Raw genomic sequence first — 230,686 nt, forward strand, 5'->3', positions numbered from 1 at the left:
GCCTTGCCGGTCGGCGTGTCGAACGTATAGCTCTTCTCGACCGGCAGCCACGGCATGCGCCGGCGCTCGGCGGCCAGCGCGTCGCGGGCGCGGGTCAGCTCTTTTTCCTTCACGAGCAGTTTTTGGCGCGCGGCTTCCCATTCCTGCGCTGAAACGGCATTGATCTGCATGACGATACTCCTGCTTGTCTGAGATGCGTTGTTGCGGTTTGGTCGTTCAGACCGGCAGCCGGCTGCCGTATTCCTGATGCAGGCGGGCCCAGCCCTCCCAGAACGGCGCCGGCTCCGCGGCGCTGGTCCGAGCCACCAGAACATCGAGATGCATGTGCCAGCCGGCGCTGACCTTGAGCAGCGTCGCGCGATCGGGCAGCCGGCGATGGGTCACGGTGAGCAGCACGCCGGATCCCTTCGGCTCCAGTTCGAACGTCACGTCGCCGCTGTTATTCCAGGTGATCGAGAGCTTGCGCAGCGGATCGAGCTCGGTGATCCGGCTCTGCATCCTTTGCTCCTCGGGAAACCCCTCCGGCCGTGGGCTCGGCGGATCGTTGAGCTCCCCGTTGCGCCAGACCAGCTCGACCGGCGCGCCGACCTTCATCTCCATCGCGCCCGCGGCCAGCCACTTGCTGCGCAGGTCGCTGTCGGTGAGGTAGGCCCAGATGCGTTCGATCGGACCGGGCAGCAGCCGCCGTATCCTGACGGTGGTCGGCTCAATCAGCTCGCCATAGGCATCGGGCTCTATCATTGAATTCATCGTCTACTCCTTCTCTGCCTTCGCCTTGTCTTCTTCAAGCAGCAGTGCTTCCAGCACATCGAGCTTTGCATTCCAGAAGCGCTCGTAACGGTGCAGCCACGCATTCGCTTCGGCGAGCCGCGCCGCATCGAGGCGGCACAGATGGCTGCGGCCGCGGATCGTGCGCTTCACCAGGCCGGCGCTCTCCAGCACCCGCACATGTTTCGACGCGCCGGCAAAACTCATGCGGAACGGCGTCGCCAGTTCCCCGATCGTGAGTTCGCGTGCCGCCAGATGTCCAAGCATCGCGCGGCGCGTTGGGTCCGAAAGCGCGTGAAAAACCGCGTCGAGATGCGATGAATGTTCAACCATGTGGTTTAGTATAAGTGCGCAGCCCAAATAGTCAACCGATTGGTTTAACGTTTTCGTGAGGTCGTTTGGCCCCTGCCCTGGCATGCCAACAACGCGCGAGGGAGATGTCGGTCAGGCGTGCCGCCGGCGTGATGTCAGTCCGCTTTCTTGAGCACTGTCACGTGAAGGCGGCGGCGGATTTCCATGCCCTGCCGCTGGTAGAGCGCAATCGCCGAGTGATTGCTGGTGAAGACGTGCAGGAAAGGAATCTCGTCGCGCGCTACGATCTGGCGGGCGACGGCGCCGAGGAGCATCTGCCCGTAACCGCGGCCGCGATGGGACGGGTGCACGCAGACCGCCGTCATTTCGGTATATTGCGCGGGCTTCATCCGCTCGCCGGCCATCGCGACGAGCTGGCCGTCGACGCGGATGCCGAGGAAGGTACCGAGTTCATGGGTACGCGGGCTGAACGGCCCCGGCCTGGTCAGCGCGGTCAGTTCAAGCATCGCGGGAACGTCGCCGACGCCAAGCGTGACGATATCGACGCCATTCGTGGGCGTCTCCACCGGCGTCCCGATCATCTGCTCGCCGGTGTCGGCCAGCACGACCTTGAATTCCGCCGGCGCCTTCACCGCTTCCGGCGTGAACAGCACGGCGATATCCTTGGGCGACATCAGCGCTGCGAGCGCTGCGAAATTTTCTGCCGACAGGTCCGGCATGTCGGCAAACGGCGTCATTTCGGTTGGATAGCGCCGCACGCGGGCGTCGCCTTCGGCCAGCGCCCGTTGGGTGGTCGTCAGTGCGGTCCAGATCGGATGATCGAGGGGATGGTCGGAGCTGTCATGCACGGACATTGTCTCTGAAATTATCCCTGGAGCCAGTCGAACCGACGCCTCGCATCGATATGTATATCGCATCCGATCAAATCGGGAAGGCTTGACTTCGGAATACCCGCAACTCACGCCGACGCGGGCGCGGTTGTTCGCGCCACCGGCACCGGCTTGAACGTCATGATGATCAGGAACGCGCCGAGCCCCATGATCCACGATCCGATGTATAGCCAGGCGTAGCTGGCAAACGTGTCGTAGATCAAACCGCCGGCGAGCGGCCCCGTCGCCATGCCGAGGCTGCCGGCCATCGCCGTGCCGCCGATCACTGTGCCCATCATCCGCAGCGGAAAATTCTCGCGCACCAGCACGGCGTAGAGCGGCATGGTGCCGGCATAGATGAACCCGAACAGCGCCGCGACCGCGTAGAACGCCGCAAGCTCGCGCACGAAGACATAACCGAGCGCGCCAAAGGCCTGCGCCAGCAGGCCGAGCACGAGGATTCGCTTGGCACCAAAACGATCGCCGAGCAGGCCGAAGGCGATGCGGCCGCCCATCCCGGCGAGGCCTTCGATGCTGTAGATGGTGACGGCCGCGATCATCGGGATGCCGCAACTGATGGCGTAGCTCACGGTATGGATGATCGGTCCCGAATGCGTGGCGCAGCAGAAGAAATTGGTCGCGAGCAGGATGATGAATTGCGGCGAGCGCAGCGCCTGCGCCAGCGTCATGTCCGGTTCCCCCGCGGCGTTTGTCGACGTGGACGCGCTGCTTGCGAGCGCGGGCGCACGGCGCACCAAGAGCGACAGCGGGATCATGATCGCGGCGACAACGAGCGCGATGATCTGCATCGAGGTCCGCCAGTCATGATTGGACACCAGCCAGGCCGCGAGCGGCGACATCGTCATCGGCGCCATGCCCATGCCAGCCGAAACCAGTGACACCGCAAGGCTGCGGTGGGTATCGAACCAGCCGGTGACGCATGCCATCATCGGTGGCAGGATCGCAGCCGTCGCGCTGCCGACCAACAGCCCGAACACGAATTGAAACGCGACCAGCGATGTCGCCAGACTTGCCAGCCCGAGGCTCGCCGCCAGCACGATCGATCCGGTCAGCAGCACCGGCACCGGCCCGAACCGGTCCGACAGGGTGCCCCAGATCATGCTGGTGAACGCCATCGCAAGAAAGCCGATGGTCATGGCGCTGGAGATCCCCGTCACCGACCAGCCGGTATCCCGCGCGATCGGTTGCAAAAACACCGGCAGCGAAAACATGCCGCCAATCGCGACGCAACCAAGCAGGCCCCCGGCCGCGACGATGACCCAACGGTAGCGAGAATCTGTCATTTGCAGTCTCCAACGGATTCCTTTGGGTGGAAGACGAACGAGATCGGCGGGAGCCGACATTCTCGCAGACGAGCGCGACAATTTTTGTAGGCGGTCGGATTGCCACCTTCCCCTTCTGAACGGAATGGATTGCTTCCGCTTCCAGGCACGATTACCTCATGCAACAGAAAGGAAGAGCATCATCGACCATGACCATCCGCCCTATTCTCCGCTATCCCGATCCCCGGCTGGCGCTGCCGGCGCAAGCCGTGACCGCGTTTGACGACGCGTTGCGGGAGCTGGCGAGTGACCTCCTCGAGACCATGCGCGCCGCGCCCGGCATCGGAATCACCGCGCCGCATATCGGCGTTTTGCAGCGGGTCGTGGTGCTCGAACTCGACGCGACCGAGGGTGCGCGCACCTATGTCAATCCGGAGATCGTCTGGTCATCGCCGGAGACGATCTTGCACCGGGAAGGCAGCGTCTCGATGCCGGGTGTCAACGACGAGGTGAGCCGCCATGCGCGGGTGCATGTTCGCTATCACGACATCGACGGCAACACACATACCGAGGAATCGGAAGGACTGCGCGCGGTCTGCCACCAGCACGAGATCGATCAACTCGACGGGATATTCTGGATCAGGCGGCTGTCCCGCCTCAAGCGCGAGCGGCTGATCAAGCGGTTCGACAAGATGTCGCGGAACTGATCTGCCTCTTCAAGGCATTGATCGCCCTCGTTAAGATTACGTTTTAACCAATAATTAACGATGGCTTTGCGGGCACGAAACGCAGGGCCTAGCGTTTTGACAATGTCGTTCCGTAACCTGCCAATGGGTGCGTACCATGACCTGTAAATCAACGTTGATCGCCTCCTTCGGCGCTGTCGCGCTTGTTCTTGCCGCCGGTGCGGCGTCTGCCGATCCGGGCGCCGGACGCGGCGCAGGGCTGGCTCCGGCGCGTCCCGCCTTCCCGGCCTTTCCCCGGCATCACCACCGCGGCGGCGGTTTCTTCCCCGGCACCGGCGGCGTCGTTTACGGCGCGACGAGCGAGGTGCGCGAACCGGTGGTCGAGGCGCCGCCGGTCACGCGATCGGACGAGCTGCGTTACACCTGCGTGCTGGACATTCCCTGGGACTACGTCCATCGCTGCCCGCAGTTCACGACGCCGCGCTGATCGCTGGCCGCGCGCCGGTGGCGCAGGCCTGCTCGACGCAGCAGCTGGCGCGCAGGATGATTTCCTCGGCAAACATCGGGCCTACGATCTGCAATCCGATCGGTAGCCCTTCGACGAATCCGCACGGCACCGAGGCGGCCGGCTGGCGCGTGAGGTTGAACGGCCAGGTCAGCGGCGTCCAGTCGAACCATTGCGGGAAGCGCGCGGCGTCGGGCGTGTCGATGCCGGCGGCAAAGGCGGTGATGGGAATGGTCGGCGTCAGCAGCAGATCGTAGTCGCGGTGAAACGCGTGCATGGTCTGGCTCAGCGCGCGCATCCCGGCATGGGCCGCTTGCAACTCGCTGGCGGACATATCCTGCGCTGACACGACCAGCCGCAGCAGACCAGGATCGAGCGCCGCCAGCTTCGCACCGTCGAAATCGCGCACCAGCGCGGCATGCGATGCGCCCCAGATCACCTCCAGCGTCGGTTGCGCGCCGGAGAGATCGAGATCGACCTGTTTCACATCGGCGCCGGCCTTGATCAGCGCATCGATCGCCGGCTGCATACCGGCGACGACGGCGGGATCACCGCCCGGAAAGCCGAGATCGGGCGACCAGGCGATGCGCAGGCCCGCCACGCCTCCGTCGAGGCCGTCGAGATAGTCGATGCCACGAAACGGAATGGCGAAGGAATCGCGTGCGTCCGGCCGCGTCAGCACGTTCATCAGCAAGGCGCTGTCGGCGACGTCGCGCGACAGGCCGCCATAGACCGCCAGCGGGCCCATCGGGCCGAGAAAATTCGGCACCACGCCGTAGCTCGCCTTCAGTCCGAACACGCCGCTGAACGCTGCCGGAATGCGGATCGAACCGCCGCCGTCGCCGCCGGTGGCGAGCGGCACCACGCCTGCGGCGACCAGAGCGGCCGAACCGCCACTGGAGCCGCCGGGCGTGCGCGAAAGGTCCCAGGGATTGCGCGTGATGCCGGTGAGCGGGCCATGCGTGATGCCCTTCCAGCCGAATTCGGGCGTCGTCGTCTTGCAGAAAAACACCGCGCCGGCCTCGCGCAGGCGCGCGACGCCGGGCGTATCCTCCGCACTCGGCGCCGTCGGCGTCGTGTGCGAACCGATGCGGGTCGGCCAGCCCGCGACATGCGCGGTGTCCTTGATCGCGACCGGCACGCCGTCGAGCGGCCCGAGCGGCTCGCCGCGACGCCAGCGTTCGGCGGACTCCGCTGCCATGCGCCGGCCCAGCGGCTCATCCAGCAAGCAGACCGCGTTGAGCGCCGGATTGACCCGATGCAGGTGCGCCAGCGTGGCATCAAGCACATCGACCGGCGACAACTCGCCTGCCGCAAAACGCCGCGTCATCTCGCGGGCGGACAGCCAGTTCAGTTCGTCAGCCATCGCGCTTACTCGGCCGCTTCCCGCGCGGGAACACCCTGCTCGACCTCGCATTGCAGGATGTCGGTGAAGCGGTTGAACGCGCCGCACAGCGCAATGCGCCAGGTCAGCTCGACGATCTGGGCTTCGGAAAAATGCGCGCGAAGCCTCGTGAAAATTTCGTCGCGCGTCCTGCTCCAGTTGTTGTTCACGGCGATGGAATATTCGACGACCAGCTTGTCCACGGCGTCGAGTTCCGGATGATCGGCGTAGTCGAGCAGGCGGTCGGCGCCCTGCTCCGACACGCCCTGGATCGCCAGCTTCGGCGCATGGTGCGAGACGCAATAATCGCACGTGTTCAGCAGCGACACCGCGACCAGCGCGATCTCCAGATGGCGCTTTGACAGCGTGCCGCTCTCGGCGAGATCGACCAGCAGCGACCAGGTGTGTTTGAAGATCGGCGGCCGGTGCGCCATCACCCCCGCCTGGTTCTCGAACGCGCCATAGGTCGTCATTTTGTCCCACAGCGGCTGCAGCTCGGCCGGCAGATCGGCTTTGGTCTTGATCGATACGCGTGACATGGGGTCATCCTGAGTGGAGGTCGGAAGTGCCGCGATGCTGAACCCGCGCGCTGAACAAATCAACGCCCCGGATGGGGTTGCCCGACGTCATTGCCCGCAAAAGCTGTCATTCGCTCTCGGGAGCATCCAGCCCCGCGATCGCCACGCTGGGCGACAGCCCGAACATGCTGCTGAACACCCGCGACAGGTGCGCGGTATCGGCAAACCCGGCATCCATCGCGGCCGTCCGCACCAGTTCGCGCTCGGCCATTTTCGTCGCGGCATGCTGCAGCGCCGACCACAGCTTGAACCGGCGGAATGTCAGCCCCGTCGCCGCCTTGAAGCACCGGAGCGCCCGCGTGCGTTCCATGCCGAGGCGTCGCATCAGCTCGTCCTGCGACACGCGGCGCATGGGATCGGCCTGCATCGCCCGTATGATCTCCGCAACTTTCGGCGGCAGCGGATCGCTCGCAAAGGCGAGCCTTTCGCGCAATTCCTGGAGTGCGCAGGGATCGCCGCCGATCGAGCGGCGCGCCAGCGCTTCCAGACCGCCCTTGAACACGACGGCCAGTGGCGCCTCGAACGGAAACGCCAGTCCGTTGAGATAGACGACATCGGCGCCTCGGCCGAGCCAAACGTGGTGTACGATGTCAGGCCGGACCAGCAGGACGTCACCCGTGACACGCACGCCGGCATGCTCGACCGCGATCGGGCCCGCCCGCCCCGCCAGCACCGCCGTGACGACATTCGGATGCGCCGCGAGGCGCGAGACCCCGATCGGCAATATCGTGCTGGTAAAGGGCGTTTCCGCGACCGGCATGGCTCCTCACTATCGGCAACTTTATCGCCCGGCGCAAATCCTCAAGCGGCACGATATGGCCGGTGTCGAATGGCAGACGTTTCCTAGCGCTTTATCCCGGCGCGGGCGAACGCGGCCTGCGTTTCTCCGCCGTTCATGTAGACGTCCTTGCGCACCACCTCGCCGCGGGGATTGACGGTGACGACGTCGAGCATCTCGACCCTGGCCCTGAACGGCGCGCCGCCCGGCTCCTTGAGCGCAAGGAGCATGGTCCACTCGAACACCCAGTGATCGTCGCCGTAGAGCCGGCGGCCCATCTCGAATGAGAAATCGAACTTTTCAAAGGTATCGATGCAGCGCTGCCGCAGGGCCTCCCGGCCGTGGACGGCGGCGGACCCGTCATGGACGTGGAAGACCGTGTCGTCCGAATGGAGCGAGGCGATCAGGTCCGGGTTCCTGGTCTCCCAGCCGACATGATAGCGTTCGAAGACATCGCGAAGCGGCGTTGTGTGTTTTGCAAGCGCTGTGGCCGTCATTGGTTTCCTCCCCTTGGTTGAGAAGGAAACTAGCGCGTGCGGCCGTTTTCACGTTGAACAAACGTGCGGCCGCGGTCATTGAGTCCGTCAGGCGCGCTTGCCTTCCGCCCCCGCATAAAGCGCCTCCTGCTCCCGGCGAACGCGAACGGCCGGCAGCGTGTCGTCGATCGCCACGTCGGCCCAGGTGATGCAGGCATCCTTCGCGACCGGCCGGGTCAATCGCACGTTATGCGCCAGGCCCAGCGGCAGATATCCCTGTGACAGCGAGGTGCGGGCGGGCGTCAGCTTACCGAACACCGTATAGCCGCCTTCACCGTCGAGCATATCGCCCGGCTTCAAATCCTTCTTGGCGGTCGCCGCGACGTCGGCATTGAAGCAGGTCGCGACGCCGGTCGGTTCGCCGCGCAGCGCGATGGCGGCGACGGAAATGCCGAGCTCCAGGCCGATCAGATGCCACTTCTTGTAGGAACTCATGTAGCGGCCGGACGGATCGGTCACGACATTGTATTCCTCAAAACAGTTCCGGATGTACTCGCTGTCGCCTTCGAAGCAGACCCATACGCCTTTCCTGATATCGTTGGCAATCGGTTTGCCGTCGGCCGTGAGGCAGGACACCACCTCGACCTGCCCCTTGGCTTCGAGGATGCCGCCTTCCGCGCGCGGGCGCATCAGGGTTGGAATGTCGTCCACCGATCCCGGCGGAAATGCGAGGCCCTGCGACGGCGCTTCCAGGCCGGTCGCGTTGGCTATCGCAGCCGACTCGATCGCCGGTTTTGAGCCATCGAGAAACGCATTGAACATCTTTGGATTCATGCCGCCGCGGGCCGCCTGCTCGGCCGTCAGGCCCCAGTGATCCCACACCGTTTCCGGCGTCGATTCCCGGTACTTCGGCAACCATTTGTGGCCGCGGCCGGCCGCGACCACCGGAAAGCCGCAGGCCCGCGCCCAATCGACGAGATCGCAGGCGAGCGCCGGCTGATCGCCATAGGCCAGGCTGTAGATCACGCCGGCCTGTTTCGCCTTGTGCGCCAGGATCGGGCCGCAGAACGCGTCGGCCTCGACCGTCACGTTGATGATCGGCTTGCCCGTCGAAAATGCCGCCAGACAGTGTTCGACGGCGGCCACCGGATTGCCGGTGCACTCGGCGATCACGTCGATGCCGTGGAATTTGACGAGCGTCTCCCAGTCGTCGCCGAGGTACGTCGTGCCGTGCTGCAGCGCATCGTCGAGCGACGCCGCGCCATAGCGCGCCTCGGCCCATCCGACGCGCTTCAGGTTCTCGATCGCACGCGCCGGCGACAGATCGGCGATGCCGACGATGTGCACGCCGGGCGTCCGCAGCGCCTGATGCAGATACATCGCGCCAAACTTGCCGGCGCCGATCAGTCCAACCCGGACGGGGCGCCGCTCCGCCTCGCGCGCGAGCAGTTTTGCATAGAGGTTCAAACGATCTCTCCCGGTCCGCGCTGGTGCGTCCGCGCCCATTCGCCCACAAGCAGGCGGTCGCTCTGTCGACCAACCATAAAAGGGAGTAACTGGAATGAGAAGGGTGACGGCCCTGACCGTGGCTCCGGCGCCCGATCAGCCGTCGCGCCTATCTGAAACACCTCGTCGCCGGCGATGTCGATCGATGGACCAGGGTGATTTCGGACGCCAAGATCAGCATCGCGGATTGACATCGTTCCGCTCGCTCGGGCGAAGCGGTTCAGGCGCGTTTGCCGGCTCTCCCGCTTACCGGCGCGTTGCGGCGCGCGCGTTTGCCGCGCGCGATCTCCGTCGCCAGCGCATCCAGCTTCGGCTCCCAAAAACCTCTGAACTGGCCGATCCAGGCGTCCACTGCCTGAAGGCCGGCGGCATCCACCGAATAGAGCCGCCGCTGCGCATCCGCGCGAACCTTTGCAAACCCGCTCTCGCGTAGCACCTTCAGATGCTGCGACACGGCGGCCTGCGTGATCCCGAATTCCCTGCCGATCGCCTCCACCACGGCGCCGGATGCCATCTCGCCCGGACCGAGCAATTCCAGGATGCGGCGGCGCACCGGATCGGAAAGGACTTCGAAGACGTGCATCAGCTTCCTGTGCCGGGGTGGGCCATATCGGGCGGCAACTCGCCGCGATAGAACGCGATCGTACGGTCCGAGCGTTCCCGGGCCGAGGCCGCGTCGACGCCGCTCGCGACATGCGCCGCGCGCCAGAATTCGCCGCTCTCGCTCATGAACGCCTTGCCGTCGGGAGAAACCATCCATGCCTCGGCGGTCGCGTGATCGACCGCCGCGCCGGTCGCAAGATAGCGCTCGAGGCCCGCAATGGCGAGATCCCACCCGATGCCGACCGCGCCGGGGCCGAACTGATTCCAGTGGTCCTCAATGATCGCGGTGTGCTCCAAGGTCAACCGCGCCTGGTTGCGTTCCGCCGCGAGCGCGACGTCGATCCAGCTCACCGCGCCGCCGAATTCCCAGGTGGCGGCGAAATGCGTCGGCGGCGCGCAGGCCGTGATGGTTCCGCCCGCATTGCCCTTGATCTGGTATTTTCCGCCGAGCGCGAGATCGCCCTCGACCGGCAGAAACCAGCGCGCGATGCGCTCCCTGTCGGTCAGCGCGTCCCAGAGATCGTCGACGCTGGTGTCGTACAGCCGTGTCAGCGTCACGGCGCTGGCCGGCTTGCCGTCCTTGTCGAAGTTGCGCACCGCGCGCGAGACCAGCCCCAACACCCTGGCGACTTCGATTTCCATCCTGATCTCCCTGTTTTCCGGGCAGGATGAATATCGTCTACCACTTATATAAGTCAATACTATTTATAAGGGATCATCCGTCGGTGGGGATGAAGCGCAGCGTGCCCGCCCGGCGCGTCGGCCGGCCGGTGTCGCTGGTGTGATTGACGCCATCGATGACGGGCACCTCGGAAAAATCGAACGGGCTCACGCCATCGAGGCAAGCCACGTTCACGGCATATGAATTCTGGTTCGATCGCCGCTGATGATGGGTGTAGATTCCGCAACGGGAACAGAAGAAGTGCTGCGCGGCGCCGGTATTGAAGCGGTAGCTCGTGAGCACATCCTCGCCCTGAAGTATCTTGATCCCACCCATCTCCGCCATGACCACGACCGCGCCGCGCATGCGGCAGTACGAACAGGTGCAGCGGAGGGCCGAATTGAAGCCGTCGCTGAGCGTCGCCTCAAACCGCACCGCGCCGCAATGGCACTGACCAGCCCGAACGTTGGTGTCGTCCGCCATATTTCCTGTGTCCCTTGCTCAAAAGCCCAGATCGCGAAGCAATCTATATCGGTCAAGGTTTCGCAGCTACAGCGCGTTCGCAGCCCGCATGGGCGAATGCGATAGGCGGGAACAGGCACGATTCCTCTTCCACCGCACCGGGTCGACCAATCAGCGGAACCCAGGCAATCCTTCGATCTTTCCACCTTCCGGGGACCTGCAAAAAAACATAGCGACGATGTCGGGACACCGGGTTTTCGAACGTCCTTGGGCCGAGAACCGACCGTCACCGCCGCCCCGTGCGGCAGATCAAGGAAAGACCCGATGAACAAGAACACGATCTGCCTTTGGTACAACCACGACGCCGAAGAAGCCGCGCAGTTCTACGCCAAGACCTTTCCGAACAGCAGCGTCGACGCCATTCATAAAGCGCCCTCCGACTTTCCCGGCGGCAAGGCCGGCCAGGTGCTGACGGTGCAGTTCACCGTGTGCGGCGTGCCCTGCATCGGCCTCAACGGCGGCGACATGTTCAAGCAAAGCGAGGCGTTCTCGTTTCAGATCGCGACCGAGGACCAGGCGGAAACCGACCGTTACTGGAACGCGATCGTCGGCAGTGGCGGCACGGAGAGCGCCTGCGGCTGGTGCAAGGACAAGTGGGGCGTGTCGTGGCAGATCACGCCGCGCGTGCTGACCGACGCGATGGCCAAGGGCGGCGACGTCGCCAAGCGCGCCTTCGCGGCGATGATGCCGATGGGCAAGATCGACGTCGCGAAAATCGAGGCCGCGGTGCGGGGCTAGAGGCGAAGCGGCATCAGCCGCCCGCCATCAGATCCTTGGCCAGCGCCATGTAGGCCGGCAGCGTCACGGGATCGTTGGCGGCGTTGCCGGCCGACGGGTGCGAGGCATAGCGGGCGATCACCATCTCGGCCTTCGGGTCAATATAGATGCCCTGCCCGTACACGCCGCGCGCCATGTAGGCGCCGTGCGCATTGTGCGTCACCCACCATTGATGGCGGTAGGACGCGCCGGGCAGCGTGGTATAGCCGGCCGGCTTGAATTTTGCGGGATCGCCGCCGCGGGCGACCTCCTCGACGAACTGCGAGGGCACGATCTGGCGGCCGTTGAAGCGGCCGTGATTGCGGATCGTCTCGCCGAAGCGGGCGAGATCGCGCAGCGTGGTCGAAAGCCCGCCGCCGCCGCTTTCGGTACCGATGCGGTCGACGTGATAATGCGCGTCCTCTTCCGCCCCCATCGGACTCCAGATGCGCTCGGAGAGCAGGTCGGACAGCGTCATGCCGCTTGCGCGGCGGCAGATCCAGGCCAGCACGTCGGAATTGACGGTCTTGTAGGCGAAGGCCTTGCCGTGCTCGCCCTGCTTCTTCTGCGCGCACAGGAAATCGAAGATGTTGGTGGCGCCCTCATAACCCGGCTCGATCGGCGCCATGCCGTTGGCGCGCCGCAGCCCCCACACATCGGAATTCTTGTCGGTATAAATTTCCGTGTATTCGAGGCCCGTCGTCATATCCATCGCCTCATGCACGCGCGCGTCGCCGAAGGCGCTCGCCTTCAACTCGGGGACGTATTCGATGATCGGCGCCTGCGGATCGATCCTGCCGTCCGCCACCAGAATGCCGGCGAGCGTGCCGGTGAACGATTTCGTTACCGACATGGAGATGTGCGGCTTGTGCGGCTTCAGCGCGCCGAAATAGCGCTCGTAGATCAGCTTGCCCCGGTGCAGCACGGCGATGCCGTCGGCATAGGTTTCTTCGAGCATTCTCGAAAACGTCATCGGCCGGCCGTCCGTGGTGACGGAGGCCGACGCGCCGATATCATGCTCCTCGCGCGGCAGCACCGATGCCGGCCCCGCCCCGCGCCAGACGTTTACCGTCGGCACCAGCTGGCGGACATTGCTCCAGGCCCAGCGCAGCTCGGGGAAGCTGCGGAACGAGCCGTTCTGGAAGGTGATGAGTTTGTCGGGCGGCGGCGGGAAGCCCTGCATCCAGCCCAGCGCCAGCGGGTCGGTTTCGGCGGCGGTCGGGGTGGCGGCGTTGCTGGCTGCGGTCGCGACGGACATCAAGGGCTTACTCCGGTGAACGATGCGATCTCCTAACATGGTGATGCGTCGTGCGCAGCCGGCGTTTGAGCAGAGGTGATCGGCGCGGCGAGCGCGCTTGACGCGTGGCCGTGGCATTCAGTTAGACATGAGCTTGACCCACCGCCAATCATGTAATATCAATAGTTACATGAAAAGAGACAGCCGATTGTCAGGCGTGTTGCACGTCCTGCTTCACATGGCGGAACAGAAAGCGCCGGTGACGTCGGAGGCGCTGGCGAAAGCCATGGATACCAATGCGGTGGTCATACGGCGGATCATGTCGGGGCTGCGGGATCACGGCTATGTGCGATCGGAAAAGGGCCATGGCGGGGGCTGGACCCTCGCCCGCGACCTCGCGACGATATCGCTGAAGGACGTCTACGAAGCCCTTGGCCAACCTTCGCTGTTCGCGGTCGGAAACCGAACGGAAGCACCCGGTTGCCTCGTCGAGCAGGCCGTGAACGCCGCGCTTGACCAGGCGTTCGACGAAGCGGAGGCGTTGCTGCTGTCCCGCCTCGGCAACGTGACTCTCGCGATGTTGAGCGCCGACTTCAAGAAGCGTCTGGGTGACCGGCGCAACCGCCACCGCCTGGAGATCGCGCATGCAACTTGATTCAGCTACCCCGCCATTCGTGGCGGCCTTCTCCGATCCCGAGGCGGTGGCGCGATATGCGGATGGACCGCCGCGCTTCGTACCCGGCTTTACCGACCTCCACCGCATGACCCGCATCCTGCTCGCCGAGCGGGCTGCGCCTGACGCGCAAGTGCTGGTGCTCGGCGCCGGCGGCGGGCTGGAGTTGAAGGCCCTCGCGGAGGCCGAACCTGGCTGGCGTTTCGTCGGCGTCGACCCTGCCGCGGCGATGCTGCAGCAGGCCGAGCGGAGGCTCGGGCCGCTCAACGCCCGCGTTCGGTTGCAGCAGGGCTATATCGATGACGCCCCGGACGGCCCGTTCGATGCCGCGACCTGCCTGCTGACACTGCATTTCCTCGCCATTGACGAGCGTCGGCGAACCGCCGCGGAAATCCACCGCCGCCTCAAGCCCGGCGCCCCCTTCGTGGCCGCCCATTTGAGTTTTCCGCAAGCCGACGCCGGGCGCACGCGATGGCTATCGCGCTATGCCGCCTTTGGGATCGCCTCCGGCGCCGACCCGGACCTCACCGAGAAAGCCCGCTCCGCCGTCGGGACCCACCTCAGCCTGCTCGATCCAGAACAGGACGCGGAAGTCCTGCGCGAGGCCGGCTTCAGGGATGTGGAGACGTTCTACGCGGCTTTTACCTGGCGCGGATGGGTTGGCTATGCCTGAGCGCTGGTGAGGGTATCGTCTACTCCCACTCAATCGTCCCCGGCGGCTTGCTCGTCACGTCATATACCACCCGGTTCACGCCCTTCACTTCGTTGATGATCCGCGTCGCCGTCTCGCCCAAGAACTTCATCTCGAACGGATAGAAGTCCGCCGTCATGCCGTCGGTGGAGGTGACGGCACGGAGGCCCACGACATATTCATACGTCCGGCCGTCGCCCATCACGCCCACCGTCTTCACCGGCAGCAGCACGGCAAAGGCCTGCCAGATCTGGTCGTAGAGGCCGTGCTTCCGGATCTGGTCGATATAGACGGCATCGGCGTTGCGGAGGATGTCGAGCTTTTCCTTTGTGATCTCGGCGGGGCAGCGGATGGCGAGGCCGGGGCCCGGGAACGGGTGGCGTCCGACGAAGATTTCGGGGAGGCCGAGTTCGCGACCCAGCACGCGGACTTCGTCCTTGAACAGTTCGCGCAGCGGCTCGACCAGCTTCATGTTCATGCGTTCGGGGAGACCGCCGACATTGTGGTGCGACTTGATCGTCACCGAGGGGCCGCCGGTGAAGGAGACGCTCTCGATCACATCAGGATAGAGCGTGCCTTGCGCAAGGAAGTCCGCGCCACCGAGCTTTTTCGCTTCCGCATCGAACACGTCGATGAACAGGCGGCCGATGGTCTTGCGCTTCTTTTCGGGGTCGGTGACGCCGTCGAGTTCGCCGAGGAATGTTTTTGAGGCATCCACATGCACCAGCGGGATGTTGTAGTGATGCCGGAACAGGTCGACGACGGTCTTCGCCTCGTCGAGCCGCAGCATGCCGTGATCGACGAACACACACGTCAGCTGGTCGCCGATCGCTTCATGGATCAGCACGGCGGCCACGGCGGAATCGACGCCGCCGGAGAGGCCGCAGATCACCTTGCCCTTGCCGACCTGGGCGCGGATCTTTTCGATCGCCTCCTCGCGGAAGGCGCGCATGGTCCAGTCGCCGGTCAGCCCGGCGACCTTGCGGACGAAATTGCGGATCAGCCTGGCGCCGTCGGGCGTATGCACCACTTCGGGGTGGAACATCAGGCCGTAATATTTGCGCTTCTCGTCCTGGATCACGGCGAACGGCGCGTTCGGCGAGACGCCGGCCACCGTGAAGCCTGGCGGCATTTTGGTAATGCGGTCGCCGTGGCTCATCCACACCGGATGCTTCTCGCCCATCGACCACGTCGATTCGAAAAGATTGCTGGCGGCCTTGACCTCGACATCGGCGCGGCCGAATTCTCGGTGGTGGCCGCCCTCGACCTCGCCGCCGAGCTGGGCGGCCATGGTCATCTGGCCGTAGCAGATGCCGAGCACGGGCACGCCGGAATCGAAGATCAGTTGCGGGGCGCGGGGCGAGCCTTCCTCGTGCACCGACTCCGGGCCGCCAGAGAGGATCACCGCTTTCGGCTTCATTTCCTTGAAGGCGGCTTCGGCCTTCTGGAACGGGACGATCTCGGAATAGACGCCCTCCTCGCGCACCCGGCGGGCGATCAGTTGCGTCACCTGACTGCCGAAATCGACGATCAGAATCTTGTCATGCGCCGAGGCCACTGACGGCGTCGACTCGCTGGCTTTCTGTGCTGCTGTCATGGAGAGGAATTACGCGACGGGGGGCAGCCTCGCAACCGCGGCAAACGGCCGACCCACATTCTTTATGGGGCATGGACAGATGCTATTAGGTAAGTATTATTGACCTAATTTGGCCCGCGCCACCCATCGACAGCGAAGGGAGAAAACCATGCACACCCCGCATCACGCGGCAGCGGACATCGCCGCGCTCGGCCGGGAATGGATCGCAGCCTGGAATTCGCACGAACTCGAACGGGTGCTCGCGCTCTACACCGACGACGCGGAAATGACCTCGGACAAGATCCAGGCGCTCGGCTTCGAAGCCGACGGCACCCTGCGCGGCAAGGACAGGCTGCGGGCATATTGGGGCAAGGCACTGGCGATGCTGCCCAACCTGCGGTTCGATTTGATCGACACCTATGTCAGCCCGGACAGCGTGGTCGTGTTCTACCAGAATGAACGCGGCGCGCAGATCTGCGAATATCTTCGGCTCGATGCCGAGGGAAAGATCAGGCAAGGTTCGGCCAACCATCTCGCGCATTGAAGAACAGCAGGTGGGCTAAGCGAGCCCACCATTCACGATAAAAGATGTTGATGGTGGCGGGCACGCTACGCTTTGCCGACCCTACGCATCCATTGCAGGACACTCCCATGAAAATCCCCACCCTGCCCTTCACCGTTACCGACTGGCGCAAGGTCCCCGCGACGAAACATGCCGGAGAAACCGGCGAGGCGCTGTGGCACACGCTCGACATCGGCGATCTGCGCGTCCGAATGGTGGAGTATTCGCCAGGCTATCTCGCCGATCACTGGTGCGATCGCGGACACGTGCTCTATGTGCTGGAAGGCGAGCTTGAGACCGAACTGCGCGACGGGCGCAAGTTCACGCTGAAGGCGGGCATGAGCTACCAGGTGTCGGATTTCGGCGACGCAGCGCATCGGTCGTCGACGAAGACGGGCGCGAAGCTGTTCATTGTGGATTAAGCAGTTGTAGGGTGGGCTGAGCGAAGCGAGCCCACCATCTTTCGGCTTGCTCGACGATGGATGGTGGGCACGCTTCGCTCTGCTGACCCTACAGAATCGCGGGCCGCCGCAATTGCCCGGTCGCATCCCCGAGCCCGCCGAGATAATGCGCGGCCTCCGTAATGTCGGCGACGATCTCGGCCTCGGCGCGCGCCGCATCGCCGGCCAGAATCGCCTTCAGCGCGGCGGTGTGGTGATCCCAGCCCTTCAGCAGCACGACATATTCGGGGATCACGAAGGACAGCACCGGGCCGCAGCGCAGCCACATGTTCTCGATGGTGTCGACCAGCAGCGGGATGCCGGACATCGCGTAGATGCCGAAATGGAATTTGCGGTGATGTTCGAGATAGCTTTCGAGCTTTCGCGCCTGGATCAGCGACTGCATTTTTGACAGGCGCTCCTCGAGCTGGCGAAACGTTGCGGCGTCATGCTTCTGCAGCGCGGCCTCGCGCGCCGCGCGGCCTTCGAGCGCGCAGCGCACCACTGTCAGGTCGGCGAGTTCCTTGCGCGACAGGTTCGGCACGATCGCCGAATTGCGCGGGCCTTGCTGCAGCACGCCCTGCGCCACCAGGCGCGTGACGGCGTCGCGCACCGGCGTGATCGAGGTGCCGAATTGTTCGGCGAGAAAACGCAGCGTCAGCACGGTGCCGGGCTCGAACCGGCCCGCGAGCAGCGCATCGCGCAACTGCGCATGGGCCAGATCCCACAGCGGTTCGCGTTCGATTCGCTTCAGTGACGTCGTCATCAAACGCTCGCTATCCCAGCGCGCGGCAAGGCGCAAATTCCCGGTCCCAAGGTGATCCCTTGACCACCCATGTTGTTTGTTATAACAAACAACAAAACGGGAGGAAACAACAATGCTCAAACAGGGCTCGATTATTCTGGCGTGCGCGCTGGCGGTACTGGCTACGCCCAGCCAGGCCCAGACCTATCCTTCACGCGACATCACATTCATCGTGCCCTGGAATGCCGGCGGTTCGAACGACGTCGCAGCGCGCGCGCTCGATCCGATCCTGCGCGAGCACGGCATCAAAATCGTGATCGAGAACGTGGTCGGCGCCACCGGCACCATCGGCATGCGCCGCGTCGCGGGTTCGGCGCCGGACGGCTACACCATCGGCATGGGCACCAGTTCGACGCTGGCACTGATCGCGCAGGGCAAGACGCCGCTGACCAATGCGCAATTCACCCACATCGCCCGCGTCTCGACCGATCCGTTGATGCTGCTGGTGCCGGCCAAGGCCGAGCCAAAATCGCTCGAAGACTTCATCAAGCTGATGAAGGACAATCCCGACAAGGTGACGATCGGCACGCCCGGCAATTACAACCTCAACCACATCTTCGCGTCGATGACGGCGCGCGCCGCCGGCACCAACTATGTCAACGTACCCTATACCGGCGGATCGAAGGTGGTCGCCGACCTGCTCGGCGGGCATGTCGCATCCGGCGTGCTAAAGCCGTCGGAAACGCTGGGGCAGATCCAGGAAGGCCTGCTGAAGCCGATCGGCATTTTTGCCAACGAGCGGCTGGAGATGTTTCCGGACGTCCCGACCTTCAAGGACAAGGGGTACGACGTTTTCCCCTACGGCCCCGTGGTGCAGATGGCCTATGTGGTCGCGCCCGCCGGCCTCCCCGCCGACGTCAGGACCAAGCTGATCACGGCGTTCCGCGCGGCGATCCAGGATCCCCGCTTCAAGGAATTCTCCAAGAAGAACGCGTTTTTGGTCGACGATCTCACGGGAGATGCGCTGACCAAGGAAGTCGACAGCGTTGCCGGTGCGCTCGGCACGGTCGCCGCGCAGGTCTTCAAGGACCAGAAAGAATAGCCGGCGACATCGCCGCCGTTTCCTCCCCGCATCAAGACAAAGGCCATTCGCTTGCCCATCAAGAAAATCACCTGTCACGTCGTCGCGGCCCCGGTCGCTCGGCCCTTCACCTCCTCGCGCGGCTGGCTGTACAAAACCCGCGGCACCTGTCTCGTCGAGATCGAGACCGACGACGGCATCACGGGCTGGGGCGAATGCTACGGCCCCTCCGCCGTCGCCAAGGCTTTCATCGACACCCAGTTGGCGCCGCGCGTCATTGGCCGCGATCCGTTCGACGTCGAGGTGATCTGGGAAGATCTCTATAACCGGATCAAGGATTACGGCCCGAAGGGCATGTCGATCGCCGCCATCAGCGGCATCGACATCGCGCTGTGGGACATCGTCGGAAAATCCTGCAACAAGCCGGTTCACAAGCTGATCGGCGGTGCGTTCCGCACCTCCGTCAATGCCTACGCGACCGGGCTCTATTTCACCGACATGGACCGGCTGGTCGACGAAGCCGTCGAGGAAGCTTCCGGCTACGTCGAGAAGGGTTTCAAGGCGATCAAGATGAAGATCGGGCTCGGCTCGATCAAGCGCGACTTCGATCGCGTCAAGGCGGTGCGAGAGGCCATTGGTCCCGATATCAAGCTGATGGTCGACGCCAACCACTGCTTCTCGGTCCCCGCCGCGATCCGGCTCGGCCGCAGGCTGGAAGAACTCGATATCGAGTGGTTCGAGGAGCCGATTTCGCCGGAGGATATCGACGGCTATGTCGAGGTGTCGCGGGCGCTCGACATGGCGGTGGCCGGCGGCGAAAACGAATTCACCCGCTGGGGTTTTCGCGACGCCATCGTGCGCAAGGCGATGGACATCGTGCAGCCCGACGTCTGCGCGGCGGGCGGCATCACCGAATGCAAGAAGATCGCAGCCCTCGCCTCGACCCATGGCGTGGAATGCGTGCCGCATGCCTGGGGCTCCGCAGTCGGCCTCGCCGCCACCATCCATTTCCTGGCCTCCATACCGGACCAGCCGCCGAGCCTGTTTCCAATGCCGCCGATGCTGGAATTCGAGCAGGAGGAAAACCCGTTCCGCGACCATCTGGCCGTTACGCCGATCAACCAGGTCAAGGGCGTCATTGCGGTGCCGACCGGCGCCGGCCTCGGCATCGAGGTCGATCGCCGCGTGATAGACCGCTATCGCGTCGCCTGAACCGGTAGCTGATCATGAAATTCGTCAGCTTCCGGACCGAGGATTTTGTACGCGCCGGCGTACTGCTCGGGAATGGCGACGGGGCGGATGACCGCGTTGTCGACCTCGCGCATCCCTCGATGCGGGGGGCGCTGCGGGACACCCAGCCGCAGATGCTGGCCCTGATCGATGCCGGCCTCGACGAGGTCGTCGCGCAGATCGGCGCGCACGGACTGACGCAAGAAGCCACGCTTCCGCTTGTCACCGTCACGCTGACAGCGCCGCTGCCAAAGCCGCGGCGCATTTTCGGCATCGCTCACAATTACCGCGATGCGCTCGCCGAGCGCGGCATGGCACCGCCGGACAAGCCGGTGCTGTTCATGAAGGCACAGCATACGATCCTGGGCTGCGGACAGCCGATCGTGCTGCCGAAAGGTATCGGCGGGGTCACCTATGAGGCTGAACTGGCCGCCGTAATCGGCACCCGCGTCGAGAAGGTCAGCAAGGAGCGAGCGCTCGATCACGTCGTGGCCTATGGCTGTTTCAACGACATCAGCGCCAGCGAGATCATCAAGGCCGACGGCCACTTCAACCGCGGCAAGAATTTCGCGACGTTCGGGCCGTTCGGGCCATTTCTCGCCTCGCGCGACGAGGTGAAGGACCCGCACGCGCTCACGGTAACGCTGAAGGTCGACGGCCGCATGCTGCAATCCGGCTCGACGCGGAACATGCTGTTCGACGTCGCCGATCTCGTCGCCTATCTCTCCTCCCTGCAGGTGCTCGAACCCGGCGACATCATCGCCACCGGCACACCGGCCGGCGTGGCTGGACTACACAAGCCGCCGGCGTGGCTCCAGCCGGGCTCGACCGTCGAGGTCGAGGTCGAGGGTCTCGGCCGCCTGCACAATCCGATCATCGAAGGACCCGCGCCAGATGCCTGACAAGCCGATCGTTCTGTTGACCAATGCGATGCATCCCGACGGCGAAGCGATCCTCGCGCCGCACGTCAGGATGATCGTGCCGCCGGACGCGAAGGCCGAGACCCTGCGCGAATGGGCCAGGGAGGCCGACGGCATCATCGTGCGCGCCAAACTGCCCGACGATATCGTGGACCATGCGCCGCGCCTGAAGGGCATGGTACGGCACGGCGTCGGCCTCGACTTTATCCCGGTTGCCGCCGCCACTGCGCGCGGCATCGCGGTCGCCAACCTGCCGGGCAGCAACACCAACGCGGTCGCCGAATACGTCATGTCGGCGCTGATGCATCTTCGCCGACCGCTCTACCAGCTGGACGGCAATCTGCGCAGCAAGGGCTGGAATGCGGCGCGCCCGGCAGCAGACGGTTTTACCGAACTCAGCACGACCACGCTCGGCATCCTCGGCGTGGGCACCATCGGCCGCCGCATCGCCGATATCGCGCGCGACGGCTTTGGGATGAAGGTGCTCGGCACCTCCCGCCGCAAGGGCGCGCTGCCATCAGGCGTGGAGGAAGTCTCGCTCGAGGATTTGTTCGCCCGCAGCGACGCGATCGCGGTGTGCTGCGCGCTGACCGACGAAACCCGCGGCATGGTCAGCCGCGCGCTGATCTCACGGATGCGGTCGCACGCCGTGCTGGTCAACGTCTCGCGCGGCGCCGTGATCGAGACGCGAGCCCTCGTCGATGCGCTGAGGGCACAGAAGATCGGTGGCGCTGCGCTCGACGTGTTCGACGTGCAGCCCCTGCCCGCGAATGACGCTCTGTTCGATTGTCCGAACCTCTTGCTGACGCCGCATACCGCCGGGATCACCGCCACCAGCGGCCGCGCGATGGCGGTGGGCTCGGCCGAGGAAATGCTTCGCATCCTGCGCGGCGAGCAGCCGCTCAATCTCGTCAATCCCGCCTACAAGGCGGCGTGAGGTCCCCACCATGCGCATTACATCGATCAAGGCCGTCCCGATTTCCTACCGCGTGCCGGAAGGCCAGAACGTCCGGCTCGGCATCGGCCGCGCCGTCAAGCGCGATGCGGTGCTGGTGAAAGTCTCTACCGATGAGGGGCTGACCGGATGGGGCGAGGCCCATCACGGCCGCTGCCCCGGCGCGATTGCAAAACTGATCGACACCACGATCTCGGAACTCGTCGTCGGCATGGATGCGATCGATGTCGTCGGCGTCTGGCAGCGGGTCTACCAGATGCAGTTGGCGAGCCACGGCATGGGCTATGCCGCCGCGATGGCCTTGAGTGGCCTCGATCTGGCGCTGTGGGATATCCGCGCCAAGGCCGTCGGCTGGCCGCTCTACAAATTGCTCGGCGGCGCCTCGAAATCGATCAAGGCGTATGCGGGCGGCATCTCGCTCGGTTACCAGCCTCCGGCATCGCTCGCGCAGGAAGCGCTCGGCTACGTCTCGCAAGGCTATCGCGCCGTCAAGCTGCGCGTCGGCGACAACCCGCGCGACGACGTCGCCCGTGCCACTGCCGTCCGCGAGGCGGTCGGCGATGACATCGAGATCCTGGTGGACGCCAACACCGGTTACACCGTCGACGACGTGCGCCGCGTGATGCCGGCCTACCAGGAACTGCAGATCGGATGGCTGGAAGAGCCGTTTCCGGCGCAGGACTATCGCTCCTACCAGACGGCCGCCTCGCTCGGCACCACGCCGCTGGCCGCCGGCGAAAATCATTTCACCCGGTTCGAATTCACCCGCCTGATCGAGGACGGCGCGGTGAGTTTTGTGCAGCCGGACCTGTCCAAGACCGGCGGCGTCACCGAAGCGATGCGGATCGCCGGCATGGCCTATGCGTGGAAGCTCTCCTACAACCCGCACACCTCGGCGACCGGCATCAATATGGCCGCGACCATCAACACACTCGCCGCCGTCGATCTCCCCGGCTATTTCGAAGGAGATGTCGCCAAACACAACCCGTTCCGCGATGAGGTCGGCGGCCTTCCCTACAAGCTCGACAAGGACGGCTGCGTGAAGCCGTCGGAAACGCCGGGCCTCGGCGTCGAGATCAATGAGGACTTCATCAACGCCCATCCACTGATCGAGGGACCCTGCTATGTCTGACACGCCGCAGGCTGAAGGTTTATCGAGCGCACGCTCTTTCGTTCACTTCGCCTGCCGCGCGCTCCTCGCTCTCCTCGTCTGCGGCACTGCGGCATCGGCGCAGACTGCCGCGCCGCCGGCTGATCCGGACAATTACCCGAGCCGGACCATCCGCTACGTCGTGCCCTACCCGCCCGGCGGCTTCAACGACACGCTGGCGCGGATCGTTTCGCAAAAGCTCAGCGAGGCCTGGAACGTTCCCGTCGTGGTCGAAAACCGGCCGGGCGGCGGCACGCTGATCGGCTCTGAGGCCGTCGCCAAGGCCGCGCCCGACGGCTACACCCTGCTCGGCGTAGCATTCCCGTTCGGCGCCAACCCCAGCATCTACAAGAACCTACCCTACGACACGGTGAAGGATTTCACGCCGCTGATTCTTGCCGGGCAGACGCAAAATCTTCTGGTGATCAAGCCGTCGCTGCCGATAAATTCTGTGAAGGAGTTGATCGACTACGCCAAAAAGAATCCCGGCAAGGTCAGTTACGGCTCCACCGGCATCGGCTCTTCCAACCATCTGTCGATGGAACTGTTCAAGAGCATGGCCGGGATCGACCTCGTGCATGTGCCCTATAAAGGCAGCGCGCCGATGGTCAACGACATGCTCGGCGGGCACATCGATATCGCTTTCGACAACACGCCAAATGTGCTGCCGCAAGTCAACGGCGAAAAGTTGCGCGCGCTCGGCGTGAGCAGCAAGGCGCGCTCACAGCTCGCGGCAAACGTGCCGACGGTGTCGGAGGCCGGCGTTCCCGGCTACGAGGTCACGGTGTGGTTCGGCATCGTCGGGCCCGCAGGGATGCGGCCGGAAGTCGTGCAGAAGCTGAATACCGAGTTGAATGCGATCTTCAAGATGGAGGATGTGAAGAAGCGATTTGTCGACCAGGGCGTCGACCCCGTCGGCGGCACGCCGGCGCGATTCGGCGAGCATATCCGCGCAGAGATCGGAAAATGGGCGAAGGTGGTGAAGGACGCGAATATCCAGCCGGAGTGATTGAGCGGTAGGATGGGTTGAGCTGTTCGCGAAACCCATTTAATCCTTTGGCGACCGGGATTGATGGGTTTCCCGAAGAGCTCAACCCACCCTACGCGATCACGCCTTCTTCAGCACCGACACGAAAAACCCATCCGTGCCCGTCCTTCGCGGCGTCATCAGCCAGCCCTCCGGCGATCGCAGCGCGGCCTTCTCGAAATCCTCGGCCTTGTCCCACAGCACGCTCGCCGTCTCGTTCGGCGGCTGAATCGAAAACTCCGGATGACGCGAAATGAAACCGCGAACCTGATCGCCATTCTCGCTCGGCAAGACCGAGCAGGTGACGTAGACAATCCGGCCTCCCGGCTTCACCAGCGCTGCCGCGCGATCAAGCACTGCCGCCTGGTCCTTCAGGCGGACTTCGAGCGCGCCGGGTCGCATCCGCCATTTGGCGTCGGGGTTGCGGCGCCAGGTTCCCGTGCCGGTGCAAGGCGCGTCGATCAGCACGAGATCGGCTGACGCACGGATGTCGGCCAGAGGATCGTCCTCCCCCTTCGGCGCGCGAACCTCGGCGTTGTGGACGCCGGCGCGCGACAGCCGCTCGTAAATCGGGGCGAGCTGGCGCTTGTCATGGTCGGTCGCGATCAGGCGGCCCTTGCCCTGCATCATCGCAGCCAGCGCCAGCGTCTTGCCGCCGGCGCCCGCACAGAGATCGATTACCTGCTCGCCGGGTTTTGCGGCCGTGAACAGCGCCGCGAGCTGCGAGCCCTCGTCCTGCACTTCGATCGCGCCCTTGATGAAATCCTCCTCGGCATGGATGCCGGGGTTGCGGGCATCGGCGCCGAGTTCGATGCGCAGGCCGAGCGGCGACCACGGCGTTTCCTGCGCGCCGAGATGCTTGAGCGACGCCAGCACCTTTTCGCGCTTGGCCTTCAGCGTGTTGACGCGCAGATCGAGCGGCGCGCGGCTGGCCATCGCAGTGGCTTCCGCCACGCGGTCGTCACCGAACACGGCGGCCAGCGGCGCATCGAGCCACTCGGGATAGTCGCCCGCGATGTGCGGCGGCGCGGAATCGAGGTTGCGCGAGGTGAGCGCCGCGCGTTCGGCCTCGGTCAGCGGTTCCGGCGCAAAGCGCGAACCGTCACAGAGCGCGGCGATGGTGTCAGCATCCATGCCGCGTTCGAGCTTGAGCATGCCGAGCACCCGCGCCCGCGGCGTATCGGCGTCCATCAGAAAGGCGCTGGAGGATCGCCGTCGCAGCACGTCCCAGATCAGCCCTGATATCGCGGCGCGATCGCCCGAGCCGGCGTAGCGGTGCGCGGTGCCCCACTCCTTCAGTGCTTTCGCCGCGGGAACCCGTTGTGCGTCGATGGTCTCGATCAGTTCGATGGCGGCGGACAGTCGGGCGGCGGGCGTCATGAGAAAAGCTTTCTAGATCAGAAGCAAAAGCTTCACCGCGAAATAAATCCACATCGCCAGCACCACCAGCGCGCCGGCAAACCACGCCAGGCTGCGCTGCTGGATGTTATTCGAGGTGACGAAAATGCCGGCATGGGCAAATCGCGTCACCACGAACACCCAGGACATCAGCACGATGAAGAGATCAGCCCGGCGCAGCGGCAGCGCCAGCGCGATCAGGAAGTAGAACAGGAGGGGTACTTCGAACTGATTTGAGAAGCAATTGCCGATCTGGGCCACGCGGACCGGATATTTCGGCTGCCCCGCGGCGATGTCCTTCAGGCTGGTTTCCCCGGCCTTCACCGCCTTGGTTCGGGCGGTCACCATCCACATCATCAGGAAGAAAGCAAGCCCGACCAGGACGAAGACCGGCAGCAAAACCATTTGAACCGACATGAGAATCTCCCCGAATCCTGCGCCAAGCCTGAAGCAATAACGAGCCACCCTTCGCCTGACAAATCCGCTTGCCGGTAGTCCGGGAACCGCGCCGCTTTGGTCTTGAACCAACACCTAAGGCCCAGTTGCCAACTATCGAGAATTAAGATGGTTCTGGGTTCGCACCGGTTCTGAAACAACTCCGCGAGCAGCGACGAACATCACCTTCCCGATCCCGGGCCGACGCAGCCAAACCCGACCGCCGGCATCGTCCCTGCTCACGCCGGCGCTGCGTCGTCAGACTTCCATGACGCCGTCGCGATCCGATGCCGCGCGCCCTGACGAAATTTCGCCACAAGAAAATTATGACCGCCTTTCCATCGCCACTATGCATCCCAACATGCAAACGGTTGCCGGCGGGAACATTTGCTTTGACGGGAACTACGGGCGCTTTACTCTATTTCTGACGGTCGCCGGAAAAGAGCAGCCGCTGGAGGAGCACAACTTGCGATTTCGAGATCAGGACATTGTTTTTACTGCCGGCGCCCACGGACAAAGCAAGGGACAGAATTTCGAAATTCCCACCGCGAATCCTGCCAACTATTTCCACGTCATCGGTAACTCCGCCGAACTGCCGCGACTGTCCATCGACGGCAAACTGTTCCTGCCGGCGTCGAGCGATCGCAAGCGCAACGGCAAACTTCCGCTGGTCATGGTGGTGCCGGGCAGCCTGGGCGTCGCGTCCTCGCACGTCAAACACGCCGAAACGGTGGTCGCCGACGGCTTTGCGGCCTTTGTGCTCGACAGTTTTGGCGCGCGCGACGTTACCTCCACCGTCGCCAACCAGACGCAGTTCTCGTTTGCCGCCAGCGCCTATGACGTGCTGGCGGCCTGGCAGGTGCTGGCGGAACATCCAGAAATCGACGCCTCCCGGATCGGTGCGCAGGGCCACAGTCGCGGCGGCTCGGCGGTGCTGACCGCGGCGACACGGCGCTTTGCCGATGCAGTGGTCGGCGCCGGCGCCGGTTTTCGCAGCATGCTCGCCGCCTATCCCTGGAGCGGCCACCAATTCCTCGATCCGTCCGTCGACGAAACCGAAATCCGCGTCATCATGGGAGACGCCGACGAATGGTGCTCGCCGATGCAGGTGCAGGGCCATTGCCAGGCGATCCGCCTCTCCGGCGGCCGGGCGACCATGCGGCTGATCGGCGGCGCGCAGCACAGTTTTGACCGGGGCACGGGAATCGAGAACATTGCCGAGGCATCGGTCTCCCCCGCCGCGCCGACGGCCTATATCGCCAATGACGGCGCTTTCATCCATCCGCTCACCGGCGTCGCCGACAGCAAGCTCGTCGACCGCGATCTGATGGTTTACGCGCTGAAGGCCGGCTACGGCCGCAAGGGCGCGAAGATCGGCAGCCGCGATGGGGATGCCGAAGTGTTTAAGACGGAGATGCTGGCGTTCTGGAGAAGGACGTTGGGGTAAAGATACCCGAACGATGCATTGCGCCACGTCAATCACCCGCGCATGCGGTTGATCTTATTCAGAAACGGCGGCGTTTGAACCGGAAAGCCGCGGCATATTGCGTGCACCGCTGGAGCCCGTGATCGGGCGGCCATTCGGCCGGCCCGGTGGCGGGGTACGACCGGCAAGAATCGGGGCCACAGGCGACCGTCATCGTTCCGACTCCGGTGTGGACTATGATCGGACATAAGAGGATTACGCATGCACGAATTTCGTCTGACCCAAATTTCCGACACCCACCTCTCCCGACGCCTGCCAAAACTCACTGAAAATTTCCACCGGGTCAGCGAGCATATCGACGCTACCAACCCCGATCTCGTCATCAACACCGGCGATCTTGCCTTCGACGCGCCGACCAATCTCGACGATCTCGAATTCGCCAAGGAAATGCACGATGCGCTGCCGGTGCCATGCCGCCATCTTCCCGGCAATCACGACATCGGCGACAACCCCACCGCGGTCAGCCACGCGCCGAAGCAGCCGGCGACTGAGCAGCACCGGCAGAATTATCTCGCCGTGATCGGCGAGGACCGCTGGTGCTTCGACGCAGCCGGCTGGAGCTTCATCGGACTGAACTCATTGATCATGAACAGCGGGCTCGAGAGCGAGACCGAACAGTACGACTGGCTGGCATCCGAACTGGGGCGCACGAACGGCAAGCCGGTCGCGCTATTCCTGCACAAGCCGCTGTTTCTGAATACGCCCGACGACGCCGAACTGGCCTCGTCCGCCGTGCGCTACGTGCCGCAACCGGCGCGGCACCGGCTGGTCAGAATGCTGGACGCGGTCGACCTTCGGCTGGTGGCAAGCGGCCACGTGCACCAGCGTCGCGATTTCACTTGGCGCCGTACCCGCCATGTCTGGGCGCCTTCAACCGGCTTCATCCTGCCCGAGCGGATTCAGGAAGTGATCGGTGTCAAGGAAGTCGGACTGGTGGAATATCGCTTCACCCCCGACAGCGTTGAAGTCCGGTATCTCAAGCCGCCGGGCCTCGTCGATATCGGGCTGGACGAATTGCTCGGCCGAAGTTGATGGAACAGGTGAAGCGTTTACGTCGTCACCCGCTCCGTCGCCTTGATCCCGCACGACCGCAAGATCATGCGGACAAATATCCTCCGGACTACGCTTCAGACATCGGCGCGCATCACCATTGGCGCTCGACCAGCCCTGGGGAACCATAATAGCCGTACGAGCCATCGTCCCACGGCGCGGTTGCGAACGCGCCGACGCGTGGCGCCACACGATAGCGGTTGCCGTAATAGTAGCCAGGTCCAGGTGTGCTCCTCACCCCGTAGCCTCCGGTGAGGTAGCGGGAGTTCGGATAGTAAAAGCCCATCACGCCCGGTTCCTGATTGACCTCCTGGGCCATCACGGGCGTGGCCACCAGAATCGTGGCAGCGACCAGGCCTAGCGATAGTTTCTTGCAGTTCATCATCTGGCTTCTCCATTGGATGTCGGAGCCAACGATGCTTGCGCACGGACGTTCCGCGATCCCTCTCAAGTGACCGTGAGGTTGATTGACCTGTTCCCCACAGCCGAGCGGCCTAGGCCGCCTGGTATCCGCCGTCGATCACATGCGACGCGCCGGTCATGAACGAGGCCTTGTCCGAGCACATCCAGGCCACCGCTTCGGCGATCTCGTTTGGAACGCCGAAGCGCCGCATCGGCACCTTCGCCAGAATGTCCTGGCCGCGCTCATCGATAATGTCTTTGGTCATCGGAGTAGCGACATAGCCGGGATTGACGCAGTTCACGCGGATGCCGTCCAAGGCATATTCGATCGCCGCGCTCTTGGTCAGCCCCACCACGCCATGCTTGGCCGCCACGTAATGCGCCGAGGTGGCAAGACCGATCAGACCGGCAATGGAGGCCGTGTTGACGATCGCGCCGCCGCCGCCTTGCGCCAGCATCTGCTTGACCTCGTGCTTGAGGCAGAGAAACACGCCTCTCACGTTTACAGCCAGCATGGTGTCGAACGCCTCCTGGCTGAGTTCATGCGAACGTTGACCCGCGGGGCCGACGGCGCGTCCGGAGATCCCCGCATTGTTGAATGCGCAATCGATCCGGCCGAACGCCGAGACCGTGCGCGCCACCATCGCGGCGACCTCCGCCTCGCGCGTCACATCGCCGCCGATCGCGATCGCCTGGCCGCCGGCCGCATTGATCAGCGCGACCGTCCCTGCTGCGTCTGCCTCGGCGCGGTCGGCCACCGCCACCCGCGCGCCTTCGCGTGCCATCACCACCGCGGTCGCCTGGCCGATGCCGGAAGCGCCGCCGGTCACCAGCGCGACCTTGCCTTCAAGTATTCCTGCCATGGTCATCTTCCCCGAGATGTTGCGGCGGATTACGCCTTGTCCGGCCCGACGCGAACAAGCTGCTTGCCGAAATTGGCGCCCTTCAACAGTCCGATGAACGCAGCTGGCGCGCTGTCGAGGCCCTCGGTGACGAACTCCTTGTGCTTGACCTTGCCCTCGCGCACCCATTGCGACATGTCGCGCAGGAAATCGCCGTGGCGCGCGGCGAAATCGCTGACGATGAAGCCGCGGATAGTGAGACGCTTGGTCAGCACGGCACGCATCATCTTGCCGGCCCATTTCGGGCTGGTCTCGCCGAAATTGTTGTATTCCGAGATCAGGCCGCACACCGGGATGCGCGCAAAGGCGTTGAGCAGCGGGAACACCGCCTCGAACACGGCGCCGCCGACGTTTTCGAAATAGACGTCGATGCCCTTCGGGCAGGCGTCTTTCAGCTTCGCGGCCAGATCCGGATCGCGGTGGTCGAGACAGTCGTCAAAGCCGAGTTCTTTCTTGACGTAATCGCATTTCTCCTTGCCGCCGGCGATGCCGATGGCGCGCGCGCCCTTGATCCTGGCGATCTGTCCCACCGCCGAACCGACCGCGCCGGAGGCCGCCGCGACGACGACGGTCTCGCCCGGCTGCGGCTTGCCGATATCGAGCAGGCCGGTGTAGGCCGTCATGCCGGGCATGCCGAGCACGCCGACGGCGGTCGAGATCGGCGCGATCTTCGGATCGATTTTTGCCAGACCCTTGCCGTCGGAGATCGCGTGCGTCTGCCAGCCGGCGCGCGACAGCACGATGTCGCCCGTCGCGAAGGCCGGATTGTTCGAAGCGATCACCTCGCTGACCGTGCCGGCCTCCATCACGCCGCCAACCGGCACCGGCTGGGCATAGGACGGCCCGTCGCTCATGCGCCCGCGCATGTAGGGATCGAGCGAGAGCCAGATCGTGCGCAGCACAACTTCGCCCGCCCCGGGTGTCGGTACCGGACATTCCTCAAGGCGGAAATCGGATAGCTTGGGTTCACCGGCGGGACGTGCGGCGAGAACGATGCGTTTGCCCTGGGACATGGGGTTCCTCCTGGTTCTTGTTGTTCGTTGTCATTCGTCCTTGCGAGCGTAGCGACTTGTCCGCCGAAGCTCAATGAGCGAAGGCGGAGCAATCCATGCCGCTGCGAGCGACGAAATGGATTGCTTCGTCGCTTTGGTCGCAATTACACCTGAACTGCCAAATATCAGGCCGCGATTTTGGAGAGCGCCGCCTCGAATGCGACGGCCGCACTCGCCAAATCCGTGAAGGCAAGCCCGCTATCCGCGGTCTGCTTCTGCGCTTCCGTCGCGGTGGGGCGAATTTCCGCGATCGGCTTGCCACCCTCGAGCACCGCCGAAGGCGCGATCACATGAAACTCATGGGCTTCGACGGGCTGGTCTTTCAGCAGGAAGACCCCGATCGAGACGATATCCGTGCCACGCCGGTATGAAATATAGCGGTCGACCGCGACCGAGCCGTCGCGTTGCATCCCGCCCAGTTTCGCGTGGCCATTCGAGTCCAGCAGCTTGTGCGCCTTGAAGCCCTTTACCCCTTCCGATCTGGCTTTCGCGGTCTCCGCGGACAGATCGTACTTCGCGGCCATCGCCTTGCCGACTTCAGCGAGCTGCTCCGACATGGCATGCTCGAACTCTTTCACCTCGGTACGCGGCTTCGCTGCCTTGCGCGGCTTTGAGGTATCCCGCTTATCCATCTCGGCTTTGCACCGCGCGACGATCTCGGCGGCGGATTTCCGCTCGGCATTGGCGAGCAGATTCTTCAAATCCTGCTTTGAAAGCGCGGCAATCCTGTCGTCTGACCAATCGACCATGGTAACTAAACTCCGCCCGGATAGTTCGGGCTTTCCCGCGTGATGGTGACGTCGTGGACATGGCTTTCGCGCAGGCCCGCACCGGTGATGCGGACGAACTGGGCCTTGTCGTGGAATTCGGCGAGGTTGCGCGCCCCGACATAGCCCATCGCGGCGCGAAGGCCGCCGGCGAGCTGATGCATGACGTTGGCGACCGGGCCTTTGTAGGGCACCTGACCCTCGATGCCCTCCGGCACCAGCTTGAGCGTATCCTTGATGTCCTGCTGAAAATAGCGGTCGGCAGAGCCGCGCGCCATCGCGCCGACCGACCCCATGCCGCGATAGGCCTTGTAAGAGCGGCCCTGCCACAAAAACACTTCGCCGGGCGTCTCGTCAGTGCCGGCGAGCAGCGAACCGACCATGGCGATATCGGCGCCGGCCGCGAGCGCCTTGGCCAGGTCGCCAGAATATTTGATGCCGCCGTCGGCGATCACCGGCACGTCGGCCTTCTTCGCAGCCTCGACCGCATCCATGATGGCGGTGAGCTGCGGGACGCCGACGCCTGCCACGATGCGCGTGGTGCAGATTGAGCCCGGACCGATGCCGACCTTGATCGCGTCCGCGCCTGCGTCGATCAGCGCCTGCGCGCCCTCCTTGGTGGCGATGTTGCCGGCGATGACCTGCACGGCGTTGGAAAGCCGCTTGATGCGGTTGACGGCTTCGAGCACGCGCGAGGAATGGCCGTGCGCGGTATCGACCACGATGAGGTCGACGCCGGCATCGATCAACAGTTCAGTGCGCTCAAAACCGCCCTCGCCGACGGTGGTGGCGGCCGCGGCGCGCAGGCGACCCTGCGCGTCCTTGCAGGCCAGCGGGTGCGCAACCGCCTTCTCCATGTCCTTGACGGTGATCAGGCCGACGCAACGATACTTGTCATCGACCACCAGCAGCTTTTCGATGCGGTGCTGGTGCAGCATCCGCTTGGCCTCGTCCTGGCTGACACCCTCGCGCACCGTGACGAGATTTTCATGCGTCATCAGTTCGGATATTTTCTGGCGCGGATCGGTCGCAAACCGCACGTCGCGGTTGGTGAGGATGCCGACCAGCTTTCCGGGTACCCCCTTGGAAGCGCCGGTGACGACAGGAATGCCGGAGAAACCGTGATCGCTCATCAGCGCCAGCGCGTCCGACAGCATCGCATCAGGGCCGATGGTCAGCGGGTTGACCACCATTCCGGATTCATACTTCTTGACCTGCCGCACCTGGGCGGCCTGCCCTTCGGGATCGAAATTGCGGTGGATGACGCCAACGCCGCCGGCCTGCGCCATCGCAATCGCCATGCGCGCCTCGGTGACCGTGTCCATCGCGGACGCGATGATCGGGATGTTGAGCGGAATCGCGCGGGTGACGTGAGAGCGGATATCGGCCTCGGAGGGCAGAATATCCGAGAGACCAGGTTTCAGAAGCACATCGTCGAACGTGTAGGCTTCACGGATACCCTGAAGTCCCTGCGCCATTGCCAACTCCTTTCGGCGGCTTGCCGCCGCAATCGGTACTATGGATGAACGCCGCCTCCGGCGATGCTTAGCGGCATCGCCGTCGAATCGAAGCCCATCGGTGGGGTTGACGGTGGTCGATAGCATGACGGAACGCCGAATCAAAGCGTTTGCCAGCTATGCACAGGCTTTTCGAGAAAGGACGCAATCCCAAGGGGTTAGCGAGGGGCCTGACGACCCGCACCGGCGCCCGGCCCATGCTGGCAGAAGGCCTCGCCCGCCTCGCAGCGCCGGCGGCCCTCCCGCGTCAGGCACACCACGACCAGGCGGCGAGAGCATAAATCAATTCAAACCCTCGACTGGTTGGCACGTGCATACCAGCATCACGCCAGATTTAGGTGATTTGCCCTGTTCCGCAATGGCTTGCATGGCAGCGGGATGATACAGGCCGCTTGCCTGCCATTTCCCCGTCTCGCGATTTTCAATGACCAAAGAACGCCTGATCCCGCTGATCGTCGCCACCGCTCTGTTCATGGAGAACATGGACTCGACGGTGATCGCGACCTCGCTGCCGGCGATCGCGGCCGACATCGGCACCAGCCCGCTGACGCTGAAGCTTGCCATCACCTCCTATCTGCTGTCGCTCGCCGTGTTCATCCCGGCCAGCGGCTGGACCGCCGATCGGTTCGGCGCGCGGATGGTGTTCTCGATCGCCATCGGCGTGTTCATGATCGGGTCGGTCGGCTGCGCGCTGTCTCAGAACGTCACCCATTTCGTGATCGCGCGCATCCTGCAGGGCATGGGCGGGGCGATGATGACGCCGGTCGGACGGCTGCTGCTGTTGCGCTCGATCGACAAAAGCGCGCTGGTCAATGCCATGGCCTGGGTGACGGTGCCGGCGCTGGTCGGGCCGGTGATCGGGCCGCCGCTCGGCGGCTTCATCACCACCTATTTCTCCTGGCACTGGATTTTCCTGATCAACATCCCGATCGGGCTGCTCGGCATCTTCATGGCGATGAAGTATATCGACCCGATCAGGAGCGAGGCCCCTGAGCGCTTCGATCTGTACGGGCTGATCCTGGCCGGCATTGGCCTCGCCGGCATCGCGTTCGGCCTCTCGGTCGCGGGACTCAATCTGTTGCCCTGGCCAACCGTCGCCGGCCTCGTCGTGGTCGGCACGATCTCGATGACGCTCTATGTCATGCACGCGCGGCGAACCGGATCACCGGTGCTGGATTTCTCGCTGTTGCGGCTCTCCACCATGCGCGCCAGCATCATCGGCGGCTTTTTGTTCCGGCTCGGCATCGGCGCGCTGCCGTTCCTGCTGCCGCTGTTGATGCAGGAAGGTTTTGGCCTGACGCCGTTCCAGTCCGGCCTGGTCACGTTTGCCTCCGCCGTCGGCGCCATGGGGATGAAGACGCTGGCCGCGCGCATCATCCGCGCCTTCGGCTTCCGCAACATGATGACGATTAACGCGGTGGTCAGCGCGGTCTTCCTCGCCGCCTGCGCCCTGTTCACGGTGACGACGCCGCTGCTGCTGATCTTCATCATCCTCGTGGTCGGCGGCTTCTTCCGCTCGCTGCAATTCACCGCGATCAACACGGTGGCCTATGCCGAGGTCGAGCCTGCGCAGATGAGCCGCGCCACCACGCTGGTCAGCGTCAATCAGCAGCTGGCGATCTCGGCGGGCGTCGCGGTCGGCGCGTTCTCGGTGGAATCGACCATGCTGTATCAGCACGTCACCGAACTGAATGCGGGCGTATTCCCGCCGGCATTCCTCGTGGTCGCGATCATCTCGGCCGTGTCGGCGTATTTCTTCTGGCAGATGCCGGATGACGCCGGCCACGAAATCTCCGGCCGCAAGGCGGTCGAGATTTCCAGCCGCAAGGGCGCGGAAAAGGCGGCGGCCAAGGCCGCCAGCGAAGGCACCGGGGACGCGCGCGATCAGCGGCTGGGCTGAACGCCTGCCAGCGGAACGCGGAAAACGCTGTAGCCTTCGATCGTCGAAAATCCGGTTTCCGGATAAACCAAGGTCAGGACGGCAGCCGGCGTCTTGCCGCTGAGCAGCCGATCCATGGCCATGCTTTCGCTTGAGGCGAGCAGGCTGTCGGTCGCCCCCGCCGATGCGATCGCGGCGTGAATCCTGGCGTTCGCGTTCGAATACTTGTCGTCGATCGCGATGATTTTTCCCGCGAGGTCGGATACCGACCGGATTTCCGGTTTAGCCACGACAATCGCGACCGACGGCTCGCCGCCGTGCGGCGAGGCCGCCGCTTTCTTCTCGGCGTCCCGCAGCGTCATCACATGCTCCGCAATGACCGTCACGACCCGCATCTGCTCGCGCACTTTTTTGGCGGCAGACACGGCCGCCGGATCGACGATCTCGGCCTGGGCCTCAGGTGGCGGAGACGAAGGCGGGATGCTTGCCGGCGCCGTATCGGGCACGGCGGGATCTGTGGGCGCCAATACGGCTACCTGAGGGCGATCCGCCAGCGGAATTCGAAACACCTTGAAACCCGCAATTTCGGCAGACCACTCGGCCGTCTCCGGATAGTCCAGCGCCAGGACTGCCGCGGGCACTTCTCCATTGACCAGCCGGTCCAACGCCTTCACCCGGCCTCCGGCCAGTTTCGCGTTCACCGTCGCTTCGACCTTGCGCTGCGCTTCGTCGTTCGACGCGGCCGCAGCCTCATCGACGGCAATGTGCTTGCCCGCCAGTTCCGACAATGACGTGACTTCCGGAGCCGCCAGCAGTAGTGCAACCGTGCGCCCCGCATCGTCCGCCGACGCGCCGGCGACGCCAAAGCACGACAGAAAAATCAGCGATACCTGCAATTTCCGCATAATGTTCCTCGAAACCCTGGAGATTCAGATCACAGCGTGACGGAGCATCCGGCTCACGGTCGGATGTAGCTCCAGCCCTCTTCCTGCTTCTCCATCAACTGGACGACGCCGGATGCGACGATCGTGGCGTCGGGCAGCACGGCGACCGGGCGCCCTTCCTTCTTTTCCATGTTCTCCTTTGTATTGGCGCAGGCGGAGAACTGCACTTTGCTGGGGAACGCGGTACCCTTGAGCTGCTTGATCCGGTCCTGCACCGGCGACGTGTCGGCGCGCAACATATTCAGGCCCGGACCATATGCAACGATGTCCACGTCAACATCCTCACCCTTGGCGCGGTAATGCTCGATCACGTTGGTGGCGTTGTTCAGCGCGAGATTCATCACCGCCGGATCGTTCTGATCGACATGGATGAGCAGCCGATGCGGCTTGGTCGAAATCTGCGTCTTGGCCGAACTTTGCGGCTTGGCCGAACTTTGCGGCTTGGCGGCCTGGGCCAACGCGACCGAAGCCATCGACAAACAGACCATGGACGCCACGGCCAACTGACAAAACATTTTACGCATTACAAACTCCTGGAAGAAGAAAAAAGAGTGCTCGCCTATTCCAATCCTATCGCCGCTCCGATGACTTGCTCGCCGTCGACGTCCACATGCAGGCCGCCGCGACCTTGTCACGGATCGCATTCCATCCGGCGAGATTGAAAGTCGCCTCGGTGTCCCGGCCCGATCCATCGGAAACGATGAACTTCAGCCGCGCATCATCGGAAAACGACTGCAGCAGTGCGGCAGCATCGCCCTTGTAATTCACCGTCTTGCCATCCGCAGATGCCATCCAGCGCGGCTTGACCATCGGTTGATCGTTGATCTGGTAGGCGACGGGAATTTCGCCGCCGCGCGACGCGCGCGGCGGCGCTTCCATGCGCAGCCCAAGTTCGCTGCGGCGTCCGCGGCAACGAACCACCAGTTCCGTCGGCGCAGCCCCGGTCCCGGCCCCCGCGAGGATCGTCGCCGTCACGAGGGGGGAGTAATCCAGGGGCGAAGACGTTTCGCTCACGGTCCAGCGAGAGATTTGCGCGGCCGGAGCTTGCGCGACCGGCGGCGCGGAGGTCGATCCGGTCACCATCACCGGAGGTTTCGCCTCGGCCGCTTTCTCCGGTTCGACAGCCTTTTTCGGCGGATCTGGCGGATTTGCCGGCACTGCTGTCGGCGCGACTACTTTGGCAGGTATGTCGGACGAAGCCGCTTCGACGGGTTTGCCGGACGAAAGGGCTTCAGCGGTCGCCATCGGCCGATCGACTGGCGCGGAGGCCTGCGGTCCGGCCAGTTCAAGGCATTCGAGCTGCACCTTGCGCGCGTTCTGAAGGCACTCCCGACGCTGCGCCGCATCGTCGGCGGGAGTCGAGCAGTTCGCTGCCGCGACACGTACCAACTTGAAGCAGGTGTCCAGGCCCACAACGGTCCTGTTTGCGGACTGTGCAAGGGCTACCGAGCTCACGAGGCCGAGCGACGTCGCGATCCATAGTGCCTTCATCGCGACAACTCGCTTTGCTTGACCGGCTTGGCACGATCGATCCAGTTTTGGGCGGCCCGGGATCGTCCAATGCCCGGTGCGCTTCGCTTCACGTCCAATTCCTTCCACCTCGGATCGAACCCGGGCAACTTCAATTTCTCGACGCGGCTGAAGATCTCTTCCACGAAGCGCTCGACCCGGCGGTAACGCGGCGTCTCCGGCCGCCAGTTGTACGACGCGAGAATGGTGGGAACCGCGATGGTGGCGACGCGATCGCCCTTCGCAATGAGGTTGGGATAGTCGGCGGACTCCAGCGACGAAGCGACATAGTAGTCGGAGAATTTGGGGCCGAATTCGACGGGCAGGAATTTGAAGCCATCTTCCCATTTGCCCTTGACGAACGGGTCGACAGGCTTCGACGTGATGAACACGACGGCAGCAATCTCTCCGCGCTTCAGCTGCTCCAGCGCGACGGGATGCGGGATGAACATCTTGTCGACGGCGACGCCGAGGCGGCTGAAAATCAGCGGCCCGGAATAGGCTGCGGCGGTACCTTGCGTGTTGAAATTGACCTTCTTGCCCGCCAGGTCCGCCAGCGATCGTATCTCCGGCCGGACGAAGATATGCAGGTCGGACGGAAACAGGTTCATGATCGAGACGATGCGCTGCTGAATCTGCGGCACCTGCGCCTTGTACTCTTCAAGCGAATCCGTGTTGATGATCGCCAGATCAACTCCCTTGAGATAGAGAAGATCGTTGACGTTTTCCGTCGGCCCTCGCGTCACGATCGGAAGAACGTGCACATGGTCGCTCTCATTCACCACCCGCGCAATTTCGGTAGCGAAGCGAATCGGGGCGCCTTCCAGCAAGCCGCCTGCAAGGCCCACCGTGCCGGCATTGACCCTTTCCCTGATCTGCTGCGCGCTCGGCGCCCGTGGAGGACTATCTGTTCTACTGGATTGCGCGACACCTGTGTCGCTGAACCCAACCGCTACGATAAGCACAGTCATCAATCTTGAAGAAAAACGCATTACACAACACCTGACAAAACACTGGACCACAACAACGCACGATCAACTCGGCGCAAGATCGAAACGAACGTCAGAAAAACTTCAATTCATGCTCTGGGTCTATCAACGACAATTGGCAACCCGTCGTTGCAAAAACCCCTTGTTTAATAGGGGTATTTGTAATTTTCATTATGGCCAATAATTGGTGAAATCCAAGAATAAACTTTGCGAGGGTTAATCCTGATGAGATTCAATGCTGCATCGATCTACCGTTACAGCGATGCTTGAGCGGCAAGACGATGCTTCAACGCCTGTTGCAAGCGAGAATCAGCATCCTCAACGAGCGGCATTCGACTCCGCAACTAAATTCAATGCCATAGAAGAATGCAGTTTAATCTGCCCCACGTGTCACATGAATATTCGACACCGCATCGATTAATGACGTCGCGCCGCGGCCGCGTCCCGACCTCGACGTCCACTTATCAGCCTACGCTTTGGTCGCCCCACGAAATCCCATCGCCAGCACGTAGCGCTCGGATGAGTCCTGGCGGCTGGACGCGGGTTTGACGTGGCGCACGCTCGCAAAATCACGCTTCAATTGCGCGACCAGTTCGGCGTCGGCGCCGCTCTGGAAGGCCTTGGCCAAGAACGTTCCGCCGGGATTGAGCACGTCGGTCGCAAACGCCGCCGCCGTTTCGATCAGGCCGACGATACGCAACTGGTCCGTCTTGCGGTGGCCAGTGGTGTTCGGCGCCATGTCGGACATCACCACGTCGGCGCGTCCGCCCATCATGGCGATCAGCTTTTCCGGCGCGTCGTCCGCCAGGAAATCGAGCTGGGCGAAATTGACGCCCGGGATTTCCGGCATCTCCAGCAGATCGATCGCGATCACCTTGCCCTTGCCGCTGACGGCGCCGACGCGCTTGGCCGCGATCTGACTCCAGCCGCCGGGCGCGGCGCCGAGATCGACCACGGCGATGCCATGCTTGAGAAAGCGATGCTTGTCGTCGATTTCGATCAGCTTGTAGGCCGCACGCGAGCGATAGCCGTCGCGCTTGGCCTGCGCCACATAGGGATCGTTGAGCTGCCGCTCCAGCCAGAGTTTTGACGACAGCTTGCGCTTGCCGCCGGTCTTGACCGTGACGTGCAGCCGTCCGGTGGTATCTTTTGCCATGTGTAATCCTGTTGTCATTCCGGGATGGTCCGAAGGACCAGACCCGGAATTCGAGATTCCGGGCTCGATGCTTCGCATCGGCCCGGAATGACTGCCAAACTATATGGAATACGCCAGTTCGCGCATCAGCACGACCTTAGTGCGCCGTCCTCGCGCATCATTTCGACCAACATTCCCTCTCGCAGGCCTCGATCGGCGACGCGCAGGCGCGGCAACGGGAAGGCTTCCCGGATCGCATCGAGAATGGCGCAGCCGGCCAGCACCAGATCCGCGCGCTCGACACTGACGCAGTTGTTGTCGGCGCGTTCCTGGTAGCTCATGCCGAGCAGGCGCTGGATGACGGCGGTGACATCGGAATCGTTCATCCAGATGCCGTCGATCCGCCGACGGTCGTAACGCGCCAGCTTGAGGTGGATACCGGCGAGCGTGGTCACGGTGCCCGAGGTACCGAGCATATGCATATCGCGCAGGTCGCCGCCGTTTTCGGCCGCGAACGGCGCAACATGCTGCGCGACCTCCCGCTTCATCTGCGCGTAGGAGTCCGTCGTCACGTCCCTGCCGCCGAAACGCTCGGCGAGCGTGACGACGCCGAGCGGGATCGACATCCAGGCCTTGATCCGCGGCGGCGCATTCTGTTCGGCCGGATCACGCTCGATCCTGACCAGTTCGGTCGAGCCGCCGCCGATGTCGAACAGGATGGCGCCCCGTCCCCTGGCGTCGAGCAGCGGCGAGCATCCGGTCACGGCCAATGCCGCCTCGGTCTCGCGGTCGATCACCTCGAGCTGGATGCCGGTCTCGCTGGCAACGCGATCACGAAAGCTGTCGGCATTGGCGGCGGCGCGGCAGGCCTCGGTGGCGATCAACCGCAGGCGCCGCGCTTTCCGGTAACGGATCTTGTCGCTGCAGATGCTCAAAGCGGCAATGGCACGGTCGATCGCCGCCTCGCTGATGGAACCCGTCGCGGAAATGCCTTCGCCCAGCCGGATGATCCGCGAGAACGAATCCAGCACGCGAAAACTGTCGCCCGCCGGGCTGGCAATCAAAAGCCGGCAATTATTGGTGCCAAGGTCGAGCGCGGCATAAACACCGTTTGCCGTGGCCGCCGCAACCGAGCCTGACGGGCTTGCGCAGGCCTCAAAGCCCTCGCGCAGCCGCGCATCATCCTTCATCAAAACTGTCTTTCCGCGGCCGCTTCCGACCGCCGAAGAAAATTACCGTTCACGGAAACTTTAGCAGCGCCAAAGGGCTACGCAACAACCCATCACATGGGACCATGCCCAATCAGGCGTTGTCCGGCGTGATGCAGTGCGGTATCTGCAGAGGAACTCGCAAAACTGCGGGATTCCAAGCATTTCAGGTATTTTTCGATGCAAGATCACACGTCGCCGCCCTCCCTGGAAAACGCCATCGCACTGCAAAAATACGGAGTCGGGCAGCCGGTGCGCCGCAAGGAGGACGACACGCTGGTCCGCGGCAAGGGCAAATACACCGATGATTTCACCCTGCCCGGCCAGGCCTACTGCTTCATGGTGCGCTCCAGCCACGCCCACGGAATCATTCGGGGGATCGAGACGGCAGCCGCCAAGGGCATGCCGGGCGTGCTCGGCGTTTGGACGGGCAAGGATCTGGAAGCTGCCGGCTACAACCCATTTACCTGCGGCATGCCACTGAAGAGCCGGGACGGCTCGCCGCTGCTGCAGACCAACCGCCCTGCGCTTCCGACCGACAAGGTGCGCTTCGTCGGCGATCCCGTGGCCTTCGTGGTCGCCGAGACGCTGGCGCAAGCGCGCGACGCTGCTGAAGCCGTCGAACTCGATATCGAGCCGCTGCCGGCGGTGACCGAAGCCGCGGAAGCCGCCAAGCCCGGCGCGCCGCTGCTCTACGATCATATCCCGAACAACGTGGCGCTCGATTATCACTATGGTGACACCGCCAAGATCGATGCGGCGTTCGCGAGCGCTGCGCATGTGACCAAACTCGACATCGTCAACACCCGTGTCGCCGTCGTCTCGATGGAGCCGCGCGTGGCGTTGGCGGCCTACGACAAGGCGAGCGAGCGTTTCACGCTGCAGGTGCCGACCCAGGGCGTCGCCGGCAACAAGGCCGGTTTTGCAAAAATCCTGAACGTGCCGACCGACAAGGTTCGCATCCTCACCGCCAATGTGGGCGGCTCCTTCGGCATGAAAAACATGAACTACCCCGAATACACCTGCATCGCGCACGCGGCAAAGGTGCTGGGGCGCCCGGTGAAATGGACCGACGAGCGCTCGACCAGTTTCCTGTCCGACAGCCAGGGCCGCGCGCAGCTGATCCACGCCGAACTCGCGCTCGACGCCGAGGGAAAATTCCTCGCGGTGCGGCTGCAGGGTTACGGCAATCTCGGCGCCTACATCACCGGCGTCGCGCCGGGACCGCTGTCGCTCAACACCGGCAAGAACCTCGCCAGCGTCTACCGCACGCCGCTGCTCGGCGTCGACATCAAGACGGTGTTGACCAACACCACACTGATGGGCGCCTATCGCGGCGCCGGCCGGCCCGAGGCCAATTACTACATGGAGCGGCTGATCGACCGCGCCGCCGACGAGATGGGTATCAACCGCCTCACCTTGCGCAAGCGCAACTTCATCAAGCCGTCGCAACTGCCGTTCGCCGCGGCCTCCGGCGTCACCTATGACAGCGGCGATTTCGCAGGGGTGTTCAACAAGGCGCTGGAGATTTCCGACCACGCCAATTTCGCCAAACGCAAGAAAGAGAGCAGGAAGAACGGCAAGCTGCGGGGCATCGCGGTAGGCTCCTATCTGGAAGTGACGGCGCCACCGAGCGGAGAACTCGGCAAGATCACCTTCGAGCCGGATGGATCGGTGAAGTTGACGACCGGCACGCTGGACTACGGCCAGGGCCACGCCACGCCGTTCGCGCAGGTGCTTTCCGCCGAACTCGGCGTGCCCTTTGAGAAGATCACGCTGGAGCAAGGCGACAGCGATCTCGTCCGCTTCGGCAATGGCACCGGCGGCTCGCGCTCGATCACCGCCACCGGTCAGGCGATCGTGGAAGCCTCCGCACTCGTGGTCGCCAAGGGCAAGCAGGCCGCCGCGCACCTGATGGAGGCATCCGAAGGCGACATCGAATTCGCACAAGGCCGCTTCACCATCGCCGGCACCGACCGCTCGATCGGCATCATGGAGCTGGCACAGCGCCTGCGCGAAGGCAAACTGCCGGAGGGCGCGCCGCGGTCGCTCGACGTCGACCACGCCACCAAGGATACGCCGTCGACCTTCCCCAATGGCTGCCATGTCGCGGAAGTCGAGATCGATCCCGAAACCGGCGTGACCCGCATCGTGCGGTACTTCGCCGTCAACGATTTCGGCGTCGTCGTCAACCCGATGATCGTCGCCGGCCAGTTGCACGGTGGCGTGGCGCAGGGCATCGGCCAGGCGCTGATGGAGGAAGTGAGCTACGATTCCTCCGGCCAGCCGATCACCGGCTCGTTCATGGATTACGCGATGCCGCGCGCCGAAGACATCCCGCCGATGGAAATCGGCGACCACCCCTCGCCGGCAAAAACGAATCCGCTCGGCACCAAGGGCTGCGGCGAAGCCGGCTGCGCCGGCAGCCTCGTCTGCATCGTCAACGCGGTGGTGGATGCACTGTCGGAATATGGCATCACCCATATCGACATGCCGCTGACGCCGGAACGGGTGTGGCGCGCGATCCAGGATGCGAAGGCGAAGGCGGCGTGAGGGTTGTGGCCGCATAGCAGCTTAACCCGAATGGGGACGCAACCTGTTCCACGTCATGGCCGGGCTCGTCGCGGCCATCCACGTCTTGGCCGAAACGAGAAAGACGTGGGTGCCCGGCACAAGGCCGGGCATGACGGAGTGCGTGGCGGCAGCCGCGAATGACCGGCTGCTAAACCCCTACGCCGCTGCCTGCTGCCGTGGCTGGTAGATCGCGATGTGATGGCAGTGCGCCAGCGGCGTCGTGCCGTTGGCGACGACCAACGCATCGAGCTCGACGAAGCGGTGGCCCTTCTTGTCGTAATTGCCGACGACTTTGGCCCGCGCGGTCAATTCATCGCCGATGCGCCCTGCCGAAAGCAGTTGCATCCTTGTGCCGACATGAATCCACGGACCCATGATGGCATTGTCGACCAGCACCTTGTTCATCACCCGCGGCAGCAGACCGGGGTGACCGAGCCCTTCCCGCGCATACATCTCCTCAGTTTCGCGAATATCCGCCAGATATTCCCTGGCCGCGTCCGCCGCCCAGCTGCGCGGCACCGCGCCCAGCCATTTGCCGAGCGCATAAGAATTCGCATCCACCGGCTTGCGCTCGGCGACCGCTGCCACGTCGACAAAGTCGGAAAGGGCAAAGGACGGCGCAGCCGTCGGCAGCGACGCCGTGCCGGTGGCGCAGAGTTCTCCGCGGCTTTCGACCTGGATCGCGAGCACGCCATTGCGCTCTTCGCCGGTGACGTCGGCCAGTTCGCCGTCATAGACCGGCTTGACGAAGCGCGCCTCGATCAGACCGCGCTCGAGGAAGTCGCGGCCCCATTTCGCCACCGGCAAGTGCATCATGTAGGCCATCACGTCGACGCCGGGCACCAGGCCGCCGGCGAAGCCATAGCGCTTCGCCACGGTGTCGTCGTGCATCTTGTTTTCGGAATGTTTTGACGTGTTGTAGGCCGAGACCCGATGCGGCTCGATACGGCTGGTCATGCCCGTTTCCTCTGATTTCTTGTTCTTTCCGGCCCATTATCGTACGCGAAGAAAGTGTCGTGGCAAGCGTGTTCCAACAGCTGTTTTCCTCGCATTTTTTCGCGCGGTGGAGTACCACGCGCGGAAGAGACAGGCTTAACCGAATCCAATCCGATTGACTGACCTGACGTGCCCGAATTGAACGCCACCACCCGCATCTACGTCGATGCCGACGCCTGCCCGGTGAAGGACGAGATCTATCGCGTCGCCACCCGGCACGCGCTGCCGGTCAGCGTGGTAGCAGGCAATTTCATCCGCGTGCCGCAGGATCCGCTGATCGAGCGCATTGCCGCCGGTTCCGGTATGGATGCCGCCGACGACTGGATCGCGGAGCGCGCGGGCAAAGGCGACATCGTCATTACCTCGGATATCCCGCTGGCCAGCCGCTGCGTGAAAGCGGGCGCCGAGGTGATCGCGCCGAACGGCAAGCCGTTCACCGAACAATCCATCGGCATGACGCTGGCCGTGCGCAACCTGATGACAGACCTGCGCTCATCCGGCGAAGTCACCGGCGGGCCGAAATCCTATTCTCCGCGCGACCGCTCGGCATTTTTGTCGGCGCTCGACCAGACCATCCGCCGCATCCAGCGCCAGCGGGCGCAACAGCCCGCACCGAGTCAGGACTGAACCATGGCGCCGCCGCTCATCCAGTTGAAGGATATCAGGCTGACCTTTGGCGGCACGCCGCTACTGTCGGGCGTCGAGCTAAGCGTGTCATCGGGCGAACGCGTCTGCCTGATCGGCCGCAACGGCTCCGGCAAGTCGACGCTGCTGAAGATCGCGGCCGGCACGGTCGAACCCGACGGCGGCAGCCGCTTCGTGCAGCCGGGTGCGACCATCCGCTATCTGCCGCAGGAACCAGACTTCGGCGATCACAAGACCACCCTGGCCTATGTCGAGGCCGGCCTTGGCCCCGGCGACGACCATTATCAGGCGCGCTACCTGGTCGAGCAGCTCGGCCTCTCCGGCGAAGAAGACCCGGCACATGTCTCCGGCGGCGAAGCCCGACGCGCGGCGCTGGCGCGGGTGCTGGCGCCCTCGCCCGACATTCTGTTGCTGGACGAGCCGACCAACCATCTCGATCTTACCACCATCGAATGGCTGGAAGGCGAACTTGGCAGCCGACGCTGCGCGCTCGTCATCATCAGCCATGACCGCCGCTTTCTCTCCAACCTCTCGCGCGCCACCGCCTGGCTCGATCGCGGCCAAATCCGGCAGATCGACCGCGGCTTCTCGGCGTTCGAAGCCTGGCGCGACGAGGTGCTGGCGGAGGAAGAACGCGACCAGCACAAGCTCGACCGCAAGATCGTCAACGAGGAACACTGGCTGCGCTACGGCGTCTCCGGCCGGCGCAAGCGCAACGTCAAGCGGCTCGGCAACCTGCATGCGCTGCGCGACCAGCGGCGCGATTACCGTGGCGCGACCGGCAATGCCAGCCTTGCGGCAGCGGAAGCCGACAAATCCGGCAAGCTCGTCATCGAGGCGAAGAACATCAGCAAGGCCTTTGGCGACCGCACCATCGTCGGCGACTTTTCGATCCGGGTGCAACGCGGCGACCGGATCGGCATCGTCGGCCCGAACGGAGCCGGCAAGACCACACTGATCGAGATGCTGACCGGCGGCAGCCCGCCCGACAGCGGCAGCATCCGGCTCGGCGCCAATATCGAGATGGCGACGCTCGACCAGCACCGCGAAAGCCTCGACCCCAAATCGACGCTGGCCGAAGCGCTGACCGGCGGACGCGGCGATCACGTGATGGTCGGCGGCAAGCCGAAGCACGTCGTCAGCTACATGAAGGACTTTCTGTTCGCGCAGGAGCAGATGCGCACGCCGCTGGAGGTGCTGTCCGGCGGCGAGCGCGGCCGGCTGATGCTGGCGCGCGCGCTGGCAAAGCCCTCCAATCTGCTTGTGCTGGACGAACCGACCAACGATCTCGACCTCGAAACCCTCGACGTGCTGGAGGAGATGCTCGGCGACTACGAGGGCACCGTGATCCTGATCAGCCATGACCGCGACTTCCTCGACCGCGTGGTGACGTCGGTGATCGTGCCCGAGGGCAACGGCCGCTGGATCGAATACGCCGGCGGCTACACCGACATGCTGGCGCAGCGCGGCGCTGACCTGAAGCGCGACGCCGCAAAGGCCGCTGCCACCGATCCGAAGAAGGAAACCGGGACTGCCGGGCCCTCGGCCACGTCGAAGCGCCGCCTCAACTTCAATGAAAAGCACGCGCTTGAAACGCTGCCGAAGACCATCGCCAAGCTGCAGGCCGAAATCGCCAAGCAGCAGCGCTTTCTCGACGATCCCAACCTGTTCCAGAAGGATCGCAAGCGATTCGATCAGGCCTCCGATGCGCTGACCAAGGCGCAAAAGGAGCTGGCGGAAGCCGAGGACAAATGGCTGGAACTCGAAGTGCTGCGCGAAGAGATTGAACAGGCCTGACAACGGAGCCCGCCGATGACCACCCCCCTCGCCGCCAAGATCGCCCGTGAGTACGGCACGCCTTGTGCCGTGATCGACATGGACCGGGTCGAGCGCAACATCGCGCGCGTTCAAGTGGCCTGCGATCAGGCCGGCGTCGCCAACCGACCGCATATCAAGACGCACAAGAGCCCCATGCTGGCGCAGATGCAAATCGCGGCCGGCGCCAGGGGCGTCACCTGCCAGAAGATCGGCGAAGCCGAGGTGATGGCGGAAGCCGGCATCGACGATATCCTGATCAGCTACAACCTGATCGGCGAGGAGAAGATGGCCCGCCTTGCCGCGCTGCAGGCCAAGGCGAACATGACGGTCGCCGCCGACAATTCGACCGTGATCGCGGGCCTGCCGCAGGCCGCCGCGGCGTCGGGTCGACCGCTTTCGGTGGTGGTCGAATGCGATACGGGCCGCAAGCGCGCCGGGGTCGAGACGCCGGCCGAAGCCATTGCCCTCGCCCGCGAGATCGCAGCGTCCAAGGGGCTGCAGTTCGCGGGCTTCATGCTGTATCCGACCGAGACCGGCTGGACGGAAGCGCAGAAGTTTTACGACGAAGCGCTGGCCGGCGTCCGTGCGCTCGGGCTCGATGCGACGATGGTTTCGACCGGCGGCTCACCGAACCTGAAGAATCTCGGCAAGCTCAAGGGCGCGACAGAGCATCGTCCCGGCACCTACATCTACAACGACCGCATGCAGGTCGCGGCCGGCGTCGCCGAGTGGGACGATTGCGCGCTCAACATCTATTCCACCGTCGTCAGCCGCGCCGGTCCGGACCGCGGCATCCTCGATGCCGGCTCCAAGACGCTGACGTCAGACACCGGCGGCGGGCTCGAAGGTCACGGTCTGATCCTGGAGCACCCTGAAGCCAAGATCGCGCGCTTTGCGGAAGAACATGGCTTTCTCGATCTCGCCCGCAGCAATACGCGGCCTGTCGTCGGCGACGTCGTGCGGATCGTACCCAACCATGTCTGTGTCGTCGTCAACATGATGGACGAAATGGTGATGGTGCGCGGCGACGAGATCATCGGCACCCTGCCGGTCGCGGCGCGGGGGAAGTTGCGGTAACGGTTGGTTTGTAGGGTGGGCAAAGCGTAGCGTGCCCACCCTCAAGAACGACGCAAGTAGTGGTGGGCACGCTGCGCTTTGCCCACCCTACGATTCCAGCCACTTCAACGCGCCCCTGCCCGCCGCAGCCCCCGTCGCGAACGACGCCTGCAACAGATAGCCGCCGGTCGGCGCTTCCCAGTCCAGCATTTCACCGGCCGCGAACACACCGGGCCGGCGGCGGAGCATGAAATCGGCATCGATTTCGCTAAACGCGATCCCGCCCGCCGTCGAGATCGCGCGCGCGATCGGCGCGACACCGGTGAGTTCAATTGGGACAGCGTTGATCAGCTTGGCGAGTTCGGTCGGCGGCAGCGACGCGAGCGAGGTGCCGGATGTTTTGGCCGCCTCCTGCAGCAGGCCGATCGCCACCGGCGAGAGGCTGACGGCCTTGCGCAGGAAATTCGACAGGGACTGTTTGCCTCTCGGCGCTGATATCTTCGCGATCAGTTCTTTTAGATCGAGATCAGGCCGCAGCGCCACGTGCAGGGTTGCCTTGCCGCTGTCAACTGCCTCACGCAATTCGGTCGACAGCGCATAGATCGCCCCGCCTTCGATGCCGGTACGAGTGATCATGGCTTCGCCGCGCACGCTGTGCTCACCGATCGTCAGCACAACGCCCTTGAGCGGTTGCCCTTCAAAGCGGTCTCGAAAGATATCGGACCAGGCGACGGTGAAGCCGCAATTCGCCGGCCGCAGCGGCGAAATCTGCACGCCTCTCGCTGCGAGACTCTCCGCCCAGGCACCATCCGAGCCCAGCCGCGGCCAACTGGCGCCGCCGAGCGCCAGCACCGTCGCATGGGCCTCGATAACATGCGGTCCATCCGGCGTTTGAAAAAGTAGATGGCCGTGCTCGTCCCAGCCGGTCCAGCGGTGACGTAGCGCTAATCGCACGCCCACCGCGTCCAGCCGCCGCAGCCACGCCCGCAGCAGGGGCGATGCCTTGAACGCCTTCGGAAAGACCCGCCCGCTGGAGCCGACGAACGTTTCCTGCCCCAGCGCGTGGCTCCAGTCGCGCAATGCCTGTGGCGAAAACGCTTCGATGGCGGCAGTGAGATGTGGTGCAGCTTCCCGATAGCGAGCGAGGAATCCCGCTAACGGCTCGCTGTGCGTGAGGTTGAGTCCGCCTCGCCCCGCCATCAGGAACTTGCGGCCGGCCGACGGCATCGCGTCGTAGACGGTGACGTGCGCACCGCCCTGCGCGAGTACCTCGGCCGCCATCAGGCCGGCCGGGCCGGCGCCGATGATGGCGACTTGTTGTGAAAGCGATGACATTAAGCCGGCCGGCATATTCCCTCGTCATTCCGGGATGCGCCGTCAGGCGCAGGCCCGGAATCCATTTATCCGCCGGCACAGGTGGCTCGATGGATTCCGGGTTCAAAGCTTCGCGTCGCCCCGGAATGACGGCAAGCGGCTAAAGCTTGATCCCCGCCCTCGCCGCGGCCTGCGCGACATATTTCTGCGTCTGCTCGAACGCGCCCTGCAGCGCCTTCGCCTTCGAGACATCGTCGATCTCGACGAAATGCGCGGCGATGGCGTCCGGCGTCCATTCGGACTGCGGCAGGTTGATGCCTTCGGTCTCGATGATCTTGATCACGGCGAACGAGCCTGCGCCGGCGCCCATGATGGTGCGGGTCGGCGCGTCCTCGCTGAGCAAAAATTCCACCGCCGGCGTGATCGCCTCGGGCTTCATCAAAGCCAGCGCCTGCGGCGACAGCAGTTCCTCGGTCATGCGGGTTGCCGCCGTCGGCGAAATCGTGTTGACGCGGATGTTGTTCTTGCGGCCTTCCTCGGCCAGCACATTCATCAGGCCGACCATGCCGGCTTTGGCCGCGCCGTAATTGGCCTGGCCGAAATTGCCGAACAGGCCCGACGACGAGGTGGTAACGACGATGCGGCCGTAATTGCGCTCGCGCATGCCGGCCCACACCGCCTTGCAGCAATAGAAGGTGCCGGTGAGGTGGACATCCATCACCTTGGCGAAATCGGCGACCTCCATCTTGGCAAAGGACTTGTCGCGGAGGATGCCGGCATTGGCGCACAACAGATCGACGCTGCCCCACTCCCTGGTGGCGCGTTCGACCATGGCGGTGACCTGTTCGAAATTCGAGACATCGGCGCCGTCGGCCATCGCCGTGCCGCCGGCTTTGCGGATTTCCTCGACCACGGTCTCGGCCGGCGTCAGCGATCCGCCGGTGCCGTCGCGCGCGCCGCCGAAATCATTGACCACCACCTTGGCGCCGCGGCTCGCCAGCCCCAGCGCATGCGCCCGTCCCAGACCATTGCCCGCGCCGGTGACGATAGCGACGCGTCCGTCAAACCTGATTGCCATCCCGAATTCCTGGTTCTTCTTCCCTTCTCCCCTTGTGGGAGAAGGCGGCGCGCAGCGCCGGATGAGGGGTTGTCTCGGCTGGCGTGCTCGCGGATATAACCCCTCACCCGTCGCCGAACTGCGTTCGGCGCCCCCCTCTCCCACAAGGGGAGAGGGTACACCTCAGCAAGTATTGAGCGCTTTTTGAGCAAGGATGGATTGCCGGGTCAAGCCCGGCAATGACGGGGAAACCTAGTCGAAATAGATCAACCCGATCCAGTCAGCCACCAGCGCCGGTTTTTCCTCGCCCTCGATCTCGACGGTGACATTGGTGCGTGACTGCAGCTCTTTCGGCTTGCGCAGCCTGGCTTCCATCAGCGTGAATCGGCCACGGACGCGCGAACCGGCCCGCACCGGCGAGAGGAAGCGCAGCTTGTCGAAACCGTAGTTGACGCCCATCGCGGTGCCTTCGATGACGGGCATCACCTCGTAGGACATAATGCTCATCAGCGACATCGTGAGGAAACCGTGGGCGATGGTATTGCCGAACGCGGTTTCCTTTTTCGCCCGTTCCGGATCGACATGAATGAACTGGTGGTCCTCGATCACGTCGGCATAGACGTTGATCCTGTTCTGGTCGATCAGGTGCCAGGATGACACGCCGATCTCCTTGCCGAGCATGGCCTGATAGGCCTCGAACGAAACCGGCGGCTTCTTCCAGACTTCATTCATTAATCAGCTCTCCAGCCCGGCGGTCCGCACCTTCTGCAGCTCCGGAAACTCATCTTCGCGGAATTCAGCGCCGCGCAGCGCGTCGGTGCGATTATCGTCATGTTCGAGGCGGCGCAACTGCACGCGGCGGATTTTTCCGGAAATCGTCTTCGGCAACTCCGTCACCAGTTCGATTCTGCGGATACGCTTGAATGGCGCCAGCCGCGCATGCAGGTGCTGAAAGATCGATAGCGCGGTTTCGGGCGAACGCTCGACGCCCGACACCAGCAGCACATAGGCCTTCGGGATCGCCAGCCGGATCGGATCGGGGCTCGGAACGACGGCGGCTTCGGCGACCGATTCATGTTCCAGCAGCACGCTTTCCAGCTCAAACGGGCTGATGCGGTAGTCGGAGGATTTGAAGACGTCGTCGGAGCGGCCCACGAAGGTGAGGTAGCCCTCGTCGTCGGCAAACACCACGTCGCCGCTGCGATAGAGATCGCCATCGGCGCCGGAGAGCTTGCCGTCCTCGCCCTGATAGCCCTGCATCAGGCCCGCGGGACGATCGGCGCCGAGCACCAGCGTCACCTCGCCCTCCTTGGTGACGTGGCCGTCGCCGTCGGTGATCTGCACGCGGTAGCCCGGCAACGGGCGGCCCATCGATCCGATCTTGACCTTCTGGCCCGGCGAATTGCCGGCCAGCGCGGTGGTCTCGGTCTGGCCGTAGCCATCGCGGATGGTAAGGCCCCACGCCGCCTTCACCTGGTCGATCACTTCCGGGTTGAGCGGCTCGCCCGCGCCGCAGACCTCGCGCAGACTGACTTTGAAATCCGCAAGCCGCTCCTGAATGAACAGCCGCCACACCGTCGGCGGCGCGCACAGCGTGGTGACGCCGCAGCGGCCGACGGTGGCGAGCAACGCCTTGGCGTCGAAGCGCGGCTGGTTGACCACGAAAACGGTGGCGCCGGCATTCCAGGGCGCGAAGAAACAGCTCCAGGCGTGTTTGGCCCAGCCCGGCGAGGAAATATTCAGGTGCACATCGCCCGGCTGCAGGCCGAGCCAGAACATCGTCGACAGCGCTCCGACGGGATAGCTGCGCTGGCTGTGCCGCACCAGCTTTGGTTTTGCCGTGGTGCCCGAGGTGAAATAGAGCAGCATCGGATCGTCGGGATTGGTCGGGCCATCAGGAACAAAGGTCTCGGACGCGCCAGCCGCCTCCTCGAACGGGAGCCAGCCGTCGTGCCTGGACGTCGCACCGACCACGATGCGAACCAGGTTTTCGCCCCCGAGCCCTGCGAACTTTGCCACCTGCTCCTGCGAGGCCACCACCACCCTCGCCCGGCCGCGGTCGAGCCGGTCGCGCAGTTCGTCCGGCGTGAGCAGCGTGGTCGCGGGGATCACGACGACGCCGATCTTCATTGCCGCCAGCATGGTCTCCCATAGCGGCACGACGTTGCCAAGCAGCAGCAGCAAATGATCGCCGCGCTTCAGCCCCTGCGCGCGCAGGAAGTTGGCCACCTGGTTGGAACGGGCCGAGAGCGCCGCGAAGGAAAGTTTGGTTTCCTTGTGGCCGGCATCGACGATCCAGAGCGCGGCACGGTGCCGGCTGTCGGCATTGCGAGCCAGTTCCGCGTCGAACCAGTCGAGCGCCCAGTTGAATGGCGCCGGATCGGGCCAGCGAAACCCCTTCACGGCCGCATCGTAATCGGTGCGGTGCTTGAGCAGAAAGGCGCGTGCGTCCTGAAAGGTCGTCATCAGGTCTCCGTTATTTCGCGGCGAGGCTCCGAACGTGCTGGATAATACCGGAAAAATCCACCCCGCCATGCCCGGCGGCGTCGAACGCCTTGTAGAGCTCCTGCGCGTGCTTGCCCAGCGGCGTCGCAGCACCCGCGGCATTGGCGGCATCCTGCGCCAGCGTGAGGTCCTTCACCATCAGCGCCGCGGCAAATCCGGGCTTGTAGCCGTTGTTCGCCGGCGAGGCCGGCACCGGGCCCGGCACCGGGCAATAGGACGTCAGCGCCCAGCACTGGCCCGACGAGGTCGAGGCGACATCGAACAGCGCCTGGTGCGACAGGCCGAGCTTTTCGGCGAGCGCAAAGGCCTCGCCGACCCCGATCATGGAAATGCCCAGGATCATGTTGTTGCAGATCTTGGCCGCCTGACCCGCACCCGCACCGCCGCAATGCACGAGCTTCTTGCCCATGTTCTCGAGCACAGGCTTGGCTGCCGCAAATGCCTTGTCCTCGCCGCCGCACATGAAGGTCAGCGTCGCGCCCTTGGCGCCGCCGGTTCCGCCCGACACCGGCGCATCGACCGAGAGCGCGCCATGCTTCGCGGCGAGTGCATGCGCCTGCTTGGCGCTTTCGACGTCGATGGTCGAGCAATCGATGATCAGCGCACCCTTGGTCATGACAGGGATCACTTCGTTCCAGACCGACAGCACATGCTTGCCCGCGGGCAACATGGTGATGATCACGTCGGTGCCCTTGACCGAGCCAACCGAGCTTTCGGCGATGGCGGCGCCGTCGGCCTTGGCCTGATCGCGCGAGGCGGCGACCAGATCGAACGCGGTCACCTTGTGGCCGGCCTTGACCAGATTGGCGGCCATCGGCCCGCCCATGTTGCCGAGGCCAATGAATGCGATATTTGCCATCTCGACTCCTCCGCTAAGATTTTTGTGCTTTGATCAGGGAAACTTCAGCTCGTCGGCGCCGATCTCCGCGAAATACGGCGCGACCATTTCCGCCGTCACGTCTTCAATGTGCGGCGGCGACCATTTTGGGCTTCGGTCCTTGTCGATCACGGCGGCGCGCACGCCCTCGCGGAAATCGTCGCTGGCGAATACTTCCAGCGCGGCGCGATATTCCCGCACCAGGCATTCCTCCAGCGAGCGTGACGTTCGCGCCAGCCGCAACAGCTTCAGCGTCACCACCATGCCGCGCGGCGACTTTTCATTCAGCGTCTTCAGCGTCGCCTGCGCAAAGTCCGAACCATCGCGTTGCAACGCTGCGACGATGTCTTCCATGCGATCTTGGCGGAATAGCGCATCGATCTTCGCCTGCTGCGCCGCGACCGGCCCGGCCTTCTCCCCGGTCGAGAAGCTCGCGATCAGCTGGCCGATATCCGCCGATGTCGCGCCGGGCGCCACGTTCGTCAGCGCCTCGCGCAGGGCCGGCAGCCTTGCCGACGGCACCACAGCATCGGCAAATTTTGCGTGAATCGCGTCCGGGCCATTCATGGTCTGACCCGTCAATCCGAAATAGGTGCCGATCTCGCCCGGCGAACGCGCCAGCAGCCACGTGCCGCCGACATCGGGGAAGAAGCCGAGGCCCACCTCGGGCATCGCCAGCTTCGTCCTGTCGGTCACGACGCGGTGTGCGGCATGCGCCGACAGGCCCACGCCGCCGCCCATCACGATGCCATCCATGAAGGCGACATAAGGTTTTGGAAATTTTTTGATCCGGGCGTTGAGAATGTATTCGTCGCGCCACAGAACCTTGCCGAGGTCGCCCTTGACCTTCGAGCTTTCCCAGAGCGAGCGGATGTCGCCACCGGCACACAGGCCGCGTTCACCCGCACCTTCCAGCAGAATCACGGCAACCGCGGGATCCTTCTCGAACGCATCGAGCGCTCTGTCGATGTCATGAAACATCTCCAGCGTGACGGCATTGATGGCCTTGGGACGATTCAGACGGATAACGCCGGCCGAGCCTTCCTTGCGCGCGATCAGGTCGCCTTCTGCGACAGAAACATCCGTCATCGCGCGCCCTCGATCAGCTTGCGCGAAACAATCAGCCGCATGATCTCGTTGGTCCCTTCCAGGATCTGGTGCACCCGCAGATCGCGCACGATCTTCTCGATGCCGTATTCGCTGAGATAGCCGTAGCCGCCATGGAGCTGCAGCGCCTGGTTGGCGACCTCGAAGCCGATGTCGGTACCGAAGCGCTTGGCCATCGCGCACAGCATGGTCGCGTCCGCATCCTTGCGATCGAGCGCTGCGGCAGCACGCCACACAAAAGTTCGCGCCGCTTCCAGTTCGGTCGCCATATCGGCAAGCCGGAACTGCAGCGCCTGAAATTCGTCGAGGCGTTTTCCGAAGGCTTTTCGCTCCTTCATGTAGGCCAGCGATTTTTCCAGCGCGCTTTGCGCGCCGCCGAGCGAACAGGCCGCGATATTGATGCGGCCGCCGTCGAGCCCGGCCATCGCGATCTTGAAGCCGATGCCCTCGTCGCCCAGACGGTTTTCGACCGGCACGCGGGCGTTCTCGAAGATCACCGCGCGGGTCGGCTGCGCGTTCCAGCCCATCTTGCGCTCGTTGGCGCCATACGAGACACCCGGCGTCTTGCCGTCAACGACGAGCGTCGATACGCCGCCGGGACCGTCGCCCCCGGTTCGCACCATCGCCACCAGCAGGTCGGTGCCACCGGCGCCTGAAATGAACTGCTTCTGGCCATTCAGGACGTAATGATCGCCCTCACGCACCGCGCGGGTCCGCAGCGCCGCAGCGTCCGAGCCGGCGCCCGGCTCGGTGAGGCAGTAGCTCGCGATCAGCTCCATGGTGCAAAGCTTCGGCAGCCACTTCTGCCGCTGGGTGTCGCTGCCATAGGCATCGATCATCCACGACGCCATGTTGTGGATCGAGATGAACGCCGACACGGTCGGGCATCCCGTCGCCAGCGCCTCGAAGATCAGCGCGGCGTCGAAGCGGGTCATCGCCGACCCGCCGACGTCGTCCTTGATGTAGATGCCGCCCATGCCGAGCGTGGCCGCTTCGCGCATCACGTCGACGGGGAAATGCTTCTCCTCGTCCCAGCGCAGCGCATCAGGCGCGATTTTCTCGGCCGCAAACGCCCGCGCCATGTCACGGACGGCGATCTGGTCCTCGTTGAGCGCGAATTGCATCTCGCTGTCCGGCTGCGACGCGTTACTTCATCGTCGGGATCGAGAACTCCGCACCTTCCTTGACACCGGACGGCCAGCGCGAGGTGACCGTCTTGGTCTTGGTGTAGAAGCGGATAGAGTCGGGGCCGTGCTGGTTCAGGTCACCAAAACCCGACTTCTTCCAGCCGCCGAAGGTGTAATAGGCGATCGGCACCGGGATCGGCACGTTGATGCCGACCATGCCGACATTGACCTTGGCGGCGAAGTCGCGGGCGGCATCGCCATCGCGGGTGAAGATGGCAACACCGTTGCCGTAGTCATGGTCCGACGGCAGCGCCAGCGCTTCCTTGTAATCGTGGGCGCGCACCACCGACAGCACCGGGCCAAAAATCTCTTCCTTGTAGATCCGCATGTCCTTGGTGACGTTGTCGAACAGCGAACCGCCGAGATAGAAGCCGTTCTCGTAGCCCTGCATTTTGAAGCCACGGCCGTCGACGGCGAGCGTCGCGCCCTCCTTGACGCCGATATCGATGTAGTTTTTCACCTTCTCGACCGCTTCGCGCGTCACCAGCGGGCCGTAATCGGCGGACGGATCGACCGAGGTGCCGATCTTGAGCGACTCCACGCGCGGGATCAGCTTTTCCATCAGGCGGTCGGCGGCGGTCTTGCCGACGGGCACCGCGACCGAAATCGCCATGCAGCGCTCGCCCGCCGAGCCATAGCCGGCGCCGATCAGCGCATCGACGGTCTGGTCCATGTCGGCGTCGGGCATCACGATGGCGTGGTTCTTGGCGCCGCCAAAGCACTGGCAGCGCTTGCCGGTCTGCGCGGCGCGCTCGTAGATATACTGCGCAATCGGCGTCGAGCCGACAAAGCCGATCGCCTTGATATCGGGATCGTCGAGGATCGCATCGACGGCTTCCTTGTCGCCGTTGACGACGTTGAGCACGCCGGGCGGCAGCCCCGCCTCGATCATCAGCGAAGCCAGCATCATCGGCACGCCAGGATCGCGCTCCGAAGGCTTCAGGACAAAGGCGTTGCCGCAGGCGATCGCGGGCGCGAATTTCCACATCGGGATCATCGCCGGGAAATTGAACGGCGTGATGCCGGCGACCACGCCCAGCGGCTGGCGCATCGAATAGATATCGATGCCGGGGCCGGCGCCTTCGGTGTATTCACCCTTCATCAGGTGCGGAACGCCGCAGGCGAACTCGACGACTTCGAGGCCGCGCTGGATGTCGCCCTTGGCGTCGGGAACGGTCTTGCCGTGCTCGCGCGCCAACAGTTCGGCAAGCTTGTCGTAATCGCGCTGCGCCAATTCGAGAAACTTCATCATCACGCGCGCCCGGCGCTGCGGATTGGTGTTGGCCCATTCGACCTGGGCGTCCCTGGCGTTCTCGATCGCCGCGCGGACCTCGGCCTTGGAAGCCAGCGCCACCTTGGCCTGCACGTCGCCGGTCATCGGCTCGAAAACGTCGGCCGTGCGGCCCGACGTGCCCTTGACCTCTTTCCCGCCGATGAAATGTCCGATGGAACGCATGAATTCCTCCCTAACGATCCCGCTGAATTGCTTTGGAGTCTTTTTGACCCGCATTTCTTGGGATACAAGTCCGATAAAATGCACCATAGATGTGCGGAAATGCTGGATCAAGGCTCCGGGGCAATCGACTGGGATGACTTCCGTTTCGTGCTGGCGATCGTCCGCGGCGGATCGGTTTCCGCTGCCGCCAAGCAGCTATCGGTCGATCATGCCACCGTGATCCGGCGGGTCGACCGTCTGGAACGGCATCTCTCGGCCAAACTGTTCGACCGCCGCAAGACCGGCTACCTGCTGACGGAGGCCGGCCAGCGCGTCGCCGACAGCGCCGAAGCGATGGAATCCACCATCGTCGCCAACCAGGAGGCGGTCGGCGGCTCGCGCGCGCAGCTCACCGGCACGGTCCGGATCGGCGCCCCCGACGGTTTTGGCAGCCACTTCCTGGCCTCGCGGCTGGTGAAATTCACCGAGCGGTACCCCGATCTCGATCTGCAGCTCGTCGCCACCGCGCGGCTGTTCAGCCTGTCGAAGCGCGAGGCCGACATCGCCATCAGCCTGACCATGCCCAAGGAAGGCCGCATCGTCGGGCGCAAGCTGCTCGACTACAGCCTCGGACTCTATGCTGCGCCCATCTATCTCGACCGGGCGCCAAAAATAACAAGCCGTGGCGACCTGCCCGGGCATCGCTTCGTCGGCTATATCGAGGAGCTGCTGTTCACCCCGGAACTGGATTACCTGCCGCAGGTCTCGCCAAGAATTTCCGCCAAACTCCGCAGCGCCAACCTGATCGCGCAGCTCAACGCCACCATCGCCGGTTTCGGGATCGCCGTGCTGCCGCACTTCATGGCGACGGCGCATCCAGAGTTGCACCCGGTACTGCCCGACGAGGTCAGGATTGAACGCACGTTCTGGATGCTGATGCACGCCGACAGCAAGGACCTGGCGCGCATTCGCGCGGTCGCAGACTACATTCACGAGACGGTGGAGAGCGAACGCGCGCTGTTTGGCGGTCTTTGTAGGGTGGGCTGAGCGAAGCGAGCCCACCATTTCACGCAGCGAATCGCGGAAAGATGGTGGGCACGCTGCGCTTCGCCCACCCTACCAGGCCGTCGTCAATTCACCTTCGCTTTGGCCTTCTTCGCAACCGGCTTCGCCGCGCGGGACAGCGCCGCCTCCCTGCCGGAGGCGAGAATTTCGTCCGACAGTTCGCCGCTGCCGGCGACGCGGGACATCACCAGCGCGCCCATCATCGTCGCCATCGTGCCCATCGCCAGCCGGCGCGCCGTCTTCCTCGGCACGTCGGGAATCTGGTCGGCGACGAGATCGATCATCTGGTCGAGCTTGGCCGCAAACGCCTTGCGCGTCTTGGCGCTCTCGCGGGCGATTTCGGCACCGAGGGTAGGAACGGCGCAGCCGCGGCCGGGATCGTCCCGATGCGTGGCCGAGACGTAGGACTCGACGATGGCCGACAGCCGCTTCTCCGGCGGAATTTCAGCCGTCATGTTGCGCCAATGCTCGGCCGCGCGATCCATCGCGTAGCCGAACGCCTCGATCACCAGCGCCTCGCGGGAATCGAAATGCGCGTAGAAACCGCCATGGGTCAGGCCCGCCTCCTTCATCAGGTCCGCGACGCCGATGCCATGCGCGCCCTTTTCGCGCAGCCGCACCGAGGCCTTCTTCACGATCCGCGCGTGAGTCTCCTGCTTGTGCTCTTTCGAATACCGCATCGATCCGTTCCATTAAATGTCTGCAGTCATATAATAACAGCTGCAGGCACAAAAAGCTGCATCTATTTCGCTTTTTCGCCGCCGATCATGGTGAAGGTAGCAGTCGCGTGCACCGCAAGATTTCCCGCGCCATCGCGAACGAACCCTTCGGCATAGCTGGTCTGACGGCCCAGTTTTACCACCTTGCCCTCCGCCGATACCGTGCCCGACCGCACGGATAACGGCCGCAGGTAGGTCAGCTTGAGATCGAGCGTCACCGACGTCTGCCCGGCCGGCTGCATGGTTGCGATCGCGCAGCCCATCGCGGTATCCAGCAGCGCCGCCGCCGTCGCGCCGTGCAGCAGGCCGATGGTATTTTCGAGGCTTTCATCCGGATCCAGTTCCATCACGATCCGGCCGGGCTCGGCGACGCGCATCTCAAAGCCGATCAGCCGGGCCATCGGCGGCGGCGGCAGGACGCCGTCGCGGATCGCACACATCGCTTCCAGACCGGACAGTCCCGCCGCCGCTTGCGCCACCGGCCCGGGCGCCTGCCACTCGATCACACGATGCCGCCGCGAGTCGAAGGAAAACAGGTCGATCGTATCGGTCGTAGTCATGCCAGCACCCTTTAAATGATGATTATCATTTTATATGGGCGCGTGCCGCCGCACAATCCCTCCCCGCCCTGCCCTTGACAAGCCGGCGAATGTCCTTGGAAGTGGCGTCAACCGCCCCGACCAAAGTCCGGAATACAAATGGAAATGCTCAATCCCCATTGCGGCGTCGATCGCGACGACCGCGGCGTCGTTCGCCTGTCGATCTGCAATGCCGGCTCGCTCAATATCCTTTCCTCCGCGGTCACCGACGGCGTCCGCGAGGGATTCGAGAGGCTCGCCGGCGACAAAGGAATTCGCGCCGTCATCCTCGCCGGCCAGAGCGAGAAGAGCATGATCGGCGGCGCCGACATCAAGGAGATGGCAAGGCTCGACCAGAAGTCCGCGGAGGCGTTCATCACCCGGCTGCGCGACCTCTGCGAGGCCGTGCGGCATTTTCCGGCACCCGTGATCGCGCGGCTGCCGGGCTGGTGCCTCGGCGGCGGCCTCGAAGTCGCCGCCGCCTGCGATTTCCGGATTGCCGCCCACGATGCCAAGTTCGGCATGCCGGAGGTGCGGGTCGGCATCCCCTCGGTGATCTACGCCGCGCTGCTGCCACGGCTGATCGGCTGGGGCCGCGCCCACTGGCTGGTCATGACGGCGGAGAATATCGATGCGCCGACCGCGCTGGCCTGGGGCCTGGTCGACAAGGTCGCCAGCGAAGGCGGGCTCGATGAAGCGGTCGAGCACACGGTGAAGGCGCTGCTGGAGTGCGGCCCCGAAGCGCTGCGCGCGCAAAAGGCGCTGATGCGCCAGTGGGAAGAACTGCCGCTGACGGAATCGGTCAATCTGAGCGTCGGCACCTTCGGAAAATCCTTCCTCACCGGCGAACCGCAGCGGCTGATGCAGGGATTTCTCGACCGGAAGAAGTAGACGGAGGAAGGCGTGAGACCTGCCGGCAAGGGAGCGCTGGAATCGCTCTATTTCGATTACCCGCGATTTGCGGCGCCGCATGTGCCCGAACTCGACGGCGCGACGGCAGGGCACCCCGTCCTGATCGTGGGCGCGGGGCCGATCGGCATGACGGCGGCGCTGGTGCTGGCGCGCTACGGCATCAGGAACGTTCTGATCGATCGCAAGGACACTTTTAACGACGGCAGCCGCGCCATCTGCATCGCGCGGCCGAGCATGCACATCCTGGAGCGGATCGGTGCGGTCGCGCCGTTTGTCGAAAAGTCGCTCGGCTGGCGGTTCGGCCGCAGCTACTATCGCGGCGAGCAGATCTTTCGGCTGGAGATGCCGCAACCGCCCGGCGAAAAATATCTGCCGATGTACAATCTGCAGCAGCAATACATCGAAAAATTCCTGCACGACGCGGTCGCCGCCAGCGGCCTCATCGACATGCGCTGGCAGAGCGAATTGTCCGCCATCGAGCCGCGCGACGATGGCGTATCGGTGCGGATTTCCTCACCGGCGGGCGATTACGACCTCGCTGCCGACTATGTGCTCGCCGCCGACGGGGCGCGCTCACCTACCCGATCGATGCTCGGCCTGCGGCTGAAGGGCGACAATTACGAAGGCCGCTATGTGATCGCCGACATCCGCATGGACCACGATTTTCCGACCGAGCGCCGTGCCTTTTTCGAACCGGCCGGCAATCCCGGCGGCACCGTGCTGATCCACAAGCAGCCGGAAAATATCTGGCGCGTGGATTACCAACTCCGCGAAGGCGAAAGCGAGCAGGACGCCGTGCGGGAGGAAAACCTCCGCGCCCGCGTCGGCGCCATCCTGGCGGATGTCGGCCACACAAAGCCGTGGGAGCTGGAATGGTGGAGCGTCTATTCCGCCAATACGCTCTGCCTCGACGATTATCGTCACGGCCGGGTCTTCTTTATTGGCGATGCCGCGCATATCGTACCGATCTTCGGCGTGCGCGGGCTGAACAATGGCCTCGCCGATGCGGAAAACATCGGCTGGAAGCTGGCACTCGTCCTGCACGGCGAGGCGGACGACCGGCTGCTCGACAGCTATTCGCCGGAGCGGCGTGGCGCCACGCTCGATGTCTTCGCCAATGCCACGAAGAGCACGCGCTTCATGACGCCGCCGACACGCGGCTGGCGGCTGGCGCGCGAGGCGGCCTTGTCGCTCAGTCTTCGCCACGAATTCCCGCGGGGGCTCGCCAATCCCAGGCAGATGCAGCCCTACACCTATTCGGAGAGCCCGTTGACGCCCTACCCTGGACGCGACGCCGAATTTGCCGGCGGACCGCCTTGCGGCAGCGTCGCGCCGAACGCCAGACTCAACGACGGCAGCCATCTGTTGGATCGCGCCGGCAACGGGATGACGGCGATCCTGTTCTGCAAGGGGCAACCCAGCCGTGAACAGGCCGCGCTGCTCGCGCAGCTCGGCCGGATCGACACGCGCTTCGTTCCGATCGTGGTAACGTCGGAAACGACGACTTCCGCAGCGAACACCATAGCGGACGAGGACGGTGACATCGCCCGGCTGTTCGCGGCAACGCCCGGCGCGCTCTATCTGCTGCGGCCCGACCTGCACATTGCCGGGCGATGGCAGGCCGCCGCCCCTGCCGAGATCCTGAAAACCGCCGGCCTCTGCCTAGGAAGCGAGACGCCATGAGCGCGATGCCGTTCGAGGATTTCGAAACCGCCTATGAGACGCTGGCAACCGCGATCGACCAGGCGGGACCTGCACGGGAAGCGCTGTTTCTGACCCGCCTGGCGCTGTTGCTCGGCCACGAACTCGGCGACATCGCAGCCTTCCGCAAGGCCATCGAGACCGCACTCGACGGGCTGGAATAGCGACCTTTCCCGGCAGTTCCGGGACGCCGATCGATCAATTGGCCTCATGCGAAAGCCAATAATTTCTCATGGGAGGATCGGTTGCGGTTTGTTGCCGGGCATCATATTATGCATATAATTCAATTCCGGGATCGACCAGCGCGGCCATCTTAACGCCTGTGATTTTAACGCCTGTGATTCTGATGTCCTGAAATGAGGGAAGTACGGCATTTATGTCGGACACCCTTCGGTTCAGGATCAGGAAGCCAAATCATCGAATCCTCTCTGGAATCCGCCGAGGCCCAATGATCTCGAACTGGCTGTCAGCCGCCCTCGCCCGCCGCAACATTCACTACGGCTGGGCGATGGTCGCCGTGACGTTCCTCACCGCGCTGGTTTCGGCCGGCACCGTCGGCGCGCCCGGCGTCTTCATCGTGCCCCTGCAGAAGGAATTCGGCTGGAGCACGGCGGAGATTTCCTCGGCGCTTTCGATCCGCTTCATCCTATTCGGGTTGATGGCGCCGTTCGCCGCGGCGCTGATGAACCGCTATGGGCTGCGCAACATCACGCTGCTGGCGTTGCTCATTGTCATATCCGGCCTGGTCGCGTCGCTGGCGATGACGCAGGTCTGGCAGTTGGTGTTGCTATGGGGCGTCGTGATCGGGCTCGGCACCGGCATGACGGCACTGGTTCTCGGAGCTACGATTGCCGCGCGCTGGTTCGTCGCGCGGCGCGGGCTCGTGGTCGGCATCCTCACCGCGAGCGTCGCCACCGGGCAACTCGCCTTCCTGCCGCTATTGGCAAGCCTGACGGATGCGTATGGCTGGCGGATCGCGCTGGCCCTGATCTGCGTCATGCTGGGGGTCGCCGCCTTCGCCGTGCTGATGGTGATGCGCGACCGGCCGAGCGACGTGGGCTTGCGGCCATTCGGCGATGAAGGCACCGAGCCGCTGCCGGCGCCGCCGCCGAACAATACCCCCATCATGGCGGCAGCGCTCGGCACGCTACGCGATGCCTCGAAGTCGAGCGTGTTCTGGATCCTGTTCGCCACCTTCTTCATCTGCGGCGCCTCGACCAACGGGCTGGTACAGGTGCATCTGATCCCGATGTGCCTCGATTTCGGCATTCCGCAGGTGCAGGCGGCCAGCCTGCTCGCGGCCATGGGCATCTTCGATTTCGTCGGCACCATCGCCTCCGGCTGGCTGTCCGACCGTTACGACAATCGCAAGCTGTTGTTCTGGTATTACGGGCTGCGCGGCCTCTCGCTCCTTTTCCTGCCGTTCTCCGATTTCACGCTCTACGGCCTGTCGCTGTTTGCGATGTTCTACGGGCTCGACTGGATCGCCACCGTGCCGCCGACGGTGCGGCTCACCGCCCAGCGATTCGGACCCGAGCGCGCCAACCTCGTGTTCGGCTGGATCTTTGCCGGGCATCAATTGGGCGCGGGTGTCGCCGCGTTCGGCGCCGGGTTGTCGCGCACAATGCTGCAGAGCTACCTGCCGGCGTTCTTCGTCGCCGGTGCGCTGTGCATCGTCGCGGCCCTGATGGTGCTGGCGATCTCGCGGCCGAAGCCGGTCGCGGCGTAAGGACTCTCCCTCTCCCCGCTCTTTTGCGGGGAGAGGGTCGGGGTGAGGGGCTCCCTCCGCGAGATCACCTCTATCGATAGACCTGCACCCCCCTTACCCGCCGCGCGAGGGCGCGGCGACCTCTCCCCGCAAGCGGGCGAGGTGAAGAAGAGCCCTACGGCCGCGTCGTCATATTTGCCGGCGGCCCCGCCTGCCGGATCGGCTCCGCCAGCCGCGCGAATTCGCACAACAGCGAACGCGTCTTGCGGGGATCGATCACTTCCTCGACCCAGAATTTCTCGGCGGAGCGGAACGGCGAGCGCAGCTTGTTGAGACGGTCTTCGATCTCCTTCAGCTTCGCGGCCGGATCGTCCGACCCATCGATCTCGGCGCGGTAGGCCGCCTCGATGCCGCCTTCCAGCGGCAGCGAGCCCCAATAGGCCGACGGCCAGGCGTAGCGCATCGAATAGCGATTGGCCGGCTGGTGCACGACGCCGGCCACGCCGAACGCGTTGCGCACGATGATGGTGCACCAGGGCACGGTCGACTGGTTGACCGCCGCCATCGCCCGCACGCCGTGACGGATGGTCGCCGACTTCTCGGCCTCGAGCCCGATCATGAAACCGGGACAATCCATCAGATAGACCACCGGCAGATGGAAGGTCTCGGCAAAGTCGACCCAGCGGATCACCTTGTCGCACGCGTCCGCCGTCCACGATCCGCCGTAGTGGAACGGGTCGCTCGCCAGCACCAGAACCGCGCGGCCTTCCAGCCGCGCCAGCCCGGTAATGACAGGCCGGCCGAAATTGGTGTTGACCTCGAAGAACGAGCCCCTGTCGACGACCGCGTCGATGATCGGCCGCATCTTGTAGACTTGGCGGCGATTGCGCGGCACGGCCTTGAGCAGCGATTCCTCGGCACGCTCGGGATCGTCACTGCAGGGCGTGGTCGGCGGCAGGTCGAACACCGACGACGGTAGATAAGACAGGAAGCGCCTGGCGCGCTCGAACGCCTCCTCCTCAGTGTCGACGGCATCGTCGACGCCGCCGGCGCGGGTCTGGATGTCGGCGCCGCCAAGCTCGGTCTTGCTCAGGTCCTGGCCGAGGCGCTTCACCACCGGCGGACCGGCGACGAACATCGCTGAGCTTTTGGTCATGATCGAATAATGGCTGGCGGCCAGCCGCGCCGCGCCGAGGCCCGCGACGGAGCCGAGCCCCAGCGCAACCACCGGCACCCGCGCCAGGTTTCCGGTCGTGAACCAATACGCGCGCGTGCCGCCCACGCCGCCGGGCAGATTGGCCGCGCCACGCGTCTCGATCGTCTTCACCGAACCGCCCCCGCCCGACCCTTCGATCACGCGAATGATCGGCAGGCGGAACTCATAGGCCATTTCCTCGGCCATCAGCGGCTTGGTCGAGATCGAAGCGTCGGCGGAACCGCCGCGCACGGTGAAGTCGTCGCCGACCACGACCACGGTGCGGCCGTCGATCCTGCCGCGGCCGAACACGCAGTTGGCCGGCGTCAGTTGCTTGAGTTCGTTGTTTTCGTCGTATTCGGCGACCCCGGAAATGGCGCCGATCTCGTGGAAGGAATGCTTGTCGATCAGTCTGTCGATGCGCTCACGAACCGTGAGCCGGCCCTGGTCATGCTGGCGCTTGACCTTGTCAACGCCTCCCATCTCGCGCGCGAACGCTTCGCGCCGAGCGAGCTCGTCGAGCTCCGGCTTCCAATTCATTCGTATCCTCCGTCTTGATGATCTTGTTGTTATTGTGGGCCGCCACCGGGAGCGGCTTTCGTTCGATCCGGCTGGTGAAGATGTCGCCCTCGGCGCCCTCGAGCAGGCCGGAGATGGCGCGGCCGAGTTCGAGCATCTGCGGGGCCACCTCCTTGTGCAGCCGCTTCTCATCGAACATCGCCGACAGCAGCCCGATCGTGACGACGACAAAGGTCTGATATTGCGGCGACCACACCGGCACCGCGCAGCCATTGATATGCGGGCTCCAGGTGCCGCAACCGACGACATAGCCGTGCTCGCGCAGATGGCGGCGGTTTTCCTCGATGCGCGATTTCAGCAATGTCGGATTGCCGGCATTCTCGCGCTCCATTTCGGCGATCAAGGCGTCGCCAACATCGGTATCTAGCGCGGCCGTATAGGCAAAACCAGCGGCCGTGCTCGTCATCGTGATCCGGCTGCCGGTGCCTTCGTGCAGACCGAGCGCGTTCGCGGCGCGCGCGAATTCAAGATAGACGAGCTGGAAGCGGTCCGGGATCACGAAGCCGACGGTACCCGGCAATTGATCGGCGACCTCCTGCAGACGCAGCCGGATCAAATTGCGAAGCTGCAGGCCCTTCATCATCGAAGTGCTCATCGCCACCGCGCTGGGGCCGATGCGATATTTCTGGTCGCGCGGCAGATAGACGAGCTGGCCCATCCGCGTCAGCGTGTGCGTGAGCCGCGATACCGTGGAGCGCGGCAGACCGCAGCGGCTGGAAATCTCCAGATTGCCCAGTCGTGCTTCATGACCCTCAAAGCAGCGCAGGACATCGAACGCCCGCGACACCACCTGGATCACGTCCCCCTCGCCTGCGAGATCGCTGGCGAGCATTCCCTGCTTGCTAAGCCGTTCCGAGCGTCTTCCCATATTTTATGGCCCCATTCCGCTATGCGGAATAAAATTCCACTTGCAGAACAATCTACCTCAGGCAATCTGCCGCCACAACAAAAAGCCGTTCGCGAGGACTTCAGTCCGTCAGACGGTCCCCGGGAGAACGGAAATGCCAGATATCAAGATAGTCACTGAAGTCGCTGGCCGCGTGTGCGCCCTTGCCGTCACAACCGGAGGCAATGTCGACGACGGCGACGAGATTGCTTTCGTCGAAGCCATGAAAATGGAGATTCCGGTCACGTCGACGACGGCAGGAAAAATCAAGGCTATCCTGGTCAAACTCGACGACGTCATCGCTGAGGGGCAGGTCATTGCGATCATCGAAGCTTAACGGATCGCGTCGTAAGACTTTCTGCTGATGTGTTCCGCGACAATCTGTCCAGCTGAGGTGTTGACGCACGCGCACCTAACGTTGCCATCACAAGCAGCGGATGACATGATCAACGCGAACAAGTGAACGCGCATCGTGAAAAACATCCGAGGGGAAAACTATGATTGATCGCTTAAAGGCGCTCGCGCCAACCGCCCTTGCGAGCATTTCGCTGCTGGCCTTGTCCGCGGCGTATGCGGAAGACGTAAAACTGCCGCCGACGATGGTGGTCACGGCCTATGACACCGGCACTGCGGGCTTCAATATCGCGGTCGGCGTCGGCAAGATGATGAAGGACAAATACGGCACCGACGTCCGCGTGCTGCCGGCCGGCAATGACGTGGCGCGGCTGGCGCCGCTGCGCGCCAAGCGCGCGGCGATGTCCGCGATGGGTTCCGGCACTTATTTCGCGCAGGAAGGCGTGTTCGAGTTCGGCACCAAGGAGTGGGGTCCGCAACCCCTGCAACTCGTACTGTCCTCGGTCGACTGTAACGCCGGCTCGCTCGGCGTTGCCAAGGATACCGGCGTGACCGAGATCAAGCAGCTCAAGGGCAAGCGCGTCGGCTTCGTGGTAGGCTCGCCGGCGCTCAACCAGAACGCGCTGGCGATCCTGGCGTTCGGCGATCTCAAGCAGAGCGATGTCAAGATCGTCGAGTTCTCGAGCTATGGCGCGATGTGGAAGGGCATGGTCAACAACGACGTCGATGCCGCCTTCGCCACCACCATCACTGGCCCGGCAAAGGAACTCGAAACCTCGCCGCGCGGCATCGTCTGGCCGCCGCTGCCTCCCGGCGACAAGGCCGGCTGGGAACGCGTGAAGAAGGTCGGCTCGTTCTTCTTCCCGCATGTGGCGACCTGCGGCGCCGGCATCACCAAGGACAAGCCGGTTGAGCTCGGCAACTACCCCTATCCGATCTTCACGTCCTATGGCTCGCTGCCCGCCGACGAGGTCTATTCGATCACCAAGGCGATGATCACGGGCTACGACGCCTACAAGGATTCCGCCCCCGGCGCGAGCGGCCTTGCCGCCGACCGTCAGACCAAGAACTGGGTGGTTCCGGTTCATCCGGGCGCCGCGAAGGCGCTGAAAGAGGCCGGTCAGTGGACTGACGCTCAGGAAGCCCACAACAAGGAATTGCTGAAGCGCCAGCAGGTACTGGCGGCGGCATGGACAGACTACGGCAAGTCCAGCCCGCCGGCAGACGACAAGGCGTTCATCGAGGGCTGGATGAAGGCGCGCGCCGCGGCGCTGGCAAAGGCGAACATGCCGAACGGGTTCGAATAACCCTTCTTCGCTCGGACAAAATCGAAGACGAGAACCGTCTCGGGGGAAACGATGACACCTTCAGCGAGCGATACCGCCGTGGCGCCGACGCAGCGAATCGAGTTCGACGACCCGCATGCCAACATGCAGGAAGCCGAAGTCACGCGCGTCCGCTCGTTGCGGGGCGCCTGGCGCTGGGCACTGGTGGTCGCGACCGCGGCCACTATCCTCTTGTGTATCAACCAGCAATTCTCGCTGCGTTTCTTCCTTGGCTACACGCAACTCAACACCGAGTACTTCTATCTTCTGATCGCGTTGATGCTGCCGTTCACATTCCTGATCTTTCCGGGAACCGGGAATGCGCCGCTCGACCGGATTCCCTGGTATGACATTCTGCTGTTCGTCGCGACGTTCGCCTGCGCCATCCTGCTGATGCGCAGCGTCCGCAAGGCGGCGGAAGCCGGCTGGGAATTCGGCGGCGCGCCGACGTCCGTCATCTTCGCCGGCGTCATCATGTGGGCGGTGCTGATGGAAGCGTTGCGGCGCACCGGCGGCTGGAGCCTGCTGCTCAGCGTGCTGCCGTTTACATTGTACCCGCTGTTCGCCGACGCGAAGTGGCTCGGACCGTTCCGCGGCACCCAATCGACGCTCGAACAGGCTACGTCCTATCACGTGCTGTCGGGCGAAAGCCTGCTCGGCATCCCGATCCAGGCCTTTGCCGACACCGTGATCGGCTTTCTGGTGTTCGGCACCGCTCTGATGATGACGGGCGCCGGAAAGTTCTTCATCAACATCGCCTTTGCACTGTGCGGCACCTTCCGCGGCGGCGCCGCCAAGGTTTGCATCTTTGCCTCCGGCCTTTTGGGCATGATGTCCGGCTCGATCATCTCCAACGTGCTGACCGCCGGCACCATGACCATCCCGGTCATGAAAAAGAGCGGCTTCCGCGCCTCCTATGCCGCCGCGATCGAGGCTTGCGCATCAACCGGCGCGGTGCTCGCGCCGCCGGTGATGGGTGCCACCGCCTTCGTGATCGCGCAGTTCCTCAATGTCAGCTACGCCGACGTCGCGCTCGCCGCGATCATTCCGGCGGCATTGTATTACATTGGCCTGTTCATGCAGGTGGACTCCTATGCCGCGCGCCACGGCCTGGAGGGCATTCCGCGCTCCGAACTGCCCAAGGTCTGGGACACCGTCAAGGAAGGCTGGTACTACATCTTCGTCATCGCGCTCCTGATCGTGATGCTGCTGTATTTCAAGCGCGAGAGCCACGCACCGTTCTACGCGACCGCGTTGCTGCTGGTTCTGAACCAGTTCTTTTCCAAGGACACGCGCTGGACGTTTTCGACCATCAACAAGTTCCTCGAAGTCAACGGCCGCACCTTCGTTGAACTGGTCGGCATCCTGGCCGGCTGCGGCCTGTTGATCGGCGCGTTCTCGATGACCGGCGTCGTCTCCAGCCTCGCCAACGACCTGCTGCGGATCGCCGGCGACAATGCGCTGATGCTGCTCGTGATGTGCGCCTTCACCAGCCTCGTCCTCGGGCTCGGGCTGACCACGACGGCCTGCTACATCTTCCTGGCCATCCTGGTGGCGCCCGCGCTGGAAAAGCTCGGCCTGAACCGCATGGCCGTGCACATGTTCATCTTCTACTGGGGCATGCTGTCCTCGATCACGCCGCCGGTCGCCATTGCGTCCTTTGCCGCGGCCGGCATCGCCGGCTCGCCGGCGATGAAGACGGGATGGGAATCGATGTGGGTCGGCAGCATCATCTATTTCATTCCGTTCTTCTTCGTGCTGAACCCGGCGCTGGTGCTGCAGGGGTCGAGCCCGTATCTTGAAGCGCTCGGGCTGATGGCGCTGGCGGGCTTCGGCACGCTGTTCATCTGCGGCGGCATTCAGGGCTATCAGGTCTTTGTCGGCGATCTTCGTGGCGCCGGCGCACTGGAATGGCCGCTGCGTGTCTTGCTCGTGATCGGGGGATTCGTGGTAGCCACGCCCGGCGGCGGGATCATGCCGCTGTCGCAATGGCAGATCACCTCGCTGGGACTGGCGATCCTGCTCCCGGCCGTCCTGATCGCGCTCGTGCTGATACGGCGCCAGACCCTGGTGCCGGACCAGTTGCGCGCCCCCTGATTGCGTTGCACAACAGGAGGCGATGAAACAGTCGCCTCCTTCGCCTACCGCCAGCCCTGCCGCCTGGACCAGTTCGAAGCCGCCCTTGCTGCGGTTCCTGAATGGGTGCCACGCCGAATTCACGCCCGAGACCAGCGGCGCGGTCGCCGATTACATTCCCGAACTCGGCAAGGCCGACCCTGCCCATTTCGGCATCAGCCTGGCCACCCTCGACGGCCATGTCTATGAGGTCGGCGATACCCAGATCCCCTTCACCATCCAGTCGATGTCGAAACCGTTCGTGTTCGCGCTGGCGCTGGATACGCTGGGGGCGGCGCGGGTCGAGAGCGTCATCGGCGTCGAACCGTCCGGCGATCCGTTCAACTCAATCCGCCTCAACGCGGAGAACCACCCCTTCAATCCGATGGTCAATGCCGGCGCGATCGCCTGCTCCGGGCTGATCCACGAGGCCAAGGGCGAGGCCGCATTCGACTACATCCGGCAGGCACTGGGCAAGTTTGCCGGACGCGATCTAGAGGTTGACGACGCGGTCTATGCCTCGGAAAGCCAGACCGGCGACCGCAACCGGGCGATCGGCTATCTGCTGCGCACCAACGCCGTGATCAAGGACGATGTCGCGGCGGTGCTGGAGGTGTATTTCCGGCAATGCGCCATCCTGGTGACGGCGCGTGACATCGCGGTCATGGCGGCCACCCTCGCCAACCGCGGCATCAACCCGGTGACCGGCGAGCAGGTGATGAGCGCCTACGCCATCGCACGTACGCTGTCCGTCATGACCAGTTCCGGCATGTACGACTATGCCGGCGAGTGGATCTACCGCATCGGCATCCCCGCCAAGAGCGGCGTCGGCGGCGGCATCCTCGCCGCGCTGCCGGCGCGGCTCGGGCTCGGCAGCTATTCGCCGAAGCTCGACCGGCACGGCAACAGCGTGCGCGGCATCAAGGTCTGCGAGGCATTGTCGTCGCATTACGACCTGCACATGCTCAACCGCAGCGACGACGCGCGCAACAGCATCATCGCCGATTACGACATCGGAAACAGCCCGTCGCGGCGCGTGCGGCGCGCCCACGAGCAGAACATCCTCGCCGCGCATCACCACGACGTTCGCGTCATCGAACTGGTCGGCACGCTGTCGTTCTCCAACGTCGATTACGTTTCGCGCCAGATCGCGGCCCGGCCGCGGCCGCAGCTCGTCATCTTCGACCTGCGCCGCGTCACGTCGATGACCCGCGCCGGCACCCGCCTGCTCGCCGAGGAGTTCCGCGAACTTGCCGCCCACCGCGTCACCGTGATTCTGTCCGGCATCCGGCGCTCCTCGCCGGAATGGAAGATGATCGGGGAATGGACCGAAGGCCTCGGCAACATCCGCAACTACTATCTGCTCGATGCCGCCATCGAATGGGCGGAAGACCAGGTGGTCTATCGCTACGGCGGCGCGATCGATTTCTTCGAGGCGACCGACCTTTCCGAGCAGGCGCTGCTGGCGGGACTTACGGACGAGGAACTGACCGACCTCACCTCGCTGGCGTCGATCCGGACCTATCAGGCCAGCGAAAAGATCATCGCTGCCGGCGATCCCGCCAATTCCCTGTTCTTTCTCCGGAGCGGCGTGGTGCATGTCACCCTGCCCGACGGCGTCCGCCTGGCGACGCTGACCGCCGGCATGCCGTTCGGTGAGATGGCGCTGCTGGAGCCGCGGCGATCGGCCGACGTCTTCGCCGACATGGCCGCGACGGCCTACGAGATTCCGCTGCGCGATTTCGAGCGTTTCCGAAAGCAACACCCGCGCGCCGGCGAGCGGATCATGCGGAACCTCGCGCAATTGCTGGCCGACCGGTTGATCCTGGCGAATGCCAAGCTGAACGTGCTGACGTCGGGTTGATTCCGACGCGGTTGGATGGGCAAAGGAGCGAAGCGACGTGCCCACCATCTCTCACCGAGCGAGCTGTGAGATGGTGGGCACGCTACCGCTTTGCCCACCCTACCGATTCTGCGGCAACGTCGCCCCTACCCGGCCTACCCCGCCTTGCCGCGCCCGTTCTTCTCGGCGGCGCGGCGCATCGCCTCAGCCAGCGCCCCACCCTGCTCCTGCGGCTTTTTCGGCGACGACGAGGTCATCGACGCCCTGGAAAACTCGCGTGGCTTGCCCTGGGCCTGGATGCGGTCGCTCTTGGCGCCGACCTCGTCATCCAGCCGCAACGTCAGCGCGATGCGCTTGCGGGCGACCTCGACCTCCAGCACCTTCACCTTGACGATATCGCCGGGCTTCACCACCTCGCGCGGGTCCTTGATGAAGGTCTTCGACATCGCGGAGATGTGCACGAGGCCGTCCTGGTGCACGCCGATATCGACGAAGGCGCCGAACGCCGCGACGTTGGTCACCGTGCCTTCCAGGATCATGCCGGGCTTGAGATCCTTGATCTCCTCGACGCCCTCCATGAAGACGGCGGCCTTGAACGCCGGACGCGGATCGCGGCCGGGCTTTTCCAGCTCGCGCAAAATGTCTGTCACCGTCGGCAGGCCGAACGTGTCATCTACAAAGGCCTGCGGCTTCAACTGGCGCACGATTTCGGCATTGCCGATCAGCGCCTTGATGTCGCTCTTGGTGGCTTGCAGGATTCGCCGCACCACGGGATAGGCCTCGGGGTGCACGCCGGACGAATCGAGCGGATCTTCGCCGCCGTTGATGCGCAGGAACCCCGCGCATTGCTCGAACGCCTTCGGCCCCAGCCGCGGCACTTCCTTCAGCGCCTTGCGCGACTTGAACGGGCCGTTGGCGTCGCGGTGCTGCACGATGCTTTGCGCCAGCCCCGCGCCGATGCCGGACACCCGCGCCAGCAGCGGCGCGGAGGCCGTGTTGGCATCGACGCCGACGGCGTTGACGCAGTCCTCGACCACGGCATCGAGCGACCGCGCCAGCTTGGTTTCGCCGAGGTCGTGCTGATATTGCCCGACGCCGATCGCCTTCGGATCGATCTTGACCAGTTCAGCCAGCGGATCCTGCAGCCGCCGCGCGATCGACACCGCGCCGCGCAGGGTGACGTCGAGTTCAGGTAACTCCTCGGACGCAAAGGCCGACGCGGAATAGACCGAGGCGCCCGCTTCGGACACCACGATCTTGGACATTTTCAGGTCCGGCAGCAGCTTGACCAGTTCGGTCGCCAGCTTGTCGGTTTCGCGAGAAGCCGTGCCGTTGCCGATGGCAATCAGGTCGACGCGGTGCGCGACCGCGAGCTTGCCCAATGTCGCCAGCGCCGCGTCCCATTGGCGTTGCGGCTCGTGCGGATAGACCGCGGTGGTCGCCACGACCTTGCCGGTCGCATCGACGACCGCGACCTTGACGCCGGAGCGGAAGCCAGGATCGAGCCCCATGGTGACGCGCGCGCCGGCCGGCGCCGCCAGCAGCAGGTCGCGCAAATTGGAGGCGAACACCCGCACTCCCTCGGCTTCCGCCGCCGTCCACAGCCGCATCCGCAAGTCGATGTTGAGGTGCACCTGGATCTTGGTCTTCCACGCCCAGCGCGCGGTATCGACCAGCCAGCGGTCGCCCGGCCGCTTCCGGTCGGTAATGCCAAAGCGCTGCATGATCTTGAGCTCATAGGCGCTGGGCACGCCGGCCTCCGGCGCGGTCGCCTCGGGCTGGATCTGCAGTTCGAGGATTTCTTCCTTTTCGCCCCGGAACAGCGCGAGGATGCGATGCGCCGGCAGCTTGTGAAGCGCACCGCTATATTCGAAATAATCAGCGAATTTCTCGCCCTCGGTCTTCTTGCCCTTGCGCACCGTGGATGCCATCTGGCCGTTCGACCACATGTCTTCGCGCAATCGGCCGATCAGATCCGCATCCTCGGCGAAGCGCTCCACCAGGATCGCGCGCGCGCCTTCCAGCGCGGCTGCGACATCCGCCACCTGCTTCTCGGCATCGACGAAGGTTGCGGCGACAACCTGCGGGTCGTTCTGCGGCTGCGTCAGCAACAGTTCGGACAAGGGTTCGAGCCCGGCTTCCTTGGCGATCTCGGCCTTGGTGCGGCGCTTCGGCTTGAACGGCAGATAGATGTCTTCCAGACGCCCCTTGCTGTCGGCAGCCATGATCGCGGCTTCCAGCGCGGCATCGAGCTTGCCCTGCTCGCGGACAGAATTGAGAATCGCGACCCGGCGATCCTCGAGCTCGCGCAGATAGGTCAGCCGCTCTTCCAGGGTGCGAAGTTGGGCGTCGTCGAGGCCGCCGGTGATTTCCTTGCGGTAACGCGCCACGAAAGGCACCGTCGCGCCGCCGTCCAGCAGTTCGACCGTCGCCGAGATCTGCTCTTCGCGAACGCCGAGTTCCTGCGCAATCTGTCGGTTGATGTTTGCCACGCGACCTCTACCCAAAAGCCGTTTGTAGCGGGATACCCGCCGGGGAGCGAGCTTATGGACCATCCGGGATTGATTTGCCAACCCGCCTGAGGAAACAAATTGATCTGTGGATGGCCACTTTTCGCAACCTTGTTGCGACCGCCGTTCGGCCCGATCAGACCGCGAGATAAGGGTGGATCGATGGCACCGTAATGTGTAAACGGACGCTCCCTCCCGGAGCCTCCCATGTCGATCTGCGGCCTTGATTTCGGAACGTCGAACACGACGCTCGGCACCATCGTGAGTGCGGCGCCCGTGCTGGCGGCGCTGGAGGAAACGCACACCACAATTCCGAGCGCGATCTTCTACGAGGCGGATGGCGGAGTCCGAATCGGCCGCAGGGCGGTGGATGCCTATGTCGAAGGCGTGCCCGGCCGCCTGCTGCGAAGCCTCAAGTCGGTGCTCGGCACGTCGCTGATCGACGAAACCACGCGACTCGGTCGCGAGCGTATCAGCTTCCGCGACGTGATTGCCGCCTATGTCGGCGCCATCAAGCGCCGCGCGGAACAGGCCAGCGGCCGTGAGTTGACTCACGTGGTCCACGGGCGCCCGGTTCACTTCGTCGACAACGCCCCGGATGCCGACCGCAAGGCGGAGGACACCTTGCGCAAAATCGCCAAGGATATCGGCTTCGAAGAGGTCACGTTCCAGTTCGAACCGATCGCCGCGGCGCTGGACTATGAGCGCCAGATCGGCTCCGAAGAGCTCGCGCTGATCGCCGATATCGGCGGCGGCACGTCGGATTTTTCGATCGTCCGTCTCGGCCCCGAGCGGCACGGCAAGGCTGATCGTGCCAGCGACATACTCGCCAATGACGGCGTGCGGATCGGCGGCACCGATTTCGACCGCCAGCTCAGCCTCGGCGTCGTCATGCCGCTGTTCGGCTTCGGCAGCGCCATGAAGCGCGCCGGGCTCGACGTGCCTTCGAGCTATTTCCACGACCTCGCAACCTGGTCGAGCATCAATCGCATGTACGAGCCGCGCGTGCTCGCTGATATCCGCCAGGTCCGGCAGGAAGCAGCCGAGCCCGAGTTGCTGGACCGGCTGATGCGCGTGGTGGACGAACAGCGTGGCCATACGCTGGCCATGGAGGTTGAAGACGCCAAGATCGCGCTGTCCGAGCAGCGCCGCTCGGAAATTCCGCTCGAATGGATCTCGCCGGGGCTGAGCGCATCCATCGCCCGCCCCGATCTCGTCAGCCACACAAGGCAACTGTCGGATCGCATTGCGGCCCGAATCAAGAATTGCCTCGCTCAGGCGGGACTTACCCCCGGCGCGATCGATTCGGTGTTCCTGACCGGCGGCTCCGTAAAACTCGCCCATGTGCACAAGGCGATCACCAAGGCCGTACCGTCAGCCCGCATCGTCGAAGGCGACATCTTCGGCGCCGTCGGCAAAGGACTGACGCTGGAGGCGCTACGGCGATACGGGTCGTCGAGCTGAGAATTCCTCTCGATCAGCCCACTACTTCCGACACCGGCTGCAGATCGACGGCAAACGTTTCCAGAAATTTCGACGTCATGATGTAGAAGCCGACCGAGAGCTGCAACTCGATCAGCGCGGCCGGCGTCAGTTTCGAGGCAATCGCGTTGAAGGTCGCGTCTGTCGGTTTATGGCGCTTGACGATTTCATCGGTGAACGCCAGCGCGGCACGTTGCACATCATTGAAGCAGGTTGCCGCTTCCCAGTTCTCCAGTGCCTCGTTCTGCTCGTCGGTGACGCCGACATTCTTGCCGATCCGCTTGTGGGCGACGATTTCGTAAGGCGCCTCACACAGGATGCCGGTGCGGGTGATGGCGATTTCGCGCACGATCGGGTCCAGTTCGCCCTTGTGGCGGATAGCGCCGCCCAGCCGGCAGTATTGTTCGAGATAGCTCGGCGAATGCGCCATCATGCGAAAGATGTTGGCATTGCGGTTTTTGCCGAGCAATTCGCGGGTGCGATCGTTGTGCTTGGCGGGATCGCTATATTCGACGCGGGCCATTGGTCACCTTGGGGGTTGGCATTTTCTGATTTGTTGACAGCGGGATCATGCACTGCAGCAGGAGGCCGATCAACCGCCGAAATGCCGCTCACGCACGTTGGGGCAAGCCCCCTGCCCGTATTCTTGCGGCCCAAAAACTCCCTCGCGCGCGCACAAACCGGCTACGAACGAGCCAAATTGCAGCCTCAATGCTAACCGATCTTCACGACTGTCGATATTCGCTGAGTGGGGACTCAAAGGAGCGAATACTCGTCGCGGGGCGTTCCGAGTAAATCAAACTGAGTTCATCAAGCCTTCACGGGCAATGATGTCTCATGCCCAAGTCTAGGGAGCTAGGCATGAAGGAAGCCAATAAAAAGGCAGCCTCGGAAGCGTTTGCGCAGATGATGGCGGTGACGGCCATGCTCGTTATCGCCAGCGTCGTGTTCTACTGGCACTGAATGTTGACGCATCGAAGCAATTCGGATTTTAACTGTTCCGCGTAATCTGAATTGCTTCGTAGCGTGAACATCTGGTGACCGAGCCTCACTTGACCCTCTCGAAATACGGGACCAGCCTGCCCGCAAACGGCCGATAGCTTGCCGTGACCTTGTCACCGATCGCCAGATCGTTGTCGCCGTGGGCCATCATGCGAAAGCCCTCCACCGCATCCACCAGCACCATGTTGTAGGGAACATGCGCCCGCGTCTCCGGCGTCGCCGCGCGGCAGACCAGCGAGGTCGCGTAGACCGTTCCTGATCCGCTGGCGCGCTTCGGTGATGGATCGGGCGCGCCGCAGGCGGCGCAGAAATGGCGGGCGAAATATTGCACGGCGCCGCACGCGCCGCAGGTTTGATAGACGATCGCCTCCGCGCCCTTGGTCCAGTCCGCCGGTCTGTCGCTCATCGTACCCGCTCCAGGAACATGCTGACATGCGACGACAGCACGCCGCCGTCGCCATGCAGCAGCGCGACCGAGGCGTCGCGGACCTGCCGCGATCCGGCGCGCTCCGTCATCTGCAAATGCGTCTCGACCAGATGCGCCATCGCGCCGCCGACGCCGCAATGGCCGTAGCTCAAAAGCCCGCCATGGGTGTTGAGCGGCATGGCGCCATCGCGGCCAAAATGCCCTGCCCGCACCCGCGCCGCCGCCTCGCCGCGCCCGGCCAGGCCGAGGTCTTCCAGCAGCATGGCGAGCGTGATGGTGAAACTGTCATAGACCGCCGCATAGCGGACATCGGAGATCGCGATGCCCGCGGCAGCCTTCGCCTTGGCCACGGCGATCTCGGCGCCGAGTTCACTTAGCGCAGGCGCGGCCGTGATGTGCTGATGGGTATGCGCCTGCGCGCAACCCCGAACGCGGATACCGATGGCGGACGTCGGCTCACGGCTGACCACGAACGCCGCGCCGCCGTCCGACACCGGACAGCAGTCCAGCAGCTTCAGCGGCATCGCCACCGGCTTCGAAGCCATCACGTCGGCGACGGTGATCGGTTCGTGAAACTGCGCGCCCGGGTGGGTCAAGGCATGGGCGCGCATCAGCACCGCGAATTCGGCGAGGTCTTCCTGGGTGACGCCGTATTCGTGCATATAGCGCGACGCGACGAGGCCGTAATAGGCCGGGATCGTCGGCCCCAGCGTCACCTCGTAATCGGGATGGCCGACCTGCGCCAGCGCCCGGATCGAGGCGTCGCGGCTCTGCCCGGTGAGCCGGTTCTCGCCGCCGACAACGAGCACATGCTTTGCCACGCCGGCATCGACGAGGTGATGCGCCAGCATGGTCATCGCAAGCCCGGTGGCGCCGCCGACCTGCACCGCATGTGCATAGGACGGCTGAATGCCGAAATGCTCGGCGAACACCGTGGCCAGCATGATGTGCGGCGAGACGGTGGAGTATCCGCAGAGAATGCCGTCGATCTCGGACCGCTTCAGTCCGGCATCGGCAATCGCAAGTTCGGCCGCCTTACTCATGAGGTCGAGCGAGGACGAACCCTCATGCTTGCCGTAGGGCGTCAGTCCGACGCCGGTGATGAAGCTCATGGTTTTGCTCCCTGGTCATTCCGGGGCGCACGCAGCGCGAACCCGGAATCCAACGTGCCACATGCGACGTCTGAGAAATGGATTCCGGGTTCGCCGCTACGCGACGCCCCGGAATGACGGCGGAGATCGTGGAGACGCCCTCGCATCATCAATACGACTTCGGCAAACCGAGCACCTTCTCGGCGATAAAGCTGAGAATGAGCTGTGGGCTGATCGGCGCGATGCGCGGGATCAGGGATTCCCGCAAGTAACGCTCGACGTGATACTCCTTGGCGTAGCCAAAGCCGCCATGCGTCATGACCGCCTGCTCGCAGGCATGGAAGCCGGCTTCGGCGGCGAGGTATTTGGCGGCGTTGGCGGCCGGGCCGCACGGCATGCCCTGGTCGTATTGCCAACCCGCGCGCAGCACCATCATCCAGGCGGCCTCCAGCTCCATCCAGTTCTTCGCCAACGGGTGCTGGATGCCCTGATTCATGCCGATCGGACGGTTGAACACGATGCGGTTCTTCGCATAGGCCGAGGCTCGCGACAGCGCGATCTGGCCGAGACCGACCGCCTCGGCCGCGATCAGGATCCGCTCGGGATTCATGCCGTGCAGGATGTATTCAAAACCGCGGCCTTCCTCGCCGAGGCGGTCCTCGACCGGGATCTCGAAATTCTCGAAGAACAACTCATTGGAGTCGACGGGCTTGCGGCCCATCTTTTCGATCTCGTGCACGGCGACGCGCTTCTTGTCGAAATCGGTGTAGAACAGGCTCAGGCCCTGCGTCGGCGTCTTGACCTCTTCCAGCGGCGTGGTGCGCGCCAGCAGCAAAATCTTGTTGGCGACCTGGGCGGTGGAGATCCACACCTTCTGGCCGTTGACGACATATTTGTCGCCGTTGCGCACCGCGCGGGTTTTCAGCTGCGTGGTGTTGAGGCCGGTGTTGGGCTCGGTCACCGCGAAACACGATTTGTCGCGGCCGTCGATGATCGGCGGCAGCATCCGCGTGCACTGCTCCTTGGTGCCGAACACGACAACCGGATTGAGCCCGAACACGTTCATATGCACGGCGGATGCGCCGGACATGCCGGCGCCGGATTCCGCGATCGTCCGCATCATGATCGAAGCATCGGTGATGCCGAGACCGGATCCGCCATACTCCTCGGGGATGCAGATGCCGAGCCAGCCGGCATCCGCCAGCGCGCGGTGGAAATCGGCGGGATAGCCGCCCTCCTTGTCCTTCTTCAGCCAGTAGGCATCGTCGAAGCGCGAGCAGATCTTTCCGATCGCGTCACGGATCGATTCCTGGTTGGCCGACAGCGCAAAATCCATCTCTCTCGTCCTTACGTGTTCGACGCAACCTTGGTAACGCCATCTCGCACCAGCGCAGCGATCTCATCCGGCGAAAAGCCAGCCTCGCCGAGGATCTCCGCGCTGTGCTCGCTCAGGCGCGGCGCCAGCCGCCTGGTTTCGACCGGCGTTTGCGAAAACCGCGCCGAAGGCCGCATGTTCCGAATACGGCCCTCGCTCGGATGATCGACGACCGGGAAGAAATTGGTCGCGACGATATGGGGATCGCCGAGCAGGCTTTCGAGGTCGTGCATCGGCATAACCGGCACGTCGGCCTTCTCGAGAATCTCCGACCATTCGGCGGTGGTCTTTGTCTCGAGAATGCGCGCGAGCTCCGCATAGACGACGTCGATATTGCCGGCGCGGCCGGCAAAGGTCGCAAATTTGGGATTGGTGCGGAGATCGTCACGGCCAGTGGCGTCGAAGAAGTTCTGCCATTGCTTGTCGTTGTAGACGATCACGCAGATATAGCCGTCCGAGGTCTTGTAGGGCCTGCGGTCCGGCGACAGATGGCGCGCGTAGCCGCCCTTGTCGAGCGGCGGTTCGTAGGTGAGACCGCCCATGTGATCGCCCATCACGAAGCCGGCCATGGTTTCGAACATCGGGATATCGACGCGCTGGCCGCGGCCAGTATTGTTGCGATCGGCCAGGCTGGCGCAGATCGCGCCCACCGCGGTGAGGCCAACGATGCGGTCGACCAGCGCATTCGGCACGTAGCGCGGCACGCCGTCGGCGGTCTGCGCCATCAGCGCCGGCAAGGCGGTGGCGCCCTGGATCAGGTCGTCATAGGCGGGTTTCGCTGCGTAGGGGCCGTCCTGGCCGAAGCCGAATACGCCGGCATAGATCAGCCGCGGATTGATCTTCGACACCACGTCGTAACCGAGATTGAGCCGCGCCATCGCCTGCGGTCGCACGTTGTAGACCAGCACGTCGGCTGATCCGATCAGCCGCAGCACGGCTTCGCGTCCGGCGGGCTTTTTCAAGTCCAGGCAGATCGATCGCTTGTTGCGGTTGGTGTTGAGAAACACCGGCCCCATGCCGGGATGGCGAGTAGGCCCGATCTGCCGCGTCACGTCGCCATCGGGCGATTCGATCTTGATGATATCGGCGCCGTAGTCACCAAGTATTTGGGTGGCATAGGGCCCCATCAGCACGGTCGTCATGTCGATGACCTTGATGCCCTGCAATGGTCCCATGGCCCAATTTACTCCCGGATCTGTCGTTCCGGCCTAGTAACGGGAGGTTTCGGGGAAGATCAAGCGCGCCCGGCGTATGGCCGTATGCGCCAGCACCCCACAACCGCTGTCGACCCTGCGAACGCAGGGACCCATACGCCGCGGCCTATCCTTTTAGGAAGTGCTGTTGGACGACTTCGCGAACAACAACTCCCTGTGGTTATGGGTCCTTGCGTTCGCAGGGTCGACGTCGAAGCGGTGCCGGCCGCTACTTCTTGGCGCGGGCGTCGCGTTCCCGGGTCAGGCGCTCCAGCTCCTCGTTCTGCTGACTGAGGCGGTCGGCAATGCGGGATTCATTCCGTTCGCCGGAAGCGGCGGCGGCCTGCTCGATCAACTGCCGGATGTTGTCTTCCAGAATCCTGATCCGGTCGGCAAGCTCTGCCGATGACAACGAACTTTCGTCGCTCATGATGTCCGCTCCGATGAATGGTAAGGCGGGCAAAGCGTAGCATGCCCGCCAGCTTCATCTCGCAAATTAATGGTGGGCACGCTGCGCTTGGCCCACCCTATGGCAGCGCGGTTGCCTTCTACTTCGCTGCCTCCAGCACGGAAACATAATTCGCCACCGCCGCGCCACCCATGTTGAAGATGCCGGCGAGCTTTGCGTTCTTCAGCTGCATGCCTTCCGGCGCCTGGCCCGTGAGCTGCATCGCGCTCATCACGTGCATGGAGACGCCGGTGGCGCCGATCGGGTGGCCCTTGGCCTTCAACCCGCCGGACGGATTGATCGGCAGCTTGCCGTCCTTCTGGGTCCAGCCTTCCTTGATGGCACGGGCGCCCTGCCCGCGCGGCGTCAGCCCCATCGCTTCATATTCGATCAGTTCGGCGACGGTGAAGCAGTCATGGGTTTCGACGAACGACAGATCGGACAACTCCACGCCGGCCTGCGCCAGCGCGCGCTGCCAGGCCACCGTGCAGCCTTCGAACTGCAGAATGTCGCGCTTGGACATCGGCAGGAAATCCTGCGCATGCGCGGTGGCGCGGAAGTTCACCGCCTTGCCCATGGTCTTGGCGGTTTCCGAATCCGTCAGCACCAGCGCCGCCGCGCCGTCCGACACCAGCGAACAGTCGGTGCGCTTCAGGGGACCGGCGACAAACGGATTCTTCTCGCTCTCGGCGCGGCAGAACTCGTAGCCAAAATCCTTGCGCATCTGGGCGTAGGGATTGGCGACGCCGTTCTTGTGGTTCTTGGCCGCGATCATCGCCAGCGCGTCCGACTGGTCGCCATATTTCTGGAAATAGCTCTGCGCGATCTTGCCGAACACGCCGGCAAAGCCGCCGACAGTGTCGCCATCCTCCGGCAGATAGGAGGCCTTCAGCAGGTACTTTCCGATCTCCGGGCCCGGCGTCCGCGTCATCTGCTCGACGCCGACCACCAGCACGATTTTGGCTGCGCCCGAGGCGATCGCGCGGATGCCCTGGTGCACCGCCGCCGAACCGGTGGCGCAGGCATTTTCCACCCGCGTGGCCGGCTTGAAGCGCAGCTTTGGATCGGCCTGCAGCACCAGCGAGGCCGTAAAATCCTGCGGCGAGAAGCCGGCATTGAAATGCCCGAGCACGATCTCGTCGACGTCGCCGGCCGAGATGCCGGCATCGGCCAGCGCTTCGGTCGCCACCTTCACCACCAGGCTCTCGACGGTTTCCGCGTCGAACTTGCCGAACGGTGTGTGCGCCCACCCCACGATGCTGGCTGTCATGGTTGTTCTCCCTGTTCCGGTTCTGCTCGGTTTGTAACCTATCTTGGTACGGCTTTCAGCGATTTCATCGTCCGCTCGCACATGGCCGTTATGCCGGCCCAGTTGCCGGACCTGATCTCGTCGGCCGGGCACAGCCAGGAACCGCCGACCGCCACGACGTTCGGCTCGGCGAGCCAGGTCGCGGCATTGGCCTCGCCGATGCCGCCGGTCGGGCATACCCTGATATTGGGAAACGGCCCGGCCAGTGCCCGAAGTGCCTTGATACCGCCGGCCTGCTCGGCGGGAAAGAATTTGACGATATCGAAGCCGACCGCCAGCGCCTGCATCAGTTCGGACGCCGTGGCGATCCCCGGCGCGAACGGCAGGTCGCTCGCGGCCGCGGCCTTCAACAGTTCCGGCGTCGCCCCGGGGCTGATGCCGAATTTGGCTCCGAGCGCGGTGGCCCGCGCCAGATCGCCCCCGTTCAGAATCGTGCCGATGCCGACGATGGCGTCCGGCACCTCCGCGATCATGGCCTTGGCAGCGTCGATGGCGACCGGCGTTCGCAGCGTCACTTCCAGCACATGCACCCCACCCGCAACCAGCGCGCGCGCCAGCGGCACCGCGTCTTCCACCCGCTCGATGGTGAGCACGGGGATGACGGTGGCGGATTTGAAGATGTCGGCGAGCTGTTGCTGCCTCGATGCTGCGGTCATGACGATACCTTGCGGGAATTGACGTGGTTCGGGACCAGGCCGGGCGGCATTTCCGCGCGCGGGATGATCGCCCCGGGATGGCATACCACAACGCCGGCCAGGCGATGCCCGATACGGGCAGCCTCGATCGGGTCGGCGCCCCTAAGACGCGCCGCCACATAGGCGGCGGCGAAACTGTCGCCGGCCGCCGTCGTGTCGACGACGGGCGCCTCCACCGGCTTCGCCTTGATCGGATACGGCACGCCATCCAGGCGGACGATGCTCGCCGGCTCCGAGAGCTTCAACACCACTTCGGCCCCCGAGATCCGCGCCAGCAGGGCTTCGCTGGTCATGCCTGGATAGAGCGGCAGCAGATCCTCCGTGGAGGCCAGCACGATGTCGGCCGCAGCAAAGGCCTGCTGGAAGACGGCGCGCGCCAGGTCGAGATCGGGCCAGCCGCGGGCGCGAAAATTGGTGTCGAAAGCGAACCGCACGCCCTGTTCGCGGGCGCGATCGAGTGCCGCGAACAGCCGCCCCCGGCCTTCCGGGCCGTACAGCGAGAGCGTGATCGCGGACAGATAGACCATGTCATAGCCGGCCAGTGCGCCCAGGATCTCCGGCGTTTGCGGCAGCTCCATCAGGCTCCGCGCCGCGGCGCTGTCGCGCCAGTGGAAGAACCGCCGCTCGCCTTTCTCGTCGGTCTGGATCATATAGAGGCCCGGCAGCTTGCCCGGCAGCCGCGCGACCCGCGAGGTCCCGATCCCCTCCGCCGCCCAGCCGGAGATCATCTCCTCGCTCAGGCTGTCGTCCCCGAGCGCCGTGATGTAGTCGACGCTGACGCCGAGCCGAGACAGATAGACGGCCGTGTTGAGCGTATCGCCGCCATAGCCCCGCGAAAACAGGCCGGGCTCATCCCCCTGGGCCTGTTTGAGCTCGATCATGCACTCGCCGATGCACGCTACCTTGCTCATGACCGCATTCGCATGAAGAAACGTCGTGTCACGTCAGCCTGCGAACTTGCCGCCGAGTTCGTCCTCGATGTGGATCCGGATGATGTCGTCGAAGGTTTTCTCGGCGGTGGTGAAGCCGAGCTTGAGCGCGCGGTCGGTGACGAAATCACGCGGCCAGCCGGATACGATGCTGATGATGGTCGGATCGGGTACCCGCTTGATGCGCGCGACGACGTTCTTGCCGGCGACGCGGTCGAGCGCCGCGATCTGCTCGCCGACGGTCGCCGCGAGGCCGGGCATGCTCAGGTTGCGCCGAGGCCCCATCGCGTTGAGGTCCATGGTGCCGGCGTGCACCAGGAATCCGACCGCTGATTTCGGCGAGGCGTGCCAGTGCTGCACGTCGTCGGAAACCGGCAGCACCGCTTCCTCGCCCGCCAGCGGCTCGCGGATGATGTTGGAGAAGAAGCCGGAGGCCGCCTTGTTCGGCTTGCCCGGCCGCACGCAGATCGTCGGCAGGCGGATCGAGATGCCGTCGAGCATGCCCTTGCGGGTGTAGTCGTTGATCAAGAGTTCACAGATCGACTTCTGCGTGCCGTAGCTGGTCAGCGGGGTATGGAAAAATTCATCGCCGATCTTTTCCGGGAACGGCGCGCCGAACACCGCAATCGAGGACGTGAACACCAGCCGCGGCTTGTAGCCGCCGCCGGCGTGGCGGATGGCGTCGATCAAATGGCGGGTGCCGTCGAGGTTGATCCGGTAGCCCTTGTCGAACTCGGCCTCCGCTTCGCCGGAGACGATCGCAGCGAGATGAAAGATCACCTCCGGCCGGTGCGCGATCAAGGGCTCCGCTGCGCCGGCATCGGCGAAATCGGACGCCACGACGGTGATCGGAATCGAGGCGTTCGCGGGCTTGGTCGGCGCCACCACGTCCTGCAACGTCATGCGGGTGATATCGTGGTGGCCGAGGCGGCCGTCACGCAGCAGCCGTTCGGTCAATTTGCGGCCCACCATGCCGGCGGCGCCCAAAATCAGAATGTGCAAGACCCGTCTCCTTTTGAACCCTGTTTATTATCAGCCGGGCCTTCAAGCGACTACTCTTTTACGGCTCCCGTCATCGCCGACACATAATGCTCAACGAAGAAGGCGTAAAGGATAACGAGCGGCAGCGAGCCGGCCAATGCGCCCGCCATCAGCGAGCCCCAGCGATAGACGTCGCCGTCGACGAATTCGTTGACGATCGCCACCGGCACCGTCTTGTTGCTGGTCGACTGCAGGAAGGTCAGCGCATAGATGAACTCGTTCCAGCATAGCGTAAAGCAGAAGATGAACGCGGAGATCAGGCCCGGGATCGCCAGCGGCAGCACGATCTTGACCAGGATCTGCCAGCGGCTGGCGCCGTCGATCAGCGCGCATTCTTCGAGCTCGAACGGGATGGTCTTGAAGTACCCCATCAAAAGCCAGGTCGAGAACGGGATCAGGATGGTCGGATAGGTCAGGATCAGCGCGAGCGGCGAGTCGAACAGCCCGTACTGGAACACGACGGTCGCGAGCGGAATGAACAGGATCGACGGCGGCACCAGGTAGGACAGGAAGATCAGCCCGCCGACCCAGTGCGCACCGCGATAGCGCAGCCGCACGATCGCGTAGGCCGCCAGCACGCTGGCGACGATCGACAGGATGGTGGCGCAGACGGCTACATACATCGTGTTCCACAACCATAGCGGATAGTGGCTGTCGAACAGCAGCTTATAAAAGTGCTTGAGGGTCGGATTCCAGGTCCAGAACGGATTGTACTTGTCGAGGTCGAGCAGTTGCTCATCCGGTTTGATCGCCGTCAGTCCCATCCAGTAGAACGGAAACAGCAGCACGAACACGATGATCGCCAGCGGCATATACAGCGTCACCATCCGGCGCGGCACCGACTGCAGATAGCTCATGCCCTCGCTGTGATCGTCCTTGGCGACCGTCGGTGATGTTCCGGCAAGCACAGCCTTGAGATCGATCCGCGAGGTCGGGAGATCAGTCATTGTTTTCTCCCTGCTGCCACTTGCGACGGCGCGCGCGGGGCTTGCCCCGTTCGCGCAAAAGAAGATCCGGCACCGCGGAGATCAGTCATTGTTCTCACCCTGCTGCCACTTGCGACGCTGCAGCCCAAACCATGAAACCATGATCGCGGCGAGCAGGAACGGAATCATTGCACTCGATATCGCGGCCCCCTCGCCGAGCTGGCCGGCGATGATGGCGCGCTGATACGACAACGTCGCCATCAGGTGCGTCGCATTGACCGGACCGCCCCGCGTCATCGCCCAGATCAGCTGGAAGTCGGTGAAGGTGAACAGCACGGAGAACGTCATCACCACCGCGATGATCGGCGTCAGCAGCGGATAGGTGATGAAGCGGAACATCTCCCACTTGCTGGCGCCGTCGAGCGTCGCCGCTTCGTAGAGCGAAGGCTGCACCGTCTGCAGGCCGGCGAGCAGCGTGATCGCGACAAAGGGTACGCCGCGCCAGATGTTGGCGAAGATCACGCAGATCCGCGCCCAGGTGACGTCGCCGAGGAAGTTGATGTTCTCGGTGATGAGACCGATTTGCTTGAGCGACCACGAGATGATCGAGAATTGGGAATCGAATATCCACCAGAACGCCAGCGCCGACAGCACGGTCGGCACGATGAACGGGATCAGCACCAGCGCACGCAGCATCGCCTTGAACGGCATGTTCTCGTTCAGCAGCAGCGCCAGATAGAGCCCGATCGCGAATTTGATCGCGCTGGCGATGAATGTGTAGAGGAGCGTGTTGAATACCGACAGCCAGAAGATGCTGTCGCCCCACAACCACTCGTAGTTCTCAATGCCGATGTATTCGCCGGGCCGCCCGATTTTGGCGTCGGTGAACGAAATCCAGACGCCGAGGCCCAACGGATAGGCCAGGAAGAAGATCAGGAATGCCATTGCCGGCAGCATGAACCAGAAACCGAGCCAGTTCCGGTTGGTCCTGAGCTGATCCCACGCGGTGGCCTCGCGAATCTGCCGCTTGGCGGTCCGGGGTTGCAGTGCGACGTCAGCCATTGGCGAATTCCCGCGATGTCATCGACGGCGATGCCGTCGTCCGCATTTTGCTTGTTGAAGCGAGCCGCAATCGCTCGCGGCTCGCTTCGTTGTCGTCAGCGATAAATGCGCTTCAACTGCCGTTCCGTCACCGCGATCGCGCCCTTGGCGTCCTCGCGTCCGGTGCAGTAGTTGGCGAACATGTCGACGACCAGGAAGTCGGCGATCGCGGTCGCCGCCTTCTCGCCGGGCGTGCCGATGCCGGATGCGGGAAGCGCACGCTTGCTGGCCTGGCTGAACACCTGGTTCTTCGGATCCGCGGTCCAGACCGGCGAATTGTCATAGGCATTGAGCGTGTGGGTGAGATAACCCCGCGCGCCGGACAGCCACTTGTCGTAGTTTTCCTTCTCGAGCATGAAGGCGACGAAGGCTTTTGCGGCGTTCGGATATTTGGTGAACTTGAACGCCAGGATCGGAACGCAAAGCTGCAGTTCGGTCGGCTTGCCGATCGGACCGACCGGCCATAGCGCATGATACGTGTCTTCGGTGAGTTCCTTCTTGTTCGGGTCGTCCTTGGCCGCGACATAGATCGAGATGCCGTTGGCCGTGCAGTGCAGTTCGCCGGCGAGGAACGCCTTGTTGTTCGACGAGTCGTTCCATGACGCAACGCCCGGAATGAAGGTGTCGGACAGCGCCTTGCAGTATTCGAGCGCCTTGACGGTCTCGGGCGAGTTGATGATGACCTTGTTGTCCTTGTCGACGGTGTAGGCACCGTGACCCCAGAGGATCCAGTGCAACCAGGCATTGGCGTCGCCCGAAGCGTGGCCGAGCGGGAAACCGGCCGGCGTGTTGTTCTTCTTCAGCGCCTTGCACATTTCCAGAAAGCCCGGGAAGTCCTTCGGGAAATCCTTGAAGCCGGCCTTTTCAACCGAAGACTTGCGGTAGGTCATGTAGCCGCCGATGGTCGCCACCGGAATGCCGAGCCAGTTGTTGCCCTGCTTGCAGGTTACCGCGGCCGCGTCGGTCCACCCGCCATACTTCTTGCCGAGATAATCGGCGACATCGTTCATCTGCAGGACCTGGGTCGGGAACAGCTGCGGCAGCGTATGCAGGCCCCATGCGAGATCTAGGCCCGAACCGGTATTGGCGGCAACGGACGCTTTCGGCTGCACGTCCTCGAAGGACTCGGAGAACACGTTCATTTCGGTACCGGTGGCAGCCTTGAACGCAGCGACCATGGCGTTGAACGCGTCGTCTTCCGCCGGCACGAAGCGCTTCCAGCGCATCACGGTGAGCTTGGCGCCCTTCTCGGCCTTCCACGGCGCCGATTGCGCCCAGGCCTTGGCAAAGTCGAACAACGCCGGTCCGGTAAGTGCGCCGGCCGCCGCCAGCGCGGTGCCGCCCTGAAGCAGAGAGCGGCGGGTAAAATCGTGCATGGTCCATCCTCCCGTTGAAATATTTTTTCTGGTTCTTGCTCAGTCCTCGTTTCTTATTTTTTTGGTCGTCTTTATTTTCTTGGTCTCGTCACTCAGCCGTTCAGGCGCTTCCCCGTCGCTTCGTCGAACAGATGCACCAGCGCCGGATCGGGCTTGAGGCGGATCTTGTCGCCCGGATTGAACTGATGCCGCTCGCGGAACACGGCGACCACCTGCTCGCCGCCGAGTTTGGCGAACACCTGGGTTTCCGAACCGGTCGGCTCGACCACGACGATCTCGGCCTCGGCGCCGTCATCGGCGATGGTGAAGTGCTCGGGCCGCACGCCGTAGACCGCGGGCTGGCCGTCGGAGTTGGCGGGCGCATTTTTCAACGGCAGCTTGACGCCGTTCGGCCCCTCGAACACGGCGCTGCCGTTCGACTTCACCTTGCCCTTGAGGAAATTCATCGCCGGCGAACCGATAAAGCCGGCGACGAACTGGTTGGCCGGGGTGTCATAGAGTTCGAGCGGGGTGCCCATCTGCTCGACGATGCCGTCATGCATCACCACGATCTTGTCGGCCATGGTCATGGCCTCGATTTGGTCGTGGGTGACGTAGACCGTCGTGGTGCGCAGGCGCTGATGCAGCTCCTTGATCTCCGTACGCATCGCCACGCGCAGCTTGGCGTCGAGGTTGGACAGCGGCTCGTCGAACAGGAACACCTGCGGATCGCGCACGATGGCGCGGCCCATGGCGACGCGTTGGCGCTGGCCACCTGACAATTGCCGCGGATAGCGCTCGAGCAGCGGCGTCAGCGCCAGGATTTCCGCGGCGCGATTAACGCCTTTCGATATCTCATCGGCACTCGCGCCGCGCAGCTTGAGCGAGAAGCCCATATTGTCGGCGACGGTCATATGCGGATAGAGCGCGTAGTTCTGGAACACCATCGCAATGTCGCGCTCTTTCGGCTGGACATTGTTGACGACGCGGTCGCCGATCGAAATGGTTCCGGAGGTGATGTTTTCGAGGCCGGCCAGCATCCGCAACAGGGTCGACTTACCGCAGCCCGACGGACCGACGAGCACAACGAACTCGCCATCCTCGATCGGAATCGACACGCCGTGCAAAACTTCAAAATTGCCGAACGACTTTCGCACGTCGCGAATCTGTACCGACGACATCCTCACTCCCTCTTGTTCTGTTTTGGGGCGCCACGGATCGGCGGCGATGCCCTGCTGTCTTTTCGACTTTAATGCCGGAAGCCGAATTCGACCGTGCATCATCATCCGCAGTTTCGCGGTTTTTAGCAATCCGATGGTAGCGCTGTCAATAATGGTTCAAACGTCTAATCTGTTGTGATATGAGCGCAAGATGGGACGAAAACAGACAAAGTCTGGCAAAATCCGCCTCACCGAGGTCGCCAAGCTCGCTGGCGTCAGCCCCATCACGGCATCGCGCTTTTTCCGGAACCCCGAAGCACTGTCGCTGAGCAAGCGCGAACGCGTCGACAGCGCGGTGAAGGAATTGGGTTATGTGCCCAATCTTGCCGCGCGTGCGCTGGCCTCGCATCGCACCGAAGTCATCGGCGTCGTCATCCCCTCCCTCACCAACAATGTGTTCGCCGACGTGTTGCGCGGCATCTACGATTCCTCCGAAGGTAGCCGCTACACCATCCAGCTCGCCAATACGCGCTACAGTATCCTGCAGGAAGAGAAGCTTCTGCGCCTGTTCAGGGCGCAGAAGCCGGCCGGGCTGATCGTCACCGGCATCAACCAGACCGCGGAATCTCGTACCATCCTGGAGTCGATGAATTGCCCGGTCACGCAGATCATGGAGGTCGGCGAAAGTCCGGTCGACATGATGGTCGGCTTCTCGCATTACGACGCGGCATTTGCGGCCATTTCGCACATCCTGGAACAGGGGCGTCGCCGCATCGGATTCCTCGGCGCTCGGATGGACCCGCGGGTACAGCGACGGCTCGAAGGGTATCGAGATGCCATGAAGGCGGTATCGCTGTTCGATCCGAGCCTCGTCGTCACCACGTCGGTGCCGACCACCGTGACGCTCGGCAGGACATTGTTCACCGACCTGCTCGCGCAAGCGCCCGACATCGATGCGGTGTTCTGCGTCAATGACGACCTTGCGCTGGGCACGCTGTTTGAATGCCAGCGGCGGCAGATCGCCATCCCCGGCGATCTCGCCATTGTCGGATTCAACGATCTGGAGTTCGCGGCATCCGCGGTCCCCTCCCTCTCCAGCGTCCGCACCAATCGCTATGAAATGGGCCGGCACGCCGTCTCCATGGTGATCGACTCGATCGAAGGCCGTCGCCCCGAGACGCCGGTGATCGACCTCGGCTTTCAGCTGATGGTTCGCGAAAGCTCGATGCCGCCGGGCATGTGACGCCGCTGCCGAGGAACGAAAATGACGCGCGGGCAAAAATTGGTAGCGCTACCTTTTGAGCCGAACTAGGATCGTATCACGCGGATTGGCCAAGGCAGGCGCGCTGCAGCAGATGAACTTTCAACAAAGCGCGCCGCTGCCGCGATTTAAGCCCAAAAGTTTGCAGTGCGGGAGGAACCGATGAAGCACAATGACAAGAAGCCGACCACCAATGGCAAGGGCCGGAGACTTCGTTCGCTCGAGTGGTTCGATAACCCGCACAATCCGGGAATGACCGCGCTCTACCTCGAACGCTACCTGAACTACGGCCTGACCCGAGCGGAATTGCAATCCGGCAAGCCGATCATCGGCATCGCCCAGACCGGCAACGACCTCTCCCCCTGCAATCGCCATCATCTCGAACTGGCGCACCGGGTGCGCGAGGGCATTCGCGAAGCCGGCGGCATTGCGATGGAATTCCCCACCCATCCGATCCAGGAAACCGGCAAGCGGCCGACCGCGGCGCTGGACCGCAACCTCGCCTATCTCGGCCTGGTCGAAATCCTGTTCGGCTACCCGCTCGATGGCGTGGTGCTGACCACCGGCTGCGACAAGACCACACCGGCCTGCATGATGGCGGCGGCGACCGTCAACCTGCCCGCGATCGTGCTCTCCGGCGGCCCGATGCTGAACGGCTGGTTCAACGGCGAGCGCACCGGCTCCGGCACCATCGTCTGGAAGCAGCGTGAACGGCTCGCCGCCGGCGAGATCGATTACAATGAGTTCATCGAGATCGTGTCGTCCTCCGCACCTTCCGTCGGCCATTGCAACACGATGGGCACCGCTTCCACCATGAACTCGCTGGCCGAGGCGCTCGGCATGTCGCTGCCGGGCTGCGCGGCGATCCCGGCGCCCTACCGCGAACGCGGCCAGATTGCCTATGAGACGGGCAAGCGCATCGTCGAGATGGTGTGGGAAGATCTGAAACCCTCCGACATCCTGACCCGCCAGGCGTTCGAGAACTGCATCGTGGTGAACTCGGCGATCGGCGGCTCGACCAACGCGCCGATCCACATCAACGCGCTGGCGCGGCATGTCGGCGTCGAGCTGTCGATCGACGACTGGCAGAAGCATGGCCACCACATCCCGCTGCTGGTCAACATGCAGCCGGCCGGTTTCTATCTCGGCGAGGAATATCACCGCGCCGGAGGCGTGCCGTCGGTGGTGCGCGAGTTGATGGCGCACAAGCACATCCATGAAGACGCCGTCACCGTGAACGGCCGCACCATGGGCGACAACTGCCGCGAGGCCCCCAAGCCCGACGGCGACGTGATTTGGAGTTACGACAAGCCGCTGGTGAAAGACGCCGGCTTCCTGGTGCTGCGCGGCAATCTCTTCGATTCCGCGATCATGAAGACCAGCGTGATCTCGAAGGAATTCCGCGACCGTTATCTGGTCAATCCGAAAGACCTGAACGCGTTCGAGGGCCGCGCCATCGTGTTCGAGGGGCCGGAGGATTACCACGACCGGATCGACGATCCCGCACTCAACATCGACGAGCACTGCATCCTGTTCATTCGCGGCGCCGGCCCGATCGGCTATCCCGGCGGCGCCGAGGTCGTCAACATGCAGCCGCCGGCGGCGCTAATCAAACGCGGCATCCTCTCGCTGCCCTGCATCGGCGACGGCCGGCAGTCCGGCACCTCGGGCTCGCCCTCGATCCTCAACGCCTCGCCGGAAGCGGCCGCCGACGGCGGGCTTGCGATCTTGCGGACCGGCGACAAGGTCCGCATCGACCTCAACAAGGGCGACGCCAATATTTTGATCACGAGCGACGAACTGAAAAAGCGCCGCGCCGAGCTGAAGGAAAAGGGCGGCTTCCCCTACCCGGCCAACCAGACGCCATGGCAGGAGCTCTATCGTTCGACGGTCGGCCAGCAGGCCACCGGCGCCTGCATGGAACTCGCCACGCGCTATCAGAACATCGCCGGCACGGTCGGCGTGGCGCGGGATAATCATTAGTCCATCAAACTGTCATTGCCGGGCTTGACCCGGCAATCCATCCTCTGGCGAAGAAGATAGATACGCGGGTCAAGCCCGCGTATGACGCCGAAAATAATCCATCGATCGCTCAAGGACGAAACCATGTCAGACCGCCTGAAGGGCAAGCGCGCCTTCGTCACCGCCGCCGCCGTCGGCATCGGCCGCGCCTGCGCCGTTGCCTTTGCGCGCGAAGGCGCCACCGTGTTTGCCACCGACATCGACGAAGCCAAGCTCGCCGCGCTCAAGAGCGAGGGAATCGCGGAAGTCGCAAAACTCGATGCCCGCGATACCGCCGCCGTCGCCGCCATGGCCAAGCGCGCCGGCAAGACCGACATCCTGCTCAACGCCGCCGGCTTTGTGCACCACGGCACGATCATGGATTGCTCCGACGAGGATTTTGACTTTTCGTTCGACCTCAACGTCAAGTCGATGCATCGCACGATCCGCGCGTTCCTGCCCGGCATGCTGGAACAGGGCAACGGCGCGATCGTCAACATTGCCTCGGCTGCCGGCGTCATCAAGGCCGCGCCGAACCGCTACATCTACGCGGCGACCAAAGCTGCCGTCGGGGCGTTGACGCGTTCGGTCGCCATCGACTTCGTCGGCAAGGGAATCCGCTGCAACTGCATCTGTCCCGGCACGGTTGAAACCCCATCCATGCTGGGGCGCGCCGCCGCCGCCGGCCCCAACGGACGCGAAATGTTCGTCGCGCGGCAACCGATGGGACGGCTCGGTACCGCCGAGGAGATCGCTGCCCTCGCCGTCTATCTCGCCAGCGATGAAAGCGCGTTCACCACCGGCGTCGCCCACGTCATCGACGGCGGCTGGACGCTGTAAACACGGTCCTCATCCTGAGGAGCCGCGAAGCGGCGTCTCGAAGGATGGGCCACGGGCCTCATGGTTCGAGACGCGCAAGAGCGCTCCTCACCATGAGGAACATCGAGCGAAAGGAAATTTGCAATGAACAAGATCGATCTGAACGGCCGCTGCGCCGTCGTCACCGGCGGAGCGCAAGGTTTTGGCCGCGCGATTACCGAGCGCTTCGTGGCATCGGGCGCGAAGGTCGCGATCTGGGATCACGACCTGCCGTTCGCGGAAAAGACCGCGAAGGAAATCGGTCCGGCGGTATCGGCCTTCAAGGTCGACGTGTCGGATCTCGCCGCGGTCGAGACGACGCGTGACGCGACGCTGAAAGCGCTCGGCAAGATCGATATCCTCGTCAACAATGCCGGCATCGCCGGCATCAACAAGCCGGTGTGGGAAACCGACCTCGAGGAATGGCGCAAGGTGCTGCGCATCAATCTCGACGGCCCCTTCATCTGCTGCAAGGCGGTGGTGCCGGCGATGCTGCAGCAAAAATACGGCCGCATCGTCAACATCGCCTCCATCGCCGGCAAGGAAGGCAACCCCAACGCGGCACACTACTCGGCCTCCAAGGCCGGCCTGATCGCTTTGACCAAATCGCTCGGCAAGGAACTCGCGCAGCACGACATTCTCGTCAACGCGGTGACGCCGGCAGCAGCCAAGACCGCAATCTTCGACCAGATGACGCAGCAGCACATCGACTTCATGCTCTCGAAGATCCCGAAGGCGCGCTTCGTTCTCGTCGAGGAACTCGCGGCGATGGTGGCGTGGCTCGCGTCGGAAGACTGCGCATTCTCCACCGGCGCCGTGTTCGACATTTCCGGCGGCCGGGCGACGTATTAGTCCTCGGCCAAATCACGATCCAAGTCGGCATTTGGCGATCCGGTCGTTACGTCTTCGTCGGGCTGATCGATGTGCATTCCGATCATGCCCGTCAGCGGCGGCTTGACCGCTTCGAGGCTGACATCCTTCGCTTGCGGCGTCTCTTGTTCGGCCCGTGCCTCGGCATCGTTACTTGCCGGTTTCTTTCCGTCCTTGTCGCCCGACATTTCGGCTTCCTCGTGCTTCAGGAGAGTGAGCCGGCACACCGAGCAGTCACGATCACCTGGCTCACGAATGCATTGCTGGATCAGTTTTCGCGCAATGTCGTTGACCGATATCAACCGAGCCAAAACAAAAGTGCTGCGGCCAACCCCGATTTACTTCGCGAGATGACAATACAATGACATCTTCATGATGAGCTCGTCTCTTTCAGGCTGCGGATTGTTGAGCCTGATCAAAGCGCCATCGCACCACCGGTTCTACTTGAGGAAACCTATTCGTCAACGAACCGGGGCTGATCGTGGGGACCGTGAGCGAAGCGACAATCGACAGAATCCGAGCCGAAGGTACAGCAAGGTCCGCCGCAGCCATCGATCAGTTGGCCAAAGTGATCCGCTCGATTCCGGACCATGAGGATCCTACGGAGAAGATAAGCGTTCGACATCTCAACTTTTATTATCAGGACGGCAATCACGCCCTCAAGGACGTGTCCGTACCCATTTATGCCAACCGCGTAACCGCGTTTATCGGCCCATCCGGTTGCGGAAAATCAACCTTGTTGCGCGTCTTCAATCGCATCTATGCGCTCTATCCAGGGCAGCGCGTCGAAGGCGATGTCCTGCTCGATGGCGTGAATATCCTTTCCAAGGATGAGGATCCAACCGTTCTCCGAACCCGGATAGGCATGGTATTCCAGAAGCCAACGCCATTTCCGATGTCGGTCTACGACAACATTGCCTTTGGCATTGGCCTCAATCGGAAGCTTTCCAAACAGCAAATGGATGAAGAAGTAGAACTGGCCCTGCGGCGCGTCGCGCTTTGGGACGAGGTGAAGGATCACCTCGCAAGAACCGGATTGGAACTGTCGGGCGGGCAGCAGCAGCGTCTTTGTATTGCCCGTACCATTGCGACTCGGCCCGAGGTTCTGCTTCTCGACGAACCATGTGCCTCGATCGATCCGATTTCGTCCGCAAAGATCGAGCAGACTATCGACGAACTCAAGCATGACCACACGATCGTCATCGTCACACACAACCTTCAACAGGCGGCTCGGGTTTCCGATTATGCGGGCTTCATGTATTTGGGCGAGATGAGTGAATTTGGCCCCGTGCGCCGGATATTCGTGACGCCCGGCGATCCGCGCACGCAGCGGTTTATCACCGGCCGGTTTGGCTAGCCAGACAAGTCAATCGGCGTCTGCGATGATTGCGTTGTCGGTCTGGGCCGCCGGCTGGCCGTGGTCGCAATCCAGATGCCGGCGAACACCGTCACGATGCCGCCGACGAGATTCCAGCTGAGCGGTTCGTCCAGCAATGCGGCGCCTACGAGCGACGCGGTGATCGGATTGACGGTGACCGAAATCGCGACGCGGGTCGGCGTCGTGCGCGCCAGCGCGAACGCCCAGAGGTAGAACGTCAAGGCGCTGCCGAAGGCGCCGAGATAGGTGGCAGCCAGCCATTGCGGGACCTCGAAAGCTGCGACGGGCGCAAAGCTGCCTCGCGCCTGCGAGATCAGAACCAGGCATGCCGCACCGACCCCCATGGATACCGTCGTGAAGGGAAGCGGCCCCGAGCGGGCGATGAACGGCTTGGACCAGATGCTGTAGAGCGCCATGCAGAGGGCGGCCGCGACCATCAGCAGATCGCCGCACCAGGCCCCCGGCGGCGCGGATGCAAGATTCGACAGCAGCGCCAGAGCGACGCCGAGCGTGGCGATCACCACCCCGATCGATTTACGCATCGTGAGCGCCTCGCTGCCGAGCGCGCCACCCACGACCATTGTCAGCAACGGCAGCGTCGACAAGGCCAGCGCGCCACGCGCCGCCGTCGTGAAAATCAGCGACGCATTGAAGAGGACCGGGAACAGGGCGAAGTACAGTACGCCCAGCCCGACGACGCCCGTCCAGTCGGAGCGCTGCGGCCATCGATCGCCCTGCAGCAGGGCCACCGGCAACAGCAGCAGAAAGCCGATGCCGAACCGGAACGATCCGATCGCCAACGGATCGATCGTGTGCACCAGATAGCGCGTCGCCCCGATCGACGTTCCGCCCAGGCCGCTCGACAGAATAGCCGCCAGTACGCCCCACACCTCGCCCATGCACCTCCCCTTTCGCCTTGCGGGTACGGTAGAGACTGCTTAGTAATCAAGAAATGGAATTTCTGCGATACATGAAATAACGTTTCATCATGAGTATACCCGCCCTTGATCCGGATCTCCTGAAGGCCTTCGTCGCAGTGGCCGACAGCCGCTCCTTCACGCGCGCAGCCACACGGCTCAACCGGACGCAGTCCGCGGTAAGCATGCAGATCAAGCGCTTGGAGGATCGCCTCGGTGTTGCGCTGTTCAACCGCACCAAGGCCCATGTCGATCTGAGCCCCGCGGGCGAAGGGCTGCTCGGATACGCCAGACGCATCCTGACGCTGAACGACGAGGCCGTCGGCAAGCTGCGGGAGCGCAAGGTCGAGGGGGTCGTGCGCCTCGGCGTGATGGACGATTATGGAACCCTGATCGTGCCGCCGGTGCTGGCAAGTTTTGTTGCCTGCTATCCGCGGGTTCAGGTCGAGATGGAAACTGGCCTCACTTGTTCCATGCCCTCGCGTCTTGGCGATGCCTATGACCTCGTGATCGCCATGCATCCGGAGGGAACGGGCGAGGGTGAATTTTTGCGGCGCGAGCAGGCGGCGTGGGCCACCGGCGCGTTTCATCCGGTCGAGCAGCAGGACCCGCTGCCTCTGGCGCTTTATCCCAACGGCTGCCTGTTCCGGAAATGGGCGATCGAGGCGCTCGATGCTGCGAGGCGGCCATGGCGGCTGGCTTTCGTCAGCCAGAGCCTTGCCGCCGTCGAGTCTGTTGCCGCGCAGGGGCTTGCCGTGACCGTGGTGAAGGCCGGTACCTTTCCGCCAAAATTGCGCCCGCTGTCGGAGCGCGATGGCCTGCCGCGACTACCCGCTGCGGATATCTGCCTGCATCGCACGGCGAACCTGTCACAGGCGGGCACGCTGCTCGCAAATCACTTGCGTTCGGCCATCTCCAACCATCTTGATGAAATCGCGGTGCGGCGCGCCACCCGCGACGCCATTCCGATTGCCTTCAACTGAGCGAGATCACGTGGACATCACACTTTACGGCATCTCGGTGTGGGTGCTCCCCCTCCTGATCGCCATCACCTTTCACGAGGCCGCGCACGCCTTTGTCGCCTACAAGCTCGGCGACGATACCGCCTTTCAGCTGGGCCGGGTCAGCTTCAATCCGATCAAGCATATTGATCCGTTCGGAACCGTGATTCTGCCGGGCGTGCTGCTGCTGGCGCATTCGCCCTTCCTGTTCGGCTATGCCAAGCCGGTTCCGGTGAATTTCCGCAACCTGAACCATCCCCGGCTCGACATGGTCTGGGTGGCTCTGGCCGGCCCGGCGATCAACATCGTGCTGGCGACCGTCGTGGCGTTCGCCTTCCACGCCTTGCCCTTGGTGCCGCCGGACGCCGCCAAATGGACCGCGGACAACCTCAAAAACGCGTTCCTGATCAATATCGTGCTGGCGATCTTCAACATGATGCCGATCCCGCCGCTGGACGGCGGCCGGGTCGCCGTCGGGTTGCTGCCACGGGTGCTGGCCTACCCGCTGTCGCGGCTGGAACCGTACGGCATGCTGATCCTGCTCGGCCTTTTGATCCTGCTGCCGGTGATCGGCGCGCAGCTCGGCCTAAATCTTGATGTTATTTCGTCGATACTCCGAACGTTGACCGGATATGTGATCAGCGCCCTTCTCTTCATCACCGGCAACGCTTAAACTTCAAACTGAAACGCTACACAGGGAAGAACCGACCCCGCACCATGCCGACCAAAGCTGCCGATATGCTGATTGCACGCCGCGCCGATACGCGCGCGAGGGCAGATTTTGCGACGTGGAAGATGCTGGCCAAACTCAACGGTTTTTCCGCCCTGCCCGCCGAGGCGCAGAGCTTTCTGGAAGGCTACCGGCAGCTGTTGGCGAAGATGACCGAGGCGGACGCCTCCGAGGCCACCATCCAGCTCATGTACAAGAGCTACTATGCCGAGATGGGCGGCTCCGGAACGCCGCCCGAAATCCCCTCGCGCGCCAGCGAGCCGGTCACCGATACCGGCAACGTCACCGCGTTCCGCCGCCCGGCCGCCCGGCCGAAGCCGGGCCCCTCGGGACAAGCCGAGAAACCGCGTCTGCCGGTGGCGCTGATCTTCTGCTGCCTCGCCGTGGTCTACGTCAGCATCCGCTATTTCTGGCGCTGACCCGCCGCCCCCGCAAAGTTAACGCGAATGCCCTGCGAATTCGCCGCCTGGCGGAATATTCGCACGACGACATTTGCGCGCAGCGGCTAGGCGATCGGGCCAAGGCCGGACATAATGGCCCCGCCAACCAACAAGCATTCAAAGCAATATTTCTGGAGGATAGATGAAGCGATCCATTGCAGCCCTGGTCATGACCTCGAGCCTGGTGCTGGCCACCGGCGCGTTTGCGCAGACACTCGACAAGGTCGTCAAGGTCGGAAGTCTCGGCGACCAGTCCGGTCTTTACGCCGACATCGGCGGACCCGGATCGACGGTTGCCGCGCAGATGGCGGTCGAGGATTCCGGGCTGCTCGCCAAGGGCTGGAAGATCGAGGTGATCGCCGCCGATCACCAGAACAAGCCCGACGTCGGCACCAACATCGGCAAGCAGTGGATCGACGTCGAGAAGGTCGACGTGTTCGTCGACCTTGCCAGTTCCGGCGTCGGCCTCGCCATTTCGAACCTCGCCAAGGAAAAGAACGTCGTCAACCTCAACTCCGGCTCGGCATCGTCCGACCTCACCGGCTCGCAATGCTCGCCGAACACGGTTCACTGGGTCTACGACACCTGGATGCTGGCCAACGGCACCGGCAAGGCGCTGGCGAAAGCCGGCGGCGACAGCTGGTTCTTCCTCACCGCAGACTACGCCTTCGGCCACGCTCTGGAGCGCGACACCGCCGCCGTCGTTACCGCCAATGGCGGCAAGGTGCTTGGCGGCGTCAAGCATCCGCTCAACAATGCCGACTTCTCCTCGTTCCTGCTGCAGGCGCAGAGTTCGAAAGCGAAGATCATCGGGCTTGCCAACGCCGGCGGCGACACCACCAACTCGATCAAGCAGGCGGCGGAGTTCGGCATCGTCCAGGGCGGCCAGAAGCTCGCGGGCATGCTGATGTTCATCACCGACGTTCATTCGCTCGGGCTGAAGGTGGCGCAGGGCCTGAACTTCACCGAGACCTTCTACTGGGACATGAACGACCAGACCCGTGCCTTCACCAAGCGCTTCAACGAAAAATACAAGAAGGGCCCGCCGACCATGGTGCAGGCCGGCGTCTACTCCTCGCTGATCCATTACTTCAAGGCGCTGGAAGCGCTCGGCGGCAATCCGCATGACGGCCGCGCCGTCGTCGCCAAGATGAAGGAACTGCCGACCGACGATCCACTGTTCGGCAAGGGCTCGGTCCGCGCCGACGGCCGCAAGATCCACCCGGCCTACCTGTTTGAGGTGAAGAAGCCGGCCGACTCGAAGTATCCGTGGGACTACTACAACCTCGTCGCCACGATCCCGGCGGCAGAGGCCTTCATCCCGCTCGAGAAAAGCGTCTGCCCGATGCTGAAGAAGACCTGAGCGACGCGATCAGCGGATGACGTCACGAGGCCCTCTCCCGGCGCCGGGAGGGGGCTTTTGCATTGTCCCGAACACAAAACATCGAAAACAACCCCATGCACAGTAGCGATGTATCTGAGTTTGCATCTCTTTTGGCAGCGCATTGATCAAAGCACGAGATCAGCCGCCGCAGCATGACATGAGCTCGGGCTGGCTCTCGTTCAGATACCTTGCACGCTAGGCTAAGCGTCCCTTCAGCACTGTTCGTGCTTTGCCTCGAACGACGCAAGCCCCGGCACTGCCGAGACCGTCAGGCCCGGGTTCTCCGAGACCAGCCCGCTGGGCGCCCGATAAAACCGAACTAGACCCCCGCGCCGATCACGCCGGTCGCGTTGATCTCCACCTTGAGCGGCGGGTTGGCCTTGGGCGAGCCCACGCGCTTTACCTCGATCAAGGTTGAACAGGGAAAATCGCCGGTGAAGAACTCCCGGCGCGCGCGCCACACCTCGGTGTTTTCATCGAGATTGGTGACGTACACCGTGATGGACATGATGTCATTCATCTTGCCCCCCGCGGCCTCCAGCATGTCCTTGAACTTCTGGAAGATCGACTTGGCCTGAACGTACATGTCGTCGCCTGGATGCTCCCCCTGGGGCCCCGAGCCGGTCATCCCCGCGATGTGGAAATGTCCGTTGGCCACTTTCATGTTGGACCAGGTCTGCGGCGGCGCCTCGGCCACCTTGGGCGATCGGATGGTTTGCATGCTCAAGAGCGTCCTCCCGTAAAGCGGATTCGACGCGAGCCAGGATGCCATGTCGTCAGGACCTTCCGTCCAAACAGCTGGTGGCGCTGTACTGCCAACTCGCAACACGGATCGTACCACGCGCATCGCGATGGTAAACGGGGCGCGCGCAGGGATTGGAAAGGCGACATGTCAGCCTTCCGCGGGCGTCGCCTGTTTCGGCTCTAGTCAAAGCGGAAGTAGACGCCCCAACCCTAACGCGTCGATTTCACAAGCCTTACGAACAATTGAATACCGCGCGAATTGGCGTCCGGCTGGCCGTCGATGAAATCGAAATTCCAGTAAAGGTCCAACTCGCCGCCCATGGCGTTCGTGGTCCAATACTTTGCGTGCCCCTCGGCATCCGCGCGTATATCAGGAAATACGGACGGATCGACAACCGGGCTGCCACAACCAACGTCTACCAAACTTTGGAGTTCTGGGCCCGAAGGGACACGCCATCCCTCAGATGCCGCGGCAATGGCTTCTTTCAATCCAAGATACTGAACCTGCCCCTCACACGCCCCATGGCCTGTCCACTCGGTGCCCAGGGAACATCGCTTCCAAAGCAGGCCCGTTTTCGTATCCCGCACTTCACCGCCAAGAAGTTGGAAGCGCGTCTGAGGAGTTGATCCATCGCGGCCATAGCACCCCGCGATGCAGGACATCGGAGCCACGACAAGCAGGACTGCTGTCGTCAGCAGCACGCAACAAAGGCTTTGCGGCCGTTCGAGAGGTTTGAGCATTTCACGATATCGTTCGCAACCAAGCGAGATCCATTCGGCCGAAGCCTATCAGATGTCTGTTTCACATTATAGCTACCTCGCCAGTTCCAGGCGTGCTTCCAGTCCGCCGCCGTCGCGATTGGCGAGCGTGAGCGTGCCGCGAAGCGCGTTGACGAGTTGCTGGGCGATGGCGAGGCCGAGCCCGGTGCCGCCGGTTTCGCGACTGCGCGAGGCCTCGACGCGATAGAACGGCAAAAATACCGATTTCAGATGCTCGTCGGGAATGCCGGGGCCTCGGTCCGATACGCTGATCGCGATGCTATCCGATTGTTGCGCATCGATGGCGACTTCGACATCCTCGCCGAATTTCAGCCCGTTATCGATCAGGTTGATCATGATGCGGCGCAAGGCCTGCGGGTGCGTGAGAATCGTCACCCCGCGTTCTCCGGAAAAGCGAACAGAATTTCCGGCGTCGGAATAGTCGCAGACGAGGCTGTCGATCAGGGCATGCAGGTCGGTCTGGCAGCGCTGCTCGCTAATCTCGTCGCGGCCGCGGGCCAACGCAAGACCCTGCTTGACTAGCGTCTGCATTTCCTGCAGGTCGCCCTGCAGCTTTTCCCTGGCGTCGCCGTCACCGAGGAAATCAGCGCGCAGCCGCATGCGCGTGATCGGAGTCTGAAGGCGGCGCGAGATCCCCGCCAGAATCTGGATCCGCTCCACCGCCTGCTCGGCAATGCGACGCTGCATGGCGTTGAACGCGGTAGCGGCGCGCACCACTTCCTTCGGGCCATCCTCCGGGAGCGGCGCGGCGCGCAGATCCGAACCCAGGCTGTTGGCCGCACGCTCGAGGCGCGCCAGCGGTCGTGTCGCGAGCTTCACCGCAACCCAGGTGAAGAATGCGAGAAAGCAGAGTTGGACGGCGAGCGCCGCCGGCAACCAGGGCGAAACCAGCGTCGGCAACAAAGGCGAAATGGCCCTCCTCGGTGCGGCGAATTCGAGCATCAGCGGGCTGCCGTCCTTAAGGTGAATGAGCCAGCCCAGTCTCTGTCGATTCAGTGGATCGAGGTAGAAGACGGTGGTCGCGTCGTGGTCGCTCCCCAGCATGGCCCTCAAACGCGCCAGGTTCTCTTGTCGTCGTTTGGGTGGCGCCGCTTCTATCTCCCCTCCCTCTCTGACAACGTATCGATATGTAGGTCGAGCGAAGCGGTCGAGCCATGCGGGTCTTTCTTCGGGCTTGACCCGATCGAGGATAGCGACCGCCATCGCGATGGATCTCATGAAATAGTCATCCGACTGCTCGCCGCTGGGGCCGAAGACATTGAGGGCGACCAGACCAAAGGACAGCAGATGCGCAGCCAGCAGACCGGCGAACAGGATGATCGCCAGCCGGCGGAACAGTGAGTCCGGCCAAAGACGCGCCGCCATACGTCGAAGGTGGGCGCTCATGACGGCTCCCGCGATGCTTCGACGGCGACATGCGCGGTGGCCTGCGGGCCAATGCCGTCGTACTCCCGCGCCAGGGCGAGACCCTGCTTGATAAGCGTCTGCATTTCCTGCAGGTCGCCCTGCAGCTTTTCCCTGGCGTCGCTGTCGCCCAGGAAATCAGCGCGCAGCCGCATCCGTGTGATCGGGGTCTGAAGATCGTGCGAGATCGCCGCCAGAATCTGGATTCGTTCCGCGACCTGCTCGGCAATGCGTCGCTGCATGGCGTTGAGCGCGGCAGCGGTACGCGCCACTTCCTTCGGACCATCCTCCGGGAGCGGCTCGGCGCGCAAATCCGAGCCCAGGCCGTTGGCTGCGCGTTCGAGGCGCGCCAGCGGTTGCGTCGCGAGCTTTACGGCAACCCAGACGAAGAATGCGATGATACAGAGTTGAACGGCCAGCGCCGCCGGCAACCAGGGCGAAATGATTTCCTTCGCCGGAAAGATCGCGATCGTCACGGGGCTACCGTCCTTCAGGTGCATGCGTATGCCCCGTCGCAGTCGCTGCGGTGGATCGAAGTGGACAAAATTCGCGTCGTGGTCGGGCCCCAGCGCGGCCCGCAAACGCGCGATATTCGCTTGCCGTCGTTTGGGTGTCTCCGCTTCCAGCTCTCCCTCATCGCTGAGAATGTATCGCCAATTGCGTCGAGAGACGCGGTCAAGCCAGGCGGGTCTTTCTTCAGGCTTGAGGTGGTCGAGGATGGCGACCGCGTCCGCGATGTCCCCAGCCGCAAATTTACTCCCCATTTCGTCTTCGATAGCGATGCGGTCGAGGGCAATCAAAACGAAGGCCAGCACATGTGCAACCACGAGGCCGGAAAACAGGATCATCGCCAGCCGGCCGAACAGGGAGGCCGGCCAAAGTCGCGCCGCCATGCGCCGAAAACGCGCGCTCATGTCGGCCCCTGCAATGCCTCGACGGCGGCTGCAAAGACGTAGCCTTCGCTGCGCACCGTCTTGATGTAGGACGGCTCCCGGGCGTCTTCGCGCAGTCGCTGGCGAAGGCGGCTGACAAGCAGATCGATCGACCGATCGAAGACTTCGGCCTCACGGCCTTGCGTCAGGTTGAGCAGTTGATCGCGATTGAGGACATGTTGGGGGTGATCGAGAAACACGCGCAGCAGTCGATATTCGGCGCCGCTCAACGAGACCACGGTCCCGTCGGCGTCGACGAGGAAACGCCCGGCCGTATCGAGCTTCCATTCGCCGAACCGCAGAAGGCGGGCTTTCTCCGATGCCGCAAGGTTGCGGGGCAGCATCTCGGCCCTGCGCAAAACCGAGCGGATCCGTGCGAGCAGTTCGCGCGGGGCAAACGGCTTCGTGAGATAGTCGTCCGCCCCCATCTCCAGGCCGACGATGCGGTCTGCTTCATCGCCGCGCGCCGTCAGCATCAGGATCGGAATGTCATAGGGTTGATTCGCGCGCAAGTTGCGGCAGAGCGTAAGGCCGTCGTCCCCCGGCAGCATCAGGTCGAGCACGATCAGATCGATCCGGTGGTTTGCGAGAACCTCGCGCATCTGCCGGCCGTTAGCCACCGTCGTGACCCGATAGCCGTTACCGACAAAGTATCGGTCCAGCAGCTCGCGCAAACCCAGGTCGTCGTCGACGACGAGAATGTGGTTCGGATTGCCCATACGCGCCAGAGTACTCAACCGCCGAGGCAAGTGACATCCCATTTTGTAACGTAATGTATCGTCCTGCCGTACCGACATAGAAAATTTCAAAAGCGGCCGACGCGGAAATTCGCGGGATACATCGGACATTTCAAGTGATGCTGGCCTTCCTTTTGGGAGATGCGAGATCGCTGCACTGCGGCGAACCTGCCGCCCGACTGAACGCTTTGTTGCGCGCGTGGAAGATGCATGTGGCTGCGCCGAACTTGGGAGTAAGAGTGATGAGAATGTCATCGAGCCCTGTCACGCCCTCAGCCGTCGCGATCCTGTCAATCTCATTGTTGTTCGGCTTAAGCGGCACGGCTGCCTCGCAAACCACGCCAAGCTCCCCTCTGCCCAGCGTTACGGTCACGGCGCCGGAGCAAAAAGCGAGGCCGCTGCAGGGGCAGGTGCGAGCTGCAAACAAGGGTACAGGTTTCCGAAGAGGCCAGACCGCCCGGACGACGGCTCAAACAGCGGGAGGGACGACGCCGCTCAGTCCTGTGGCGGCGAAGCTTGCCCGACTCGAGCGAGAGGCCAGCAGTTGCAACGATGGCTGCGAGTCAAGTCGCCCACGTGGCAAGGATCCTTGGGTTGGATGCAGTGAATCGGCAGGATACAACTCGGTTTTCTCAGCAACCTGCAAGGACACACTCACGCACAGGGACTACGCGCAATGCGTAGAAACCAAAATGTTCCTGGGCTGGGACCGCAACCGATCGTGGTGGTATTGCAATGGCATGCTGAATGGGGGGAAATTCCGGGTCACCGCGGAGAATCGAAACAGGTAGCGCAGTCCGAACCGAGGACGGTATTTGGGAGAACGAGTGATGAGAATGTTATCGAGCCTTGTCGCCCCCTCGGCGCTCGCTGCCCTGTCGACCGTGTTGCTGAGCGGCACGGCAGCCGCGCAAACGGCAACCACCAGCCAGCTTCCCGGCATCACCGTCGTGGCGCCGAAGCAGGTCGTAAGGCCGGTAGCAAGACCACAGCGGCAGGCGCCCCCGGTGGCAAACACGGTGGCAGCTCGCCCGGCAGCGCCAGCCCCTCAAACGCCATCGACATCAGCTCAAAAGCCGGCGGCCGGCTCAGTGATGGCGAGAATTGCCGCGCTTGAGAAGACCTCCAGCAATTGCACCGACGGCTGCCAGACAAGCTTCAAATACGGCAACCAACCGTGGAACGGATGCTCCACGTCAGGAGATTTTACGATATCGACAACGTGCAGAAACGGACGCAACTACAAGACCTACCAGGAGTGCCGGGAGACCGGAATGTTTCTGGCATGGAGACAATTTGAAGTCTGGTGGTACTGCAGCAGCCTGCATGCCGGGGGCAAGCTTTCCGGAGAGAAGCAGCAGGTCGCCGAACTCAAGCGATCAGGCCGTCGCTAAGACATACCCGGTGCCGCTACCGAGCCTCGAAAACTCGCGTCGAACAGCCAGCCAGGGCGGTCTGGGAGAGCAATCGTGCGGAGATGAATCTGATGTAACAGGACTTGCGCAAGGTGGCTGGCTCGTCGAGTTACGCCTGACGGAACGGGAAGCTGATCCCAGATTCTTTGCGGTCGGAACGCTCGAGGCAGGTGACGCGGAAGAGGCGATCCTGCGCTACCCGGGGATCCTTCGGGATGACAAGCGGACCGCTTTGCGCCGCCTTTCCGAGAACGAGATCGCGCGCCTCGGATTGAGCGTAGATGGCGTGAGGCCGTATGTCCGCACGCTGCGATCAGCGGACTAGTTCAATCCGGCCCGTGGACCCTTCGGCTTCTGCTCGTTCATCGGCTCGACCTCGACCGTCGCATTCTCGGTCGCCCGATCGCGTTGAAGCGTCAGCCGCACCTGCCGACCCACCGGCGTCAGCCCGATCATGTTGCGCATCTGGGTGGCGCTGCGGATCGGGAGATCATTGGCTTTGAGGATGATATCGCCGCGGCGCAGCCCTGCCCGCTCGGCGGGCGAGCCGGGGCTGACCTCCTTGACGCGGGCGCCCTGCGTCGCGCCCGGCGCTTCCAGATCTTCCAGGGCGATGCCGATCCGCCCGCGCTCGACCCGGCCGGTCGCTGCCAGCTGATCCATTACCTTGCGCGCCATGTTGATCGGGACCGCAAAGCCGATGCCGACATTGCCGCCGCCGGGGGAAATGATCGCCGTATTGATGCCGACCAGTTCACCGCGCAGGCTGATCAAGGCGCCGCCGGAATTGCCGGGGTTGATCGCCGCGTCGGTCTGGATGAAATCCTCATAACCGTGCTTGCCGAGCCCGGTGCGTCCCAGCGCGCTGACGAGGCCCGAGGTCACGGTCTGTCCGAGACCAAAGGGATTGCCGACCGCGATCACGAAGTCGCCGACCTGCAGCGCGTCGCTGTCGCCGAACGCGATCGCCTTCAGCCCGGACGGCTCCCTGATCTGCAGCAGCGCAATGTCGGTCGGCGCATCGCGGCCGACGACGCGGCCGGCGAATTTGCGGCCATCCTTGGTCCTGATCTGCACCGCGGTCGCGTTGGCGACGACGTGGTTGGCCGTCAGCACATACCCGCGCTGCGCATCGACGATCACCCCCGAGCCGGTGGCGTTGACCTCCTTCTCGAGTTGCTTCGGGACATTGAAGAACTCGCGGAACAGCGGATCCTGGTAGAGCGGATTGTCTTCCCGCACCCGCCCCTGCACCGAGATGTTGACGACGGCGGGTGTCACCTCCCTGACCAGCGGGGCAAGCGTGGGAACGCGGCCCGTACCGAGATCCGGAATCTGGGCCATGACGGGCGGTCCGGACAGCGCCAGAACCAGGGCCGAGACAATGCTCGCCTGTCCGAGCCAATGCAGCAGCAGCATCGATTCTCCTCATCCGTTTGCGTGACGGTCCCTCCTCGACCGGCGTCGATTAGCTGGGCCGAGAACAACGGCGGTTCAAGAGGATGCCCGGCACGCTGCCCGACGCGCGGGAAATTTTTTTACGAGCCCCCTTGAACGCCGTTTTTTCCTTGCCTAGGTCGTTCCGCGGTCGGGGACCTGTTTCCGGAATCCGGCTTTGAGATACCGCAACGAGAAAGGAAGCACCCAAAGGAGATTTGGATGGGCACACGCATGCAATCCCGATCGCGCAAGAGCGGGGCGACTGTAGTGCACTGGCTCATGTTCGCCCTCAGCCTCACCACGATCGGATGGATCAGCTTTGTACCGACAGGAGGATGAGATGACCGAAAATCACGGATCCGTCTCCGCTATCCCGGAGATGTTGCGCCGCCGCCGATGGATGGTTGCCGGCACCTTGGCATTCGCAATGCTGCTGCCGAGCAACGCCCTCGCAATGAACACCACGCCCCGGCAAGCGTTCGACCAGGCCAGCCACGCCCTTCCGTTGCCGCCCGTTCGCTATCTGGATTCCATGCGCTGGATGGATTGGAAGCCGGGCGCGCCGATTTTCAAGGTCGACACACTGCTGCTCCCGAATGGAATCCAGCCCGGCATTTTCCGGCTTCCCTCGGACGACGGACAGGACCTGCCCCGGGTCAGTTGAACTCGCACTACCGGTCGCGATCCATGAAGGTCGCGTCCTTTGTCAGCTGAGACACGAAATGTTCAAGCCTTCCACTTGGCCGCTCGCCTCCCGGGGCGAGCGGCCCCTGCCCCAAACCGTGCGCGCCTTTCTCATGGAAAGCGAGCGGCGCGTCCTTTTGCACTGTCAGACATTGCTGGCGCGGGGCAACCTGCCCGATGACGAGCGGCAAAGGTTGACACGCCTCGCCGTAGCGGCCGAGCAGGAAATGCTGCGACTTGCGCGATTGACCGCCGTCAGAGCAGCCTGAGAATTTCAGGGCGTTCTTGAAACAATCAGCGCTTTTCCTATTTCATTTTCGCCGCAAAGTCGCGGTGCCGGATGCCAGTTCGGGTCCGGCGGACAAAACCGGGCGCCGGACAGGTGTCCAGCGCTCCTTCGTATCCAACTTGCTCTCAGGAGGACTTGGTATGAGGACCACCCTCGACTTGGCGCCGCTCTGGCGCTCCCCGATCGGCTTCGAACATGTGACCGATCTCGTTGACCACGCACTGCGTCCGTTCAACGAAGACAATTGCCCACTCCGAAACATCGAACGTTCCAACGAGGACGAATTCAGGGTCTCCCTGGCAGTGGCCGGCAGCTCCGCGCCGCAGATCAGGCAGCAAGCGACCTAACCCGATCAAGCATCGAGAACCGGTGTTGTCGGACGACGTCCGCATTCCAACTCATCAACAAGGAGAACAAACATGGCTATTCGTGATCTCATTCCATGGACCAAGAGTCAGGAGGTCGCGCCCGCGCGTGACACCTTCGATCCGTTCCTGACGTTGCATCGAGAGATGAATCGTCTGTTCGACGACGTCTTTCGCGGCTTCGGCAGCAACAGTCTGTCACCGCTGATGGAAGGCCGATTCAGCTGGCCGAAAATCGAACTGAACGATGGCGACAAGCACCTGACCATCTCGGCAGAATTGCCCGGGATGACCGAGAAAGACATCCAGGTCGAAATTGCCAACGGCGTCCTGACCATCCGCGGCGAGAAGAAGGCCGAACGCAACGGCGAAGGAAAGTATTTTACCGAGCGCTACTATGGCTCCTTTGAACGCCAGATCCCGCTCGAGGACGTCCGTGAGGACAAGGCCCAGGCGTCGTTCAAGAACGGTGTTCTGACCATCTCCTTGCCGAAGTCCGACAAGCCGCGCGAAGGCGTCAAGCGTATCGCCATCAACGCCGATTGACGCAACCATCCGGGCGGCGCCCAACGCGCCGCCCTTCCGACGTATCGTCGCTGCCCGCCCTTCGCCGGTCCGGGGGAAGGCGCGCAATGTCCGGCAGCTGCCTCTGCTCATGCGTTCGGGCGGCAACGGAACACGCCATTTCAGCATTTGTTAACGAAATGCGGACGCCGCCCGGAGCCGCTATAAAATTTTTTAGCCGCCCTCTTGAAACCAAAACCGGCTTTGCTAATTTTTTTGCTGCCACCCGACGGTGGTGTCCCGGGCGCCTCATGGGCCCGGCGATGAGACGGGCACCGGTCGTGTCCGGTGCCGCTCGTATCCATCTTGCTCTTTGGAGGATTTGGCTATGCGCACCTATGATTTCTCGCCCCTCTGGCGTTCGACCATCGGCTTCGATCGCCTTTTCGACCTTGCGGAAACGGCCCACCGGGCCGGCGAGGACAATTATCCGCCCTACAACATCGAACGCCTGGCCGAGGACCGCTACCAGATTTCGCTCGCCGTCGCAGGTTTTGCGCCGAGCGACATCGCGATCACGGCCGAGCAGAACGTGGTAACGATCGAAGGCAGCAAGCCCGAAAAGGCCGAGGGCGACTTCCTGTATCGCGGCATCTCGACCCGCAACTTCAAGCGGCAGTTCTCCCTTGCGGATCACGTCGAGGTCAAGAGCGCCGCGTTCGACAATGGGCTGCTCAAGATCGAACTGGTTCGGGAAATCCCCGAAGCCATGAAGCCGCGCCGGATCGCGATCAACGGCGTACCGGCCGACAAGGTCCAGAAACTGGAAGCCAAGGCCGCCTAGACGGCCCCTGGGCGTGCCGCGCGAGGACTCGCGCGGCCGCCGTTCATCGTCCATGAAAAGGAGGATACCATGCGGCCGACGACCGCCGACCACGACGTTTTCGACTTCCAAGCGCTTCTTCATCCAGCCGCACGCTTCGAACATCCGAGGGATGTGGTGCGTCACACCGGCCTGACCACGGCCGAGAAGCGAGCCATTCTGGCATCCTGGGCATCGGATGCATCTGCGATAGCGTCCTGCCCCTCTCTGCGCTCGCCTGCCGGGCTGAAAAGGCCGGTGTCCATCGACGAGATCCTGGAGGCCTTGTGTGAGCTGGACAGCGGCCCGCGAAATCCGCCGGGAGGCAAGCCCTGTCGATTGCGCAGCACCGAGCGAGCCTTGGCCGCCTGAAGCCGAATTGAGGTGCATGATGATGACCGAAATGACGCTGGAGCGCCTGCGCGCTCATCGCAACAACATTCACCGCTACCAGAGACTGCTCAAAACCCGTCTATCGGATCTGGAACGAGCGTATGTCGCGCGTCGACTGAAGGAAGAGCGGGTCCTCGTGGAATCCCTGTTGCGGCAAATGCTCCCGAACCGCCTCTCCATCCAACATGGAGAATCGTCGACTCGCGAATCGGCAGCGAAGCTGCAGATGGACGCATTGCTGCACCCGGCGGATGCATTCGTTCACCCGATGGACGTCGTCGAGGACTGCGATCTGACGACGTACGAGAAACGGGCAATCCTGTCTTCCTGGGCCGCAGACGCCTGCGCCGTGAAGGAGGCGTCCGAACCGACCCGATCGACTCATGGAGCCACTGTCAGCTTCGACGACATCGTGGATGCCTTGCGCATACTCGATTCGGACAAAGAGCCGAGCGCGGATCTCAGCGGAGGCCAGGCCGACACTCCACCTGGCAAGGATGGGGCGACGTCCCTTCAATGGGATTGTTGATGGAGGCAGGCAGAACCGATCGACGCTGATGGCATCGCCCGACATTTGAAAAACGCCGGGAACGATTGACGGGCACCGGAGCCAACGGGAATGTCGTGATGAGGGTCGCCTGCCGATGCCCTGCATTCGAACTCATTTGTTATCACGAGGGGAAAATGCATCAGACTGTTTCTCAGCCTTTGCCCGCTATCGGCGCCGGGCTTGCGCACTATCTAGCCGAAATTCGAAAATTCCCGATCCTCACGCAGGAGGAAGAGACGACTTTCGCCAGGCGCTGGCGCGATCAGCACGATGCTGAGGCAGCCTATCGCCTCGTCACGAGCCATCTGCGGCTCGTTGCCAAAGTCGCCATGCGGTATCGTGGCTATGGGTTGCCTATCGCGGACATCGTCTCCGAGGGCAACATCGGTCTCATGCAAGCGGTGCGTCGCTTCGACCCGGAGCGCGGGATTCGTCTTTCTACCTACGCCATGTGGTGGATCAAAGCGACCATCCAGGAATACGTTCTTCGGTCATGGTCACTGGTGAAGATTTCGGCGAACTCCGCACAGAAAAAGCTGTTCTTCAAACTCAGGAAATCCAAGAGCGCCATCTCGGCGCTCGAGGACGGGGATCTGCGGCCGGAGCAAGTCAAGACGATTGCTGCGCGCCTCAAGGTGCCGGAAGATGAAGTGGTCAATATGGATCGACGCTTGCGCGGCGACGTCTCCCTGAACTCGGCCGTTCACGACGACGGCGGCGAAGACGCGCTCGAACGGCTCGCTGACCCCTCACCTGCACACGACGTCGAGATTGCCGAGAACCAGGAACTGGCCCGGCGCCGCGAAGCGCTGAATGCCGCCATCGAGAAGCTGAGTCCACGCGAAAAACGCATTTTTACGGCGCGCTATCTGTCGGACGATCCCCCGAACCTCGGAGCACTCGCGGCGGAGTATGGAATATCTCGCGAACGTGTCCGCCAGATAGAGCTACGCTCGTTCCAGAAGGTGCAGGCGTCGTGCACAGGAGCGCCGCCGAGAATTTCGGACAGAACCAACATCAACCAAAACCGGTGTTTGCAAGGTTAGCTGGTCGTCATGTTTACGCCGCTGCTCATTTCTCTCGTGATGGCGAATAGCATGGCCGCTGCTGCGGCGGCCATCTTTGCGGTCGGGCAAGTTTCCGCGCGCGGAGGGCGCCGCTAGTTGCGCTCGTGCGGAAGAAGCGATTAAGTCGGCAGGACTCTTCCGATCGCAACAGGCGTGTAGCCTGTTCGAACACCCGGCGCGGCCTCTGCATATCCACCCCTCACCCCGAAAACTCTACCCTCGCCTCCAGCCCGCCGCCGGCGCGATTGGCGAGCGTGAGCGTGCCGCGGAGTGCGGTGACGAGTTGCTGGGCGATGGCGAGGCCGAGGCCGGTGCCGCCGGTTTCGCGGTTGCGCGAGGCCTCGACGCGGTAGAACGGCAAGAATACCGACTTCAGATGTTCTTCGGGAATGCCAGGGCCGCGGTCCGATACGGTGATCGCGATGCGGTTCGACTGCAGCGCATCGATGGCGACTTCGACGTCCTCGCCGAATTTCAGCCCGTTATCGATTAGGTTGATCATGATGCGGCGCAAGGCCTGCGGGTGTGTGAGAACCGTCACCCCGCGCTCTCCGGAAAAACGCAGCGATTTTCCGGCGTCGGAATAGTCGCAGACGAGGCTGTCGATCAGGGCGTGCAGGTCGGTCTGGCACCGTTGCCCGGCGATTTCGTCGCGCCCGCGGGCCAAAGCAAGGCCCTGCTTGACCAGCGTCTGCATTTCCTCCAGGTCGCCCTGCAGCTTTTCCCGGGCGTCGCCGTCACCAAGGAAATCGGCGCGCAGCCGCATGCGCGTGATCGGGGTTTGAAGGCGACGCGAGATTCCCGCCAGAATCTGGATACGTTCCACCGCTTGCTCGGCAATACGCCGCTGCATGGCGTTGAACGCGGTAGCGGCGCGCACCACTTCCTTGGGGCCATCCTCGGGGAGCGGCTCACCGCGCAAATCCGAGCCCAGGCTATTGGCCGCGCGCTCAAGGCGCGCCAATGGCCGCGTCGCCAATTTCACGGCAATCCACGTGAACAAGGCGAGAAAACAGAGCTGAACGGTGAGCGCCACCGGCAACCAGGACGAAACCAACGTCGGCAACAAAGGCAAAGCGGCTTTCTTCGGTGCGGCGAATTCGAGCATCAGCGGTGTGCCGTCCTTCAGGTGAAGGAGCCAGCCCAGTCGCCGTCGACCCAGCGGATCGAGATAGAAGACTGATTTCGCGTCGTGACCGTCTCCCATCATGGCCCGCAAACGCACCAGGTTCTCTTGCCGCCGTCTGGGTGGCACCGGTTCGATCTCTCCCCCATCTCCAAGAACATCTCTGACAACGTATCGATATCCAGGTCGAGCGAGTCGTTCGAGCCAAGCGGGCTGTTCTTCAGGCTTGACCCGGTCGAGGATGGCGACCGCCATCGCGATGGACCTCATGAAATAGTCATCCGATGACTCGTTGCTGGGGCCGAAGACATTGAGGGCAACCAGGCCAAAGGACAGCACATGTGCAGCCAGCAGTCCGACGAACAGGATGATCGCTAGCCGGCGGAACAGTGAGTCCGGCCAAAGACGCGCCGCCATCCGCCGAAAGCGGGCGCTCATGACGGCTCCCGCGATGCTTCGACGGCGACATGCGCGGTGGCCGTCGGGCCAATGCCGTCGTAATCCCGCGCCAGGGCGAGGCCCTGCTTGACCAGCGTCTGCATTTCCTGCAGGTCGCCCTGCAGCTTTTCCCTGGCGTCGCTGTCACCCAGGAAGTCAGCGCGCAACCGCATGCGCGTGATCGGGGTCTGAAGGTCGTGCGAGATCGCTGCGAGAATCTGGATTCGTTCCGCGACCTGCTCGGCAATGCGTCGCTGCATGGCGTTGAGCGCGGTAGCAGCGCGCGCCACTTCCTTCGGACCATCCTCTGGGAGCGGCTCGCTGCGGCAATCCGAGCCCAGACTGTGGGCCGCGTGCTCGAGGCGCGCCAGCGGCTGCGTCGCGAGCTTGATGGCAAGCCAGACGAAAAACGCGATAATGCAGAGTTGGGCGGCGAGCGCCGCCGGCAACCAGGGCGAAATGACCGGCCCCTGCCAAAAGATCTCGATCGTCACAGGGCTACCGTCCTTCAGGTGCATGCGTATGCCCCGTCGCAGTCGCTGCGGTGGATCGAAGTGGACAAAATTCGCGTCGTGGTCGGGCCCCAGCGCGGCCCGCAAACGCGCGATATTCGCCTGCCGTCGTTTGGGTGTCTCCGCTTCCAGCTCTCCCTCATCGCTGAGAATGTATCGCCAATGGCGTCGAGAGAGGCGGTCAAGCCAAGCGGGTCTTTCTTCAGGCTCGACGTGGTCGAGGATAGCGACCGCGTCCGCGATGTCCCCAGCCGCAAATTTACTCCCCAACTCGTCTTCGATGGCGAGGCGGTCGAGAGCGATCAAAACAAAGGCCAGCACATGGGCAGCCACAAGGCCGGAAAACAGGATGATCGCGAGCCGGCCGAACAGGGAGGCCGGCCAAAGACGCGCAGCCATCCGCCGAAAACGGACGCTCATGACGGCGCCTGCAACGCTTCGACGGAGACCGCGAAGACGTAGCCTTCGCTGCGCACCGTCTTGATGTAGGACGGCTCGCGAGCGTCGTCGCCCAATCGCTGCCGAAGGCGGCTGACCAGAAGGTCGATCGACCGATCGAACACTTCGGCCTCGCGGCCTTGCGTCAGGTCGAGCAGTTGATCGCGATTGAGGACATGGTGCGGGTGATCGAGAAACACCCGCAACAGCCGATATTCGGCGCCGCTCAACGAGACCACGGTCTCGTGGGCGTCGACCAGGCAACGCCCGGCCGTATCGAGCTTCCATTCGCCAAACCGAAACAGGCGGGCTTTCTCCGATACCGCAAGGTTGCGTGGCAGCATCTCGGCCCTGCGCAAGACCGAGCGAATTCGTGCCAGCAGCTCGCGCGGGGCAAACGGCTTGGTGAGATAGTCGTCTGCCCCCATCTCGAGGCCAACGATCCGGTCTGCTTCATCGCCACGCGCCGTCAGCATCAGGATCGGAATGTCATAGGATTGATTCGCGCGCAGGTTGCGGCAGAGCGTAAGGCCGTCGTCTCCCGGCAGCATGAGGTCGAGCACGATTAGATCGATCCGGTGGTTTGCTAGAGCCTCGCGCATCTGCCGGCCGTTGGCCACCGTCGTGACCCGATAGCCGTGACCGACAAAGTATCGGTCCAGCAGCTCGCGCAAACCCAGATCATCGTCGACGACGAGAATATGGTCTGGAGTCTCCATACACGCCAGAGTACCCAACCGCCGCGGCAAGCGACATCCCATTTTGTAACGTATTGTATCGTGCTGCCGGTCCGACATAGAAAATTTCAAAACCGGCACGCCCGGAAATTTGCGGGATACATCGAACACTTCCAGTGAAGCCTACGATGTCGATGGACCCGGGCGAAGGACATGCTCGCGCTGCCAACTGAGGCCGGGGACGGCGTTTATTTCCATATTTGGGAGAACGGGTCGTGAGAATGTCATCAAGCTTCGTCGCGCCGGCAGCGGTCGCGATCCTGTCATCTGCGCTGTTGTGCGGCCTGAGCGGCCCGGCCGCCTCGCAAACCACGCCAATCTCCACGCTTCCCAGCGTCACGGTCACGGCGCCGGAGCAAAGGGCGAGGCCGCCAGGGAGGCAGCAGCAGCGGGCAAACACCGGTACAGCTCTCCGCAGAGGGTTAGCGAGCCGGACCACGGCTCAAACAGCGGGCGGGACGCCGTCGGCTGCGCGGGGTCCTGTCATGGCGAAGCTTGCCCGGCTGGAGAGAGAGGCTAGCAGTTGCAACGATGGCTGTGAAACAAGTTTCAAACGCGGCAAGGACCCCTGGGTCGGGTGCAGCGAATCCGCGGGATACTATTCAGTTTTCTCGGCAACCTGCAAAGACACACTCACACACAGGGACTACGTGCAATGCGTGGAAACCAAGATGTTCCTAGGCATGGACCGACAACGAGTCTGGTGGTACTGCACCGGCATGCTGAATGGGGGAAAATTCCGGATCACCGCGGAAAATCGAAACAGGTAGCGCAGGCGTTATCGGGGCTTGCTGGCGGACAGCGGAAACCCGTCTGTCATTTGTTGGCGGAAATGCCGGTTGGATGCGCGACAGGGTATCCGAGGCGAGGACGACATTTACTTCCGGATTTGGGAGAACGTGTGATGAGAATATCATCGGGGCTTGCCGTGTCCTCAACTCTCGCTGTCCTGTCGATCGTATTGCTGAACGGCACGGCAGTATCGCAAACCGCAACAGGCCCTGCCAGCCAGCTTCCCGGCATCACGGTCGTGGCGCCGAAGCCGGTGGCAAGGCCGCAGCGTCCGGGGTCAGGCACCGCCGGGGCAAACAGGGTTGCAGCTCGCCCGACTTCGCCGGCCTCTCAAACGCCATCGACGTCCGCTCAAAAGCCGGCGCCCGGTTCAGTGTTGGCGAGGATTGCCTTGCTCGAGAAGACCTCCAGCAATTGCACCGACGGTTGCCAGACCAGCTTCAAATACGGCAACCAACCCTGGAATGGATGCTCCACGTCGGGGGATTTTATTTTATCGACGACGTGCAGAAACGGACGCAACTACAAAACCTACCAGGAGTGCAGGGAAACCGGAATGTTCTTGGCCTGGAAGCACTATGAGGTGTGGTGGTATTGCAGCAGCCTGCACGCCGCAGGCAAGCTTTCCGGGGAGAAGCAGCAGGTCGCCGAACTGAAGCGATCAGGGCGCCGCTAGTCGATACCGGTGCCGATACCGAGCCTCAACTCATTTCCGATAGCCGGCCAGGTCAGTCTTGGAGAACAGCCGTGCGGAGATGAATCCGATGTGACGGGGCTCGCGCCAAGTGGTTGGCTCGTCGAGCTACGCCTGGCGGAACGGCAAGCTGATCCCAGATTCTTCGCGGTCGGAACGCTTGCGGCAGGTGATGCGGAAGAGGCTATCCTGCGCTATCCCGGTATCGTTCGGGAAGACAAGCGAACCGCGCTGCGCCCCCTTTCCGACCAGGAGATCGCGTGTCTGAGACTGCGAATGCATGGCGTGAGGCCGTATATTCTGCACCTTTAGTTTACGGCCACGCCGCATACGACGGCCCACTCCGCGCGTGCTCCAGCCTGATCTGCCGGCGGTAGTTTCCCGGCGACGCCCCGCGATACTTCCGAAAGAAGCGGTTGAAATACGCCGGATCGCGAAAGCCCAGGCCGTAGCCGATCTGCTCGACCGGGAGATCGAGCTGCTGCAGGCGGGTGCAGGCTTCGCGGAGCAGCCGCTCGTGGATGATCGCGCGCGGGCCGCAGTTTTTCTCGCGCTGGCAATGGGCGTGCAGCTTGTCGGAGGTGACGCCGAGCGCGTTCGCGTAGCGCGCCACCGGCCAGCCGTCGCGGTAATGCAGTTCGACCATCTGCAGGAAATTGCCGACCAGCGCCGGACCGCCGCGCGCGGCCACTTCGTTGCGATCGTTCTGCGGGGTGCTGAGGCGCCAGAGCTGCAGGCACAACAGCAGCCAGTGCGAGGAGATCAGCGTCGCACCGCCAAAGCCCGGGGAGCGCAACTCGGCTACGATGGACGAACAGGATTGCACGATGCTGTCGAGGGCCGGCGGCAGCGCCTCGCTCGCGATCAGAGCCACGCGCTCGCTGCTGCGGCGCAAATGCAGCGCCTCGGCATGGCCGGCGACGATCTTGATCAGGAAATCATCGTCGACCGACAGCAGATGGCCATGCGCGCCAGGCCCCACCTCAATCATCGCATCGAGGCTGCCCGGCAGCCAGAGCAGCGCCGGGGCTTCCAGCGCGACGGTGGTTCCGTGCCAGGACGCACGGCCGCGATCCGATTGCAGCAGCAACAGATGCGCGCGGTGTCCTGATTTCTGGCGGATCGCCCACGATCGCGCGGCCAGATCGGCCGAAAAGGTCTCCGCGCGCACCGCCAGTGCGACGCCGACCGGCAGCCCATTGAGTCCTGATGATGCCGCCATCCGCGCGCCTCCTGAGACAATCCGCCGCCCGTAAACCCAAGGTTTTGCCAGAAAAGTACAATCATTCCCCGGTTTCGTCCAATTCCAAGCCTCCCGCCACCTCCCCTAGGGTCAGGACGATCATGAGCGCCAGTTCAATGGCGCCGGACGACACACACCGGGAGGAGACCATGACGACATTCCTGACGCGACGCGCCGCCCTGCTCGCCGCCGCCACCTGCGCCGCCACGCTGGGCCTTGTGGGCGCGGCCTACGCCCAGAACTCGATCAAGATCGGTTACGCCATCTCGCGCACCGGCCCGAATACCGGCGGCGCTGCCGTCACCACGATCCCCAATTACGAATTGTGGGTGAAGGAAGTGAACGCGGCCGGCGGCATCAAGCTCGGCGACAAGCGCGTGCCGATCGAGGTCGTGCAATATGACGACCGCTCCAACGCCGAGGAAGCGGTGCGGGCGCTGGAGCGGCTGATCAACCAGGACAAGGTCGATTTCATCCTACCGCCCTGGGGCACCGGCCTTAATCTGGCGGTCGGGCCAACGCTGAACCGCGAAGGCTATCCGCATCTCGCCGCCACCGCCGTCACCGACCGCGCGCCGGAACTCGCAAAACGCTGGCCGAACAGTTTCTGGCTGCTCGGCACCTCGGCCGATGCCGCCAAGACGCTGGTCGAACTGCTGACCAAGCTGCGCGATGAAAAGAAGATCGGCGACACGGTGGCGATGGTCTCGATCGCCGACGGCTTTGGCATCGACCTGTCGAGTGCGGCGCGGCCGGCGATCACCGCCGCCAAATTCAAGCTCGCCTATGACAAGAGCTATCCGATCGGCACGCAGGACCTCGCGCCGATTGTCAACGAGGTCAAGGCGCTCAATCCCGACGTCTTCATCGCCTTCAGCTATCCGCCGGACACGCTGGCGCTGACCGAGCAGGCGCGGATCGCGGGCCTCAATCCGAAAGTGTTCTACACCGGCGTCGGCACGGCCTTCCCGCTCTACAAGCAGAAGTTCGGCAAGAACATCGAGGGTGTGATGGGCATCGGCGGCTGGAGCGGCGACAGCCCCGCCATCAAGGATTACCTCGCGCGCCACAAGGCTTCTGCCGCCAACGGCGCCGAGCCGGATCGCTGGGCCAGTGCCGTGACCTATGCCAGCCTGCAGATGCTGCAGCAGGCGATCGAACGCGTCGGCAAGGTCGACCGCGCCGCCGTGATCAAGGATCTGCAGACCGGCTCGTTCGATACCGTGATCGGCAAGGTCAAGCTGGAGAACAACATGCCGACGCGCTACTGGTGGGTCGGCCAGTGGCAGGACGGCGAGTTCTACGGCGTGGCGCCGTCGAAGAACGAAGGCGCGCGCGCTGCGATCGTGCCGAAGCCGGCGTGGGTGGCGCCGTAACGTCACGCAGACGCGGCCGGTCTTGCCATGACCAACGCCATCCTGACCGGCCTGATGCTGGGCGGCATGTATGCGCTCGTCGCCATGGGGCTCACGCTCCAGTACGGCGTCGCGCGCATCATGAACCTGTCCTACGGCGAGTTCCTGATTGCGGCGGCCTTTGCGTCGCACTGGCTGTTCACGGGCTGGGCGATCAGCCCGTTCGTCGGGCTGGTGCTGGTGGTTCCCCTCGCCTTCGGGCTGAATTATGCGATCTACAAGGTGCTGTTGACGCCGCTGGTGCGTCGCGCCCCCAACCGCGACGCGCTGGAGGTCGACAGCATTCTGGCCACCTTCGGGCTGACCTTCGTCATTCAGGGCGCGATGCTGGCGATGTTCGGCGGGGCCTATTACAGCTACTCGTTCCTCGCCTTCCCGGTGCAGTTTCTCGGCGAGACCGTGGCGGCCAACCGCCTCGCCGCGCTCGGCATCACCATCCTGCTCGGCTTGTCCCTCTATCTGGCGCTGACCCGGACCCGGGCCGGCACGGCGGTGCGCGCGGTGGCCGTAGATCCCTTTGCGGCGCAGCTCGTCGCAATCAATGTGCCGCAGGCCTCCGCGATCACCTTTGCGCTCGGCGGCGCGCTGGTGGCGGCGGCCGGCGTGCTGGTCTCTACGTTCCTCACCTTCAGCGCGTCATCCGGCGTGGTCTTCACCATGAAGGCGCTGATCGTCGTGGTGATGGGCGGCGTCGGCAACATGATGGGCTGCCTGGTCGCCGGGCTGGCGCTGGGGCTCAGCGAGGCGCTGGTCGCGTCCTATGTCGATCCCGGGTTGACGCTGGCGGTCAACTTTGCCCTGTTTCTCGCCGTGCTGCTGGTGAAGCCGGCCGGCCTGTTCGGCAGGGCGACGCGATGACCGCGCGAACCGCAGGCCTTGCAATCCTGGCGCTGGCGGCGTTTGCGCTGCTGGCGTTCGTGCCGCGCCTCGGCAATCCCTATTATCTCGCGCTCGCCATCAGCCTGCTGCAATACACCGTGCTGGCAACGGCCTGGGGGATGTTCTCCGGGCCGACGCGCTATGTTTCGCTGGCGACCACCGCGTTCTTCGGCGTCGGGGCCTACACGGTGGCGGTGCTCGGCGAGATATTGCCGTGGCCGGTGGTGCTGTTGATATCGGCGGGGCTCGGCGCCATCGTGGCCGCCCTTGTCGGGCTCTCGACGCTGCGCCTGAGCGGCGTCTACTTCGTCATCTTCACGTTCGGCCTGACCGAACTGATCCGCCAGCTCGTGGTCTGGTTCGAGGTCAACAAGTCGCGCGTGCTCGGGCGCTATGTCTTCGTCAACATCACCCAGGCCGATATCTACTGGCAATTGCTGGCGCTGACCGCCGCCGTGTTCCTGCTGGGCTGGCTGATCGCGCGCTCGCGCTTGGGCTTCGCATTGCGGGTAATCGGCGAGGACGAAACGGTCGCAAAGCATTGCGGGATCGATACGACGTTCGCCAAGGTCGCCTTGTTCACGATCAGCGCCACGGTGATGACGCTGGCCGGCGCGATCATGGCGCCGCGCTGGACCTATATCGAACCGTCGATCGCCTTCAATTCGATGATCTCGTTCCAGGTGCTGATCATGGCGCTGCTCGGCGGCGCGCACCGGCTGTGGGGACCGGTGCTCGGCGCCGTGCCGCTGACGCTGTTGTTCGAACTCTTGAGCGCGCGGTTTCCGAACACGTTTACGATCATCCTCGGCTGCATTTTTCTCCTGATCGTCTACCTGCTGCCCCGCGGCGTGGCGGGACTGTTGGAAAAGCTCGCGGCAACGCCGGGCGACAAGGCCACGCAACGGGTGGCCGCATGACCGGGCCAAGCAACACGGCCGTGCTCGAAGTCGACGGCCTGCGGCGCGCGTTCGGCGGGCTGGTCGCGGTCAACGATCTCGGCTTTGCCGTCGAGCACGGCGAGATCATGGGCCTGCTCGGCCCCAACGGGTCCGGCAAGACGACCGCGCTCAACCTGATGTCCGGCGTGCTGCGGCCCGATGCCGGCTCGATCCGACTGGGTGGCAAGGACATCGCGGGCCTTGCCGCGTACCGGATCGCGCGGCTCGGCCTGGCACGAACGTTTCAGCTCGTCCGCGTGCTCGACGGCATGGATTGCCGCGAGAACATCCGCGCCGGGCTGGCGTTCCAGAAGCCGCATCTGCCCACGGCCGAATCCGAGGTGCGGATCGATACGCTGCTCGACCGCGTCGGCCTCGCCGGGCACGGCCGGCGGCCGGCGGCGGACCTGACCTATATCGATCGCAAGCGGCTGGAGCTTGCCCGTGCGCTGGCCGCCAGGCCGCGCCTGCTGCTGCTCGACGAATGGCTCGCCGGCCTCAATCCATCCGAACTCATGATCGGCATCGCGCTGATCAGGTCGCTGAAGGCCGACGGCATCACCATCGTGCTGGTCGAGCACGTCATGAACGCGGTGCGCGCGCTGTGCGACCGCTGCGTGGTGATGAGCGGCGGCCGCAAGATCGCCGAAGGCGCAACCGCCGACGTGCTGAGCGATGCGGCGGTCGTCAAAGCCTATCTCGGCGGGGTGGCCGCCGATGCTTGAGGTGAAGAATCTCAGCCTGGCCTATGGCCTGCATCGCGCGCTCGACAATGTCGCGCTCGATGTCGGGCGCGGCGAGATCGTGACCATCCTCGGCGCCAACGGCGCCGGCAAGACCTCGCTGCTGAAAGCCGTCGCGGGCGTGGCGCGGGCGCTGCCGGGCAAGCAGGTGCGGCTCGGCGGCCGCGATATCTCCGCACTTCCACCGCACGAGATCGTCGAAAGCGGGCTGGCGCTGGTGCCGGAAGGGCGCGGCATTTTTGGCGAGCTGACGGTGAAGGAGAACCTCCTGCTCGGTGCCAACCCGAAGCGCGCCCGCGACGGCGAGGCCGCGCGGCGCGAGACGGTACTCGCCCTGTTTCCGCGCTTGAGCGAACGCGCCGGCCAGATCGCGCGCACCATGAGCGGCGGCGAACAGCAGATGCTCGCCATCGGCCGCGCGCTGATGTCCAACCCGGATATTCTCCTGCTCGACGAACCGTCGCTCGGGCTGTCGCCGGCCATGGTGCATGAACTGTTCGCGACCCTGCGGCGGGTGCGCGAGGCCGGCGTCGGCCTGCTGCTCGTCGAGCAGAACGCGCAGGAAAGCCTTGCCATCGCCGATCGCGGCTATGTGCTCGAAAACGGCGTTATCACCGGCCACGGCAGCGCCGCTCACCTGAAGTCCGATCCTGCCGTCCAGCGCGCCTATCTCGGCGGTCCGCCGCCGGCCGCTACACCCTCACGCAACGTCACGTCCAAGGAGAAAGCCATGCACGAAATCACGCTGCTGCTCGAGAGCAAGGATGTCCCGGCGTCGAACGGCGCGACGTTCGATCGGCTCAATCCCGTCACCGGCGATATCGCCAGCCGCGCCGCGGCGGCGCAGATCGCGGATGCGAAGCGGGCGGCCGACACGGCCGCCGCCGCCTTCCCGGCGTGGTCGGCCACCGGCCCGAATGCCCGGCGCGCGATCCTGCTGAAGGCTGCCGACCTGCTGGCAGCGAAAGCCCCGCAGTTCATCGAGCTGATGGCGGCCGAGACCGGGGCGACCGCCGGCTGGGCCGGCTTCAACGTCCACCTCGCGGCCGGCATGCTGCGCGAGGCGGCGTCGATGACCACGCAGATTTCCGGCGAAGTCATTCCCTCCGACAAGCCGGGCTGCATCGCGATGGCCATCCGCCAGCCCGCCGGCGTGGTGCTGAGCATGGCGCCGTGGAACGCGCCGGTCATTTTGGGCGTACGCGCGGTGGCGCTGCCGCTGGCCTGCGGCAACACGGTGGTGCTGAAGGCGTCCGAAATCTGCCCCGGCACGCACCGGCTGATCGCCGAATGCCTGCGCGACGCGGGCCTGCCGCCCGGCGTGCTCAACGTCATCACCAACGCGCCGGAAGACGCGCCGGCCCTGATCGAAATGCTGATCGGCCATCCCGCGGTGCGCCGGGTCAATTTCACCGGCTCCACGCGCGTCGGCCGCATCATCGCGCAGGTCGCGGCCAAATATCTCAAGCCGGCGCTGCTCGAACTCGGCGGCAAGGCGCCGATGATCGTGCTCGACGATGCCGATATCGATGCGGCAGTGGCCGCCGCGGCGTTCGGCGCGTTCATGAACCAGGGCCAGATCTGCATGTCGACCGAGCGCCTCGTCGTCGACGAGAAGGTCGCCGACGCGTTCGTGACCAAGCTCGCGGCAAAGGCCGGATCGCTGGTCGCCGGCGATCCCCGCAAGGGCAACACGCCGCTGGGATCCTTGATCGGCGCCGATGCCGCGGCGCGCATCCAGGCGCTGATCAATGACGCCGTCAGCAAGGGCGCCAAGGTGGTCGCCGGCGGCCGCAGCGAGGGCACGCTGATGTCGGCGACCGTGATCGACGGCGTCAACTCGTCGATGCGCATCTATAACGAGGAATCGTTCGGTCCGGTGGTATCGATCGTGCGGGTCAACGGCGCGGACGAAGCGGTGCGCGTCGCCAATGACACCGAGTACGGGCTCTCCGCCGCCGTGTTCGGCCGCGATATCGCCCGTGCGCTGGAAATTGCCAAGCGCATCGATTCCGGCATCTGCCACGTCAACGGCCCGACGGTGCACGACGAGGCGCAGATGCCGTTCGGCGGCGTCAAGGCATCGGGTTACGGCCGCTTCGGCGGCAAGGCCGGCATCGCCGAATTCACGGAATTGCGCTGGATCACGATCGAGACCGGACCGCAGCATTATCCGATCTAGGAAGAAGCGTAGGTGCCAGCCAACGACGATAGCCGTTTGTTGTTGCCACTGTTTCCCGGGGTCGCTTCGCTCACCCGGGCTACAAGCTACGAGCCTGGCGTCAGCGCGCTCAGCCCTTGGTCTTGACGCGGAAGATCACGGGCAACGTGAAAGTCAGGCCTTCGTCGGCGATGACGGGGGGCGGCATCGGCACCGGGTCGGAGCGGCGCACCATCGCCAGTGCGGCCTCGTCGAACGCCGCATCCCCCGAGCCCTTTTCAATATCGGTCGCGAGCACATGGCCCATGCGGTCGAGGGTGAAGCGGATCTGGATCTCGGCGGATTTCTGCTGGCGCTCCTTCGGGTAGCGCTTGTGCTTGTCGAGATGCGCGACCAGCTCCTTCTGCCAGGTGACGCGCGCGCGCCTTGCGCTCTCGCCGGAGCCGATCACGGGCGCGACAGACTTCGGCCCTTCCGGGATCACTTCCGAACTCGGCGTCGCGGTGGCTTCGGCGGCAACCGACTCGGTGGACGCCTGGGTCTGCACCGCCGCGATCTTCGGATCATCCTCCTGCGGCTTCTTCGACTCGGTCTCCGTCACCAACCGGTCGGCCTCGTCCTGTTCGGTCGGCTTGTCCTGCGGCAGGTCGGTTTCCTTGACCTCGGCCTTCTGCTCGTTGAGCTGCGGCGACGCCGCGGAAGCGTCGGTGTCGGGGCCGGGCGGCAGATCGGTGACTTCGCGACGCACCGCCGCCATTTCAAGACCGACCTCGATCGCCGTGGCGCCCAGCGCGTCGTCGGACTCTTCAGCCTGCAACTGCACGATCGCCAGCGCCGCGCCGCCGGCATGCAGCGCGAGCGCGATCACCGCGGCGAGGACCCAGAGCCGCCGGGACGGTTTGTGATCGTCGAGACCGGTCAAGGCTTTGCCGGCGCCGCTTGCGCCGCTGTGTCCGGAACGCCTTCCAGCGCCACCAGCTTGATCTTGGAGTAGCCGCCGGCGCGCAGGATTTCGAGAATGTCCATCAACTCGCCATAAGGCACGGCGCGGTCGGCGCGCAGGAAGACGTGCCGCTCCTTGGTCATGTCGGGCATCGTATCGAGCGAGCGCACCAGGTCGACGCGCTTGACCATGTTCTCCCCGATCGCCACCGAAAGATCCGGCTTGATGCTGACATAGGTCGGCTTGTCCGGCTTCTTCTGCGGGCTCGCCGTCGAGGTCGGCAGGTCGATCGGCAGGTCGACGGTCGACAGCGGTGCCGCCACCATGAAGATGATCAGCAGGACCAGAATGACGTCGATGAACGGCGTGACGTTGATCTCGTGCGATTCCGCGAAATCGTCGTCATCGGCATCGTTATCTGCGAGTGACGCGCCCATGGCCTACTCCGCTGCGCCGCGGCTGCGCTGGCCGCCGCTGACATGAGTACCGGAGACATGGGTGCGGTCGAGGTCGCGCGACAGCAGCCGCCCCGCGGCGCCCGATGCGCGGTTGACCAGTTCGAGGTAGCCTTTGGTCACGCGTGAGAAGTGATTGTAGATGATGACCGCTGGGATCGCCGCGACCAGACCGATGGCGGTGGCGAGCAGCGCTTCGGCGATGCCGGGCGCCACCACGGCGAGGTTTGTGGTCTGCGATTTCGAAATACCGATGAAGCTGTTCATGATGCCCCAGACGGTGCCGAACAATCCGACAAAGGGCGAGGTCGCGCCGATGGTCGCGAGCAGCCCCATGCCGAGCCGGACCCGCCGGGCCTCGGCGCGCATGATTTCAGCAAAACTGGAGGCGGCGCGCTCCTTGATACCGGCGTCGCTCGAGATGCCTGCCGACAGCCGCGCCTCGCGCATCGCCGCCGCCAGGAAGGACGCCAGCACGGAGCCCTTGGAGCCCAGCGCGAATTGCGCTTCCGCCAGCGACCGCGCGTCGGCGATCTTGGTCAGCGCCGAGCGCACTTTGCGCTGAACCACGCTCAGCTCGAGCATCTTGGCGATGAAGATCGTCCAGGTCACCAGCGAGGCAAAGGCAAGGCCGAGCATCACCGCCTTGACCACGATGTCGGCCGATTTGAACATCGTCCAGGGCGACAATTCCTTCAGTTCGGCGGCGGCGGCCTTCAGCGATTTGGCCTCGCGCTCGGCCGGCGTGGCGGCATCCGAAGGCACAGCCGGCGCCGCCTGGGGCAGCGCGGCCGGAGGTTGTGCCGGAGCCTGCTGGGCCACAGGCGTCTGCTGGGCCAAGGTCTGAGCGACAGCCGGCGCCGCCAGCTGTGGCATCGCCAGCGCGCAGACCACTGCAACCGTCATCGCGCGAGAAAGAGACATGTTCATCATACTTCGGCCCAATAGCGGATCAGGTTGTGATAAATACCGGTCAATTTGACCGTTTCGGGGTCGTCCCTTCCCAGCCGCTCCACCAGGGCCTGGATCGAGGTATCAAGATCGAAGATCAGACTGCGGGCGTGGGCATCCCGTACCATGCTCTGCAGCCAGAAAAAAGACGCCACACGCATACCTCGTGTGACGGGCGTGACCAGATGCAAGCTGGACGCAGGATAAAGCACGAGGTCCCCGGCCGCGAGCTTGATCTCGTGGGAACCATAGAGATCCTCGACCACCAATTCGCCCCCATCATACTCGTCCGGCTCCGACAGAAACAGCGTCACCGACAGGTCGGTCCGGATCCGCTGGCCGGTGAGGCGATCTCCCCTCACCGCGTTGTCGACATGGAGGCCGAAATGGTGCCCGCCGGAGGCCGCGTAGCGATTAAATAGCGGCGGAAAGATCTGCAGCGGGATCGCCGCCGAGATGAATCGGGGGCTCGCGGTCAGCGCCGACAGCACGCGGTTGCCGAGCGCACGCGCAGGCTCGCTGTCCGGCGGCAGCTGCTCGTTGCGCTTGACCATGGCCGATTGGGCTCCGGCCGTGGAGCGGCCGTCCTCCCAGGCGGAGGCGTCCATGATGCGGCGGAAATCCGCCACATCATCCTTGCTGAGGACCTCAGGGATACAGACCAGCACGCTCAGAACTTCGCCGAGGTGACGAGATAGAACGCCCGCCCCGGCGCCACTGCCACGAACGGCGTCGCGCTGCGGTAGAGCGTGTCGTAATAGAGCTTGTTGGTCAGGTTCTGCGCGTAGAGCTTTATGGTAAAGTTCTTGTCGATCTTCTTTTCGACGAACGCGTCGAAGCGCCAGTAGCTCGGGAGCTCGTTGCCGGTATTGGCGCCAAAGGTGCCGCCATAGATCTTTGAGCGGTAGACCGCCTGCCCGCCAAGCTCCCAGCCGCCGTCGAACTTGTACTTGCTCAACATGCTGAAGGATTCATGGGCGATGTTGGCCATCTGCAGGCCGAGGTTGGCAGCGTTCCCGCTTTGCGTGACCTTCGAGCGCATCAGCACCAAGCCACCGAAGACGCTCCAGCGGTCGGTGATCTTGCCACTGACCTCGAGGTCGATACCCTCGACCTGATAGGCCGCGCCCGAGGTTAGGGTGCCGTTGACGGTCTCGCGGGCATTGTCCTTTTCGGTATGGAACAGCGCGCCGGTCACCAGCAAATGGCGATCGAACAGCTCCCACTTGGTGCCGATTTCGGCGGCCTTGTTACGTTCGGGGCCAAGAATGACGGCGCCGTTTGGCGGAGCGCTGCCGTAATCGGTGCCTGTGGCGTCGAGTTCGGAGCCGAATGGATTGGTCGAAGTCGCGTAGGCCGCATAGAGGCTTCCGATCGGCACCGGCTTGAAGACGGCGCCGACGTTATAATTGATGAAATCCGAGTTGACCTTGGCGGTTGCCGTGTTGTTCGACGATCGCAGGTCGTAGCCGTCGTAGCGCACACCGCCGTTCAGGATGATGGTGTCCTGCCAGTTGGCGGTGTCCATGACATAGAGGGCCTTGCTGTCGACATTGTAGCGCGTTGGATTTCCGATCAGCGACGGAAGGGTGTTGAACGGAAGGAACGTGTAGCTCGGCGCGTAGATCGACTGGTTCGGCAAGGCGCCGCTGCCGGGGGCGCCGGGTCCAAACGCTTCCGACGAAAGGCCGGTGTAGCGATCGATCCCGATACGCTCGTTGGAGACTTCGAGCCCGACCACCGACGTATGCTTGACCGATCCGGTATCGAACTTGAACGTCGCCTCTTCCTGGTTCGCCAGGATGTCGACCCACTGGTTGCGGCTCTGCGGGCTGGCGGTGAACCTCCAGTCTCCAGGGTTAGGAAGCACCGTCTGCGGCGAGTTCGGCAACGTGCCGATATAGGCCAGCAGCGAGTGCTCCGCGCGCGTGCGGCTGGTCAGCGTGATGCTGTCGGTGACCTTGTACTCGCCCGTCAACGTGCCGAAATCCTGCCGCGCGGTCTGGAAGTCGCGATTGACGAAGCCGTACCAGTTCTGGCGCGGGATGCCTTTCACCTCGGTGACGGGCGTGTTGCCCTGCCGGTACCAGGGCACGCCGAAATCCGGCAGGCCGCTGAGGTCGGTGTGGACGTAGTTCGTGGTGATCTTGATGTCGTTGGTCGGCGTCCACTTGGTCGAGATGAAACCGCCCCAGCGATCATCGGTGACGTAGTTGCGCCCCGCCACGTTGGCATCCTGGAACATGCCACCGGTTCGAATCGAAAATGTCGGAGAGATCACCTGGTTGACGTCGAGCGTGATGCGCTTGGTGTGGTCGGTGCCGAACGTGCTGTCCGCATTGTAGAAGTTGCGGTCACCGGCCTGCTTGGTGACGATGTTGATGGCGCCGCCGGCGGTGCCGCGGCCGGCATAGGACGAGGCCGGGCCGCGCAAAATCTCGATCTGCTCGGTGAAGAAGTTCTCGCGGATCGAAACCGCGGGATCGCGGATGCCGTCGATGAAGACGTCGTTGCGCGCGTCGAAACCGCGGATGAAGAAACGATCGCCGAACGCGTTGCCGCCTTCGCCCGATCCCAGCGTCACGCCGGCGGTGGAGCGCCCGATCTCGCGCAGCGAGGTGATGTTCTTGTCGGCGAGCACTTCCTTGCTCATCACTGTGATGGTTTTGGGCGTGTTGAGCAGCGGCTCCGGGAATTTGCCGGACGCCTGGACGCGGTCGACCTTGTAGGGCGCCGCGGCATCCGCATAGGGATTGCGATCGGCGGCGCCGAGGCTCCCCGCATTCGGGAACGGCACCGGGGCGGCCTGCGCCGGCTGCGCGCGGCGGGCGGCGCGGCGCAACGCGGTGCGGGCGCGAACCTGGTCCGGTGAAGGTTTTGACGCGGCGGGACGCGGGCGCGCCACCGGGGCATCGACCGTCACCGGCGGGAGATTCGACTGCTGCGCTTCCGCGCCGGAGAACGACGCGACCGCAATCAGCCCCGCGACCGCGGAAACCTTCTTGCCGGAATTGTTCTCGATGACCTGGCCGACCGAGTCGATCGCCCCCCCCAAACGTAGCGACCTCGGTGCCTTTACTTTGCTCATGTTGCGCGCCCCTGATTGAAATCTCGACAGGCGCGCATCTTGACGCGCGACAACCCGTCTCATGCCGGTGCTATCGAGCGTGGAAATCGGGGTCAATGCGACGGCGGCAACACAGCGTTCTAATCGCGCGAGTTGAAAGAGATTCTAATCTGCAGTTTGTAGGCGTTCTAAACTAAGCGATTAAAATCGTTCTAAAAGAACGATGGGAAATATCTGCGGGGACATATGATGGATATCATCAGCCCTGCGATGATTCATCGGCGCTGGGCGGCTTCATCAGCGAAAACAATTCGTCGACCGTCGACTGCGCGACCTGGCGCACGCGGTCGGTGTTGTCCATGCCTGATATGTTGACGCCGCTCACCACCGCTTTGATCTCGTCGCGGAAGCCGGTGAGAAAGCGTAAGGGATCGGGTTGCTCGTTCGCGACACGCGCGATCAGTCCCGTGATCAGGATCTGGCACGCCATCATGCGTCCGTTCAGTTCGTCCATTCTGCATCCCCGATTATTCACCGTCGTTGCGCGCGATATGGACGACATCGATCCCGCATTCAACCCCGCGCGCGAGCGGTGCCTTTGACGGCGACACGGCTCGCCATCCGGCCGCTCGATCGCGACGGCAACTACGGCATCTTCTTTGCCAGCTGGCAGGTCGCATCAATCGACTTGACCAATGGCCAACCTGTCAGCGATGTGTCCGAACAGGTATCAGCCATGTCTCCGGACGAAACATCGAGCCGGGCGGTGACGATCGAGCTCGGAAGAAGCCTACTGCCTCGCCATCTCCGCAGCCGCCACCCCCTCGCCATCCAGCTTCTGGTCGTCGTGCATGTCGACTGTCACCTTCAGCAACCGCCCGGTGAATTCGAACGGCGCCTCGTAATGCGAGACCGGGCTGGAGCGGTCGCGGCCGATGTCGAGACCGGACCACGAGATGAAATTGTTGAAGGCGAGCTGGGTCTGGATCGCGCCGGCCGGCTCGCCGTCGATCAGCAGCGTATATGCGGTGACGCCGGTGCGGGAACCTTTGGCCGGCGGCTCCTTGCGGATCATACGCTCGACATGCACGCCGAGCCGGTGCGCACCTGCCGGCACCTTGCGGGTCGAGGTCACGATCTCGTGGCCGCCGCCGATGTTGAGATCGTGCACCAAAAGGCCGTCCTTGATGTAGAGGCTGTAGCCGGAAGTGGCGTCGCCATGGGCGATCAGCACGCCTTCTGCACCATCGTCGCCGATCTCGACATGGGCCTCGATGGTGTAGCTGCGGCTGCGCACGTCGGGCGCGACGTCGGTCGGGACGTGCCCCATGCCGGCGTGAAAGGTGAACTTGTTGCGCGCGCCGTGGAAGCGCGCGGCGTTTTCCGCGAACCGAGGCCCGAACCGGTCGTCGAGCGGCAGCACATTGCGCTGCTCGGCCTCGCGCCACCACAGTTTGATCATTGCCTCGAGCCGCTCGGGCTCCTGCGCCGCCAGATCGTTGGTCTCCGCAAAATCCTGCGCCAGATGAAACAGCTCCCATGTGTCGTTCTCGAACGGCGTGCCGGACGGATGGAAGGAAACCGCCTTCCAGCCGTCGTGCCAGATGCCGCGATGCCCGAACATTTCAAAGTATTGCGGCGAAGACTTTGAGGGCGCGGCAGGATCGGCAATCGAACGCGCAAAGCTTTCGCCTTCGAGCGGCATCTGCGCGATGCCGCCGATTTCGGCCGGCGGCGCGATGCCGATCAGTTCCAGCAGGGTCGGCGTCAGGTCGCAGGCGTGAACGAACTGGTGGCGCACCTCGCCCTTCGCGGCGATTTTCTTCGGCCAGTTCATCACGAAGGGATCGCGGATGCCGCCGCCATGGGTGTTCTGCTTGTAGCGGCGCAGTGGCGTGTTCGACGCCATCGCCCAGCCGTGCGGAAAATTGCTGTGCGAATCCGGGCCGCCGATGTCGTCGATCCGGCGCAGTTTTTCCGCGACCGGCTCGGGGCGGAAATTATACGGCCCCATCGCATTGACAAAACCCCACGGCCCGCCCTCCTGGCTCGCGCCGTTGTCGGACAGCACCAAAACCAGCGTATTGTCGCGGATCCCTGCGGTATCGAGGAAGCCGATCAGCCGCGCCAGATGCCGGTCGGCATGGTCGAGCATGCCGGCGAAGGCGGCCTGCAGCCGCGTGAACACGCGCCGTTCGTCGGCGCTGTACTCGTCCCACGCCTTCACGCCGTCATTGCGCGCGGGCAAGCGGGTTTCCTGCGGCACGATCCCCATCGCCTTCTGGCGTGCCATGCGCTGCGCGCGCTCGACGTCCCAGCCATGGGCGAACATCGCGTCATAGCTCTTGATGATGTCCATCGGCGCCTGGTGCGGCGCGTGACAGGCACCGAGCGCCACCCAGGTCAGCCATGGCACGTCGGGACGGTCGGCGGTGTGATCGGCAATGAAGCGGATCGACTGGTCGACCAGGTCGGACGTCAAGTGGTAGCCGTCGGCGTAGATCCCGGGCGGATCGATATGGGTGTTGTCGGAGACGAGTTCGGGCGCGAACTGGTCGGTCTCGGCGTCGAGAAAACCGTAGAAGCGGTCAAAACCGCGGCCGAGCGGCCAGCCGTCGAACGGCCCGGTGGCGCCGCTTTCGGTCAGCGGCGTGACGTGCCATTTGCCGACCATGTAATTGCGATAACCGTGCGGCCGCAGCATCTCGGCCAGCGTGCCCGCCTCGCGCGCGATCTTGCCGCGATAGCCGGGATAGCCGGAGTCGAAATTGGCGAGACAGCCGACGCCGACCGAATGGTGGTTACGGCCGGTGAGCAAAGCCGCGCGCGTCGTCGAACACATCGCGGTGGTATGGAAGCCCGAATAGCGCAGCCCTTCGGCGGCGAGCCTGTCGATGGTCGGCGTCTTGATCGCCGAGCCGTAGCAGCCGAAATCGGAGAATCCGACATCGTCGAACAGCACGACGAGAATGTTGGGCGCGCCCGCCGGCGGCTTGGCTGACTGCGGCCACCATGGCTTCGATCCGGCCACCGTCTTGCCGATCGTGCCGCCGAACGGTGTTGCGCTGCCTGCCGCCATGCCTTCCTCCCGTTGAGTGGAAGCGACCCGCGGTTGATCCGCCGGTTCGCCGGGCCATGGCGACGCGCCGCCGGCGCATTGCCACAAACCATAATCCGAATTATGATTATGATTAAATCCGACGGAGACGCAAGTTCCGATGCAGCGACCGGCCGAACTCGACCTTCCCGGCGTCACCCCGTCGCGCCAGCAGCGCAGCCGCGAGACCACGGCCGCCCTGCTCGCGGCCGGCGCACAGATGCTGCGCACCCACAGCCTTGCGGAGTTGTCGATCGAGGCGCTGTGCCGGCAGGTCGGCGCCACCGTCGGCGCCTTCTACAGCCGGTTCGAGAGCAAGGAGGCGTATTTCAACGCCCTGATGGCGCTTGCCGCGCGCGACGGCGAAAACAGGCTCTCCCGGATGAAGCAGGACCAGCGGCTGACGGAAGCCGACCTCGCCGGGCTGAGCCGCCTGCTCGTGCGCGGCACCATCGGCTGGATCCGGAATCACGAAGGCGTGCTGCGCGCCGCACTTCAGCACGACGACACCCGGCCGGACCGCTGGTCGACCTTCAAGGATCTGGCGCGCGCCAATGTGGCCAACGCCACGCCGGTCCTGCTGCGGGTCATGGGCCCGGGCCGCAAGGCCGCAAAGACCCGCGCCATCGCGTTCGGTTTTCAGGTGGTGCTGGGAACGCTGGTCAACGCCATTCTCAACAATCCCGGGCCGCTGTCACTGTCGTCGAAAGAGATGGAGACGCGGCTGGCCGATTGCCTGTTGCTGCTGCTCCAGGCCGAGCTATGAGAGTCCTTCTTCACGAAGGATCTGGTTCGCCCTCTCGTCCCCGAGCGCTGCAGCCTTTCTGAGCCAATAGATCGCACGTTCGCTATCTTTCGGCGCGCCGTTGAGACCATGGAAACAGTTGACGATCATCTCCCAGATGGTCGGCAAATGGCCGGCCTCGGCGACATACTGCTTCAGATCAAAGGACCTGCAATCCCGGTCATCTCGCAAGCTGCCCAGCAGCCGGCGCTTGTCTCATTGGTAGCGCGAGCATTGCATGGCCGGTTTGCGTCGGCAAGTTAGCGTCAGCAGATGCGCGTGACGCTCAATCGGCGGGCGTCGCATCAACGACGACACGCGGCGACGGCAAGTCCGCTTTCACAGCCACGTAGACGGTATTGCTGACTTCGTTGTCGCCGCGCAGGTCGTCGAAGGTGACGACATGGGATGCTTGGGTCGCAAACACGCTCGCCAGAGCACGCTCAAAAGCGCCATCCGGCGGATCGTTCGACCAGAGCGCGAAAACACCGCCTGGATTGAGATGACTTGCAAGCCGGGCCAGCCCTTCCGGCTGGTACAGCGCGGCGTGGCGCGGATGCAGCAACTTGTCCGGCGAGTGATCGATATCGACCAGCACGGCATCGAAACGCCGGCCCTGTGAACGATGATCGAACCCTTCGGTGGAGGACGACATCGCGAAGAAGTCGCCGTTGACGAAACGGCAGCGCGGATCGGCCGTCAGTTCCTTGCCGAGCGGAAGCAATTCCTGCTCGTGCCATTCGATGACCTCGGCAAGCGCGTCGACTACGATCAGGGATCGCACGCCGGCATTCTCCAGCACCGCGCGTGCGGTGTAGCCGAGCCCGAGGCCGCCGACCACCACGTCGAGATCCGCATCACCGAGCGCCGCCAGCCCGAGCCGGGCCAATTCGACCTCGGCCGCGGTGAACTGGCTCGACATCAGGAACTCGTCGCCGAGCTTGATTTCGTAAACGTCGATATCGGACATCGGCCGCCGTCGGCGCCTCAGGCTCAGCACCCCCATCGGCGTCGGGCGGAAATCCAGTTCTTCGAAAGAAAGACTCATCCGCCGCGTCCTGACCGTGGTCTGCACCACAAAATGACCCGGGATTTGCCGGCCCTCTTGCAACAACGCCATCCCCGCGCGCTTGCCAAGGGCGGGAGGTAGCGGGTAGAAGGGCGCCAGATCGCCGGATCTTGCGAGTCCGGCCACGAGCGATTGCCCGGATGACGATCTAAGATGCTGATGTCATTGAGCAATTCTTGGGGAATGGTGTAACGGTAGCACAACGGCTTTCGGCCTAGGCCGTTGAAATCCCACACCTAGTTTTGCAACCCCCCTACATTTTGATCCGGCTATTTCCGGCCACTTCCGAGACGTTTGCAAAACTCTTCTCGTTGTCTAAGCGTTGAGCAGCTAGCAAGGCGTTGCCATCCAGCCTGCTAGAATTACCGAATGGAAACTTCTCGAAGCGGTGGAAGCTGGTAGAGCGCGCCGACTCCATCGAGGTTCAGGATTTGGCCAGCCCAACGCGATCCTTTGTTTATTTCTCCGACGATCTGTGGCGCTGCGTTTTCTGTCCGGGCTCCGAGCCCAGGACGAACGCAAGTCCGCGACCGCACGCCCGCGATCTTCACTGAGTCGGACACGCACGGGCCCACGCCGAAAGTGGTGATGGCAGGCTTTATCGGCATGCCATCCAAGTGGGAGCGCTTCGATAGCGGCTCGCAAAACTTCAGAGGCGCCACGGCTTCAGCACCTTCCGCTCGACCGAGCTTAAAAGCCGCAGAGGAGGCACATCGCCCAGGAGACCCCCTCGATATTTGGCTCACCGTCGCGTCCCTACTGGGGACGTTCGTTCAGCTCGTTTCTCCGCAGCGAGCGCTGCCGTCTGCTCTTCGGTCAGCGAACCCAGGCCGATAACTTGATAGGGGCTATTCGGATTGTAGCTTCGCTGATCACGCGCCCGGCGCCGACTTTCGTCGTCTTCGTTCGCCGGGCCGCCGTCGCCGCCGCCATAGCCCAGCACCTCGACAATGATGACGGAGGGACGCTCCGGCGGCGCGGCCTGGGTCGCATCCTTCAGAGCATCGGATGCCGCCTTGTCCTTGGTCTCCACCATCAGCGGGACTGAATCAGCCGTTGCTTTGGGCAAGCCCTTGATCGCACCGCCCGCATGGATGTTTTCCGCTCCCAGGATCTGCAGCGCGCCGAGATAAATACTGCCGCTTACCCTGATGCCCGCGTCACCGGCATTGATGGTGCCGCTCGGTGCATAGAGATCGACATCCGACAGGGGTGCATCCGGCGCGCCCTGCTGGGTGGAGATGCCACTGCCGGCGAAGTTCGGATTAACGCGATAGCTGATGTTGCCGTCGGGTGACAGCGAATAGGTCGTCGGCGGAGTGGTCAGGGAAGACTTGCGGCCCTTGCCGGCATCGATGTCGCCGTAAGTCGACCAGATGGTGATGTCGCCGCCGCGCGCGGTGAGCACGCGCGACTTGTTGATGATGGCGCCCGAGCCGGTAGTGATGCGGATTTCGCCGCCATTGATGGTGAGAACGCCGTCGCGTTCGCCAACGGCATTCGAGGACAGCGCACTCACCTGCAGGATGCCGCCCGGCGCGACGATATCGACGTCACCGCCGAGATAGGTCCGGATCATCGATTGCTGCATGATGACATCACCCTGCCAAGCGGTTTTGCCCGCTTTCTCGGCGCCCGGAAACAGGGTCGCGAGCGCCTTGTAGCCGCGCTCGTATCCGAGGCCCTGGTCGCCGAGGCCGTCGAGCTGGCCACGGCCGGCGGCGCGCAGTTCGCGCGACAGCACCTTGTCGACCAGGAACTTGCGATGATCGGCGAAGCGAGGTTCGCGAATCGCCGCGAGCGCCGCCTCCAGCGACAGGTTCGGATCGCCCGTGACCTGCCGCATGAACGAGACCAGCGACACGAGATACTCGGGCCGCACCGCGGCTTTGGTCGGATCGAGATAGGCATCGATGAAGGCGTCATAGCGCGGACCGTCGGCCGTCCCGGCGAGCACCAGCAGGCTCGCGCCCTGCCGCGGCAACAATGGATTGGAGTAGGTTGTCGGGTTGCCTGAGCCATTCGAGGTCTCACCGTTACCGACCGTCTGGATCCCTGCACCGCTGCCGAGGAACACGTCGCGGCCGGCCTCGACGAGCGCAAAGCCGGGGCCGTCTATCGAGATCGGGCCTTGACCCAGATTGATGTCGCGACCGGCCTGCAGCAGGGTCAGATCCGAAGCGTGGATATTCTGGGCGCGCAACTGCAGATTATTGATGTCGCGCCCGGCACGAATCCTGATCTGCTCTGGATAGTATTGCGCCGTGCTCATGCGAGGACTGCCGACCGTGAGATTGCCGGAATTCGCATAGAGCCGACTGGGCTCGAAATCGCTCTGATGCAACAGTCGGTCCGGGCGACTGTCTCCACGGGCGCCGGCGGGGAAATACCCCCACAAATCCCCGCTGGGATAATCGGACGGAATGCCCCACAAAACCTTTTCGTCGACGATCAGCTTGAGCGGCCGAAGCACTGATCCGACCTTCTCGGGATCGTCCGGCGACATTACCAGGTTGGAATAGGCCGAGCCACTGAACGTACCAAAGCCCGTCAATTTGATGTTGATCGAGTCCTGCGCCCAAAGATCGAGATTCCCACTTGCTGACGGCCACAGCACCATGCCGCCTTCGATCGTGATGCTGCCGGCAGCCGCGATCGCTTTGATCCGCGGGGGCGTGTGAACGAGGGGTCGCATCGCCGTGAAGTAAGCCGAGGTGGAGCTCCCGCTGAAGTTCTGCCAGGCCGGGGTAGCAGCCTGATAATGGAGTGCCGCATTCCAGAGGCGGACATCACCACCGACCGAGAGCAGGGTCAGATCCGTGTCGACCCCATAGGTCGAGAAATAGCTACGCACACTCGCGCCTACCTGGCCCTGGGCTTGCGACCACAATGTCGGATTTCCGATCGCGCCAAGGTCGATCGCGCCCCCGGCGATAACCGTTAGGTCGGCATCGCCCAGCGCCAGCGCCGTGCGGATGGGGACCGTGCGCGTGGTTACAGGAGTGACATTTCTCTCGCTGTATAGCGCCGTGCGATTCGAGGTGACTGCGCGCCCGGCGGTGATCGCCCCGGTGCCGTGGTCCACATAGTAGACGCCGCCAACGACATCGCGGCCGGCGCGTACGGTCATATCTCCGCCGCCGGTGATGACCAGTCTCTTGGCCTCGCTGGCTGTGCGGCCGCCGCCGACACGCCCCTGCGTCGGTGTCGAGACCGAGACATTGGACACGTCACGGCCCGCCTCGAGCGAGACGTTACCGCCGCCCAGCGCGGCCACGCCCTGCTGGAACGTCGCGAAGTTGATCCACCAGGAAGTCTGCGCGCCTGACAGAAAAGCGCCGTCGTTATTTTCCGACGCCGGATAATTAGTGGTGTTCGAGTTTCCCATCCGCCAGAGCCAGTCGATGATCATCTGGTCGCTGGCGACCAGCGTCTTGACGTCGTTCTGCGCCCTGATCTGGACGTCGCCGCCGCCTTGCGTGAAGGCCGGGTTATAGACGTTGCCGGTGTAGGTGCCGCCCAGCGACGGATCGGCGACGCGCGCGCCGGCCGTGTAGATGACCGAGGTCTGGTCGGCGAGTACTAGATCGTTGCCGGCAGCGATCGTGATCGAGCCGGTGCCGGTGCGCACAAGTGTGCCGCTGCCGAGCCGGATATTGCCGGAAGTGCCGTCGGCGAACGCCGCCAGCGGACGCACCGCCATCGGATTCGCCGCGCCGAGGTCGGCGCCGCCGACCAGGCGATAGGACCAGGATGCGGCGTCGGTGCCGACCGCCGCGGTCATCGCCGCGCTGGCGAACCCGTCCGACAAGCTGCCGTTCAGCACCAGGTTTCCGCCCGCCCGCAAGGTCAATACGCCGGCCTCGCCGCCGTAACGCGCTGCGTGCAGGTCCGTCGCGGTGGACAGCGTGAGATCGCCGCTCGACGCCAGCTCGACGCCGGGCACCAGATGGAACGTCGGGTCGGAACTGCGGCCAAGCCGGGCCTCGATGCCGGCCGCGTAAGCCGACATGAAGCCCGCAGCGTCGGCGAGCGCACCGGGCAACGCCGTATCGACCGCGGTGACACCGTAGCTGCGATAGGCTTCCGCGACGATCCGGCCGGCCGTCATGGTGGCTGCGGCGTTTACGAGCTTCGCGCTGCCGTCGCTGTCATCGCGCTTGAAGCGCAGCCGGATCTCGCCCATGCCGTTGCGGCCGCCCAGCGCCTCGATCGTCGCGCCGGCCCCGAGGTCCATGCTGCCGTCCGCCGCCACGAGTTCGATGAGCCCCGAGCTCTCCTTTGCACTGCCGGCGTTGGCGCGCAGGATCGCGCCGCCGACGACCGTGAGGTCTTGCCTGGCGGCAAGCCGGACTGCCCCGCCTGCCGCTCCGCTGACGTCGATCGTCCCGGTCACCCGGACACCGCCGGCATCGGTCGCCAGCGTGAAGCTGCGCGCGCGTGTCTCGCCGTCGATGACGACGTCGCCGCTGCGCAGGCGGAAGCCGAGGTCGCCGTCGAACCCACCTTGCCTCAGTCTGCCGCTGAGGGCGCCGAAGGCGCTGACCGCACTGGCATCCAGCGTGAAGTTGCCGCCCCTGCCCGCCCACAGGTCGCCGTCAAGCCGGGCCTCGTGCAGCGGGGTCGCAATCGACAAGGTGCCGGCGGCGCCATTTCCGCTGCCGGAGACGTCGAGCAGCGATCCGGCCTGCGCCCACACCCTTCCCTGGTCTGCGGTCAAGGCAATGGTGCCGGCGGCAATATCGGCTTGCTGGTCGTAGAAGGTGCGCGAGAAGCCTTGCGCCCGGGTGATCGATCCCGACGTCAGCGTGACGTCGCCGCTGGTCGCCCGCAGCGACAGCGATCCAGCCGCGAGGTCGATCAGGCCGCCTTGGGTGATCGCACTGGCGGTGATCGCCAGGCGGGCGCCCAGCCGCTCCGCGCCGCCGCTCGCCGGCGTGCCCGTCATCGCGAACGTTCCGGCGGTCGTCCAGTCCTGCGACGCGCCGCTCTCTGCCGTCAGACGCGGGGCGTCGAAGGCGAGATTGGCGGCCGCGAAGTCCGTCGTGCCCGTACCGCGGCCGACGATGGCCGTGCTGGCGGAAATCCGTATCGTATTGAATCCGGTCACCGCCTTGGTGCCGGCGCCGAACGAGAACGTGTTCGCAGCGACGACGAGACTTCCGCCGACGCCGCCAAGATTGGTGTTGGTAGCGCCCAGCGTATTGGTGAACGCGACCTCGGCGCCGGCCACGGTCACGGCGGAGCCGGTGCTGCCGTTCAGTGCCGCAGCGTCGAGCAGCAGGTTCGTCAGCGTGAACGTGCCGTCGGCGTTGCGACCACCGAGGGCCACCTCGCCGTAGAAATCGATCGATGAGTAGCTGCGCAGGCGCAGATCGGTAGCGCCCATCAGCGCCGCGAGCGAGCCGCCGGATAGAACGAGACCATCCGGGTTGGTCGGCGGCGTCCCGATGCTGATGCGACCGCTCGATACGTCGAGCACCTTGGCGAGAAGGGCAGCGCTGGCCGACACCGTGGTCGATTTGGTGGCATCGAGCAACAATGCGCGTCCTCGCAGCGTGGCGCCGCCCACCGTCAACGTGCCCTGCGTCGTCTGCGCGCCGTCGCGGATGACGCGTACAGCCTCGCCGTTCGACAGGCGCAGAAGCGCTCCGAAGTCGCGCGCTTGTGTCGTCACGTTGCCGCTCGCGTCTTTCACGGCCGCAACCGCCGGCTTGATCAGCATATCGCCTGATGATCGACCGGCCACCGATCCGCGGGCCTCGATCAGGCTGCCGGCGACGATCTGGATTGAATCCTCTGACGCGAGCAGGATTTCGGGCGCGATCAGGGCGTTGCGGTCGGTGCCGTCGGTTGCGACCACGATGCTGATCGCAGTGGCGTCCACCTCGAGACCGCGGACGGTCTGCAACCGGGTGCCGCCCAACAGCAGGCTCTCGCCGCCGAACGCCGACAATTGCGCGGCATCGAGCACGAGATAGCCGGCGGCCTTGTAAGCCGCAGCGTCGACACCGCCAACAACCGCAATTTTGGCCGCCGAAATGTCGATCGCGGCGCCTCGCCCGCCCGCTTCGGGAGATCCCATGAGCGTGGCAGCGAGCGTGGCCGACAGCGTCGCCTGGATCTGCAAGGCCCCGGCATCCATGGGCAGACGGGGAATCGCAGTTACCTCGGTGCCTTGCTGACGGCGGATGGCCTCGACGAAGTTCCCGGACCTGAAGTACTCGTTGGCGGTCCAGATTTTGTATTCCGAACGGCTGCGCGTGGTGCCGATCGGCGACACCTTGTAGGCTTGGCCGCGCTGATCGCTTATATCGGTGCCGCCGCTATAGCCGCGGCCCGCGACCAGTATCGAGCCGTCGGGAAGACGTGCCGATCCGCTGAACTCGTAGAGCGGTTGCCCGTTGCTTGCGTTCTGCGGCGCCAGCCGATAGGCGCCGGGCAGCAGCGCGTAACTGGCCGGCAACACGACGTAGTCGCCCGCTGCGATGCCATTGCCGCCATCGAGATGGACGATCCGCTTGCCGACGTGGTTCGAGACCATGCCGATCGGCATGATGGCGACGGCGCCGCCATATGTCAGATAATCGGAGGAGCCTCCGGATCCCGGAATGAACTGGTAGGCAAGCAGATCGCCGCCGCCCGAGAGGTCGATGACCGAGCCAGCCTGCGTGTCGATGACGGGCGCTTTGAGGGTAAGCCGCTTCTCCGGCGGCGACAGGATCGGGGTCGTCGCGCTCTGGCTCGTGTACCAGAGCGTCTCGTCGACGACATTGCCGAAAGGAACGACCAAGCCGGCGCCGGAGACGGACGTCAGGCTGCCGGGAGCGAGCGTCAGGCTCGTCGCGGCATCCAGCGTGATCTGTCCGAACGGCGCCCGCATGGTGCCGCTCTGCACGATCGTCGGCGCGGTCAGCGTGAGGCTGCCGCCGGCCGAAAGCGGTGCGACGGGACGCGCGCCGTTCTGAATGACGTTGATGATCTGCGTGGCCGTGATTTTCGCGGTGCCGAGCGTCGTCGGATAGATCTGGCCGGCGTTGAGGGTCAACGCGCCGTCCACAAACAGGCTTGTCGGCGCGGCGGCGGTGCCCCCCGACATGAGCAAGTCGCCAGTGCTGTTCAGGGCAACGTCGGCAAAGCCCTTGAACGCAGCCCCGCCGATTTCGATCTGTTGCGCATGGACCGAGAACATGCCGGCACGGCTCGCCGCAGCAACCGAAGCCTTGCCGGCAGAGAGGGTCACCAGCGGAGCCGTGAGGCTGGCGCTGGCACCGCTGAAACCGGTCAGCACGGGCGCAGAAACAGAGATATTCCGGCTGGCCGCGATGTTCACGCCATCGCCAAAGCGGACACCGACTTTCGAACTGGTCAGACTGACGCCCGCAAAGCCACCATCTTGAAACGCGGACTGCCGAACCGCGAGTTCAGTGATCACGGGATTGTAGTTCATCTTCGTGTAGACGAAGGGACTGGCGACGGTGCCGCTGCCGCTGCGGATGTAGTAGATCGAATTATATAGACTGAAGACATCGAGTGCGGCCTGGGTGATCGTCGGATCGACCTCCTGCAGCGAAACGCGATAATTTTCCCACCCTGCTCCACCAGGGGCCAGTGCGTCGTCGTTGAAAACGGTCAGGAGACGGCCGCTGCCGCCGGTCACGGCAGCAATGACCTTGTTCCGTTCCGCCACCGTGATCGAGGTTGCCGGCATGGCCGCGCCGGGAAATTGATTGAAGATATCGAGGTCCTGCGCGGAAGTGCGGGATTGCCAGACGCCATTGGCATCCTGATAGTAAACCGTCGATGGTACAGCAGGGACCGTCACGTTCGATGGTGAACCGACGTTGAGTGACAGCGTGCCCCCCGCCGCGCCGTCTCCGCCTGCATTTGCAACGAGCGTGCCAGCGACGAGCCCTTGGCCTGCGATGACGATCGATCCGCCGTTGCCGGCGACCGTCAAAGGTTTGTATGTCGGCCGCGACAGACCAGCGTGCGCCTCGATAATGTCGATGTCGCCGCTCGTGCCGGACACGTCGATCAGCGAGCCGACCCGGGTAATGACCTCGTTCTGAGCGGTCAGACCGACAGAGCCGCCATCGAACACGTCGTCGCTGCGCACCCCGCGTGCATCTGCGACGATGCGGGTTGCGCCACGTGCGAGCAACTGCGCCGTCGAAGCCACGGTGACGTTCCTGCCCGTCACATTTATCGAGCCGGCCGGCGCGTCGATCTTGCCGGCTATGATGACGTCGCTGGTGCCGCCGTTGATGACGACGCTGCCGCCGATCCCTGCCCCAATCCTGGTGTTGGCGCGCAGGACGAAATTGCCTGTTGTCGTCATGTTCAGGACGACCCCGGGGCGCTGGCCGTCGGACAGCATCGTCGGGGCAGCGACGGCCGCAACGGATTCAGTGGAAGCTCGATATCTGTAACCCGGAGACAGCACCTTGGTCTGGACCTGCGGCGCCAGCGTCACGCCGTCCTGGATGCTGGCGAGCCCGAAGGAGAAGTTGCTGAATCCACCACGGTTGAAGAAGGAAGGATCCAGCGTGATGAGGCTTCCAATCGGCGCGCCGCCTCCCGGGGCGATCGAGACCGCTGGCGAGTTGAGCAATATGAGCGATCCACCGGCCGGTGCTGCGGCCACCTGGTCTGAAAGGGCGACACCGTAAGCGCTCATGGTCACCGGCCTGAGGTCCATGGCCAGCGTACTCGTGAGCGTGATCGAGCCGGCCTTGCCGATCGAAACCTTGCCATTGGCGCCGTGCGTCGCCCCGGCGTCCGCGGCGAGCGTGGAGCCGGACTCGAAGACCAGCCGGAAGCCGGTGCCCTGCGCTCCAAAGGTAACAGAGCCGCCGTTGCGCGCTTGGTCGGACACGGGCAACGAGAACATCTCATTGCTCCACTGTCCGCTCACGTCGATCCTGGCGCTATTCTTCACGATCACGTTGCCGATGCCGGTGATCGAGACGGTCCCGCCGGCGATGCGGATCGAGCCGTCGACGGTGGTCGACCGCCCTTCCGGGACGCCGCTATAGACCGAGAACGACGCGCCTGGCCGGAGACGAAGGTCGACGTCGGAGGCGAAGACCTTGTTGCCGTCCGTACGAATGTCGATCTTGGACAGGCCGCTCTCGTTGAGCATGTCCGTCGACAATATCAGGGTCGAGACCCGTTCGGAGGGCAGCGCGCTGGCCATCGTGAAATTGCTCGGCAGTGACGCAGCCTGCGCCTGAAGCAGAAGATCGTTGGCGTTGAACGGCGTATCCGGCGGCGAAATGGCACCGATCGTCAATGAGCCGCCGGCCGCCGGCGCGTGAACCTGGCGCTCGCCGACAATCGCATCCGCGAGGATACCGCCATTCAGGACTTGCGCCTTCGCGTAGATCTCCAGCGAGCCGGCGGCCGCGCCTTCGACATAGCCCTTTTCGAAGCGCGTTTCGCGATTCCTGCCGAGCGGGCTGGTCCAGGTCTCGACAATGTTGTGACGGGCGTGGGAGACAGTGAAGCTCGAGTTGAGCCCGACATAATCCATATCCGCCGGAGCGCTTCCGATCGCGTAGCTTCGCCCATCCGCCCCCACCAGCTGGGTCGTGCGAATGTTGCCGTCGAGATACCGGATGGAGCCGCCCGATATGTTGATCGCAGCCCCGGCCGTGACGATCACTTCGTTGGAATGGATCTTCACCAGGCCGCCCTTGACGGCGCGCTCGGTCATCGAAGTCGGCACGTTGGCGATATACTTGTTGGCGTCGACCACTGCCGTGCCCAGCCAGGTCGAGCCGTCGGCACGCTTGCCGCTGACGCGGCGGTCGACCCAGATCTTTTTGGCCTTGAGAATGCCGTCGCGCTGCAGCGGCGAATCGCGCAGCTCGTTCGCCCGCACTTCCACCTCGACCGAGTTGCGCTCCATCGGCACCTCGGCTTCGTAGACGCCGGAGACGTCGAGGATCGACCCGGCATGCATCAGCAGGCGCGTGCCGGCCGATGGCGCGGCCGGCTGCACGTCGAAACCCTCGCGGGCGGACGCGTTGAAGTTCTCATCCGTGGCGCGCAAATCGATGTCGATCTTGCCGGCCTGGGCCTGAACGTAGGCACCCTGAAGTTCGTCGGCGCCGGCTCCGATCTTCGTCTTGAGCTCGACCGTCTTGCCACTGATGCGCAGCAGCGAGGAATTGCCGGCCGATCCTCCCGTGCCGACCGCGTTGCTGGAATCGACGACGATCTGCGTGACGCTGTCCGCGCCGAACACGACCGCCCCCCCGCGCCGCTTGATCCCGCCATTCTGCCCGGTCAGAAACGAGTCCTCGCCTGCGATCAGGATCGTACCCGGCGCGTCGAGCGTCGTGATCGCGCGTATGACACCGTTCTGCGCCACGGTAGAGCCGACCACCGTAATGTTGCCCGCTTCAGCGGCGATCAAGCCGTTGTTGGTGACGACCATACCGACCTGCGCCGTGCGGTTGGCGAGCGACTGAAACAACGCCGGGTCGAAGATCCCTGGCGTATAGTAGTTGGGCAGCGCAGATACATAGGCCCGCATGCCGATCATACCGCCATCAACGCTGTTTGGAACGAGCCACACTTGCTCGCCCGCCGCGAGCATCACCTGCCCGCCATCGGTCGCCAGCGTGCCGGCGTTGGTCACGTTGGTTCCGAACAGGCCGAGCAGTCCGTTCTTGCCGCTGGCGATCCGTGCGCCCGCCTGCACCTCGACATTGCCGGAGACGGCGGGCGCCAGGGCATTGACGTTCGTCGTCCGCGGAACGTCGCCAAAGGTCGGAAGCACGTCGGAATCGCTGCCTCCCCCGATCGGACCGATCAACTGGCCCGAATTGATCCCGGCCATGAACTGCTGGTTCGACAGGCTGAGCGACGACGCCACCAGCGAGCCGACATTGACCTGGCTCGCCCCGCCGAAAATGATGCCATTCCGGTTGATGACGTAGACCTGCCCTTCGGCCTTGATGGTCCCGAGAATTCGGCTCGGCGCCGCGCTCGGATCGAGGACGCGGTTGAGCGCGATCCATTGATTGGCATTGGCGCCGCCGGCTGTCTGATTGAAATAGAGATCCGTCTCGCGACCGACGTTGAAGCTTTCCCAGGTCAGGATGGCTTTCGACTGCGTCTGCTCGACGATGACGTTGCTGCGTCCACCGCTCGTGACCTCTGTCGGCAGCTTGGCGCCTTGCCACAGGCCAGCGCCGCCGTCGGTGGCACTCGGCGTCGCGCCCGGCGCCACCTGCAGGCCGCCAGGCCGTAATCCATTCGGAACCACGACAGGTTGCAGTCGCGCCGCTTCGCGTGCCGCCCCCTGCGCGTTCTGCATGGCCTGCATCGCCCGCTTCAATCCCGCCTGCGTCCTGCCGGCGATCTTCGCTGCCTCGATCTGCGACGCCGTCGCCGCGGTCACTGCCCCCGCTGCAGCGATCGGCGACGCCGGAGCGCCAAGCGAACGAGCATTTGCCATCGAACCCGTCGCCAGCAGCGCAAGCGCGCTGACACCTGCAAGAAGAGCGACAGTCCTGGCCGTGCGCTGGCACGAAACCGTTGATTGAACGACCGATCCGCACTTCAGCATCGTCAACTCCATCTCTGTCGCCCAGGTCCGGACCGGAAGGTGTCCATCCATCGCGAGCGACCTACCTTTGAGATGACCGGATGGGCGTGAGACCGAACTGATTTGAGCGACAAGAGGAGAAAAATTCCAACCAACGGCGAAGGCCACGAGCGGTCCACCGCCGCCAGCCATGTCAACTCAAGACGACAATGCCGCCCGGCCACTCCCTGACCTTGGCGCCGAAGATGTGCACAAGCTGAGTTATAATCTTGTCCGTGTCGTCCGTACGCAACCGGGCGCTCAGCAGTCGGCGGCCGATATCGTCGTTCGTGAGGATGATACGTCCGGATCGATAGCGATTTACCTCGGCGACGACTTGCGAGACGGGCGTGAAGTCGAAGATCATCAAGCCGCGACGCCACGCCGTGACACGTTCCGGATCGAAACTCGCGATCGTGCTATCCGAGGCGCCTGAGGCAAGTTGCTGACCCGCAGCAAGGTTCTTCACTGTACCGTCATGCGCGATCGTCAAGTTGCCGGCGAGACAGCTGACGACGACATCCGGTCCTTCGCAGCGTACGTTGAAGTCCGCCTGATCGCCGCTGATGCGACGCATGTTAGCGGTTACGGTGACCGCAGTGGACGCCCCCCGTGTCGAGATCGCGGCCTCGCCGGAAATCAGCTCAAGCTCCGTCGCATTGGCGGAGCGCGCGCGAACGGCAATGCTGGTTCTCGTATTGAGGTCCAGCAAGACCGAGGAAGGCAGAATGACCTCACGGTGTTCGCCGGCACCGGTCCGCAAGTCAGCCGCCAGCTCCGCATAGGAGGGCCAGAGATGCAGAGGTGGACGTACCACCAGATAGGCGGCCGAGGCCGCGACCGTGCCGGCGAGCACCGCGCGCCGCGTCGTCGTGCTGTCCCGCAGGATCGCGGGTCTGCCAGGCTGACGATCCCGATCCGGCATGCTCTGTCGGGCGACAGGTCCGAGGCTATGCCACAGACGGCGGGCTTCGGCATAAGCGGCGCGGTGCGCCGGGCTCTGGTTGTACCAGGCCTGCATGGTCCTGACCTCGGCGGGCTTGAGGCCATTGGCCATGAATGCCGCCATCCACGCGTACGCTTCGCGCTGCACGCGGCTGAGGCCGGCGCCCTCTGTGTCGCCGGGTTCCGTCGATGGAGTCATTCGAGGCTGATCAGGGGACTCAGTCATCTTGCTCGTCAGGCGCAGTTCGGGGCGCCCCTGTTCCTATAGATGCTTGCGGCGGACGCGGACCGAACCGTTGCACCAGATCGCGCTGCATTTTCTCTGCGCAGTGCAGCAGGGCCGCCTTCAATTCCTTTTCGATGGACCTCTGTGACAATCCCAGCTCCGCTGCGATGTCGTGCAGGCGCCTGCCCTCGACCCGGGACGCCAGGATAATGTATCGCCGCCGCGGTGAGAGCGCATCGAAAGCGCGCTTGAGCGCTTCCACCTCCTGCCGAGCCTCCACGCTCGTGAGAGGATCCGGCGCCTCGTCCACGACGCTGAGCGCGGCATCGAGCTCCGCCAAACCGCCAGTTCGTCGTTCCCGCCGGAAGGCCATGCGCGCCACGTTGAGGGCGATCGTCAGCAGGTAGTTTTTCGGGCTGTCAACGATACCTACACGAACGGGCCGCTCGAGATGAAGGTAGGTTTCCTGCAGCGCTTCGCCGGCCAACTCTTCCGAGCCGAGCCGCTTTGCCAACCTGCGTTTGAGGTCGTCGTAGTCGCCAACCAGCAGTTGACGCAAGGCGGTGATGGTCGCCTGATCAGTCATGGGCAACCGACGGCGACCGCGTACCCGGAGCCGCGCACTCTGCAACCTGCCGTTGGTCCCGCGGCAAAATCATCAACGTCACCGGCTGCGGCATGGCCGCAGGCGGCGGCTCTCCCACGGAGAGCGAGCGTAAGGCGGACAGATAGGCGAGGTCGTGCTGGGGCGACCCCGTCGACGACAGAAGTTCCGCGAACGACACGACACCTGACGGACCGATCCTCAGACGGACCAGCAGTTCTTCCTTCTCCACCAGCAAATCAGGCTGTCGACAAAAGACGGAGCGCAAGCCCAATTGCAACAGCGCCAGGTACGGCGTAAACGCGCCCGCCTTGCGCTTGATCTGAGCAAGCTCCGCGGCGCTGGTGGGCATCGGCGGCAGGATGGTGATGGTGCCACGGCTGAACGACGCGATTGTAAAACCTGTGCCCTTTAGCAACAGGCGCAGCGCTGCGTCGGGCGCCAAATCTCCCCGAACCAATGACGAACGGCGATCTATCATCAGGCTGCTTTCATAGAAAAGCTCAAGCTGCGTCAAGCGGCCGAAGCTTTGCAGCGCGGACGCGAGGGGCTGGGCGGGAATATCGAACGTGATGGCCTGGCTTGGCGCGCTGGCCTGGCCGTGCTGGCTACGTTCTTGCGCCGCTGCAGGCATGCTGACGGCCAAAACACCGAGTAATAGCGTCGCGCGGCTCAACCAGAAAGCAAAACTCCGCGCGCGAACCGGCGCCCCCGCCCACAAACCCATGGCCTCACGCTACAAGACCGTCATGATGCAGCGCTGGACGTTAGGGACGTCATGTTACAATAACATGTCGGGGCAAAGATCTGCGGCGGGAGGCGCCAGGCACGACTCTCAGCGACCGAATTTGGAAAGTTGCGGCGGCTCAGTTGAACCGGCTGCGAGCGAGCGTTGCACCATGACGGCGTCGGCCCACCGGCCGTATCGATAGGCAACGCCCGGAAGCAGCCCGACCCTGTGAAAGCCGAATTTTTCGTGGATGACGAGTGACGCCTTGTTGTCGGCGTCGATGTAGCCAATCATCTGCCGAAACCCTGTTGCTGCACAGGTATCGATCAATTCCTGAATCAGGAGCCGTCCGACGCCACGTCCCTGATGCTCGCGATGTACATAGATCGAGTGCTTGGCCGTGTAGCGATAGGCCGGTCGCTTGGTCGCATTTGTTGTGATTTTAATGAATTGATCGGATCACTTAAGGTATCGAGTACATTTCAGACCGAAAAGTGCTTTTCAAGCGGCACCTCTTTACAACCATTTGCAAGGCCACACGCTCAGCGGACGCTGCAAAAGTCTCTTGCGTGAGAATGTCGAACTGCGACGCGATCTGCAGGCGTTCAGGATCGCCGCGAGGCTCGGCGCCGGCCGGCGCGCAAACACGCCCGTCGTACACAGCGCCAGGAGAACGACAATCCCCATCATGCGACGCGGGTGCATTCGCCCGGTCGGAAACGATACCCATGTCTCCGGTATCGACCGTAACGCATGAAACCGGAATGACGCGGTCTGGACGTTGCGTTCAGCGTGCCGGCGCCTCGCCTTTTCGGACGTCACGGTCAAAACAATGACGACATGCTCATTCCACGCGTGGCGACCCTCCCGAAGTCGAACCGCGGCGGCGCTCGGCAATTATCCGCCTGGCCTCCTCTGCCGTCATCTGGCCAGCGCCCAGAACCTGGTAGGCACTGTCGGGATTTTGAGTGCGTTGCTCGTTCACACCATCTCGCCGTGGCGACTGCTTCTCGTCTTCCTTAGCCGGCGCGTCGCCACCGCCGCCGCCATAGCCGAGCACCTCTACGATGATGATGGAAGCCTGCTGGGACTTGCCGGACTGCGTTGCATCCTTTGCGGCATCGGCGGCCGTCTTCTGACTCGAATCGCCGGTGTCGAGTTTGAGCGCCGTCAGCGGCGTATCCTTGGCCGCCAAACCTTTGACTTCACCGGAAACCTGGAAGTTGTTGGCGTTCAATACAAACAGAGCCGCAATGTTGAGATTGCCGCTCACCCGTACGCCGGCGTCGCCGGCATTGACCGTGCCCTGCGGCGCGATCAGGTTGACGTCGCCCTCCTCGACGCCGGTGAAGCCCACAATCGTGCCGATGCCGCTGCCGGAAATGTCGGCCTTTTCCAGCACTTTCGTTACAGCATTGGCGTCGGTCTGAACTTCCGGCGCGGATGCCACGCGCGTCGTCTTGGCGCCGCGCCCGGCGTCGATATCGCCTTGCGTCGACCAGATGGTCACGTCGCCACCGGCGAAGGTCAGGATGCGCGAGCGGTTCACGACGATGTTGTCGCGGGCGAAGATATTGATGTTGCCGTACCCGAGCGTCACCAGGCCGTAGCCGGCGCCGGGCTCGGTACCCAGCGCCGCAACCTGCAAGCTCCCGCCCGGCGTCAGCACTTCGATGTCGCCGCCGGCCATGGTGCGGAACAGCCCGTTGCCGAGGGTCACGTCGCCCTTCCACTCCCTGCCATGGAACAGGGAGTCGATGGCCGCATAACCGCGGTTGTAACCGCCGTTGCGCGGCTGGCCGTCCGCGCCCGGCAGGTTCTGGTCCGCTCCTCCCTCGCGCAGTTCCTGCAGGTAAACCTGGCGCAGGAAGCGTTCTTGCGTGAGTTGCGGCAGTGTCTTGAACCGCGCCCAGGCCTCGAGCGGCGACAGCTTCTCGCCGGTCATTTCCTCTACGAAAGAGACGACGCCGTTGCGTACGGTCTTCACGTTGCCGCTCTTTCGGGTCTCGAAGGCGTCCGTGAGATAGAGCGGCACCACCGTGCCGTCGGGCAACGTGGTCTTGAGATAGTCCGGCATCGCGGCGACGTTGGCCGGATCGAGATAGGCGGCCATGAACGCTGCGTAGGACGGCTGCTTGCCCTTGAGTCCTGCCATCACGCTGATGGCAGCGCCCTGATCGGGAAGACCCGCGATCTTCGTCTCAGGCAAGACGCGATTGTTGGTGTCGTAGCCCTGATTTCCACGGCTGTAGAGTGAAAAATCGGTACCGTAGACATCGCGCCCCGCCGAGAGCACGAGCGCGCCCGGCCCCAGCATCTCGACCTTCCCGCCAAAGCGCGTGCCGCTCTGGATGGAGCCGATCACCATCGTGCCGCCAATAATGTCGTTGCCTGCTTCGAGCAGGGAAACGTCGGTTCGATGAATGTTGCGCAAGGAGTAATCGACGTTGCGGATATCCTTGTCGGCCCGGAACCAGGTCTGCTCATTCGACGTGATGAGCGCCTGCAATTTCGAGAAAGACGTCGGCGGACGCTGCAAGCCGACGATCGAGCCGCCCAACGCATAGATACGGCTCGGCTCGTAGTCGTTCTCGTTCGGCAGGTGCTCGGGATTCCGCAGGCCATACAGATGCAGCTGGTGCCCGTTGAGATTGGAAGGCGGAGCGACGATGTCGTTGTAGAGAACATCGCGAAAACTGTAATAGGACGGCAGCTGGATTGGGGTTCCGCTTCCTCCCACCGGCTCGAGCGGCGACGGGATCATGCCGAGCGATGCACGGGACATCACGATTTCACCCGTCAGCACGTCGTTAGCGGCAAGAATTCGCATTTCCGGGCTGGTGCCCGGCAGTGCGTAGATCTGCCCTGCGTTGGTGACGGAGCCATTCAGCGCCGTGATGTGAACCTTGGATGGATAGAGGTTTCCAGCCAGGTCGTTCACCTCGGAGACGTAACGTGCGGCGGTCGGGGATACCACGAAGTCGACGTCCTTTGACAGGTACTTGACCTGGCCGACGATGGTGACGTCACCGCCGGTCGAAGTGAGGCTCAGCGCGGTGCGGTCGGTCTGACCGCTCATATAGGCCAGCTCACTGGCTTCACCCTTCCCGACCAGCAATGGATCGAGCATGGTCTGCAATGTGAGATCGCCGGCGGTGCGCACATCCAGCGTCGCGTCGCCGAGAGACAGGATCGGCGCGATCGCATAGGTCGTCACGTTCTGCTGAGTACGAACATTGACCGAGCGGCCAAAATCGAACTCGGCCGCCTCGATCGTGCCGGCGCCGCGGCCGACATAGTAATAGCCGGCACGGATTGCCCCGCCTGCCACCACCGACATCGATCCACCGTTGCGCAACTCGAGCAGCTTGCGCTCCTCGACGGAACGTCCGCCTCGCACGCGGCCGTTGGTCGGAAGCGCGACAGTCAGATTGACCAGATCGCCGCCGGCATCCACCGCGACGTTGCCGCCACCCAGCGCCCCGACACCGCGCTCGAAATTGCCGTAGTCGATCCACCACGCGCTTTGCCGCGCTGGCTGACCACCCAATGAAGAGTGCGTGTAGGGTCCGAATACATAGGATGCATCGAGGGCGCCCTGCTTCTTCAGCCACTCGGTGTAGTGCTGCATCTGCGTGCGGTCGGTCGGGAGCGTCACATCGATGCTGCCGCCGGCCGAAATCTGAAGATGCCCGCCCCCGACGCCGAACGCGGCGTTGCCGGGCGCGGTCGTGAAATCGTCGAGCCGTGCGAGATCCCGCGCCCCCGCGGTATAGATCGAGGCCGCCCCGATCAGTTTGATGTCACCGTTCGCGGCAATGGCGATGTCGCCCGTTCCGGTTCGCACGGCCGCGAAGGGCGTCACCAGGCTCGTCGTGGTAGAGGGCTGAACCGACGAATAAAGCAGCGCAATGGTGCGCAGGTTGGGCAATATCCGTGTCGTATAGAAGTCCGCGAAAGTCGAATATTTCGTCACGACGTTGATCCGGCTGGATGCGGTTATCAGCCGGTACCCATTGGAGTCGGTCAATCCCTTCGATGCCGCATAGCCGTTCCACAGGCTCAGCAGATACGCGTAACCGGCTTCGCCGGTCGTTCCCAGATTGATGACGGCACTCGAATCCGCATTCAGGCGAGCGCCTGCCGCGGTCTCGAGGGTCGAGAGCCAGACCGTAGGATTCACGGTGGCGCCCGTCGCGCTGGGTTTCAGGATCGCGTTGAAGCCTGGATCAACGTCCACGAGAGTCACGTCGGATACAGTCGTCCCGCCACTGATGTAGGAGATGGGCGATTGGCTGCTGAGGGTGATGCTGCCGGCAGCGCCCGCGGCGCGGCGCGCCGGGTCCGCGCTCTGGCCTACCGGTGCGGCGCCGGCCACGAGCGTCTGGCTCCAGGACGATGCGGCCACCGTGGTCCCATCCGTTTTGGTGATCGACGGTAACAACACCGCGTTTGCGAGCTCATTGGGTGCCGTGGCGGCGGGGGAATTCGCCGCAGCATTGAACGGCGCCGGGGTCGTCTGCGGCGCAGCCGTGGTCTGGAGCTTCTGAATGCCCTGCGTCGAGAAGCTGATGCCGGCATAGGCGGCCGGAAGGGCCGTTGCGGCATTGCTGTAGGCCGTGAGGTTGCTGGTCGTGTTGTTTCGGCCGCCGTTGAGGATGAGCGTCAACGCCGAGGCGGTCGTCTTGTTAATCTCGATGTATTTGCTGTCGAGCGTATCGCCGAACTGGAAGAAGCCGTCGCTGATGCTGCCTTTGAGATCGAGACTGCCTTCGGCGCGCAGCGTCAACACACCGGACTCGCCGAGGATGCTGCCGCCGGTGCGGTAGACCATCCGCGTGTAGTCGCGCAGCAGCCTGCCCTCCTGGCCGGCGATCACGTAAGCCTTGCCCAGCAATGGGTCGATGGCCATGACGCCGGCCGCGATCGCGGCAGCCTGGTCGACAGTGCCGGCCCCGAGATTCCAGTTCGACTTGAGCACGATGTCGCCGGCGTAATTGAGCTCCATGCCCGGACGGGCATGGAAGTTCGACTGGCCCGCGAGGCTGCCGAGCGCGCCATACGCGGCCGAGATGTCGAAGTCGCGCACGAACTCGACCAGCGTCCCCGCACCATACTCGGCCAGCACGTTCAGTTTGCCCGCGGCCGTGGCAGCCAGATCGAGTTCGGCCTGGCCGCTGCCATTGATTTTCACGCCGACGAAATCCGGATTGCTCGCGAGATCGGCGAGATCGAACCGCTTGAATCCCTCGAGCAGGATCTCGCGCGCGCCGGCAATATTGCCGGCGAAGCTGACGTTGACGGTGTCGGCGCCCGGCTGAACGATGACAGGCGCCCGCAGCGTAACCTTGCCACCCTCGCCGCCCGCCACGTCGATCAGGCCGCCCTGAACGACCAGCGTGCCGGCCGAGATGCCGAGCGTCACGCGTCCGGAGCCGAGGTTATCCACGCTGTCGGTGGCACCCGCCCGCAATACCGCGGTGTTGGTCATGGTGAGGCCGTTGCCGCCATAGATGGCGATCGCGCCGCCATAGCGGGCGCGCGCGTCGATCGTGCCGGCGATGGTCACGCGGCCATGGTCTGCGGCCAGCGTGAATGAATCGGTTACCGTGGTGCCGTCGATCGTGACGTCGCCGCTGCGGATGCGGAAGTCGCGCGACCTGGAGAACCCCGCCCCGTTGAGCCGCTGGTTCAGCGCCGCGAAGTCCGGCAGTTGCGCGATGTCGAGCGAGAACGCAGCCCCGCGCTGGCCGGCCGCCGCCTGCGCCCTGATCGCACCATCCAGCACCAACTGGCTGCCGTCCGAGTTAATCGCGAGCGTCCCCGCGCCGCCACCGCCCGGCTGAGCGGCGAGGTCCAGCACCGCGCCGGCGGCCATCCGCACCGAGCCGCCGACAGCCGTCAGCGAGATGCGTCCTGCATCGGTATATTCCGCGACGTCGTGGAATTGCTTGCCGAAGCCGCCGACATCAATCAGCGCGCCCTCGGTGAGAGTCACGTCGCCATTCCTGGCGGTCAGTTCGACGGTGCCGCCCAGCGCATCGGCACGGCCGCCGAACACGACGGAGCTGCCGGTCAGGCTCCAGCGCGCGCCGAGGCTCTCCTGGTCGCGCGCCGGCGCTATCGTCCCGTACCGTGCGACGCTGAGGCCGCCTGCCGTGGTCAGCGATTGCGCGCTGCCGCCGCGGCCGGTCAGAACCGGCGTCGCCAACGTCACCGTGGCAGTGCCGGCATCGAGCGAGCCCTTGCCTTCACCGACGATGCGCGTGGTGCCGGTCAGCGCCACCGTGTCGAAGCCGCGTAGTGCCTTGGCGCCCTGGCCGAAGGCCAGCTCCTCCGCGACGAGATTCAGGCGGCCATGGCCGACACCCACAGGCTCGCTGAACGTGCCGGTCGAGTTCTCCAGCACCAGCCGACCGGCCGTGACATCGATCTGGCCGTTGCCATAACCGGCGAGCACCGCCGCATCGAGGTTCACCGCACGCAAGCCGGACAAATCGACGGCATTGTAGAAGTCGATGCTGGTATAGCTGCGCAGGATCAGATTCTGCGTGTTGCCAAGCATCGCCAGCGCCACCTGGTCGAGCACCAGGCCGCTGCCGCCGCCAAAGCCGATGCGGCCGGAAGACACCGACAGGGTCGCGCCGGAAAGCTGCGCGCGTGGCTGCATATTGGTGTTTCGCGTGGCGTCAATCAGCAGCGCCTTGCCGCCCGCAAGGCTCGCTCCCGCGCCGATCGTCACCACACCGCCGGCCGCAAGGTCCACGTTCTCGCGGATCACCCGCACCGCATCGCCGTTGGACAGCCGGATCAATGCGCCCCAGTCCCGCGACGGCGTCGCGGAGCCGTCGCCCGGCACCTGCGGCGTCACCACGAGATCGCCCGCGCCGCGCGGCGCTTCGCCGGTCGCAACGATGACGCTGCCGGCGCCGATATCGATCGTCTCGCTCGCGGCCAGGATGATTTCCGGCCCCGTCAGCGCCGAACCTGCACCGTTGCGCACGACGATATCGTCGGCCGTGACATCTACCCGCAAGCCGCGCGCGTCGCCGCTTCGCGTACCGCCAAGCAAGAGACTGCCGGCGCCGAAATTCGACAGGCTGGTGGCGTCGAGCACCAGATAGCCGCCGGCGCGCAGGCCGCTTGCATCCTGCTCTGCGCCCACGACCGCGATCTTCGTCGCCGCGATATCGACCAGTCCGCCGCGACCGCCGCCCGCCGCCTGCGAGCGCAACTGCCCGTTCAGGATCAGTTCCTGCGTCGCCTTGAACACGACAGCGCCGCCGTCCATCGGCAGCCGCGGCGTGACGATGTCCTTTCCGGTCAGGCGATATTGCGTCAGCTTGAATGCGTCGGAAGCAAAGAACGTGTTGGCGTAGGCTTCATTGTATTCGCTGTATTTGCGCACGACGTCGCCCGACATCACCCGCCAGGACGACGGCCGTTGATCCCGGCTGCCGTCGAGCGCGTTGCCACGATAGCCGGTCATGACCGTCGAGCCGTCGGCCAGGCCGACAGATTGCGGAAGCGACGTGCCTTGCGCGCCGCCCATCATCTGCACGGCATAGCCGCCCGGCAGCAACGCATAGCGCGCCGGCAGCAGCGTGTACCACCCCGCCGCGATACCATTGCCGCCATCGAGCCAGATGCGCTCGCCGGTCCCGGTCACCGCGCCCATCGCGGGCATGATCGCGTACATTCCCGGACGCGTCAGCACGTCGTGCGAGCCGCCGGGGCCCGGTACATGTTCCCAGGCATAGAGATCGCCGCCGCCGCGGATGTCGACGACGGATCCCTCCGCAAGGTCGACGCTCGGCGCCTCCAGCGTGATGCGCTTCTCCGGCGGGCTCGTGATGATGGGCGGCTGGCCGCTGCCGGTGGGCAGCGTCCAGTTCTCATTGTTGCTGAGATTGCCGTAGGGCAGCAGCAGGCCGTCGCCGGTCACCGAGGTGACGCTGCCGGCGCCGAGGGTCAATTTGTCGCTCGCCTTAAGGGCGATCTGGCCAAACGGCGCCTTGAGCGTACCGCGCTGCTCGATCACCGGCGCCTGCAGCGTCAATGAACCACCCGCCGACAGCGCCACACCGGCAACGCCGTTCTGCTGGACGATGATCTTTTCGCTCGCCGTGATCGTCGCGCTGGTTTGCGAGGCCGGGTAGATCTGGGCGGCCTTCAGCACCAGAACGCCGGCCATATCCAGCGAAGCCGACTGGCCAGTGGCGAACGGAACGAGGCGAATGTCGGTGGCCTCCAGCACCGCCTGCGCGAAACCGCGGATGGCCGCCTGCTTCACATCGATTACGGTGGCGGCCAGCGTCAGCTTACCGCTTGACGCAGCTGTCGCGACGGACGCTCCGTTCAGAGAAATGAGGGATGCCGACAGGTGCGAGTCGGTACCGCTGCCATTGACCAGCGCGCCGCTGATCGAGAGCGACCCGCGAAGCGCGATGTCGACGCCTTCCAGCCGAACTGAAGTCGCACTGAGCGTGAGATCGGCGAAGCCGGACGGTTGGAGCATTGACGGACGAAAGACCAGACCGGCCTGCGCGGCCGCGCTGTCGGAGAGAATTACAGGCGCCGTCGTGGTGGACAAAGTGATGGCACCGCCGCGCGCGCCGCTGCCGCCGGCCTCGCCGCGCCATGTCCCTTCGAGCAGCCCCGTGCCCGTGATCGAAATGGAGCCGCCATTGCTGGCAAGCGTCACCGGAACGCTCTGTCGCGGTCCCAGCGCACCGCTCACTGGCACGTCGACTTCGCCGCTGGCGCCCGAGACGTCGATCAGCGAACCCGATTGAAGCGCGATCGAACCTGCTTCGATGCTTACCGAGCCGCCGCCCAGCACCACACCATCTCGCTGTCCGCGAACATCCGCTTCAATGCGCGGTGCGCCGTGCGCCACCAGCGCCGCCGTGCTGGCGACGGTGACGGTACCCGAGGTAGCCTGAACGTTGATCTGTCCGGCCAGCGCTTCCAGCCGACCATCGATCCTGACCGATCCGCCTGCCATCGTGCTCTGGCTCGCAAGGGTGATGCCGCCGCCGACATCGGTCGCGACGGTGGCCCCGGCTCCGATCGTGACATTGCGGGCGGTGAGCGAGAGCGAGGTCGGCGCAAGGTCGGCGCGCTGTGGGGACGGCAGCACGACGAGCGGGGCAACGTCCGCAATCGATGCACCCGTTTCGATGCGAGCCGCATCCGTCAAGTCGATACTGTGCGGGACGTGACGGACGGTAGCCCCGTCAGCAACCGTGATGTTGCCGCCGCTGGTGATCTGGATCGAGCGGAAGCCGATATCCGAGTAGAGCGACTCCGCCAGACGGACAGTGCCCACGGGCGCCGGAGTTGCGCCCCCGATCTGGAGCGACGAACCGGTGTTTACGGTCAGGCTGCCGCCCGACCCGGCCGCATAGCCGCGCATGTCAACCATGAGAAGCTCCGCGGCGTCGATGCCGCTAAACGTAATGGCGCCAGCGTCCCCTGCCCGCAGTTCGTACTTGCCTTTGTACAGTCGGTACCAACCGCCGCCGGAGACATCGAGCACGGCGCCCGGCTCGAACCGCGCGTTCATGACATCGATGCTGCCGCCACGGATGACCGGCGCCAAGAACGTTGCGATTCCCGTCTTCTGGTTGACCCATTGGCCGCTGACGTCGATGGCGGCATGGGCGCCAAAATGCACGCCCTCGGCTTCACGGAGTGTGACGGTGCCGCCCGCGGCACGGATCACCCCGTCCACCTTGAATTGCTGGGTGTAACCATCGACGGTGTTGGCTCGAACCGCAAAGGAACTACGGGGCGCCAGTTCGAGGACCGCGCCCTGCTCCAGCGTGAAACTCTTGGTGACGAAAAGTTCGATCTTGCCGAAGCCTGCCGCACTCAGGACATCGGAATCGAGATAGGTCGTACGAAGCAGAAATGAGTCGTCAGACGGCGGATTGACGCCGCTCGTGCCGCTGTACCAGAACGAAGAAAGCGGTGTTGTTGCGCTGAAGTCGGACGGCAGTTGTACCGGATTGTTCGAAACGATCAGGTTGGCCAGCAGCCACTGCTTGGCATCATCGCTGTTGTCACCGACAGCCAGCGTGCCCGCCTGCGCCAGCTTGCCGGTGGCCGCCTGGCGCTCGCCAACGACGGTGCCGCCCCAATAGCCGCCTTCGAGCACGACGCCTTCGGCCGCATAGAACTGAATCGAGCCGGCCTTGCGGCCTTCCGTGTAACCGCGTTCGAAGCGGGCGCCCCTGTTGCTGCCGCGGAGGCCGCTCCAGGTTTCCGTGACGCCCCAGCGGTCATGCGAGACGGTGAAGCCGTCGGCGAAGGCCACATATGCCTGGTCCGGCCGAGCCTCCGAGATGTCGTAGACGCGCCCGTCGGCGCCGAGCAGCTTGGTCGTCTTGATCCAGCCGTCCGTGTAACGCACCGAACCGCCCGAGACGTCAAGCAGAGAGCCCGATCGTGTGATCAGCGAGCCGGCCGACTTCAAGGTGATCGAACCGCCTTGCGTCGACAGCTCGGCGATGTCGGTCTTGCCGACGCCGACCCACGCCGACACGTCGGCCAATGGCGTTCCCTGCCAAGCCCCCGGAACGTAATTGCCGTTCGCGTCGGTCACCCACCGCACGCCAGACATCAGCGCGTCGGTGAACGTCCCGCCGGCGCGCCGGTCAACGTAGATCTTCTGTCCGCGCAGCCAGGACTCCTTGAACAGCGGCGAATCGCGCAGCTCGTTGATACGCAACTCGGCCTGAACGACGTTGCGCTCCATCGCGACGAGGATGTCCTGCAATCCGGCGACGCTGAGATAGGCATCCTCTCCGACGTAGATGCGGCTGCCGTCGCGCTTGCGCTCACCGGAAACTGGATCGTCGCTCGCCCATCCATCCGTGCTCGCCACCGCGCTGATGGTGCCCGCGGGAACGATGACGTTCGCCTGGCTTTCGATGTTGATGAAGTTACCGCGCAGTTCGACGCGGCCGGGCCGGTAGCGCGTGCCCGTCGATGTCAGCTCGATCTCGCTGGTGTCGGTGAGATCGGGCATCGCCGCCGTGACGCTGCCCGGCGCCAACGTCACCGTGCCGCTCTTCGACCAATACCACAGGATTCCAGCGGATGGATCGCAGTACGAGCTCGAATAGCAGCCCATGCCCTGGCCGAAGCCCTGCAGGCGGATCGAGCCGTCGCGGTTGTTGAGCGCAGTCGACGCCAGCAGTGCGCCGTTCTGGAAGACATCGCGGGCGGTCAGGGTAATGTTGCCATGATCGGCCTGGATGACGCCGTTGTTGACGACGCGATAACCGACGGCAGCCGCACGCTGCTCCATCTCGGGCAGAATGATATTCCTGATGTCCGTGCTGAAAGCGTCCGTCTCCAGTGCCGCCTGAGCGTAGGAAAACATCCAGCGCATCGGCGCGGACGCCGCGACATCGAGGCCGCGGAACGTGCTTTTGCCGGTGATCGGATCAGGCCAGGCCGTGCTGGTCCTGAGATAGATCTGCTCGCCGGCGGCCATGATCACCTGACCGTCGGGCGCTAGAATCTGCCCGGAATTGACGACGTGCGGCGCGAACAGCATCGCCTTGCCGCCGCTGGCGGTGGTGATCTGCGCCCCGCCCTCCACGCGCACGTCGCCCGACGCCGCCCCGATCACGACGCCCGGCACCTGACCGGCAGCGGAGATGGACGTACCGCTTACCGGTCGCTGCTGCCCGAGATAGCCGAACTGTGGCATCGCGATACTGTTGCCGGACGGATCGTTGAAGACATAGAGTTCCTTGTTGATACCCGCCATGAATTGCGCATTGGACAGGCTAAGGCTCGATGCAACCAGCGTGTGAACGTTGACCTGGCTCGCGCCGCCAAAGATGATGCCGTTGCGGTTGATGACATAGACCTGCCCCTCGGACTTGATCGAGCCGAGGACCTGGCTCGGCGCGACGTTGCCGTCCACCCGATTCAGGGCGATCCAGTTGCTGGCGTCAGCTCCGCCGGCCCGCTGATCGAAATAGAGATCCGTCTCGCGGCCGACGTTGAACTCCTTCCAGGTCAGGATCGCTTTCTGCTCGTTCTGCTTGACCGTGACCTGGGTGCGGCCGCCATTGTTGGATTCGGTCGGCAGATTCGCGCCCTGCCACAATCCCGCGCCGCCGTCGGTCGCACTTGGGGTTGCGCCCGGCATCACCACCAGGCCGCCTGGCCGCAAACCGTTCTGTATCGTGACCGGCACGGTGCGCGCCAGATTGCGAGCGGCCTGTTGCGCGGCCTGCATTGCCTGAATGGACTGGGTGGCCCGCCTCAGCGAATCCGCGGCCTGCTGCGCGGCGCGCTGCGATTCCTGCGACACCGCTTGCAGTGCCGGCGATGTCGTCGTCGTATTCCCGCCCAACTGACGCGCGGAAGCCTCGGGAGCAGCAAGCAACGCCGCCATGCTGACGCTTGCGAGCAGAGCCCGGCGCAGGAACAAGCACGTGCGGGCGGAAGACGGATTGTGGGACATCAGGGATTCTCGCGCGAGGACGGGACGACAATGATCGCAATCGTTGTTTCGGCGTTGCGATCTCTGCCTAGATCCTTCCCGGAGGCCGGCACCGAAAAAAAACTTCGATCATCCGGCGTCTCGCCTCGCTTGCTTTTCGTCCGCCGATCGGCCTCCGCCATGCGGGATCAGCCCAACAGCACGATGCCGCCGGGCAGAGTCGTGACGGATGCGCCAAAAACCTGCTGGATCTGCGCAACGACGCCGTCGACATTTGCGATCGGAAACCGCGCATTGAACAACCGGCGTCCGAGCGCGGCGTTGGTGACGAAGATGCGGCCGGATCGATAGCGGTTGATCTCCGCGACGGCATCTGCGAGCGGCGTCGATCGGAACACCAGAATGCCGGCTTTCCACGCGGTGACAAGGCCGACATCGACCATCGTAACCTTTCCCAACCCGCTGCCGGAATAGGCGACTTGCGCTCCGGCCCGGAGATCGGCCGAACGATTTCCAAAGGCGACCTCGAGCGCCCCCGCGACACAGGTGGTGCAAACGACGTCGCGCTCGTAGCGCATGTTGAAGGTGGCATCGACCGCCGTGACGCGGCCCTCTCCGGCGGCCACCTCGATCGCGCGATGCAGTTCCGGGCTCGCAACAATCGCCGCCTCGCCGCCAAACAGTTCGACACGCTCCGCGCCGCCATGGGTCGACGCCCTCAGCGCAATGCTGGTGCGGGTGTTGAGTTCGATCGACGGGCCTCCGGAAAGCGCGATCCGGCGCTGCTCTCCCGGCGCGGTCCGATAGTCGGCCGCGAGCTCGGACCAGGACGGCCAAAGACCGAGCGGGGAACGCGCGCCAACGTAAGCCGTCGCGGCCACGGACACGGCAAGCGCGCTGCCGATGAAGGCGCGGCGCCCGATATGGACGATCTGTTCGGGCGCATCGGCGCCGGTCATCTGCCTGCTTGCCGGTCCGACCGCCTCCCAGAGCCGGCACGCCCGCGCGAACGCTTCGGTGTAGCCGGCCTGCGCCGACCATTGCCTGAAAGCATCGAGATCGGCAGGGCCGGCATCGCCGCCGGCGAAAAACACCACCCAATCGTGCGCCTCGCGGTCGATCCCCGCCAGGAAGCCCGCCGGGTGGTCGGAAATTTCGCCAGCCATATGTCCAGCGTCGTCGGGACGCGGTCTTGCAGCACACATCAGTCCAGCCCCCCATCTGCCTGAGATCGTTTCGAGGGGGCGGGACCGAATCTTTTTACGGCGCTTCGTCCGACGCGTAACGCACAATGAGCGAGCGCATGCTTGAGTTCGATCTCGACAAGACGCTGCGAGACACCGAGGCGCTCGGCTATCGCCCAGAGCTGAATGCCCTCAAGGCGGGAGGCCAGCAGGATCTCACGGCGGCGCGGCGTCAGCTCGGACAATGCCCTTGCAAGCAGCGCGACTTCCGACCGCGCCATCGCGGCGGCTTCGGGGCCGGGCGCGTCGTCGACGATGCCGACCGCCATCTTGGCGTCCGTGAGCGTGACGAAGCCGTTTTCCGCCTTCAAGCGCTTCAGCGCGACATTTGCCGCCATCTGCAGCAGATAGTTCCTCGGGCTATGCACGACACCGGCCGGAACGGCATTGTCGATGCGCAACCAGGTCTCGTGCAGCACGTCGCTGGCAAGCTCGACCGATCCGAAGCGCCGCGTCAGTCGCGCGCGCAATTCGTCGTAACCGAGCAGGAAGAACCGCCGCAACGTGTCGCGATTCGAGGCGGTCATCGGCGAGATACCCGGTGCATCTAGCGTACCGCCGTCGTCGAAGCGCCGCGACAACCGCTTGGTTCGCCCCTGGCGCGCGCAAGGATCGCCATTGTGATGGGTTGCGGCAGGTCCGAAGGCGGTGCGGCGCCGATCGGTATCCCGCGCAACGCTACCGCAAATACACTCTCCCGCATCTCCCCGCCCGGGGAATCGAGTAGTTGCGCGCGCTGCACGCTTCCCATGGACGAGATCCACAGCTGCAGCAGCAGGTCCGTGTCGCCGGGTCTCGTTTCGGGATGTGCGCACAACGCCTGCGATACCCGCGACTGGATCACCGCAAAATATGACTGATGGCTGGCGCTCGGGAGCCGCAAGGATGGATCGAACGTAATGACAAAACTGTTTGGACCGGTCGCTCGGGCGACAAGACCGCTTCCGGCCAGTAGACCCCGTAAGGCGGCTTCCGGAACCAGCCGCCCCTCAACCACTTGCGAGCGCCGGCCGGCAGTCAGATCGCCATCGTAATAGAGTTCGACGCCGGATGCGACGGCATAGGCATCAAGCGCAGCCGCCAGCGGCTGGACAGCAATCGCGAACTGTATCGGACTTCGCGTCTGTGAAACCGCCCCGTGACTCGTCAGCGCCAGTCCGACTCCCAAAAGCAGCGCGCGGCATAACCGAGCGCTCCGGCCTTGCGCGACCATTTGCGCATCCGGTGTCACAACGCATCCTCACATCTACAACACGATGACCAGTCCGCCTGAGAACCTTACGGAGGGTGTATTACACTGGCGTGTCATCGAACAAAGGGAGAGAGAACAGCCTGCGCTCCGACCGCCAGGACATCTCCGATGCGAGCCACCCGAAGTCCGGATCGTTCTATCGACGTACCCCGGGCGTGGTGAACACCGGCGGCGGGGGCCGGTACGGAACGACTGAAACACCGAAATTCCGGCCGTATTGTTGCTGAACGGCCGGGATGTTCACCACACCGGTCTTGATGTCCGGCGAGCGCGCATCGATCGGTGGAAGGTTCATGACGGGATTGACACGATCCACCTCGCGCCTGAGTTTCTGATTGAGGCAATCAATCGCCTTGCCCGATCCGGTTTCGGCGCATTTCTCAGGTTTGGCCGGTACATTGCCCGCACCACCGCCGATAACGATTTCAGGGCGACTCGGAGCGCTTGCTTGGGGGTTGACTGGCGGTGCACCGATGACGATTTCCGGGAGCACTTTGACTTGCTCGGTCTGCCCCGTCGAGACAAGTCCAACCGCGGCAACGAGCGTCAGCATGGTCCGCCGCATCTTCATTGCCTCCTATCGTCCCGCCCGCGCCTGCACGACGAGCGCGCTGAGCCGGGTGTTGAGTGCCGCGATATTCACTGTGCCGATGCGCGCCAGCCCGGCGCATTTGCGGCCACAGCTAACCGGTCCGCCACTCCTGCCCGGCTCTCCGAAGGTCGCAACAGGAACCGTGCCCGATACCTGAAAGCCGCGCGCGGCAAGCCTGGACCGCACGGCCAGGCAGTAATTGACGGACAGATGGGAAAACCGGGTTTCGCCATGACCGGCACGGTACTTCATCGTCGCCGTACAAATATCGCCGCCCGCCAGCCGCCACGCTTTGGCGAGATAAGTCACGCCATAATGAATGTTGGTTTCGGGCACCGCGAGTTCGGCGAGCGTGCCGTTGAAGCCGAGCATGCGCGCCGTCGAAGGCAGAATTTGCATCAAGCCGATTTCGCCGACGCCGCCGATGGCGCCCGGATTGAACCCGCTTTCCACTGACATCACCGCCTCCGCGATCTCGGACGGCAGGCCGGTCCGCGCCGCCTCCTTTTCGATCAGCGCACGAAAACGCGAGCGCGCATCGGTAGCGACGGTCGGCGCCGGTAACGTTGCGCGATTGCTCTTGTTCGGTGCCGAGGCAAAAGCAGCCGGCTGCACCGGTGCCGGTCGATCAAGGGTGTCGACGGCGGTGAACCGGGCATCGAACGACGTCGAAACCGTTTCTGCGAGCGCGCCTCCGGACAGAATGACCAGGGCGATGGTCGCCCATATCGACAACCACGTTCCAACTGCGCCGCACGACGCACGTTGCGTACGCGAGACCATCCGCTAGTTCCCTTCTCGCGGCCGGTCGTTCGCCCGCGGCGAAAGGCGCAGATGCAACGGCTGCAGCATCGCAGGCGGCGGCACGCCAACGTCGCCTTCAATCAGTAGCGCCCGCAGATCGGCTGCCGCAGCGGCATCGTCGATCCCGTCGACCTCGATGCGGTTGACCTTGCCATCGGCCCGAATCCAGGCCCGCAGTACGAACCTTGAAGGCGCGCCGGCTTCGCCGTCGCAACGCACCAGGTAGTCCTGGACATGACGCGCCCTGTCGCCATCGCCGGCGAGTTGCTGTTCGATCCGCGCCTGCACTTGTCTAGCGAAGACCTGCCAGGACTGCGGAACTGCCGTCGCAGGCCGGTACACACCGCTTGACGCGGCAACAGGCGACGCGTTCGCCTCCGCCCAGGCGGCGATCAGCCCCGCCATCCCCGCCACGGAATGGACGACGCGCTTCCACCACGCCGCGCGGCGTGAACGCCTGCCGACGGCCGCCGGCGGAATAGCATGTCGCCCGGCCGGTGCAGGAGAGTTCGCTGCCAATTCGCGACGCTTGGACATCACTGGACGGTTCCGGAGGCGCCCGCCTCGACCGCCGTTTCGAGCGTCGGTGCCTTGGGCATCGCTGGTGCGGTCGTTTCGCTCTTCGCAGAAAGCTGGCGCAGTTCGTCGCGCAGATATGCGATCAGTTCCTGCACCAGGCGATCCCAGATTTCGATGTGGGCCCGAAGGTGGTTCGGCATCACGCCGCCCGCCACCGAGACATCGAGCGTAAGGACGAGGAACGGCTGACTGAGCTGCAGGCGCGCAAAGCGGCGCGTCGCATTCCAGCGGTTGACCAGTTCGAGCGGAAGTTCGCCCTGTACCTGAAGCACGGCGGTGAATGCGATGTCGACAAAACTTCCGTCGGGGAGCCGGTTTCCGGGCCGAACGTCGAAAGCGAGTCCGCCGGTCGCCGAGCGCAGATACGACACGTTGGCCACCGGATCGGTCGCCTCCTCGACCCGATAGCCGACCTGCTGGAGAGCGTCTCGCAGGCTATCGAGCGCGAGTTCGGTGATGGGGTTATCGGACATAGGAGACTCCACTTCGAGAATTACTTGCGGGAACTGTCGAGCAGGTTCGACAGCGCGAGTTCGTTGAGGATCGGCGGGTTACGCTTCAGGAGTTCGGCGAGATAGGCCCGGCGCATCGCACCTGCCCTTTCAGCGCGAATCTGCTGCACCAGCTGATCGCGGACTTCGGGAAGCGTGCGGGTGTAGGCGGCCTTGGTGTCAATCAGCTTGAGGATGTGCCAGCCATCGTCGAGGCGGATGGGTTCGGATACGCTGTTCTTGGCGAGCCCGATCAACAGCGTCTTGATTTCCGGCCGGATCTGGTTTTCGGTAACCCAGCCGAGATCGCCGCCGTCCTTCTCATTGGCAGCGCGCGCGATTGCGGCAAAATCGGCACCCGGGGCTTTCAACTTGCCCGCCACCTCGTCCAGGCTCTTCTTCGCCTTTTCTTCCGTCGCCTTGTCGGCATCCTTCGGCGCGGCGATGAATATCTGCGCGAGCTGGAACTGGCGCGGCATCAGCAGGGCGGCGCGGTTGGCGTCGTAGACTTTTTGCAGGTCGTCCTCGCTCGGAAAGCCGGCCGGCGGCGTCGAGACCGACTGCAGATAGAGTTCGGTCAACGCGTTTTCCCGCACCCGATCGAGCTGCGCCGCGATCGTCGGCTGTTGGTCCCACTTCTTGGCAAGAACCTCCTGCAGCACCAGGCGGTTGGCGAGCAGCATGCGAACCGCCTGGCTGAGCAGCGCGGGATCCTTGGCGAGCGCCGCCTGATCCTGCGCGCCGAGCGCGCCGACATAAGCACGGAGTTCGTCAGACGAAACGTTGGCGTTGCCGACCCGCGCGATGACGTCATCCGTTTTGGCGGCAGCCAACCCCTGCGTCGCGGGCGCCGAAGGCGCTGGCGCTTCGGATCCGGCGGCCTGGGGCGCGGCCCTCTGCTTGGGCGGCGCTGGCGCCGGTGCGACACGTTGCGGCGCGGGCGGCGGCGTCTGGGCAAAAGCCCCGACCGGCATGACGGCGATCACCGCGGCAAGGGCCGCAATCCGGACCGGCTGGAATGTGCTTGAAACGATCGATACGTTCATGGTGTCGCCTTCTGATCGAGAAGCTTGTCGGTATATTCCTGCAGGAAATTCTGCGCGTTGACGCGGCCCACGCCGATCGTCGGCTCGCTCGCCATGAAAGCTTCGCCCACCGTGAGGCTGCGATATCGCTTCAGGATTTCGTTGCCGTCCTTGATGAGCTGCGTGTTCTTGGCCAGGCAGCTCTTGGTGCTCGCCTTGAAGGCAGTTGCCTCGCCCTCGAACTTGGCGCGCTCGGCATCCTTGGTACGCGCCACCGTGGCGGCTTCCTCGTAGGCCGATTTCCATTTTTCCAGCGTCTCGTCGCGCTCGGTCAGGCGCTGGTTGAACTCGTCGACCGCCTCGCGATTTTGCTTTTCGAGCCGCTTGGTTTCGGCCTTGGCGGCGTCGATCTGCGCCTTGAGCGCGGCCTTCTCCTTTTCAGCTTCGGCGAGTTTTGCCTGCGAGGCGGTACGCTGGTCTTCCAGCTGGCGCGTCTGCGCGGTAGCGCTGCGCAGCGCCTCGCGCAGGCGATCGTGCTCGGTGTCGGCGCGGGCCTCGCCGCAGAAGGCCATGGCGAGAAGCAATGCAAAAGTGGTGATTCGTAGCTGCATGATCAGAACTTCGCGTTCAGGTCGACCTGGAAGACGTCGACGGCATAAGGCAGGCCCGCGATATTGTTGGCGCTCAGGTAGCGCAGGCTGGCCCACACGTTGTCGCTGAGGCCGACATTGCCGCCGATGAAGTAGCCCTGGAGATTGGTGCCGCCCAGACCGAAGTCGGAGTCGACGAACGCGTCGATCGTGGCGTCCGACTCCAGATACTTGTAGCCGGCGTGGACGTTCCAGTCCCAGAGCCGCTTGATCACCCTGTCACCGACGGTGACGCGGGCCAGCCAGCCCTGGTTGCCGCCGTTGTGGGGGCCGGCAACTCCCGGAGCGACATCCGGCCCGCGGTTGTTGACCGCGAAGGCGTTCATCAGGCCGCGGTCGAACGCGGAGTTCCAGATATACTCGCCGTCGAGCACGATATGAACGGGGTGGAAATGGCCCAAATCGAGCTGCGCACTGGCGACAACCGGGCGATACTGGCTGACCAGACCGAAATACTGGTAAAGCGGCGGCGCCGGATTGGCGGGATCGACAACGAGGTCGCGCAGGAACCTGTACGTGTTGCCCTTCTGCGAAAAGGATGGCCGCCTGATATCAGTATCGCAAATGTCGGCGCTGGTCGGCGCAAAGCAGGGGCTGGAGAGCCGTCCCTGGACGTTGGCGAAGTCGTAATAGGCGACCGCGGCGCGGAAGCTCGATTCCGGCGCGAACCGCGAGACGAAGCCGGCCTGACCACCAAACAGCCACTTGTCCTGACTGCCAAATTTCGCATTTGGAATCGCCAGGTTGCTGCCCGCATTGGCGTCGGTGTTGAAGATCGAAAACGCGCCGGCGACAGCAAACGGCGTGAACCACTCGTAGAGGTCGTACTTGGCTTGCACCGCGGCGCCGTCGAAGCCGAGATCCCGGTGCCAAGCCAGATCGGTCGGCGACCAGAACGGATTGTCGAACCGGCCGATCGAGACGTTGAGATTGTCGCCGAACGCCTGGTACTTCAGGAATCCGCGGTCGAGCCACAAGGCATATTTCGAGAAATTGCCGCCGCTCGCGCCGAGCGTTTGATTGGTCGATACGGGCGAGCTGTTCTCGCCGGTCGCGATCCGCAGGCCCGCGCTGAAGCCGCTGTAGATGTCCGCCTCCATGCCGAGCCTGGCGCGAAGCCGAGGCTGATGGCGATCCTGCGTCGTGTTATAGGTCGGGAAGTTCGTCGAACTCGCCAGATCATAGGGCGAGCCGGTGTTGATGGCGTTGAAGTTGATCGCATCGAGCTGGTTGTTTCCTTCGGGGAAGAAACTGCCCTGGTAGCGCGCACGCAGATCGCCCGAGAAGCGAATCCGCTGGGCCCACTCCGGATATCTGCCCGGCGACGCCCAGTTTTCCTTGTGCGCCCTCTCCATGACCTCCCGTTTAATCTCTTCACGTAACTGCCGTTTGACAACTTCCGGCACATAGGTGACGTGGCGGGTTCCAGGGGGAGTTGCGGCGGCGGTTGCGGCATTCGCCGCCTTGGCCGCCTCGTCGGCCTTCGTCGCCGCTCCCTTTGCTGCCTCGCGGGCCACAAAGGCCTCGTCATTTGCCTGCCGGATCAGCGCCTCCGCCTGCGCCTGCTTGAGCACGCCCTGCTCGACCAGCATGTTCACCAGGTTGATCGTGGCGTTCGGCGAAGCCGGCCTGACCTGCGATACCCCTGTTCGCCTGTCGGATGTCCTTGCCGACGACTGCCCCTCGCCCAAGGCGGTCTGGCCCAGCGCCGGAGCGGCGCAGGTCAGCGCACACAGCGATACGGCGAGCGGCATCAAGCGCCGGCTTGCGTCTGATTTCTTCTTAAACATCGTTCCTCAGTCCTTTAATAGTCGGCGAAATCGTTACGAACCACTTCAGCTCGGCCGGCGCGCCGTCACGCGCGTCACCACCGGCATCGGCATGTCCCTCGGCGGCGGCTCACGCAGCGTCAGCTTGCCGAGCACCTCGTCGCGGATGATCGCGTCCAGTTCGGCGTCGCCTGTCGACGGCGAGATCGTCACCCGCGTCACGCGCCCGGTCGCGTCGGCCCACAGCCGCACCTGAATCTGCGTCGCCATGTTCCGCGTCCGCGGATTGGCGCGGATGGCGGCCGTGGCCTGGTCGGTCACGATCGTGCTGTACCAGCCCCAGCGGCTTCCGCCGCCTCCGCCGCCGCCATAGGGACTGCCGCCCACCTTGCTGCCGAGATTGAACAGATCAACGGGCCCGACCGCCTTCGCATCAAGCGCCAGCGGCCCCGGAGGCTCATCGTTCTTGGCGTCCTTGACCGGTTCGTCCTTTGGCTTGTCGACCGGCTTCTCTTCCTTGAAATCCGGCTCGGCCATCTTCGGCTGCTCGATCATCTTCTGCTCGGGCGGCGGCGGTGGTGGCGGCGGGGGCGGTGGCGGCGGCGGCACGATGTTGACGACGGTGAGCTCACGTACCTGGCGCGGCGGCGGCATGTCGTCATTGCCGACCAGGAAAAACAGCGTGAAGCCGAACAGCCCAGCGATGACCACCAGCGCTGCAACGTAACGCACCACCGCCCAACGCTCCCTCGCCGGACGTTGCACAGCAGGCGTCGACGCAATTGCATCGCGCGCGCCCGGAGCGTCGTGATTGTGCAGCGGCATGTTCATGACGCAACGTCCAACGTCACCGGCTCGGCCAGCCGTTCGGCGACGTACTGCACGACGAACTGAACGACAGTGTCGAAATCCGTCGTTTCCACGGTAACCTTGGTCTCCGGTTGCGCCTCGATGGAAACGCAATACATGTTTCGATCAGCCAGGAACTCGACATGAGCGGCGCGGTCGATCGATAGCCGCGACCCCGGGCAACGTGAGATGCGCAGCAGCAGCGGATCGTGATCGAGCCCGACGCTTCCGATGCGGCTCTGCAGTTGATCCGCAAGCTTGACCAGCAGCGCCTCGCCGCGAAGCGGGAACGGCAACAGCACGCCGCCATGTTCCTCACGGCCTCGCCTGTCATCCTGCAACGCGACGGGGTGCGCGCCCCCGGTCGCCGCAGTTCGCTTCAGCGTCGAACGCTCACGGCGTTCACCGAAGTCCTGCTCGATCGGCGACGGCGCACCGCGAAGCCGGGACCATAACGTCCTGATAATCCTTGTGGCGACGCGCATGTCCATGGCGGAACCCATTCGATCCGTCACTTCACTAGCGGCTTGGTCGCGAGACCGACCTGCGACAGGCCGATGCGCCCGAGCAGATCGAGCACATCCATGATGTTCTGGTACTGGGCCTGCGCGTCGCCACGCAGCACCACCGGAAATTCCGGCGTCAGCGCCTTTTGCTGCACCAGGCGTTGTTCGAGTTCCGGCAACGTCACCGGTATGGTGTCGAGGAAGATCTTGCCGTCATTGGCAACCGTGATCGCCTTGGTCGTCTGCGTGGCCAGGCTCGGTGCGGCCGTCGCCTTCGGCAGATTGACCTTCTGGCCCTGTACCGTCGCCGTCGTCATGATGATGAAGATCACCAGCAGCACGTAGGCAAGGTCCAGCATCGGCGTGATGTTGATGTCGTCATACGGCTTGGCGTCGCCCTGAACCTGCATGGGTGTTACTCCGCGGCGATGCTCTGTTCGATCCGATCGGCGGAGTAGAACTCGGCCATCTTCGTCACGAACTCGTCGATGAAGACCTGCATGTCGTTGGTCAGGTCCTTGATGCGGGAGATCAAGTAGTTGTAGCCAAACAGCGCGGGGATCGCGACGCCGAGGCCAGCAACGGTTGCAACCAGCGCAGCGGCGATGCCGGGCGCGATTGCGTTGACGTTGACGTCTCCGCTTGCGGCAATGGCGGCGAACGTGATCATGACGCCGACCACGGTGCCGAGCAGGCCGAGAAAGGGTCCGCCCGAAATCGCGATGGTCAGGACGACCATCAATCGGTTCAGCCGCTGGATTTCCTTGACATAGCCGCTGTCAAGGGTGGCGCGGATCGCTGCGATCGACGTTGCCGAGAGGATCGGCAGGCGCTTGCCGCCGTGGGCGAAACGATGACGGATTTCCGCGGCGCCAAGGTGATAGATGCGATACAGCGACGACGAACGCATGGCCCTGGCATCGGCCGCGGTCATGCGGCCGCCGAGACTCGCGATATCCTCGTCCTCGCCGCTGTCGAGCATCGTGAGATCGGACGCGATCTCGCGAAAGCTCTTCATGAAGCGGGCGTTGGCCGCGGCCTGCTTGTTGAGATAGGAGGCGCGATCGTACATCACGACCCAGCTGACCGCCGCCATGATCATCAGGATGCCGATAACGATCCAGCCGTCGAGTGTCACCGACTTCAGGATGACGGCGAAGTAACCCGAGAGCCAGCTCGCGGTTTCCTCGTCGACGCTGAAGGCGACGAGCTTGGCCTGGTCCGGCCCCTGCCCGATCGCCGCGAACCTGATGAAGCCGGCGGGCCGCGCGATTTTTGCAATCTGCAGTTCGTCGATGTCGCCGGCGAAGCCAGCCATCGCGGCGGCAACAGGAGCCGGCGCCCCCTCCGCAGCCGGGGCTGGCCCCGCAGCATCGGAGAGCGCGCCACCGTCTGCAGCCGGCACCGCCGGGGCTGGAGGCTGCGGGGCCGCAGACGGCGTCGCGACGGAGGCGATAGCGGTGTCGCCTCCGATCACGCTGGTCGTATTGAGCGCGGGCAGATTGGCCCCGAGCGTCGCATAGGCAGCGCCATTGAGGTAGAGTGTGATCTGGCCGCTGTTCGCAACGACGGCGACATAATGCCAGGTACCGGGCGCGACGGGTGCTCCAGCGCCGCTGCGTTGCACTGCCCCGGCGTTGCTAACCTCGACGAAGGGCGAACCATTGTCCAGCCCGATCACCAGGGCATTGCCACCGTCGCGGCGACTGTACAACGCGGCGTTGGGCTGCAGCGCGCCCGGCTTGATCCAGGCCGACCACGTCAACGGCGTGCCGTCGCTGAACGCCAGCGACGACGATGCCGGCAGCGTCAGCGCAGCGCGACCGTCGAGCCGCAGGCCGGTGCCGATCAGCGAGCCGTCCGCCGGCTGACCGACGCTCTGCGCATTGTTGGCCCACACCGACGAATCCAGGGCCGGCGTGCCGCGCTCGTTAAAATGATAGACCAGTTGCGTGTCGGCATCGTAGGTGCCCTTCGCATCGCCGGTCGCAACCGCTTTCTTGTTGCCGGAGTAGAGCCAGATATCGGCCTTGGCGCCGGGCTGAACGTTCGGCACCGCGACCCAGACCAGCGCCTCGCCCAGCAGCGAATCGTATTTCTCGATGTGATGTTTCAACGGCGTCTTGTCGTCGGAGGCGACGAAGCGAAGATCGCTGCCGTCTTCCTTGACCTGAGCGAAACGGAAATTGCCGACATGCAGCCTCACCAGAATCGGCGCGGCGCCGATCGGATCGGTGATGTTGGCGCCGGACGCGCTGGCGTCGATCGTGATCTTCTTGCGCAGCTGCCACTCGTCGTTCCACCAGGCCGCAGCGGGCGACGGAAATATCGCGACCGCCGTCGCGAGCCCGAGCAACAGCCCCGTCAGAATACGCCCGCTCTTGCGCCGAAACGCAGATCGGCCCGCGCCAATATTATCCCATCGCCCAATCATCAGAATTCACCCCAGATCCGGAAGTTCACGCGCGGGTTTCGCGCGGCAGAATAGGTTTGGCTCACCATCGGCACCGAATAGACGAGCGTGCCGTTGAGGTAGTCGAACATCTTGAAGCGCGTGCCGACGCCGTAGCTCCACACATTGAACGTCGATTGTTGCTCGGGCAGCGGCTTCAGGATGTTGGCGGTGCCGGCGTCGGTGAAGCCGAAGAATCGCCATTCGTTGAACACCGTGAATCGTGCCTGGCCCTGCCCGGTCTCGTCTTTCATCTGCTTCTGCAGCAGTTCACCGACGTTCGGACTGCGCAATTCGAGGTTTCCGACCGCGCCGTTGTCGCCGAGCGTCTCGGATTCCAGATAGCCGCGCACAGTGTCGAGACCACCGACGCTGAACTGCTCGCTCGATACCAGGGGACCGTCCGCGACCTGGCCCTGGACCTTGCCGTAGAGCTGAAAACCCTCCGGTAGCTCGTGGGTGTGCGACACGTCGGCGTTGAAATGGGTGAAGCTGGGGGACGCTTTGAAGCGCTTGTTGTCGAACGGCACTATGCCGTCGCCCAGCGGGCGCAGGTTATAAGTGATGCCCGCGTTGAACTGCGTCGTCGAGTTCTCGGCGCTGAATGTCGCGCTGTAGTTGGCAACCACCGGATAGTAGGTGACGGGAGAAGAGAACCCGTCGCCGCCGAGCTTCACGGTCTGGTCGAAATGCTTGTAGTCGACGCCGGCCGAGAGCGTATGGAAGAGATTTTCCTGCGTCGGCAGCGTGATCACGGCGCGGCTGCCGAAGATCTGTCCGGGTCCGACCACGTTGGTGCCGCCGACGGTCGCGACGTCGCTGCTCGACTTCACGCCGTAGAACAGAATGTTCAGCCAGTCGACGTCCTGGACGCGCGCAAGATAGGACCCCGAAAAAACCGTTGCGTCGTTCGGGCGTTGCGGCGCGACCTGGTAGGTGAAACTTAGCGAGTGCCCGAGCTGCCACAGATTGTCGTAATGCACCGTGCTGCTCAGCCGCAGCGCGGTCGTGTTGGGCGACTGCCGGTTGTTCAATTCGACGCTGGCGTGGATCGGGACCTTGTCTTCGACGTTCAGATCGACGTCGACGGTGCCGGGCGTCACGCCGGCCCGCAGCGCCGGCGTCACGCGCCGGTCCGGCCATTGGTTGAGCGCGACGATGTCCTTGGTAACTTCGCCGAAATTCGGGACCTTTCCCTCCTTCAGCGAGCCCGCCTTGCTGGTGATGTTGTCGAGCCGGAAGTAGCGCGAGTTCTTGACGCGAAGCCGCCCGACCTTGAGTTCGGTCACCTTGAGGGTGATCATCTTGCTCAGCGCGTTCTGCTGCGGAACGGAAACGCTGACGGTCTGAAAGCCCTTGTCGTGATAGGCCTTCTCAAGCGCTGCCCGCGCTTTTTCGACGTCGTCGGCGGTCTTGTTCGGCCCGAGAAACGGATAGATCGCTTCTTCGATTTCGATCTGCGGAAGCGTCTCGGCGCCCTGGATTGCGAAATCGTGGATGTCGAAACGCTGAACGGCAGCTGCAGCAGGCTTCTGCGCCGCAGGCGGCGAAGGCTCGGCTGGCTTCGAGGCACCTGACGAAGCGGCCTGCTTGGCGGCGTTGGCGGGCTTCGCCGCACAGGCCGGACCGGCAGCGAACAACCCACCGGCAAGAGTCACCGCTCCTGCCGTCAGGCAACACAACATCCTGCCCGCCGGCATCCGCCAGCGCAGCTCTCTATCAATAGCCTTTTGCACGGAAAGTCCGCCCGCCCTCTGAAACCGATAGCGCGACCACGGTTGAACGCCGTGATCGCATCCCTCGTTCAGAAGACGATTGGCCGACACCGAACCTGCAAGACTTTTTGAGCAAAACGAGAAATTTTTACGATTTTTTTATGGTCTGGTTTGCACGCGCGCCGGCGTCGGGCGAATCGCGCACCGAGACAGCACCGGACGCGGGTGGCGATCGGCGGAACGAAACGGATGAAAGTTTGGCGTAGCGGCTGAACTCGGTTCAGCCGAGCAGGACGACGCCGCCCGGCAGCGATCGCGCCTGGGCTCCGAACAGCTGCTGAACCTGGAGCACGAAGTCGCCGAGCTTGCTGATCTGAAAGGTGCCGTTGACGACCCGGAGCTTCAGCTCTGCGTTCGTGATGATGATCTTGCCGGATCGATAGCGATTGACCTCGTCCACGACATCGGCAAGTGTCTGGTCGCGAAAGATCAACAATCCGGTCTGCCAAGCCGCAACCTGGCTCGGATCGACCGGCACCGTCACTTCAAATCCGCCGGAAGAATATGAGACCTGCTCGGCCGAGCGAAGCTGCACGGCCTTTCCGTCCAGGGTGACGTCGACCGTTCCGTTCAAACATGTCACGCGGACGTTGCCGTCGAGGCAGCGCGCATTGAAGTCCGCGTGTGATGCGCTGATGCGGCCGTTCGCGGCCAGCATGACGAACGGCTTCGGCGAGGGCCGCTTTGCAGCTACCGAAGCTTCGCCCGAAATCAACTCGATCCGGGTTTCGTTCGGCGCCGAACGCATCGCGATGCTGGTTTGAGTGTTCAATTCCAGGGATACGTCGGACGAGACGGCGATCTTGCGCTGCTCGCCTTTCCCGGTCCTGTAATCGGCGGATAGCTCCTCAAGGGACGGCCACATACCGAGCGGCGGACGGACGACGAGATAGCCGACGGCTCCAGCGGCGACCGCACCGCCCAAGAAAGCGCGACGTGCAAACACGCTGCGAGAATTGCCGTGCAAGACCGGCGCAACACCGAACGCATCCGGTCGATCGGCAAGTTCGCCGGCTGCCAAACCGGCGTTACGGAAAATCCGGGCCGCTGCCTTGAAGGCTTCTTCGTGGGCGGGGCTTTGGTCGCGCCAGCGCTGCAGCGCTTCGACGTCGGCCCTGGTCGGCGCGCCGCCCTTCAGACGCGCAACCCAGTCGAGGGACTCCTCCAAAAGCGGGTCATCTCCGGCCGTGTCGTCGGCTGCAGTCACGATCTATCGTCCATCTGCCGCGCTCGCCGAACCGATATCCCACTGGAACCAAAGATGTCCAAAGCCGGTATACAGCCGATTCCACCGGAATTCGAGCGCCTCGGCACCTTGTCGCCGCGGACGGAAACGCCGCAGCGATCGGCTAGCTCGGAATGCGTCCGCGGGTCGCGGCACGATGGCTGCGATCCCTCGCGTGAATCACTTCTGACAGATCCCGATTCGACCGCCCGCGTCATTCCCCGGAAACCTCTCCCCCAGCTTGCCAGCACTCCGAGATACTACCGCATGGTGTCTACTCGATAGACGACTGAGAACCAGCTATCCCGAAGCCAAACCGCAACAAAGCAACTTAAAACTTACAAAATTCGTTTGCCTATATCCATATCCGCGCGTTTCACGGGCGCGCGTCAGTCGTCACGGCCTCGCTGCCAGTTTCGGTCAGACTCGGGGTCGCGGACCGCCAAGTCGGCGTCGCAGTTTGTAATCGAGACTGTCGGCGCAGTGGCCCAGCGCGGCTCTCAAATCGCTCTCGACCGTGCGGATACTGACCTTGAGCCGCACGGCCACTTCCTGCGCCGACTGCCCATCGATCGAGATGCTGCGGAGTACTTCGCGGGACCGCGGCGGCAACTCCGCCAGTGCGCGCTTGAAGGCGTCAATCTCCGAACGCGCCTCGACTGTTCTTTCCGGATCTGGTCCGTCGTCGCATATATCCAGCAGCGCATCGATCTCCGATGCGCTGACGCGATAGTTCTGGGCCTTCTGCCGATCCTTCGCAATATTGATCGCGGTCCGGAAGATGTAGTCGATCGGACTGCGTACCTGCACGGTATCGGTGACGCGGTCCAGCCGCAGGAACGTCTCGTGCAGGGCATCGTGTGCGAAGTCTGATGACCCCAGGCGGCGCGTGAGTTTCCTGATCAAGCCGTCGTAGTTCTCGACCAGCTGGCCTCGTAGCCGTACTCGATTAATGTCAGCCACGTTTCGCGGGCTCCACACACTCTTCCGTCGTCCGCAAGACAATCTCCGGGATGATGAGGTCGTAGCGGGCCTGAACTACACATTTATGACGCAAATAATTGCTACTTTTGCGAGAATGCATCGAATTGCGCTCGTCCACGGCAATCTCATCTACCCCGGCCAATGAAGATCAGGCCGGATCGAATACCAGCTGGACGTGAATGTTCAAACGATCGGGCAACTCCGGGGGGATCGGAGGCAGCGGCTGCGCGCGCCGGATCGTCTCGATCGCTTCCTTGTCGAGCATGACTTGGCCAGAACTCGTCTTCACCCATACGCCGAGCAGCTTGCCGTCCCTGCTCATCGCAAACTGTGTATCGACCCTTCCTTCGAGATGAAGGGCCCGGGCGGCGTTGGGGTAGCGCTGATATTGCGCGACATGCCGCAGCAGCGCCTGTTGAAATTTCACGGCCGCGCTGCTGGCCGGATCGCTCACCGCCGAGGACGACGACAGGACGCTCGATGGAGGCGCTTCCGCGGGCGTGAAAGTCCTCGCTCTTGCGACGGGAGCAGGATCATCCGATGGCGTCGGATCCGGCTCATTCAACGATGTGTCGGCGCGGTTGGCGACCGTCTGGGTGATCGATTCCGAGACCGACGCGGCAATTGTGGGAACGGAATCGGGGCGCGGAAGCAGACGAACCTGCACGACCGAGTTCTGCTGCTGGCCCGTCGAGCCGGTCGGCAGTTGCAGCCTGATCCAGTAAACACCGCCGACGAGAAACAGGGTTACCAGGATCGGCGCGAGAAACAGCCGAAGCAATTCTCCCGAAGACCACGCCGCGGTCTCATCCGCATAAGGCAGCACGGGCGGCGCCAGCGGTACCTGCTGTTTCCGAGCCCGCTGCTGTAATTCTTCGACGATCATTGCAGGGAATTCACGACAATGCCGACGCGGACCGGCTGCGGCATGTTCACCGGCGCCGGCCGGCTGATCGTCACCCCGCGCAGCGTCGCTGCAACCGCCGCATCGCGCTCGCGGTCGCCCGTCGACCGGAGCAACTCCGTCCGCTCGATCGTCCGCGCGGGATCGATCCATAGGTCCAGTACCGCGCGGTAACTTCCATCCCGCGTCTTCGGATTTTTCCGCAGCGCATTCTGGATATCCATCTGCACGCCCTGGCTGTAGTCCTGCAACCGGCTGTCGCCGGTGCTGGCGCCGCGCACCCGCAACGTGCCCAGAGACAGATCCGACGTGGCCAGCGGGATGGAAGGCGGCATGCGGTTCAGGCCTTCTTCGGACGGCGGAGCCAAAGTAATCGCATCCGGACGAATGTAGCGCACACGCAGCTGAGTCCCCCTCAGCAACAGGTCGAGCGCGGCGTCAGCCGTAAAGCTGCCTTCGACGGCAACAGACGTCCGGCCGACCGCCGAGTTGCTTTCATACAGCACCTGGATGCCGGTCGCCTGCCCATAGGCCTGCAGCGCACCGGCAAGCGATTGTGCCGGAATACGGAATGTGATCGGCTCGCCCGGCCGCACGCCCCGATCTTCGGCTGCACCCGCCGCGAAAATGCCGATCATCATCAGCGCCGCATAGGCGATGGGCAGAAGTCTCCGACTTCGAGGATCCGTCCGCGAGCCTTTCCATCGAGATTTCGACCAATCCATCGGAAGACTGGGAGAGTCAACAATTCTGGTGACAGGGGACGCCGTCGCGCTCGACGGACCATTCTTATCGACCAAGAACCGCATTAATGACTGTCCAGACTGCCCGGGTACTCTGTAGCTGCTGCCCTCAACAGGCCCGGCAAGAACCCGCTGCGGCGCAAGCGCGGCCACGTTCTATATCAGTTGCATGACAACCATCTAACCGCAAGGCGCCGACGGCCGCGCCTCTGGCTTGCCGGCAAGCAAAGAAAGTAGTGAGAATCGAACGTTCATCACAGCCGCTAATGCGTGCTGCCGCTTGCGACGCATCACTTCTTCAGGTTGAGGAGAAAGCGCAGGCTGATCGGCTGCAGCATCTCCGGCGGTGGCGCTTCGCCAATATTTCCGCGCGTCAAGATGGTCCTCAGATCCGCATCCGCACGCGCATCCTTCAGCGCCGGAAATGACACCCGTTCGACCGTCCCGTCAGGGTTGAGCCAGGCACGGACCACGAGACTAGGCGGCGCTCCATCTTCCTTGCCGGAATTCATCACATAGGCGCGAAAGCGATTGGCGACTTCCTCATCGGCGCCGACCCATGTCTCGAAGCGGTATTGCACCAGCTTTGAAAACTGCTTCCAGGACGGCGGCACATTCGACGGATCGCGGTAGTCAAGGCTCTGGGCAGCGACAGGTGCCGGCGTGATCGCCCATTGATAGAGCATCACGGCGCATAGCACGGCTACGTAATATCGAAACCGGTGCGAACCAACACTCAAAGACATGGCAGAGGCGCCCCCAGTGAACTCGAAATGCCCTACTCTGCCCGCTCAGTTTTGCAGGCAGGTGACACGGGCCGAAATCGAGGCGGCACGGTTAGCGCGGGCGGCACCGCCGGCGATCTGGGGTCGATCATCCTGATCGAAGCGAACGCCGTTGCTGGTCAAGAACGCCTTGGCCTCAGACGCACCGACGGCAAGCACACGATCGATCCGGGTCCGGCGGCTGATCACCCCTTCCACCAGACCACGGCTGTCGAGCACCGGCGCGCCGCTTGCACCGAAAGTGACCGTGGAATCGATCACGAGATGGCCGGCCTCGCCGCCGCCCGGCGCCACGGTCGCGTTTGCGAGCACGCCGCCCCGCGCCGGCATTGCCGGCAGCTTGTCGTAGGCGGCCGCAAACATCATGTCGTTGACAGAAGGCGCACCGTTGCGCGGAAACACGGCGGCCAGCCCCAGCGTTTTCGGCACCTTGATCAAGGCGACATCGAACCTGGGCGAAAGCGCCACGGTGCGGGCCGGCACGACGCGCCCCTCCTTGGCGACGACAAGGCGGGTACAGTCTTCCACCGCATGGCGTGCGGTAAGCATATGTCCGGCATCATCGACGAAGAAAGCGGTGCCGCTCTTCTCGCGACGGATGGTGGCCGGCTCCGGCGGTCGCGCCAACGATTGCGGCGACGTCAGTTGCGGTGCCTGCACCGGCATCCACAATTGCGCCGTCGCGGGCTCCACGCCCGAGAAGACTGCAATTCCACCAAGAATAATCAGGCGCCGGAACATCACGCCACATCATCTCTCATGCCGGCATTGCCTCGTCAATTCACGTCGCGTGCGACCGCGAGCGACGTCGAGCAGGTCGATCACCTTTCAGCGAGCTTGCGTTTTTCCTCTTCGGTCAGGGATTGTTTTTGCCGGTCGGTCAACGGGCCGGCACCGATCACCTGAACGGCGCTGCTCGGATCCTGGCTGCGCCGTTCTTCGGTGTCGTCAGGACGGGGCTTGGTTTCGGCCGGCTCGCTGGCGCCGCCATAACCGAGCACTTCCACGATGATGATCGAAGGCCGGTCCTCGTTGCGCCCCTGCGTCGCGTCCTTGACCGCATCGGATGCCGCCTTGTCCTGATTGCCGTCTGCCTTGAGCGTCACCGTCTGGCTCTCCTGCGGGACGCCCTTGACCTCGCCCTTGACGTCGATGTTCGCGGCACCGATCACCTGGACTGCCACGATATAGAGGTTGCCGCTGACGCGGATGCCGGCGTCTCCGGCGTTGACGATGCCGCGCGGCGCCCACAAGTCGAGATCGCCCGGCCTGACGCTCTCGAAGCTCTGCACCGTGCCGATACCGCTGCCGGTCTTGTCCGCGCGCTCGCGGACGGTGACGTTGCCATCGACGTCGATGAAGATTTCCGGCGCCTTCGCCGACCGGCTGGTCTTGGCGCCGCGGCCGGAGTCGATGTCGCCCTCGGGCGTTCCGATGATCACATCGCCGCCCTCGAAGGTCAGCACGCGCGAGCGGTTCACCACCACGCTTTCACGGCTGACGATGTTGATGTTGCCGCCCGCTCCGGTCAGGATGCCCGAGCCTTCCGGGACCGTGACGCCAAGGGCCGCGACCTGCACCCCGCCGCCGGGAACGAACATCGAGACGTCGCCGCCCCGGGTGGTTTCGATCCTCGCATTGGTGTTGACGATGCTGCCGTTCCAGTTGTCGCCAGGGAACAGTTTCGCGATCGCGTCATAGCCGCGAGCATGGTTCTGCTCGCTGAGCGCCAGGCCGGCATTGGCGCGGTTGGTTTCGCGAATTTCGTAAGCCAGGACGGTGCGGACAAAAACCTCCTGGGTCAGCGGCGGCAGAGCGAGGAAGGCCTGCCAGACCTCATCCGCCGATGCGGTTCGCAGCGTCGCATTTCCGGTCTTGGCCACGACGAAACTGACCAGGCCGCTATGGGCGATGTTCCGCTCATCGACCCAGTCAATGAAATGCACCGGCAGCAGCGAATTCTGCGCACCTCCCACCCGGCGCAGATAGTCCGGCATTGCCGCGACATTTGCAGGGTCGAGATACGCCTCCATGAAGCCGGCGTAGTCCGGTTGCTGCTTGATGCCGGCCAGGATGACGATGTCGGCGCCGCCCGGCGGCAAACCCTTTTCCGTGACGATGCTCTGATCGAAATTGGTGGAAAGGTAATTACCGGTGGTCTCGATATAGCCCTGGAAGGTGAATCCGGTCCTCTCGAAATAGACGTCGCGCCCGGCCTGGATCACGATCGCACCTGGACCACGAACGCTGATCCGGCCAGCTTCGGGGCCCCCGCCGCGGGTCATGAGGAAGTCGTTTCCGGCTTCCAGCAGCGAGACATCGGTCAGATGGTTGTTGCGGATGTCGAGATCGACGCCGCGAATATCGCGCCCCGCCCGCAAAAAGACCTGCTCGTTGCTGTGGAGGGTGGCAATGCGCGGCACCGCAAAATGGACACTTTCCCCCGCCCTGGCGTAGGGGTGCTCGATTGAGCCGGTTCTGGCGTAGATCCGTGTCGGCTGATAGTCGTCGACAAGGTCGAGGACATCCGGATTGAGCAGCGCGCTGACATAGATACTGAAAAAATTGCCGCCGCCGTTTCGCAAGAAGCTCTTGATGTCGTCGGGCGCATAAGGCGCCGTCGGTCGCGGCAGCAACGTCAGCGGCAGTCGCGACTCGATGATATCGGAGAACAACACATCGCGCTCAGCCGCCAGCAGCAGGTTGCTGTTGTGCCCGGGCGTCATCACGAGCCCCAGTCCGCTGCTGGCGCCACGCCCGTTCAAACTGACGACGGAGCCATTAAGCGCCGCAATCACCACCTGGCTCGGGTAGATTGCACCCAACAGGGCCCGCGGAACACTCTCGTAACCGACCCGGTCGAACAGCCAGGTAGCCTGGTTGACGAGCGTAATGTCGCCGCTGGTCGAAAGCAGGTTGAGCGCGGTCCGGTCCGTGTAGGTGATCCACTTTGGATACCTGTAGTCTCCGCCCTTGTTGGCATTGTCGATCCGGGCCATCAGCGGCTCCAGCGCGGTCTGGATCGTCATCGACCCCGCGCTCGATACGGTCATGACGGTATCGCCGAGCGCCAGGATCGGCGCGATCTGATAGAGCGAAAAATCATCCGGCAGACTGGCGTTGGACGTGTACTTGATGGTTCGTCCGACGCTGAAGGATGCAGCCGCGATGTTTGCCTCGCCGCGCGCGGAGTAGAATAGGCCGCCGCTGATATCGCCGCCGGCCGTCACGTTCATGAGGCCGCCGTTCTGCACCACCAGCGTGCGGGCCTCGGTGCTGGTTCGTCCGCCCTGAACTCTGCCCATGGTCGGTTGCACGACCGACAGACTGGAGATTTTTCCGCCGGCGCTGACCGTTACGTCGCCGCCGCCGAGCACACCGACGCCCTGCTGGAAGCGATCATGCTGCACCCACCAGGTCGGCTGGTCGCCGGGCGCGAAGAAGGCCTGGTTGGCCTCTTCGAGCGCGCCCCATCGCCACAGCCACTCGGTAACGAGTTGCTCGGAAGGAACGCTGACGATATCGCCGCCGACTTCGATGCGCAGGTCGCCGCCGTGGCGGGCGTAGTAGGCCCCCGCGCGCGGGGTGAAATCAGCCAGCGCGGTCGTATCGAGGCTGCCTGCGGTGTAGATCACCGAGGCCCGGTGAGACAGCGTAAGTCCGTGGGCGGCGCGGACATCAATATCGCCGGTGCCGGTGCGCACCAGCGCCGGTACGTTGCTGTCGCCAACGATGATCGACCCGCGCGTGCCCAGCACTTCACGCGGCGTCACGCCGAGCGCGCTCGCCGAACCTAGGTCCGCACCCGCGACCAGCCGCAGGCTCCAGGACAGTCCATCCTGCAGCACCCCGCTGGGATCGGCCGCGGAGAAGCCGTCGCTCAGATTGCTGGCGATGATGAGATCGCCGGCCGCGCGCAGCGTCAGGCCCCCCTGCCGAACCGTCGGGAAATCTCCGAACAGATTCCAGCTGCCGTCGACGGTGAGGTCGCCGGCGCTGCGGATCTCGATGCCGGGCGCGACCGCCACATCGGAGCGGCCGAGCCGGCTCTGGATCGCAACCGAGTGACCTGCAAAGGCCAGCGCATCGGCGACGGCCTGCGCGCGTACGGCTTCGGTTGTCGCGCTGTCATAAACGCGGAAGCCCTCGATCAGGCTCTCGCGAGAGCCGATGATTTGCGCGCCCAGCACGTCGATCGCCACGTCGACGCCGCCGTTGATTTGCGGTGCGCGAAACACGACCCGGCCGCCCTCCGGACCGCTGACGTCGATGATACCGCCCTGGATCGACAGCTTTCCGCCGGCCTCCCCTTGCGTCTCCAGTAGCACCCGGCTGGAACCGAATTCGCCGGTACTGCGCGCAAGAAGCTCGGCCCCTGCGAGCATCGTCAGGTTCTGCCTGGCACTGATCTCGATCCGCCCGCCGCGGCTGCTCGACGCGTCGATGGTGCCCGCGATCGTCACTGAGCCTTGATCGGCCTGCAGGCTGAATTGCCGCGCCTGCGTCAATCCGCCGAGCACGACATCGCCGGTGCGGACGCGGAAGGCACGGGCCTCGAAGAACCCTGCGCCATTGAGCTGCTGGCTCAAGGCAGCGAAATCCGGCACCGTCGCCGCATCGAGACTGAACGAACCGCTCTGACCTCCCGCGGAGGAACCGCCCGCGATCGCGCCGGCGAGGTCAAAGGTTCCGGCGGTCGCCGCCACGTCGAGATGACCGGCATCGCCGCCTTCGGCATGGGCCGCAACATTGATCCTCGCGCCGGCCTGCACCCGCACCGATCCGGCGAGCGAGGTCAATGCAACGCGTCCGGCGGCACCGAACTGATCGATATCGAAGAACTCCTTGCGGATGCCGCCGACGTCGATGTTGCCGCCGCCGGAGACGTTCACGTCGCCCGCGGTCGCCGTCGCGGTGACGGTGCCGCCGAGTACGCCGATATTGCCGGCGATCACGACCGTACCGCCGACAAGGTCGAAGCGCGAGCCGAGGCTGTCGTTGCTTGCGGCGCCGTTACCGGCGCCGGTCAGGGCCAAGGCGCCGGTGGTGCGGATGGATTGTCGCGCACCGCCCACACCGGTCATCATGGGCGTGACGAGGGTCAGGCTTGCGGCGCCGGCCTCGATCCCGCCGGTGCCCTGCCCCAATATCTGTGTGCGACCTTCGAGGTTCGCGCTCGTGAAACCGCGCAGGCTCTTCTCGCCGGCCCCCAACACCAGTTCGTCGCTGGCGATGCTGAGCGTGCCGGTTCCGGCGCCGGTCGGCTCGGTAAAGGCGCGGCCGTTGTTGACGAACTGAATCTGCCTGCCTTCGAGCACGACATCGCCGGAGCCATAGCCGACCAGCGCGGCCGCATCGAGCGTCAGTCGCTCCAGTGTCCCGCTGGCGATACGAACGCCGTTGTAGAAGTCGATCGTCGAATAGCTGACCAGCGCCAGGCGCTGCGTTGCCGCGAGATCGGCGAGCGTGCCGGCGCTGATGATCAGGCCGGTGCTGCCGCCGCCGATGCCGATGCGGCCGCTCGCAATCGACACGTCGGTGCCGGACAAGCGGGCCGTCGACGCCACGGTCGTGTCTTTGGTCGCATCCAGCGTCAGCGAGGCCCCGCCGCGCAGGACCACGCCGGCTCCGATCGTCAGCACGCCGCTGCTCGATTCGGCGCCCTCGCGCCGGATCGCCACCGCCGCGCCGTTCGACACCCGCAGCAGTGCCCCCCAGTCGCGGGCCGGCGTAATGATGTCATCGCTCGGATCCGGGGTGCCTCGCGTATCGGTGGTTTTCGCCACACGCGGCGTGATCAGCAGATCGCCACGGTCGGCCTGAAGCGACCCCTCGGCGGCGATCATGCTGCCGTCCTCGACCGTCAAGCGGTCCTGCGCCGCGAGCACAATCTCCGAGCCGACCAGCGCGTGGGCTTCGTCGTTGCGAATGACGATGTCGGTTGCGGTGACGTCGACGCGGACGCCGTTGATGTCGCCGCTGCGCGTGCCGCCGAGCAGCAGGCTGGCTGCGCCGAACCCGGACAACGACGTGGAGTCGATGACGAGATAGCCCTGCGCACGCAAGGAAGCCCCGTCCTGGGCCGCACCGACGACGGCAATCTTTTGCGCGGCAATGTCGACAAGTCCGCCACGGCCGCCAGACGCGGCCTGCGAACGCAGCGTGCCGTCGAGCAGCAGGTCCTGCTGCGCTTTCAGCGCCAGCGTGCCGCCGTCGATCGGTAGACGCGGCGTGACCGTTATCTCCCTGCCCTGTTCGCGATATTGCGACAGCTTGAACTTCTCGGAAGTGAAGAAGGCGTTCGCCGTATTCTCGAGATATTCGCTGTAGGATCGGACCGTCGATCCCGGCATCACCCGCCAGGTGCGATCCAGTTGCGCCTGCGAGCCGGACAAGGCGTCGCCGAGGCGCCCGCCCATGATCAGGCTGCCGTCGGCGAGCACGGCGCTCGCCGTCTGGCCGGTCGAGCTGGCGGCACCGAACGCCGAAACCAGATAGGCTCCCGGCAGCAGGGCGTAGCTCGCCGGCAGCAGCGTGTAATATCCGGCGGCAATTCCGTTGCCGCCGTTCAGGTAGATGGTGCTGCCGACGCCGACACCATTGCCGACAGCGTCGAACGGCGCCACCGGCGAACCGTAGCCCGGCATGATCGCAAACGCGCCTGGCTGAACCAGAAGATCGCGCGATCCGCCGGGGCCGGCCACGAATTCGCTGGCATAGAGATCGCCGCCGCCGGAAATATCGACGACCGCGCCCGTCCGCAGTTCGACCGATGGTGCGTCCAGCACCATGCGCTTTTCCGGCGGCGCGACGAGCGGCGCCGTGTCCAGATAATACCAGGCGTCGCCATTCCTGGTGTAACCATACGGCACGATCGCGCCTTCGGCCGATACCGATGTCAGGCTGCCCTCGCCGAGCACCAGTTGCTGGCTGGCGCGCAGCGTCAATTCACCGGTCGGGGCGCGCAACGTGCCGAACTGCTCGATGATCGGGGCTTCGATGGTCAATTTTCCGCCGGCCGAGAGCGGCGCGCGGCTCGGTCCGTTACCGAGGATCGTCACCTTGACGGGCGACTCTATTTTCGCATTGACGCCCGAACTCGGATAGAGCTGCGCGGCCTGAAGCGTGAGATTGCCGTCGGCATGCACCAAGCCGTCGACCCGCATATCGCTGCGGCTGCGCAACACGGTCTCGGCGATGCCGTTCGACACCAGACCGCCGACGACGATGTAGCCGGCATCGACCTCGAGGCGGCCGGCGAGCGACGCCGCAACCGCCGGCGCGGTCTCGGCGCCGCCGATGCTGACGTAGTTGGCCCTGATGAGCGCCGAGTCGCCATTGCTCTTGTTGAACTGGGAGGCGCCGAGCGTGATCGACGCGCGTGCTTCGAGCGTCACGGCACCATCGAAGACGAGCTTGCCCGGCGCCGACATCGCGACATGGTCGAAGCCGCCGCCCTTGAGGCCCGCCACCGTGACGATGGTTTCGGCGGGACGAACCAGTCCGGCGAAGTCGAGAGCAAGGCCATCATTGAAGTATTGCAACTGTTCGGCGGTAAGCCCGAGTTCTGCCAGCGGATCGCTTGAGGGCAACCGCGCGATGTGCCCGTCCTGCACCGTGAGGAACGAAGGCTGGACCGCGTTGACCATCTCCTGCGTGATGATCAGCGGCACGCCAAAGCCGATGAAATCGTCCCAGTTGATGTTGAGCGCGTCCTGCCAGGTCGATCCGCCGATGAAGCTGGCCAACTCCGTGAGGTAGCTCAGGAACGCCTCACGCGATACCTGGTTGGACTCCGCCGTGATGGTGAGACGACCGCCGGCCGCTTTCGGTCCGCCCGGCAGGCCGACATAAGTCGAGGCGATGACGCCGTAGCTGCGCGACGAGATCGAGATCGAACCGGCATCGCTGGCGATCGAGGCTGGAACCCACTTTGTCTTCCCCTCGCCGCGCATGGGGCCCGCGACTTCGGACGGCAGATCGAGCACGGCCGACGTTCCGGACACGTCGAACAGCGAACCTTCCGACAGCACGAGATGATCGCCGGCGACCGTGATCTGACCGCCGCCCAGCACCACCCCGACGCGGTTCTGCTGGTGGTCGAGGCTGACCACCGCCGCACCCCGGGCCTGCAGCCTCGCCTGCGGCTGAAGCAGGACTTCCGCGCCGTCCAGATTGATCGTGCCTGCCGGTGCATCGATGGTTCCCGCCACCGTGAGCCGGTTCACCGGTCGCAGGTTGATAACGGCCTTGGTATCGCCGCGCAACACGGCGCCGGCGCCGATCCGCACGTTGCCATCACCGAGCAGCTTGAGGCCACTCGCGATCAGCGTGATCGCCGCCGGCGTGCGCGCGATCCGCTCCTCCGGATTCAGCACCTTGACGCGCCCGGCGTCGGTGATGCGGGCGCCGGAAGCAAGCCTCGCGGCAGCGGCGTAATCCAGTTCCACGCCGACGGCGACCGGCGCGACCACGACATTGTCGGGAATCTCGATGTTGCGGCCGTCCAACGCGATCTGCGAGAAACCGCGATCGCCGAACAGCGTTGCCGGAAGATAGAGCGTATCGGCCGCGGTCGGTCGCGTGCCGCCGACCTGGATATTGGGAGCGGCAGCATTGCTGGCAATTGTCGTGATCTGCCCCGGCGGCACAATCCGCAGCGAGCCGCCCGAGGCGGCTGCATGGGCACGCATGTCGAGACTATCAAAATCAAAACCGACGCCGGCGCCGATCGTCACCGAACCGGCATTGCCTGCGACGATCCGCGACACGCCGCGCCCTCGGCCGGTGGACTTCACCCAGCCGCCACCCGAGACGTCGATGACGGCGCCGCGCGCCACATGCAGATTGTACAGTTCGACCGTTCCGCCACGCGTGACGATATTCGAGGCCAGAACCGGGTCCAGGACGTCGTTGACCCAGGCGCCGCTCAGGTCGATCACCGCATGCGCCCCGAGGCTCGATGTCAGGGCGCTCGTGCGCAACGCTCCGCCGGCAATCCGCACGCGCCCATCGATCACCAGGTCCTTGCCGTTGACCACGAGCGTGGCGCCGGGACGCATCTCGATGTCGGCGTCGGCCGCAACCGTGCTTTGGTACTCCGTCAGCAGGGTGATCCCGGCGAGGCCCGAACCGCTGAGGAAATCCGGCCTCAACGTGACATGACTCTGATTGTTGCTGAAATACGCAGATCCGAGCGCCGACGCGGCCGTGAAGTTTTCCGCCAGTTGAGGAGCGCTCGCCGAAATCAGCAGCGTGCCCGGCGAATAGGGCCGCTCGGGATCGGAGTTGCCGCCGACTTGCAGGCTTCCGGCCTTGGGATTGCTCTCCCGCTGACGTTCACCGACGACCACGTCGCCACGCACGGCGCCGTCGAGCGCGAAGGCACGGCCGGCGTAGATCTTCGCCGAGCCCGCAGCCTGGCCCTCGGTATAACCGGCTTCATAGCGATCGCGGCTGAGGCCGGAATAGGTTTCGGTTACCCCCCAACGCTCGTGGGTAACGGTGAAGCCTTTGGCAATTCCAACATAGATGCGATCAGGGCTGGCGCGGCTCATGTCGTAGAGGCGGCCGTCCGCCCCGATCAGCCTGGTGGTCCGGACAATGCCGCCTTCATAGTGGATCGAGCCGCCCGACACGTCGAGCATCGACCCGGTCCGGGTAATCACGTCGCCGCCGGCCTTGATGAATATCTCGCCGCCGACCGTTGAAAGCGTCGCCAGATCGGTCTTGGTGTTATTCAGCCAGCCCGACAGGTTGGCCAGCGGCGAGCCATACCAGAGACCGGGCTCACTGAACCACTGGACGCTCGCCATCGGACCGTCGGCGAACCGCCCGGTTGCGCGGCGATCCACATAGATCTCGCGCTGGCCGCGCAAGAAGCTCTCGCGCAGCAGCGGAGAGTCCTGCAACTCGTTGATCATCAGTTCGACCGTGACGCTGTTGCGCTCCATCGGCACGAACACATCCAGCAGCCCGGCGGTCGAAAGCAGCGCATCGTTGCCGATGTAGATCCGGCTGCCGTCGCCGGCCGTATCGAGGCCGGCACCGAATCCTTCCCCGGAAAGCCGCGGATTGGTCGCCGCCACGACGCTGATCTTGCCGGCCGGCACGATGATGCTGGCAGCGTCCTCGATGTCGATCAGCTTGCCGCGAAGTTCCACCAGGCTCTTCTCATAGCGGGTCAAGAGCGCGGACTGCTCGATCTGCGAGGCATCGGTGGCATCCGGGACGACGGACGTCGTGCTACCGGCGCCAAGCGTCAGGGTGCCGGAGAACAGGTTGGTCAAGCCGACTGCGCAGGAGTCGCTGCAGATCTGCGAGGTGCCGCCATCCCAGGCCTGCAGGCGGATCGAACCGCTGCGATTGTTGAGCGCGGTGGTGGCGGAGAGTTCGCCGTTCTGGTCGACGTTGCGGGCATGGAGGGTGATGTTGCCGCGCTCGGCGATGATTGAACCGTCGTTGACGACGCGGAAGCCGAGCGCCTCGGCGCGGGCGTTGAGCCGCGCCAGCACCGCCGGCGTGTCCGACGTGTACGACGACTTGCCGTCAAGAAGTTGTTCCGGGACCGCCGACGTGACGATGTCGAGACCGCGCACCGCGGGATTGGCCGCGAGGTAGACCTGCTCGCCGGCGCCGAGGATGACCTGTCCATCCTGCGCCTGGATCTGCCCGCCATTGCGAACAGAACTGCCGAACATCATGACCTTGCCGCCCGGTTGCGCCATGATCGCAGCACCGGCTTCCACGGATACTGTTCCCGGGACGTAGCCCGGCGTATAGCCTCGAACCACTTCGTTGGGTGCGTGCTCGCCGAATGTCGGCAGCGCGTAGCCATTGCTGCCGCCGATCTCGATCTGCAGCAGCGTCGCGATGCCCTTCGTGTACTGCTCGTTGGACAGGCTGAGGCTAGACGCGACGAACGTATTGACGTTGACTTGGCTGGACCCGCCGAAGACGATGCCGTTCCTGTTGATGACGTAGACCTGCCCCTCGGCCTTGATGGTGCCGAGGATGCGGCTCGGGGCAAGGCCCGGATCGAGGACGCGATTGAGTGCGATCCACTGGCTGGCATTGGCGCCGCCGGCGGTCTGGTTGAAATAGAGATCGGTCTCGCGCCCGACGTTGAAGCTGTTCCAGGTCAGGATCGCCTTTTGCTGGGTTTGCTTGATCTCGACCCGCGTGCGGCCGCCGACATTTTCGTCCTTCGGCAAATTGGCTCCTTGCCACAGGCTCGGATCACTGCCCACGCCGGGCGCGACCTGGAGTCCGCCCCCGCCGATGCCATTGGGCACATTGCTTGAGGCAGCGACCGCCGCGGCGCGCGCGGCGTCCTGGGTGGCCCTCAAAGCGCGAACCGATTGCGCGGCGCGCGCGAGCGCATTCTGGGCCTGCCGCGCGGCCTGCGTCGCCTGCCAACTGGGAGCCTGCACCAGCGGTGCGACAGGCGCGGAGTTCGTCGCACCTGCCTGCAGGCTGCGGCCGGCGGCGTGCTCGCCGCCGGCGACCAGCGCCACGGCGCTGACACTCGTCAGCAGCGCCAGGCGCCACCAATTCCGGGACGATCCGAGTATCCGGCTGCCGGTGACACGTGCTGACATGGTAACCCCTGATTTTCAGTCTTCCGAGGGCGGGCGACGGGTTGTTGCCCCATCGACACCTAAGACAGTCCGCGCTCCGCAAGACCGAACCGCGTCACTGAAAAAAAATCTGGAGAGCTTTGGCGGAGGCAGATCCTGAGCTTTCAGCTCAACAACACGATACCGCCCGGCAGCCGTGTCACCTTTGCGTCATACGCATCCCGGACGAGCGCGATGATGTCGTCGAGCCGGTCGATCTGGAAGCTGGCCTCGACCGAGCGGCGACCGAGGCGCCGGTTCATCAGGACGATCTTGCCGGGCCGGTAACGATTGACTTCTTCGATCACGCGGTCGAGCGATTCATTGCGGAAGACCAGCATCCCCTCTTGCCACGCCGTCACCACCACGGGATCGACCGTGACGACCTCGTCCAGGCCACGGCTGCCATAGAGCACCTGTTGCCGTTGGCGAAGCGTGGCGACGTTCCCACCCTGTTCGACGCGAACCTCGCCATCGAGGCAGGTCACGCATACGTCGGACCTGTCGTGCCGAACGTTGAAGTGGGCACGGCTCGCGATCGTCCTGCCATCGCCAGCGATCACCACGAACGGCCTGACGGGTGACTGGGTCAGAACTGCGGCTTCTCCGGCGACCAGTTCGACGGCTTCGTCGCCACCGGTTGAGCGGATCGACAGGCTGCTCTGAATGTTCAGATTGACCGACGTATCGTCGGCGATCGCGATGCGACGCTGTTCGCCGATCGTGGTTCGATAGTCGGCGGTCAGTTCGGGCAGCGACGGCCAGAGCCGCAGCGGCGGATAGACGACCATGGCCGCTGCGGCGGAGGCGGCCACGGCGCTCCCCAGAAACGCGCGCCGTCCCAATCGACGCCCCGAACTGGCGTGCTGCGCCGCCACGGCCCGCTGCGCGCCGACGCTCGCGATATTCCTGGCGGCGGCGTGGCTGCGGTCCCATAACAGATTGACCTCGGCGAAGGTCACGGCATGCGCGGTGCTTTGCAGGCACCATTGCCTGAACGCTGCCGCATCGCGCTCGGTCGCGGCCCCTGACGTCAGACGCAGCAGCCACGCCTCCGCCTCGTCGCGGAGGCCGACCGGATCGTTCGGTGGGCGGTCGGACGCGATCATGTCTTTCGCTGCTTCTCGGGCTCGACGGATTGCGAATAGGACACCTGCACTCCTATGACTGTTCCTCGGAGCGCGGACCGAACCGCCTGACGATCTTTCTTTCCAGCCGCTCACCGCAATGTTCAAGCGCCCGCTTCAGTTCCTTTTCGACCATCCGGGTTGAGATGCCGAAGCGGGACGCGATTTCCCGGTGCGGCGCTTCCTCAAGGCGCGATGCGATGAAAATTGCCCGGCGACGGGCCGGTAACTCGTTGAGCGCGCGTTCGAGCGCCTCGATGTCACGGCGCCCCTCGGCGATCCGGGCCGGGTCGAGCGCGCCATCGGCGATATGCCGAAGCGCCTCGATTTCGGATCGGCCGAGACGGCGGCTGTCAATCTGGCAGTGATCCGCTGCGAGGTTAAGCGCAATCCGATACAGATAGGCCCGCGGATCCTGCACGACGGCGACGGTGTTCATGCGGGCCACGCGCAGATAGGTTTCGTGCAAAACCTCGTTGGCGAAATCCTCCGAGCCAAGGCGCCGCGACAGCCGCTTCCTGAGTTCATCGTAGCTGCTGACCAGAAGCGAGCGCAGCGTGGCCTGACTGGTTTCCTCCATCAGGTCACCGTTGCGAGCCGGTGACGCGGGAAGCACATTCCGTGTCCAGGCCGAGCGCCCGCGGAGCAACCACGACGGTGACAGGCTGCGGGAGGCCCGCCGGTTGCGACATCTCGATCACGAGCTTTTTCAGTCCGTCGGAGATGATCGCATCCCGGCCCCGAATCCCCGTCGAACTGAGAAACTCGGACCTTTCAACGCTGCCCGACCGGTCGATCCACAACTGCAGCGCCATCCTGTAACGGTCGGGCCTCGTCTCCTCGTTCTGGCACAGCACCCGCCTGAGCGCCGTTTGAACGGCGAGAAAGTAGCGGCTGTACTCGCGACTGCCGCTCTGCGGAACCGCCGGCACAGGAACGAGGGTAAAGGCGGCGGGGTTGGCATAGCGGGCAGTCAGGCCCGTTCCCGCAAGCAGGCTGCGCAAAGCGCCTTCGTGAGAGAACACACCACTGACCGGGGCCGATTGACGTCCGGCCGTCAGTTCTCCATCGACAAGAACCGCGACCTTGGCAACGGCGCTGTAGGCGCGCAGCGCCGTCGCAAGCGGCTGCGATGGAATGTCGAACGTGGTGTGGGCTGTCGTCGTCAACACTGTCGCGGCCTCTTCGGCAGTCGCGATCGATATCGTCCTGCCGGCCTGCAGAGGTTCGACCACCCCGGCCAGCACGCCGCCAGCGAACATCAGCAGGCCGAGCGCCGGCCGCCCAGTCCAGCGAGAGCGCGACAGATTGCGGACCAGGACTCCGATCAACGAAGGCCAGGCCCGTTCGTCCCTGGGATCATGCGGCCCACCACGCAGCCGGTCCAACATCACGCGCGCTTCCGAATGCCCGGCCAATTGGCGTCATTGTTCGCCATCGAGAGCCAATGTTAAGCGCCCTTTGATGATCGTTATGTGACGCCGGTGCGCAAGTGCAGAACCCGGACGGCACTACCGTTCGCGAAATGCGCGGGCAACCTGGTCGAACAGCGGCTTGGTGAGATACGAGCCGACCGTCCGCTCGGCGGTCTTGATGAACGCTTCGACGGGCATACCGGGCAAGAGCCTGACATCGCCGAGGCGCGCGAGTTCATCGGGACCGATGGCGATGCGCGCGGTGTAATAAGTCACACCGGTGCGTTGCTCCGTCGTAACGTCGGCCGATACCCGGCTGACCGATCCGTTGATCTCGGGCGTGCTACGCTGGTTGAAAGCGGAAAACCGCAGCGCGGCAGTTTGGCCGACCCGCACCTGATCGATGTCCTGTGGCGAGACCCGCACCTCCACCGACAAGCGTTCGGAAGCCGGCACGATCAGCATCAACTGCTCGCCCGCGCTGATGACGCCGCCCACCGTGTGGACGTTCAGTTCGTGCACGGTGCCCGAGATTGGGGCGCGGATGTCAATGCGCCGCAACTGGTCTTCGGCCGCCACCTTGCGCTCGGCATATTCGCCGGCCTTGCCGTCGATCTCGCGCAGCTCACGCCCGACTTCGCTCGCCAGTTCGCGATCGATCTGGGTGATCTGAAGTTCGATCTCCGATATCTTGCCCCGCCCCTGCGCCGCCGCCGCGATCAGCTGCGCGCGTTCTCCGTCGAGCCGCGCGGCTTCGCGTTCCAGTGCGGTGAGCCGGTTCATCTGAATGAGCTGCTTTGACCAGAGCTCGCGAACACCTTCCAGTTCGTTGTTGACCAGAATCAGTTCCCGGGATTTCGCCGCCTGCTGGGCCATGATCCCGTTGGCCTCCTCCTGGAGCTGGGCGATCCGTTCGCGCAACTGCCGCTTCTGGCCCAACCGAGTAGTGCTGCGCAGCTCAAACAGGCGCCGTTCATCGGCCATCAACTCGACGATGCCTTCATCCTGTCGCCGGTCGTTGAACGCCGACGGCCATGACATTTCCGATGCGCCGTCGCGTTCGGCCCGCAACCGCGCGCGCCGTGTCGTCATTTCATCGAGCGTCCTCGATACGATCTTGAGGTTTGCCCGCGTCATGGTCTCATCGAGACGGACCAGGATGTCGCCGGCCGATACATTCATCCCGCTGCTGACCGCGATTTCGCCGACCACGCCACCGGTCGGATGCTGAACTTTCTTGGCGTTGGATTCGACGACGACGCTTCCCGGCGCGATCAGCGCGCCGGAAATCTCGGTGGTGGTGGCCCAACCGCCGACGCCCCCGGCAACGAGCATGACCGCTGCCAGCCCAAACACGATATGGCGTCGGATGGACGGACGCGCGTCGAACAAGTCCCGATCCGGCATGCGCTATCCCTTGACCGCTTGAACAATCTTGGACGCACTGACGACGGGATCGCGGCGCAGCACCTTGGCCAGCACCTCGTCCTTGGGGCCGAAGGCCTGCTGGCGCCCACCGTTCATCGCAAGCACGTGATCGACCCCCGATAATGCGCTCGGACGGTGCGCGACCACGACCACGATCGCCCCCCGTGCCCGCGCGCCGAGAATGGCCTGGGTCAGCGCTTCGTCGCCCTCGACGTCGAGATTGGAGTTCGGTTCGTCCAGCACGACGAGAAATGGATCGCCGTAAAGCGCGCGCGCCAGCGCGATGCGCTGTTGCTGCCCGGCCGACAACGCCGAACCCTGCTCGCCGATCTCGGTATCGTAGCCTTGCGGCAGCGCAAGCACGAGTTCGTTGACGCCGGCCGCCTTCGCGGCTGCGATGATCGCATCCGGCGTGGCGTCGGGATCGAATCGCGAGATGTTCTCCGCAACCGTCCCTTCGATCAGTTCGACGTCCTGCGGGAGATAGCCGACGTGGCGCCCGAGTTCGTCGGGAACCCATTGGTCCAGCGTCGCACCGTCGAGCCGGACGGTGCCGCGCGCAGGCGGCCACAGGCCGACAAGGACCCGGGCCAGCGACGATTTCCCCGATGCGCTCGGCCCGATCACCCCGAGCCCGTTGCCGGCCTTCAGCGCAAACGTCACCTCGTGCACCACGGCCCGCTGCACGTCCGGCGGCGCTGCGCTGATATTGTCAACCGCGAGGCTGCGTTGCGGCCTTGGCAGCGAGGTAGGACTGCGCAGTTCCGGCAGCAGCATGAGCAGCTTGTTCAGGCGCTCGCGCGCCTGCCGCGCGCCGACGAAGCTGCGCCAGTGCGAAATCGCCAGATCGACCGGGGCAAGTGCCCGCGCCGACAGGATCGACGATGCGATGATGACGCCCGCGGTGGCCTGCTGGTTGATAACGAGGTAGGCGCCGACGGCCAGCACCCCGGACTGCAGCATCATCCGGAATGTCCGTCCCATGGCTCCGAGGCCCGCGGCGAGATCGCTCGACTGCGCATGCCCGGAGAGGAATTTGCGGTTCAGCAACTGCCAGCGACCGGAAATCCGGCCGGTCATGCCGAGCGCCGTCAATGCCTCCGCATTTCGACGGCTGGTCTCTGCCAGCCGGGCGCGCTGGTTGCCGATGCGGTTGGCATCGAGTGACGATTGCTTGGCAAGCAATTCCGACAGCAGCGTCAGCGAAACCAGCACCAATGCGCCGGCCAGCACGGTGACGCCGATCCAAAAATGGAAGGCGAAACAGATCGCGAGATAGAGCGGCACCCAGGGCAGGTCAAAGAACGCCGTCGGTCCGGGGCCGGACAGATAGCTGCGGACGGTATCCAGGTCACGCAGCGGGTGGATCGATTCGCCACGCTTGGGCGCTTGGATCGGCAGGCGCATCACCGTCGCATAGACGCGATTCGACATTTCCTGGTCGAGACGGATGCCGATCCGGACCAGCAGCCTGCCGCGCAGGGCGTCCAGCAATCCCTGAAACAAGTAGAGAACGAGCACCAGAACGAGCAGGCCGACCAGCGTCGGCACGCTCCGGCTCGGCAGCACCCGGTCGTAGACCTCCATCATGAACATGGAGCCGGTCAGCGCAAGAATATTCAGGATCGCGCTGAATCCGGCGATGGCAATAAAGGCCGACCGGCAACGCGCAAGCGCGGCGCTGAGCTCGCTGCGGGCATTTCCGGATGGTTGCCGGCTGACTGTCACTGGGTGCGCTCACTCGTCCGGCCTTGGCCGTAGCCGAGATTTGTTACAGATATCTGACAAGACAATTGGGGGGCGCACGTGCCCCCCAATTCATACGGTCAAGCCAGCCTGGACGTCAGGCGAAGCGGAAGTCGTCCACCGTGAGCGTATTCTTGCTGACGCCGACCACCGTGATGCTGGACCCGTCGGCATACTCGATCTCGGCACCGATCAGGGTGTTCGTCACCGCGCCCGACTGCATCAGCGCATTGAAGTCGGCGAACGCCGCGGCATCGAGTTGGATGACGTCATCGGAGCCCGCACCGGACTTGAAGTCGAACACGGTGTCGCGTCCGTCCCCGCGCTGGAACACGAAGGTGTCGTTGCCCTGGCCGCCATAGAGCAGATCGTTGCCCTGTCCGCCGACCAGCGTGTCGTTTCCATTGTCGCCGGACAGGCTGTCGCGGCCGGCTTCGCCGCGCAGAATGTCCTTGCCGGCACCGCCGGACACAAAGTCATTGCCGTCGCCGGCGTTGACGATGTCGTCGCCGCCTTCGGCGAAGACGAAGTCGGCCGAGCCGCGCGCATTGATCAGATCGACGCCCCCGGTGCCAAACAGCAGGTTGGCGCCGTTGGTGCCGTTGATCACGTTCGCATCCGTCTCGCCGGCGACCGTCAGCGTGAATATGCCGGTCGACGAAGCGTGGGCGGAGTCCTGCGCCGTATAACGGATCGTGACGCTGGCATTTTCGCCATTGTTCAAACCGTCGAACAGGTTGCCGGGGTTGAAATGCAGTTGGCCACTCTGATTGATCGAGAAGGCCGACTGGGCGCTCGCGTTGCTCAGGTTGATGCCCGACACTCCCGTCACCTCGAAGGCCGTCAGGGTCGGCGGAACACCATCCTCGACATCGGTGTCGTTTGCCGTCAGGGCGAACGCCTTCGACTGGTTTTCACCGGCGGTGGCGACGTCGTTCACGGTGACCGGCGCATCGTTCACCGCAGCGACAGTTACGTTCACGACAGCGTCGACCGGCGGCGCGATGCCGTCGCTGACCTTGATCGTGAAGCTATCGTCGCCGTTGTAGTTCAGCTGCGGCGTGTAGATATACTGGCCCTGCGCATTCACGCTCACCGTGCCGTGCTGAGCGGCGCCGGCCTGGAAGCTAAGCGTATTGCCATCCACATCGCCAGCAGCGATCTGACCAACCAGCGCGGTGTCTTCGCTGGTGCCGGCTGCCACCGGCGACGTCACTGTCGGCGCGTCGTTCACCGCCGCGACCGTCACATTCACCGCGACGTCGACCGGCGGTGCGATGCCGTCGCTGACCGTGATGCTGAAGCTGTCGGTGCCGTTGTAGTTCAGGGTGGGCGTGTAGGTGTACTGGCCCTGGGCATTGACGCTCACCGTGCCGTGCTGGGCGGGTCCAGCCTGGTACGTCAGCACGTTGCCATCCGCATCGCCGGCGGCGACCTGACCGACCAGCACGGTGTCCTCGTTGGTGTTCGCCGTCACCGGAGACGTCACCGTCGGCGCATCGTTCACCGCCGTGACGACGAAGCTGACCTTGCCGGTATCCGAACCGCCACGGCCGTCGCTGAGCGTGTATTCGAACGACGCCGCGCCACTGAAGTTGGCCGCCGGGGTGAACTTCACGCCGCCCGCGACCAGCTCCACAGTCCCTCCGACCACATTGGAGACGGCGCTGATCGACAGCGAGTCGAGATCGGCATCGCTATCGTTGCCGAGAATATCGGCGAACGCGATCACGAAGGCCGCGGCGTCTTCGAGGAGGGCCGCCGCCGTATCGTCCACTGCCAGCGGGCCACGATTGACCTGTGCCCCGTCGATGCCGGCGCGGTCGAGCTGCTGGCCGTTGGCGAAGACCACCTTCTCCACACCACCACCAGCCTGCTGGTCCTTCAGCGTGATCACGCCGCCATCGGCAAGCAGGATTTCAGTGTCGTTGCCGTGCTTCTGGAACGTGACGTTCGAGGCGACCAGATCCTGGAACACCAGTTCGTCGGTGTCGGCAGGCGTCGCGGACTTCTCGGTAATGGTGTCGGAGCCGTCTCCCAACTCGTAGGAGTATTGATCCGAACCCGCACCGCCCGCCAGCGCGTCAGCGCCGCGGCCGCCTTCGAGCTGATCGTTCTGCTCGCCGCCGTCGAGCAGATCGTCACCGGATCCGCCGAGCAGGGTGTCGCGGCCCGGTCCGCCGTAAAGCTTGTCGTTGCCGCCACCACCGCGCAACAGGTCGTTGCCGCCATAGCCGAACAGCGTGTCGTTGCCGCCGTTGCCGGTCAGCACGTCGTCCAGCGCCGAACCATTGAGACGATCGTCGCCGGTTCCGCCGTTAAGGGTCACGGCCTGAGCGTCGAGCACGGTGTCGGTACGAACCGCCTGGTTCTGGATGCGAAGGTCACCCGACTGCGGGGTATCGATCGTGTCGTAGGCCGTCGCCGGGGTGCCGAAGTTTTCGGAAATATAGTCCGAAAACGCCTTCTGCTCGCCCAATACGCTGGCTGCGGTGGTTCCGCCTCCGGCAAACCCGGCCGCGGAGGTGAAGTCGAGCGCCTCGTCCACCGGGGCCGACAGCGTGCCATCCGCGAGCAGATAGCGGAAATTCTCGCCATTTGCCTTGGTTGGATAGCCGTCGCCGCCATTGGCGGTGAAGTTCAATGTCACCACCGTGATGACCGAGGGGACATCCGGCAAAATGACGCCATTATCGACCAGCTTGACGATGACATTGCCGTCCTCGTCGATCAGGGAAAGGTCGCGAATGCGGGAACCAGGCGTGGTGCCAACGTTGCCCGGCCGAGTCGGATCGTAGGAGTACGCGACGCCGCCAATCTGCGGGAAGCCGCCATTGTTCGGACCGAGGCCCGCACCCCAGTTGAGGAGGTTGAGCAGGCCCTGCACGGTGGTGTCGAACGCCATCAGCTTGTTGTCAAAGCGCAGCGAGTTTTCGATATCGAGCTGCGAGATCGCACCGCTCGGCTTGTTGGCGTCCGGATTGGCTTCAGTCGGCAGCTTGGTGATCGCGCCGGTGATCGGATCGGGATCGGACACCGTACCGATCGACGATCGGATCCCGCCGCCGTTCTTGAGCGAGATCACGAACGGGACGTCGCCGATCGCATCGCGCAAGGCATCCGCGTTCGCGTCGGCCGAGACGTCTCCGAGGTTGGTTTCCTCGTTACGGATGATGGCGCGCTCACCCTCAAGGTAGACGCTGGAGAACCCGAACAGGTTACCGTCCTTGACGTTGATGACGGATTGAACGGCGTCGGTGACGTCACGGACCTTGTCGCCGCGGGTACCATCTGCGAACGCGGTATTTTCGAGGTTGTCGACCGTAGTGTTGAACGCTTCCGCCACGTTCTCGGCCGTCGAGGCGTACGCACCGTTGATCGACTGGTTTGCCGTGAGGCTCGGGAGAACGACCCGGCCCTGGCTGTCGAAGTCGACGACCAGTCGACCGAGATAGGTGTACTCGCTGTCGGTGTTGACGATCAGCGTGGTACCGCCGTCAGCGCCCGTGGTGACCAGCGGGTAGGTGTCGGCGGCGATCGGGCTATGGCCCGGGAACGCGACCAGTTCGTCGTCGGCATCGGCAAGGCGCGTGTCCGAGCCAGCCGACAGGATGATGTCCACGCCCCTCAGCAGCGTTGCCAGCAGCTTCTCGTTCTGAATCTGCTGCAGATGCGACTGAACGATGATCTTGTTGACGCCCTCGGCGATGAGTTCGTCGATGATCGGCTGCAGCTGGGCTGCGAGCAGCACCATGTCGTTGACTTCGCCGTTGGCGCCGGGACCGGTGGGGAACCCCTTTACCTCGGTGCCGGTCGGCGAGGAGATCGATTCGATCAACTGCGTGGTCGCACCAACCAGGCCGATCTTCTCGGTGCCCTCCGTGATCACCACAGCCGGCGCAATCCGGCCCTTCAACGTATTGGCTTCCTGGGTCAGCGTCCCCGTTCCGTTGCCCACCGTATTGGTGAAGCGCGGGTTGAGGTCGGCGTCGCCCGAGAAGTCGAGATTCGATGACAGGTAGACGAAGTTCGCACCGGAATAGCCGGCAACGCTGCCGGGCGTGAACGAATCGCGCAGGACGCGTGACCCGAGGTCGAACTCGTGGTTGCCGATGGTCGAGGCCTCGACGCCGATCGCGTTCAGAATGGAGATGTCGGCGGCTGCAATCGGCACGTTGACGCCCGCAGCAATGGTCGAGCCCGATGCGGCGTTGATCGCGGCGCGGACGGACGGGTCGGTACCCGCAGAAAGGAATGGACCAGCGAGGAAGTTGTCGCCGCCGGAGACCACCAGGGTGTTGGCGTAGTCGTCCTCGAAGGCGTCCACGAGGGCAGCGAGATTCTTCGCGGTCTTGGTCGCCAGCAGGCTGGCTTCGCCGTCCGAGAAGTGCAGCAATTGCAACCGGTAGGTCTGCGGTGCCGCGATGGTGAAGTCGAGTTCGTTCTGCGCGATACCGCCGAACGCATTGCCGGCGATGTCGGTGATCACGCCCGAGGCCAGCGTGACGTCATAGCTGGCGCCGGCCGCCAGCTCGGCGGTCGGATTGATGGTGACGGTGTTGCCGGAGATGGTGACCTGCGAGGCGTCGCCGATCGCGATGGTGCGGGTGTCGCCCGCGCCGTTGCTGATGACGATGTTCCCGGTACCTGCGGCAACGGCTTCGTTGAACGTCAGCACGATGTTGTTGCCGGCGGCGACGTCGGCCGCGTTGTCGGCAGGGGACGCCGCTGTGAGCACGGGACCCGTCACATCAGCCAACTCGGCGGCCGTGAATGTACGATCCGCGAATTCGAATAGCTCAATGTTCGTGATGATATCGGTGCCGTCTGACAATCCGGTGCGGTTGTCGGTGATGACAAACGAGCCGGCCTCCACGGTGACGGTGTAGTTGCTTCGCGCGCCGGTGAACACGGCAATGTCGCCCACCGCGCCGTTGGCGCCGCCATCCACGAAGTCGTTGCCGCTTCCGGCGGCGATGCGATCGTCGCCCCCAAGTCCGTCGATCGTGTCATTGCCGTTGAGGCTGCCGCGCACGCCGAACTTCGCGGTGTAGGCGGCCTGGTCGAACAGGTCGTTGCCATTGGTTGCGATGGCAGCCGAACGCGACATCACGAGCGACGATACCGACGGATCGTGATCGGAGACCTGGTCGATGAACTCCGAATTGATGTGCACGATATCGAACTGGGCACTGTCGAGCAGGTTGTTGGACACCAGGATGTGATCCAGCGCCTGTGCGTTGCCGTCGAAATTGTAGGAATAGCGCTCGTTTTCAGGAAGCTTGCTGATCAGCTCCGAAAGCACCGCGGTGCCGGGCGTGAAGACACTCGGGGTGCCATCCGGGCTGGCGGTGGTGCGAACGAGCTGACCCGTCACGAGATCGACAACCGGGAAGAACTGGAAGTCATTGAGGTCACCCAGCACGACGATACGGTCGTCGGTCGCAGACCCGTTTGCCAGCAGCCCATCGACAAAGGCGTTGATCGCTTCGGCCTGGCCTTCACGCTCGCTCGACGTACCGGTCTGCTGCGAAGATCCGTTGATCGGGTCGGCATAGAGCGGCAAGTCCAGCAGCGTGGTGTAAAGCGGCGTCGAGCCGCCCTTTGATGACAGATGGTTGTTGACGGTCCAGAACGTACCGCCCTGGTCGTCGGTGTAGCCCACCGGCGACCATTCCATCGGCAGCGATTTGCGCGTGGCGGTGAAGTCGGTATTGCCCTGCCCGATCTGGTTGGCGCTGGCGAACTGCTGCACCTTCACGCCGTTGGCGTCGGTGACAATGTCGGTCAGGCCATTGCGGGAGGTCGGCGAAACCGCAAGCGGGTCATACAGATAGGCGACGCGCTGATTGCCGTTCGGGATGCCGCCGATATTGTCGATCGGCGGCGAATCGATTGCCACGTAGCGCGGTCCGCCGGCGGCAACGATAGCGTCGATCAGTTGCGACAGCGTCTCCGAGGCGCTCGTGGTGCCCGAGCTGGTGGCCCCGTCATTGTCCAGCACTTCCTGGAGCGCAATGATCTCTGGCGTCTTCAGGTTGTTGACGATGGCCGCCGCAAGGCCGGCGAACTTGCTTGCCGGCGTCGGCACGCCATCCACCGGTTGACCCACCGGCGTCAGGTTCTCGACGTTGAAGGTCGCAACGCGGATCCGGTCCAGGTTCGCCTCGATGGTGGTGGTTTCCTTCTCGAGGTTCGCAGTCGTCACCGGACCATAGGCCTCGGTCGTATTCACCTCATACTGGCCGTTGGCGTAGTTGACGACGCCGGTCACGTCGCCTAGGCGATCGCCGGTCTGAAAGCCTGTCGGCAGCGCCACGCCTGCCTCGTCATCCAACTGAATGCGCTCGGGATTGAAGTCGAACACCTTGTCGGCCGGCTGGGTCGTTCCCGGCGTCGTATCGCTGATCGTCAGGCCGCCACGCGGATTGGTCGAGGAGTTGGCGCCGACGTTCGGGGTTACGAACTGTTCATCAAAGGCCGAGCGGAAAGGACTGGTGACGCGCACGTCTTCGAGCGTGACACGCATACCTTCCAGGGATTCCCAGAAATCCGATCCCTGATTGACCGGGTCGTAGATGCCGGCCGGGGGCGCGGTGTCGACATCATCGTCGCCGAGCGACACCAGCGCAGGCTTGCGCTCGAGGCCGGTCGCGAAATTGTCGACGTCCCCGACGCGCACGGCGGTCGGCAGCGCATTGCCGGTGGATACGATGCTGGTCGTGCCTGCCACCGGATTGAGCTGCGTCGTCGAAAGCTGGTTGGTGCTGGCGAACTCACTGACGGTTGCCGTCAACTGGACTTCCGCGCCAACGACGATGCCGGCGGGAATCGTGACGCCCGCGCCGGTTCCCAGGAAAACAAACACGCCGTCCGACGTGCGGTAGTCGCCGTCGCCGATAGCGTCCTGAATGTAATAGCCGACCGGGTTGTTGCCGCCGTTCTCGGTGCCGGAGGCGTCGATGGCGGTGACGATGCCGCGCACGGTCACCAGCTGGCCGACATAGGCCGAGCGATGTCCCGCGCCCTGAACGTCGTAGATGTGTATCAGGTCGTCGTTCTGGATCGTGCCGGTCGCGACGGACTGGGTGGCGCTGACCGCGGCGGTGATGCCCTGCTGCGTCGTGGTCGCATTGGTGATGGTGACCGTAAAGTTCTCGTTGGCTTCAAACGTCGCATCGCCGGCGACGTTGATCGTCACGGTGGCCGATGCCTGGCCAGCCGGAATGGTGACCGTAACGCTGCTCGGCAGGCCCGTTGTGCCGGCGAAATCCTGCGCATTGGCGCCATTGCTGGCGCCCGCCGCCAATTGCAGCGTCACGTCGACCGAGCCGATGGTGCCGTTGGTGCGCTCGATGGTGAAGGTGAAGGCGGTGGTGCCGCTGTCGCCTTCGACCTGCGTTACGCTGGTCGAGGACGACGCGACACGGACCTCCTGGGAATAACCCTGCGGCAAGGCCGCGTAGACGGTCAGGCCCGAGCCGCTAAAGGCGTTCCCCGACGAATTGCCTTCGTTGGCGGTCAGCACGAGGGCCGTTCCGGTCGGCGAATCCTCGGCGCTGATGAACTTGGTCACTTCGGGCGCATTGCCTTCGCCCGCTGCCGGCGGGTTGTACCCTACAAATGACGCGTTGGCGGGATCGGTGATATCGTAGATCATCACGCCGCCGGCGCGCTCCAAGCTGACGAACGCATAGGTCCGCCCGTTGATGACGCCGATATCCACGCCCTCCGGCTCCGGCCCCTTGTTGTCGGACCGGGTATCGAAGCCGCCGCCTTCGGAGGTGTCGATGTTGAACCGGGTGGCAAAATCCCGCGCGATAATCGCCTCGAACTCACCGCCGGTGTCGCGCACCTTGGTGATGGTGCCGTCGGCATTTTGCTTGAAGATCGACAGGCTGCGACCGCCATAGGCGTAGATCTGGTCGATGTCCCCGTCGCCATCGATGTCGCCGAGATCCCTGCGGATTCGCAGGCGGCCGAGTTCGGCGTTGGCCCGCATCGCGGCTTCATTGGGATACGCGGCATCATCGAGGTCGATGGTGAATACGCCGCCGCTCTGTTCCGCCAGCGTGGCCTCGTCGTCGAGTGCCACACGGGCGTCGCCCTCGTTGGCGGTAACGAAGTAGGTATCGCTGCCGACCTTGAAGCTGGCGATCGCATCCGGCTGCAGCAGGCTGATGACATCGGCGTTGCGGAGATCGATGGCCTGACCGTTCGACGGACCGTCCCGGTCGCTGGCATCGAACGTATTGCCGGCCAGATTACGATCGACGCCGCCGAGCGGCAGGATTGCGAGCGGCTTGGTCGCAGCCGGATCGGTCAGATCGATCACGGCGACCGCGTTGACTTCCTGCAGCGTGACGTAAGCGCGCGTGCCGTCCGGCGACACCGAGATGTATTCCGGCTCGATGTCCGCCGATGCCGTCTGGCCGGTCAACAGCGCTATGCCAGCCTGCTTCAACGCTGCCTCGTAACCATCGAGCAGGTCGAAAGAAATCGTCGCTGAAACCGCAGCGCTTGCCGCGCCGCCGGACAGATCGATGATGGATACGCTGCCCTCGGGGTTGATCAGTTGCGAGCCGCCGCCGGGCAATGTGACCGAAGTCGGCTCACCCTCGTTGGCAACCAGCAGCTTCGAGCCGTCGGCGGTGAACACCACCTGGTCGGGACCAGTTCCCACTTCCACTGCCTTGATGAGCGTGCCGTTGGCGTCGAACAATGCAACGGAGCCGTCAGCGCCCGGTTGATCGCTCGCATAGGCCACGGCCAGAATTCCATTCTTGATCGCGACCGAGTTGGCCCCGCCAAAGCCGTCGAGCGCGGTCAGGTCGATCGACGACACCAAACTTGCGGCACCGGTCGCATCGATTGCAACGACATCGATCTTGTTGCCGATGGTGTTGAGGACATAGGCGCGGCCGGTTGAAGGATCGAACGAAACCACTTCGGCGTTGGTGCCCGCGGCAGGCACATAATTGCCCAGCCGCACGAGTTGGACGGCATTGGTGGCCACAGGGGTCACAACATCGCCCTGCAGCGACGGCGCCTGGTCGAGGATCGTGATACCTTCGATCACGTTTCCAGGCCCGGCGGCATCGTCGTTCTGAATCGTCCCGGTCGCCGCGACCTGCGTTCCAAGCGAAGTCGGAACCGCGCCATCGCTGTTCGACGCTGTTTGCAAGGTGAGCGTGAAATTCTCGTCCGCTTCGACGGCGGTGTCGCCATTGATCAGGATCGTCACGGTCGCCGAAGCCTGGCCCGCCGGTATCGTCCCGTTGAATGCGAACGGCACGGCGACCGCACCATTGAAATCCGTCGCGTTGGCCACTGCCGAAGTCAACTGGCCGCTGAAGCTGACGTCGCCGGCGGTGCCGCCGGTGCGCTCTACATTAAAGGTAAAGGTTGTGGTTCCCGAGTTTCCTTCTGCGTGAGAGACGGAGACTGAGTTGGCCGCAAACGCAACCGTCTGCGGTGGCGTGCCGGACCCGATCGTAAAGGTCACGCCTGCGATCGGAGACTGCGGGTCGGTGAGAAACGGTGCGTCCGGCGCAGTTCCATCGGCTTCCTGGCTGCCACTGCCGCTCTGCGCGACAAAGTTCGCAGTCGTATTGAGCGCGATGAGGGCGGCGGCGCGGGATGCGAACGAACTTCCGCCGAGGATCGGGTCGAACACGGCGACATCGGCGCCGTCAGTCAGGGGCAGCACCAGCGCCGTCGCGCCGGCGGTGAGCCCGGTACCGCCGAGCAGCCCGCTGCCGGTCGCGGTGGTGAAGCCGCCATTTGTATTCGTGACCGCCGTCAGAAAAGTGGTCGGCACGCTCTCGGAGGTGCCGACAAAGGCGTAGATCGCCTCGTCCGAATTGCCGAGCGCGATCGTGCCGCCGGAAACGCTACCGATATTCACAGTGCGCGTGGTGGAGGAAGAGGTATTGAGGAATTCGACGATCGTTCCAGCGGCCAGTTCGCTTCCGCCATTGGTCCACGTCAGACCGCCCTCGCCCGTGTTGAAGGCGCCGCCAGACCCGATTGCCAGACCGTTCCATTCGTTGTCGCTGAAGCGGATAACCGATCCAGCCGCGATCGGATCGATGACCATGAAAGCGAATCCATCATTTCCGTCAGCGTTGAAACCGACGAAAGCAATCGAACCGGGACCAAGAGCCATTTAAATTCTCCGTTGCGAAAAAGGCAAAAGCAAGCCGCGGCGGCACGAGGGGCTCGCGCAGCGTTGAAGGCAGAATCATTTGATGTCGTATTCGACCTCAGCGGCCGGAATATAAACTGGCGTTAATTACATCGAGGTGACGGTTTATTAACCATTCTCCGCCGTCCAACATGGAATCCGGATCCTCGCATCTCTTCCGAGCCAGCGAATTCAAACCCGCCGGAAAACATCCAATTGAAAATGAAAAAGCAGCAATAGCCTACCTGGAAGTTGACCCGGAAATCTCAGGCGAGCACCACTCGCTCAGGCGTCAGCCAGCACTGATCAGCTGATTTTCACGGCGCGCGTTCCGCTACCAAGAAAGCGACCTATTCCGCGCTAATCATGGTTGCCCTCGCCCTCCGGTTGCGGTTGAATATTGCCAAAGCCGTGGGGTGAACGTCATGACGCCAGACCAAAAAGCAGTCTACGAAGGGATCACAGGCCTCATCCAGCGCATGGCAATGGAGATTGCCGGACTTCCCAAAGATCAGCGCGAGGCCGCGCTACAGTTAGCGCGCAAGTCGATTGCACGTAAACTAGCTGAACCCGAGCTTGTCGAAATTTGCACACGCAGCATCGCCACCGTTCTTCGTCAGATTGAAGAGTCAGGCAACCCTTCCGGGGGGCACGCATAGAACTGGCCGCCCTGGCTGCATTCCGGAGTGTTGGTCATGGCCAATGCACTCGTCGTCCGCCGCAACACGCAACTGGCAAAGGCCGAAAAGGCGCTTCGTGCGGCCCAGTACGTGCGAATGTCGAGGGAAATGCAGCGATATTCGATTCAAAATCAGCGGGCCGCAATAGCGGCCTACGCTGAGCAACGCAACCTTACGATCGTCCGGACCTATGTCGACGAAGGACGCAGCGGCCTGACGATCAGGAGACGGCCGGGCCTGACAGAACTAATCGAGGATGTCCAACTGGGGCGCGCAGATTTCGGTCACATCCTGGTATATGACGTCAGCCGCTGGGGGCGCTTTCAAGATGTCGACGAAAGTGCGCACTACGAGTTCCTGTGCAAGCAACGCGGCGTCAAGGTTGTCTATTGCGCTGAGCAGTTTGAAAATGATGGGAGCATGATCGCGAGTTTCGGCAAGACCGCAAAGCGGCTGATGGCGGCAGAGTGGAGCCGGGAGCTTGGGGTAAAAGTGCTCGCCGGTCACTGCCGGATAGCGAGCCTAGGCTACCGCGTCGGCGCACCGCTAACGTTCGGGCTCCGTCGGGAAATGGTCGATGAAAGGGAATGCTCGAAAGGCCTGCTGGCAAAAGGTGAGTTCAAGGCCTTGCAAGCCGACCGTGTGCGACTTCGGATCGGACCAGACGAAGAGATAGCGGTCGTCAGGTGGATATTCCAGCAGTTTGTCCTCAATCGCAAAACCGACGCTGAAATTGCACGGCAGCTCAATCAAGGGAACGTCCCCAATCACCATGGGCGCCCTTGGAGCTCCCTCATGGTTCACGACATTCTGAAAAACGAGAACTATGTCGGCAATCTCGTCTACAACAAAACCTCCCGGCGTCTCGGACAGACGCAAGTAAGCAATCCCGACCATCTGTGGGTCCGGAGGCTTGGAGTAGTACCGCCGGCGATCGACCAGGATCTTTTCGCGCGCGCTCAAAAGATTATGGCAGAGCGATACATCTCGATCCCGGAAGACCAGATGTTGCGCAGACTCCGCATTGCTCTTGCCCGCAAGGGAAAGCTCAGTTCCAGCATCATCAAGAAGACAGCGGGCCTTCCATCTCCCGCATGCTACGTCAAGCATTTTGGTTCGATCAGAAACGCCTACAAGCTCATCGACTATGATGGATCGCGCGACTGTAGGTGGTTTGACGCGCGGGATCGCTGGACCGCGGTATTATCGGAGCTAGCAAACCAGGTTGCCGAGGCGTTGAAGGCCGATCTCGGGGTTCGCTTGAACCTCACCGACGATGGAACAGCACTGACACAGAACGGAAGCGATAAGATCATCTCCTTTCAAGTGGTTCGAAAGTTGGCGAAGCGGTCGCCAAAGCACGTTGCGCTATGGAGAGCCCACCAGAGAAAGCAGCGCGCCGAATTTGGCGTCTACTTGCGGCTGAACGATTCTAACGAGGCGATTCAAGACTATGTATTGTTGAGGTCAGCGGAGACGGCCTCGCCATACCTAACACTTTCAGATGGTCTTTTGGCTCGGCACAACGCGGTTCGCATCGACGCCGTGAGCGATCTTATTCGAGACATTGAATCGAGAATGATATCATTCGGCCATGCCGCGCCAGCCAAACGAGGCCGATCAAACAGGCAACGGAAATCGATGCTGCCAAAGTCCAAGAACGACAGCGAGCTTCGACGCCTCAAAAAGTAAAGTATGAATGCTCTACCTTAACTAGACAGAATTATGTAAGTCGCTCTCGCCAGCTGCGCACGGCTCACCTCAAGGCATTGTTTATCAGATTCGCAAGCCGGGCTGCCGCAAGGGCAGCCTGACTGCGCGCAATGTTGTGCGCATTGGTTTCGTATTCTCGGGTTAGATAGACCGCATTCTTTCCCAGGCTGACCGGGGGCGCGTATGCATATTGCTTTGCCAATTCCGCACTTTCCTCGATCCACCTCTGCGGATCAGCAATCTTGGCAGCAACGTCATTCACGGAGAGACTTGCGATTCCCTCCTTGCTGTCGGCGTCGAATACGGCTCCGTAAGCAGATGAGTAGCCTCCAAAAACCGCGTCCCAGTAGGCATGAAGCGCTACGGTCTCCCCCGTGGCTGGAATCACTTGCTCGGCATTGCCACCGGCGTCGCCATCCGGGATTTGTCTTGTGTAGCGCCCGCTGCCGTGAAGTGGCTGATGCGCGTCGCCCACAAGATGCAGGATCCAGACGAGGTCATAAGACCGCACATCATCTGGTGCGCCGGAACCTGCGGGAAGCGCCGCGATCATCACGTTCAATTGTGTGACCAGATCAACGGGATCTGGCGGGGGAAGAGGCGTCATATCCGGCGACCAATTGATGTCCTTGAAGTGCCAGTAGGGATGCTGGTTCTTGTCGGCGTAGCCTATGTTTTGGCTGGCCGGTGGACTATCCGCTTTATCGCGAGTGTAATTGTATTCTTTGGTCTTGATATCGTCTGCCCAGGTGGCAGCGTGAACGAATGCGTATAGCTTCGCCGTCTTCGGATCCGTGACGCCCGCGGTCCATTTGCCATAGTCCGGATTAAGTCTCAGGAGAATATCCACCTTATCTTTGACCGAAGCATTGAGTTTCTTGTAGGCCACGTAAGCGATCTGCATATGGCCCGCATCCCACCAGGCCATGGCCGGGCTGGGAAAGCTCCCGAAAATGAAGGCGAAGCTGGTAAGGATGCCGAGCAAGCGCTGCGATTTCATCGTGTCCTCCCGCCAAAACTCCACTCGATGGGTCTAGGTTTCACTCAGACCAGTACCTATGAACCACTTCACAGTCCTGGATCACAACGCCAAGCCTTAACATAGCCTGAGCTCACTATCCTTTTGCGATAGGTGACATGAGAATCCGTGGCCCGAACCGTGCGGCATGGATCAGTGTGCTTGATTCCTGCCCGGCCTTTTCTGCCAGCCAAGCTAGACTAAACCCCTCGTTTGGTTGACTAGGGATCCACGGACTGGTTTCACGCAAGAGGTCCAAGGTTCGAACCCTTGTGCGTCTACCACAAGCCTTTAAAATCAATAGTTTATAGAATTTATTCCCTCGAGGCGTGCCCCAAATAGGCTGGGGCACAATAGGGGCACCTCGCTTTGGCATTGACGACGAAAATGGCTCCGCATCGCATCGCGGTCTCCATTCTTTGCCTAATCCTGTCAGGCAGCGTGGCGGTAGCCACACTCCTTATCTCGCAAATGGCCGCCAGCGTATCTGTGCTCCGCATTCGATGGATTTCACTTCTGGCGCGACAACTACGAATCCGGCAGCGAGGCTGAGCTGATGCAGCTTGCCGGAGTTGGCATCCGGCAACAGCTCGATTAGCGGCAAGCCGTTCTCGATGCCCAAGAGAACGGCGGGCAGATAGGTAGTGCGGCCGGGCCGACCCTTCCAGTTGAAATTTGCGATTGCCGCGCACTCACTATCGCGCTCAGGCCTGATACCGGCGCGAGCTGCCAAAATCTGATCCACAATGACTTTGAACGTCGTGAACAACGCGCCGGGATTGCCGGGAAGACCGACGTAGGTCGCATCGGCCAATTTGCCGAGAACGAGCGGCTTACCCGGCTTGATGGCGACCTTGCGAACCCACAGCTTTCCGCCGCAGCGCTGGAACGCCTCCACCACGTGGTCCTCGTCGCCCACGGATATGCCGCCGGCGCTGACGATGACGTCGGCGCACGCAGCCGCCGACTGGAAGATCGCTCGCAATTTGGACGGCTGGTCCAGGCAACTTCCGAGATCGACGATGTCGATCCACGGCCTGCCCAGCAGGCTGCGCAGGATGAAACGGTTCGAGTCATAGATCTCGCCGGGCTGGATGCTTTCGCCGGGTTGCCGAAGCTCAGAGCCGGTCGTGAACATCGTCACGCGAAGCTTGCGGAAGACGCGAACGCCGGGATAGCCGCAGGTCGCGGCAACGCCCGCCTGCAACGGCCCCATCACCGTGCCTACTTCGATCAGGCTGTCGCCCTCGCTGACGTCCTCACCCCGCCGCCTGATGTTGTCGGACGGTCGCGTTGAACGGGAGAGAATGATACTGTCGCCTTCCCGACGGACGTCTTCCTGAGCGACGACGGCATCGGCGCCGGCGGGAATCGGCGCGCCCGTCAGGATGCGAACGGCGCACCCGCGCTGCAACGCAGGATTTCCAATCGTGCGGCGGGCCGGGATGCTGCCGGTCACTTTCAGCAAGGTTGGAATGTCGGCAGACAGGTTAGTCGTGTCGACCGCATATCCATCCATCGCGCTATAATCGAAACGCGGCAGCGGGGCATCCGCCCTTATCGTCTGCGCGAGAATCCGGCCGCTTACGTCGCACAGGTCCACCCGTTCCGTTTCCACGATCGGCCGTGCCCCAGCCAGGCCGATGGCGAGCGCCCGCTCGACTGAAACGAGGTCTTCCATTGAAGGGGCGACGCAAGCGTCGATCCGTGGTGCCTGTAGCTGCGTCGGCATTTTTCCTCCACCCTGTCTCGCAGGCTCTCAGCAATTGTCTAACAGGACGCCGGCTCCGGACTTTGCGCTATCGCAACAGGAAACGTACTGTTGAGCCAATCCAGAGTCTCGGACGGATCGCTGGAGAACTCGGCCGACAGACCCTCGGCAAACTTGCGCCATGCCTCCAGGTTGCGGATCGGGACCCCGATCACGACGGGAATGCCGCGGTCGATCGCGATGGCGATCAGATCGAGCAACCCGCGGCCTTCGGCTTCCACCTTGCCGAACTTGTTCAGGATCATCACTTGCGGGGCCGCATCGAGCGAACGCGTCACCTGCGCGTTGACCTCGGCGAGCGCCGCCACGTCGAGCCTGCACCCTTGCGCGCCCGGACCACGGTCTTCGAACAGATCGGTCCGCCGGCCGGTCGTGAGCTCTTCCAGCGCCACGTCGCAATGACCTGCCGCATCCGAGCAAACCGGATGTTGCAGCACGCCGGCCGCCCGAAGCCCCCGCCCGCGACAATGCTCCACGATGGCTTCAAAGGTTGATTGCGGATAGGCCTCGTTGGCGTACACGATCGCCACCAGGGCCTGCCGGGGCCGCACGCTTGCGCTATACGGCGGGACGGAATGCAATGCATACATCTGGATTCACCTCCATTCGTCGCGCCCCGATCAGATCGAGGCAGTAGGGTACAGCGGGAAAGACCGCGTTCAGGCAGACATCGATCGCCGAGGGCCGTCCCGGCAGATTGACGATCAAACACTTTCCGCGGGTTCCGGCGGTCTGCCGGGAGAGAATGGCGGTCGGCACCTGTTCGAGGCTGACCCGGCGCATCAGTTCGCCAAAACCTTCCAGTTCGCGCGTGATGACCATCCGCGTTGCTTCCGGTGTCAGGTCACGTGGGGCCGGCCCGGTGCCGCCAGTGGTCAGGAGCAGGTCGCACCCCTCGCGATCCACCATCTCGGTCAGCGCCTGCGCCACACTTTCGATACCGTCAGGCACGATCCGGACGACTGCGACCCAATTCGACTGCATCACACGGGCGAGGAAATCGTTGATCGCCTTGCCGCTGACATCCTCATATTCGCCCCGGCTGGCGCGATCGGATATCGTGAGCACGCCGATCCGTGCCAGCAGATTGTCCGGCATGTCAGCCCTCCTCCAGAAGCTGCGGTTTCAGCATCGATCGACCCTCGAATGCTTCCTCGGCATGGCGGCGAACCATGGTGACGGGCCAGCAAGCCCGGCATCATCGCTTTCCCGGTCGAGGCTTTCGGCATCGTTAAGCGACGACAGCTTCAGCCCGAGATCGCGCAACAGCCCCTCGCCCAGACCATAGATCCAGCCGTGAACCGTGATGGATTGCTGGAGCTGCCCGGCGCTGCGCAAAATCGGCGCGGCGGCGATCCGCCGGAGCTGCAGCTCGACATTCAGTTCGAAGGCGCGGTCCATTCTGGCGGCATCGCTGGGAAGGCGGGCCAGATCGTCCGCGCAGCGCCGGCACATTTCCCGCACCGGCGCCAGCCAGTGATCGACCAGACCGCCGCCAACCGGCGGCTCGAACGCCCTGCGGATGCCGCCGCAGCCACAATGGCCGCACACGATGATATGCTTCACCTGCAGCGCTTCGACGGCAAATTCCAGCACCGACAGCGAATTCATGTCGCCGGTGTGGACGATGTTGCCGACATTGCGGTGCACGAACACTTCGCCAGGATCGAGCCCAACGATGTCATTGGCGGGAACGCGGCTGTCCGAACAGCCTAGCCAGAGATAGCGCGGCGCCTGCTGCTCGGCGAGACGGCGAAAGTAATCGGGATCGCTGCGGGTCTTGCTCGTCGCCCAGGCCACATTGCGGTCAAACAGCTCATCGATCATGGCAGCATCACGATCCAGAGCCGATCGCGTTGGCGTTCAAGGGACGCGAACTCATGAGCAGCCTCCCCCGCCGCCACAGGTACAGCCAGCATGGGCGGTCGGCTCCGGCGCCTCGTCCTTTTTCAGCGACCAGTTGACCATGTAGACGAGGCAGCCGGTGCCGGGATCGTCGGTACGCTCGACGACGTTCATCAGGCCAAGCCAGTCCTCGCTGCCGGCGAGATTGGCAAAGCGCCTGACAGCGCCGGAGGCGTATTCGCCGACGGTTTCCTCATAACGGGTAGCGGCATCGCCGACGCGGGCGAACAGCACGATGTCGTTGCAGGCGAGCAGCGCCTCGCTGGCGGCCGCGTCCTCGCTGAAGCTGCGGATGATGTCGCCGAGTTGCATTGCCCGCTCCTACTGCAAGAGCGGCGATGATGCCGCGGCAAGCGTGACACCCGAAATATCGGCCCGGCCGGCCAGCACCGAGACATACTGCGCCAATGCGCGATTCTGGACGCTGGTCGCGAGATAGTCGGCGATGCGGTCGCGGGCGAGTTCGAACGGCAGCACCTGCCCTGGTGCATGCTGATCGAGCCGGATGACATGGAAGCCATAGCGAGTTTCGGCGATAGCGAACTCGCCGGGACGCATCCGCTCCAGCGCGGCCTCGAACTCCGCGACCGTTTGGCCGCGCGTCAGCTGACCGAGCCGCCCCCCCTCCTGCGCCGACGTCTTGCAGGCGGACTGGCTGCGGGCGAATTCCGCGAACAGCGCCGGATCGGACCGGACAGCCGCCAGAATATTCTCAGCCATCAGACGGGTCTCCATGCGTGCCGCGACGTCGTCGGGACGCGAGGCGACCAGGACATGCGCGGCTTCATACAGGTCTCCCGAGCGGAAGCGCTGGCGGTTCTGTTCGTAGAACCGCAGGCATGCCGCCTCGTCCGGCTCCGGAGTCACGACCTCGCGCTCGATCAAGGCGCGCATCGCCGCTTCCTCGTCGGTCTCGGAGCGCCCCTCGGCATCGTACAGGGGCTCCGCCTCGATCCTGAGCCGGGCCGATTCCTGCAACAGCAGTTCGCGCACCACGAGCGCGCGGGCCGCCGCCTGCCACGCCAGGATCGGCTTTTCCGCCGGGTGATTCTGCACCTCGCGGGCGATCACCTCGCGTGGAATGACCTTGCCGTTAACGCTGATCGTCCTGGGCTTCGGCAGCGTATTCGTCAGTGAGCAATCCATGACCTACTCCGCCGGTTGAATGGGACGGGCCACGCGGCCGTCGCGGCTCCGAACCACCTGATAGCCGCGGCGGCCGAGATACCAGACCGGCGCGCTCCAGATATGGACCAGCCGCGTGAACGGGAAGACGAGGAACAGCGTCATGCCGAGCACAAGATGGGCCTTGAAGATCGGGTGCACGTTCAGAACGTTGGCGGCAACGCCGGGCTGCAGCGTCAGGATGCCCTGCGCCCAATCCATGAACTTCACCATCTCATGGCCGTCTAGATGGCCCATCGACACCGGAATGGTTGCGAGACCCAACAGCAGCTGCGCGAACAGCAACAGCAGAATCGCGGTATCGCCAAACGAGGAGTTGGCGCGGATGCGTGCGTCGAACAGGCGGCGATGCGTCAACAGAGCAATGCCGACCAGACACATCAGACCGGCAACACCGCCAGCTACGATCGCCAGCATCTGCTTGAAGCCGTGCGAGACGCCGAGCATGTCGAACACCCGGATCGGGGTCAGCAGGCCAACGAAATGGCCGAGGAAGATGAAGAGAATGCCGACGTGGAACAGGTTGGAGCCCCACGTCAGTTGCCGCCGCCGCAGCAACTGGCTGGATCCTGTCCGCCACGTATATTGCTCGCGGTCGAACCGGAACAGGCTGCCGAACAGGAATACGGTCAGGCAGAGGTAGGGATACCAGCCGAACACGATTGAATTGAGCGTTTGCATGGCGCTGCCTCCTCACTGCGGACGTGGCGCGGGATCGACCGCGCGTCTGGCATGGCGAAGTTTCGCGATCAGGCCTTCTTGGCCGCAGGCGCCCTGCCCTTGGGCACCGGGACCGAACCGCACTTCTTCCTCTTCCCAGGCAGCATCGAGCGCCTCGAGGTCCATCGGATCGGGATCGGTCCCTTTCAGCAGTTCGTCGACGATCTCGCGCGACGGGGCCGCCGCCGAGATCGCGACCAGCGCATCGAACACCGCCCTGTACTTCGACTGCCGCCGTTCGAGCCGCTCAGCGAGGGCTGCGAAAATATGCGCGGTCTGGCCCAGTAGTTCACGGGCCTCGGCGAGCGGCTGGATCGAAAGGAATTCGAGAAACAGCGGCACGTAATCGGGCAGTTCGTTGGCTGCAATGAACAGGTTGGCCTTCTCGTACATCGCCTTGAGATCGACCATCGCCTGGCCACGATCACGGCTTTCGCCGTGGACGTGCTCGAACAGATGCAGCGCCAGCGTCTTGCTGCGGTCGAACAGCAGGCCGTAACGTTCCTGCAGATCGTAGACCTCACCGACCGCGATTTCCTCGACCAGGAGGTCGAGCGCACCGCGACAGGCCGCAGGCACCAGCTTCTCGGCATCGAGGATTGCCGGGAACTCCGGCGCAGCGTCGATCAATCCCTGGGTCGGATAGCTGAGCAGCGCGGAGAGGATCTTGAACGTCTTCATCACGCGATCTCCATGGGGTTCTTGGCCTTGCGCGGCGAGCCGAACAGGTTTGTATCGCTTTCGCCGCCGGAGCAGCCATTGCCGAAGGTAAAGCCGCAGGAGCCGCGCATGTCGTAGGCGTCGGCGCCGAGTTCGCGGTGCGCGGTCGGAATTACGAACCGGTCCTCGTAATTGGCGATCGCCATGATCTGGTACATCTCGTCGATCTGCGCCGGTGTGAGGCCGACCCGCTTGGCGACCACCTCGTCGACGACACCGTCGATGGTCTTGGTGCGCATGTAGGAACGCATCGCCATCATTCGCTCCAGCGCCAGGGTCACCGGCTTCTCGTCACCCGCGGTCAGCAGGTTGGCGAGATACTTCATGGGGATGCGCAGCGATTTTACATCGGGCATACCGCCATCGAGCCCGATCTTGCCGGCGGAGGCAGCCGAGGTGATCGGCGACAGCGGCGGCACGTACCAGACCATCGGCAGCGTGCGATATTCCGGGTGCAGCGGAAACGCCACCTTCCATTCCATCGCCATCTTCCAGATCGGTGAGGCCTTGGCCGATTCCAGCCAGGCATGCGGAATGCCCTGCCGCTCTGCCTCGGCGATGACCTTGGGATCGTTGGGGTCGAGGAAGATGTCGAGCTGGGCCTGGTAGAGATCGCGTTCGTCGGGCTTGCTCGCGGCTTCTTCGATCCGGTCGGCGTCATAGAGCACCACGCCGAGGTAGCGGATGCGTCCGACACAGGTCTCCGAACACACCGTCGGCTGGCCGGCCTCGATGCGCGGATAGCAGAAGATGCACTTCTCGGATTTGCCGGAGGACCAGTTGTAATAGATCTTCTTGTAGGGGCAGCCGGAGACGCACATGCGCCAGCCGCGGCACTTGTCCTGGTCGATCAGGACGATGCCGTCCTCCTCGCGCTTGTAGATCGCGCCCGACGGGCAGGCCGCGACGCAGGCCGGGTTGAGGCAGTGCTCGCACAGCCGCGGCAGGTACATCATGAAGGTGTTTTCGAACTGACCGTAAATGTCCTTCTGGACGCCTTCGAAATTGTAATCCTGCGAGCGCTTGGCGAATTCGCCGCCGAGGATTTCTTCCCAATTCGGACCCCATTCGATCTTCTCGATCCGTTCGCCCGACACCAGCGATCGCGGCCGCGCGGTCGGCATCGCCGTCATTTCCTTGGCCTGCTGCAGGTGCGCGTAGTCGAAGGTGAACGGCTCATAGTAATCGTCGATCTCGGGCAGATCGGGATTTGCAAAAATGTTCGCCAGTACGCGCCACTTGCCGCCGATGCGCGGCTCGATCTTGCCGTTGCGCTTGCGTTTCCAGCCGCCCTTCCAGCGCGCCTGGTTTTCCCAATCCTTGGGATAACCGATGCCCGGCTTGGTTTCGACGTTGTTGAACCACGCGTATTCCATGCCTTCGCGGCTGGTCCACACGTTCTTGCAGGTGACGCTGCAGGTGTGACACCCGATGCACTTGTCGAGGTTCAACACCATGGCGATTTGAGCGCGGATCTTCATTCTGCGGCCTCCAAGCGGGGGGTATCAGGCTGGTCGGCAGTGGGCGTGTCGAGCCAGTCGACTTTCACCATCTTCCGGACAATGACGAACTCGTCACGGTTGGCGCCGACCGTGCCGTAATAGTTGAAGCCGTAGGACTGCTGGGCGTAACCGCCGATCATGTGCGTCGGCTTGGTCACGACCCGGGTCACCGAGTTGTGGATACCGCCACGCTGTCCGGTCTGCTCGGAGCCGGGCACGTTCACGATCTTCTCCTGGGCATGGTACATCATGCACATGCCCTGCTTGACGCGCTGCGAGACCACCGCACGCGCGACCAGCGCGCCGTTGGTGTTGTAGGCCTCGATCCAGTCGTTATCGACAATGCCTGCAGCCTTGGCGTCGACCTCGCTGATCCAGACGATCGGCCCGCCGCGCGACAGCGTCAGCATCAGCAAATTGTCGGTATAGGTGGAGTGGATGCCCCACTTCTGATGCGGCGTGATGAAGTTCAGCACCACCGACGCATTGCCGTTCGGCTTGCGGTCGATCACCGGCTTGACGGTCTTGGTGTCGATCGGCGGACGGTAGACGCAGAACCCTTCACCGAAGGCGCGCATCCACAAATGATCCTGATAGAGCTGCTGGCGGCCGGTCAGCGTTCGCCACGGGATCAGTTCGTGGACGTTGGTGTAGCCGGCGTTGTAGCAGACCTTCTCGGATTCAAGACCAGACCAGATCGGCGAGGAGATGATCTTGCGCGGCTGCGCGACGACGTCGCGAAAGCGGATCTTCTCATCCTCCTTCGGGATGGCCAGATGCCGGTGCTCTCTCCCGGTGAAGCCTTCCAGCGACGCCCACGCCTTGACCGCAACTTCGCCATTGGTCTCCGGCGCAAGGCTGAGAATGACCTCGCAGGCGTCGATCGCGCTGTCGATGCGGGCAAGCCCCTTGCTCGCGCCCTCCTCGGTCACGACGCCGTTGAGCTTCTTGAGCAGCTCGACCTCGTGGTCGGTATTCCAGCTCATGCCCTTGCCGCCATTGCCGAGCTTGTTCATCAGCGGCCCGAGCGAGGTGAAGCGCTTGTAGAGGTTCGGATAGTCGCGCTCGACTACGGTCACCGCCGGCATGGTTTTGCCGGGGATCGGATCGATCTGGCCCTTCTTCCAGTCCTTGACGTCGAAGGGCTGCGCGATCTCGCCGGCCGTATCGTGCATGATCGGCGTCAGCACGACGTCCTTTTCGACGCCGAGAACTTCCGGCGCCACCCGGGAGAACGCTTCCGCAATGCCCTTGTAGATGTCCCAGTCGCTGCGCGACTCCCAGACCGGGTCGACCGCCGCCGACAGCGGGTGAATGAACGGGTGCATGTCGGAGGTATTGAGATCGTTCTTCTCATACCAGGTCGCCGTCGGCAGCACGATGTCCGAATACATGCAGGTGGTCGACATCCGGAAGTCGAGCGTGACCAGCAGGTCCAGCTTTCCTTCCGGCGCCTCCTCGTGCCATTTCACGTCGAGAGGTTTCTTTGAGCCGTGTTCGCCGAGATCCTTGCCCATGACGCCGTGCTTGGTGCCGAGCAGATGCTTGAGGAAGTATTCGTGGCCCTTGCCTGAAGCGCCCAACAGGTTCGAGCGCCAGACGAACAGGTTGCGCGGCCAGTTCCTGGGGTTGTCGGGATCCTCGCATGACAATTGCAGCTCGCCCGACTTCAGGGACTTGGCGACGTAATCCTTTGCCTCCATGCCGGCGGCTGCAGCCCGCTTCGATACTTCGAGCGGATTGGTCTGCAGTTGCGGCGCCGACGGCAACCAGCCCATCCGTTCGGCGCGCACGTTGTAGTCAATCAGCGCGCCGTCCCACGGACCAGCCGGCGCGGTCGGCGACAGGATCTCGCTGACATCGAGCGTCTCGTAACGCCACTGGTCGGTATGGGCGTAGAACGCTGAGGTCGAGTTCATCTGGCGGGGCGGACGGCCCCAGTCGAGACCGAACGCCAGCGGCGTCCAGCCGGACTGCGGCCGCAGCTTTTCCTGGCCCACATAATGCGACCAGCCGCCGCCGGACTGCCCAATGCAGCCGCACATCACCAGCATGTTGATGATGCCGCGGTAGTTCATGTCCATGTGGTACCAGTGGTTCAGCCCGGCGCCGAGGATGACCATGGAACGGCCGCCAGTCTTCTCGGCGTTGAGCGCGAACTCGCGAGCTACCGTGATGATCTGGTCGCGCGGCACGCCGCTGATCTTTTCCGCCCAAGCGGGCGTGTACGGTTGCAGATCATCGTAGTTCTTGCCGATGTTCTCGCCGCCGAAGCCGCGATCGACGCCGTAATTGGCGAGGAAGAGATCGAACACCGAGGCCACGACGGTTTCGCCTTCCGGAAGCTGCAGCGTCTTGGTCGGCACGTTGCGCTTCAGCACATCAGGATGATCCGTGCCCGCAAAATGGTCGTGCTCGCGATTGCCGAAATACGGGAAGCCGACCGCCGAGATGCCGTCCTTGATCTCGCTCAGCGACAGCCGGAGCTTCGTCTCCTGATTGCCGGACGCCTTCTCTTCCAGGCTCCATTTGCCCTTCTCGCCCCAGCGGAAACCGACCGAGCCCTTGGGCACAACGATCTCGCCGGAGGCTTCGTCATAGGCGACCGTCTTCCATTCCGGATTGTTGGCTTCGTCCATTCCCTTCACGAAGTCCGATGCACGCAGGAAGCGCTCCGGAACGTAGACGTCGCCCTGCTTCACCAGCCGCACCAGCATCGGCATGTCCGTGTACTGGCGTACATAGTCGTTGAAGTATTTGGCCTGACGTTCGACGTGGAATTCCTTCAAGATGACGTGGCCCATCGCCATCGCGAGCGCAGCGTCCGTGCCCTGCTTCGGCGAGACCCAGAGATCGGCGAATTTCGAGGCCTCCGAATAGTCCGGGCTGATCACGACGCTCTTGGCGCCCTTGTAGCGGACCTCGGTGTAGAAGTGCGCATCCGGCGTGCGGGTCTGTGGGACGTTCGATCCCCACAGGATCAGGAAGCCGGAATTGTACCAGTCGGCGCTTTCCGGAACGTCGGTCTGCTCGCCCCAGGTCTGCGGCGAGGCCGGCGGCAAATCACAATACCAATCGTAGAACGACATGCAGACGCCGCCGAGCAGCGACAGATAGCGGGCACCGGCCGCGTAGCTCACCATCGACATCGCCGGGATCGGCGAGAAGCCGAACACGCGATCCGGCCCGTAGGTCTTGGCGGTATAGGCGTTCGCGGCCGCCGTGATCTCGTTGACCTCAGCCCAGCTGGCGCGGACGAAGCCGCCGAGCCCGCGCTTCTGCACATAGGAAGCGCGCTTCTTCGGATCCTCGACGATCGACTTCCAGGCCGCCACCGGCGTCATCAGGACACGCGCGTCGCGCCACAGCTTCAGGAGCCGTGAGCGCACCAGCGGGTATTTCACCCGGTTGCCGGAATAGAGATACCAGCTGTAGCTCGCACCGCGCGCGCAGCCGCGCGGTTCGTGATTGGGCAGGTCCGGCCGCGTGCGCGGATAGTCGGTCTGCTGAGTCTCCCAGGTGACGATGCCGCCCTTGACGTAGACCTTCCACGAGCACGAGCCCGTGCAGTTCACGCCGTGGGTAGAGCGGACGATCTTGTCGTGCTGCCAGCGCTTTCGATAACCGTCCTCCCAGGAACGGTCTTCGGTCGTCATCACGCCGTGCCCGCCGGCGAATTCAGCCTTGGGGCGCGTGAAGAACGACAACCTGTCGAGAAAATGACTCATCGTTCGTTTCCTTATTCGGCAGCTTGTGTGACGGGTACGATGCGGGGGCTGCGCTCGATGTCATGGAGCAGCCCACCCTTGCGGCTGTAGACGGCCCAGGTGATCACGATGCAGATCACGTAGAAGATGAAGAATCCCCACAGCGCGCCCTGCACGCCGCCGGTGAGATCGATCGAGGTCCCGTAGGACTTCGGGATGAAGAAGGCGCCGAAGGCTGCGATCGCCGAGGTGAAGCCAGTGATGGCGGCCGATTCCTTTTCGGCCTGGCGCTGACGGGTCAAGGCGTCGGCGGTCGGCATCAGCCGGTCCATTTCCTTGCGCATGATGTTGGGGATCATCTGGAAGGTCGATGCGTTGCCGACGCCGGTTGCAAAGAACAGGATGAGAAACATCGCAAAGAAGCCCCAGAATGCTCCCGGCTGATCCTTGATGCCGATGAAATAAAGGATACCGAGCACGCCGAGCATCATCAGGATGAATACCCAGAAGGTAACGCGCGCCCCGCCCCATTTGTCGGCGATCCACCCCGTCGCCGAGCGTGACAGTGCGCCGACCAGCGGGCCGAGGAAGACGAATTGCAGCGCATCGACGCTCGGGAACTGGGTCTTGGCGAGCAGCGGGAATCCTGCGGAGTAACCGATGAAGGAGCCGAAAGTCCCAGTATAGAGCCAGCACATGATCCAGTTATGCTTGCGCTGGAAGATCACCGCCTGGTCGGCGAACGATGCCTTGGCTGAGGCGATGTCGTTCATGCCGAACCAAGCCGCGAACGCGCTGGCGACGATGAACGGCACCCAGATGAAACCGGCGTTCTGCAGCCACAGCGACGACGTCTGCGTTCCGCTGGTGACCGTTGCCGGGTCGCCGCCGAACCAGCCGAACACGCCGACCGTGATGATGATCGGCACCACGAACTGCACGGTCGAGACGCCGAGATTGCCGAGGCCGGCATTGAGCGCGAGCGCGTTGCCCTTCTCCGCCCGCGGGAAGAAGAAGGAGATGTTGGACATCGAGGAAGCAAAATTGCCGCCGCCGAAGCCGCACAGCAGCGCCAGCGCCAGGAACACCGGATAAGGCGTCGACGGATTCTGCACGGCGTAGCCGATGCCGATCGCCGGGATCAGCAGCGACCAGGTCGCCAGCGTGGTCCAGAGCCGGCCCCCGAAGATCGGCACCATGAAGGAATAGAAGATCCGCAATACCGCACCGGAGATACCAGGCAGCGCCGCCAGCCAGAACAATTCGGCGGTGGTGAACTTGAAACCGACCGAGGGCAGCTTGGCCACCACCACCGACCAGACCTGCCAAACCGCGAACGACAGCAGCAGCGCCGGGATCGAAATCCAGAGATTGCGCCGGGCGATCGCCCGTCCCGTGGTCTCCCAGAAGGTCTTGTCTTCCGGACGCCAGTCGGTCAGGACGGTACCGGACAGCGCGCCAACATGTTCGGGCTTGTGGATCTCTTCCATTTCAGGAAGTTCGGGAAGCTTTTTCAGCGCTTCTCCGACGACACCGTGTTCCATGTGCCGGATGGCGACATGCATCCACGCCAGAGAACCCGCAACCAGAAAGAACAGCAGCATGAAGCAACTGGTCCACAGGCCAGTCAAATCAACGAGCGCTCCGAACACAATCGGAAGCACGAAACCGCCGAGACCGCCGATCATGCCAACCAGACCGCCGACGGCGCCAACATTCCGAGGGTAATATACCGGTATATGCTTGTAGACAGCCGCCTTGCCCAGCGCCATGAAGAAGCCGAGCACGAAGACCGTCACGGTGAATGGCACCAATCCCATTTCAAGATGGAAGCTGACCGTGCCGTTGACCGTCTTCACCAGATAGTCGGTCGGCGGATAGGACAGCACGAAAGTTGTGACGACGCCGACCAGGAATGTCCAGTACATCACGCGACGTGCGCCGTAGCGGTCCGAGAGATGGCCGCCGTAGGCCCGAAACACGCTGGCCGGCAACGAGAACATCGCGGCCACCATGCCGGCGGTCTTAATGTCGACTCCGTAGACCTTGATCAGATATTGCGGCAACCACAGCGCCAGCGCGACGAAGGCGCCGAACACGAAGAAGTAATAGAGCGCAAAACGCCAGACCTGAACGTTCTTCAATGGCTCCAGCTCCAGCCATGCGCTGGTCGGCTTCTCGTTCTTCTCGCGCCGTGCACGGACGACCGGGTCTTCTTCCGAAAACATCCAGAATGCGATCCCCATCAAACCGATAACCAGCGCCCAGACCTGAGCCACGGTCTGCCAGCCGTAGGCGACCAGCACGAAAGGCGCGACAAATTTGGTCAAAGCGGCGCCAACATTGCCGGCGCCAAAAATTCCGAGTGCGGTGCCTTGCTTGCCCGCTGCATAGAAGCGCGAGACGTAGGCGATGCCGACTGCAAAAGAGCCACCTGCGATGCCGACAAACAGAGCAGCAACGAGGAATTCCGGATAGGTGCGCGCCCACGTCAGCATATACGTAGCAAGAGCAGCGGCGAGCATCACGACGGTGTAAACCCGCCGTCCGCCATATTGATCGGTCCAAATTCCAAGCACCAAGCGGATCAACGATCCCGATAGGATCGGAGTACCGACCAGGAGGCCGAACTGAGTGTCATTCAATCCGAGTTCTTGCTTGATCCGGATGCCGATGATCGAGAAAATCGTCCAGACCGCAAAGCAGATCGTGAAGGCGATCGTCGAAAGCCAGAGGGCCCGGCCTTGGTGAACCGCGCTTGAAACTGGTGATGCCATGACTACCCCCGAAAAGCGTTCGGAGGCAGAGATCGCCGATACCACGTATGCGCAATTTGCGCTGGGTCAAACAGCGACCGATTTGTGCAAAGAGACTGGGACTTTCAGCAATATTCATCAAATTCAGCTCGTTCAATTGATGGCAATCACGTGCAGATTTGATAATTGTCACAGACCGGCTCATTTTCAGGATGTGACTGTGCTGCGCTCAGATCAACTTGTACAAGTAATGAATCTACCGCTGTTCTCCGGGATGGCGGAAGAAACGCTCGCCGACCTTTTGGGCGCTGCGCTGCTGCAGCAGTTTCCGCCCGGCGTGGTTCTGCTGCATGAGGGACATCATGCGGACTTTCTTCATGTCCTCATCGATGGCCTGGTCGAAATCTTTACCACGCACGGCGAACAGGAATGGGGGATCTCGCTAGTCAGCCCGGTTACAACCTTTATTCTGGCGGCAGTCGTCAGCAACCAACCCTACCTGAATTCCGCGAGAACCTTGTCCGGCTCGAATATCCTGTTGATCCCAGCACAACGCGTCCGTGACATCTTTGATCGCGATGTCGCCTTTGCGCGGGTCGTGGCAAAAGAACTTGCCGTTGCCTATCGTTCGTCGGTCAAGAAGCTGAAGGGCTACATGGCCAGGTCCACAGTCGAGCGTCTTGCCAACTGGATCTTGGCGGAGGCGCGACAAGACGCCATGGAATCCGTCGTAATCCCATTTGATCGCGGGACTTTGGCATCACATATCGGCACGACCAGAGAAAACCTTTCTCGCAATCTGGCTCAGCTAACGCAACATGGCGTCCGCATTCGCGGTCGGGAAATAGTAATTGATCACAAAGAGCTGCTGCAGCAGTTCGCGCGCCCACAGCGGTTCATAGATGATCCTGCTTCCTGAACAGCAAACTCTTTGGCCCATGATCCATACCACTGCCAGCATCAATAAACCGACGGGCCATCGACGAACTGGATGCCGAGAATGATGTCCGGCATTGGTCGGTGCCGACCAAAATGTCTCGCACATGATTGCAAACCGACCGGTTCTCCCAGGAATTCCTGCGGAGCCATCCGTGATGACAACTGAACGTTGCGGGAGCAATTGTTCATGTGAAAAGTGAAGCGATCTTCCGACGCCTGCTTCGCAGGGTCTGCTCATCTTGGTGTTTCGCAATGCCCTAGCGAACTACAAGGTGAAGATATCCCCTCTCGTCTTCCTATTGAGAAGATCATCGGGGGTGCAGCCAGTTGAGAGCGTTGGCACTGGACACGCCAAGGGAAATACGAGTTTGGCGCCGGGCCAGGGCGGCCTGCTATTCTCACCGACCGCAATAGAACTGAAGGTGGCGCGCGCGGCCGGCGTTCTACCGATATGTCAGACGCCTTTGACTCCTTTCGGGCCTACGCCTTCCGAGCCCTCTGCAAGGCTCGATCAATGCCGCATGGCAGGATGAGGCATCTGCAGCTGATAGCCAGCCGCATCTATAATCTGCTCAAGAAAGAAGCCGCTTATAGCCCGAACACGCAGCACCTCGGGACTTCCGGGCAGCAGAAGCTTGAGTGATCTCTCAACCCCTGGTCTGAGTGCCCTCGGTGCCGCCTCCAGATCATCTGTCGCCTTTACGTTCAACATCCACGAGCCTAGCCGATACGCTATTTCTTTTTCCCATCGGTATCGAACTGCTGAAGGTAGGCGATCAGGTCGTTGGTCCTCTGCTCATCTTTGAGGCCCGCGTAGATCATCTTGGTACCCGGGATCTTCGCCTTCGGATCCTTGATGTATTCACGGAAGGTGGCCTCGTCCCAGGTGATGCCGGATTCCTTGTTGGCCTTGCTATAGTTATATCCTTCGACGGTGCCCGCTTTGCGGCCGATGATGCCGTTTAGCTGTGGTCCGACCCCATTTTTCGCGGTCTCGCCGATCTGGTGGCAGGCCTTGCACACGCCGAACACCTTTTCGCCGGCCGCGGCATCCTGGGCCTTGACTTCACCTGCGCAAGCGATCGCCAAAAGCGCAACGAAAATGAACCCTCGCATCCTGTTCTCCTGTTTGAAGCCATCGGGGACGGCATTTTCTGGCTGATCGGCGTCAATCGATCCGAGCTTAGGCCTGCCACGGACGACAACTCTCAAGCACCATACACGATCGAAGTTCCATTGGAATTGGCGATGCGAGCCTGCAGGTTCGGCCTGGCCGCCACAATGTCAGCAATATCGGACAACGGCATCAGGCTGAACGCGGTCGACAACGCGTCGGCTTCGGTCGCGGTCGGTGCCATCACGCTGACGCTGCGGTAGCACTGCGGACTGCGTCCCGTCGCCGGATCGAAAAGGTGTGTAAAGCGGCCCTTGGCGTCAAACTGGAAGCCGGCGCCCGCCGAGGTCGCCACCGCGCGGTCAACAAGGTCGAGGGTTTCGGTGAGCTGGCCCGGCCGGTCGGGATCGCCGAGGCCGACGCGCCACGGCGTGCCCTCGGGCCGCGCGCCGATCGCCCTGATCTCGCCCATATTGACCAGCGTCGTCGACAGGCCCGCGTGGCGCAGCCGCTCGACGACCCGGTCAGTGGCAAACCCCTGCGCAATGCCGTTCAGCGTGATCGCCGCCCCGCGCCGCTGCAATGCGATCCTGTTTGCACCGACCAGCAGGCCGTCGTGGCCGACCTTCGCCAGTGCTTCTGCCAACTGCCGCGGCGAAGGTCCGTCGCTGCCCGGTTTGGCCGACGAGAAATGATCGGCATGCAACTGCCAGAGCGGCTGCACCGTTGGATCGAACGCGCCGCCGGTAATTTCGGCAAAGCGCAGCGAGGTTTGGAGCAGCGCCACCATATCCACGTCGGGCGCAACCAGAATGCCGGTCCGGTTGAGCGTCGAGATCGCGGAGTCCGCCCGGTACAGACTGAACTGCTGCTCCAACCGGCGTGCCTCCAGCACACAACGTTCGGCCAGCCGTTCGGCCTCGGCCCTGTCGGCGTGATGTATCTCGATCGAGACCTGCGCGCCGAGTGCCGAACCCTGCCAGCGCACGGGAGCATTGGATTGCGCGAAGCGCTTGGAGGCGAGCAATGCCGATCCGGCCGCGCCCGCGGTAATGACGATCATGCGCCGCCGGGTGAGATTTTGCTTCAGCATCGACTGGTCCCTCGTCAGTTGGTCCGTACCTCAGGGTGTTCATGCTGGCTTTGGTCGCTGGGCGTGTCACTGCCCAGTACATATTCGCGCGGTATTTCCGTGAACGTCACCACCCGGCCGCCGTTGGCGGCGGCAAAGGCGTCGGCGGCCTCACGATTGCCGAACGGCACCGCTTCGGCTGCGCCCATTCCGCCCTGCTTCCGGCCTTCGATCACAAAGAAGGCTTTGCGCGCCTCTACCCAGTTGGTGGCGCCCGGATCGTCCCAGCTTTTCGCCCGCGCCATGTCCGATACATAGATCGCCCTGATGTCACGGGGCTGATCGGGCATCAGGGTGAACGCCACGGTGTCGCGCACGGAGGAGAACCAGAACGGATCGACCCGACCGGCGGTGATGATCTGTCCCTTCGGTCCAGGATGTTCGAGCAGGTTCATGCCGCAGAACACGCCCATGGCGTCGCTGTTGAGCGCCACCGGCGGCGGCGCGACCGAATTCGCCGCCTCCTGATTACATCCCGCGAGGAAGATTGTCGCGACGAGCGCGCACAGGATTCGAAAGCTCATAATTCCCTCCGCGCAAAGAATGCGGTTGCGAGTCCAAGCGGTACGGCGATCCAGACCAGAAGACCGAGCAGCAGCGCGCCGATCCCCGTGCTCGCGGTCCCCGCCAGCCCGGCCATGCCGGAGAACTGGCTCACGTTGAACCCGGTCAGGTTGGTCAGGCGATAAAGATCGGTCGGATTGAGAAACAGCAGCGCCTCCAGCACCGACGCCGTGACGACGCGTCCCTGATCGACCACGAGGATGCCGAGCAGCGCCATGTCGAACACCAGCACCATCAGCAGCCAGATGCCGACCGAGATGCCCGCGGCGGTGCCGCGGTCGCGCACCAGGCTGGAGATCAGATATCCGATCGCGACGAATATCGCGCCGAGCAGGATCGAGGTCCCGAGCATGGAGGCGAAGGCGTACCAGCTCGCCGCCAGCACCGAGGCGCCCGTGATGGCGAGCGCCGCCGCCGCCGCGCCATATCCGATCACGGTGGCGAAGGCGAGGATCAGCACATGGCCGCAGAATTTCCCCAGCAGGACCTGGTAGCGGCCGACGGGATAGCTGAGCAGCAGGATCATGGTGCCGCGCTCCATCTCGCCGACTACAGCGTCATGCGAGATCAAAAGCGCAATCAGCGGCAGCAGAAAGATGGTGAGGCTGGACAGACTGACCACCACCACGTCGAGAGCGCTGGCGCCGACATTGCCGGTCGGCGCGCTGCCGAGAAAGGTCAGCGATAGCGACAGTGCCGCCAGTAGCAGCGTGGTGGCGAGAACCCAGCGGTTGCGCAGCCCTTCCTTGATCTCCTTGGCGGCGATGATAACGATATTTCTCACGCGGCATTCTCCCGCAGAAAA

At 63.8% G+C, this 230,686-nt stretch carries 187 protein-coding genes and 2 pseudogenes (2 of these 189 cut by a window edge); 60 read left to right on the plus strand and 129 right to left on the minus strand.

What is annotated here, in order from left to right:
- The 5 genes from QUH67_RS20430 to QUH67_RS20450 form a co-directional block, all read right to left on the minus strand.
- Positions 1 to 170, minus strand: the start of a protein-coding gene (locus QUH67_RS20430) for a DUF899 domain-containing protein (protein WP_300940711.1). Its footprint begins 577 nt before the window's first position; only the first 170 of its 747 coding nucleotides appear in the window; its start codon is at positions 168 to 170; its stop codon lies beyond the left edge, outside the window.
- 46 nt (positions 171 to 216) lie between these two features.
- Positions 217 to 750, minus strand: a complete 534-nt coding sequence (locus QUH67_RS20435) for an SRPBCC family protein (RefSeq protein ID WP_300940713.1) — start codon at positions 748 to 750, stop codon at positions 217 to 219.
- Positions 751 to 753: 3 nt separating this feature from the next.
- The gene (locus tag QUH67_RS20440) at positions 754 to 1,101 is read right to left on the minus strand and encodes an ArsR/SmtB family transcription factor (RefSeq protein WP_300948112.1); all 348 of its coding nucleotides are present in this window, start codon (positions 1,099 to 1,101) and stop codon (positions 754 to 756) included.
- A 134-nt stretch (positions 1,102 to 1,235) separates the two neighbouring features.
- Positions 1,236 to 1,934, minus strand: coding sequence for a GNAT family N-acetyltransferase (locus QUH67_RS20445; RefSeq protein WP_300940715.1), 699 nt, complete (start codon positions 1,932 to 1,934; stop codon positions 1,236 to 1,238).
- Between the two features lie 104 nt (positions 1,935 to 2,038).
- Entirely contained in the window at positions 2,039 to 3,253 is a 1,215-nt protein-coding gene (locus tag QUH67_RS20450; RefSeq protein ID WP_300940716.1) for an MFS transporter, read from the minus strand.
- A gap of 188 nt (positions 3,254 to 3,441) precedes the next feature.
- On the opposite strand from QUH67_RS20450, the gene QUH67_RS20455 reads away from it, so the two are divergent.
- Positions 3,442 to 3,939: a peptide deformylase gene (locus tag QUH67_RS20455; protein ID WP_300940717.1), complete on the plus strand. Its 498-nt coding sequence runs from the start codon at positions 3,442 to 3,444 to the stop codon at positions 3,937 to 3,939.
- Between the two features lie 136 nt (positions 3,940 to 4,075).
- Positions 4,076 to 4,405 carry a hypothetical protein gene (locus QUH67_RS20460; RefSeq protein ID WP_300940718.1) on the plus strand — a complete coding sequence of 110 codons (330 nt, stop codon included), beginning with the start codon at positions 4,076 to 4,078 and terminating at the stop codon, positions 4,403 to 4,405.
- On the opposite strand, the gene QUH67_RS20465 is transcribed toward QUH67_RS20460, so the two are convergent.
- The 8 genes from QUH67_RS20465 to QUH67_RS20500 form a co-directional block, all read right to left on the minus strand.
- Positions 4,389 to 5,789: an amidase gene (locus tag QUH67_RS20465; RefSeq protein ID WP_300940719.1), complete on the minus strand. Its 1,401-nt coding sequence runs from the start codon at positions 5,787 to 5,789 to the stop codon at positions 4,389 to 4,391. The genes QUH67_RS20460 and QUH67_RS20465 overlap by 17 nt on opposite strands.
- Positions 5,790 to 5,794: 5 nt before the next feature.
- Positions 5,795 to 6,346 carry a carboxymuconolactone decarboxylase family protein gene (locus tag QUH67_RS20470; protein WP_300940721.1) on the minus strand — a complete coding sequence of 184 codons (552 nt, stop codon included), beginning with the start codon at positions 6,344 to 6,346 and terminating at the stop codon, positions 5,795 to 5,797.
- Between the two features lie 106 nt (positions 6,347 to 6,452).
- Positions 6,453 to 7,145 (minus strand): helix-turn-helix domain-containing protein, encoded by a 693-nt coding sequence (locus tag QUH67_RS20475; protein WP_300940723.1) that lies wholly within the window; start codon positions 7,143 to 7,145, stop codon positions 6,453 to 6,455.
- An 83-nt stretch (positions 7,146 to 7,228) separates the two neighbouring features.
- Entirely contained in the window at positions 7,229 to 7,660 is a 432-nt protein-coding gene (locus QUH67_RS20480; RefSeq protein WP_300940725.1) for a nuclear transport factor 2 family protein, read from the minus strand.
- A gap of 87 nt (positions 7,661 to 7,747) precedes the next feature.
- Positions 7,748 to 9,106 carry an NAD(P)H-dependent oxidoreductase gene (locus tag QUH67_RS20485; protein WP_300940726.1) on the minus strand — a complete coding sequence of 453 codons (1,359 nt, stop codon included), beginning with the start codon at positions 9,104 to 9,106 and terminating at the stop codon, positions 7,748 to 7,750.
- Positions 9,107 to 9,365: 259 nt separating this feature from the next.
- Positions 9,366 to 9,728: an ArsR/SmtB family transcription factor gene (locus tag QUH67_RS20490; RefSeq protein ID WP_300940728.1), complete on the minus strand. Its 363-nt coding sequence runs from the start codon at positions 9,726 to 9,728 to the stop codon at positions 9,366 to 9,368.
- Positions 9,728 to 10,390 carry an SRPBCC family protein gene (locus QUH67_RS20495; protein WP_300940730.1) on the minus strand — a complete coding sequence of 221 codons (663 nt, stop codon included), beginning with the start codon at positions 10,388 to 10,390 and terminating at the stop codon, positions 9,728 to 9,730. Before QUH67_RS20495 ends, QUH67_RS20490 begins: the two co-directional genes overlap by 1 nt.
- A gap of 73 nt (positions 10,391 to 10,463) precedes the next feature.
- Positions 10,464 to 10,892 carry a GFA family protein gene (locus QUH67_RS20500; RefSeq protein ID WP_300940731.1) on the minus strand — a complete coding sequence of 143 codons (429 nt, stop codon included), beginning with the start codon at positions 10,890 to 10,892 and terminating at the stop codon, positions 10,464 to 10,466.
- Positions 10,893 to 11,195: 303 nt separating this feature from the next.
- On the opposite strand from QUH67_RS20500, the gene QUH67_RS20505 reads away from it, so the two are divergent.
- Entirely contained in the window at positions 11,196 to 11,669 is a 474-nt protein-coding gene (locus QUH67_RS20505; protein WP_300940733.1) for a VOC family protein, read from the plus strand.
- A gap of 13 nt (positions 11,670 to 11,682) precedes the next feature.
- On the opposite strand, the gene QUH67_RS20510 is transcribed toward QUH67_RS20505, so the two are convergent.
- Positions 11,683 to 12,945, minus strand: coding sequence for a serine hydrolase domain-containing protein (locus tag QUH67_RS20510; RefSeq protein ID WP_300940735.1), 1,263 nt, complete (start codon positions 12,943 to 12,945; stop codon positions 11,683 to 11,685).
- Between the two features lie 169 nt (positions 12,946 to 13,114).
- Here QUH67_RS20510 and QUH67_RS20515 point away from each other — a divergent pair, with 169 nt between their 5' ends.
- Together QUH67_RS20515 and QUH67_RS20520 are read left to right on the plus strand one after the other, a co-directional pair.
- A complete protein-coding gene (locus tag QUH67_RS20515) occupies positions 13,115 to 13,579 on the plus strand; it encodes an Rrf2 family transcriptional regulator (RefSeq protein ID WP_300948113.1) in 465 nt (154 codons plus the stop codon).
- Entirely contained in the window at positions 13,569 to 14,270 is a 702-nt protein-coding gene (locus QUH67_RS20520) for a class I SAM-dependent methyltransferase (RefSeq protein WP_300940736.1), read from the plus strand. The genes QUH67_RS20515 and QUH67_RS20520 overlap by 11 nt, the downstream gene beginning before the upstream one ends.
- Before the next feature lie 19 nt (positions 14,271 to 14,289).
- On the opposite strand, the gene guaA is transcribed toward QUH67_RS20520, so the two are convergent.
- Complete coding sequence (guaA, locus tag QUH67_RS20525; protein ID WP_300940737.1) at positions 14,290 to 15,885, minus strand: glutamine-hydrolyzing GMP synthase; 1,596 nt, start codon at positions 15,883 to 15,885, stop codon at positions 14,290 to 14,292.
- A 148-nt stretch (positions 15,886 to 16,033) separates the two neighbouring features.
- Here guaA and QUH67_RS20530 point away from each other — a divergent pair, with 148 nt between their 5' ends.
- Positions 16,034 to 16,408, plus strand: a complete 375-nt coding sequence (locus QUH67_RS20530) for a nuclear transport factor 2 family protein (protein WP_300940738.1) — start codon at positions 16,034 to 16,036, stop codon at positions 16,406 to 16,408.
- Positions 16,409 to 16,515: 107 nt separating this feature from the next.
- Positions 16,516 to 16,848 (plus strand): DHCW motif cupin fold protein, encoded by a 333-nt coding sequence (locus QUH67_RS20535; RefSeq protein WP_300940739.1) that lies wholly within the window; start codon positions 16,516 to 16,518, stop codon positions 16,846 to 16,848.
- 88 nt (positions 16,849 to 16,936) lie between these two features.
- Here the strand turns inward: QUH67_RS20535 and QUH67_RS20540 are convergent, their stop codons facing one another.
- Positions 16,937 to 17,632, minus strand: a complete 696-nt coding sequence (locus QUH67_RS20540; protein ID WP_300940741.1) for a GntR family transcriptional regulator — start codon at positions 17,630 to 17,632, stop codon at positions 16,937 to 16,939.
- 112 nt (positions 17,633 to 17,744) lie between these two features.
- On the opposite strand from QUH67_RS20540, the gene QUH67_RS20545 reads away from it, so the two are divergent.
- The 6 genes from QUH67_RS20545 to QUH67_RS20570 are packed head-to-tail and all read left to right on the plus strand — an operon-like array spanning position 17,745 to position 23,956.
- Positions 17,745 to 18,713, plus strand: coding sequence for a Bug family tripartite tricarboxylate transporter substrate binding protein (locus QUH67_RS20545; protein WP_300940743.1), 969 nt, complete (start codon positions 17,745 to 17,747; stop codon positions 18,711 to 18,713).
- Between the two features lie 51 nt (positions 18,714 to 18,764).
- A complete protein-coding gene (locus tag QUH67_RS20550; protein WP_300940744.1) occupies positions 18,765 to 19,904 on the plus strand; it encodes a mandelate racemase/muconate lactonizing enzyme family protein in 1,140 nt (379 codons plus the stop codon).
- Between the two features lie 14 nt (positions 19,905 to 19,918).
- Entirely contained in the window at positions 19,919 to 20,824 is a 906-nt protein-coding gene (locus QUH67_RS20555; RefSeq protein WP_300940746.1) for a fumarylacetoacetate hydrolase family protein, read from the plus strand.
- The gene (locus QUH67_RS20560) at positions 20,817 to 21,779 is read left to right on the plus strand and encodes an NAD(P)-dependent oxidoreductase (RefSeq protein WP_300940748.1); all 963 of its coding nucleotides are present in this window, start codon (positions 20,817 to 20,819) and stop codon (positions 21,777 to 21,779) included. Before QUH67_RS20555 ends, QUH67_RS20560 begins: the two co-directional genes overlap by 8 nt.
- 10 nt (positions 21,780 to 21,789) lie before the next feature.
- On the plus strand, positions 21,790 to 22,929 hold the full coding sequence (locus tag QUH67_RS20565; protein ID WP_300940750.1) for a mandelate racemase/muconate lactonizing enzyme family protein: 1,140 nt from the start codon (positions 21,790 to 21,792) through the stop codon (positions 22,927 to 22,929).
- Entirely contained in the window at positions 22,922 to 23,956 is a 1,035-nt protein-coding gene (locus QUH67_RS20570) for a Bug family tripartite tricarboxylate transporter substrate binding protein (RefSeq protein WP_300940752.1), read from the plus strand. Before QUH67_RS20565 ends, QUH67_RS20570 begins: the two co-directional genes overlap by 8 nt.
- A 99-nt stretch (positions 23,957 to 24,055) precedes the next feature.
- On the opposite strand, the gene QUH67_RS20575 is transcribed toward QUH67_RS20570, so the two are convergent.
- Positions 24,056 to 25,354, minus strand: coding sequence for an RsmB/NOP family class I SAM-dependent RNA methyltransferase (locus tag QUH67_RS20575; RefSeq protein ID WP_300940753.1), 1,299 nt, complete (start codon positions 25,352 to 25,354; stop codon positions 24,056 to 24,058).
- 12 nt (positions 25,355 to 25,366) lie between these two features.
- Positions 25,367 to 25,789, minus strand: a complete 423-nt coding sequence (locus QUH67_RS20580; RefSeq protein WP_300940754.1) for an MAPEG family protein — start codon at positions 25,787 to 25,789, stop codon at positions 25,367 to 25,369.
- 484 nt (positions 25,790 to 26,273) lie between these two features.
- Between QUH67_RS20580 and QUH67_RS20585 the strand changes: the two genes are divergently transcribed.
- Positions 26,274 to 27,254 carry a dienelactone hydrolase family protein gene (locus tag QUH67_RS20585; protein ID WP_300940756.1) on the plus strand — a complete coding sequence of 327 codons (981 nt, stop codon included), beginning with the start codon at positions 26,274 to 26,276 and terminating at the stop codon, positions 27,252 to 27,254.
- Between the two features lie 240 nt (positions 27,255 to 27,494).
- On the plus strand, positions 27,495 to 28,325 hold the full coding sequence (locus tag QUH67_RS20590; RefSeq protein WP_300940758.1) for a metallophosphoesterase family protein: 831 nt from the start codon (positions 27,495 to 27,497) through the stop codon (positions 28,323 to 28,325).
- A 112-nt stretch (positions 28,326 to 28,437) separates the two neighbouring features.
- On the opposite strand, the gene QUH67_RS20595 is transcribed toward QUH67_RS20590, so the two are convergent.
- From QUH67_RS20595 to guaB, 5 genes are all read right to left on the minus strand, one after another.
- Positions 28,438 to 28,728: a hypothetical protein gene (locus QUH67_RS20595; RefSeq protein ID WP_300940759.1), complete on the minus strand. Its 291-nt coding sequence runs from the start codon at positions 28,726 to 28,728 to the stop codon at positions 28,438 to 28,440.
- A gap of 109 nt (positions 28,729 to 28,837) precedes the next feature.
- Entirely contained in the window at positions 28,838 to 29,608 is a 771-nt protein-coding gene (locus tag QUH67_RS20600) for an SDR family NAD(P)-dependent oxidoreductase (protein ID WP_300940761.1), read from the minus strand.
- 29 nt (positions 29,609 to 29,637) lie between these two features.
- Positions 29,638 to 30,660: an NADP-dependent oxidoreductase gene (locus tag QUH67_RS20605; protein ID WP_300940763.1), complete on the minus strand. Its 1,023-nt coding sequence runs from the start codon at positions 30,658 to 30,660 to the stop codon at positions 29,638 to 29,640.
- Between the two features lie 164 nt (positions 30,661 to 30,824).
- Positions 30,825 to 31,448, minus strand: coding sequence for a hypothetical protein (locus QUH67_RS20610; RefSeq protein ID WP_300940765.1), 624 nt, complete (start codon positions 31,446 to 31,448; stop codon positions 30,825 to 30,827).
- A 5-nt stretch (positions 31,449 to 31,453) separates the two neighbouring features.
- Positions 31,454 to 32,944, minus strand: coding sequence for an IMP dehydrogenase (gene guaB / locus QUH67_RS20615; protein WP_300940767.1), 1,491 nt, complete (start codon positions 32,942 to 32,944; stop codon positions 31,454 to 31,456).
- A 463-nt stretch (positions 32,945 to 33,407) separates the two neighbouring features.
- Here guaB and QUH67_RS20620 point away from each other — a divergent pair, with 463 nt between their 5' ends.
- Complete coding sequence (locus QUH67_RS20620; protein ID WP_300940769.1) at positions 33,408 to 34,883, plus strand: DHA2 family efflux MFS transporter permease subunit; 1,476 nt, start codon at positions 33,408 to 33,410, stop codon at positions 34,881 to 34,883.
- Here QUH67_RS20620 and QUH67_RS20625 read toward each other — a convergent pair.
- From QUH67_RS20625 to QUH67_RS20650, 6 genes are all read right to left on the minus strand, one after another.
- Positions 34,868 to 35,767: a hypothetical protein gene (locus QUH67_RS20625; protein ID WP_300940770.1), complete on the minus strand. Its 900-nt coding sequence runs from the start codon at positions 35,765 to 35,767 to the stop codon at positions 34,868 to 34,870. The two genes, QUH67_RS20620 and QUH67_RS20625, sit on opposite strands and share 16 nt — an antisense overlap.
- A 53-nt stretch (positions 35,768 to 35,820) precedes the next feature.
- Positions 35,821 to 36,279, minus strand: coding sequence for a DsrE family protein (locus QUH67_RS20630; RefSeq protein ID WP_407080467.1), 459 nt, complete (start codon positions 36,277 to 36,279; stop codon positions 35,821 to 35,823).
- Positions 36,280 to 36,376: 97 nt separating this feature from the next.
- Entirely contained in the window at positions 36,377 to 37,297 is a 921-nt protein-coding gene (locus QUH67_RS20635; RefSeq protein ID WP_300940774.1) for a hypothetical protein, read from the minus strand.
- Positions 37,294 to 38,307 (minus strand): TAXI family TRAP transporter solute-binding subunit, encoded by a 1,014-nt coding sequence (locus QUH67_RS20640; protein ID WP_300940775.1) that lies wholly within the window; start codon positions 38,305 to 38,307, stop codon positions 37,294 to 37,296. The genes QUH67_RS20635 and QUH67_RS20640 overlap by 4 nt, the downstream gene beginning before the upstream one ends.
- A gap of 466 nt (positions 38,308 to 38,773) precedes the next feature.
- On the minus strand, positions 38,774 to 39,460 hold the full coding sequence (locus QUH67_RS20645) for an RlmE family RNA methyltransferase (RefSeq protein WP_300940777.1): 687 nt from the start codon (positions 39,458 to 39,460) through the stop codon (positions 38,774 to 38,776).
- 125 nt (positions 39,461 to 39,585) lie between these two features.
- Positions 39,586 to 40,629, minus strand: a complete 1,044-nt coding sequence (locus QUH67_RS20650) for a Ppx/GppA phosphatase family protein (protein WP_300940778.1) — start codon at positions 40,627 to 40,629, stop codon at positions 39,586 to 39,588.
- Between the two features lie 198 nt (positions 40,630 to 40,827).
- Here QUH67_RS20650 and QUH67_RS20655 point away from each other — a divergent pair, with 198 nt between their 5' ends.
- The gene (locus QUH67_RS20655) at positions 40,828 to 43,200 is read left to right on the plus strand and encodes a xanthine dehydrogenase family protein molybdopterin-binding subunit (protein ID WP_300940779.1); all 2,373 of its coding nucleotides are present in this window, start codon (positions 40,828 to 40,830) and stop codon (positions 43,198 to 43,200) included.
- Positions 43,201 to 43,377: 177 nt separating this feature from the next.
- On the opposite strand, the gene QUH67_RS20660 is transcribed toward QUH67_RS20655, so the two are convergent.
- On the minus strand, positions 43,378 to 44,178 hold the full coding sequence (locus QUH67_RS20660) for a hypothetical protein (protein ID WP_300940781.1): 801 nt from the start codon (positions 44,176 to 44,178) through the stop codon (positions 43,378 to 43,380).
- Between the two features lie 177 nt (positions 44,179 to 44,355).
- On the opposite strand from QUH67_RS20660, the gene QUH67_RS20665 reads away from it, so the two are divergent.
- The 3 genes from QUH67_RS20665 to QUH67_RS20675 are packed head-to-tail and all read left to right on the plus strand — an operon-like array spanning position 44,356 to position 47,757.
- Positions 44,356 to 44,844: a YaiI/YqxD family protein gene (locus QUH67_RS20665; RefSeq protein ID WP_300948115.1), complete on the plus strand. Its 489-nt coding sequence runs from the start codon at positions 44,356 to 44,358 to the stop codon at positions 44,842 to 44,844.
- A 3-nt stretch (positions 44,845 to 44,847) separates the two neighbouring features.
- Positions 44,848 to 46,659 (plus strand): ABC-F family ATP-binding cassette domain-containing protein, encoded by a 1,812-nt coding sequence (locus QUH67_RS20670; RefSeq protein WP_300940783.1) that lies wholly within the window; start codon positions 44,848 to 44,850, stop codon positions 46,657 to 46,659.
- A gap of 15 nt (positions 46,660 to 46,674) precedes the next feature.
- Positions 46,675 to 47,757 carry a D-TA family PLP-dependent enzyme gene (locus QUH67_RS20675; protein WP_300940785.1) on the plus strand — a complete coding sequence of 361 codons (1,083 nt, stop codon included), beginning with the start codon at positions 46,675 to 46,677 and terminating at the stop codon, positions 47,755 to 47,757.
- 87 nt (positions 47,758 to 47,844) lie between these two features.
- Here the strand turns inward: QUH67_RS20675 and QUH67_RS20680 are convergent, their stop codons facing one another.
- From QUH67_RS20680 to QUH67_RS20715, 8 genes are all read right to left on the minus strand, one after another.
- Positions 47,845 to 49,071: a BaiN/RdsA family NAD(P)/FAD-dependent oxidoreductase gene (locus QUH67_RS20680; RefSeq protein WP_300940787.1), complete on the minus strand. Its 1,227-nt coding sequence runs from the start codon at positions 49,069 to 49,071 to the stop codon at positions 47,845 to 47,847.
- 139 nt (positions 49,072 to 49,210) lie between these two features.
- Positions 49,211 to 50,128, minus strand: a complete 918-nt coding sequence (locus QUH67_RS20685) for an SDR family NAD(P)-dependent oxidoreductase (protein WP_300940788.1) — start codon at positions 50,126 to 50,128, stop codon at positions 49,211 to 49,213.
- Between the two features lie 231 nt (positions 50,129 to 50,359).
- Positions 50,360 to 50,839 (minus strand): MaoC family dehydratase, encoded by a 480-nt coding sequence (locus QUH67_RS20690; RefSeq protein ID WP_300940790.1) that lies wholly within the window; start codon positions 50,837 to 50,839, stop codon positions 50,360 to 50,362.
- Positions 50,840 to 50,842: 3 nt separating this feature from the next.
- Positions 50,843 to 52,573, minus strand: a complete 1,731-nt coding sequence (locus tag QUH67_RS20695) for an AMP-binding protein (protein ID WP_300940792.1) — start codon at positions 52,571 to 52,573, stop codon at positions 50,843 to 50,845.
- Positions 52,574 to 52,583: 10 nt separating this feature from the next.
- A complete protein-coding gene (mmsB, locus tag QUH67_RS20700; RefSeq protein ID WP_300940794.1) occupies positions 52,584 to 53,471 on the minus strand; it encodes a 3-hydroxyisobutyrate dehydrogenase in 888 nt (295 codons plus the stop codon).
- 33 nt (positions 53,472 to 53,504) lie between these two features.
- On the minus strand, positions 53,505 to 54,578 hold the full coding sequence (locus QUH67_RS20705; protein WP_300940795.1) for an enoyl-CoA hydratase/isomerase family protein: 1,074 nt from the start codon (positions 54,576 to 54,578) through the stop codon (positions 53,505 to 53,507).
- Positions 54,575 to 55,720, minus strand: coding sequence for an isobutyryl-CoA dehydrogenase (locus tag QUH67_RS20710; protein WP_300940797.1), 1,146 nt, complete (start codon positions 55,718 to 55,720; stop codon positions 54,575 to 54,577). The genes QUH67_RS20705 and QUH67_RS20710 overlap by 4 nt, the downstream gene beginning before the upstream one ends.
- A 22-nt stretch (positions 55,721 to 55,742) precedes the next feature.
- Positions 55,743 to 57,239 (minus strand): CoA-acylating methylmalonate-semialdehyde dehydrogenase, encoded by a 1,497-nt coding sequence (locus tag QUH67_RS20715; protein WP_300940798.1) that lies wholly within the window; start codon positions 57,237 to 57,239, stop codon positions 55,743 to 55,745.
- Between the two features lie 99 nt (positions 57,240 to 57,338).
- On the opposite strand from QUH67_RS20715, the gene QUH67_RS20720 reads away from it, so the two are divergent.
- Entirely contained in the window at positions 57,339 to 58,265 is a 927-nt protein-coding gene (locus QUH67_RS20720; protein WP_300948116.1) for a LysR family transcriptional regulator, read from the plus strand.
- An 83-nt stretch (positions 58,266 to 58,348) separates the two neighbouring features.
- Here QUH67_RS20720 and QUH67_RS20725 read toward each other — a convergent pair whose 3' ends face one another.
- Complete coding sequence (locus QUH67_RS20725; RefSeq protein ID WP_300940800.1) at positions 58,349 to 58,963, minus strand: TetR/AcrR family transcriptional regulator; 615 nt, start codon at positions 58,961 to 58,963, stop codon at positions 58,349 to 58,351.
- 62 nt (positions 58,964 to 59,025) lie between these two features.
- Positions 59,026 to 59,562 carry a PaaI family thioesterase gene (locus tag QUH67_RS20730; RefSeq protein WP_300940802.1) on the minus strand — a complete coding sequence of 179 codons (537 nt, stop codon included), beginning with the start codon at positions 59,560 to 59,562 and terminating at the stop codon, positions 59,026 to 59,028.
- 138 nt (positions 59,563 to 59,700) lie between these two features.
- Here QUH67_RS20730 and QUH67_RS20735 point away from each other — a divergent pair, with 138 nt between their 5' ends.
- The 4 genes from QUH67_RS20735 to QUH67_RS20750 all read left to right on the plus strand — a co-directional run bounded on the left by QUH67_RS20735 (position 59,701) and on the right by QUH67_RS20750 (position 63,922).
- Positions 59,701 to 60,471: an enoyl-CoA hydratase gene (locus tag QUH67_RS20735; RefSeq protein ID WP_300940803.1), complete on the plus strand. Its 771-nt coding sequence runs from the start codon at positions 59,701 to 59,703 to the stop codon at positions 60,469 to 60,471.
- Positions 60,472 to 60,483: 12 nt separating this feature from the next.
- A complete protein-coding gene (locus QUH67_RS20740) occupies positions 60,484 to 62,175 on the plus strand; it encodes an FAD-dependent monooxygenase (protein ID WP_300940805.1) in 1,692 nt (563 codons plus the stop codon).
- Positions 62,172 to 62,357, plus strand: a complete 186-nt coding sequence (locus QUH67_RS20745) for a hypothetical protein (RefSeq protein WP_300940807.1) — start codon at positions 62,172 to 62,174, stop codon at positions 62,355 to 62,357. Before QUH67_RS20740 ends, QUH67_RS20745 begins: the two co-directional genes overlap by 4 nt.
- A gap of 284 nt (positions 62,358 to 62,641) precedes the next feature.
- Entirely contained in the window at positions 62,642 to 63,922 is a 1,281-nt protein-coding gene (locus QUH67_RS20750) for an MFS transporter (protein WP_300940809.1), read from the plus strand.
- Between the two features lie 154 nt (positions 63,923 to 64,076).
- On the opposite strand, the gene QUH67_RS20755 is transcribed toward QUH67_RS20750, so the two are convergent.
- Both QUH67_RS20755 and QUH67_RS20760 read right to left on the minus strand, forming a co-directional pair.
- Positions 64,077 to 65,636, minus strand: coding sequence for an acyl-CoA carboxylase subunit beta (locus QUH67_RS20755; protein ID WP_300940810.1), 1,560 nt, complete (start codon positions 65,634 to 65,636; stop codon positions 64,077 to 64,079).
- Positions 65,566 to 66,543, minus strand: coding sequence for an IclR family transcriptional regulator (locus tag QUH67_RS20760; RefSeq protein ID WP_300940811.1), 978 nt, complete (start codon positions 66,541 to 66,543; stop codon positions 65,566 to 65,568). Before QUH67_RS20760 ends, QUH67_RS20755 begins: the two co-directional genes overlap by 71 nt.
- A gap of 133 nt (positions 66,544 to 66,676) precedes the next feature.
- Between QUH67_RS20760 and QUH67_RS20765 the strand changes: the two genes are divergently transcribed.
- From QUH67_RS20765 to glsA, 4 genes are all read left to right on the plus strand, one after another.
- Positions 66,677 to 66,898 (plus strand): acetyl-CoA carboxylase biotin carboxyl carrier protein subunit, encoded by a 222-nt coding sequence (locus QUH67_RS20765; protein ID WP_300940812.1) that lies wholly within the window; start codon positions 66,677 to 66,679, stop codon positions 66,896 to 66,898.
- 160 nt (positions 66,899 to 67,058) lie between these two features.
- Complete coding sequence (locus QUH67_RS20770; protein ID WP_300940814.1) at positions 67,059 to 68,222, plus strand: TAXI family TRAP transporter solute-binding subunit; 1,164 nt, start codon at positions 67,059 to 67,061, stop codon at positions 68,220 to 68,222.
- A gap of 51 nt (positions 68,223 to 68,273) precedes the next feature.
- Positions 68,274 to 70,337: a TRAP transporter permease gene (locus QUH67_RS20775; RefSeq protein WP_300940815.1), complete on the plus strand. Its 2,064-nt coding sequence runs from the start codon at positions 68,274 to 68,276 to the stop codon at positions 70,335 to 70,337.
- A 22-nt stretch (positions 70,338 to 70,359) separates the two neighbouring features.
- Positions 70,360 to 72,219, plus strand: a complete 1,860-nt coding sequence (gene glsA / locus QUH67_RS20780) for a glutaminase A (protein ID WP_300940817.1) — start codon at positions 70,360 to 70,362, stop codon at positions 72,217 to 72,219.
- A gap of 134 nt (positions 72,220 to 72,353) precedes the next feature.
- Here glsA and QUH67_RS20785 read toward each other — a convergent pair whose 3' ends face one another.
- On the minus strand, positions 72,354 to 74,690 hold the full coding sequence (locus QUH67_RS20785) for a Tex family protein (RefSeq protein ID WP_300940818.1): 2,337 nt from the start codon (positions 74,688 to 74,690) through the stop codon (positions 72,354 to 72,356).
- A 225-nt stretch (positions 74,691 to 74,915) separates the two neighbouring features.
- On the opposite strand from QUH67_RS20785, the gene QUH67_RS20790 reads away from it, so the two are divergent.
- The gene (locus tag QUH67_RS20790) at positions 74,916 to 76,172 is read left to right on the plus strand and encodes an Hsp70 family protein (protein WP_300940820.1); all 1,257 of its coding nucleotides are present in this window, start codon (positions 74,916 to 74,918) and stop codon (positions 76,170 to 76,172) included.
- A 13-nt stretch (positions 76,173 to 76,185) separates the two neighbouring features.
- Here the strand turns inward: QUH67_RS20790 and QUH67_RS20795 are convergent, their stop codons facing one another.
- The 14 genes from QUH67_RS20795 to QUH67_RS20860 form a co-directional block, all read right to left on the minus strand.
- Positions 76,186 to 76,713, minus strand: coding sequence for a carboxymuconolactone decarboxylase family protein (locus tag QUH67_RS20795; protein WP_300940822.1), 528 nt, complete (start codon positions 76,711 to 76,713; stop codon positions 76,186 to 76,188).
- Positions 76,714 to 77,238: 525 nt separating this feature from the next.
- On the minus strand, positions 77,239 to 77,598 hold the full coding sequence (locus QUH67_RS20800; protein ID WP_300940823.1) for a Zn-ribbon domain-containing OB-fold protein: 360 nt from the start codon (positions 77,596 to 77,598) through the stop codon (positions 77,239 to 77,241).
- Entirely contained in the window at positions 77,595 to 78,731 is a 1,137-nt protein-coding gene (locus QUH67_RS20805) for a thiolase family protein (RefSeq protein ID WP_300940824.1), read from the minus strand. Before QUH67_RS20805 ends, QUH67_RS20800 begins: the two co-directional genes overlap by 4 nt.
- A gap of 148 nt (positions 78,732 to 78,879) precedes the next feature.
- Positions 78,880 to 80,046 carry an acyl-CoA dehydrogenase family protein gene (locus tag QUH67_RS20810; protein WP_300940826.1) on the minus strand — a complete coding sequence of 389 codons (1,167 nt, stop codon included), beginning with the start codon at positions 80,044 to 80,046 and terminating at the stop codon, positions 78,880 to 78,882.
- An 11-nt stretch (positions 80,047 to 80,057) separates the two neighbouring features.
- Positions 80,058 to 81,260: a CaiB/BaiF CoA transferase family protein gene (locus QUH67_RS20815; RefSeq protein ID WP_300940828.1), complete on the minus strand. Its 1,203-nt coding sequence runs from the start codon at positions 81,258 to 81,260 to the stop codon at positions 80,058 to 80,060.
- 247 nt (positions 81,261 to 81,507) lie between these two features.
- A complete protein-coding gene (locus tag QUH67_RS20820; protein ID WP_300940830.1) occupies positions 81,508 to 81,708 on the minus strand; it encodes a hypothetical protein in 201 nt (66 codons plus the stop codon).
- A gap of 118 nt (positions 81,709 to 81,826) precedes the next feature.
- A complete protein-coding gene (locus QUH67_RS20825) occupies positions 81,827 to 82,996 on the minus strand; it encodes an acetyl-CoA acetyltransferase (RefSeq protein ID WP_300940831.1) in 1,170 nt (389 codons plus the stop codon).
- 38 nt (positions 82,997 to 83,034) lie between these two features.
- Positions 83,035 to 83,691 carry a bifunctional 4-hydroxy-2-oxoglutarate aldolase/2-dehydro-3-deoxy-phosphogluconate aldolase gene (gene eda / locus QUH67_RS20830; RefSeq protein WP_300940833.1) on the minus strand — a complete coding sequence of 219 codons (657 nt, stop codon included), beginning with the start codon at positions 83,689 to 83,691 and terminating at the stop codon, positions 83,035 to 83,037.
- On the minus strand, positions 83,688 to 84,641 hold the full coding sequence (locus QUH67_RS20835; RefSeq protein ID WP_300940835.1) for a sugar kinase: 954 nt from the start codon (positions 84,639 to 84,641) through the stop codon (positions 83,688 to 83,690). The genes eda and QUH67_RS20835 overlap by 4 nt, the downstream gene beginning before the upstream one ends.
- A gap of 33 nt (positions 84,642 to 84,674) precedes the next feature.
- Positions 84,675 to 85,661, minus strand: coding sequence for a D-erythronate dehydrogenase (gene denD / locus QUH67_RS20840; protein WP_300940836.1), 987 nt, complete (start codon positions 85,659 to 85,661; stop codon positions 84,675 to 84,677).
- 50 nt (positions 85,662 to 85,711) lie between these two features.
- The gene (locus QUH67_RS20845) at positions 85,712 to 86,647 is read right to left on the minus strand and encodes a carbohydrate ABC transporter permease (RefSeq protein ID WP_300940838.1); all 936 of its coding nucleotides are present in this window, start codon (positions 86,645 to 86,647) and stop codon (positions 85,712 to 85,714) included.
- Between the two features lie 81 nt (positions 86,648 to 86,728).
- Complete coding sequence (locus QUH67_RS20850) at positions 86,729 to 87,688, minus strand: carbohydrate ABC transporter permease (protein ID WP_300940840.1); 960 nt, start codon at positions 87,686 to 87,688, stop codon at positions 86,729 to 86,731.
- Positions 87,689 to 87,783: 95 nt separating this feature from the next.
- Entirely contained in the window at positions 87,784 to 89,103 is a 1,320-nt protein-coding gene (locus QUH67_RS20855; RefSeq protein ID WP_300940841.1) for an ABC transporter substrate-binding protein, read from the minus strand.
- A gap of 92 nt (positions 89,104 to 89,195) precedes the next feature.
- Positions 89,196 to 90,263: an ABC transporter ATP-binding protein gene (locus tag QUH67_RS20860; RefSeq protein ID WP_300940842.1), complete on the minus strand. Its 1,068-nt coding sequence runs from the start codon at positions 90,261 to 90,263 to the stop codon at positions 89,196 to 89,198.
- A gap of 190 nt (positions 90,264 to 90,453) precedes the next feature.
- Here QUH67_RS20860 and gntR point away from each other — a divergent pair, with 190 nt between their 5' ends.
- From gntR to QUH67_RS20880, 4 genes are all read left to right on the plus strand, one after another.
- Complete coding sequence (gene gntR / locus QUH67_RS20865; RefSeq protein ID WP_300940843.1) at positions 90,454 to 91,485, plus strand: HTH-type transcriptional regulator GntR; 1,032 nt, start codon at positions 90,454 to 90,456, stop codon at positions 91,483 to 91,485.
- Positions 91,486 to 91,665: 180 nt separating this feature from the next.
- Positions 91,666 to 93,486 (plus strand): IlvD/Edd family dehydratase, encoded by a 1,821-nt coding sequence (locus QUH67_RS20870; protein WP_300940844.1) that lies wholly within the window; start codon positions 91,666 to 91,668, stop codon positions 93,484 to 93,486.
- Positions 93,487 to 93,609: 123 nt separating this feature from the next.
- On the plus strand, positions 93,610 to 94,344 hold the full coding sequence (locus QUH67_RS20875; protein WP_300940845.1) for an SDR family oxidoreductase: 735 nt from the start codon (positions 93,610 to 93,612) through the stop codon (positions 94,342 to 94,344).
- Between the two features lie 123 nt (positions 94,345 to 94,467).
- Positions 94,468 to 95,214 (plus strand): SDR family NAD(P)-dependent oxidoreductase, encoded by a 747-nt coding sequence (locus tag QUH67_RS20880; protein WP_300940846.1) that lies wholly within the window; start codon positions 94,468 to 94,470, stop codon positions 95,212 to 95,214.
- Here QUH67_RS20880 and QUH67_RS20885 read toward each other — a convergent pair.
- On the minus strand, positions 95,211 to 95,420 hold the full coding sequence (locus tag QUH67_RS20885) for a hypothetical protein (RefSeq protein ID WP_300940847.1): 210 nt from the start codon (positions 95,418 to 95,420) through the stop codon (positions 95,211 to 95,213). The genes QUH67_RS20880 and QUH67_RS20885 overlap by 4 nt on opposite strands.
- 380 nt (positions 95,421 to 95,800) lie before the next feature.
- On the opposite strand from QUH67_RS20885, the gene pstB reads away from it, so the two are divergent.
- On the plus strand, positions 95,801 to 96,589 hold the full coding sequence (pstB, locus tag QUH67_RS20890; protein WP_407080468.1) for a phosphate ABC transporter ATP-binding protein PstB: 789 nt from the start codon (positions 95,801 to 95,803) through the stop codon (positions 96,587 to 96,589).
- Here the strand turns inward: pstB and QUH67_RS20895 are convergent.
- Positions 96,586 to 97,509 carry a DMT family transporter gene (locus QUH67_RS20895; RefSeq protein WP_300940849.1) on the minus strand — a complete coding sequence of 308 codons (924 nt, stop codon included), beginning with the start codon at positions 97,507 to 97,509 and terminating at the stop codon, positions 96,586 to 96,588. The two genes, pstB and QUH67_RS20895, sit on opposite strands and share 4 nt — an antisense overlap.
- A gap of 89 nt (positions 97,510 to 97,598) precedes the next feature.
- Here QUH67_RS20895 and QUH67_RS20900 point away from each other — a divergent pair, with 89 nt between their 5' ends.
- The 4 genes from QUH67_RS20900 (at position 97,599) to QUH67_RS20915 (ending at position 101,061) form a co-directional block, all read left to right on the plus strand.
- Positions 97,599 to 98,510 (plus strand): LysR family transcriptional regulator, encoded by a 912-nt coding sequence (locus QUH67_RS20900; RefSeq protein ID WP_300940851.1) that lies wholly within the window; start codon positions 97,599 to 97,601, stop codon positions 98,508 to 98,510.
- Positions 98,511 to 98,520: 10 nt separating this feature from the next.
- Positions 98,521 to 99,201, plus strand: coding sequence for a site-2 protease family protein (locus QUH67_RS20905; RefSeq protein ID WP_300940853.1), 681 nt, complete (start codon positions 98,521 to 98,523; stop codon positions 99,199 to 99,201).
- A 44-nt stretch (positions 99,202 to 99,245) separates the two neighbouring features.
- Positions 99,246 to 99,677: a hypothetical protein gene (locus QUH67_RS20910; protein WP_300940855.1), complete on the plus strand. Its 432-nt coding sequence runs from the start codon at positions 99,246 to 99,248 to the stop codon at positions 99,675 to 99,677.
- Between the two features lie 163 nt (positions 99,678 to 99,840).
- Entirely contained in the window at positions 99,841 to 101,061 is a 1,221-nt protein-coding gene (locus tag QUH67_RS20915) for an ABC transporter substrate-binding protein (protein ID WP_300940856.1), read from the plus strand.
- 340 nt (positions 101,062 to 101,401) lie between these two features.
- On the opposite strand, the gene QUH67_RS20920 is transcribed toward QUH67_RS20915, so the two are convergent.
- From QUH67_RS20920 to QUH67_RS20940, 5 genes are all read right to left on the minus strand, one after another.
- Positions 101,402 to 101,854: a RidA family protein gene (locus tag QUH67_RS20920; protein WP_300940857.1), complete on the minus strand. Its 453-nt coding sequence runs from the start codon at positions 101,852 to 101,854 to the stop codon at positions 101,402 to 101,404.
- 182 nt (positions 101,855 to 102,036) lie between these two features.
- Positions 102,037 to 102,567, minus strand: a complete 531-nt coding sequence (locus QUH67_RS20925; RefSeq protein WP_300940858.1) for an Lcl C-terminal domain-containing protein — start codon at positions 102,565 to 102,567, stop codon at positions 102,037 to 102,039.
- A 72-nt stretch (positions 102,568 to 102,639) separates the two neighbouring features.
- Positions 102,640 to 103,992: an ATP-binding protein gene (locus QUH67_RS20930; protein ID WP_300940859.1), complete on the minus strand. Its 1,353-nt coding sequence runs from the start codon at positions 103,990 to 103,992 to the stop codon at positions 102,640 to 102,642.
- Positions 103,989 to 104,858 (minus strand): histidine kinase dimerization/phospho-acceptor domain-containing protein, encoded by an 870-nt coding sequence (locus QUH67_RS20935; protein WP_300940861.1) that lies wholly within the window; start codon positions 104,856 to 104,858, stop codon positions 103,989 to 103,991. The genes QUH67_RS20930 and QUH67_RS20935 overlap by 4 nt, the downstream gene beginning before the upstream one ends.
- 62 nt (positions 104,859 to 104,920) lie before the next feature.
- A complete protein-coding gene (locus QUH67_RS20940) occupies positions 104,921 to 105,661 on the minus strand; it encodes a response regulator (protein WP_300948118.1) in 741 nt (246 codons plus the stop codon).
- A gap of 848 nt (positions 105,662 to 106,509) precedes the next feature.
- Here QUH67_RS20940 and QUH67_RS20945 point away from each other — a divergent pair.
- Positions 106,510 to 107,073, plus strand: coding sequence for a hypothetical protein (locus QUH67_RS20945; RefSeq protein ID WP_300940862.1), 564 nt, complete (start codon positions 106,510 to 106,512; stop codon positions 107,071 to 107,073).
- 342 nt (positions 107,074 to 107,415) lie between these two features.
- On the opposite strand, the gene QUH67_RS20950 is transcribed toward QUH67_RS20945, so the two are convergent.
- Positions 107,416 to 108,513, minus strand: a complete 1,098-nt coding sequence (locus QUH67_RS20950) for a trypsin-like peptidase domain-containing protein (RefSeq protein WP_300940864.1) — start codon at positions 108,511 to 108,513, stop codon at positions 107,416 to 107,418.
- A gap of 361 nt (positions 108,514 to 108,874) precedes the next feature.
- Here QUH67_RS20950 and QUH67_RS20955 point away from each other — a divergent pair, with 361 nt between their 5' ends.
- The 8 genes from QUH67_RS20955 (at position 108,875) to rpoH (ending at position 113,227) form a co-directional block, all read left to right on the plus strand.
- The gene (locus QUH67_RS20955; RefSeq protein WP_300940866.1) at positions 108,875 to 109,198 is read left to right on the plus strand and encodes a hypothetical protein; all 324 of its coding nucleotides are present in this window, start codon (positions 108,875 to 108,877) and stop codon (positions 109,196 to 109,198) included.
- 58 nt (positions 109,199 to 109,256) lie between these two features.
- Positions 109,257 to 109,487 (plus strand): hypothetical protein, encoded by a 231-nt coding sequence (locus QUH67_RS20960; RefSeq protein ID WP_300940868.1) that lies wholly within the window; start codon positions 109,257 to 109,259, stop codon positions 109,485 to 109,487.
- A 160-nt stretch (positions 109,488 to 109,647) separates the two neighbouring features.
- On the plus strand, positions 109,648 to 109,854 hold the full coding sequence (locus QUH67_RS20965) for an alpha-crystallin domain-containing protein (RefSeq protein WP_300940870.1): 207 nt from the start codon (positions 109,648 to 109,650) through the stop codon (positions 109,852 to 109,854).
- Positions 109,855 to 109,926: 72 nt separating this feature from the next.
- A complete protein-coding gene (locus QUH67_RS20970; RefSeq protein ID WP_300940871.1) occupies positions 109,927 to 110,418 on the plus strand; it encodes an Hsp20/alpha crystallin family protein in 492 nt (163 codons plus the stop codon).
- Positions 110,419 to 110,764: 346 nt separating this feature from the next.
- The gene (locus QUH67_RS20975; RefSeq protein ID WP_300940873.1) at positions 110,765 to 111,220 is read left to right on the plus strand and encodes an Hsp20 family protein; all 456 of its coding nucleotides are present in this window, start codon (positions 110,765 to 110,767) and stop codon (positions 111,218 to 111,220) included.
- Positions 111,221 to 111,289: 69 nt separating this feature from the next.
- Positions 111,290 to 111,610: a hypothetical protein gene (locus tag QUH67_RS20980; RefSeq protein WP_300940874.1), complete on the plus strand. Its 321-nt coding sequence runs from the start codon at positions 111,290 to 111,292 to the stop codon at positions 111,608 to 111,610.
- A gap of 16 nt (positions 111,611 to 111,626) precedes the next feature.
- Positions 111,627 to 112,160, plus strand: coding sequence for a hypothetical protein (locus QUH67_RS20985; protein ID WP_300940876.1), 534 nt, complete (start codon positions 111,627 to 111,629; stop codon positions 112,158 to 112,160).
- Between the two features lie 155 nt (positions 112,161 to 112,315).
- Positions 112,316 to 113,227, plus strand: a complete 912-nt coding sequence (rpoH, locus tag QUH67_RS20990; protein ID WP_300940877.1) for an RNA polymerase sigma factor RpoH — start codon at positions 112,316 to 112,318, stop codon at positions 113,225 to 113,227.
- A 220-nt stretch (positions 113,228 to 113,447) separates the two neighbouring features.
- On the opposite strand, the gene QUH67_RS20995 is transcribed toward rpoH, so the two are convergent.
- The 3 genes from QUH67_RS20995 to QUH67_RS21005 are packed head-to-tail and all read right to left on the minus strand — an operon-like array spanning position 113,448 to position 116,481.
- Positions 113,448 to 114,812, minus strand: coding sequence for an ATP-binding protein (locus QUH67_RS20995; RefSeq protein WP_300940878.1), 1,365 nt, complete (start codon positions 114,810 to 114,812; stop codon positions 113,448 to 113,450).
- Positions 114,809 to 115,744 carry a histidine kinase dimerization/phospho-acceptor domain-containing protein gene (locus tag QUH67_RS21000; protein WP_300940880.1) on the minus strand — a complete coding sequence of 312 codons (936 nt, stop codon included), beginning with the start codon at positions 115,742 to 115,744 and terminating at the stop codon, positions 114,809 to 114,811. Before QUH67_RS21000 ends, QUH67_RS20995 begins: the two co-directional genes overlap by 4 nt.
- Positions 115,741 to 116,481: a response regulator gene (locus tag QUH67_RS21005; protein ID WP_300948119.1), complete on the minus strand. Its 741-nt coding sequence runs from the start codon at positions 116,479 to 116,481 to the stop codon at positions 115,741 to 115,743. The genes QUH67_RS21000 and QUH67_RS21005 overlap by 4 nt, the downstream gene beginning before the upstream one ends.
- A gap of 922 nt (positions 116,482 to 117,403) precedes the next feature.
- Between QUH67_RS21005 and QUH67_RS21010 the strand changes: the two genes are divergently transcribed.
- Complete coding sequence (locus QUH67_RS21010) at positions 117,404 to 117,967, plus strand: hypothetical protein (protein WP_300940882.1); 564 nt, start codon at positions 117,404 to 117,406, stop codon at positions 117,965 to 117,967.
- Positions 117,968 to 118,298: 331 nt separating this feature from the next.
- Here the strand turns inward: QUH67_RS21010 and QUH67_RS21015 are convergent, their stop codons facing one another.
- Positions 118,299 to 119,207 carry a helix-turn-helix domain-containing protein gene (locus tag QUH67_RS21015; protein ID WP_300940883.1) on the minus strand — a complete coding sequence of 303 codons (909 nt, stop codon included), beginning with the start codon at positions 119,205 to 119,207 and terminating at the stop codon, positions 118,299 to 118,301.
- A 122-nt stretch (positions 119,208 to 119,329) separates the two neighbouring features.
- Between QUH67_RS21015 and QUH67_RS21020 the strand changes: the two genes are divergently transcribed.
- From QUH67_RS21020 to QUH67_RS21045, 6 genes and pseudogenes are all read left to right on the plus strand, one after another.
- Positions 119,330 to 120,604, plus strand: a complete 1,275-nt coding sequence (locus tag QUH67_RS21020) for an amino acid ABC transporter substrate-binding protein (RefSeq protein WP_300940885.1) — start codon at positions 119,330 to 119,332, stop codon at positions 120,602 to 120,604.
- 27 nt (positions 120,605 to 120,631) lie between these two features.
- Positions 120,632 to 121,501 (plus strand): branched-chain amino acid ABC transporter permease, encoded by an 870-nt coding sequence (locus QUH67_RS21025; RefSeq protein WP_300940887.1) that lies wholly within the window; start codon positions 120,632 to 120,634, stop codon positions 121,499 to 121,501.
- On the plus strand, positions 121,498 to 122,442 hold the full coding sequence (locus QUH67_RS21030; RefSeq protein WP_300940889.1) for a branched-chain amino acid ABC transporter permease: 945 nt from the start codon (positions 121,498 to 121,500) through the stop codon (positions 122,440 to 122,442). Before QUH67_RS21025 ends, QUH67_RS21030 begins: the two co-directional genes overlap by 4 nt.
- Positions 122,439 to 123,188, plus strand: a complete 750-nt coding sequence (locus tag QUH67_RS21035) for an ABC transporter ATP-binding protein (protein WP_300940891.1) — start codon at positions 122,439 to 122,441, stop codon at positions 123,186 to 123,188. The genes QUH67_RS21030 and QUH67_RS21035 overlap by 4 nt, the downstream gene beginning before the upstream one ends.
- Positions 123,181 to 123,657 (plus strand): annotated as a pseudogene (locus QUH67_RS21040) (ABC transporter ATP-binding protein); the annotation flags it as partial. The gene QUH67_RS21035 and the pseudogene QUH67_RS21040, both read left to right, overlap by 8 nt.
- Before the next feature lie 279 nt (positions 123,658 to 123,936).
- On the plus strand, positions 123,937 to 125,388 hold the full coding sequence (locus tag QUH67_RS21045; protein WP_300948120.1) for an aldehyde dehydrogenase: 1,452 nt from the start codon (positions 123,937 to 123,939) through the stop codon (positions 125,386 to 125,388).
- Between the two features lie 109 nt (positions 125,389 to 125,497).
- Here the strand turns inward: QUH67_RS21045 and QUH67_RS21050 are convergent, their stop codons facing one another.
- The 6 genes from QUH67_RS21050 to QUH67_RS21075 all read right to left on the minus strand — a co-directional run bounded on the left by QUH67_RS21050 (position 125,498) and on the right by QUH67_RS21075 (position 131,297).
- Positions 125,498 to 126,289: a TonB family protein gene (locus tag QUH67_RS21050; RefSeq protein ID WP_300940892.1), complete on the minus strand. Its 792-nt coding sequence runs from the start codon at positions 126,287 to 126,289 to the stop codon at positions 125,498 to 125,500.
- A complete protein-coding gene (exbD, locus tag QUH67_RS21055) occupies positions 126,286 to 126,747 on the minus strand; it encodes a TonB system transport protein ExbD (protein ID WP_300940894.1) in 462 nt (153 codons plus the stop codon). Before exbD ends, QUH67_RS21050 begins: the two co-directional genes overlap by 4 nt.
- A 3-nt stretch (positions 126,748 to 126,750) precedes the next feature.
- A complete protein-coding gene (gene exbB / locus QUH67_RS21060; protein WP_300940896.1) occupies positions 126,751 to 127,698 on the minus strand; it encodes a tonB-system energizer ExbB in 948 nt (315 codons plus the stop codon).
- The gene (locus tag QUH67_RS21065) at positions 127,695 to 128,384 is read right to left on the minus strand and encodes a Fe2+-dependent dioxygenase (RefSeq protein ID WP_300940898.1); all 690 of its coding nucleotides are present in this window, start codon (positions 128,382 to 128,384) and stop codon (positions 127,695 to 127,697) included. Before QUH67_RS21065 ends, exbB begins: the two co-directional genes overlap by 4 nt.
- Positions 128,385 to 128,386: 2 nt before the next feature.
- Positions 128,387 to 130,804 (minus strand): TonB-dependent receptor, encoded by a 2,418-nt coding sequence (locus QUH67_RS21070; protein ID WP_300940900.1) that lies wholly within the window; start codon positions 130,802 to 130,804, stop codon positions 128,387 to 128,389.
- Positions 130,805 to 131,042: 238 nt separating this feature from the next.
- The gene (locus QUH67_RS21075; protein ID WP_300940901.1) at positions 131,043 to 131,297 is read right to left on the minus strand and encodes a hypothetical protein; all 255 of its coding nucleotides are present in this window, start codon (positions 131,295 to 131,297) and stop codon (positions 131,043 to 131,045) included.
- 96 nt (positions 131,298 to 131,393) lie between these two features.
- On the opposite strand from QUH67_RS21075, the pseudogene QUH67_RS21080 reads away from it, so the two are divergent.
- Positions 131,394 to 131,528 (plus strand): annotated as a pseudogene (locus QUH67_RS21080) (IS481 family transposase); the annotation flags it as partial.
- Positions 131,529 to 131,573: 45 nt separating this feature from the next.
- On the opposite strand, the gene QUH67_RS21085 reads toward QUH67_RS21080, so the two are convergent.
- The gene (locus QUH67_RS21085) at positions 131,574 to 133,862 is read right to left on the minus strand and encodes an arylsulfatase (RefSeq protein WP_300940902.1); all 2,289 of its coding nucleotides are present in this window, start codon (positions 133,860 to 133,862) and stop codon (positions 131,574 to 131,576) included.
- Positions 133,863 to 134,001: 139 nt separating this feature from the next.
- On the opposite strand from QUH67_RS21085, the gene QUH67_RS21090 reads away from it, so the two are divergent.
- Positions 134,002 to 134,646: a TetR/AcrR family transcriptional regulator gene (locus tag QUH67_RS21090; protein ID WP_300940903.1), complete on the plus strand. Its 645-nt coding sequence runs from the start codon at positions 134,002 to 134,004 to the stop codon at positions 134,644 to 134,646.
- On the opposite strand, the gene QUH67_RS34985 is transcribed toward QUH67_RS21090, so the two are convergent.
- From QUH67_RS34985 to QUH67_RS21265, 36 genes are all read right to left on the minus strand, one after another.
- Entirely contained in the window at positions 134,641 to 134,775 is a 135-nt protein-coding gene (locus tag QUH67_RS34985) for an SEL1-like repeat protein (protein WP_407080469.1), read from the minus strand. The genes QUH67_RS21090 and QUH67_RS34985 overlap by 6 nt on opposite strands.
- A gap of 175 nt (positions 134,776 to 134,950) precedes the next feature.
- Positions 134,951 to 135,712, minus strand: a complete 762-nt coding sequence (locus tag QUH67_RS21095) for a spermidine synthase (protein ID WP_300940904.1) — start codon at positions 135,710 to 135,712, stop codon at positions 134,951 to 134,953.
- Positions 135,713 to 136,475: 763 nt separating this feature from the next.
- Complete coding sequence (locus QUH67_RS21100) at positions 136,476 to 147,203, minus strand: filamentous haemagglutinin family protein (protein ID WP_300940905.1); 10,728 nt, start codon at positions 147,201 to 147,203, stop codon at positions 136,476 to 136,478.
- A gap of 283 nt (positions 147,204 to 147,486) precedes the next feature.
- A complete protein-coding gene (locus QUH67_RS21105) occupies positions 147,487 to 148,476 on the minus strand; it encodes a FecR family protein (RefSeq protein WP_300940906.1) in 990 nt (329 codons plus the stop codon).
- Between the two features lie 19 nt (positions 148,477 to 148,495).
- Positions 148,496 to 149,089 (minus strand): RNA polymerase sigma factor, encoded by a 594-nt coding sequence (locus QUH67_RS21110; RefSeq protein ID WP_300940908.1) that lies wholly within the window; start codon positions 149,087 to 149,089, stop codon positions 148,496 to 148,498.
- Complete coding sequence (locus tag QUH67_RS21115; protein ID WP_300940910.1) at positions 149,082 to 149,783, minus strand: STN domain-containing protein; 702 nt, start codon at positions 149,781 to 149,783, stop codon at positions 149,082 to 149,084. The genes QUH67_RS21110 and QUH67_RS21115 overlap by 8 nt, the downstream gene beginning before the upstream one ends.
- Positions 149,784 to 149,942: 159 nt before the next feature.
- Positions 149,943 to 150,284, minus strand: a complete 342-nt coding sequence (locus QUH67_RS21120) for a GNAT family N-acetyltransferase (protein WP_407080470.1) — start codon at positions 150,282 to 150,284, stop codon at positions 149,943 to 149,945.
- A 397-nt stretch (positions 150,285 to 150,681) separates the two neighbouring features.
- Positions 150,682 to 162,327 (minus strand): filamentous haemagglutinin family protein, encoded by an 11,646-nt coding sequence (locus QUH67_RS21125; protein WP_300940911.1) that lies wholly within the window; start codon positions 162,325 to 162,327, stop codon positions 150,682 to 150,684.
- A gap of 167 nt (positions 162,328 to 162,494) precedes the next feature.
- Positions 162,495 to 163,472: a FecR family protein gene (locus QUH67_RS21130; RefSeq protein ID WP_300940913.1), complete on the minus strand. Its 978-nt coding sequence runs from the start codon at positions 163,470 to 163,472 to the stop codon at positions 162,495 to 162,497.
- A 38-nt stretch (positions 163,473 to 163,510) separates the two neighbouring features.
- The gene (locus QUH67_RS21135; protein WP_300940915.1) at positions 163,511 to 164,077 is read right to left on the minus strand and encodes an RNA polymerase sigma factor; all 567 of its coding nucleotides are present in this window, start codon (positions 164,075 to 164,077) and stop codon (positions 163,511 to 163,513) included.
- Positions 164,078 to 164,097: 20 nt separating this feature from the next.
- Positions 164,098 to 164,763, minus strand: a complete 666-nt coding sequence (locus tag QUH67_RS21140; protein WP_300940916.1) for an STN domain-containing protein — start codon at positions 164,761 to 164,763, stop codon at positions 164,098 to 164,100.
- A 175-nt stretch (positions 164,764 to 164,938) separates the two neighbouring features.
- The gene (locus QUH67_RS21145) at positions 164,939 to 165,355 is read right to left on the minus strand and encodes a hypothetical protein (protein ID WP_300940918.1); all 417 of its coding nucleotides are present in this window, start codon (positions 165,353 to 165,355) and stop codon (positions 164,939 to 164,941) included.
- Between the two features lie 24 nt (positions 165,356 to 165,379).
- Positions 165,380 to 166,123: a lytic transglycosylase domain-containing protein gene (locus QUH67_RS21150; protein ID WP_407080471.1), complete on the minus strand. Its 744-nt coding sequence runs from the start codon at positions 166,121 to 166,123 to the stop codon at positions 165,380 to 165,382.
- A gap of 57 nt (positions 166,124 to 166,180) precedes the next feature.
- Positions 166,181 to 166,735 carry a hypothetical protein gene (locus QUH67_RS21155; protein ID WP_300940921.1) on the minus strand — a complete coding sequence of 185 codons (555 nt, stop codon included), beginning with the start codon at positions 166,733 to 166,735 and terminating at the stop codon, positions 166,181 to 166,183.
- Positions 166,735 to 167,250 (minus strand): YbjN domain-containing protein, encoded by a 516-nt coding sequence (locus QUH67_RS21160; RefSeq protein ID WP_300940922.1) that lies wholly within the window; start codon positions 167,248 to 167,250, stop codon positions 166,735 to 166,737. Before QUH67_RS21160 ends, QUH67_RS21155 begins: the two co-directional genes overlap by 1 nt.
- A gap of 20 nt (positions 167,251 to 167,270) precedes the next feature.
- A complete protein-coding gene (locus QUH67_RS21165) occupies positions 167,271 to 168,314 on the minus strand; it encodes a peptidyl-prolyl cis-trans isomerase (RefSeq protein WP_300940923.1) in 1,044 nt (347 codons plus the stop codon).
- Positions 168,311 to 168,904 (minus strand): hypothetical protein, encoded by a 594-nt coding sequence (locus QUH67_RS21170; protein ID WP_300940924.1) that lies wholly within the window; start codon positions 168,902 to 168,904, stop codon positions 168,311 to 168,313. The genes QUH67_RS21165 and QUH67_RS21170 overlap by 4 nt, the downstream gene beginning before the upstream one ends.
- Before the next feature lie 2 nt (positions 168,905 to 168,906).
- Entirely contained in the window at positions 168,907 to 170,733 is a 1,827-nt protein-coding gene (locus QUH67_RS21175) for a putative porin (RefSeq protein WP_300940926.1), read from the minus strand.
- 45 nt (positions 170,734 to 170,778) lie between these two features.
- Positions 170,779 to 171,543: an energy transducer TonB gene (locus tag QUH67_RS21180; protein WP_300940927.1), complete on the minus strand. Its 765-nt coding sequence runs from the start codon at positions 171,541 to 171,543 to the stop codon at positions 170,779 to 170,781.
- A complete protein-coding gene (locus QUH67_RS21185; protein ID WP_300940928.1) occupies positions 171,540 to 172,052 on the minus strand; it encodes a hypothetical protein in 513 nt (170 codons plus the stop codon). The genes QUH67_RS21180 and QUH67_RS21185 overlap by 4 nt, the downstream gene beginning before the upstream one ends.
- Before the next feature lie 20 nt (positions 172,053 to 172,072).
- Positions 172,073 to 172,477: an ExbD/TolR family protein gene (locus tag QUH67_RS21190; RefSeq protein ID WP_300940930.1), complete on the minus strand. Its 405-nt coding sequence runs from the start codon at positions 172,475 to 172,477 to the stop codon at positions 172,073 to 172,075.
- Positions 172,478 to 172,482: 5 nt separating this feature from the next.
- Positions 172,483 to 174,501 (minus strand): DUF2341 domain-containing protein, encoded by a 2,019-nt coding sequence (locus QUH67_RS21195; RefSeq protein ID WP_300940931.1) that lies wholly within the window; start codon positions 174,499 to 174,501, stop codon positions 172,483 to 172,485.
- Entirely contained in the window at positions 174,501 to 176,219 is a 1,719-nt protein-coding gene (locus QUH67_RS21200; RefSeq protein ID WP_407080472.1) for a ShlB/FhaC/HecB family hemolysin secretion/activation protein, read from the minus strand. The genes QUH67_RS21195 and QUH67_RS21200 overlap by 1 nt, the downstream gene beginning before the upstream one ends.
- A gap of 295 nt (positions 176,220 to 176,514) precedes the next feature.
- Entirely contained in the window at positions 176,515 to 177,501 is a 987-nt protein-coding gene (locus QUH67_RS21205; RefSeq protein ID WP_300940934.1) for a FecR family protein, read from the minus strand.
- A gap of 438 nt (positions 177,502 to 177,939) precedes the next feature.
- Positions 177,940 to 178,482, minus strand: coding sequence for an RNA polymerase sigma factor (locus tag QUH67_RS21210; RefSeq protein WP_300940936.1), 543 nt, complete (start codon positions 178,480 to 178,482; stop codon positions 177,940 to 177,942).
- Positions 178,483 to 178,651: 169 nt separating this feature from the next.
- Entirely contained in the window at positions 178,652 to 179,389 is a 738-nt protein-coding gene (locus tag QUH67_RS21215; protein WP_300940938.1) for a TonB family protein, read from the minus strand.
- Positions 179,386 to 180,048 (minus strand): secretin and TonB N-terminal domain-containing protein, encoded by a 663-nt coding sequence (locus tag QUH67_RS21220; protein ID WP_300940939.1) that lies wholly within the window; start codon positions 180,046 to 180,048, stop codon positions 179,386 to 179,388. Before QUH67_RS21220 ends, QUH67_RS21215 begins: the two co-directional genes overlap by 4 nt.
- Positions 180,049 to 180,440: 392 nt before the next feature.
- Positions 180,441 to 180,896, minus strand: coding sequence for a hypothetical protein (locus QUH67_RS21225; protein WP_300940941.1), 456 nt, complete (start codon positions 180,894 to 180,896; stop codon positions 180,441 to 180,443).
- Positions 180,897 to 180,941: 45 nt separating this feature from the next.
- Entirely contained in the window at positions 180,942 to 181,676 is a 735-nt protein-coding gene (locus QUH67_RS21230) for a S1 family peptidase (RefSeq protein ID WP_300940942.1), read from the minus strand.
- Between the two features lie 80 nt (positions 181,677 to 181,756).
- On the minus strand, positions 181,757 to 192,535 hold the full coding sequence (locus QUH67_RS21235; protein WP_300940944.1) for a filamentous haemagglutinin family protein: 10,779 nt from the start codon (positions 192,533 to 192,535) through the stop codon (positions 181,757 to 181,759).
- A 143-nt stretch (positions 192,536 to 192,678) separates the two neighbouring features.
- A complete protein-coding gene (locus tag QUH67_RS21240; RefSeq protein ID WP_300940945.1) occupies positions 192,679 to 193,662 on the minus strand; it encodes a FecR family protein in 984 nt (327 codons plus the stop codon).
- A 52-nt stretch (positions 193,663 to 193,714) separates the two neighbouring features.
- Positions 193,715 to 194,260: an RNA polymerase sigma factor gene (locus tag QUH67_RS21245; protein ID WP_300940946.1), complete on the minus strand. Its 546-nt coding sequence runs from the start codon at positions 194,258 to 194,260 to the stop codon at positions 193,715 to 193,717.
- 4 nt (positions 194,261 to 194,264) lie between these two features.
- The gene (locus QUH67_RS21250; protein WP_300940948.1) at positions 194,265 to 195,071 is read right to left on the minus strand and encodes an STN domain-containing protein; all 807 of its coding nucleotides are present in this window, start codon (positions 195,069 to 195,071) and stop codon (positions 194,265 to 194,267) included.
- 120 nt (positions 195,072 to 195,191) lie between these two features.
- Positions 195,192 to 196,502, minus strand: coding sequence for an HlyD family type I secretion periplasmic adaptor subunit (locus tag QUH67_RS21255; protein ID WP_300940950.1), 1,311 nt, complete (start codon positions 196,500 to 196,502; stop codon positions 195,192 to 195,194).
- A gap of 3 nt (positions 196,503 to 196,505) precedes the next feature.
- On the minus strand, positions 196,506 to 198,251 hold the full coding sequence (locus QUH67_RS21260; protein WP_300940951.1) for a type I secretion system permease/ATPase: 1,746 nt from the start codon (positions 198,249 to 198,251) through the stop codon (positions 196,506 to 196,508).
- A 115-nt stretch (positions 198,252 to 198,366) separates the two neighbouring features.
- On the minus strand, positions 198,367 to 208,368 hold the full coding sequence (locus QUH67_RS21265; RefSeq protein WP_300940953.1) for a choice-of-anchor I family protein: 10,002 nt from the start codon (positions 208,366 to 208,368) through the stop codon (positions 198,367 to 198,369).
- A 512-nt stretch (positions 208,369 to 208,880) separates the two neighbouring features.
- Here QUH67_RS21265 and QUH67_RS21270 point away from each other — a divergent pair.
- Both QUH67_RS21270 and QUH67_RS21275 read left to right on the plus strand, forming a co-directional pair.
- Positions 208,881 to 209,114, plus strand: coding sequence for a hypothetical protein (locus QUH67_RS21270; RefSeq protein WP_300940955.1), 234 nt, complete (start codon positions 208,881 to 208,883; stop codon positions 209,112 to 209,114).
- A gap of 36 nt (positions 209,115 to 209,150) precedes the next feature.
- Positions 209,151 to 210,827, plus strand: coding sequence for a recombinase family protein (locus tag QUH67_RS21275; RefSeq protein WP_300940956.1), 1,677 nt, complete (start codon positions 209,151 to 209,153; stop codon positions 210,825 to 210,827).
- Between the two features lie 64 nt (positions 210,828 to 210,891).
- Here the strand turns inward: QUH67_RS21275 and QUH67_RS21280 are convergent, their stop codons facing one another.
- The 12 genes from QUH67_RS21280 to QUH67_RS21335 form a co-directional block, all read right to left on the minus strand.
- A complete protein-coding gene (locus QUH67_RS21280) occupies positions 210,892 to 211,848 on the minus strand; it encodes a S1/P1 nuclease (RefSeq protein ID WP_300940957.1) in 957 nt (318 codons plus the stop codon).
- Between the two features lie 478 nt (positions 211,849 to 212,326).
- Positions 212,327 to 213,598: a molybdopterin molybdotransferase MoeA gene (locus QUH67_RS21285; protein WP_300940958.1), complete on the minus strand. Its 1,272-nt coding sequence runs from the start codon at positions 213,596 to 213,598 to the stop codon at positions 212,327 to 212,329.
- A gap of 38 nt (positions 213,599 to 213,636) precedes the next feature.
- Positions 213,637 to 214,167, minus strand: coding sequence for a DUF2478 domain-containing protein (locus QUH67_RS21290; RefSeq protein ID WP_300940960.1), 531 nt, complete (start codon positions 214,165 to 214,167; stop codon positions 213,637 to 213,639).
- A gap of 28 nt (positions 214,168 to 214,195) precedes the next feature.
- Positions 214,196 to 214,735, minus strand: coding sequence for a molybdopterin adenylyltransferase (mog, locus tag QUH67_RS21295; RefSeq protein WP_300940962.1), 540 nt, complete (start codon positions 214,733 to 214,735; stop codon positions 214,196 to 214,198).
- Positions 214,736 to 214,762: 27 nt separating this feature from the next.
- Positions 214,763 to 215,464, minus strand: coding sequence for a carbonic anhydrase (locus QUH67_RS21300; RefSeq protein ID WP_300940964.1), 702 nt, complete (start codon positions 215,462 to 215,464; stop codon positions 214,763 to 214,765).
- Positions 215,465 to 215,515: 51 nt separating this feature from the next.
- Positions 215,516 to 215,854 carry a hypothetical protein gene (locus QUH67_RS21305; protein ID WP_300940966.1) on the minus strand — a complete coding sequence of 113 codons (339 nt, stop codon included), beginning with the start codon at positions 215,852 to 215,854 and terminating at the stop codon, positions 215,516 to 215,518.
- Between the two features lie 9 nt (positions 215,855 to 215,863).
- Positions 215,864 to 216,688, minus strand: a complete 825-nt coding sequence (locus QUH67_RS21310) for a peptidylprolyl isomerase (RefSeq protein ID WP_300940967.1) — start codon at positions 216,686 to 216,688, stop codon at positions 215,864 to 215,866.
- Positions 216,689 to 216,691: 3 nt separating this feature from the next.
- The gene (narI, locus tag QUH67_RS21315) at positions 216,692 to 217,408 is read right to left on the minus strand and encodes a respiratory nitrate reductase subunit gamma (protein WP_300940969.1); all 717 of its coding nucleotides are present in this window, start codon (positions 217,406 to 217,408) and stop codon (positions 216,692 to 216,694) included.
- A 12-nt stretch (positions 217,409 to 217,420) separates the two neighbouring features.
- Positions 217,421 to 218,128 (minus strand): nitrate reductase molybdenum cofactor assembly chaperone, encoded by a 708-nt coding sequence (gene narJ, locus QUH67_RS21320; protein WP_300940971.1) that lies wholly within the window; start codon positions 218,126 to 218,128, stop codon positions 217,421 to 217,423.
- Entirely contained in the window at positions 218,128 to 219,648 is a 1,521-nt protein-coding gene (narH, locus tag QUH67_RS21325; protein WP_300940972.1) for a nitrate reductase subunit beta, read from the minus strand. The genes narJ and narH overlap by 1 nt, the downstream gene beginning before the upstream one ends.
- A complete protein-coding gene (locus QUH67_RS21330) occupies positions 219,645 to 223,397 on the minus strand; it encodes a nitrate reductase subunit alpha (RefSeq protein ID WP_300940973.1) in 3,753 nt (1,250 codons plus the stop codon). Before QUH67_RS21330 ends, narH begins: the two co-directional genes overlap by 4 nt.
- 11 nt (positions 223,398 to 223,408) lie before the next feature.
- Entirely contained in the window at positions 223,409 to 226,153 is a 2,745-nt protein-coding gene (locus tag QUH67_RS21335) for a nitrate/nitrite transporter (protein WP_300940974.1), read from the minus strand.
- Between QUH67_RS21335 and QUH67_RS21340 the strand changes: the two genes are divergently transcribed.
- The gene (locus QUH67_RS21340; RefSeq protein ID WP_300940976.1) at positions 226,152 to 227,051 is read left to right on the plus strand and encodes a helix-turn-helix domain-containing protein; all 900 of its coding nucleotides are present in this window, start codon (positions 226,152 to 226,154) and stop codon (positions 227,049 to 227,051) included. The genes QUH67_RS21335 and QUH67_RS21340 overlap by 2 nt on opposite strands.
- Before the next feature lie 752 nt (positions 227,052 to 227,803).
- Here the strand turns inward: QUH67_RS21340 and QUH67_RS21345 are convergent.
- From QUH67_RS21345 to QUH67_RS21365, 5 genes are all read right to left on the minus strand, one after another.
- Positions 227,804 to 228,187, minus strand: coding sequence for a c-type cytochrome (locus QUH67_RS21345; RefSeq protein WP_300940977.1), 384 nt, complete (start codon positions 228,185 to 228,187; stop codon positions 227,804 to 227,806).
- 92 nt (positions 228,188 to 228,279) lie between these two features.
- Positions 228,280 to 229,278 (minus strand): FAD:protein FMN transferase, encoded by a 999-nt coding sequence (locus QUH67_RS21350; protein WP_300940979.1) that lies wholly within the window; start codon positions 229,276 to 229,278, stop codon positions 228,280 to 228,282.
- A gap of 14 nt (positions 229,279 to 229,292) precedes the next feature.
- Complete coding sequence (locus QUH67_RS21355; protein WP_300940980.1) at positions 229,293 to 229,841, minus strand: nitrous oxide reductase accessory protein NosL; 549 nt, start codon at positions 229,839 to 229,841, stop codon at positions 229,293 to 229,295.
- Complete coding sequence (locus QUH67_RS21360; RefSeq protein ID WP_300940982.1) at positions 229,838 to 230,665, minus strand: ABC transporter permease subunit; 828 nt, start codon at positions 230,663 to 230,665, stop codon at positions 229,838 to 229,840. Before QUH67_RS21360 ends, QUH67_RS21355 begins: the two co-directional genes overlap by 4 nt.
- Positions 230,662 to 230,686, minus strand: the end of a protein-coding gene (locus QUH67_RS21365; protein WP_300940983.1) for an ABC transporter ATP-binding protein. It continues 878 nt past the right edge of the window; 25 of the gene's 903 nt are visible here — the last part of the coding sequence; the start codon falls outside the window, past its right edge; it ends in the stop codon at positions 230,662 to 230,664. The genes QUH67_RS21360 and QUH67_RS21365 overlap by 4 nt, the downstream gene beginning before the upstream one ends.

The organism is Bradyrhizobium roseum, from assembly GCF_030413175.1.
Classification (GTDB): Bacteria; Pseudomonadota; Alphaproteobacteria; order Rhizobiales; family Xanthobacteraceae; genus Bradyrhizobium; species Bradyrhizobium roseum.

Bases quoted from the DNA above. Each gene is read 5' to 3' on its own strand.
- QUH67_RS20435 (WP_300940713.1), bottom strand. From the start codon at position 750: ATGAATTCAATGATAGAGCCCGATGCCTATGGCGAGCTGATTGAGCCG.
- QUH67_RS20440 (WP_300948112.1), bottom strand. From the start codon at position 1,101: ATGGTTGAACATTCATCGCATCTCGACGCGGTTTTTCACGCGCTTTCG.
- QUH67_RS20445 (WP_300940715.1), bottom strand. From the start codon at position 1,934: ATGTCCGTGCATGACAGCTCCGACCATCCCCTCGATCATCCGATCTGG.
- QUH67_RS20450 (WP_300940716.1), bottom strand. From the start codon at position 3,253: ATGACAGATTCTCGCTACCGTTGGGTCATCGTCGCGGCCGGGGGCCTG.
- QUH67_RS20455 (WP_300940717.1), top strand. From the start codon at position 3,442: ATGACCATCCGCCCTATTCTCCGCTATCCCGATCCCCGGCTGGCGCTG.
- QUH67_RS20460 (WP_300940718.1), top strand. From the start codon at position 4,076: ATGACCTGTAAATCAACGTTGATCGCCTCCTTCGGCGCTGTCGCGCTT.
- QUH67_RS20465 (WP_300940719.1), bottom strand. From the start codon at position 5,789: ATGGCTGACGAACTGAACTGGCTGTCCGCCCGCGAGATGACGCGGCGT.
- QUH67_RS20470 (WP_300940721.1), bottom strand. From the start codon at position 6,346: ATGTCACGCGTATCGATCAAGACCAAAGCCGATCTGCCGGCCGAGCTG.
- QUH67_RS20475 (WP_300940723.1), bottom strand. From the start codon at position 7,145: ATGCCGGTCGCGGAAACGCCCTTTACCAGCACGATATTGCCGATCGGG.
- QUH67_RS20480 (WP_300940725.1), bottom strand. From the start codon at position 7,660: ATGACGGCCACAGCGCTTGCAAAACACACAACGCCGCTTCGCGATGTC.
- QUH67_RS20490 (WP_300940728.1), bottom strand. From the start codon at position 9,728: ATGCACGTCTTCGAAGTCCTTTCCGATCCGGTGCGCCGCCGCATCCTG.
- QUH67_RS20495 (WP_300940730.1), bottom strand. From the start codon at position 10,390: ATGGAAATCGAAGTCGCCAGGGTGTTGGGGCTGGTCTCGCGCGCGGTG.
- QUH67_RS20500 (WP_300940731.1), bottom strand. From the start codon at position 10,892: ATGGCGGACGACACCAACGTTCGGGCTGGTCAGTGCCATTGCGGCGCG.
- QUH67_RS20505 (WP_300940733.1), top strand. From the start codon at position 11,196: ATGAACAAGAACACGATCTGCCTTTGGTACAACCACGACGCCGAAGAA.
- QUH67_RS20510 (WP_300940735.1), bottom strand. From the start codon at position 12,945: ATGTCCGTCGCGACCGCAGCCAGCAACGCCGCCACCCCGACCGCCGCC.
- QUH67_RS20515 (WP_300948113.1), top strand. From the start codon at position 13,115: ATGAAAAGAGACAGCCGATTGTCAGGCGTGTTGCACGTCCTGCTTCAC.
- QUH67_RS20520 (WP_300940736.1), top strand. From the start codon at position 13,569: ATGCAACTTGATTCAGCTACCCCGCCATTCGTGGCGGCCTTCTCCGAT.
- guaA (WP_300940737.1), bottom strand. From the start codon at position 15,885: ATGACAGCAGCACAGAAAGCCAGCGAGTCGACGCCGTCAGTGGCCTCG.
- QUH67_RS20530 (WP_300940738.1), top strand. From the start codon at position 16,034: ATGCACACCCCGCATCACGCGGCAGCGGACATCGCCGCGCTCGGCCGG.
- QUH67_RS20535 (WP_300940739.1), top strand. From the start codon at position 16,516: ATGAAAATCCCCACCCTGCCCTTCACCGTTACCGACTGGCGCAAGGTC.
- QUH67_RS20540 (WP_300940741.1), bottom strand. From the start codon at position 17,632: ATGACGACGTCACTGAAGCGAATCGAACGCGAACCGCTGTGGGATCTG.
- QUH67_RS20545 (WP_300940743.1), top strand. From the start codon at position 17,745: ATGCTCAAACAGGGCTCGATTATTCTGGCGTGCGCGCTGGCGGTACTG.
- QUH67_RS20555 (WP_300940746.1), top strand. From the start codon at position 19,919: ATGAAATTCGTCAGCTTCCGGACCGAGGATTTTGTACGCGCCGGCGTA.
- QUH67_RS20560 (WP_300940748.1), top strand. From the start codon at position 20,817: ATGCCTGACAAGCCGATCGTTCTGTTGACCAATGCGATGCATCCCGAC.
- QUH67_RS20565 (WP_300940750.1), top strand. From the start codon at position 21,790: ATGCGCATTACATCGATCAAGGCCGTCCCGATTTCCTACCGCGTGCCG.
- QUH67_RS20570 (WP_300940752.1), top strand. From the start codon at position 22,922: ATGTCTGACACGCCGCAGGCTGAAGGTTTATCGAGCGCACGCTCTTTC.
- QUH67_RS20575 (WP_300940753.1), bottom strand. From the start codon at position 25,354: ATGACGCCCGCCGCCCGACTGTCCGCCGCCATCGAACTGATCGAGACC.
- QUH67_RS20580 (WP_300940754.1), bottom strand. From the start codon at position 25,789: ATGTCGGTTCAAATGGTTTTGCTGCCGGTCTTCGTCCTGGTCGGGCTT.
- QUH67_RS20590 (WP_300940758.1), top strand. From the start codon at position 27,495: ATGCACGAATTTCGTCTGACCCAAATTTCCGACACCCACCTCTCCCGA.
- QUH67_RS20595 (WP_300940759.1), bottom strand. From the start codon at position 28,728: ATGATGAACTGCAAGAAACTATCGCTAGGCCTGGTCGCTGCCACGATT.
- QUH67_RS20600 (WP_300940761.1), bottom strand. From the start codon at position 29,608: ATGGCAGGAATACTTGAAGGCAAGGTCGCGCTGGTGACCGGCGGCGCT.
- QUH67_RS20605 (WP_300940763.1), bottom strand. From the start codon at position 30,660: ATGTCCCAGGGCAAACGCATCGTTCTCGCCGCACGTCCCGCCGGTGAA.
- QUH67_RS20610 (WP_300940765.1), bottom strand. From the start codon at position 31,448: ATGGTCGATTGGTCAGACGACAGGATTGCCGCGCTTTCAAAGCAGGAT.
- guaB (WP_300940767.1), bottom strand. From the start codon at position 32,944: ATGGCGCAGGGACTTCAGGGTATCCGTGAAGCCTACACGTTCGACGAT.
- QUH67_RS20620 (WP_300940769.1), top strand. From the start codon at position 33,408: ATGACCAAAGAACGCCTGATCCCGCTGATCGTCGCCACCGCTCTGTTC.
- QUH67_RS20625 (WP_300940770.1), bottom strand. From the start codon at position 35,767: ATGCGGAAATTGCAGGTATCGCTGATTTTTCTGTCGTGCTTTGGCGTC.
- QUH67_RS20630 (WP_407080467.1), bottom strand. From the start codon at position 36,279: ATGGCTTCGGTCGCGTTGGCCCAGGCCGCCAAGCCGCAAAGTTCGGCC.
- QUH67_RS20635 (WP_300940774.1), bottom strand. From the start codon at position 37,297: ATGAAGGCACTATGGATCGCGACGTCGCTCGGCCTCGTGAGCTCGGTA.
- QUH67_RS20640 (WP_300940775.1), bottom strand. From the start codon at position 38,307: ATGCGTTTTTCTTCAAGATTGATGACTGTGCTTATCGTAGCGGTTGGG.
- QUH67_RS20645 (WP_300940777.1), bottom strand. From the start codon at position 39,460: ATGGCAAAAGATACCACCGGACGGCTGCACGTCACGGTCAAGACCGGC.
- QUH67_RS20650 (WP_300940778.1), bottom strand. From the start codon at position 40,629: ATGAAGGATGATGCGCGGCTGCGCGAGGGCTTTGAGGCCTGCGCAAGC.
- QUH67_RS20655 (WP_300940779.1), top strand. From the start codon at position 40,828: ATGCAAGATCACACGTCGCCGCCCTCCCTGGAAAACGCCATCGCACTG.
- QUH67_RS20660 (WP_300940781.1), bottom strand. From the start codon at position 44,178: ATGACCAGCCGTATCGAGCCGCATCGGGTCTCGGCCTACAACACGTCA.
- QUH67_RS20670 (WP_300940783.1), top strand. From the start codon at position 44,848: ATGGCGCCGCCGCTCATCCAGTTGAAGGATATCAGGCTGACCTTTGGC.
- QUH67_RS20675 (WP_300940785.1), top strand. From the start codon at position 46,675: ATGACCACCCCCCTCGCCGCCAAGATCGCCCGTGAGTACGGCACGCCT.
- QUH67_RS20680 (WP_300940787.1), bottom strand. From the start codon at position 49,071: ATGTCATCGCTTTCACAACAAGTCGCCATCATCGGCGCCGGCCCGGCC.
- QUH67_RS20685 (WP_300940788.1), bottom strand. From the start codon at position 50,128: ATGGCAATCAGGTTTGACGGACGCGTCGCTATCGTCACCGGCGCGGGC.
- QUH67_RS20690 (WP_300940790.1), bottom strand. From the start codon at position 50,839: ATGAATGAAGTCTGGAAGAAGCCGCCGGTTTCGTTCGAGGCCTATCAG.
- QUH67_RS20695 (WP_300940792.1), bottom strand. From the start codon at position 52,573: ATGACGACCTTTCAGGACGCACGCGCCTTTCTGCTCAAGCACCGCACC.
- mmsB (WP_300940794.1), bottom strand. From the start codon at position 53,471: ATGGCAAATATCGCATTCATTGGCCTCGGCAACATGGGCGGGCCGATG.
- QUH67_RS20705 (WP_300940795.1), bottom strand. From the start codon at position 54,578: ATGACGGATGTTTCTGTCGCAGAAGGCGACCTGATCGCGCGCAAGGAA.
- QUH67_RS20710 (WP_300940797.1), bottom strand. From the start codon at position 55,720: ATGCAATTCGCGCTCAACGAGGACCAGATCGCCGTCCGTGACATGGCG.
- QUH67_RS20715 (WP_300940798.1), bottom strand. From the start codon at position 57,239: ATGCGTTCCATCGGACATTTCATCGGCGGGAAAGAGGTCAAGGGCACG.
- QUH67_RS20720 (WP_300948116.1), top strand. From the start codon at position 57,339: ATGCTGGATCAAGGCTCCGGGGCAATCGACTGGGATGACTTCCGTTTC.
- QUH67_RS20725 (WP_300940800.1), bottom strand. From the start codon at position 58,963: ATGCGGTATTCGAAAGAGCACAAGCAGGAGACTCACGCGCGGATCGTG.
- QUH67_RS20730 (WP_300940802.1), bottom strand. From the start codon at position 59,562: ATGACTACGACCGATACGATCGACCTGTTTTCCTTCGACTCGCGGCGG.
- QUH67_RS20735 (WP_300940803.1), top strand. From the start codon at position 59,701: ATGGAAATGCTCAATCCCCATTGCGGCGTCGATCGCGACGACCGCGGC.
- QUH67_RS20745 (WP_300940807.1), top strand. From the start codon at position 62,172: ATGAGCGCGATGCCGTTCGAGGATTTCGAAACCGCCTATGAGACGCTG.
- QUH67_RS20750 (WP_300940809.1), top strand. From the start codon at position 62,642: ATGATCTCGAACTGGCTGTCAGCCGCCCTCGCCCGCCGCAACATTCAC.
- QUH67_RS20755 (WP_300940810.1), bottom strand. From the start codon at position 65,636: ATGAATTGGAAGCCGGAGCTCGACGAGCTCGCTCGGCGCGAAGCGTTC.
- QUH67_RS20760 (WP_300940811.1), bottom strand. From the start codon at position 66,543: ATGGGAAGACGCTCGGAACGGCTTAGCAAGCAGGGAATGCTCGCCAGC.
- QUH67_RS20765 (WP_300940812.1), top strand. From the start codon at position 66,677: ATGCCAGATATCAAGATAGTCACTGAAGTCGCTGGCCGCGTGTGCGCC.
- QUH67_RS20770 (WP_300940814.1), top strand. From the start codon at position 67,059: ATGATTGATCGCTTAAAGGCGCTCGCGCCAACCGCCCTTGCGAGCATT.
- QUH67_RS20775 (WP_300940815.1), top strand. From the start codon at position 68,274: ATGACACCTTCAGCGAGCGATACCGCCGTGGCGCCGACGCAGCGAATC.
- glsA (WP_300940817.1), top strand. From the start codon at position 70,360: ATGAAACAGTCGCCTCCTTCGCCTACCGCCAGCCCTGCCGCCTGGACC.
- QUH67_RS20790 (WP_300940820.1), top strand. From the start codon at position 74,916: ATGTCGATCTGCGGCCTTGATTTCGGAACGTCGAACACGACGCTCGGC.
- QUH67_RS20795 (WP_300940822.1), bottom strand. From the start codon at position 76,713: ATGGCCCGCGTCGAATATAGCGATCCCGCCAAGCACAACGATCGCACC.
- QUH67_RS20800 (WP_300940823.1), bottom strand. From the start codon at position 77,598: ATGAGCGACAGACCGGCGGACTGGACCAAGGGCGCGGAGGCGATCGTC.
- QUH67_RS20805 (WP_300940824.1), bottom strand. From the start codon at position 78,731: ATGAGCTTCATCACCGGCGTCGGACTGACGCCCTACGGCAAGCATGAG.
- QUH67_RS20810 (WP_300940826.1), bottom strand. From the start codon at position 80,046: ATGGATTTTGCGCTGTCGGCCAACCAGGAATCGATCCGTGACGCGATC.
- QUH67_RS20815 (WP_300940828.1), bottom strand. From the start codon at position 81,260: ATGGGACCATTGCAGGGCATCAAGGTCATCGACATGACGACCGTGCTG.
- QUH67_RS20820 (WP_300940830.1), bottom strand. From the start codon at position 81,708: ATGAGCGACGAAAGTTCGTTGTCATCGGCAGAGCTTGCCGACCGGATC.
- QUH67_RS20825 (WP_300940831.1), bottom strand. From the start codon at position 82,996: ATGACAGCCAGCATCGTGGGGTGGGCGCACACACCGTTCGGCAAGTTC.
- eda (WP_300940833.1), bottom strand. From the start codon at position 83,691: ATGACCGCAGCATCGAGGCAGCAACAGCTCGCCGACATCTTCAAATCC.
- QUH67_RS20835 (WP_300940835.1), bottom strand. From the start codon at position 84,641: ATGAGCAAGGTAGCGTGCATCGGCGAGTGCATGATCGAGCTCAAACAG.
- QUH67_RS20845 (WP_300940838.1), bottom strand. From the start codon at position 86,647: ATGACTGATCTCCCGACCTCGCGGATCGATCTCAAGGCTGTGCTTGCC.
- QUH67_RS20850 (WP_300940840.1), bottom strand. From the start codon at position 87,688: ATGGCTGACGTCGCACTGCAACCCCGGACCGCCAAGCGGCAGATTCGC.
- QUH67_RS20855 (WP_300940841.1), bottom strand. From the start codon at position 89,103: ATGCACGATTTTACCCGCCGCTCTCTGCTTCAGGGCGGCACCGCGCTG.
- QUH67_RS20860 (WP_300940842.1), bottom strand. From the start codon at position 90,263: ATGTCGTCGGTACAGATTCGCGACGTGCGAAAGTCGTTCGGCAATTTT.
- gntR (WP_300940843.1), top strand. From the start codon at position 90,454: ATGGGACGAAAACAGACAAAGTCTGGCAAAATCCGCCTCACCGAGGTC.
- QUH67_RS20870 (WP_300940844.1), top strand. From the start codon at position 91,666: ATGAAGCACAATGACAAGAAGCCGACCACCAATGGCAAGGGCCGGAGA.
- QUH67_RS20875 (WP_300940845.1), top strand. From the start codon at position 93,610: ATGTCAGACCGCCTGAAGGGCAAGCGCGCCTTCGTCACCGCCGCCGCC.
- QUH67_RS20880 (WP_300940846.1), top strand. From the start codon at position 94,468: ATGAACAAGATCGATCTGAACGGCCGCTGCGCCGTCGTCACCGGCGGA.
- QUH67_RS20885 (WP_300940847.1), bottom strand. From the start codon at position 95,420: ATGTCGGGCGACAAGGACGGAAAGAAACCGGCAAGTAACGATGCCGAG.
- QUH67_RS20895 (WP_300940849.1), bottom strand. From the start codon at position 97,509: ATGGGCGAGGTGTGGGGCGTACTGGCGGCTATTCTGTCGAGCGGCCTG.
- QUH67_RS20900 (WP_300940851.1), top strand. From the start codon at position 97,599: ATGAGTATACCCGCCCTTGATCCGGATCTCCTGAAGGCCTTCGTCGCA.
- QUH67_RS20910 (WP_300940855.1), top strand. From the start codon at position 99,246: ATGCCGACCAAAGCTGCCGATATGCTGATTGCACGCCGCGCCGATACG.
- QUH67_RS20915 (WP_300940856.1), top strand. From the start codon at position 99,841: ATGAAGCGATCCATTGCAGCCCTGGTCATGACCTCGAGCCTGGTGCTG.
- QUH67_RS20920 (WP_300940857.1), bottom strand. From the start codon at position 101,854: ATGGCATCCTGGCTCGCGTCGAATCCGCTTTACGGGAGGACGCTCTTG.
- QUH67_RS20925 (WP_300940858.1), bottom strand. From the start codon at position 102,567: ATGCTCAAACCTCTCGAACGGCCGCAAAGCCTTTGTTGCGTGCTGCTG.
- QUH67_RS20930 (WP_300940859.1), bottom strand. From the start codon at position 103,992: ATGAGCGCCCACCTTCGACGTATGGCGGCGCGTCTTTGGCCGGACTCA.
- QUH67_RS20935 (WP_300940861.1), bottom strand. From the start codon at position 104,858: ATGATCCTGTTTTCCGGCCTCGTGGTTGCACATGTGCTGGCCTTCGTT.
- QUH67_RS20940 (WP_300948118.1), bottom strand. From the start codon at position 105,661: ATGGGCAATCCGAACCACATTCTCGTCGTCGACGACGACCTGGGTTTG.
- QUH67_RS20945 (WP_300940862.1), top strand. From the start codon at position 106,510: ATGAGAATGTTATCGAGCCTTGTCGCCCCCTCGGCGCTCGCTGCCCTG.
- QUH67_RS20950 (WP_300940864.1), bottom strand. From the start codon at position 108,513: ATGCTGCTGCTGCATTGGCTCGGACAGGCGAGCATTGTCTCGGCCCTG.
- QUH67_RS20955 (WP_300940866.1), top strand. From the start codon at position 108,875: ATGACCGAAAATCACGGATCCGTCTCCGCTATCCCGGAGATGTTGCGC.
- QUH67_RS20960 (WP_300940868.1), top strand. From the start codon at position 109,257: ATGTTCAAGCCTTCCACTTGGCCGCTCGCCTCCCGGGGCGAGCGGCCC.
- QUH67_RS20965 (WP_300940870.1), top strand. From the start codon at position 109,648: ATGAGGACCACCCTCGACTTGGCGCCGCTCTGGCGCTCCCCGATCGGC.
- QUH67_RS20970 (WP_300940871.1), top strand. From the start codon at position 109,927: ATGGCTATTCGTGATCTCATTCCATGGACCAAGAGTCAGGAGGTCGCG.
- QUH67_RS20975 (WP_300940873.1), top strand. From the start codon at position 110,765: ATGCGCACCTATGATTTCTCGCCCCTCTGGCGTTCGACCATCGGCTTC.
- QUH67_RS20980 (WP_300940874.1), top strand. From the start codon at position 111,290: ATGCGGCCGACGACCGCCGACCACGACGTTTTCGACTTCCAAGCGCTT.
- QUH67_RS20985 (WP_300940876.1), top strand. From the start codon at position 111,627: ATGATGATGACCGAAATGACGCTGGAGCGCCTGCGCGCTCATCGCAAC.
- rpoH (WP_300940877.1), top strand. From the start codon at position 112,316: ATGCATCAGACTGTTTCTCAGCCTTTGCCCGCTATCGGCGCCGGGCTT.
- QUH67_RS20995 (WP_300940878.1), bottom strand. From the start codon at position 114,812: ATGAGCGCCCGCTTTCGGCGGATGGCGGCGCGTCTTTGGCCGGACTCA.
- QUH67_RS21000 (WP_300940880.1), bottom strand. From the start codon at position 115,744: ATGAGCGTCCGTTTTCGGCGGATGGCTGCGCGTCTTTGGCCGGCCTCC.
- QUH67_RS21005 (WP_300948119.1), bottom strand. From the start codon at position 116,481: ATGGAGACTCCAGACCATATTCTCGTCGTCGACGATGATCTGGGTTTG.
- QUH67_RS21010 (WP_300940882.1), top strand. From the start codon at position 117,404: ATGAGAATATCATCGGGGCTTGCCGTGTCCTCAACTCTCGCTGTCCTG.
- QUH67_RS21015 (WP_300940883.1), bottom strand. From the start codon at position 119,207: ATGGCGGCATCATCAGGACTCAATGGGCTGCCGGTCGGCGTCGCACTG.
- QUH67_RS21020 (WP_300940885.1), top strand. From the start codon at position 119,330: ATGAGCGCCAGTTCAATGGCGCCGGACGACACACACCGGGAGGAGACC.
- QUH67_RS21025 (WP_300940887.1), top strand. From the start codon at position 120,632: ATGACCAACGCCATCCTGACCGGCCTGATGCTGGGCGGCATGTATGCG.
- QUH67_RS21030 (WP_300940889.1), top strand. From the start codon at position 121,498: ATGACCGCGCGAACCGCAGGCCTTGCAATCCTGGCGCTGGCGGCGTTT.
- QUH67_RS21035 (WP_300940891.1), top strand. From the start codon at position 122,439: ATGACCGGGCCAAGCAACACGGCCGTGCTCGAAGTCGACGGCCTGCGG.
- QUH67_RS21045 (WP_300948120.1), top strand. From the start codon at position 123,937: ATGCACGAAATCACGCTGCTGCTCGAGAGCAAGGATGTCCCGGCGTCG.
- exbD (WP_300940894.1), bottom strand. From the start codon at position 126,747: ATGGGCGCGTCACTCGCAGATAACGATGCCGATGACGACGATTTCGCG.
- exbB (WP_300940896.1), bottom strand. From the start codon at position 127,698: ATGATGAACATGTCTCTTTCTCGCGCGATGACGGTTGCAGTGGTCTGC.
- QUH67_RS21070 (WP_300940900.1), bottom strand. From the start codon at position 130,804: ATGAGCAAAGTAAAGGCACCGAGGTCGCTACGTTTGGGGGGGGCGATC.
- QUH67_RS21075 (WP_300940901.1), bottom strand. From the start codon at position 131,297: ATGGACGAACTGAACGGACGCATGATGGCGTGCCAGATCCTGATCACG.
- QUH67_RS21085 (WP_300940902.1), bottom strand. From the start codon at position 133,862: ATGGCGGCAGGCAGCGCAACACCGTTCGGCGGCACGATCGGCAAGACG.
- QUH67_RS21090 (WP_300940903.1), top strand. From the start codon at position 134,002: ATGCAGCGACCGGCCGAACTCGACCTTCCCGGCGTCACCCCGTCGCGC.
- QUH67_RS34985 (WP_407080469.1), bottom strand. From the start codon at position 134,775: ATGATCGTCAACTGTTTCCATGGTCTCAACGGCGCGCCGAAAGATAGC.
- QUH67_RS21095 (WP_300940904.1), bottom strand. From the start codon at position 135,712: ATGAGTCTTTCTTTCGAAGAACTGGATTTCCGCCCGACGCCGATGGGG.
- QUH67_RS21100 (WP_300940905.1), bottom strand. From the start codon at position 147,203: ATGGCAAATGCTCGTTCGCTTGGCGCTCCGGCGTCGCCGATCGCTGCA.
- QUH67_RS21105 (WP_300940906.1), bottom strand. From the start codon at position 148,476: ATGACTCCATCGACGGAACCCGGCGACACAGAGGGCGCCGGCCTCAGC.
- QUH67_RS21110 (WP_300940908.1), bottom strand. From the start codon at position 149,089: ATGACTGATCAGGCGACCATCACCGCCTTGCGTCAACTGCTGGTTGGC.
- QUH67_RS21125 (WP_300940911.1), bottom strand. From the start codon at position 162,327: ATGTCCCACAATCCGTCTTCCGCCCGCACGTGCTTGTTCCTGCGCCGG.
- QUH67_RS21130 (WP_300940913.1), bottom strand. From the start codon at position 163,472: ATGGCTGGCGAAATTTCCGACCACCCGGCGGGCTTCCTGGCGGGGATC.
- QUH67_RS21135 (WP_300940915.1), bottom strand. From the start codon at position 164,077: ATGACCGCCTCGAATCGCGACACGTTGCGGCGGTTCTTCCTGCTCGGT.
- QUH67_RS21140 (WP_300940916.1), bottom strand. From the start codon at position 164,763: ATGGTCGCGCAAGGCCGGAGCGCTCGGTTATGCCGCGCGCTGCTTTTG.
- QUH67_RS21145 (WP_300940918.1), bottom strand. From the start codon at position 165,355: ATGCTGACGCTCGTTGCCGCGGTTGGACTTGTCTCGACGGGGCAGACC.
- QUH67_RS21155 (WP_300940921.1), bottom strand. From the start codon at position 166,735: ATGTCCAAGCGTCGCGAATTGGCAGCGAACTCTCCTGCACCGGCCGGG.
- QUH67_RS21160 (WP_300940922.1), bottom strand. From the start codon at position 167,250: ATGTCCGATAACCCCATCACCGAACTCGCGCTCGATAGCCTGCGAGAC.
- QUH67_RS21165 (WP_300940923.1), bottom strand. From the start codon at position 168,314: ATGAACGTATCGATCGTTTCAAGCACATTCCAGCCGGTCCGGATTGCG.
- QUH67_RS21170 (WP_300940924.1), bottom strand. From the start codon at position 168,904: ATGCAGCTACGAATCACCACTTTTGCATTGCTTCTCGCCATGGCCTTC.
- QUH67_RS21175 (WP_300940926.1), bottom strand. From the start codon at position 170,733: ATGTTTAAGAAGAAATCAGACGCAAGCCGGCGCTTGATGCCGCTCGCC.
- QUH67_RS21180 (WP_300940927.1), bottom strand. From the start codon at position 171,543: ATGAACATGCCGCTGCACAATCACGACGCTCCGGGCGCGCGCGATGCA.
- QUH67_RS21185 (WP_300940928.1), bottom strand. From the start codon at position 172,052: ATGGACATGCGCGTCGCCACAAGGATTATCAGGACGTTATGGTCCCGG.
- QUH67_RS21190 (WP_300940930.1), bottom strand. From the start codon at position 172,477: ATGCAGGTTCAGGGCGACGCCAAGCCGTATGACGACATCAACATCACG.
- QUH67_RS21195 (WP_300940931.1), bottom strand. From the start codon at position 174,501: ATGATTGGGCGATGGGATAATATTGGCGCGGGCCGATCTGCGTTTCGG.
- QUH67_RS21200 (WP_407080472.1), bottom strand. From the start codon at position 176,219: ATGCCGGCGGGCAGGATGTTGTGTTGCCTGACGGCAGGAGCGGTGACT.
- QUH67_RS21215 (WP_300940938.1), bottom strand. From the start codon at position 179,389: ATGATCGTCGAAGAATTACAGCAGCGGGCTCGGAAACAGCAGGTACCG.
- QUH67_RS21220 (WP_300940939.1), bottom strand. From the start codon at position 180,048: ATGATGATCGGCATTTTCGCGGCGGGTGCAGCCGAAGATCGGGGCGTG.
- QUH67_RS21225 (WP_300940941.1), bottom strand. From the start codon at position 180,896: ATGTCTTTGAGTGTTGGTTCGCACCGGTTTCGATATTACGTAGCCGTG.
- QUH67_RS21230 (WP_300940942.1), bottom strand. From the start codon at position 181,676: ATGTTCCGGCGCCTGATTATTCTTGGTGGAATTGCAGTCTTCTCGGGC.
- QUH67_RS21235 (WP_300940944.1), bottom strand. From the start codon at position 192,535: ATGTCAGCACGTGTCACCGGCAGCCGGATACTCGGATCGTCCCGGAAT.
- QUH67_RS21240 (WP_300940945.1), bottom strand. From the start codon at position 193,662: ATGATCGCGTCCGACCGCCCACCGAACGATCCGGTCGGCCTCCGCGAC.
- QUH67_RS21245 (WP_300940946.1), bottom strand. From the start codon at position 194,260: ATGGAGGAAACCAGTCAGGCCACGCTGCGCTCGCTTCTGGTCAGCAGC.
- QUH67_RS21250 (WP_300940948.1), bottom strand. From the start codon at position 195,071: ATGTTGGACCGGCTGCGTGGTGGGCCGCATGATCCCAGGGACGAACGG.
- QUH67_RS21255 (WP_300940950.1), bottom strand. From the start codon at position 196,502: ATGCCGGATCGGGACTTGTTCGACGCGCGTCCGTCCATCCGACGCCAT.
- QUH67_RS21265 (WP_300940953.1), bottom strand. From the start codon at position 208,368: ATGGTCATCGATCCGATCGCGGCTGGATCGGTTATCCGCTTCAGCGAC.
- QUH67_RS21270 (WP_300940955.1), top strand. From the start codon at position 208,881: ATGACGCCAGACCAAAAAGCAGTCTACGAAGGGATCACAGGCCTCATC.
- QUH67_RS21275 (WP_300940956.1), top strand. From the start codon at position 209,151: ATGGCCAATGCACTCGTCGTCCGCCGCAACACGCAACTGGCAAAGGCC.
- QUH67_RS21280 (WP_300940957.1), bottom strand. From the start codon at position 211,848: ATGAAATCGCAGCGCTTGCTCGGCATCCTTACCAGCTTCGCCTTCATT.
- QUH67_RS21285 (WP_300940958.1), bottom strand. From the start codon at position 213,598: ATGCCGACGCAGCTACAGGCACCACGGATCGACGCTTGCGTCGCCCCT.
- mog (WP_300940962.1), bottom strand. From the start codon at position 214,735: ATGCCGGACAATCTGCTGGCACGGATCGGCGTGCTCACGATATCCGAT.
- QUH67_RS21300 (WP_300940964.1), bottom strand. From the start codon at position 215,464: ATGATCGATGAGCTGTTTGACCGCAATGTGGCCTGGGCGACGAGCAAG.
- QUH67_RS21305 (WP_300940966.1), bottom strand. From the start codon at position 215,854: ATGCAACTCGGCGACATCATCCGCAGCTTCAGCGAGGACGCGGCCGCC.
- QUH67_RS21310 (WP_300940967.1), bottom strand. From the start codon at position 216,688: ATGGATTGCTCACTGACGAATACGCTGCCGAAGCCCAGGACGATCAGC.
- narI (WP_300940969.1), bottom strand. From the start codon at position 217,408: ATGCAAACGCTCAATTCAATCGTGTTCGGCTGGTATCCCTACCTCTGC.
- narJ (WP_300940971.1), bottom strand. From the start codon at position 218,128: ATGAAGACGTTCAAGATCCTCTCCGCGCTGCTCAGCTATCCGACCCAG.
- narH (WP_300940972.1), bottom strand. From the start codon at position 219,648: ATGAAGATCCGCGCTCAAATCGCCATGGTGTTGAACCTCGACAAGTGC.
- QUH67_RS21330 (WP_300940973.1), bottom strand. From the start codon at position 223,397: ATGAGTCATTTTCTCGACAGGTTGTCGTTCTTCACGCGCCCCAAGGCT.
- QUH67_RS21340 (WP_300940976.1), top strand. From the start codon at position 226,152: ATGACTACCCCCGAAAAGCGTTCGGAGGCAGAGATCGCCGATACCACG.
- QUH67_RS21335 (WP_300940974.1), bottom strand. From the start codon at position 226,153: ATGGCATCACCAGTTTCAAGCGCGGTTCACCAAGGCCGGGCCCTCTGG.
- QUH67_RS21345 (WP_300940977.1), bottom strand. From the start codon at position 228,187: ATGCGAGGGTTCATTTTCGTTGCGCTTTTGGCGATCGCTTGCGCAGGT.
- QUH67_RS21350 (WP_300940979.1), bottom strand. From the start codon at position 229,278: ATGCTGAAGCAAAATCTCACCCGGCGGCGCATGATCGTCATTACCGCG.
- QUH67_RS21355 (WP_300940980.1), bottom strand. From the start codon at position 229,841: ATGAGCTTTCGAATCCTGTGCGCGCTCGTCGCGACAATCTTCCTCGCG.